Raw genomic sequence first — 195,879 nt, 5'->3', positions numbered from 1 at the left:
CGCGTAGCGACTCCGGCCGGCGCGGCACAGCGGAACCCCGTGCAGGCACATGCGCACGACCCCCCCGTGCCCCCGGGGGGGGGGGGGGGGGGGCGCCCCCCCCCCCCCCCCCCCCCCCCGCGCCGGTGAGGTTCAGACCTCCCGGGAGGTCTGAACCTCACGCTGTGGTCAAGACCACAGTCCCGGCGGGTCAGCCCGGGATCTTGTCCAGGAAGCCGTGCACCTTGGCGATCCGGCCGTCGGCGATCTCCACGACGTCGAACCCGATCGCGATCGGCTCGGGGCTGCCCGGAGCCGAGAGGTGCCACTGGAACCGCGCGAGATCGTGGTGCGCGTCCGGCTCGGCGGGCAGGGTGAAGACGAGCCCGGCGAACTGCGCCTGCGCGCCGCCGATGAACCCGTCGATCTCGTCCTGGCCGACGGCCGCGCCGAGCGGATCGGTGTAGGTCGCTCCCGGCGCGAAGACCTCCGAGACGAGCTGGCGGCGCCGCTGCGGGTCGGTCTCGTTCCAGACCTCGAGGTAACGGCGGGCGAGGTCGGCGGCGGTCGGTGCGATGGCGGTCATTTCGGGTTCTCCTTGTGTCGTCCCGTTTTCGGTAGGGCCAAGCCTGGCCGACGATCGGCGGCTGGTCGATTACGCGGGAGGTAATCGGTTCGCTGTGCTAAACCGGGGCATGGACTACGGCCGCCTGGCGATCGACAGGCAACTCGGGAAATTCCGCGAGATCGTGACTCGCAACGACCTGGTGCCGGAGGTGCTGGCGCGCGCGGCGGAGCTGGCTCTTCCCGGCTGGTACCTGACCGCGGGCTGCCTGTGCCAGACCGTGTGGAACGTGGTGACCGGACGCCCGCCCGCCGAAGGCATCAAGGATTACGACCTGTTCTACTTCGACGACTCCGATCTCAGCTGGGAGGCGGAGAACTCGGTGATCGAGGCGGGAGCGCGGAAGTTCGGGGATCTTCCGGCCGTGGTCGAAATCCGCAACGAGGCCCGGGTGCATCTCTGGTACGAGGACCGCTTCGGGGTGCCGTGCGCGCCGTACCCGTCGACCGAAGCGGCCATCGACTCCTTTCCGTCCACGACGCCTTGTCTCGGGATCCGGCTGGACAGCGAAGGGGAGTGGCAGGTCTACGCGCCGCACGGGTTCGCGGACGTGTTCAACCTCGTTGTGCGGCCCAATCCCGGGCAGGCGCCGCGAAGCAGTTACGAGGCGAAAGCCCGGCGCTGGCAGGAACAATGGCCGGAGCTGACCGTGCTGCCGTGGCCGGGTTGACGGCGGTCTCGACCGCGGCGTAGTTTCGATACGAAACGGTAGCGTAGCGAAATGGGGCACCGGTGGAAACCTCGAGCGTGGGCAGGCCGCGTGATGCCCGAAGGGATGCCGCGATTCACGAGGCAGCCTTGGCTCTGCTGACCGAGGTGGGCTACGACCAGCTGTCCATCGAGGCCGTCGCGGCGCGGGCGGGCGTGGCCAAGACGACGATTTACCGCCGGTACCGCGACAAAGCGGCCCTCGTCGCGGCGGCGGTGGAGCAGCGGCAGGCCTCGGCTCCGCCCATGCCGGGGCCTGGTGGGCTCCGGGAGAATCTGCTGGCCGTCGCGCAGTGGCTGGCGCGCGAGATCGCCGAGCAGGAGATCGGCGTGCTGGGTGCTTTGTTCGCGGGAATGCGCGGTGATTCCCGGCTCGCCGACGAGATGCGCGGGATTCTGCGCCGCGACGGAGCGGCGATGACGGAGTCGTTGCGGGGCGAGGAAATAGCGCCTGGCGCGGCGGAACTGTTCACCGAGGTCGCACCGGCGGTGATCGTGCACCGGATCGTTTTCGTCGGAGAGTCTTGCGACGACCGGTTTCTGCGGCATCTCGTGGACGACATCCTGCTGCCATTGCTGGAACAGAAGGAGGTTCGGGGATGATCGTGATCACGGGAGCCACGGGCGCGCTCAACGGGGCGACGGTGGAGCACCTGCTCAAGCGCGTCCCGGCGGGGGAGGTCGGCGTCAGCGTCCGGGATGTGGCCAAGGCGCGGCACTTCGCCGACCGTGGGGTACGGGTGCGGCAAGGGTCCTACGAGGACCCGAGGGCATTGAGGAATTCGTTTGAGGGGGCGGAAAAAGTCCTGCTGGTGTCCTCGAACGATCCGCGAGCGGACGGGGTGGGCTTGCATCGCGCGGGCATCGAGGCGGCGGTAGCGGCCGGGGCGCAACGAATTCTGTACACCAGTCATCAGAATTCCCGGATGGACACTCCGTTCCCGCCGGGGCCGGATCATGCGGCCACCGAGCGGCTTCTCGCCGAGTCCGGCGTCGCGTGGACGGCGCTGCGCAACGGGTTTTACGCGCACAGCCTCGGCTGGTTGCTCGGGAACTGGCGGGAGGAAGGGGTGATCAAGGCCCCGGCGGACGGGCCGGTCTCCTGGACCGAGCGGGCCGACGTCGCCGAAGCGGCGGCGGTGATTCTCGCCGGGGACAAGGCATTCGACGGGCCGGTGACGCTGACCGCGCCACGGGCGGTGACGTTCGACGACGTCGCCGAGCTCGCCTCGCGGGCCAGCGGAAAAAGGGTGCAGCGGGCAGTCGTGGCGGACGAGGAGTGGACCGCGGGCGAACCGGAGGAGATCGCGCGGATGAAGCTCGCCTTCTTCCAGGCGGCCCGCCAAGGCCACTTCGCCGGGACAAGTCCGCTGCTGGCCGAGCTTCTCGGTCGCGAACCGCGCGGCATTACGCTCTAGACCCGAAGAACTCCCGGCAGAACGCGCGGAACGTTTCCGCTCTCCGGGTCAGCCGCGCCCCCTCCGCGCGGGCCAGCACGACCGGCGTCGTCGGGACTCGCTCGCGCAGCGGGCGTACCGCGAAAGGCGTTCCTTCGACGGAAAGTTCCAGCGGCGGCCGCTGTACGGAGAGCGTGTACCCCAGGCCCCGGGCGACCAACGCGCGCGCCAGTTCGAAGCTGGTCGTGCGGTGCGCGACCGGCATGGGGAGGCCGACCGCGGCGAAGACGTCCCGGAAATAACGCTCGGACGGCGGCACGTCCAGGAGGATGAACGGCTCGTCGGCCAAGGCGCGCAACGAAACCGTCTTGCGGCGCGCGAGGGGATGGTCCGGCGGGAGGAGCACGCTCGGCGGCTGGTCGTACAGCTTGTCCACCGCGATCCCGGGCACGAGGTCCTGCCGGTACAGCACGGCGAGGTCGCAGCGGCCCTCCAGCAGAAGGTGCTGCAGGTCGGGCAGGGTGCCTTCGGTGAAGGCGACGTCGACCTCCGGGTGCCGGGTGCGGAAGGTCGCCAGCGCGGCGGGCACGTGCAGCGGGGCGAGCGGGGTGTAGCAGCCGAAATTCAGGCGTCCGGCGAGGTCGTGGCCGTAGTCGCGGGCGGCGGCGCCGAGCTCGGCGACCGAGGTGAGCACCGCGCGGGCCTCGCCGACGACCTGGCGGCCGGCGTCGGTCAGCGCGGTCGTCCGGCCGGGGCCGCGGAGGATGAGCTGCACGCCCCAGGTGCGTTCCAGCGAAGCGAGCGCCAGCGACACCGCCGATTGCGAGACATGGCAGCTTTCCGCGGCGGCGGTGAGTCCGCCGGTGTCGGCGACCGCGACCAGATACTCGAGCTGGCGCAACGAAGGGGACATGAGTTCAGCTTATGTCCTTCACCAGAAATGTGAACTGGACCGATGACCGCCGACGCGGCAGGGTCGGGGCATGACCCGGCATCAGCACCCTTTCGTCCCGTACGCGCCGCCGCGGCTGTCCCCGGAGGAAAGCCTCGCGCGCGGGCAGGAGCTGTACCGGCTGCTCGACCGGCGCCGGTCGGTCCGCTGGTTCTCGCCCGACCCGGTGCCGCTCGAAGCGATCGAGACGGCGGTGCGGATCGCGAACACCGCGCCGAGCGGGGCACACCATCAGCCGTGGACGTTCGTCGCGACGGCCGACCCGGACGTGAAGCGCGCGGTGCGCGAGGCAGCCGAGGTCGAGGAGCGGAAGTTCTACCGGGAGCGCACCGCGCCGGACTGGCACGCGGCGCTCGCCCGGCTCGAAACCGACGAGCACAAGGAATTCCTGGAAGTCGCGCCGTGGCTGGTGGTCGCGTTCGCGCAGAAAAGCACGCCGCGGGCGGACGGATCGCTGCGGAAGAACTACTACGTCAACGAAAGCGTCGGCATCGCGTGCGGCATGTTCATCACCGCGCTGCACACGATGGGCCTGGCCACGCTCACGCACACGCCGAACCCGATGGGCTTCCTGAACGAGGTCTTCGAACGCCCGGTCACCGAACGGCCCTACATCCTGTTCCCGGTCGGCTATCCCGCGCCGGACTGCGAAGTGCCCGACCTCGACCGCAAACCGCTCGCCGAGGCGCTGGTGGTGCACGCGCCGTTACCTCGGGGGTAATGGTCTCGCGCCCGGCGACCCCGTAGCTTCGGACGGGTGACGACTACGGTGAAGGCCCCGGTGGGCGAGCTGCTCCGGGAATGGCGCGACCGCCGCCGCATCAGCCAGCTCGACCTCGCGATCTCGGCGGACATCTCGACGCGGCACCTGAGCTTCGTGGAGACCGGCCGGTCCAAGCCGAGCCGGGACATGGTGCTGCGGCTGGGCGAGCACCTCGACATCCCGCTGCGCGAACGCAACCGCCTCCTGCTCGCCGCGGGCTACGCGCCGGCCTACGGCGAGTCCGACATCGGGGCGCCGGAGATGACCGTGATCCGCGAAGCCGTCCGGCGGCTGCTCGCCGGGCACGACCCGTATCCGGCGGCGGTCGTCGACCGCGGCTGGAATCTCGTCGACGCCAACCTCAGCCTCGGCGTGCTCACCGAGGGCGTCTCGCCGTCGCTGCTGACCGGGCCGGTGAACGTCCTGCGCGCCACGCTGCACCCGGACGGGATGGCCCCGCGCGTGCTGAACCTGGGGGAGTGGCGGGCGCATCTGCTGGGCCGGCTGCGCCGCCAGGTCGAGCAGACCGCGGACGCCGGGCTGGCCGAGCTGCTGGAGGAACTGCGCGGATATCCGTGCGACGACGAGGTTCCGGAGGTGGAGATCCCCGGCCCGGGCGATATTTTCGTGCCGCTGCGGTACCGGCACGGCGAGCGGGAGCTGACGTTCTTCAGCACGGTCGCGACGTTCGGGACCCCGCTGGACGTGACGGTCGCCGAGCTGGTGATCGAGTCGTTCTATCCGGCCGATCAGGCGACGGCCGCGTTCCTGCGCGAGCGCGTGACCGGCTGAGCGCCGCTACGATCGGGATCATGCGGGCGTTCGTGGTGACCGGACCGGGGGAGGCCGGTCCGGCCGAGGTGCCGGAGCCGGTCGCCGGGGTCGGCGAGGTCGTCGTCGACGTGGAGCGGGCCGGGGTGTGCGGCACCGACGTCGAGTTCTTCACCGGCGAGATGCAGTACCTCGCCGACGGGCACGCCCGGTACCCGATGCGGCTCGGCCACGAATGGTGCGGCACGGTGTCGGAAGCCGGTCCCGGCGTGCATCCGGCGTGGGTCGGCCGCCGCGTCACCGGCGACACCATGCTCGGCTGCGGGGACTGCCGCCGGTGCCGGGGCGGCCGCCAGCACGTCTGCGCGGATCGGCAGGAGGTCGGCATCCGCGGCGGCCGGGCGGGAGCGCTCGCCGAACGCCTCGCGGTGCCGGTGCGCTCGCTGCACGAACTGCCGGACACCGTGGATCCGGTCGCGGGCGCGCTGGCCGAACCGGGCGGCAACGCCTGCCGCGCGGCGCGGGCGGCGGCAGGGGAGCGGGTGCTGGTTCTCGGCCCGGGGACAATCGGGCTGCTGACCGCGCTGTTCCTCAGGGCCGCGGGCAGCGAGGTCCATCTGGTGGGCTCGACGCCGTGGTCGGTGGATTTCGCGCGCGGCTTGGGTTTTTCCGCGGGGACGAGCGTTCCGGAGCCGCCCTTCGACGCGGTGGTCGACGCGACCGGCGATCCCGCGGCTCCGGCGCTCGCGGCCGAAGTGGTCGAACCGGCGGGGCGGATCGTCTACATCGGACTGTCGGGGCGGCCGAGCCTGCTCGACACGCGGGTGTTGGCATTGAAGGACGTCACGGCGATCGGCGTGCTGAGCGGATCGCCAGGGCTGGCGGCGGCGATCGACGCGTACGCGTCCGGCGAGGTGGATCCGCGGCCGCTGGTAGCGGCGACGGTCGGTCTGGGCGAGGTCGCGGCGGTGCTCGGCGGGAAGCGGCCGCCGGGCGCGCCGAAGATCCACGTCGACCCGCGGCGATAACGTGGTTGCCCAGCGGGCGCGAAAACGAGAGGGTCGGAGCATGAACGCCGACCTGACTTTCCGCCAGCCGACCGAAGACGACCATCCGCGCGTGCTCGCCGCGCTGGGCCCGTGGTGGGGCGGGCTGAAAGGCGAAGCCGGGGCGAGGGAACGGGCGCTGCTGGTGCCGCGCCTGTTCCTCCAGCACTTCACCACGACGAGCCGCCTGGTCGAGCGCCCGGACGGGACGCTGGCGGCGTTCCTGATCGGCTTCGTCTCGCAGACCGATCCGGAGACCGCGTACATCCACTTCGTCGGCGTCGACCCGGAGCTGCACGGGCAGGGACTCGGGCGGTCGCTCTACGAATGGTTCTTCGCGACAGTGCGGGATTTGGGAGTGCGGACGGTCAAGTGCATCACCAGCCCGCAGAACACCGCCTCGTGCGCCTACCACGCCCGGCTCGGGTTCGAGGTCTCCGACGTGCTCCCGGACTACGACGGGCCCGGCCTGGACCGGGTCGCGTTCACCCGCAGCCTCGCCGACGCGGCCTGACTTCCGGCGGAGCGCGGATCCGGCGCGCGTCGGGGGAGGATCCGCTTGCTGCGGCTGGTCTTTCTCTGCTGCGTCCTGGGGACGGCCGATCTGGCGCTATCACCGGCTATCGGGGCGGCCGGGCGGTCGAGTTCGGGGACCGCGAGAAACGCGAACTCGCCGGGCACCGCGCCAGCGGAGCGTTGATCGCCCCGCTGGCGCTGTTCGTGGGCGACGAGGCGGATCACGTCCTCGACGTGATCCGCACGGCGCGGAAACGCTGAACGGCCGGGTAAGTCGCGGGGCCGGGGAAGCTGGCCCCTCGGCTCACCCGGCCAGGCGGTTGAGCGCGTCCGTGAGCTGTCGTTCGGTGTCGTTGCCCAGTTTCTCGAACACGGCTTTGGCCAGCGGGGCGGCGAGTTTGGCCACACCGTCGAACCGCAGCTCGTTGGTGTAGGTGACGCGCGACCCGGCACCGCTCGGGGCGGCCTCGATGGTTTCGGTGGAGGTGGCGGTGTCGTTGCGCCCCACCAGCACGACGCGATCGGCGTCGAGGCTTTCGAGGGTGTACGTCAGCTCCGTGGTGATCCCCGCGATCTTCGAGGTGTTGTGCCACGACGAGCCGACGCGGACCGGCCCGTCGTCCTCGCGGACGCAGCGTTCCGTTCCGGGGTCCCATTCTTCGGCGTTCCCGAAGTCGGCCAGGTAGGCGAGAACCGCGTCCGGGCGAGGGTTCACCGCGAAGGTGCGGGAGACCGTGGTCACGGGGCGCTCAGCGGGCTTCGATGACGGTCTGGAACTGCGCGGCGGCCCGCTCGACCTTCTTCTGCGGGTCGGCCAGCAGCGACGCGACCGCTTCTCCCAGTTTGCCCGCCGGGGGCTCGTATTCGAGGGAGATCTCCACCCCGGTGCGGCTGTTTCCCTTGTCCTCGAACCGGACGACGCCGGAGTTGCGCACGTCGGGGTCGGCGTCGTCGACCGTGGTCCAGGCGATCTTGCGCGGCGGCGCGTCCTCGACGATCCGGGCCTCCCATTCCACTGTGGACCCCGCCGGTCCGTCGACCTTCCACCGGGTGCGCGTCCCGTCGGCGTCCAGTGCCTCGACCGAGCGGACGTCGGAGAACAGCTCCGGCAGCCGGGTCAGCGGACGCCACCAGTCGTAGCAAGCCTGTGCGGGAGCGTTGACCTCGATGTAATGCGCTGCAGCAGCCATGGTGCCTTTCCTTGGATCGCAATGGAATCTCGCGGTCCTCCCCGGCTACCCGGCCGCTCGGCGGAGCAAACAGTTCCGGACCCGGTCAGGAATCCTGCTGCTGGGCGGTTTCGGCGGCTTCCCCGGTGAAATGGGCCAGCAGGTTCGTGCGCCGGAGCAGCCGGTCGAGCGAGGCGGAGCGGGCGTCCAGCCGCAGCGCCGCTCCCGTGGAGCGGACCAGCCTGCTGAGCATGAGCAGGGCGGACAGGCCGGAGGAATCGCAGAAGTCCAGCGCGCCGCAGTCGAGGTGGACGACGCGGCAATCCGGGTGCGCCGCCAGCATTTCGCGGGCCGTGCGGACGAGCAGGGGCTGGCTCTCGTAATCGAGTTCGCCGGTCACGACGAGCCGGGCCGCGCGCGGATCCGGCGTCGTCCACGTGCAGGCGAGCGGGTGGGGCGGCATCAGGACCCGCTTTCGGCATCGGGGCGGGGGAGCGCGGCCCGCGCGCGGGCGAGGGTGCCGGAGGCGCGGGGGAAGTCCCTCAGCTCTTCGGCGAGGAGGTCCAGGGCCGGAGTCAGGTATCCGGCCGGGACTCCGCGCGCGGCGAGGATTGCGGCGGTCCAGCGGAGAAAACCCGAGAACAAGCCGGGATCGTCGACGTACACCGACGTTTTCAGGTAGTCGACGATGCTCGCGAGGTCCTCGACGGTGTGCTGCAGCTGGAGTTCGGTGTAGCGGGCCAAGGCCGGGATCTGCTCTCGCAGCCCCGCGAAGACGGCTTTCACCAACTGCGCCGAGGTCCGCGAGATCATGGTGTATTCCTGGTCGAGCAGGTGCGGCAGATCGTCCACGGCCTGGTGGGCGCTGCGGGGCGGGCCCAGCGGCTTCCCGGCGAGCAGGTCGGCCGCGGTACGGGCGTCGGGCGCCCAGGCGTCAGCGCCGAACAAGCGGGCGTAGCGGCCGTCAGGCCCGAACGCCGCCCCGCCCGCGATGACCGGGACGCCGGCGGCCTGGCAGGCGGTGATCGTGGCGTGCGCGGCGGGCAGCCGGGTCGGGATCGAGCTCGACAGCGCGACTGCGTCCGGGCCGGTGCGGTGCAGGTCGGCGATCAGGTGCGACGCCGGGACCTGCGCGCCGAGGTAGTCGACCCGGAAACCGCGCGAGCGCAGCACTTCGGCCAGCAGCCGGGCGGGCAGCGCGTGCCATTCCCCGTCCACGCAGGCGACTGTCACCCGGGCCAGCGGCGGCCGTGCCAGGGGACCGGCGGCGTGGCTTACGGCGGCGATCACGCGGTCGTTGATCGCGGTGACGGCGTGTTCCTGGGTCACGCTCAGGCGGTTGGCCGCCCATTCCTCGCCGACCTTCCGCTGCACGGCGGCGATGACGTCCAGCAGGACGGTTTCGGTGTCCATCCCGGCTTCGAGAGCCCGCAGCACGATGCCGCCCGCCTCGTGCTCGTCGCCGTCGACCGCCGCGTTCCAGAGCTGATCTGCGACGTGCTCGACCGGCGTCGGCCCGCCGTCGCGAACAGCGTCACGGGGTGTGCTCGAGGCGGTCATGCGGCGGTGTACCTCCCGCGGCCCGAACCGCCGACTGCGGACAGCCGCTGGCCGCGAGGCGCGGTGACCGCCACGATCGCCATGTCGTCGTGGCTGCGCTCGCCGGCCCATTCGGCCGCGAGCATGTGGACGTGCTCGACGATGGCTTCCGCGGGCATTCCCGCGCACCGGGTCAGGGCTTCGTGCAGGCGGTCCTCGCCGAACATCTGGTCTCCGAGCGGCCCGCCGCGCGCTTCGGTGATGCCGTCGGTATAGAGCAGGCAGGTCTCGCCGGGCGCGAGCACGACCTCGACGGTCCGCGTCTCGATCGCGGGCAGGACCCCGACCACGGTGCCGACGGTGTCCGCGACTTCGACCTCTCCGTTCGCGCGGACGATCAGCGGCGGCAGATGCCCCGCGCAGGTCAGGCGCAGCCGCAGGCCCGAGGCCGTCCGCGACACGGACGCGAGCGCGAGGGTGACGAAGCGGGTGTGGTGCGAACTGAGCAGAGCGTCGTTGAGCATGCTCAGCACCCGGTGATGGTCCGAGGCCAGCGGAGCCAGCGCGTGCAGGGTGTTGCGGACCTTGCCGGTGAGCACCGCGGCCTCGATGCCCTTGCCGCACACGTCGCCCAGCACGACGAGCGACTCCTGGCTTTCTTCGGCCGCCGGGTAGACGTCGTAGAAGTCGCCGCCCACGCGTTCGGCGTCCAGCGCGGCGCGGTACCGGCCCGCGAATTCCGCGCCCGCGACCTCGCGCAGCGTGGGCGGAAGCAGTTCGCGCATCAGCGTTTCGGTCATCGCCGACTGCTGCGCGAACATCCGCGCGGCGGACATCGCCACCCCGGACCGGGCCGCGAACAACCGGGCGAAGATCTCCTCGTCCTCGGTGAACGCCGCGCGTTCGGCCTTCCGCAGGAGAACAAGCGCCCCGGCGGGCACGCCGTGCCCGGGCAACGGCGTCACCACGATCGAGCCCACGTCGCCGAAATCCGCGGGAATAAGCCATTTCGGCGCGGACGCCGGGTCGATCCAGCGCGACGGGACCGGCGGAAAGCCTTGGAGCGCCTCGGCGAGCCCGGGCACCTCGGAAAGATCCGCCGCCAGTTCGACTTCCTCGGGCTCGCGGTCCCGTACGCACAGCACCGCCGGGACATCACGGTGTGCGGCCGGGGTGATCAGAAGCGCGGCGTCGGCGAGATGCTGCACGGCGAGCTTCCCGGCGACCTGCATGCAGCGTTGCAGGTTCAGCGACCCCAGCAACGCCGTCGACGCTTCGGCCAGAAACTGCGCTCGCCGCCGCTCAGTCCGCAAAGCCGCCTCGGCGAAGTGCGCGGCGGTGTTCTCGGTCAGCCACCACGTGACTGTCCCGTCATCGTGCGCCGCCGGGTGCACCGCGTAGCTGCGCTCCCACTGTTCTCCGCCGCCGGACAAGCCCTCGACGATCCCGTCGTGCGGCCCGGCGGGCCAGCCGGGCACCGCTTCGGCGAGCACCACGCCCTCCGCGACTCGCGGGAACAACCGCTTCGCGGCGGCGTTGAGCGCGACAACCGCACCGTCGGAATCCGTGACCAGCACCGGGCCCGGGGCGGAACTCCAGCGCGTTCCGGCGTCTGCCGCCGCGGAGGCCGCTCGCTTCACATCCACCACACTCAGGGACTCGCAGAGCGGTCCTTCACCTCGTTTTCGCGTCAGGGGCGGTCACTCGATGTTCCCAGTGTCCCTTGCCCTCCTCGGGACCGCCACGCCGCCAGCGACGACAGGGTCGGGATACCCGTCCGGGACGGACTCCAACCGCGGACGGCTCCGCCGGCCGCGAGTCTCGACCGGCGGAGCCTGGTCCCGGTCTCCTGCGCGCCGGAGTCCCGGACCTGATCATCGGCTACCCGTTCGCGGGCGGTTCACGCGGCCCGCCCGGCCCGGCGAGGCGTCAGACGTCGAGTTCCTGGTGCCGTTCGGTCAGCGTGTGGGCGAGTTCGACGAGTTTGACGTTGAGGTCCTGCGAGGTGCGGCGCAGGATGTCGAACGCCTCGTCGGCGGAGATCCCGCGGCGGTTCATCAGTATTCCTTTGGCCTGGCCGATGAGGTCGCGGCTGTCGACGGCGCGCTTGAGGTGGGCTTCCTTGAGCGCGGCCGCGGTGTGCGCGGCGGACCCGGCGAGGGCGAGCGACGCGTGGGAGGCCAGGACGAGCGCGGTGTCGACGGCGTTTTCGTCGAACATTCCGGCCCGGCGGCTGTAGAGGTTGATCGCGCCGGGCGGCAGGTCGGAGGAGCGATCCGGCAGCAGGGTCACGGCCAGCAAGGAGCCGAACCCGAAGTCTCCGGCGCGCCTGCCGAACTCGGGGAACGCGTCCGAGACCGGGAGGTTGTTGGCCAGCGCGTGCCCGGGGCGGCCCTGCCGCGCGGCTTCCACGCAGGGGCCTTCGTCGGTCTCGTACTGGATCCGGTCGAGTTCCTCGGCGGTCGCGCTCGTGCAGACCGGGGTGTGGAACCCGCCGTCGGACGAGCGCAGGGTGATGCTGGCGAGATCGGCCTCGGGCACGATCCGCAGCGCGGCGGACACGACGCGTTCCATCGATTCGTGCAGGGAATCCGCGTCGAGCAGGACGGCCGCGAGCGCGCCGAACCGCTGTGCCAGCGGCCCTTCCGCGGCCACTCCGCACCGGGTCCAGCCGTCGCCGGCCGGTTCCGCGCAGAACGCGACGCGGTCGGCCTCCCAGTCTTCGGCGTCCCGCGTGCCGACGTCAGTCACCTGAGCCTCCTGTTTCCCTGCCCAGTCGCCTGGCAGCACCGGTGAACTCTACCGGGAGGCGAAACCGGCCCGGAGGGCTGACGACGGCCCGTGCCGCGCGTCACCTCACGACGAGGGGCGGGGATTCCCGCGCGCGGCCGGGTTTTCCGGTCTTTCAGGGAGACACCCGCAGGTCGCGGCGGGTGCGGCTGGGGCAGGACTGGCCCGGCGAGACACGCGAAAGGCCGGCGGCCGGAACCGAAGTCCCGGCCGCCGGCCTGTCCGCTGGTCAGTCTTTCACGCTCTTGGCGGCGTCTTTGACCTTTTCCCCCGCCTGCTTCAGCGCGCCCTTGGCCTGGTCAGCTTTCCCCTCGGCCTGCCACTGCTCGTTCCCGGTGGCCTTGCCGAGCGCTTCCTTGGCCTTGCCCTTGATTTCCTCTGCCTTGTTCCCCGTGGTGTCGCTCACGTCGATAACCTCTTTCCGTGCACGGTGTTTTCCGAAACCGGTGCGACGATCGCCGGATTCCCGCGCGGGGCGGAGGCCAAACGAGCCGCCGCGGGATCTGTGCCGCGCGCCACAGGCGCCGGAAACCGCGAAGAGGAGAATGCGGAACTCATCCTGGTTTGCCGTTTCCGTCAGCGGGTACTTGTGTTTCTCGACAGATGACTGGGGCTGCGCAGCGGCGCAGAGGCGCGGGGAAAGGGCCGCGCCGGACCGTCTGCGTCGGGCCTCGAGGCCGCGGGCGGGCACAATGCAGGCCGAGGAGGAGGTCAAGCGTGAGTGTGGACGAGTTTCAGCACAGCCGCTTGCCCCCAGGAGCGGAGACGCCGGGGACCGCCGCACGGCTGGACATGGAGCTGGACCAGGATTTCTCGGCGCTGGGGCTGATCCGGGAGCAAGCGGTGGTCTTCGTGCGCCAGCACTGCCCGCACGCGGACCGGGACGCGGTGGCCGACGTGCGCCTCGTGCTGGACGAGATCGTGTGCAACGCGCTGCGGCACGCCCGTCCGCCGTGCGGGCTGGCTTTGTCGATGCGCGGGGACCGGATCCTGATCGAGGTTTCCGACTCCCTTCCCGACCTCGCCCGGGTCCGCGAGGGATACGACGGCGGGGGACGCGGGCTGGCCCTGATCGCCGCGATCGCCGACCGCTGGGGCCAGACGCCCCGGGCGGGCGGGAAGACCGTGTGGGCCGAACTGGCGCTCTGCCCGGAAGAATAGCCAGCCGGTCAGGAAGGTCTTGCCACTGCGGAGGCGGAAGCCGTTGCGGGGCAAGCAGTTCGGCCGACGCTGCCGCGAAACCTGGTGGGGGAGCGCGAATCGCGGCTCAGCGGTGCGGGATCACCGCCCGGTACTTTCCTCCGCCGGGCTCCTGCCGGGGAGGTTCGTCGGCCCGTTCGAGGGCGACGGCGCGGAGCCCGTTCTCGGCGAGCAGGCGTTCCAGGTCGGTCCGGACGCGGTGCCAGACGCTCTCGGCTTCGGCGTCGTCGGCGAGCAGCATGCGGACGCGCAGGGCCGCTGGGGCGGTCTGCTCGATCTGGAACAGCTCGACCCCCGGAACCCGATCGAACAACGTGCTGAACACCATCGGCGCGAGCGTGACGGGCTCGCCTCTTCCGGAGGGGAATGAGAGCGTGTCCCCGGCGCGGCCGTGCACCCGGACCGCGGGGAGCGGGTTGCCGCACGGACAGGGGTCGGGCCGCAGCACCACGGCGTCGCCGAGGTTGTAGCGCAGGAACGGCTGGACCCGGTTGGCTAGATTGGTCAGCAGGACGGTGTGGGACAGCTGCCCGGGCGGGGTCGGCCGGAACTCGGCGTCGACCGGCTCCAGGACGGCCCAGTCGCTGTTGACGTGGTACCAGCCGTGGGCGCAGCCGTTGCTGAGATAGGTGCATTCGGTGCAGGAGTAGATGGGGCGGACGGTGGTGCGGAACGCGGCCGCGATGCGCTCGGTGTCGGCGGTGGTCATCGTGTCGCCGGCGGGCTGTACCAGCGCCGGCCGGATGCGCAGCCGCCCGGCCTCCTGTTCGGCGGCGAGCAGCCGGATGACGCTGGCGTACCCGATCACGGCGGCGGGCCGGTAGGCGTTGAGCCGGGCGACCAGCTCCGGCATCGGCAGGTGCACCGAGAACACCCGCAGAATCCTTCTGCGCCAAGCACTTTCCCGGGTCGCCTGGGTGTACCCGGCGAAACTGACGTAGTGCCCGCCGGTCGCGCCGATGAGCGCGAGCCGGAACCCCTTGGCCAGCATCCCCGCTACGGGACCCAGCCCGAGCGAGGAATACGCGACGAGCCCCAGCGCGCCCGCGACGTTCTGGTACCGCTCGTCGAGCACGAAGACGCCGCGCTGCCCGCTCGTGCCCGAGGTCGTCGCGATCGAGTACTTGCCGAGGAACCGCCGCCCGATCAGATCCGGGTTGCCGACGAACGCGGTCACGTCGGAGAACCTGACCTCGCGGTCGGTCACCCAGTCGTCGAAGCGCGCGGTCAGGGTTTTCTTGTCGGTGACCGGCAGGAGGGCGGGATCGTCCACGCGCTCGGGCAGTTCTTGGTACAGCTTGGCGTAGCAGGGCGACCGGTCGCGCGCGTAGGCGACGAGATCGGCGAGCCGTTCCCGCTGCCGCCGCGTGAGCGGAGCCGTCCCGTGCGTTCGGGCATCCTTGCGGGCCTGCCGGGCGTCTCGCCTCAGCCACGACACTGGTTCAGTCATCTTCGTCCGCACCCCCGGGGTCGTCGATCTGGTTGCCGTGCCGCACGAATCCGGCCCGGGCTTTTTCCAGGCCGTCCACCAGGACCGCCTTGCCCGCGGCGAAGTCCGCGCCGGGCGGGGTGAGCGTGCGGTCGAGCAGGTCCACCAGCGTCTCCAGCACCTGCTCCCACGAAGGCTGCTCGGGGTCCGGCGGAGCGTCGCCGCCGCGGAGAAACGCGCGCCGGATGGCGGGTGTCAGCGCATCGGTGAGGAAGGCCATGGCGCGGGTGTCGACCTCGGGCCGGACCACCCCCGCGTCGCGCATCGCGTCGAGGAATTCGCGGGTCCTCGACGGCGCCGGACTGCGCTGGAAATGGCTCCCGGCCTTGCGCAGGTACTTGCCGAAGACCTCCTCGTCCCTGGCCACGACCGCCGCGGCGAGCGGCAGCGTCTTGAGCGCGCCCAGCATGGCCCGGGCCATGCTCCCGACGCTGCCGCCCTCGGGATCGGCCTCCAGCCGGGTCCGCCACGCCACCGCGTACCGGTCGAGTTCCCGGGCGACGACCGCGTCGACGAGGTCGTCCTTCGACTTGAAGCACAGATAGACCAGACCGCGGTGCAGGTCGACAGCGCCGGCGACGTCGCCCATCGTCAGCTTGGCGTAGCCGAACCGCAGCAGCAGCCCGGCCGCGGCGTCGAGGATCGCCTGTTCCCGTTCGGTTTCGCGCGCGCTCACGGTGCCATGTTTGACGAGTTGGCGAAATCTGTCAACACGTCATAACACGGGCCGGGACGCAGGTCGCGCGAGAAGGATGCCGTCGGCGCTGCGTGGTCGCCCGGAGACTGGGTAGCCTTGGCCGGCAAGGTGAACCGAGCTGTCCGGCGGGCAGCAGGGGTGAGGTAGTGATCGTGATGGCCGCGGAGAAGCCGCTGTTTCCGGCGGGGCGGCCGTGACGGCCGCGCCCCGGGGCTTTCTGCATCCGGCGCTGTTCTACCGGAGTGCCGAGGAGTTCTCGTCCGGCGTGGGGCAGTTCGTGCGCGACGGGCTGGCCGCGGGCGAACCGGTCGCGGTCGCCGCGCCGCCGGAGCACGTGCGCCTGGTCCGGGACGGGCTGGGCGCCGACGCGGAGCGGGTGCTGCTGGTGGACATGACCGAGGCGGGCCGCAATCCGGGCCGGATCATCCCGGGAGTGCTGCGCGCGTTCGCCGACCAGCACCCGGACCGGCACGTGCGGATCGTCGGGGAGCCGATCTGGGCCGGCCGGTCGGCGGCGGAGTACCCGGCGTGCGCTCAGCACGAGGCGCTGATCAACGTGGCGTTCGAGGGCCGCTGGGCGACGATCCTGTGCCCGTACGACGCCGAAGCGCTCGGCGCGACCGAGCTGGCCGACGCGGTCCGGACCCATCCCTGGCTGATCGACGGCGCGGGGCAGTGGCGCGCGAGCGCGGACTACGCGCCGGACGCCGTGGTCGCCGACTACAACCGCGAGCTGCCGCCCCCGCCCGGCGCCTGGTCCTTCGCCGTCGCCGAACCCGACCTCGTCGAGCTCCGCCGGGTGACCGCCGAGACCGCGCGGCGGCACGGCCTCTCCGAGGACCGGGTCGAGGACGTGGTGATGGCGGTGACGGAGCTGGCGGTCAACAGCGTGGAGCACGGCAGCGGCACCGCGTGGGTGAGCCTGGGTTTCGCCGACGGCGAGCTGGTCTGCCAGGTCCGGGACGAGGCGTGGCTGGCGGATCCGATGGCCGGTCGCGTCCCGGCCTCCCCGGACCAGGTCCGCGGCCGGGGATTGCTGCTGGTGAACCATCTCGCGGACCTGGTGCGGATCCATGCGGACCCGGCCGGGTCGACGGTGGAGGCGCGGTTCGCCGCCGGGTGAGGGGACGGGCGCAGCCGCTCGGCACGCGCGTCTTAGGCTGACGGGCGGGAAAGCGATCCGTCTGGCAGGAGAGTGCGAAGGTGACCGCGGCAGCTGGCGACATCGAGAAGGCGGCCGAGGTGCTGCGCGGCGGGGGTTTGGTGGCCTTCCCGACCGAGACGGTCTACGGCCTCGGCGCCGACGCCTCGGACCCGGCCGCCGTTTCCCGCATCTTCCAGGCCAAAGGCCGCCCGCCCACGCATCCGCTGATCGTCCACGTCGCCGGTGCGGAGTTCCTGGACGGCTGGGTCGAGAAGGTGCCCGAACCGGCGCGGCTGCTGGCCGAGCGGTTCTGGCCGGGCCCGCTCACGCTGGTGTTGCGCCGCGGCCCTCGGGTGTCGTCGGCGGCGACCGGCGGGCTCGAGACGGTAGGGGTGCGCGTCCCGGACCATCCGGTCGCGCTCGCGCTGTTGTCGGCGTTCGGCGGCGGCGCGGCGGCCCCGTCGGCGAACCGGTTCGGCTCAGTCAGCCCGACTACCGCCGAGCACGTCCGCGCGGAGCTGGGCGAGGCCGTCGATTTCGTGCTGGACGGCGGACCCTGCCAGGTCGGGGTCGAGTCCACCATCGTCGACGCCACCGGGGACACGCTCAGCGTGCTCCGGCCCGGAGGGGTGCCCCGGGAGGACCTCGAAGCCGTGCTCGGCTATTCGCTCGAAGTGCCTTCGTCGAGCCCGATCCGGGTCCCCGGCCAGCATCCGTCGCATTACGCGCCGCGGGCGCGGGTCATTCTTGTCGAGCCCGGCGAGGTGGCGGCCGAAGCGGAACGCGCGCGAGGACTCGGGCACCGGGTGGGCGTTTTCCTGCCGCCCTCGCAGGACAGCACGCCGCCGGAAGCCCATGCCGTGGTGGAGGTTCCGGCTTCGCTGGCCGAGTACGCCCGCGGCCTCTACGGTTTCCTGCGCGAGCTGGACCGGCGAGGCTGCGACCTGATCGTCGCGTCGCTGCCCGAGGAGAAGGGGCTCGGCCTCGCGATCGCGAACCGCCTTCGCCGCGCCGCCGGTCCTCGCACCTGAGCGGTTTCCGTGCGGGGAATCCGGCCGGAGCCAGCAGGATTCCCCGCACGGACGGCGTCAGGAGCGGGCCAGGTACTCCGCGGCGGCGCGCAGGCTCACGTAGGAGCCGCTGAAAGTGTCGATCCGCGGCCCGGCACCGGTTTCCGGCCCGGGAACCCCGGTCTCGACCCGGATGTAGTCCACAGTGGACAGACCGGCCAGGAATTCCCGGACCGCCGGATGCCGGTGCGCTTCCCGGGTCACCACCACGACGCTGTCCGCTGCCGAGGCTTCGGCCAAGACCGTCGGGACGTCGTCGGGGGAGACCGAAAGCGTCCGGGTGCCCGGAACCAGGTCCGCCAGGTGCGTCCCCAGCCCCCACGGCATCGGCCCGGCCGCGATGCCCGGTTCGGTCTGCACGTCGACTACCAGCGAGCGGCCGGTGAGCCGAGGCGTGCCGGTAACGCGCAGGGCGGCCCGCGCGGCGGACAGGCCGAGCGAGTAGTCCACCGGCCGCACCGTCGCCGGAGCCGGGGAAACCCCCAGCGAAGCCGTCCGAGCGGCAGCGTCGGCCAAGCGCGCCAACGGAAGCCGTCCCTCGGCCACCGCGGCGACAATCGCTTCCGCGGTCCGATCCAGCGTCTCCGCGTCGAACGCCGCGCCGCCGAGGCACAGCGCGTCCGCACCGCCCAGGAGCGCCCGGACCGAAGCCTCGCCGAGACCGTCGTGCCGCCCGTACGCTCCGGAAACCGCCCCCATCTCCAACGCGTCGGTGATGACCGCTCCGGTGAAGCCCAGTTCGCCGCGCAGCACGTCGACGAGCGCGGTGCGGTTGAACGTCGCCGGTTCCTCGCCCCATTCCGGCACGACGAGATGCCCGGACATGACCGTCCGGACGCCCGCCTCGATCGCCGCGGCGAACGGGACCAGTTCGACCTCCCGCAGCTCGGCCGCGGTCCGCGGCAGCACGGGCAGCGAGAGGTGCGAATCCTCGGTCGCCGCGCCGTGCCCGGGGAAGTGCTTCGCGCACGCGGCGACGCCGTACTTCTGCATGCCGGTCACGAAAGCCGCGACGTGCGGCGAAGCCGCGACGGGGTCCGAACCGAATGCCCGGACGCCGATGCCCGGATCCTCCGCGGCGAGCGTGAGATCCGCGCACGGCGCGAGGTTCACCGTGACCCCGCACGCCGCCAGGCGCTCGCCGAGCGCGGCCGCGACGGACGCGGTCAGCTCCGGATCCCCGGCCGAGCCCAGCGCGAGCGGGCCGGGCACGAACGAGCCCTTGCCGACGTCGAGACGGGTGACGTCGCCGCCCTCCTCGTCGATCCCGACGACCACGCCGTCCCGCTCGGACCGCAGCTCGGACGTGAGCGCGGCGACCTGCTCGTCGTCGACCACGTTGCGGCCGAACAGGATCACGCCGCCCAGCCCCTCGGCGAGGCGGCGGCGCACCCAGTCCGGAGCCGTCGTCCCGGAGAATCCGGGCAGCAGCACGGCTTCGGCCAGCTTGCGGGGCTCGGACACCATCATCCCTTCACCGCGCCGGCGGTCATGCCGGACACGAGTTTCCGTTGCACGATCAGGAAGAAGACCACCGCGGGGATCGCGTAGATCACCGACGCCGCCATGACGCCGCCCCAGTCGATCGAGAACGCCGTCTTGAACGACGACAGCCACACCGGCAGCGTCTGCTTCGACTGGTCCCGCATGAACACCAGGGCGAAGAGGAATTCGTTCCACGCCGTGATGAAGCTGAACACCGACGTGGTGACCAGGCCCGGGCCGAGCAGCGGGAGCGTGACCCGGCGGAACGCGCCGACCCGGCTGCAGCCGTCGATCATCGCGGCCTCTTCGAGGTCGTACGGGATGCCGTTGACGAACCCGTAGAGCATCCACACGGTGAACGGCAGCGACGTCGCGAAGTAGACCAGCAGCAGCGACGGCAGCGTGTTCAGCAGCCCGATGTCGCGCATGAGCAGGTACATCGGGATGAACAGCGCCGAGAGCGGGGCCAGCTGCGCCACCAGGATCAGCAGCAGGAACCCCTTGCGGCCGCGGAACCGGAAGCGCGCCAGCGGGATCGCCGCGAGCACGCCCACGATCAGCGCGGCCAGCACCGCGCCTAGCGTCACGATCAGGCTGTTGGTCAGGTACGTGACGAACCCGGGCTTGGTCAGCGCCGACGCGAAGTTCGACAGCGTCGCCGAGGTCGGGATCAGGTCGTACTTCGGCGACAGCACGTCGCCCGGGGTCTTCAGCGACGTCGTGAACATCCAGTACGTCGGGAAGAGGAACAGCAGCGCCACGAGGATGCCGGCGACCGACACCAGCACCCGGGCGGGCAGGGACTTTTTCACGCGATCTCCCCGTCCTTGGTCCGGACCAGCAGCTGCACGTACCGGCCGGTGACCAGCAGGAGCAGCACCAGCATGATGGTGGCGATGGCCGCGGCGGAGCCGAAGTGGCTGCCCGCGATGCCCTTGAGGTACTGCAGGATCGCCAGCGTGGTGCTCGCGCCGTCCGGGCCGCCCTGGCGGATGGCCCACACCTGGGCGAACATGTTGAAGTCCCACAGCATCGACAGGAACGTCACCATCGTCAGGATCGGCCGGATCGCCGGCCAGCTGACCGCGCGGAACGTCTGCCACGGACCGGCCCCGTCGATGCCCGCCGCCTCGTAGTGCTCGCGCGGCACGCCGATCAGGCCCGCGTAGAGCGTGAACGCGACGAACGGCACGGCCTGCCACAGCACCAGCAGCCCGATCACCACGAGCGTGCTCGTGCCGGTGGAGAACCACGAGTAGCCGATGAACGAGTGGAAGCCCAGCCGGTCCAGGGTTTTGTTGAGGATGCCGTACTGCTGGTCGAAGATCCACTGGAACACCGTGGTGGTGGCGATGACCGGCACCGCCCACGCGAGCACCAGCGAAATCTGCACGAAGATCCGCAGCACCGGGTGGAGATGCCGCATCAGCACCGCGATCAGCAGCGCCACGAGCAAGGTCGCGGCGACGAGCGCGGCGGTGAAGAGGACCGTGCGGATCGCGACTGCCCAGAACTCGGGGTCGGACAGCACGTCGGTGTAGTTCTTGAAGCCGATCCACACCATCTTCCCGGTCACCAGCTCGCGCAGGTCGAGCTGGCGGAGGCTGATGCCGAGCATCTGGACGGTGGGCCAGCCGAGCAGCACCAGCACGGCGGCGAGCGCGGGCAGGAGCAGCAGGTACGGCATGAGCCGTTCGCTGAACCAGCCGGTCGCCCGCTTCCGCGCCGCCCCGACGTGCGCCGATGCCGGCGGGGTCGCCCCCGCCGGCATCGGCTTGTCCTTCGTCGCGGTCATCCGCCGATGATCTTGTCGAGGGCCGTGTTCGCGTCGGCCGCGGCCTGGTCGAGGGTCTTCTTCCCGGTCAGGTACGCGGTCAGCATGTCCTTGAGCGGGTTCTGGCCGGATTCGACCTCGCCCCACTTCGGGCTGGCCGGCATCGCGTGGCCGTTCTTCGACGCCTTCGCCATCACCGAGCCCAGCGGGTCCTTGTCGAGCGCGCTGAGGTCGGTGGAGGTGCCCGGCACGTAGCCGCCCGCGGCGAGCTGCGTCATGTACTTGGTGCCGGTCAGCAGCTTGAGGTAGTCCTTGGCGAGGTCCTGGTGCTTGCTGTTGAGCGGGACGACCAGGTTGGAGCCGCCGAGGAACACCGGGGCGGTCTGCCCGGAAGTCTTCGACGGGATCGGGAACGCGCCGGTCTTGGCGGTGATGCCCGGGTCGGTCTTGGCCGCGGTCGCGACCTCGTTCGGGGTGCCGATGAACATGGCGACCTTGCCCGCGGCGTAGATGCCCGCCTGCTGCGGCGTGGCCTCGTCGTTGTCCTTCGGCGCGGTGGTGCCGGAGACGTCCACGAGCTTCTTGTAGAACTCGAGGCCCGCCTTGGCTTCCGGCGTGTTCAGCGAGGACTTGAAGGACTTGCCCTCGCCCTTGGCGATGTCGCCGCCGTTGTCCCAGATGAACGACGACAGCGCGTACCAGTTCTGGCCCGGCATGTAGAGCGGCTGGAACTGCGGGTCGCTGCCGAACTTCGCCTTCAGCTTCCCGATGTCCTCGAGCCATTCGTCGTTCGAGGCGGGCGGCTTCGCGATGCCCGCCTGCTCGAACATGTCCTTGCGGTACATCACGACGCGGTTCGCAGCGTAGAACGGCACGCCGACGGTTTTGCCGTCGTACTGGCCGGACGCCTTGAGCCCGGCGAGCCACTGTCCGCCGTTGAGGTTGTTGACGTCGCCGGACAGGTCGGCCAGCACGCCCTGCGCGGCGAACGCGGGCGTCTGGGTGTTGCCGACCTCGATGACGTCGGGCGGGGTGTCGCTCGCCAGCGCGGTGGTCAGCTTCTGCTGGATGCCGTTCCACTGCTGGATCTGGTAGTCGACCTTGACGCCGGGGTGGGCGGCCTCGAATTCCTTGTTCAGGGCGGAGGTCAGGCTGTCCGGCGCGGAGCCGGTCATCAGCCAGACCGTCAGCTTGCCGTCCTGCGCGCCCCCAGCGCTCGAGGCGTTCTCACTCCCGCCGGAGCCGGCGCACCCGGCCGTGGCGAGCGTGATGGCGGCGGCTCCCGCCGCCAGCTTGAGCCAGCGCTTCACGTGTCTCGTCCTTTCGGTGCCCGGTCGTCGGCGACCGGGGCTGAATGACAAATGGTGTAGACCAATGTCCTGCAGGGTGGTCCGGACCACAGCCGGTGTCAAGCCGGTTGCCAAGATGTTGCGAAGACGGCGGCCGGGTTGACGCTGTGTGTCCGCGCGGTTACCGCAGTTCCGGGGAAAAGCGCTGGTAGAGCCTGATTTCCGCAGTGCGGGCAACGGTTTCCGGCGCGGGGGAGTTGTTCGTGAACGGATTGCCATCCCGGGCGTGTCGTGTCCGCGAAGGGGTTCCGCGCCGCCGACTTTCGGCCCTTGCGCGAGACCGCTGGGGCGGATTCGCGGCGCTTTTGTTGTCCGGTCGGCGGCACCGCGAAGAGTGGTTACCCGCTGCGAGCAGTGGCGGGCCGGTGACCCGGGGTGGGTGAGTTTCGTCCCGCCGGGCAGTGCGCGCATCCCCAGTGACCTGGGAAAACCTCTTGTGTACCACGCGTCACATCACTCCCAGTGGTTTACAGGCGTCCCGCGTGTCACACACACTGAGGCTCGCCCAGGTGATCCGGTGCCGATCTTGGGGAAGAGACTCGGACGGCCGGAACGCTCCCCGGGCGGGAAAAGAAGAGGGAGTAGACGATGACGGGCTCCGGGCGGATAGCGGCTCGGGCGGGTGCGGTCGTAGCGGCGGCAGCGGTGGCTGCCGCCGGAGCGCTGGGGCTGCTGCACGCGCCCCAGGCGGTGGCGGCGCCCGCCGAGGTGCCGGGCATGGACGTGTCCGGGCACCAGGGCAATGTGGACTGGAAAGCGGCCTGGAACGCCGGCGCGCGCTTCGCGTACGTCAAGGCGACCGAGGGCACGGGGTACCGAAACCCGTATTTCGCGCAGCAGTACAACGGTTCTTACGACGTCGGGATGATCCGCGGCGCGTACCATTTCGCGCGGCCGGACGTGTCCGACGGCGCGACGCAGGCGGACTATTTCGTCGCGCACGGCGGCGGCTGGTCCGCGGACGGCCGCACGATGCCGCCGATGCTGGACATCGAATACAACCCGTACGGCTCCACCTGCTTCGGCCTGTCGCAGCCGGCGATGGTGTCGTGGGTGCGGTCGTTTTCCGAGCGCGTGCACGCGAAAACGTCGCGCTGGCCGATGCTCTACACCACCACCGACTGGTGGAAGACCTGCACCGGCAACTCGGCGGCGTTCGGCGACACGCATCCGCTGTTCATCGCCCGCTACGCGCAGAGCGCGGGCCCGCTGCCTTCGGGCTGGCGGTACTACACGATCTGGCAGTACTCCGACTCCGGCAACAAGCCCGGTGACCAGGATTCGTTCAACGGCTCGATGGAGCAGTTGATCAAGCTCGCTGGCGGCGACGCTCCGAAGAGCGAGGCTCCGGCGCCGCCGAAGCCGACCATGTCCACGAAGCCGCCGACTTCGCCGAAGCCGAGCGCGCCGCCGACCTCCTCGGCGACCAAGACGCCGACCAGTTCGGCCACGCCTTCGCCGACGACGACCCCGAAGGCGAGCCCGACGACGTCCAGCAACCCGACGTCCTCGGCCACGAAGCCGCCTGCCTCCACTTCGTCGCCGGCGGCGAAGAAGGACATCAGCGGTCTCGTCTGGGCGGGCGGCAAGCAGGCGAATCCGCCGGGCTCGCTGTCGGACGCAAGCCACGCCGACTCGCTCACCGCTCGAGTGCACGAAGTCGCGAAGGTGACGCCGAAGGTCCCAGCGGCTCAGAAGACAGCTTCGCAGAAGGTCACGACGAGCCAGCCGACGCAGACCTCCGCGCCGGAAGCCAGTCAGCCGAAGCAGCAGGCACTCGCGAAAACCGGCGTGAACACCCCGCGGCTCGCCGTGTTCGGGGCGGCGCTGCTGGTGTTCGGCGCGATCCTGATGACGCTGTCCCGGATGGTCGCCCGCCGCTGATCCCGGCCGGGTCCGCACTCCGCGCACGAAACGCGGGCCCGGCCGTTAGGCTTCCCGGCGTGACCACCACTCGACCCGAATTGCGCGGTTTCCCCGGCGCGGTGCTCGTCCTCCGCTTCCTGACCGAACTGGCGCTGCTGGCCGGGCTCGCGGTCGCCGGTGCGCGCCTCGGCGGGAGCGTGTTCCTCGACATCCTGGCCGCCGTGGCGTGGCCGGCGCTGGCCGGAGCGATCTGGGCGCTCGTCATCGCCCCGAAGGCGAAGCGGCGCTGCCCGGAGCCGACGCGGTTTTTCCTTGAGACCGGGCTGTTCGCGGTGGCGGCGCTCGGGCTGATCGCGTCCGGGTTGCTGGTCGCGGGGATCGTGCTGGGCGTCGCCGGGATCGCGGTGGCGGTCGCGGTGCGAGTGTGGGCGAAGGACGGCTGAGCGGTTTTCCCGGGCGGGTGCCGGTTCCTGCGGGTCCACTTGCGACAGCGGCGCCGGGTCGTGCTTGCGCGCGCCGCGCCGGTGGATGAGACTCCCGCTATGCCGAGCCCGTTCAGCGCCGAAACGGCGGAAGCGATCCAGCAAGCCCGCCAGCATTCCGTCGGGGATCTTCTGCGGCGCACCGCGGCGCGCCTGCCGGACAAGCTCGCGATCGTCTCCGGGGAGCGCCGGGCGACCTACCGCGAGTTCGACGCGGCGGTGAACCGCTGTGCGCACCGGCTCGCCGAACGCGGTCTCGCGAAGGGCGACCGGCTCGCGCTGCTCAGCCACAACTGCTGGGAGTACGCGGTGCTCGTGTTCGCCGCGGCGAAACTGGGTGTGGTGCTGGTGCCGGTGAATTTCATGCTCGGCGCGGAAGAAGTCGCGTTCATCCTCGGCCACGCCGGAGTGTCCGGGCTGATCGCCGAGGACACGTTGCTCGACACCGCGGCCGAGGCGTTGAAGCGCACTGGCCGTACCGACGTCGTGCGCGGACGGATCGGCGGCAGCGGCGGCGAATGGGAGAGCGTCGCGGACTGGATCGACCAGCCCGGCGACGAAACCGCGCCCGCGGTGCTCGTGGCGGACGACGATCCGCTGCGGCTGATGTACACCTCCGGCACCGAATCGCGGCCGAAGGGCGTGCTGCTGTCGAGCCGGTCGCTGATCGCCCAGTACGTCTCGGCCGCGATCGACGGGAACATGACCGGCGACGACATCGAGGTGCATTCGCTGCCGCTCTACCACTGCGCGCAGCTGGACTGTTTCCTGTCGGTCGACGTCTATCTCGGTGCGACGAGCGTGATCCTGCCCGGCCCGGATCCGGCGGCGCTGCTGGCCGCGGTGGAACGCGAACGCGCGACGAAGCTGTTCGCTCCGCCGACGGTGTGGATCTCCCTGCTGCGGCACCCGGCGTTCGACACGACGGACTTGTCCAGCCTGCGCAAGGGTTACTACGGCGCGGCGGCGATGCCGGTCGAAGTGCTGCGCGAACTCGCGCGCCGGCTGCCGGACGTGCAGCTGTGGAACTTCTACGGCCAGACCGAAATGGCCCCGCTCGCCACGATCCTGCGCCCGCACGAACAGCTCGCGAAGGCGGGTTCGGCGGGCCGGGCGTCGGTCAACGTCGAGACCCGGATCGTGGACGAGGACGGCCGCGAGCTGCCGCCGGGCGAGGTCGGCGAGATCGTGCACCGCAGCCCGCACGCGACGCTCGGTTACTACGAGGACGAGGAGAAGACCGCCGCGGCTTTCGCGGGCGGCTGGTTCCATTCCGGCGACCTCGGGGTGCTCGACGAAGAGGGTTATCTGTCCGTAGTGGACCGGAAAAAAGACATGATCAAGACCGGCGGCGAGAACGTCGCGAGCCGCGAGGTCGAGGAAGCGCTGTACCTGCTCGACGGGATCGCCGAGGTCGCGGTGTTCGGCGTCGCGCATCCACATTGGATCGAGGCGGTCACCGCGGCGGTCGTGCCGCGCGAAGGCGTCACGCTCACTGAGGCCGAGGTGCTCGCGCACGCCCGGAAGCACCTGGCCGGGTACAAGTGCCCGAAGTACGTGGTGTTCGTGGACGCGCTGCCGAAAAACCCCAGCGGGAAGATCGTCAAGCGCGCGCTGCGGGAGGGGCACGCGGACCTGGCGCAGGGCTAACGCTCGAAAATGAGCTGTGCGCGGGGCGCTCGGCGGGAAGACTGGGCCGGTGATCCGTCTCGTCGAACCGCCTCGTCTGGTCCTGCCCGCAGTGGACGTGCGGACGTCGTATCTGGTCGGCGAGCAGGCGGACTGCCTGCTGGAAGGCCGCCCGACCGAATGGCTGGACGCGGCGAGCGCCGACTTCGCCGAGTTCGTCGCCGCTCGCCGCGGGGTACGGCAACGGTGGGGAGTGCCTTCCACGCTCTTCTGGTACGTCTCCGGCGAGTACTACCTGGGCAGCTTGGTTGTCCGGCACGAGCTCACCGCCGAACTCGCCGAGGCCGGCGGGCACATCGGCTACCACGTGGTGTCCCCGTGGCGCGGGCAAGGCCATGCCACGCGGATGCTGGCGGCCGGGCTCGCGGAATGCCGGAGCCTCGGCCTCGCCCGCGTCCTCCTGACCTGCGCGCCGGACAACGAACCTTCGCGCCGGGTGATCCTCTCCAACGGCGGCGTGCCGGACGGCCGGAAGCGCGGCGAAGACCGGTTCTGGATCGACCTCGCTCAGGCGAGCGTGGCCCCGTAGGCGGCGAGCACGGGCGGCAGCGGCTGGAAGAAGCTGACCTGGCTGTTCCCGCCGGACAGCACCCCGTAGCCGACCCCGGCGTAGAACAACGGGCCGCCGCTGTCGCCGCTGTCGACCGGGATGTCGGTGGCGATCGTCCCGACGACCTGCTTGCCGTCTCCGTAGTTCACGGTCTGGTTCAGGCCGAGGACCTTTCCGCAGGTCTTCTTCGTGGTCATGCCGCTCTTGCACACCAGCTGGCCCACCTGCGGGGTGCCCGCGCGCAGGATCCGCTGGGTGCTGCCGTCGTAGAGGTCGACCCGGGCGTGCCCGGAGCCGGACGGGTCCTGGACGCGGCCGTAGTCGGTCACCGGGAAGTGGGTGTCGACGTTGGGGCCGATGTCTTTCCAGTCGAGCCCGTGCTCGGTGCAGTGTCCGCCGGTGAGGATGTACCGGACGTCCTTGACGAGGATCGCGAACCCCGCTGAGCAGTAGTACGGCGCACGGCCGGGTCCCGGTGAAACGGTGTACATCGCGTCGCCGCCGTTGACCGTCGCGCCGGCTGCCGAGGCGGACGGGCTGAGCAGAAGGGCGGCAGCGGCCGCGGAAAACAGCACTCCGGCCACCTTGCGGCGCGAGCAGCGAAACATCGGCGGGTCCTTCCGTCCACAAGAGACTGACTACGTGCGGCCAGTCCAGTGCCGGGCGCACGGCGGCACAAACCGAGTCAGCCGACCGTCCCGGGACTACGTCCGAACGGGTGATAACAAGGGTGGCCGGACCAACGGCGGCACGGCACACTGGGCCGGGCCGCCGAACCGCCGGTGACCTGCGCGGACCACCCGAATCGCGGAGGGAGGGACGACGCCGGTGTCGTCTCACGATCCGGGACGGGCGCCGCCGTCGTGGTGAATTTCCTTCGGGTTCTTTACTGTCACGTCGTCAAGTAACGCTGAATCTGCATAGGGAACCGTTGTCCGACATCCTGTCTCCCGGCAGCGCCGGCGTCCCGGCGGCCGCTCCGGCCTCCCGGAGCCTGTGGCGCGCGCTGCGGCACGACCGCTGGGCCCAGGCCAGCGCGGTCGTCATCGTGCTGGTGATCGTCACCGCTCTCGCGGCTCCTGTGCTCGCCCTGATCGAGGGCCAGGATCCCTACACCTACCACACTGAACTGCTGAATCCCGCCGACGGCACCGGCGCGGGATTCCTCGGCGGGATCAGCGGAAGCCACTGGTTCGGCGTCGAACCGCTGACCGGACGCGACCTCTTCGCGGTCGTCGCGTACGGCGCGCGCACGTCGTTCCTGATCGGGCTCGCCGCGACCGCGGTGTCGATGCTGCTGGGCGTGCTGCTCGGGGCGAGCGCCGGATACGCCGGCGGCTGGTGGGACACCGCGGTGAGCCGGGTGACCGACGTGCTGCTCGGGTTCCCGCAGCTGATCTTCATGATCGCGCTCGGCGCGGTCGCCCCGCAGTCGATCCCGCGGCCATTACTACTGATCGCGGTGATCGGCCTGTTCGGCTGGCCGCGCGTGGCCCGGGTGGTCCGCGCCCAGACGCTGAGCCTGCGCAACCGCGACTTCGTCAAGGCGGCCCGGGCGCTCGGCGCGGGCGGCGTGCACGTGTTCCGCCGCGAGCTGCTGCCGAACCTGTGGGCGCCGATCATCGTGCTGGCGACGGTGAGCATCCCGGCCAACATCGGACTGGAAGCCGCGCTGTCGTTCCTCGGCGTCGGCATCCCGCCGCCCACGCCGAGCTGGGGCCGTTCCATCAGCGACGCGATCAACTGGGTGCAGACCGATCCGATGTTCCTCATTTTCCCCGGCGCCGCGCTGTTCATCGCGACGCTGGCGTTCAACATGCTCGGCGACGGGCTGCGCGACGCGCTCGACCCGAAGACGGCGGTACGCCGGTGAACCGCACCCTGCGTTTCGTGGGCATCCGCCTGCTGGGCATGCTCGGCGTGCTGCTCGTGGTCAGCTTCGGCACCTTCGCGGTGTTCTACCTGCTGCCCACCGACCCGGCGTACATGTCGTGCGGCAAGCCGTGCACGCCGGAGAACCTGGCGCTGGCCCGGGAGTTCATGGGCTTCGACAAGCCGTGGGTCCAGCAGTACTTCGACTTCCTCGGCGGCATCTTCACCGGCCGCACGTTCGGCACCGGCGTCACGGCGATCGTCTGCTCCGCGCCCTGCTTCGGCTATTCGTTCCAGCAGAGCGAACCGGTGCTGACGCTGATCGGCGACCGGCTGCCGATCACGGTTTCGCTGGCCGTCGGCGCGTCGGTGATCTGGCTGATCGCCGGTGTCGCGACCGGGGTGTTCTCCGCGCTGCGCCGCGGGAAGTTCGCCGACCGGGCCGCGATGACGGTGACGCTCGCCGGGGTGTCCGCGCCCGCGTATCTGGTGGGGCTGCTGGGAATCCTGCTGTTCGGCTTCACGCTCGACGTGGTGCCGGTGAGCGGTTACGTGACGTTCGCGCAGAGCCCGGTCGACTGGGCGTGGCACCTCGTGCTGCCGTGGCTGGTGCTGGCGTTCATCAACGCCGCGGTGTACGCCCGGCTCTCGCGCGGCCAGATGCTCGAAATCCTGGGCGAGGACTTCATCCGCACCGCGCGGGCGGTCGGCCTGCCGGAGCGGACCGTCATCGGGAAGTACGCGCTGCGCAACGTGTTGCTGCCGGTGGTGACGGTGTTCGCGGTCGACCTCGGCGCGCTGCTCGGCGGCGCGGTGATCACCGAGCGGGTGTTCGCGCTGCCCGGTCTCGGCGGGCTGCTCGTCGACGCCGTGCATCAGGTCGACCTGCCGGTGCTGATGGGCGTCAGCCTGTTCGCCGCTTTCTTCGTCGTCCTCGCGAACTTCGCGGTGGACGTGCTCTACGGGGTCCTCGACCCCCGTGCTCGGCTCGGTTCTTGAGAAAGGGAACGGAAAAAACCATGGATCGCAGGGACTTCCTGAAGGCGCTGGGCATCACCGCCACGGTCACCGGTGCGGGGGCGTTCCTCGCCGCGTGCAACGCGAACGAGCAGTCCGGCGGCGGGGGAGCGGTCGCGGTGGCGTCCGGCGGGACGCTCTACATCCTCAGCGACACCACGTCGCAGCACCTCGACCCGGCGAAGAGCCAGAACCTCGCGATCACCACGATCAGCCTGATCCACCGGCGGCTCACCGCGTGGAAGACCGCCGCGGACGGCCCGGCCACCGTCGTCCCGGACCTCGCCACCGACACCGGCCGGGCAAGCGCGGACGGCAAGACCTGGACCTACACGCTCAAGGACGGCCTCAAGATGGCCGACGGCACGCCGATCACCAGCGCCGAGATCAAGTACGGCATCGAGCGGTCGTTCGATTCGGCGTTCTCCGGCGGCCTGAGCTACCACAAGAACCTGCTCGCCGGCGGCTCCGACTACAAGGGCCCGTTCAAGGGCGGGGAACTGGCGTCGATCGAGACCCCGGACCCGAAGACGATCGTGTTCCACCTGGCCCGCCCGTACGGCGACTGGCCGTGGATCGCCAGCATGCCCGCGTTCGCCCCGGTGCCGAAGGGCAAGGGCACCGACGCGACCTACGACACGAAGCCGGTCGCGTCCGGCCCGTACCAGGTCGAGTCGTACCAGAAGGGCGTGCAGGTCAAGTTCGTCCGGAACCCGAACTGGGACGCGAAGACCGACCTCGCCCGCACCGGCCTGCCCGACGCGGTCGTGATCCAGATGGGCCAGGACACCGGTGTCGTCGCGAAGCGGCTGCTGGCCAGCCAGGGCAACGACGCGTTCGCGTTCGGCTCGTCGTTCGTGAACCCGGCGCAGCTGGCGCAGATCCGCACGAACCCGGCGGCGAAGAACCAGCTCGTCACGTCGAAGTCCGGTGCGCTGGCCTACCTCGCGCTGAACACCAAGCGCGGTCCGCTGGCGAATCCCAAGGTGCGCCAGGCGTTCCAGTACGCCGTGGACAAGACCGCCTATCAGGTCGCCGCCGCGGGCAGCGCGGATCTGGCGGGCCCGATCGCGACGACGCTGATCACCGAGGGCATCGCCGGGCGCGAGGTGTACGACCTCTATCCGGCCCCGCCGTCCGGCGACGTCGCTAAGGCCAAGCAGCTGCTCGCCGAAGCGGGTTTCCCGAACGGCATCGACAATCTGGACTTCCCGGTGTCGACGGCGAACAACGAGGCGGACAAGGCGCAGGCGATCCAGGCCGCATTGCAGCGGGCGGGAATCCGCACCAAGCTGCGCCCGCTCGACGACGAGGCGTGGACCACGCTCGTCACCGGCAACGACGGCAACTACGACCTCACGCTGGGTTCGTGGCAGCCGGACTTCCCGAGCGCCAACGCCAACATCGAGCCGCTGTTCGGCACCTCGGAGATCGGCAACGGCGGGTACAACCAGGCGCGCTATTCGGCGCCCGAGGTGGACGCGCTGATCGCGCAGGCGCAGGGGACGGTCGACCCGGTCGCGGCCGGGAAGCTGTGGGCCAAGGCGGACAAGCGGATCATGCAGGACTCGCCGGTGGTCCCGCTGATCTACACCCGCAACTCGTTCCTGCACGGCGCGAAGGTCGGCAACTTCGCGATCGGCGCGTTCCCGGCGTACCCGAACTACCTCCAGATGGGCCTGGCGAAGTAATCCCGTGTCCGAGCAGCTGCTTTCCCTGCGCGACGTCTCGATCCGGTTCGGCGGCGCCGCCGCGGTTCGAGAGGTGAGCTTCGAGGTGAACCCCGGCGAGGTCGTCGCCCTCGTCGGGGAATCCGGTTCCGGCAAGTCGGTCACCGCGCTGTCGCTGCTCGGCCTGCTGCCGGACACCGCCACGGTGACCGGCTCCGCGATCCTCGACGGCCGCGATCTGTACACAGTGGACGGTCCGGCGCTGCGCGCGGTGCGCGGCGGCGAGATCGGCATGGTGTTCCAGGAGCCGATGAGCGCGCTGAACCCGGTGTTCCGGATCGGCACGCAGCTCGTGGACGCGGTGCGGGCGCACCGGAAGGTTTCGCGGGCGGTCGCTCGGGACCGGGCGAGGGAACTGCTGGAACTCGTGGAGCTGGACGCGCGGCGGGTGCTGCGCGCGTACCCGCATGAGCTGTCCGGCGGCCAGCTGCAGCGGGTGGTCATCGCGATCGCGCTGCTGCACGACCCGAAGCTGCTGATCGCGGACGAGCCGACGACCGCGCTGGACGTCACCGTGCAAGCCGGGATCCTGCAGCTGCTGCGGTCGCTGCGGGACCGGCTGGGCACGGCGATCCTGCTGGTGACCCACGACATGGGCGTGGTCGCGGACGTCGCGGACCGCGTCGTGGTGCTGCGCGACGGCGAGGTGGTCGAGCAGAACACCGCGGCCGGGTTGTTCGCCGCGCCGCGAGCGGACTACACGCGGGAACTGCTGTATTCGGTGCTGTCGCTGGGTTCCGAGCCGGGCGGGGCGGTGCGGCCGACGTCGGCTCCGCTGGTTTCGGTGACGGATCTGGCGGTGACCTACCGGGCCGGCGGCGGCGCCCCGCCGGTGCGCGCGGTCGACGGAGTGTCGCTGACGATCGGGACCGACGAAGTGCTCGGCCTCGTCGGCGAATCCGGTTCCGGCAAAAGCACGATCTCGTCCGTGCTGACCGGATTGGTCGCGCCCTCGGCGGGTTCCGTGCGGATCGGCGGAGCGGACGTCGTGCGCGCGTCGGCCCGGCAGCGGCGGGAGATCCGGCGGCAGATCGGGATCGTGTTCCAGAACCCGGCGTCCGCGCTGAACCCGCGCGCGACGATCGGCGCGAGCATCGCCGAACCGCTGGTGGTGCACGGCGAACGCGGCGAGCACCGGGAGCGGGTCGCGGAACTGCTCAGCGCCGTGCGGCTCGATCCCGGCTGGAGCGGCCGGTACCCGCACGAACTGTCCGGCGGGCAGCGGCAGCGGGTCGGGATCGCGCGGGCGCTGGCGCTGCGCCCGCGGCTGCTGATCGCGGACGAGCCGACGAGCGCGCTGGACGTCTCGGTGCAGGCGTCGGTGCTGGACCTGCTGGCGGACCTGCAGCGGGAACTGGCGTTCGCGTGCCTGTTCATCAGCCACGACCTGGCGGTGGTGGAGCGGGTCGCGGACCGGGTGGTCGTGCTGCACCGCGGGAAGGTCGTCGAGGAGGGCCCGGTGGCGTCGGTGCTCGGCTCGCCGCGCGAGGACTACACGCGGCGGCTGGTCGCCGCGGCGCCGGTGGCCGATCCGGACCTGCAGCGGGAACGCCGGGAGGCTTGGCGCGCGCTGTCCGGCTGACCGATGAGTTTCCTCCCTTCCGGGAGTCGGTACGGAAAACGGAAGGGGATCGCCATGGGAACACTGCTGTACTCCGCTGCGATGTCGCTGGACGGGTTCATCGCCAGGCCTGGCGGCGACATGGGGTGGCTCGCGCCGTACACCGGCGGCGCCGCCGACGGTCTGGCCGCGGAGGTCGGGGCGCTGCTCGTCGGCCGCCGGACTTTCCGCGGCGACGACCCGTATCGCGGCACGGAGGGCGAGGGCAAGCCTTTCGGCGGCGGCTGGGAAGGACCGCAGGTGGTGCTGACCCGCCAGGACGCTCCGGCGGTGCCCGGGGTGACGTTTTGCTCCTCGCTGGAGGAAGGCGTCGCGGCGGCCCGGGCGGCGGCGGGGGAGAAGACGGTGAACGTGCTGGGGGCTTCGGTCGGGCGGGCTTGCCTGGAGGCCGGTCTGCTGGACGAGGTGGCGGTCGTGGTGGAGCCGGTGCTGCTCGGCGGCGGGGTCCGGCTGTTCGAGCGGCCGGGTCCGCCGGTGCGGCTGGAGTTGGCGGCGCAGCGGGGGACGAGCCTTCGGTACCGCGTGCTGCGTTGAGGGGGCAGCGGTCGTCGGGCGGAATGGCTTGCGCTGCCGGACTTTCCGCGTCGCGCTGAGGGAGTCAGCGGTCCTCGAACCGTGCGATCGCCTCCAGCACCGCCGTCCTCATCGACGGGCTGCCGGTGTGCCCCGCGTCGTCGATCACGACCAGTTCGGCGTCCGGCCAGGCCTGGGCGAGCTGCCAGGCCTTCCGCAGCGGCGCGCTCAGGTCGGCGCGGCCGTGGATCAGCACCGCCGGGATGCCGTGCAGCCGGTCGATGTCGCGGAGCAGCTGGTCGTCTTCGAGCCAGGCGTGGTGGCTGTAGTAGTGCGCGCAGAGGCGGGCGAGCGTGATCAGCTCCTCGTCGGTGCCCGCGCTGAACTGGCCGGTCCGGCCGCCGACCCATTCGTGCGAGATCACCGCGTCCTCCCACGCGCACCAGTCCCGCGCGGCCTGGAGCTGCACCGCGCGGTCGGTACTCGCGAGCAGCCGCGAGTACCCGGCGAGGAGGTCGCCGTCCGGGTCGGGGGCGCCCGCGCGGAACGCTTCCCATTGCGCGGGCAGCAGCCGCCGGACGCCGCGGTAGAGCCAGTCGATCTCGTCCGGCGACGAGGTGAAGGCGGCGACCAGCACGATGGCGCTGACCCGTTCCGGATGCCGCTGCGCGTAGGCCAGTGCGAGCGTCGCGCCCCAGGAACCGCCGTAGAGCAGCCATTGTTCGACACCGAGATGGACGCGCAGTTTCTCCATGTCGGCGATCAGGTGCTCGGTGGTCTGGTGCTCCAGGCTGACCGCCGGGTCCGCGACGTTCGGCGTGCTCCGTCCGCAGCCGCGCTGGTCGAACGTCACGACGCGGAATTTCGCCGGGTCGAATCCGGTGCGGCCGAAGCCGCTGCCGCCTCCGCCGGGCCCGCCGTGCACGCACAGCACCGGTTTGCCGGTGCCGCTGGCGTCCCAGTAGATCTGCTGTCCGTCGCCGGCGTCGAGCATGCCGGCGGCGTCGGGTTCGACCGAAAACGGCCGCATCGCGGGCCTCCTCCCCGTGCGGAAACCCGTCGAGCGTACTGGATCACGCTCGAGGCGGGTTTACAGCGCGGACCGGGGGTCCCTAGGATCTGGCGCGCCGGAAGCGCCGCGGACGCGCGGCCCCGGCGGGGTGGAGGTCTGGATGGGGAACCCGGAATCCGGCAGCGACCTCGAATCGGTCGCGAAGCTCGTGCGGCTGTCCGAGACGGCGCCGATGCCCCGGATCGACGGCAGCGAACCCCCGCCGCTGGTGCGTCCCCGGGCCGACAGCGCCGAAGACGCTGCGTCGGCGTTCGGCGGGGTCCTCGACGTCTCGAGCGGCTCAGCGGCCGAACAGCTCGCCAAACGCGGTCCGGTGCCCGTCGCCGACCCGCCCGCGCCTCCAGCCCAGACCGCGCCGCCGGTCCAGCGGCGTCCGAGGCGCTACGGCCTCTTCGCCGGTGCTGCGGTGGTGGTGTGCGCGGGGCTGGGCTCGTGGGCGTTGTGGCCGTCGGCTTCCGGCGGGACGGACCCGCAGCCGGTGCAGCCGCCGCCCGCTCCGGCTCTCACCTCGTCGTCGGCGCCGCCCGCGGTGAGCACGCTCAGCGCGTCCCCGGCCCCGGCCAGCGGCCAGGTCCGCGACACGGTCGTCCGGGCCAGCAGCCGTCCCGCGACGACCGCGCCGCCGCCGCGCGTCGAGCAGACGCCGACCCCGCGGCAGGACAGCGGCACCGGCTCGCACGACTCGCTCGAAGACGCGTTCCGCTCGGCGGTCAGCTCGTACATGGAGCAATGGGGCGGCGACGAGGGCGACCGGCCGCGCCGCTGGCACGGCTGAGCGGCGGCAGTACTACTCTGAGTAGGCCACTGCCGACCGACCGCTCCGCGAGGTGTCCATGACCGGCTCGTCGTCCCCGTTGTCGCCCAGCCAGGTGCCGGTGGGGGTGGACCCGAACCGCCCGAGCATCGCGCGGATCTACGACGGGTTCCTCGGCGGGAACCACCACTACGAGGTGGACCGCGCGGTGATGGAGAAGATCAGCGCGGCGGTCCCGGAGGCGGTGCACATCGCCCGCGGCAACCGCGGTTTCCACAACCGCGTGCTGCGGATGCTGGCGAGCCAGACCGACATCCGGCAGTTCCTCGACTGCGGTTCCGGGCTGCCCACGGCGGAGAACACCCACCAGATCGTGCAGCGCTACCACCGCGACGCGACGGTGGTGTACGTCGACAACGACCCGGTGGTGCTCGCGCACGGCCGCGCGCTGCTGGAGGACAACGAGTTCACGCACATGGTCGAGGCCGACATCTTCCAGCCGCAGGCTGTGCTGGGGAACGAAACCGTGCGCGAGTACATCGACTTCTCGGAGCCGGTGGCGCTGCTGCACATCGGCACGATGCACCACTACGAGGGCGACGGCGCGGTCGAGGTGATGCGCGAGTACATCGACGCCCTCGCGCCCGGTTCGTACGTCGCCCTCGCGCATTTCTACGACCCCGAAGTGCCGGAGCTGACCGCGGTCGCGAAGCGGATCGAGGAAATCCTCGTGTCCGGACCGCTGGGCGCCGGCCGGTTCCGCACCCGCGCGGAGATCGAAGCGATGCTGCCCGGCCTGGAGCTGCTCCCGCCGAGCAGCACGGACGGTCCCGGGTTGTCGGTCGCCGACGAGTGGTGGCAGGACGGGCCGAGGCTCAAGCCGCTCAGCGACGCGGCCCGGTGTGTCGCGGGTGTGGTGGGGCGGAAGCCCTGATCGCTACGCCGGTCGCGGGACTTCCGCGACCGGCGCGGGTCGCCTGCGCGCGACGAGGTAGCCGACGAACCCGAACCCGATCAGCACGGCCAGCGTCCCGGCGGTGAACAGCTCGAAGGTCAGCCGCGACACGCCCCAGGTCGCCTCGAAGTCGTACGGCACGCCGAGCGCTTGGTCGAGCACCCCGGGCACCACCGTCTGCCACGCGCCGAGCAGAATCCACGCGTAGATCAGCACCGAGCTGACCCAGAGCCCGGCCCGTCCGCCGGGCACCCGGAACGGACGGTCCGCCGCGGGATATTTCCGCCGCAGCACCAGAATTGTCGGGAAGATCAGCAGGTACGACAGCAGCAGCGTGCTCACCGCGATGTTGAGCACCACCGCGAACACCGCCGAGGCCGAACTGCTCTGCACGATCGTGGCGACCACGGTGAACGCGGTCGCGACCACGCCCGAGAGCAGGTTGACCCGCAGCGGCGTGTTCAGCTTCGGATGGAACGCGCCGAACCAGCGCGGGAAGGCTCCGTCGACGGCGGCCATCGCCTGGATGCGGTCCGAAGCGATCATCCACGAGCAGCCCTGGTTCAGCAGGACGAAAACGAACACGACGGCGGCGAGCGTCAGCATGGTGTCCGAAGCGCCGCCGTAGACGGAGAACACCTGGCGCACCGCGTCGAGGAAACCGCCGAGCCCGTTGATCTTGTCCGGCGGCATCACCAGCACGATGCCGAAAACCGGCACCAGATAGCACAACGCCGACACCAGGCCGGAAACGCCCACGGTGACCGGGACGTCGCGCCGCGGGTTGTGCATTTCCTCGGCGGCGCCGTTGGGGGCCTCGAACCCGACCAGGGCGAACATCAGAACCGGGACCACGGCGAGGAAGCCGCCGATCGTCGGGGAAAACGCGAGCGAGCCGTGCACGCCGTTGCGGGCCGCGTAGATCGCCGCGGTGACGGCGAAAAGCACCACGAGCCCGACTTTCAGCAAAGCTCCGGCGGCGATGAACCACTTGCCGTACCGCAGGCTCACCACCGCGCCGAGGATCGCCAGCCAGATGAAGACCAGCTTGAACACGTAGTCCGCGAACCCGCCCGGCGAAGCCGGGACCAGGTATTGCTGCCAGGTCGCGGCGGCGAGGAAGGTGATCGATCCGCCCAGCCACACCGGGTTGGTGATCCAGTACAGCAGTGTGCCGAGCGCCGCGGGCAGCTTCCCGAACGCGAGCCGCAGCCACACGAACGGGCCGCCCTCCGCCGGGAACGCGCTGCCCAGTTCGGCCATGACCAGTCCGTACGGGAACAGGAACAGCACCAGGAGCACGGCGGTCCAGGTGACCGCCTCCGCCCCGGAAGTCGCGATCTGGCCGATGGTGTCCACCGAGATGATGGCCGCGATCGCGAGGAAGATCGAGTCGATCCGGCGCAGATTCCGCCGCAGGTTTCCGGATTCGCTGTTGACGAACTGGGGCTCGGACACGCTTCACCGCCTTTGGTGAATCGAGGGGGGGAGTCAGGCTTCGGTGTTCTCCAGGTCTTCCTTGTGCAGCAACGGGGTTCCGGCCGTCTCGCGCATCGAGAAAGCGGCGATGAGGCCGACGGCGGCCGCGGCCATCAGGTACGGCCCGGGCACGAGCGTGCTGCCGGTGGCGGAAATCAGGACAGTCATCAGGTACGGCACGGTGCCGGCGAACAGCGCGGCGGTGATGTTGTACGCGATCGAAAGTCCGCTTTGCCGGGTGCGGGTCGGGAAGATCTCCGCGGACCACACCGCGTAGGTGCCGAGAATCGCCGCCAGGATCGCGCCGAGGACGAGCCCGCCGATCCAGGTGCCGACGAGGCCGGTGCGCATCAGCAGGTAGGCAGGAGTGGCGAGGACGAAAAGCGCGACGCCCGCGCCGATCAGGACCGGACGGCGGCCGACCCGGTCGGAAAGCCGGCCGAAGAAGGGCACCAGGACCAGCCCGACGAGCGAGATCACTGTGGACAGTGCGGCGGCGCTGCCGGACGAGTGGCCGAGGTAGTCGGTCTCGTACGTGACCAGGTAGGTGAGCACGGCGTAGAACGGCACGTGCATCATGGTCATCAGCCCGGCCGCCTGCAGCAGCTGTTTCTTGTTGTGGCGGAACAGTTCCCGGACCGGGCTGCGCGGCACGTTGTCGGTCGCTTCGAGGGCGCGGTACTCGGGGGTGTCCTCGATCTTGCTGCGGATGACGAACCCTACGACGCCCAGCGGCGCGGCGATCAGGAACGGGACGCGCCAGCCCCACGACGCGAGCTGCGCGTCCGTCAGGCCGATCGACAGCAGCAGGAAGACGAACGAGCCGGCGAGGAATCCCAGCAGCGAGCCGACTTCCAGCCAGCTGACGCCGAAACCGCGGCGCCGGCGCGGCGCGTACTCGGCGAGGAAGCTCGCCGCGCTGCCGAATTCGCCGCCCGCGGCGAGGCCCTGCAGCAGGCGCAGCAGCACCAGCAGGACCGGGGCCGCGATGCCGATCGTGGAGTAGCCCGGCAGCAGGCCGATCACGAGCGTGGCCCCGGACATCACGAAAATGACCACCGAGAGCGTGCGCTTGCGGCCGATCTTGTCGCCCAGCGGGCCGAAGATCAGCGCGCCGATCGGCCGGATGCCGAACGACACCGCGAAGACGCCGAACACCGCGAGCAGTCCCGCGGTCGAGTCGCCCGCCGGGAAGAACACCGACGCGATGGTGCTGGCGAGGTAGGCGTAGGCGGCCCAGTCGAACCAGTGCACGAAGACGCCGACGGCGCCGGCGGCGACGCTGCGGCGCAGGGTGGCGGGATCGGCGCTCTGGTCGGCGAGGTCTGGCGCCGGAGAGGCGTCGGGTGCGGTCATGGGTGGCCTCCTTGGACCGGTTCTCCGGGAGGACGCTAAGAGCGGCCCACGGCATCTAACAAGAAGTAATAAGCAAAGCAATGCATCTGTTCGGTTTATGCAGAAGCGCTGAGCTGTGCCGACACGAGGGCCTGACGGCGGCGAAACACAGCGTTCACGAGCGGGACGGGCCGCCGGTGAGGGCCTGCGGAGTGATCAGCGCTCGGAGGTGTTCGTCGGGCAGCAGCCTTCGTTCCCGCACGAGTTCCAGCGCGGGACGGCCGGTGCGGTGTGCTTCCAGGGCGAGTGTGCACGCAGTTTCGTAACCGAGCGCGGGGCTCAACGCGGTGACCACACCGGTCGAGGTGGCGACGAGGTCGGCGAGGTGTTCCCGGCGCGCGGTGATGCCGCGGACGCACTGGTCGGCGAGCACCCGGACACCGGCGGTGAGATGGTCGAGCCCGGCGGTCAGCGCCCGCGCGATGATCGGCTCGAAGGCGTTGAGCTGCAACTGCCCGCCCTCAGCGGCGAGCGTGATCGTGACATCGTGGCCGATGATTTCGAAGGCGATCTGGTTGACCGCCTCCGGGATCACCGGGTTGACCTTGCCCGGCATGATCGACGACCCGGCTTGGCGCGCGGGCAGGGCGATCTCGCCGAACCCGGCCTGCGGCCCGGACGAGAGCAGCCGGAGATCGTTGCAGATCTTGGACACTTTGACCGCCACGCGTTTCAGCACCCCAGAGAGCTGCACGAACACGCCGACATCCTGGGTCGCCTCGATCAGGTCGGGCGCGGACACGAGCGTCGCGATGCCGGTCAGCTCGCGCAGGTGCTCGACGGCTCTCTCCCGGTAGCCGGGACGGGCGTTGAGGCCGGTGCCGATCGCCGTGCCGCCGAGGTTCAGCTCGTGCAGCAGCAGCCGGGCCTCGGCGAGCCGTTGCTCGTCCTCGCCGAGCGTGGCGGCGAACGCGCCGAACTCTTGGCCGAGCGTCATCGGAACGGCGTCCTGCAGCTGCGTGCGGCCCATTTTGAGGACGTCGGCGAACTCGGCCGCCTTGTCCGCGAACGCTTCCCGCAGCCCGGCGAGCGCGGCGAGCAGTTCGGCGAGATGCCGGTCGAGGGCGAGCTTGACCGCGGTGGGGTAGACGTCGTTGGTGCTCTGGCCGAGATTGACGTGGTCGAGCGGATGCAGGTGCGAGTACTCGCCGCGGGCGTGGCCGAGCAGCTCCAGGGCGCGGTTGGCGACGACCTCGTTGGCGTTCATGTTCGTCGAGGTCCCGGCTCCGCCTTGGATGAGGTCGACGACGAACTGGTCGTGCAGGCGCCCGTCCCTGATCTCCGCGCACGCCTGCCCGATCGCCTCGGCCCGGTCCGGCGAGAGGGCGCCGACTTCCGCGTTGGCGCGCGCGGCGGCCTCCTTGACGGTGACGAGCGCGGCGACGAGATGCGGCCGGTCGGCGAGGGTTTCCCGCGTGATCGGGAAATTGACCAGCGCACGGGCGGTGTGCGCGCCGTAGTAGACGTGGCCGGGCACGCTGATCTCGCCGAGCATGTCGTGCTCGGAACGGGTGCTGGACATCGGTGTCCTTCCCGGAAGGAGTGGGTTCAGGAGGTGCGGTCGACGCCGGTCCACGCCAGCGCGATCGCGCCGTCCAGCAGGGCCCGTTCCGCCGTGCCGCCGACGCAGTGCGCGGCGAACTCGCGCTGGTGGTTGATCGCGGGCAGCGACCCGATCCCGATATAGGGGTGAATCGCGGGAACGACCTGCGAGACGTTGCCCATGTCGGTGGACGCGCGGTTCATCCGGGACGCGGTGCCGTCCGGGGCGAACTCGCGGCCGAGTTCGAGCGCGTTGGCGCGGTAGGTGGCCAAAGCCGTTTCGTCGGCCCGGAATTCGGCGTACGGTTTGCTTTCCGGTTCGACGCTCAGCTCGCAGCCAGTGGCCAGCGCACCGGCCTCGAAGGCCCGCATGACGCGCGGTTCCACTTCGGACAGTTCCGCCAGCGTCTCGGCTCGTACGTACCACCGGCCGGACGCGTGTTCGGGAATCGCGTTGGGCGCGTCCCCGGCGTGCGTGACGATGCCGTGTACTCGGGCTGACGCTGGAAGTTGCTGTCGCAGAAGGCCGATCGCGACTTGGGCGACGGTGAACGCGTCGGCCGCGTTGACCCCGGCCTCTGGATAAGCCGCGGCATGCGCGGACTTGCCGGTGTAGGAGATCTTCGAGTGGCTGACGGCGAACGGCCGCGCTTCGGCGACGTCCACCGGTGCCGGATGCGCCATCATCGCGAGGTCCACGCCAGCGAACGCGCCGCGTTCCAGCAGTTCGATCTTGCCGCCGCCGCCCTCTTCCGCCGGGGTGCCGTAGACCTCGACGGTGATCCCGAGGTCGTCGGCGACCGCGGCGAGCCCCAGCGCCGCGCCGACGGAGCTGGCCGCGATGAGGTTGTGCCCGCAGGCGTGGCCGAGGCCGGGAAGCGCGTCGTACTCGGCGCACAGCGCGATCCGCGTCGGCCCGGAGCCGAAACTGGCGTGGAACGCGGTGGCGAGCCCGAGGTACTGGGCCGTGACCGCGAACCCGGCCCGATCGAGCAGCTCGGGCACCGCGGCAGCCGCGCGATGCTCCTCCCACGCGGTTTCCGGGTCGGCGTGCAGCCGCTCGGACAGCCGGATCAGCTCGTCGGCGTGCTTTTCGACCGCGGCGCGGGCGGCCGCTTTGCTCGCTGCCATCATTCGTCTCCCGGCACGCCGTAGGACGGCGCCGCTGCCGGGTTGAGGCCGCGGGTGACGTAGTCGTCGCGCTGGGGGAGCCAGACGTCGAGGAGTTCGGCGAGGTGCTCGATCGGCTCGTCCGCCCAGTCCACGCGCAGATCCGTGACCGGCCACTCTGCGCCGGACACCACGACCAGGCCGGCGGACCGAACCGGGCCTTTCTCGCCGCCCGCCGCGAGCCCGGCTCGCATCGCCGCGACGAGGCGCTGTTCCAGCTCGCCGGTCGCCTCGGCGAAAGCGTCCACCATGGACTGCGGAATGTGGTCGCCGGCCAGCATGTTGCCCGCCGCGACCACGCCGTCCGCCGTCGCCGACGCGTGGGTGCCGAGGGTTTTCGAGCCGCTGTAGGCGAAACCGGGTCCCGAGCGGCCGAGCACGGTCAGCTGCCGGTACTCGATGTGCTCCGCCGCCGACGTGACCTCGGCGAGCGCTTTCTCCGGATCGCCGTGCTCGGCAAGGCGGTCCAGTAAGCGTCCGCCGAGGCGCGGGTCGGTGATGTTCTGCGAGGAAGCCGCACCGAGGTTTGGGCGCAGATGCGCGACGCGGGCGACGACCGCTGGGCTGGACGAGCTGGCCGCGATGCCGAACCGGACGGTCCCGCCGGAAGTGTCGCGGGCGACGATCGAAAAGGTCACTTCTCCTCCTCCGGGATCACCGCGATGGCGTCGATCTCGCACAGCCATTCCGGCCGGGCGAGCGCGGACACGACCACGCCGGTCGAGATCGGGTGCACGCCTTTGGTCCAGCGTCCGACGGTGCGGTAGACGGCCTCGCGGTAACGCGGGTCGACCAGGTAGATCGTGAGCTTGACCAGGTGCTCCATCCGGCTGCCCGCTTCTTCGAGCAGCATCTTGATGTTCGCCATCGCCTGTTCGGCCTGCGCGGCGACGTCGCCGATCCCCACCGATTCGCTCGTGTCGAGGTCCTGCCCGATCTGGCCGCGGACGTAGACCGTGCCGTTGGCGACGACGGCCTGGCAGAGGTCGTTGTCGAGGTTCTGCTCCGGGTAGGTGTCCCGCGTGTTGAACGGGCGGATGCGACGGTGGACAGTCACTGCGTGGCCTTCCCTGCGGCGGTCGTCGGACGCCTCAGCCTGACCGCGCCGCCGAGGTTCTGTCCAGTAGATGTTTCTGGACCAATGCATCGGTTCCCTTGATGCACTCTGCATCGGCGAAACAGATCTTGAGTGCCGGAAACATCTGTTGGACACGGGCAGTGCGGGGCCGTGAGGATCCGGGGGAGACGGCGCTGAACCGCGCTGGAGCCGGAGCGGAGGTCTGGATGTCGAGCGAACAGGTGGAGGCCCTCGTCGTGGGCGGGGGTCAGGCCGGCCTGGCGATGAGCGAGCACCTGAGCGAATGCGGCGTGCCGCACGTCGTCCTGGAACGGGACCGGATCGCCGAACGCTGGCGAACGCAGCGGTGGGACTCGCTGGTGGCGAACGGTCCCGCGTGGCACGACCGGTTCCCGGGCCTGGAATTCCCCGATGTGGCGCCGGGCGAATTCGCGTCGAAGGACCAGGTCGCGGATTATTTCGAGGCCTACGCGGAGAAAATCGCCGCGCCGATCCGCACCGGAGTCGAGGTGACCTCGGTGCGGCGGCACGAGGGCAAACCCGGATTCCGCGCCGAAACCTCGGAAGGAACCATCGACGCCCGGTTCGTCGTCGCGGCGACCGGCCCGTTCCAGCGCCCGGTGATCCCGCCGATCGTGCCCGCCGACGCGGGGCCGGTGCAGCTGCACTCCAGCGGCTACCGGAACCCGGGCCAGCTTCCCGAAGGCGCGGTGCTGGTGGTCGGCGCGGGTTCGTCGGGCGTGCAGATCGCCGAGGAACTGCGTCGCGCCGGGCGCGAGGTGTACCTGTCGGTCGGGCCGCACGACCGTCCGCCGCGCAGCTACCGCGACCGCGACTTCTGCTGGTGGCTCGGCGTTCTGGGCAAGTGGGACGCCGAGACGCCGCCCGCCGGCGCGGAACACGTGACCATCGCGGTCAGCGGCGCGCGCGGCGGGCACACCGTGGACTTCCGGGCGCTGGCCGGACTCGGCATCACACTCGTCGGCATGACCGGCGCGTACGCCGACGGCAATCTCAGCTTCGCGACGGACCTGGCGAAGAACATCGCGGCGGGCGACGAGAATTACCTTGCCCTGCTTGACGAAGCCGACGCCTACGTGGCACGCAACGGCCTCGACCTGCCCGAGGAACCGTCCGCCCGGGAACTGGGCCCGGCCCCGGCGTGCGTCACCGACCCGGTGCTGGAACTGGACTTGGCCGCCGCCGGAGTGACCTCGATCGTCTGGGCGACCGGATTCGCCGTCGACTACAGCTGGCTCCAGGTCGACGCCTTCGACGAGAAGGGACGGCCGAAGCACCGCCGCGGGGTGTCGGTGGAACCGGGCGTGTACTTCCTCGGCCTGCCGTGGCTGGCGCGGCGCGGGTCGAGTTTCATCTGGGGCGTGTGGCACGACGCGAAGTTCGTCGCCGACCACATCGCGATCCAGCGCGGGTACCAGAGCTACTGATCGTGGGGGCGGCGCGGGTTCGCCCGCGCCGCTATCGCGAGTACATCGCGCGGCACAGCTCCCGGAACTCCTGTGCCCGCCGGGTGAGCCGGACGCCCCGCATCGCGGCGAGGACGATCTCCAGCGACGGAACGTCGTCGGTCAGCGTCAGCGGCACGACGCTGGCCCCCGCGTAAGTCGTGTCGGCGGGCGGGCGCTGGTTGAGCAACGCGAACCCGTGCCCCGAAGCCACCAGCGCCCGCACCGTCTCGTACCCGCTCGTCCGATGCCGGATCCGCGGCGCCACTCCGGCGTCGCTCAGGATCGACTGCAGGTATTCCCGGCTGTGCGGCAGGTCGAGCAGCACCATCGGTTCCTCGGCGAGCTCCCGCAGCGACACCTTTCGGCTCTTCCGCCGGGCGAGCGGGTGGTCCTCGGCGACGAGAGCGTAGGGAGCGGCGGTGCCGACCACCTCGCGGTCGATGTCGTCGTCCAGGTCGTAGCCGTACAGCATCGCCAGCTCGGTCTCACCCGCCCGCAGCGCAGCTTTGAGCGCTTTGTGCTCGCCCTCGCGCAGGGACACGTGGACGCGCGGATGCCTGCTCTCGAACTCGGCCAGCAAGCTCGGCAAACGGAACGGCGCGAGCGTGGTGAAGCAGCCGACGGTGAGGGTGCCGACCAGGTCGGTGCCGGATTGCCGCGCGGTTTCGACCAGCTCCGCGCCGTGCGCCAGGAAATCCAGCACCCGCTTGTAGAACTCCTCGCCTGCCGTGGTCAAGCTGAGCCCCCGGGCGTGGTGGCGCAGCAGGAATTGCACGCCCATTTCCTTCTCCAACTGCGCGATCGCCGTCGAAACGGCCGACTGCGACACCATCAGCTCCCTCGACGCGGCCGTCATGCTCAGGTGCCGCGCCGCCGCCTCGAAGTAGCGCAGCTGCACGAGGGTGAAGGAAGGCTCGCTCATGCCGACATCCTGCCTCAGCCGCAGCAGCCGGGATGCTGCGGTTTCGGCGCGGGCGTGTCCAGCGCCGGGTTGGCGTCGAAGAATCCGCTCGGCTTGAGCGTGAAGCCGGTGCGGTCGACGGGCATGACCGGCCAGTCCTCGGTCCGCGGGTAGTGCGTGAGGCCGAAGGTGTGCCAGACGACGAGGTCGGCCCCGTCGAGATCGCGGTCGGCCTGGATCCAGGTGTCGATGCCGGTTCTGCCGTCGTTCTGGTTGACGTACTCGCCCGCCGGGAAGCGCTCGTCCTCGGAGTACGCGGTGACCCACAGGTGCTTGCGGGTGAAGGCGGCGCGGCGGGCGATGGACGACGCGTCGTCGGCCAGCAACGGCGGCTGGCCTTCGGGGTGCAGGGTGTAGCCGACCGGTTTACCGAGCGCGTTGCGGGATTCGGGATTGCTGATGCGCCAGGTGCGGCCGAGGGTGCCGTCGGCGAGCCGGGCCGCCTCGGATTCCTTGGCCAGCCTGGTGATTTTCCGGGTGAAGGCGTTGCCGTACGGGTTGCCCGGGCCGATCGGGACGCGCTGCGCGTCGATCTCGTCGACGGCGTTCGACAGGCCGTCGACCATCATGTCCAGCCGCGCGCAGAACAAATGCTGGTGGAACGGCGCGCCGACGCCCGGGGCGATTTCAGCGGCCCACGGATACTCGTCCCCGCCCGGGAAAGCGGACGCGAAGACGACGCCGGTGGCCTTGCATTCGAGTTCGATCGTGCCGTCGAGGTAGAGATACCAGTAGAAGCCGTAGTCGTAGTTGCCGACCGTGACGAAGAACGAGACGACCAGCCGGCGCTGCCGCCGGGTGGAGACGCTTCCGTTGTAGTGATCGGTGTGCTTCCACAGCACGCCAGCGTCTTCCTCGTGCAGGCAGATCGCGTTCGTGATGGTGTGCGGCTGGCCGTCGTCATCGTGTACGACAGCGTCGAAATAGCGGATCTCGCCGAGGCAGTCGCAGCCGAGAGCGAGCGAGTTGGCTTCCTTGCCCAGCGAGTACTCGCCGGCGTCGAAGTAGTTCTGCCAGAACCGGACCGGGCTCGGATCGCCGTAGGGCACGACCATCTCGGCGACCGAAGCGCGGTAGACGACCGGACGCGGCCGGTCGCCGTCCTGGAAGCCGATTTGGTGCAGGGTAAGGCCTTCCACCGCGTTGAAGCCGATCCGGAACTGCCACTTCTCCCACGTGACGACGTCGCCGTCGACGGTGAAGCTCGGTCCCTCGGGCTGGGTGATCACGATGGGCTTCTGCGTCGTCCGGGCCGGGCCGTCGAGGTGGTAGTCGCAGGCGGTGCGCGGGATGTCGGCCGGGCCGTCGTCGACGAGGTCGTGCACGCGCCCGGCGATGAGGTCGACGTAGGCCACGACGCCGTCGATCGGATGCGCCCAGAGGTCGTCCTTGTTCAGCTGCAGGAAGGCCAGGCAGCGCACGAGCCGGAGCCCGGTTTCGCCGGGGATGTCGAAGCATCCGGCGCTGAGCGCGGAGATGCGCACCGAACGGGGTTCGTCGATCCCGCGGCGGCGCATGGCCGCGTTCCACGCCTCGTCCTTCCAGAGGATCTCCTCGACCAGGTCGAACTCCTCGTGCAGGATCGGCGGCTGGCCCTCGGCGACCACGTCCACCGCCCGGTCCGCCACGACCTCGCCGCTGGTCAGCGACACCACCACCTCGCGCACCGCGCCGCTCTGGCGGTCCAGCAGCAGCGAGCGGACGCGGCGGTCCACCGGGTCGCCCGGCTGCCACGCCAGCACGGCCGCCTTCGCCGGTTCGAGCAGGGAGACGAGCGAGAACCGGGTGGTGGCGGTCGCGATTCCGGCCTCGGCCAGCAGTTCGCGGTTGCGGGCGACCTCGGCTCCGGTCAGGCGCGAGAGAGGGTGGGCCATGCGCGTCTCCTCGTTCTTTGCGGTCTGTCGCAAAGAATGCGTCCTGGGAGCCCGGGAAACAAGGCCCTTAGGGGGTGCGTTTCCCGGAGCCGGTACTGGGTTTTTCGATGCACGTCATCAATAATCCTGGACGTGGCACGACCCAAGGACCAGGCGAAGCGGCGCGACGAGCTGGTGGCGGCGGCCGGGCGCGCGGTCCGGACGCGCGGGCTGGCCGGGCTCCGCGTCCGCGACGTCGCCGAGGAAGCCGGGCTGTCGGCGGGCTCGGTCAGCTATTACTACCCGGACCTCGACGATCTGCTGTTCGAGTTGCACCGCGACGCGGTCGACCGGTTCTACTGGGCGCGGGCGCGCGCGGCGGAGGCGGAGGACGATCCGGTCCGGCGGCTCGTGCGGCTGGTCGACGCGGGGCTCCCCGCCGGGGAGGGAGACCCGCAGAGCCGGGTGCTGTACGAAATGCACGTCCACGCCGCGCGCAATCCGGCGCATGCGGTGCTGATGACCGCGTTGTGGGATCGGGAGGTGTCGCTGTACTCGGCCGCGCTCGCGCACGGCCGGGACCTCGGCGTGTTCCGGTTGCGCTCGCCCGCGGCGGACATCGCGGCGAACGCGGTGGCGCTGGAGGACGCTTACGGCCTGCATCTCGCCGGGCGCAACACCAGCTTGTCCGCGACCAGGACGCGGGAGCTGCTCCTGGGATATCTGGCCGCGGAAACCGGGGTGGACCTCGGTCAGGCGTAGGCCGTCCAGACCGTCTTGAGGCCGGTGTACTTGTCGAACGAATGCAGCGAGAGGTCGCGGCCGAATCCGGACTGCTTGAAGCCGCCGAACGGGGTCGCGGTGCTGAGCGCGTCCACTGTGTTCACCGAGATCGTCCCGGCGCGGATGCCGTCGGAGACCCGATGCGCGCGGGCGAGGTCGCGGGTCCAGACCGACGCGGCGAGGCCGTACGGCGTGTCGTTCGCCAGCCGGATCGCTTCGGCTTCGGTCTCGAACGTCCGGGCCGCGAGCACTGGCCCGAACAGTTCGTCGGTGACCAGCGGGTCGTCGGCGGCCAGGCCGGTCACGATGGTCGGGTCCAGGAACGCGCCTCGGCGGGTGCCGCCGGCGACGACGGTTCCGGCGCTGGCTTCGACGGCGGCCAGCACCCGCGCCGCCGCGTTCTCGTCGATCATCGGACCGAGTTTCGTGGCCGGGTCCAGCGGATCCCCGGGCACCCACCCGGCGACCTTTTCCCGCAGCCTCGCGAGGAACGCGTCGGCGACCGGCGCCTGGACAAGCAGGCGGGTGGTGGCCGAGCAGACCTGGCCGGAGTTCGCGCAGAAGCCGAACGCGACCAGGTCCGCCGCGGCGTCGAGGTCGGCGTCGGCGAACACCGCGACCGGGCTCTTGCCGCCGCATTCCAGCCAGACCTGCTTGAGGTTCGACTCCCCGGCGAAGCGCAGGAACAGCCCGCCGACCGGCGTCGACCCGGTGAAGGCGAGGACGTCGACGTCCGGGTGGCGGCCGAGCGCCTGGCCCGCGGTCTCGCCGAAGCCCGGCACGACGTTGAGCACCCCGTCCGGGATTCCCGCCTCGGCGGCCAGTTCTCCCAGCCGCAGCGCGGAAAGCGGCGACTGTTCGGCGGGCTTGAGGACCACGCTGTTGCCCGCGGCCAGCGCCGGGGCGAGCTTCCACCCGGCGATGTCGAGCGGGAAATTCCACGGCACCACCGCGCCCACGACCCCGAGCGGTACGCGCCGGATCGCGGCGAAGCTGCCCGGCGGGGTGGGCGCGACCTCGTCGTAGCGCTTGTCGAGCGCCTCGGCGTACCAGGCGAAGCACTCGGCGGTCGCGGGCACGTCCTGGCCGAAGGTGTCCGAGATCGGACGGCCGACGTCCAGGGTGTCGCAGAGCGCCAGTTCCCGTCCGTGCGCATTGATGAGCCCGGCCAGCCGGAGCAGGCGTTTCTTGCGTTCGGTGGCGGCGAGCCGGGACCAGCGGCCGTCCTCGAACGCACGTCGCGCGGCGGCGACCGCGGCGTCGATCTCGTCCGGGCCGCCTTCGGCCACGTGCGCGACTGGGTGCCCGGTGGCCGGGTTGACGTCGGCGAAAGTCTTGCCGGACTTGGCTTCGAGCCAGTCGCCGTCCACAAAGGCCGCGGTGCGCGGACGCAGTCGCGCGGCCTCGCGCACCCAGTCGCCGTGGTTCATTCCCGGAACCGCCTTTCCTCGCTTCCGTCCACTATCGCCAGACGCGAGAGCACAGGAAAGCGGAGCTTTTCGCTGCCCTGCATCGGGCGGATCGATGCAGGGTCACCGCGCCAGCTCCCACAACGACGCCCACTGCCCGGCGGTCAGATCGCGGGGAAGTGCTTGCGGCGCAAGGCGATTCCGGTCCAGCCAGCCGCGAGCGGCGCGAGCGCTGACGCGGCCGGTGCGGGGCAGGATCCCGCCCAGCCCTCGGCCTCGTCCGGTGAAGACTTCGCGGACGAACTGCTGGTACTCCGCCTGGCCGTCGACGAGCGGTTCCGGGCGGCGGGTGATGACGAGGATCCCGCCGTCCACCGCCGGGCGGGGACGGAACGCGTGCGCCGGGACCCGGGCCGGGACGGCGAACTCGAACCACGGCCACCAGGCGGCGGTCATCTGGGACGCGCCGCCGATCCCGGCGCGGCGGCGGGCGACCTCCCATTGCACCAGCAGCACCGCGAGTTCCCAGTGCGGCTGCCGGAACAGCCGGCGCAGGGCCGCGGTGGTGAGGTGGAAGGGAAGGTTGCCGACGACGGTGTGCGGAACGTCGGGCAGCCGGTGCCGGAGCAGGTCGCCGCAGACGACCCGCACGTGGCCGCCGGTCCGCCGGGCCAGGCGGCGGGCGCGGCGGGGGTCGAGTTCGACCGCGGTCAGCGGACGGCCGGTGCGGCTGAGCGGGAGGGTGAGCGCGCCGTCGCCCGCGGCCAGTTCCACGAGGGGACTGCTCGTGCGGGCGGCGGCGGTGCAGACAGCGGCGATGACGGCAGGGTCTGCCAGGAAGTTCTGGCCGAGCTCGTGCCGTCCGCCGAAAGGTCGGGCAGACATGGGGTGCGTACTCCGCGCGTGAGAAAGCGACCCGGGCACCAGAAAGGCAGCCCGGACGGACAACGGGAGAGCGCGGCGGAGCGGTGTGCTTCCGGCGCTCAGGCGTTGCGCAGGCGAGTCAAGGCGTACGCGGCGAAAAAGGCACCCATGGGCGGGAGCGTAGCCGACTGTCCCGGCGGGACGCATCCGGTTTTCCCGGCGGGACGGGACGGGGCTTTCCCCCGCGCTTCGGAGAATGCGGCCGCACCCATTCCCGCCCCGGTGGGAGCGCTTTTTCCGCCCATTTCCGGGGCCCGGCGAACGGTCCTCTCAGGACAGGAGATACCCGCTGTTTCCGGTCGGCAAACTGACACGAAACGGGGTCGCTCGGCTGAGGGGTACGAGCCTTGCGCGGCGCTGTGACCAGCCGGAGAGTGGGAGCCGGAGGAGAAATTCCGATTCGGGAAATGGAGTGGATCCATGGTACGCGCAATCCAGCCGCAGGACCTCGTCGACAGCACCGTGATGGACAATTCCGGCAGCAAGATCGGCAAGGTGGGCACGGTTTACCTCTCCGACGACACGCGACGGCCGGAGTGGGTGACGGTGAAAACCGGGCTGTTCGGCCAGAAGGAAAGCTTCGTGCCGCTGTCGGGTGCGGGCATGGAGAGCGACGGCCTGCACGTCCAGGTCGCGAAGGACCAGGTGTCCGACGCGCCCCGGATCGACGCCGACGGCCACCTTTCCGAAAAGGAAAGCGTCGAGTTGTACAAGTACTACGGCCTGCCCACTCCGCGCGCCCATGGCGAGAACATGCCGGATCGTGGGCGCGACGCGGCGGCGGGCGGCGTCGCGGGCCGGGGCCGCACGACCGGCCAGGACACCGCCGCGGGCCGGGACCGGATGACCGGCCAGGACGCTGCCGCGGCCAAGGGCGGACGGCATGACACGTCCGCCTCGGGCGACGTGGTGCGGTCGGAGGAACGCCTGCGGGTCGGCACCGAGCAGGTCGAAACCGGCCATGTCCGGCTGCGCAAGTACGTGGTGACCGAGGACCAGCAGGTGACCGTGCCGGTCACGCACGAGGAAGTCCGCATCGAGCGGGAGCCGATCACCGACGCCAAGGCGGTCGGCCGGAGCGAGATCGGCGAGGCGGAGCAGGACGTCGTGCTGCACGCCGAAAAGCCGGTGGTGCAGAAGGAAACCGTGCCGGTGGAGCGGGTGCGCCTCGGCACCGAGCAGGTCACCGAAGAGCAGACCGTCCAGGGCAAGGTCCGCAAGGAGCAGATCGACATCGACGACGACACCCGGCGGGGCAAGAAGTCCTGACCCCGTTCGCGCAGCTGTCTCCCGCCGTGCAAGGGCGGGAGACAGCGCGCGTGCTACCGCCGCGAGCGGCTGGCCTTCAGGAACTCGCGGTTGAGGTTCGCGATGCTGGTGAGCGGAATCCCCTTGGGACACGACGCGACGCATTCGCCGGTGTTCGTGCAGCCGCCGAAGTCCGCCGCGTCCATGGTGTCCACCATGTCCAGCACCCGCTGGGCGCGCTCCGGCTGCCCCTGCGGCAGGGAGTTCAGGTGTGCGACCTTCGCCGAGGTGAACAGCATCGCCGACCCGTTCGGGCAGGCCGCCACGCACGCGCCGCAGCCGATGCAGGTCGCGTTGTCGAAGGCGAGATCCGCGTCCGGTTTGGGCACCGGCGTCGCGTGCGCTTCGGGAGCGCTGCCGGTCGGCGCGGTGACGTAGCCGCCCGCTTCGATGATCCGGTCGAACGCCGAGCGGTCGACCACCAGGTCCTTGATCACCGGGAAACCCTTGGCGCGCCACGGTTCGACGTCCAGCACGTCGCCGTCGCGGAAGGAGCGCAGGTGCAGCTGGCAGGTCGTGGTGCGTTCGGGGCCGTGCGCCCGTCCGTTGATCACCACGCCGCACGAGCCGCAGATGCCCTCGCGGCAGTCGTGGTCGAACGCGATCGGCTCGGCTCCGTCCTCGATGAGGTGCTGGTTGAGGACGTCGAGAAGCTCCAGAAAAGACATGTCCGGGCTGGCGTCGTCGACCGGGTAGTCGACCAGCCCGCCTTCGTCGTCCGGGCCGGACTGGCGCCAGACCCGCAGGGTGAGTTTCACGTGTAGCTCCGCTGGGTGGGGTGGACGTGCTCGAAGTTCAGGATTTCCTGGTGCAGCACCGGCTTTTCGCCGTACTCCCAGGCCGAGACATGGGAAAACCGTTCGTCGTCGCGCTGCGCCTCGCCGTCCTCGGTCTGGTGTTCCTCGCGGAAATGGCCGCCGCACGATTCCTCGCGCACCAGGGCGTCGAGCAGCAGCAGTTCGGCGAGTTCGAGGAAATCGGCGACGCGACCGGCCTTTTCGAGTTCCTGGTTCAGTTCCGCGCCGGTGCCGGGAACGCGGACGTCCCGCCAGAATTCGGCCCGCAGTTCCGGAATGCGCTCCAGCGCTTTCCGCAGGCCTTCGGCGGACCGGGACATCCCGCAGTGGTCCCACATCAGATGGCCCAGCTCGCGGTGGAACGAATCGACGCTGCGGGTGCCGCGCACGGACAGCAGGCGGTCCAGCCGGTCGCGCACCGCGCTTTCCGCCTCGGCGACCGCCGGATCGGCCGGGTCGAGCTCGGGGAAACCGCCGCGGGCGATGTAGTCGTTGAGCGTGGCCGGAAGCACGAAGTAGCCGTCGGCGAGACCCTGCATGAGCGCGGACGCGCCGAGCCGGTTCGCGCCGTGGTCGGAGAAGTTCGCCTCGCCGATCACGAACAGGCCGGGCACCGTGCTCTGCAGGTCGTAGTCGACCCACAGCCCGCCCATCGTGTAGTGGATCGCCGGGTAGATCCGCATCGGGACCTCGTACGGATTCTCCGCGGTGATCCGCTCGTACATGTCGAAAAGGTTGCCGTACTTGGCTTCCACCGCCGGACGGCCCATCCGCTCGATCGCGTCCGCGAAGTCCAGGTACACGCCGAGCCCGCCGGGGCCGACGCCGAACCCGGCGTCGCAGACGTTCTTCGCCGCCCGCGAAGCGATGTCGCGCGGGACCAGGTTGCCGAAGCTGGGGTACATCCGCTCCAGGTAGTAGTCCCGTTCGGACTCCGGGATCTCGCGCGGCGGACGCGGATCGCGCGGCTGCTTCGGGACCCAGATCCGGCCGTCGTTGCGCAGCGATTCGCTCATCAGCGTCAGCTTCGACTGGTGCTCGCCCGAGCGCGGGATGCAGGTCGGATGGATCTGCGTGAAGCAGGGGTTCGCGAAGTACGCGCCGCGCTTGTGCGCCCGCCAGATCGCGGTGGCGTTGGAGCCTTTCGCGTTGGTGGACAGGTAGAAGACGTTGCCGTAGCCGCCGGTCGCGAGCACGACGGCGTCCGCGAGATGCGTGGTCACCTCGCCGGTCACCAGGTCGCGCGCGACGATCCCGCGCGCCTTGCCGCCGGACACGACGAGGTCGAGCATCTCCGTACGCGGGTGCATCTCCACGCTGCCGGCGTCGATCTGCCGCGCCAGCGCCTGGTACGCGCCGAGCAGCAGTTGCTGTCCCGTCTGGCCGCGCGCGTAGAACGTGCGCTGCACCTGGACGCCGCCGAACGAGCGGGTGTCGAGCAGCCCGCCGTACTCGCGCGCGAACGGCACGCCCTGGGCGACCGCCTGGTCGATGATCTGCGTGGACACCTGAGCCAGCCGGTACACATTGGACTCCCGGGACCGGAAGTCGCCGCCCTTCACCGTGTCGTAGAAGAGCCGGTAGACCGAATCGCCGTCGTTGCGGTAGTTCTTCGCCGCGTTGATCCCGCCCTGCGCGGCGACCGAATGCGCGCGCCGCGGCGAGTCCTGGAAGCAGAACTGGACCACGTGGTAGCCCTGTTCGGCGAGCGTCGCCCCGGCGGACGCACCCGCGAGACCGGTGCCGACCACGATGATCCGGTGCCGCCGCCGGTTGGCCGGGTTGACCAGTTTCGCGCCGAACCGGCGGCTGTCCCAGCGGTCCTCGATCGGGCCGTCCGGCGCCCGGGTGTCGGCGATCGGCTCGCCCAGCGTGTAGTCGCTCATGTCAGGCCACCCATCCCGCCATCACGGCGATCGGCACGATCAGGAAGCCGCCGGTGATCACGACGGCGAGCACGGAGCCCACGGTTTTCAGCGCCCGGTCGCGCGCCTTGCTGGTGATGCCGAGGGTCTGCGCCGCGCTCCAGAACCCGTGGTTGATGTGCAGGCCGAGCATCAGCAGCGCGACGATGTAGATCAGGTTGACCCACCAAACCTGGAAGTCCGCGACGATGTTGTGGTACGGCTGGCCGTCGCGGAAGTCCTGATTGGCCACGCCGACGGTGAGATCCAGGATGTGCCACACGATGTACAGCGCGAGTGTCGCGCCGCCCCAGCGCATGGTGTGCGTCGCGAAACTGGCCTTGCGCCGCTGGCCGTGCGCGTACTTCACCGGGCGCGCCTGACGGTCCCGTTTGGACAGTTGCACGGCCGCGACCACGTGCAGCACCAGCGCGATCACCAGCACGACGCGTTGGATCGAGAGGTACCAGGCATTCTGCAGCACCGGCTCGCCGATGGTGCGCAGCCAAGCCGCGTAATCGTCGAAATGCTGAGGTCCCAGGAAAACCTTGAGGTTCCCGGCCATGTGCACGAAGAGGAACGCGACGAACATCAGCCCGGTGACGGCCATGACGACCTTCTTGCCGATGGTCGAACGCCAGAAGGCCGCCAAGGCCGGGCGACGGCGGGGCGGAGCGGGTGCGAGTGCCACGCAACCGACGGTAAGCCGGGCCTGACGAGAGGGCAAACACATGATTTCTCTCGAAACGAGAGGCAACGCCTATGATGGCGCTCATGCAGTTCCAGCAGCTGGCGTATTTCCTGGCAGTGGCCGAGACGCGGCATTTCACCCGCGCCGCGGAACGGATGCGAGTGGCGCAGCCCTCACTGTCGCAGCAGATCCGCGCACTGGAACGGGATGTCGGCGCGGGGCTGTTCCACCGGATCCGCGGAAACGTCACGCTCACCGAGGCGGGGGAGACGCTGCTGCCGATCGCGCGCCGGATCCTCGCCGAGACAGAAACGGCGTACCGGGCGATCCGCGAGCTGGACGAACTGGGCCGCGGCCGGGTGCGGCTCGGCGCGACCCCGAGCCTGTGCACCGGCCTGCTGCCGGCGATGCTCGCCGCGTTCCGCCGCGACTATCCGGGGATCGAGCTGGTGCTGCACGAAAGCGGGTCCCGCGACCTGCAGACCGCGCTGTCGGAAGGCGGCCTGGACCTGGCGATGATCGTGGACAGCCGGGTGCACGACGATTCCCGGCTGTCCAGCCGCGCGCTGTTCGTCGAGGACCTGGTGGTGATCTCGCCGAAGGACGCGCCCGCGCCGGTGCGCGGCCGGATGCCGATCTCCGCGCTGCGGGACCGGCCGCTGGTGATGTTCCGGCAGGGCTACGACCTGCGCGAGGCGACCGTGGCCGCCTGCCGCGCCGAAGGCTTCGACCCGCTCTTCGCGATCGAAGGCGGCGAGATGGACGCGGTGCTGGAACTGGTCCGGGCCGGGCTGGGGCTGGCGGTCGTGCCGAGCACCGTGGTCGGGGACCGGTTCCGCCGCACGCGCTTCACCGAACCCGGGCTCAGCCGCGTGGTGCGGCTCGCGTACCGGCGGGACGTCGAGCAGCCGCGCGCCGTGCGAGCGCTGCAGGAAGCGGTGGTGCGGTACCTGGGCGGCGGCGTGGCTCGCCTGCCGCCAGGCACGCGTCCGCTCGTCGGCTGACCGCGCCGGTCGTGCCAGCCGACGAGCGGATTACATCCCCACCGACTGGGTTTCCGGCTCGATCAACCCCGCGATCCGCACCTGCTCCCGCGTATACGGCTGTCCGATGTACTTCTTGGCCACCTCGTCGATGATCTCCCAGGCCGGGTCGCCCTCGATCCACTCGGTTACGCGGCCGCGGATGGCCACCGGTTCGAACGGATTGTCCGGCGAGGTAAGGGAAATCGCCACGCGGGGGTCGCGGCGGAGGTTGCGGGCCTTGCGGCTGTCCGGGCCGGTGAAAAAGACGATCCGGTCGCCGTGCGTGCCGATCCACACCGGGACGACGTGCGGCGACCCGTCCGGGAGCAGGGTGGCGAGGTGGGCGATCGGGGTGCCGTCGAGGACGCGGCGGACGTCGGGGTGCAGCATGGGGATTCCTTTCAGCGGAGGATTTCGTAGTGCAGGTGGGTGACGCCGGGCGCCGGGACGGCCTCGACCAGCCGGAGCTGGACGTGCCCGGGCAGTTCGCCGAAGAAGCTGCGCCCGCCGCCCAGCAGGATCGGCACCTGGTGGAGCACGACTTCGTCGACCAGCCCGGCCTTGATCGCCTCGGTGACCAGGACGCCGCCCATGAGCGCGACATCCTTGCCGCCCGCCGCCGCCCGCGCGGCGGCGATGGCCTCTTCGACACTCTTCGCCTGGGTTTGGGCCTCGCTCAGCTCCGGCACCGGCTGGCGGCTGACGACGAACAACGGAGCGGTCGGATGCGGGCCGCCACCGCCGAAGTGGCTTGAGTGGTCGTAAGTGGCGTGCCCGACCACGGTCGCCCCGACGCGGTTCGCGAGCGAGTCGAAAACCCGGGCGCTGGGTTCGGAAAGCTTGAACCCGTCGAAGACTGTGCTGGGCGTGTCGCCGGTGAAGTACCAGTCGAACAGCGCCCCGGCGTCGCCGAGCCCGCTCCCGGCCTCGTCGGCCCCTTCCGGCCGGCGGCCGCTGATGTATCCGTCGACCGAGACGGACAGAGCACTGAACACTTTGGTCATGACGCTCCTTCGTAGTCGCTCACAGAGCTTGGGGGAAGTGGAAGACCCGGTTCGGGTCGTAGCGGTTCTTGAGCTCGGCGAGTTTCGGGTGATTGCCCGCGTGATACGCCTGGGCCGGATTCTCGAGCGCTAGGTCGGGGAAGTTCGGGTAAACGCGGCCGGAGCCTTCTCGGTGGGCCGTGCGCCATGCCTCGTCCACCCAGGGATCGTGCGGATCGCCGACCAGCTCCAGCAGGAACCGCTCGCCCCGGTGGGCAAATGCGGTCTCGTCCGCCGCGACCCGGTTGTACGCCCCGCCCATCGCCGTGAACGCCAGCCGCCGGTTGCCTTCGAGTCGCTGCAGCAGTTCGGCCGTGGTGGGCTCGGACAGCGTGCGCGCGAAGAACTCCGACCGGATCCGGCGGCTCCCCGCCTCCGGGTCGAGGTCGGCGAAGGTCGGCTTCACCTTGCTGTAGGGAACATCCGGCCGGATGTCCATCGCATACCGAACACCGGCCCGCGCGGTGAACTCCCTGAGCAGGCCCTCGGTGTCCGCCGGAGGCAGGGTGGAAGCGCCGAAGAGCGTCGCCTGTCCCTTTTGGACAGTGAGGTTCACGGTCAGTCCGTCCGGCGCGTCGGCCGCCCAGTCCTGCCAAGCGGGGACGAGGTCTTCCGGCTCGGCCCAGCGCCCTTCGATCCGGCAGACCGGCGGCTCCGGCACCGTCGCGAACCGCAACTCCGTGACGATGCCGAACTGCCCGCCGCCCGCGCCGCGCAACGCCCAGAACAGGTCGGCTTCCCGATGTTCGTCGCAGTCGACGACGCTCCGGTCGGCGAGGACCACCCGCGCGCCGACAAGCCGGTCGCAGGTCAGCCCGTACTGGCGGCCGAGCAGCCCGATCCCGCCGCCGAGCGTCAGCCCCGCGATGCCGACCGTGTCCCCGCATCCGGCGGGAATCGTCCGGGCGGACTCGTGCAGCGTCGCGTACACCGCGCCTAGCCGAGCACCGGCGCCGATCGTCGCCACGCCGTCGTCGTCGACCGTGATCCCGTCGAGGCCGGACAGGTCCGCCACGATCCCGTCGGTCGAGGACCGGTTCGCGAAGCAGTGCCCGCCGCCCCGGGGCACGAGGTGTTCGCCGGTTTCCGCCGCGTGAGCCAGGGCTTGGACGACGTCGGAGACCGAGCGGCAGGGGAGGACGAGCCGGGGGCGGACGGCTCGCGAGGTCTGGTCGATCACGGGGTCGACGCTAGGGCGCGCGGGAGCGGCGTTCTTGAACAAAACGCGCAACCCGGTTTATCCGCTCTGCGCGGTATTTCCGGTCACCGCCCGGACAGGTGCCGGCCTTTCGTTCCGTTTCGCCCGTTTCGCCGGACCGAGGGTCGGTTCCGGAAGCACGACGGAAACACTCCGGTAACACCCCGGAGTTAACTTCCACCGGCCGGGCGATGAGACGAGGAGTGTCCGACCGTGGTCGATACCGGAAGCACGGCGTGGTTGCTGGGCAGCGCGGCACTGGTCATGCTGATGACGCCGGGACTCGCGTTGTTCTACGGCGGGATGGTGCGCGCGCGGAGCGTGCTCAACGTGATGGCGATGACGTTCGTCTGCCTCGCCACGGTCGGGCTCATCTGGGTGTTCTACGGCTATTCGCTCGCGTTCGGTCCCGATTGGTTCGGCGGGCTGCTCGGCACTCTGCGGCTGGCCGGGCTGCACGGGCTCGCCGAGCAGACGGTCGGGCCGGCCGGGAACCAGGTGCCGCTGTTCGCTTTCGTGGCCTTCCAGATGATGTTCGCGGTCATCACGGTCGCGCTGCTGGCCGGCGCGATCGCCGAGCGGGCGCGGTTCTGGACGTGGACGGTGTTCTCCGTCGTGTGGACCACCGTGGTCTACCTGCCGGTGGCGCACTGGGTGTTCGCCCCGGACGGGTGGATCGCGGCCAAGCTGCATGTGCTGGACTTCGCGGGCGGCACGGTCGTCGAGGTGAACTCCGGCGCGGCCGCGCTCGCGCTGGCGCTGGTGCTCGGCAGGCGGCACGGCTGGCCGAAGCAGGCCGTCCGGCCGCACAACCTGCCGTTCGTGATGTTCGGGGCCGGGCTGCTGTGGTTCGGCTGGTTCGGGTTCAACGCCGGGTCCGCGCTGGCGGCGAAGGGCTCGGCGGCGACGTCGTTCCTGAACACCACCGTCGCGGGGGCGGCCGCGGTGCTGGGCTGGCTGCTCGTCGAGCAGTTCCGCGACGGGAAGCCGACCACCCTCGGCGCGGCGTCCGGCGCGGTGGCCGGGCTGGTCGGGATCACGCCCGGCTGCGCTTACGTCGAACCGCTCGGAGCGGCCGCGATCGGCATCGTGGCCGGGGTCGTGTGCTCGTTCGCGGTGAGCCTCAAATACCGGTTCGGCTTCGACGACTCGCTGGACGTGGTCGCGGTGCACGGCCTCGGCGGGTTCGCCGGGACACTCCTGATCGGCTTCTTCGCGACCGCCGGCGTGGCTCCCGGCGGCGCGAACGGCCTGTTCTACGGCGGCGGATTCGACCAGCTGTGGCGGCAGACGGTCGCGACGCTGGCGGTACTAGGGTATTCGCTGGCGATGACCCTCCTGCTCGGCTGGGTCATGCACAAGTTCATGGGATTCCGGATCGACCGCGAAGCCGAGATCGACGGCGTCGACGAGGCAGAGCACGCCGAAGGCGCGTACGAGCTGGCAGTCCAGTCCGGACGCCGGGGGAGCGCGCTCTCCGGCGGACCGGGATCGCACCGGCCCGCGCGCGAGGAGACCCGATGAAGTTGCTGACCGCCGTCGTCAAGCCGTTCGTGCTGGACGACGTCCGGATCGCCCTGCAGGAGCTGGGCATCGCCGGGATGACGGTGAGCGAGGTCCGCGGCTACGGCAGGCAGAAGGGGCACACCGAGATCTACCGCGGCGCGGAGTACGAGGTCGATTTCATCACCAAGTACCGGCTGGAGATCCTGCTGGACGACGACCAGGTCGAAGCGGCGCTGCGGACCGTGCTGGACACCGCGCACACCGGTAAGATCGGCGACGGCAAGATCTGGGTGACCCCGGTGGAGACGGTCGTGCGCGTCCGCACCGGGGAACGCGGCCGCGACGCGCTGTAGGCCCCGCGGGGCTGTTCACCCGCGCGGCCGCGAACGCCCGCGACCGGCGAGAAACGGCGCGTAGGACGCGGAATGGTCGTGCCCGCATGCGCACCGGTCGAGATCGCCCCCGAGGAGCTGCCTCGGCGTGACCCCGGTCAGCCGGAGGCATTCCCGGCTCAGATGCGCTTGGTCGGCGTACCCCGCGTCCACGGCCAGGCCCGCCATCCCGTCCGCGCCCCGCCGCCCGGTCGCGCTCGCCCCGGACTGGGCCAGCGCCAGAAAACCCTGGAACCGCAACGTCCGCTGGAGCACCTTCGGGCTCATCCCGACCGTCTGCAGGCATCGGCGCCGCAACTGGCTCGCCGACAACGCCAGGTGCGCGGCGACCGTGTCGACCCCGACCGGATCCCAGGGCATCAGCACCCGCACCGCTTCCCCGATCAGCGAATCCAGCCCGCCGGTCCGGCGGTACTCGCGCAGAAGATGCGCCTGCAGCGCGACGAGTCCCAGCTCGGGCGTCGCGGCGAGGGCCACGTCCTCGACGAGCCGGTCCGCGACCCGGCCCCACAGCTCGGCCAGCCTGACGCGCTGGTCGGCCAGCTCGTCGAGCCCCGCGGGCAGGGGAGGCGCGGCTCCGGGCCGGAACCGCACGCCGACCACGGTCGTCCGCGCAGGGAGGACCTCGATCTGCGGCCCGGTCAACGGCCCGAGCAACTGCGGACGACCGCCCACCGGGAAGTGGATCTCGACCCCGCCGGTCGGCAGATGCCGCTGCGCGTACGGCATGTCGCCGGTGCGCTGGACCCAGACCGTGCGCACCACCGAACTCAGGCCAGGCACCGGCGGGCTCTCCACATACGCGGTCACTCCCGTACCGAAGCGGTCCGCCGGGCGTGCGTCAAGCACGAACACACCGTCTCCTTGCCCGGCGCCGCTTTTCCGGAGGAAACCCCAGCGCGGGAAATGTCGCCGAGCGGCCTTGCGCTGGCGGGCCACAAGTCCCTGGACCGGAAGACCTTCTCCTGTAGCCGCTGGCCGCCGTTCCCGGGATTCTCGTTGCCTGGACCAGGAAACAGCACGCCACCGAAGGAGGCGCCCGGTCATGCCGACGTTGCTCATCATCTTGCTTGTCCTGGGCGCGGGCCTGTTCGTGGGAGGACTGGTCGACAGAGCGAGCCAGACCCACGCCCGCTTCACCGGCTACCGCCAGCGGACCACCACCGGCCTGATCACCTGGGTGCGCAGCGCGTTCGCCGCGGTGGTCGGGGTCGCGGGGCTGCTGCTCCTGCTCTACCTGCTGGTCGTCATGTCCTCGACGCGGTGACCGGCGGTCCGGCGGTCCCGGCTCGCGGCCGGTCCGCCGGACGGCTTCCGCTCAGACGTACCCGCAGGCGTCCATCGCCGCGACGACCTTCCGGAAGCCGGCGATATTCGCCCCGCTCACGTAATCCCCGGCGACTCCGTGCTCGTCGGCGGTTTCCAGGCAAGTCCGGTGGATGCCGGTCATGATGTCGCGCAAGGCCCCGTCGGTGCGCTCGAACGTCCACTGCTCGCGCGCCGCGTTCTGCCGCATCTCCAATGCCGACACCGCGACCCCGCCCGCGTTCGCGGCTTTGCCTGGCCCGACCGCGACCCCGGCCTCGCGGAAGATCTGCAGCGAACCGGGTGTGCACGGCATGTTCGCGCCCTCGGCGACCGCGCGGACGTTGTTCTTCACCAGCCGCAGCGCGGACTGCTCGTCCAGTTCGTTCTGCGTCGCGCACGGAAGCGCGAGGTCGCACGGGACGTCCCACGGCGTGCCGTCGGTGACGTACTTCGCGGACGGCACCTGGTCGACGTACTCGGAAAGCCGCCCGCGCCGCGCGATCTTCAAGTCGTGCAGCACTTCCAGGTCGATCCCGCGCGGATCGTGGACATACCCGCCGGAGTCCGAGCACACGATCGGCTTCGCTCCGAGTTCGCGCAGTTTCGCGATCGCGTGGTAAGCGACGTTGCCCGAACCGGACACCACCGCGGTGCGGCCGGAGAACGAGCCGCCGAGCATCGCTTCGAGGAAGTACACCGTGCCGTAGCCGGTGGCCTCCGGACGTGCCGGAATTCCGCCCAGCAACGGGTTCTTCCCGGTGATCGTGCCCGAGTCGTAGCGGTTGGCGAGCCGCTTGTACTGGCCGAACAGATAGCCGATCTCGCGCCCGCCGACGCCGATGTCCCCGGCCGGGACGTCGGTGTCCGGGCCGATGTGCCGGACCAGTTCGGTCATGAACGCCTGGCAGAACCGCATGATCTCGCCGTCGCTGCGGCCGGCCGGGTCGAAATCGGACCCGCCCTTGCCCGCGCCGATGCCGAGGCCGGTGAGCGCGTTCTTGAAGATCTGCTCGAAGGCGAGGAATTTGACCGTGCCGAGCGTGACGTCGCCACGGAAGCGCAGCCCGCCCTTGTACGGCCCGAGCGCCGAGCTGAACCCGACCCGGAAGCCGCGGTTGACGCGCACCGCGCCCGCGTCGTCGGTCCAGACCACCCGGAACATCACCTGCCGCTCCGGCTCGCACAGCCGTTCCAGCATCGCCGCGTCGCGCAGGCCCGGGTCCCGCCGCAGGGCGGGCCGGATCGCTTCGAGCACCTCGTACACGGCCTGGTGGAACTCCGGCTCGGCCGGATTCCTCCGGACGAGTTCCTCGTACACTTCGCGCGATGTCTGGTCGAGAGGCATCCGCCGATGATGCCGCCGGGATTCCGGATTTCGCACCCCTGACCGGATTCGCGCGGCTAGGGGTCGCCCAGGTTCACGCGTCGAGCACCACGTCCGAAGTGGGCACCGCCTGGCAGGCGAGACAGTGGCCGTCGGGCAGATCGTCGGCGACGGCGACCAGGTGTGCGACGGTTCCCTCCAGTACCGGCACGGCGCAGCTTTCGCACTGCCCGAGCCGGCACCCGCTGGGCAGCGCGACCCCGGAAGCCTCGGCGAACCGGAGCAGATCTCCGTCCGCAGCCCGCCAGGTGGCCTCCCGGCCGGACCGCGCGAACCGCACGGTGGCCGTGGCGTCGTCCGGAATCTCGACCGGCGCGGGTGCGGCGTGGAACTTCTCGGTGAAGATGTCGAAGCGTGGCACACCCCGCTCCGTCAACCCGGCGGTCAGCTCGTCGAGCATGTTTTCCGGGCGGCACAAGTAAAACCGGGCCCGCCGCCGGATCAGCTCCGAGTCAACACAGTCGGCGGTGACGCGGCCGGTGAAGTCGCCGGACCCGTCCGGGCCGGGGCGACTGTAGTGGTTCACGATCCGGACGCTCGGCAGGCGGGCCGCCAATCCGGCGATGCGCTCGCGGAACGCGTGCCGCGAACGGTCCCGGCTGCCGTGGTGCAGCACGATCTCCGGTGCGGACGCGGGATCGAGGGATTCCAGATAGCTCAGGAACGGCGTGATCCCGATCCCCGCGGCCAGCAGCACGATCGGCCGCGAATGAACAGCCGGCAGCGCGAACCCGCCGGACGGAGCCGTGACCAGCAACCGCGTTCCCGGCCGCAGCCGATCGTGCACCGCAGGCGAGAACTGCCCGCCCGGCACCCGCCGCACCGCGATCGCGTACCCGCCGTCCGGGGCTTTCGCCGGTCCCGTGAGCGAATAACTGCGGGTCAGCCCGGGCTCGTCCGGCCAGGCGACAGTGATGTGCTGCCCCGCGCGGAACTCCGGCACCGGCCCGTCGCCGGCCGGTTCGAGCCGCACCGAGCGGATGTCCTCGGTCTCGAACTCCGCGCTCTCCACCACGAACTCCCGCTGCCCGGTCCACGGCTCCGCCTCGTCCCGCCGGACGTCGCAGAACGTCGAGCGCAACGGGATCGAGCCGCTCACCGGGTCGTGGGCGTCGTCGCCGACGAGCAGGTTGTAGTTGGTCCCGCCGTCCTGGAGCGGGTCCGAACCGGGCAGCGCGAGGTCCGGAGCGGGTTGCCACCAGCCGTACTCCGCCACGACCACGTCGCGATGCAGCGCGGGATCGATCCGCGCCCGCATCCGGACGCTGGCGGCGGCGGTCGTGATGCGCACCCACTGCCCGTCCTCGATCCCGCGCTCCGCGGCGAGTTCCGCGCTCAGCTCGACGACCGGTTCGGGAAACCGCTTCCGCAACGACGAAATCCCGCGATGCTGGCTGTGGCAGAAGTATCCGTTCTTCGCGCAGGTCAACACCAGCGGGTGCCGGGCGTCCGGAACCGGCGGCTCAGCGTCCGGGACCGCGGGCTGGCCATGCTCGGCGAGCCGTTCGGAATACAGCTCGACTCGCCGAGTCGGCGTCGCGAACCCTGCGATCACACCGTCTTCCGTGCGTTGAGCATACTTGCGGTATTCAGTCTGCAACGGCAGATCGACGCCGCCGGGGCGCTCGCGCAACTGCGCTGCCGTGAGGCCAAGCGGGGCCAGCTGATGATCCCAGCCGTCCTCGATGCTGCCGTCGAAGAATTCCGCACCCAGCCCGAGTCGGCCGGCCAGTTCGAACACGACCTCAGTGTCCGAACGCGACTCTCCAACCGGGACAGTCATCCGCGGGCGAAGCTGCACATGCTCCTGCGCTGCCTGGCTGATCTCGAAACCCGCCTTGACCGCCTCGTGCTCCCACGGCGTCTGAACGGGCAGAAGCAGGTCGGCGAACCGCGCCGTCGGGTTCTCGAACAGGTCGAGATGCACCGCGAACTCCAAGCGCCGCAAAGCTTCCGCGGTACGGCGCGGGTCCGGTTGAGAAAGCAGCAGATTGCCGCCGAACGACACCAGCGCCCGGACCGGATAGGGCTCCTCGTCGAGGACCGCGCGGCAGAAGTCGCGCGCGGTCACCCAGCCCTGTGCTGGCGGACCGAGCGGGAACTCCTTCAGGCCAAGAGCTTTCGCGCGCTGCTCCGGGGCGAGCTGGTCCGGCGAGGTGACCGGTGCGACCGGAAGTTTTGGCAGCACGACGTTGCCACCAGGGGAGTCGTAGCTGCCGGTGAGCGCATAGAGCGTGGCGATCGCGCGCTCGGTCTGCGTCGCGTTCGCGTGCTGACCGACACCCGACCAAGCCGCGTACGTCACCGACTTCGCCTCGGCGAGGTCGGCCGCGAACGCTTCGATCGCCGAAGCCTCGACAGTCGTCACCGCCTCAGTCCGATCGAGCGGCCAGGCGGCACAGGCTTGCGCGTAATGCTCGAACGCGGGAACACAATCGACCAAACCGGCCACCGTGCGCACGCGGCGCCTTCCGTGCAGCGCGAACCTTTCCGGTCCCGCTGCTGGATAATTCGTGTCGTACGGCTCGGCCTGGCCAGCGATTTCGTCCCACACCGCGAAACCGGTCGCTGCGGGATCGACCTCCGCCGCCCGGAGAAACCGGCCGGTGTCGGCCCGGACCAGCAATGGCGCGTTCGTCCACGATCGCACGAACCCCTCGTCCTGCCCATGCCGCTCCAGCAGCGCCCGCGCGACGCCGAGCGCGAGCGCGCCGTCCGTCCCCGGCCGGACGCGCAGCCAGTGCTCGGCGCGCATCGCAGTGGCCGTCCGCCGCGGGTCCACGACGGCCAGTTTCGGCGGCTGGGCGCCGGCCAGCGCCGAGGACTGCGCGAGCCACGCCTTGGCCGGATTGTGCCCCCACAACACGGCGAACTCCGTACCCGCGTAATCCGGGGCGGGCAACCCGGAGCCGAACGTGAACGCGTGGGCGAAGTCCTTGTGCCAGTTGCAGATCTCGGTCGAGTACATGGTGTTCGGACTGCCGAAGAGCCGGATGAACCGTTCGACCCAGTCGATCGCGTCGGACATCGGCGTGCCGCTGGGCGAGGTGACCGAGAACGCGACCGCCTCGGCGCCGCTGGCCGCGCGGATGCCGCCGAGCCGCTCCGCGATCTCGGCCAGCGCTTCGTCCCAGCCGATCTCGCGCCAGCCCGGGTCCGGATCCGACTTGGGCGTCGTGCGGCGCAACGGCGTGCGCAGCCGTTCGGGGGAGTGCACCAGCTCAGGCGCGGCCCGCCCCTTCGGGCACAACGCGGCGCCGGTCGGGTGCTCGGGATCCGGCCGCACACCGCGCAGCGCACCGTTCTCGACCGTGTAGACCGCGCCGCAGCGCGACCGGCACAACGTGCAGTAACCCTGGACCTCAAGCATAAGTTACTCCTTAGTAACCGGCTACCGGTTACTAAGCTACGATGCGGGACTCAAGCAGGCGGAGTCAAGTCCGGAGGAGCTTTCGATGCCCCAGTTGCAGCGCACGAACCTGCGCGAGCAAGTCCTCGAAGTGGTGCGGCAGGCGATGGTGTCCGGCGAACTGCGCCCCGGCGACATCTATTCGGCCGCCGCGCTCGCGACGCGCCTCGGCGTGTCGAGCAGTCCGGTGCGCGAGGCGCTGCTGACGCTGGTCAACCAGGGTCTGCTGGAACCGGTCCGCAACCGCGGCTACCGGGTCGTCGAGATGACCGAAGGCGATCTGGACGAGATTTACGAAATGCGCTTGCTGCTGGAGGTCCCGGCAACTCTGGCCGCCGCGGCGGCCGCCAGCCCCGACGACCTCGCCCGGCTGGACGGCCTCGCCGCCGAGATCGAGTCGGCTGCCGACGCGGGCGACATCGCGCGTTTCCTCGAAGCTGACCGGCGGTTCCACCTGGATCTGCTGGCTCTCGCCGGAAACGGGCGGCTGAGGGACGCCATCGCCACCCTGCGCGACCAGACGCGGTTGTACGGCTTGGAAAAGCTCGCCGGAAAAGGCCGGTTGGCGGAGTCGGCCCGGGAACACCGGGAAATGCTGGCGACGATCGCGGACCGGGATTGGGTCCGGCTGGAAGGGCAGGTCAAGGCGCATTTGAAGCACACGCGGGCGGATTGGGCTTCCGGCTGAACCGCCCCGGATCCCTCCATCGCTTCTTAGGCTAGCCTAACTCCATGGGGATCCTCCGTGCCGTGCCGGACCTGGAACGCGTCGTGGGCGAACGGCCGCTGCCGGTCATGATGAAGTCGATCGACCATCTCGACCCGCATTGCCGCGCTCTGCTCGCCCGCAGCCCCGCCGCCGCGCTCGGCTATGTCGACGCCGAAGGCCGCCAGCGGGCCGAACTAATTGGCGGAACCGCCGGGTTCGCCGCGGTGGAGACCGAGTCGCGGCTGCGGCTCCCGCTCCCGCCAGCGGTCGCCCCGGGCACCGGCGCCGCGCTGCTGGTGCTCATCCCCGGATGGCGCGAGACATTGCGGATCAACGGAACCATCTCCGAGGAAGGACTTCTGGTCGAGGAAGCGTTCCTGCACTGCGGCAAAGCAGTGATCCGCTCGAACCTGTGGGGACCCGCCCCCGAGCCGGAGAACGCCGTCGAGGAAAGTTCTGTCCTCGGCCCTGCCGTGGCTGCTTTCCTCGCTGCCGCACCGTTCGCGGTGATCGCATCGCGAGACAGCTCCGGGCGCGCGGACGCCAGTCCCAAAGGCGATCCGCCCGGCGTGGCACGGATGATCGGGCCGTCGACGGTCGCGCTCGCCGACCGGCCAGGCAACCGGCGCACGGACACGTTCCACAACGTTGTCGAATGCCCCGAGGTCGCTGTCGTCGCCATCGCCCCCGGCGACACCCGCACTCTGGAGATCACCGGGCGCGCGGTCATCAGCACCGACGCCGACCTGCGCGAGTCGATGACCGAACGCAACCGCACCCCGAAAGCGGTGCTGAAGGTGGAAATCGAGACCGTCCGGCTCAAGCAGAACGCTGCCGTGCGCGAGGCTGGATTATGGGATCCCGACCGGCAGGCCGATCCCGCGTATCTGCCGAGGCCGTCGGCGATCTGGACCGATCACCTCAAGCTGAACGAGACCGCAGGCGCGGCCGCGAAGCTGGTCCGGTCCGGAGTGGACGAGCGGCTGCTGCGAGCCGGTCTCGACGACGACTACCGGCGGAATCTGTGAGCGGCCGGTTCGCCCCAGCGTGATCACCGGGCGGGCCAACATAACTCAAATGACCGATGTCCGCCCCGCCGATCTGCACGTAGCGTGGGCCGGGCCCAGTCGTCGACGTTGCGAGGTCCGGATGGCTCAAGAACGCATGACAACCGACACCGACACCGCCGCCAGCGGCCTGCTGCTGAGCGTGGAACCGCTGACCGCCGCGGTGGACCGCGGCAAGGCGAACGGCGCCGTGGCCGACAACGACGGCAACGACTAGCCGTCGCGCTCCATGACGGAGATTCCCGGACTGGCCGGTCTCGTGGCACCGCTCGAGACCGGCCAGTTCTTCGCGGACGTCCTCGGCAAGGCCCCGCGCCGGTTCCCTGGGGAGAAGGGCCGGTTCGCCTCCCTGCTCCCATGGCCGGAACTGGACCGGGTGCTGCGCCAGCACCGGCTGGAGTTCCCCCGGCTGCGGCTCGCGCTCGACGGCGACGTCGTCCCCGCGCACACCTACACCGAAATGGTGTCGACGCGGCGCAACGGCCTCGTCCCGCGCGTGCTGCCGGCCCCGTTCGCCGAACACCTGCGCGCGGGCGCGACGCTCGTGCTCGATTCGGTCAACGAACTGGTCGGCGAAGTCGGCGAGCTGGCGGGCAAACTCGAACACGACCTGCGCGAGCGGATCCAGGTCAACCTGTACGCGGGTTGGGGCACCACGCATGGCTTCGACGTGCACTGGGACGACCACGACGCGTTCATCATCCAGCTCTCCGGCCGGAAACGGTGGCGCCTGCACGGGGTCACCCGGCCCTCGCCGCTGCAGCGGGACGTCGAGCTTCCGGCACGTCCGGAGGGCGAGCCGTACGACGACTTCCTGCTCGAAGACGGCGACGCCCTCTACCTGCCGCGCGGGCACTGGCACGACGTGTCCGCCGTCGGCGAGGAGTCCCTGCACCTGACGATCGGCTTCAACGCCGCCACCGGCGTCGACCTCGTGGCGTGGCTGGCCGACCAGCTGCGCTCCGACGAGCTGTTCCGCGCCGACCTGCCCCGGTTCGCCGGCCCGGACGCGCGAGCCGAGCGAGCCGAAGCCCTCCGCAGCCGAATCGCCGAGCTGACCGCGGGCGACGTGGTCGACCGGTTCCTCGCCGACCGGGACGCGCAGGCCCCGGCCCAGACCCGGATCGGCCTGCCGTGGGCGGCGACGGCGGAGCTGCTGCCGCCGGACGACGACTTCGAGGTCCGGCTGCTCGTCCCGCGCGCCGCGCTGGCCGACGACGAGGACACGGTGGCACTGGTCGGAGCGGGGAAACGGCTGGTCTTCGCCAAGGCCGCGCGGCCAGTCCTCGCCGCGTTGCTCGGCTGCGGCCCGCAGCCGTTCAAGGTGCTGGCCGACGCCGCGCCGGACCTGCCTCCGGCCACGGTGCGGGCGCTGGTGAAGGAGCTGGTGGTCCAGGGGCTCGTGGCGCGGGCTTGAGCGGCGGATTTCCCTCGGGCCTCTGCTGGCGAGGGCCGGGTGGTTTCGGCGTCGAGCGGCGGACTCTCGCAGGGCTGGCGTGACTTCGCTGAGGGCCTGTCGCTCGATGTGAGCTCTGCTTCGGGCGGCCGACGGACCGGGTGCCCTCGGGCGAGCTGGTGTTCCTGAGCCATCCCGGAGTGCCACCCGATCGAGTGACGCCGCGCGACGGGAGCGGTCGTGTCGAAAAGGCCTGGCAGGGCGTCAGCTATACTTAGGCATGCCTAAGGCCGACGTGCCGCACTCGGGTCCGGGAGTGTGCTTCCCGGGCCGGAATGCCGCGCCCGGATGCGCCGCGCTGACTCGCGAGCTGGGCGGCGAGCCCGCCGGGACCGCCGCGCGCATGACCTCCTGGCTGCTGGTCGAGCAGCCCGGTTCGTGGGGCCCGGACGCACTCGAGGACGTGCTGGCCGCCGTGTTCCCGCCCGACCGTCTCGACGCCGCGCGCGCCGCGGGCCTGCGCCCCCTGCTGATCCGGAAACCGGGACGGCACGTGCGGACGCCCGGTGCCCCGCGCACGGTCTACGTCGCCAGCGGAGAGCCCGGCAACCGCTGGACGGAACAGCTCGACGTCGCCGACCTGGTCGAACTCGCCCATCTCGACCTCGAAGCGGTCGCCGCCGGACGCTGCGGGCACGGCGAACCGGTGTCCGGCCCGCTCTTCCTCGTGTGCACGCACGGCAGCAAGGACATGTGCTGCGCCGTTTTCGGCCGTCCGCTGGCCACCAGCCTCGCGCAAAACCATCCCGGACGGGTGTGGGAAGTCAGCCACGTCGGCGGGGACCGCTGGGCCGGAAACCTCCTGACCGTCCCGGACGGCTTCCTCCACGGCAGCCTCGCGGCGCCCGACGCCGAACTGGCGGCCAAGGAAGCGCTCAGCGGCAACGTCCGGCTGGAGAACCTGCGCGGCCGCACCTCCGCGGAGAGCGCGTGGTCGCAGTTCGCGGAGATCGAGATCCGCGGCCGCACCGGCCTGCGCGGCCTCGACGCGGTGCTGGCCGTGGCGGAGGAACCCGACGGCGACGCCCGCAACGTTCTGGTCGACGCGGGCGGACGGCGCTACGAGGTCGTGGTGCGGCGGACGGCGCCGACGGCCTCCGTGCACAGCCGGTGCACGGCGCGGCTGGTGCTGGCCGGGTTCGCGGCGGAGTCGGTGCGCGAGGTCTGACCTCGAGATGCGGTCCAGTGATCGCATTTCTCCCTCCCGTCACCGTGGCGATTTTGTTCACCTGAAGTAGAAATCTTCCGTCTGTCTACTGTGGATCAAAGTAATTCCATTGTGGACAGACAGGATCGGTTCGACTTCGCGCGCCTGCGCGAGTGGTGTCGAACCAAGGTTTGCGCGCCCTTGCCGGCGCGCGTCGCAGTGGATCTTGCTGCCCGCGCGCCCCGGCGAAACCTGCCCGCTTCCCGTTGACCGAAGCCTCCGCGTCCAGCTATTCTCGAACTACGGAAGAAAACTTTCACAAAGCGAAATTAGCTGATCGAGATGTGAGGAGCCGAGGTACTCATGACCGGTCCCGCCGGGGAGCGGCACTCGCTGCCCTACACCGCCAACCTGTCGATCCTGTTCACCGAACTCCCGCTGCTCGAGCGCGCGCAGGCCGCTCGGGCAGCGGGCTTCACGAGGGTGGAGTACTGGTGGCCGTTCGACAGCGCCGACCCGTCGGGAACCGAGGTCGACCGGTTCGCGCGGTCGATCGAACAGGCGGGCGTCCAGCTGACCGGGCTGAACTTCTACGCGGGCGACATGGCCGCGGGCGAGCGCGGGCTCGTGTCGTGGGTCGGCCGCGAAGCGGAGTTCGCGACGAGCCTGACGGTGGCGCTCGGGCTCGCCGAACGGCTCGGCTGCCGCAGCTTCAACGCGCTGTACGGCAACCGGATCGACGGGATCGCACCGTCCGAACAGGACGATCTAGCCCGCGCACACCTCGCCACTGCGGCCAAGGCCGCCGAAGGCATCGGTGCGCAGCTGGTGCTCGAACCGCTGTCCGGCACCCCGGCGTACCCGCTGAAAACCGCGGCCGACGCGGTCGCGGTGCTCGACGAGCTGGGCCTGGACAACGTCCGGCTGCTCGCGGACCTCTACCACCTCGCGGTCAACGGCGAAGACCTCGACACCGTGATCGCCCGCTACACCCCGCGCACCGGGCACGTGCAGATCGCCGACGCGCCGGGCCGGCACCAGCCGGGCACGGGGGAGCTGGATCTCGAAGCATATCTGGAAAAACTGCAGGCGGCGGGCTACGCCGGACCGGTGGGCGTCGAGTACAAACCGGACGGTTCCACCGTGGACTCGCTGGCCTGGCTGCCGTACGAGCGAAGGGGAAACTGATGAGCAGGATCGGGTTCATCGGACTGGGCGTGATGGGCACGCCGATGGCCGCGCACCTGGCCGCCGCCGGACACGAGGTGAGCGGGTTCGACCTCAACGCCGGCGCGCTGGCCAAACTGGAAGCGGCGGGCGGCCGCGCGGCGAGCGACGTCGCGGACGCGGTGTCCGGGGCCGAGGTCGTGATCACCATGCTGCCGAACCACCCGCAGGTCGAGCAGGTCGTGCTCGCCCCCGGCGGCGTGCTCGACACGATCGCGCCCGGCACGCTGCTGGCCGACATGAGCACCATCCGGCCGGAGACGTCGATCGAGGTGGCGAAAGCCGGTGCGGCCAAGGGGATCCGGGTGCTGGACGCGCCGGTCTCCGGCGGTCAAGCCGGAGCCGAGCAGGCCACACTGTCCATTATGGTCGGTGGCGACGAGGCCGATTTCGCCGCGGCGAAGCCGGTTTTCGACACGCTCGGCAAGACCGTGGTGCACGTCGGACCGCACGGCGCGGGTCAGGTCGTGAAGGCGGCCAACCAGCTGGTGGTCGGCGGGATCTACGGCCTGGTGGCCGAGGCGATCGTGCTGCTGGAAGCGTCCGGGGTGGACGCGGGCACCGGCCTCGACGTGCTGGCCGGCGGGCTCGCCGGCAGCCGGATCCTGGAACTGAAACGGAAGTCGATGGTCGCGCGGCAGTTCGAGCCGGGCTTCCGGATCGACCTGCACCACAAGGACATGGGCATCGCGCTCGCCGCGGCCCGGCAGTCCGACGTGGCGCTCCCGCTGACCGGCCTGGTCGCGCAGCTGGTCGCGGCCGGGCGCGCGATGGGCTACGGCTCGCTGGACCACTCCGCGCTGCTCAAGGTCGTCGAAGAACTGTCCGGCCGCTCGTCCGAGGAGGTTTGACCATGGCCCGGGTCCCCGCTATGCAGGCAGTCGTCGACGTGCTGGTCGACGAGGGAATCGACGTCGCCTTCGGCTGCCCAGGAGCGGCGATCCTGCCGCTGTACGACGCGATGCAAGGGCGCGGCATCGACCATCTCGTGGTCCGCCACGAAGAGGGCGCGACGCACATGGCCGACGGCTGGGCGCGCACCACCGGCAACGTCGGCGTCGCGATCGGCACGTCCGGTCCGGCCGGCACCAACATGATCACCGGGCTTTACACCGCGCACGCGGACTCCGTCCCGATCCTGTGCATCACCGGGCAGGCCGCGACGACGAAACTGCACCAGGAAGCGTTCCAGGCGGTCGACATCGTCGAAATCGCGCGGCCGGTCACGAAATGGGCGGTCCAGGTGAAGGAAGCCGCGCAGCTGCCGTGGATCTTCCGCGAGGCGTTCCGGATCGCGCGGTCCGGGCGGCCGGGCCCGGTGCTCATCGACCTCCCGATCGACGTCCAGAAGCAGACGATCGAATGGGATTCCTCGATCGACTCGGCGCTGCCGGTCAGCACGGTCAAACCGTCCCCGGCGCGGGTCGAGCGGGCGCTGGACATGCTGCTCGCCGCCGAACGCCCGCTGCTCCTGGCCGGTGGCGGCGTCGTGCTCGGCGAGGCGCACGAACCGTTGCGGCGGCTGGCGGAACGGCTCGGCGTGCCGGTCGGCGTCACGCTGATGGGCAAGGGCAGTTTCCCCGAGGATCACGAGCTTTTCGCGGGCATGGCGGGCATTCAGACCTCGCAGCGCTGGGCCAACGCGGCGTTCCTGGAGTCGGACCTGGTCCTGGCGCTGGGCGCGCGGTTCGGCGACCGGCATACCGGCGAGCTGTCGGTGTACCGCGGCGACCGGAAGTTCATCCACGTCGACATCGAGCCCACGCAGCTGGGCAAGGTGTTCGGCCCGGACCTCGGCGTCGTGTCGGACACGCGGGAGTTCCTGGAAGCGCTGCTGGCCGCGCTCGACGCGCGCGAGGCGCCCGCCCGGGACCGCGCGTGGGTCAAGCGGCTCGGCGACCTCAAAGCGGAACTGCCGCGCAAAGAGGACTTCGACTGCACGCCGATCAAGGCGCCTCGGGTGTTCAAGGAACTCAACGAGTTCTACGGCCCCGAGACGTACTTCGTCACCGCGATCGGGCTGTACCAGATCTGGTCCGGCCAGTTCCAGCGCGCGCACCTGCCGCGCCACTACCAGGTGTGCGGCCAGGCCGGCCCGCTCGGCTGGGAGATCCCGGCCGCGATCGGCGTCAAGAAGGCCCGCCCGGACGCGGAGGTCGTCGGCGTGGTCGGCGACTACTCGTTCCAGTTCCTGGTCGAGGAACTGGCGGTCGCCGCGCAGTACGACGTCGGGTTCGTGCTGGTCATGCTCAACAACGAGTACCTGGGCCTGATCCGCCAGTCCGAGCTGCCGTACGAGATGAACTACCAGGTCGACATCCACTACGACGACCGCGGCACGGACAACGTCAAGATCATGGAGGCCTACGGCTGTTCGGGCACCCGCGTGGAGGACCCGGGCGAGATCCGGTCGTCGCTCGAATGGGCGCGGAAGGAAGCCGAGCGCACCCGGCGGCCGGTGCTCGTCGAGATCATGATCGAACGTGAGGGCAACGCCGCGATGGGCGCCGCACTGGACGCGGTGCGCGAGTTCGAAGCGGTGGACTGACCGGAACCGGGCCGGGGCCTTTGGCGCTTCGGCCCGGTTTCCGTTGCTACCGCGCGGAAATCAGGTCTGCGAGGGAGGCGAGTGCCTCGGCGTCGCGGGTGCCCGGCGTCGCGTGGAAGACCACCAATTGCAAGCTCGCCGGGCCGGGGATGTCGAGCTTGTCGCTGTGCAGCTCCAAATCTCCGACGGCCGGATGGCGGAAGCGGACGAGGTGGCCGGTCCTCGGTTTGACGTCGTGCGCGGCCCAGAGATCCCGGAACCGGTCGCTGCGCGCGGTCAGGTCGGCGATGAGTTCGGCGGCCGCGGGGTCCGCGATGCCGGGGCCGAGCGCGGCGCGCAGGCCCGCGACGCCGTCGGCCGCCATCTGGTCCCAATCGCGGCGGAGTTCGCGTTCGGCCGGGTCGAGGAAGACCGCCCGGAGCAAGTTCCGGCCCACCGCGTAGTTCGGCGAAACCGCCGCGGCGACAGAATTCGCGGCGAGGACGTTGGTGAGCCGGTCCTGGACGTACGCCGGATTCGTCGCCCAGGTGGAGATGAGTTCGACAATGCTCGCGGGCACCTCCGGCTCGGCTTGACCCGGCCGGACGGGGGCCGCCAGCTGATGCAAGTGCTGGCGGGAGGCTTCGTCCAGGCTGAGTGCGCGGGCCAGTGCGTCGAGGACCTGTGCTGACGGGTTCTGGTCGCGGCCCTGCTCGAGCCGGATGTAGTAGTCGCTGCTGATCCCCGCGAGCAGTGCGAGTTCCTCGCGGCGCAGTCCTCGCACGCGGCGGCGTCCGTTGTCCGGCAGCCCGACGTCTGCGGGGGAGATCCGCTCTCGCCGGGCGCGGAGGAAATCGCCGAGGAGGTTGTCCACTTCGCCAGTGTATTTGATTCAGCGAAGGCTGTACTGTTGCGGCTGTGCTGACCTCAGAGACTCGCGAACTGGCACTCGCCCGCCTCGGCCGCGCGCTGGCGGACCCGACGCGCTGCCGGATTCTCGTGGCGCTGCTGGACGGCGTCGTGTATCCGGCGCAACTGGCCGCGGAGCTGGAGCTGAGCAGGTCGAATGTCTCGAACCACCTCGCCTGCCTGCGCGGGTGCGGGCTGGTGATCGCGACCTACGAGGGTCGGCAAGTCCGGTACGCGATCGCAGATCCGCATCTCGCGCAAGCCTTGGCGGAGCTGACGCAGGTGGTTCTGGCCGTCGCGCCGACGGAGGCGTGTGCCGAGGAAACGCACGCGGCGCGATGACCCAACCGGATTGCTCCGGCTGCCAGTCTCCAGCTGGGTCGGGTGTCGCGTCTCCGGCGGTGGACGTTGCCCGGAAAGCGGTTCTGCGGCGGCGAGTGCGGTGGCTGGTCGCCGGAACGATCACGTACAACGTGGTCGAGGCGATCATCGCGGTGTCGGCCGGAACTGTCGCGTCCTCGTCGGCGCTGGTCGCGTTCGGGCTCGACTCGGTGGCCGAGGTGCTGTCCGCGGTCGCGGTAGCGTGGCAGTTCGCCACCGCGGACCCGGAGCGTCGGGAGCGAGTCGCGCTGCGGGTGATCGCGCTGTCGTTCTTCCTCCTGGCCGCCTACGTCGCAGTCGATTCGGTGCGGTCGTTGTTCGACAGCGAGCCTTCGCCTTCGACGGCCGGAATCGTGCTCGCCGCGGTATCCCTGGTCGTGATGCCGGTGCTTTCCGCGGCGCAACGCCGAGCCGGGCGGGAACTCGGTTCGGCGAGCGCGGTGGCCGACTCCAACCAAACTCTTCTCTGCACCTACCTTTCCGGCGTCCTGCTGGCCGGGTTGCTGGTGAACGCGCTGTTCGGCTGGTACTGGGCAGACCCGGTCGCAGCGCTGGCGATCGCGGCGGTCGCGGTCCGCGAGGGGCTCGAGGCCTGGCGGGGCGAGCACTGCTGCTGATCGCGGGCCATGCGCTGCTGGATGGCGCGCAATGTCATGGCCAGCGCGATGAACACGCCGATCAACATCAGTGCGGCGGCTAGGTCGCTCACCTTGGTAGGCCTTTCTCCCGTGGGTTGTCTCGTTGGAGCATCACCCCGGGCGGCGACGAAGTCCTTCCGCGCTCACGCTTCCTTGACTGCACTCCAGCCGATGTTGATGCCCTCCTGCCCGCTCTGCTATCCGGACACATGTCCGCTAAACTATCCGGACACGTGTCCGGATAACTAGCTGGGAGCGGAAATGTCAGATCTGACCGGGAAAGTCGTCGCGATCACCGGAGCGAGCAGCGGAATCGGCGAGGCGACCAGCCGACTGCTCGCCTCCCGTGGCGCGGCGGTGGTCCTAGGCGCGCGCCGCGAAGACCGGCTCGCTGCGCTGACGAAGGAAATCCTCTCGGGCGGAGGCCGCGCGGTCGCGTGCGTCACCGACGTGACCCGGCGCGACGACCTGGACCGCCTCGTGCGGCGGGCAGTCGAAGAATTCGGCCGCCTCGACGTCCTGGTCGGCAACGCCGGGGTCGCCAAACTGGGCCCGGTCGAGGATGGGGATGTCGAGGGCTGGTCGGCGATGATCGACGTGAACGTCCGCGGGGTGCTGCACGGAATCGCCGCCGCACTCCCGGTTTTCCGTCGGCAAGGGCGGGGCCATCTGGTGACGACCGTGTCGACGTCCGGGTTGAAGATCGTGCCCGGACAGGCGGTCTACGCCGGGACGAAGAACGCGGTGCGGACCGTGCTGGAGGCGCTCCGACAGGAATCGACGGACGGTGTGCTCCGGACGACGTCGGTTTCACCCGGCTTCGTCCGGACGGAGCTTGCGGATTCGATCGGCGATCCGGCGGAACGAGAACGGATTCGGGAGAAGTTCGAGGAGGTCGCGCTGGATCCGGAGGCGGTGGCGCGGGCGATCGCGTTCGCGATCGAGCAGCCGGAGGACGTGGAGATCGGTGAGATCACGATCCGGCCTGCTGTGCAGAATTAGGGAGGGGTTTTTGCGGCGGAGGGGGTTTGGCTTCGGCGGAACCAGGTTTCGGTGGAGTGGCGGGGGCGGGCTCGCGCGCTTCGCGTGCGAGTGTGGGACGAGGATTTGCGGAGGGGCGACCGCGCCGGGTTTGGCCAGCGGTTCGGCCCGAGCGGGGGATTCGGTAGAGGGGTTCGCGTGCTCCGCGTGCGAGTGTGGGGCCGGGGTTTGGCGAGGGGCGACCGGGCCGGGTTTGGCGGATCGGTTCGGCCGAGCAGGGGGAGTCGGCAGAAGGGTTCGCACGCTCCGAGTGCAAGCGCGGGGCGGGGTTTGGCGAGGGGCGACCGGGCCGGGGTCTAGTGGAGCGGTTGGGCTGAGTGGGGATTCGGCGGAGCGGTTCGCACGGTCCGCGTGCGAGCGCGGGGTGGGTTTGGCGGAGGGCTCCGGGCGGGTCGAGGCCAGGCGGTCTGATTCGGCCGACTCAGGGTCCGGCGGAGGGCTCGGGGAGAGCAGCCGGGTCGGCGGCTCGTCAACGGGCTTGGCGGGCTGGTCCGGCCGGGCCGCAGGCTCGGCGGGCTTGGGGTTCGACCGGCCGAGATTCGGATGCGGCGGGGTTTCGGGGCCTGTGGTTCGCCGGGGCGGGTTTGGCGGAGGCTGGTGCTTGGCCAGGGCCGGCTCGGCCGGGAATGCTTAACGGTCGGCTGGCCGGGCCGAATGGCTGCGGTCGTCGTGTCAGCGTGCGGGGATTATGTCGGTGGCGCGGTCTGTCTGATTCGGCGGGATGAGGGGCCGCGGTGGGAGGAAGAGCGGTGCGCGCTTGCCGGTAGGTGCGCAACTCGCTGTTTCCGGAGCTTTGCCGGTGTGTTCGGAACCTTCGGTGCGGGTGGACCGGGCAGGGGTCAGAGGCAGGGCGGCTGGTAGCCGTCGATGAGGAGTTCTCGGAAGTCGAGCGTGTTGGGGGTCTTGCCGACGAAGACGAGGCCGCGGGCTTCGGTCAGGGCGGAGGCGAACGAGTACTGCGGCTGGCCGAGTTCGGGGAGCCAGGTCCAGGCATCGGCGTCGAAGGGAAAGAACTTGCGGACCAGCTGGCCGCCGGTGGCGGGGATGCGGGTGAGCCATTTGTCGCCGCCGCTCCAGTGGGAGGCGGGGCGCAGTTGGACGTACAGGTCGTCGTCGGCGGAGTAGGTCAGCCAGAATCCGGAGGAATGGCTGAGGTCGGCCTGGGCGTCGAACTGGTTGCCCAGCCAGACCACCGCGACGTGCCATTCGTTGTTCTGGAAGACGATCTTCGCGGCGTAGCCGTCGCCTTCCGGGACGAGGAGGCTGCCGGTGGCCGGGATGGTCGTTCCTTCGCCGCTGGCCAGCCACTTCTGGTACTGGTTGATCGACGGGGTGCTGCATTCGTCTCGCATGCTGACACTGGCGGGGGCGGCCTGGGCCGCCGGTGCGGACAGCGGAGCCAGCAGCAATACGGAAATCGCGGTGAGGACTGGGATTCCGGCCTTGGTCCGGCGAGATGCGGGCATGATTCGGAAGCTACCAGCGGGATTCCCGGTTGGTCAGGGCCGATAGTCGGCTTCTCGTCGCGTCCGATCGTGCAGTGGTATGAACCTTTGCGAGAAAGGACCAGACCACTTGGGTCAGCCGAGAGGGTGCGGGGCCAGGGATCTCGGCTTGAGCCTCGAACCAGCGTGTGCGGCACGGCTGTGGAGAGGAACGGCGCGGCGAAACAACCGCGGGATGGCGGTCGGTGGCCGGGCACGGGACGGATGGGTGCTCGCCGGTTGACGGCTGCGCGTGCATCGTCGACCTGATGACCAGCGCCAGCGCCGCGCCGCCTGCAGGTGGCCGGGACGCAGCGGCCTGACGATCAGCGTCGGTGACGTGCCGCGCGGCGTGTAGGTGGCCGGGACGCAGCGGCCTGATGACCAGTGTCGGTGACGTGCCGCGCCGCCTGCCTGTTGCCGGGACGCGGCGACCTGATGACGAGCGTCGGTGACGTGCCGCGTGGCGTGTAGGTGGCCAGGGCGCGGCGACCTGATGATCAGCGTCGGTGACGTGCCGCGTGGCGTGCGGGTGGCCAGGGCGCGGCGACCTCAGCCATGGTTGCTGATCGCGGTGCAGAGCCGAGGGCAACCGCATGGCTGACGAGGTAGCTAGGCGTGCGGGCGGGGTTGGCGGGCAGTCGCACGGCTGACGAGGTAGTCAGGCGTGCGGCAGGCCGGGCATTCACCTCCTGTTGAGTGATTGGCGGCGGTGGTTGGCTGTCGAGTCCCGGGCCGCGGCAGGTGGCTGGGTGCGCCACGAATCGCACGACACCGGCCGTCGGGCGCGGTGACGCGGGGCGTCCGGCGGCCGGTCGTGGCGGGGGATTGGTTGCCGGGGGTCAGAAGGGCGGGGCGTCGCCTGCGGTTACCGGGGTATCGGTGATCCAGCCGTTGCCCGGCAGAGGGCCGTCGGCGGTGCGGGTGGCCTTGACGACCTTCGCCGTCGCATAGCGCAAGGACGGGCCGATTTCATCGACCTGCAGTTCCACCACGGTTCGGCGTTCGCCCTCTCTCGTTTCGTACGAACGTTGCCGCAATCTGCCCTGCACTATTACCCGGGTGCCGCGGCTCAGGCTTTCCGCGACGTTTTCCGCTGGGTTTTTCCACAGGCTGCAGCGCAGGAACAAAGGGTCGCCGTCGGTGAATTCGTTGGTTTGGCGGTCCAGGATCCTCGGGGTGCTGGCGACGGTGAAGTTCGCGACCGCGGCACCGGACGGGGTGAAGGTGAGTTCCGGGTCGGCGGTCAGGTTTCCGATGACGGTGAGGACGGTTTCTCCGGCCATGGTGACGCTCCTCGGTTCGGTGCGGTCCCGGTGCGGGCGCCGCTTCGATCATCAGGAGACCATCCGGGTACGACAGTTTCCGGGGGTTCTCGGTCACTCCATCGGGTGGGACTGCCGAGGGGCGGTTCCCACCGTTCGGCTGTTGTCGGAGGGGAGAGGGGGCGGGCAGCATGAGCGGCATGGTCGGTGGGAAGTGGGGACGGGCGGCGGCGGTGGTCGCGGTCGTGGGGATTTCGGTGGCGGGGCAGGGGATGGCGGCTGCGGAGGCCGGGGGCGGGGCGAGGGTGGGTCCGGCGGCCGGAGGCAGTGCAACCGAAAGCGGAGCAGTGCCGGGCGGCGGGGCGGCCGCGCGGAGTGGAGCAGCGGCAGGCAGCGGGGTAGCCGCGGGCAGTGGAGCGGCGGCGCAAGGGGAAGGGCGCGGAACGGCGCTGGGAACGCGGTCGACGACGGGCGGCGCGCCGGGAGATTGCTGCGGTGGGCCGTCATCCTGGACAACGGGGGACAAAACCGCCCTCGGGACTGCGGCCGGGACCGCCAGCCCAGTGTGGTTCACCGTCGCGGGCGGGGTCGCGTCGGAAGTGTTTTATCCGCGCGCCGACCTGGCCAATATGCAGGACATGCAGTACGTGGTCACCGACGGGAAGTCCTTTGTGGACCTTGAGCGCGACGCGACGGAGCACGGCGTCTCGATGCCGGACGAGAAGGCGCTCGAATACACGGTCACGAACACCGCTAAGAACGGACATTACCGCATCACCACCACGTACGTCACTGACGCCGGAAGGCCGACTCTTCTTACCCGAACGCGGTTTCAGTCACTTGACGGCGGCCAGTATCAGGTTTACCTGCTGGCGAATCCGTCAATGGCGGGCGGCGCGGCGAATGACACTGCCGCCTGGGATGGAAGCGGGCTGACAGCCAGCGGAACGGAAGACTTGTTCGGGGCCAAGACCACAGTTGCGTCGGCATTGCGCGCCTCGACCGGATTCGTCGCGCACGACAACGGATATTCCGGTGCGGCGAGCGATTGCCTGGTAGACTTGCGGGCACATAAACGTCTTACGAATCAGTTCGATACCACCGGCTTGGGGAATGTAGTCCAGTGTGGACAGATCCCGGCCGGGCAGGACACGACGTTCTCGGTCGCGCTCGGCTACGGAAGCGACGTCCAGGGCGCGGCGGCGGCCGCGGACGGATCTCTGGCGAGCGGGTTCGCCAACCTGGAGCAGGCGTATCGGCGAGGCTGGGAGGAGTATGTCGGCAGCCTGAAAGCGGCGCCGGGCAGCGTGGCGGGTGACGAGCGGCGGCGGAGGGCGTATTACGTAGCGCTGATGGCGTTGCACGCGGCGGAGGACAAGACGCACCGCGGCGCGAGCGTCGCGGGGCTGGCCACGCCGTGGGGCGACGTCGTGAGCGGCGACGTTCTCAACGACGGCTACCACCGCGTATGGGGCCGGGATCTGTACCAGCAGGCGACCGGGCTGCTCGCGGCGGGCGACGCGGCGCAGGCGAAGCGGATGGCGCAGTTTTTGTGGTCCTCGCAATGGATTTCCTCGCCCACGCAAGGCGACGGGACGACGTACCCGGCCGGTGCGTTTCCGCGGTACAGCCCGGTCAGCGGGGTCCAGGGGGCCACGCCGCAGCAGCTGGGCTGCTGCGAACAGCTCGACCAGGACTCCGACGCGATCATTCTCGCCTGGACGACCGGCCTGACCGACGCGGCGACGTACGCGCGGGTCAAGGTGACGGCCGAGCACATCCGCACGAGCGGGCCTGCGACCACCGAGCGGTGGGAAGAGCAGTACGGCCGGTCGCCGTCGTCGATCGCGGCTGAGGTCGCCGGGCTCGTGACGGCCGGGGCGATCGCGCGGGCCAACGGCGACCCGGCGTCGGCGCAGCAATGGGAGTCCACTGCGGATTCGTGGCGGGCGCAGCTCGACAGCTGGACGCGGACGACTTCCGGCTATTGGGGCGACCACACGTATTTCGAGCGGATCGACAAGGGAACCGACCCGAACGACACCGGCCAGATCTGTTTCGACGAGGGCTGCTTCTACGAACACGACGTAGTCGACTTCGGCTTCCTCGACCTCGTCCGGCTCGGGGTTCGCGGCCCGGCGGACCCCGAGGTCGCGGAATCGCTGGGGCCTACCGGACAAGCCCGCGACGGCAACGCGCCGATGCAGGTGACGACCCCGGACGGCGACATCTACTTCCATCGCTACCCGCACGACAACTACGGCGAGAGCACCACGACCTGCACCGGCTGGCCGGCGAACGGGCCGCAGCGGTTCGGGCGGCTCTGGCCGGTCCTGTCCGGCGAGCGCGGCGAGTACGAGCTGGCCAACGGGCGGCCGGCGGCGGTGTACCTGAAATCGATGGCGGACGCGGCGAACGACGGCTACTTCATTCCCGAGCAGGTGTGGGATCGCGCCGACGCCCCGTGCTTCGGGCTGGGCCGTCCGACCGGGAGCGCGGCCCCGCTGATGTGGGCGGAAGGCCAGTACCTCCGGCTCGCGCAGAACATGGACGCGGGGAAGAACCTGGAGACTCCGGAGGTGGTCCGGCAGCGCTACGGCGGCTGAACCTCCCGTTCGCGACGACGGCGGCGACCAGGGCCAAGCCGAGCCCCACGCCGGTCAGCACGGTGAACGGCTCGCCGAACAGCACCGTGCCCCACACAGACGTGACCGGCGCGATCAGGAACATCAGGCTGTTCACCGCGGTCATGCCGATCCGCCCGACGAGCAGCCAGTACAACCCGTACCCGCCGAAGGTCGCGAGCACGATCAGCCACGTCATCGCGAACCAGAAATGCCCGGACGCGGGCGGTGCCGCGCTCCCGGTCGCCAGTGCGACGGTGGTGAAGACGGCCGCTGAGGCGGCGCAATGGATGGCCAGCGCGCGCATCGGGGGTGCGGCGACGCGCGCCCGGCGTTCGAGCACGGTGGAGGCGACCAGCCCGAGCATCCCGGCGAACGGGATCAGGTACGCCCAGGCCGGGGCGTGCGAAGCGGCGTCCGACCAGCTGACCAGGACCACGCCGACGAGACCCAGCCCGAGCCCGATCCATTGCCGCCCGGTCGCGGCGACGCCGAGCAACGGACCGGCGACCGAGGCGGCGACGAGCGGTTGCACGCCGTCGATCAGCGCGGTCGTGCCGGTGCTGACGCCTTCGCCGATGGCCCAGTAGACGGTGAGCAGATAGCCCGACTGGGACAGCAGGCCGATCAGTACGTGCCGGCCCAGTTCGCGTGCCGGGAGGGCGCGCAGGAACGGGGCCAGCAGCACGGCGAGCGGCACGAACCGCCACATCAGCACGGTCGGCACGGGCGCGTCCGCCGCACCGAGTTTCGCGCCGATGAACCCGGACGACCAGCACGCGACGAAGAGGACCGCCGCGCCGACTATACCGATCTGTTTACTCATGGGTCCGGACTATACAGATCGGTATACACTGGGGCCATGGCGATCGACTGGACCCCGAAAGCGCAAGCGGTGCTGGCAGCCGCGTCGGAGCTGTTCTACGAGCGCGGCATCCACGCGGTCGGTGTCGACGTCATCGCGGCGAAGGCAGGGGTCACGAAGAAGACGCTCTACGACCGGTTCGGGTCCAAAGACCGGCTGGTCGTGGAGTATTTGTCCGCCCGGGACGCACGCTGGCGGGAGTTCCTGGGCGAGTGGCTGGAGAAGGCCGGAACGGTGCCGCGCGACCGGTTGGCGGCGGCGTTCGGCGCTTCGGAGGCTTGGGCGAAGAAGTACGGCGGCAAGGGCTGCAGCATGATCAACGCACACGCGGAGATCAGCGATCCCGCGCATCCGGCGTACGCCGTGGTCACCGAGAGCAAGCGGTGGATGCTCGGCGTCTTCGTCGAACTGGCCGAGTCGGCGGGCGTTCCGGATCCGCACAAGGTCGCCGAGCAGATCATGTTGCTGCACGAAGGCGCGGTCGTGATGGCCGGGATGCGAGTCGCGGACGACGTGTTCGCGCGGGCGGCGGAAACGGCGGTGATGCTGCTGGGCTGAGCTTTCAGCGCGTCGAGCGGATTTTCTCGTAATGCCGTGCGGCGCGCGCTCGGTTGCCGCAGGCGACGGAGCACCATTCGCGGCGCGGATGCGTCTTCATGAAGTAGAGCACGCAGCCCGGCGCGTAACAGGCGCGCAGTTTCGCCGCTTCCGGTCCGCCCAATAGGGCGATCGATTCCCGGGCTACGCGGGCTAGCCCGGTGACGATCGGCGAAGCGCCGCGCGAGGAACTCTCCCGCAATTTCCCGCCCGCGAAGGTCAGTTGGGGGACTGGCAGGTGGGTCACGAGGTCGTTCAGATCGCCGAGCGCGGTTTCCAGGTCAATCTGCGGGGGCTGGCGATCGTCGGCGGTGACTTGAGCGGCGAGGCGGCGGACGGCGTCGCGAAGGCGGCGCGCCAGCGCGAGTTCGGCGGCGGACGACTGCCGCGGCCCGCGCTCGATGCCGACGTCGTCCAGCCAGGAATCGAGATCTTCGCGGGTGCGGAGGTCGTCGTGGAGCCCGCTCGTGTCGGCCCACACGGTCGCCATCAGGCGGACCGGCACGACTTCGTCCGGCAGCATCCCCATGGCCGAGACCGTATCACGGATGGAACGGGTTGCATCCGTGAGAACCGGCTGCTACAACTTCTCACGGAACCTCACGGAACAACCCGTGAGAAAGGAGACGGCATGAGCACGGCGATCGGACGGGCCTTCCACGAGGGAGAGCTGGCCGTCCAGCGCGAGGCCGGAGTCGAACGCCAGGCCGCGCGCCTGTCCCGGATGGCCGAACCCGCCGGGATTTCCGCGGGCATGGCGGCATTCCTGGCCGAGCGGACGTTCCTGGTCGCGACCGCGCGCGACACCGGCGGCAGGCTGTGGACCTCGCCGATCGTCGGCCCGCCAGGATTCCTGGAAACCAGGTCCGCGACGACGCTCGCGATCGGCCGCGCGATCCCGGAGGGCGACCCGCTGCACGGGCTTGCCGCCGGACAGCAGATCGGCCTCACCAGCGTCGAGTTCGCCACCCGCCGCCGGGTCCGGATCAACGGCAGCCTGTCGAGCACCGCGAAAGATCACCTGATCGTGGAGGTCGAGCAGGCGTACGGCAACTGCCCGCAGTACATCCAGCAGCGGGTGTTGTCCGAGGACGTCGAGCCAGCGAGACAACCCGAAACGCGCACCGGACTGACTCCCGGCGACATCGAGTTGATCCGGCAAGCGGACACGTTCTTCCTCGGCACCATCAACCCCGGCCACGGGGCGGACGCCTCCCATCGCGGCGGCGCGCCCGGATTCGTCCGGGTCGAGGGAAATACCTTGTGGTGGCCCGATTATCCCGGCAACAACCTGTTCAACAGCCTCGGCAACCTCGCCGCGAACCCGGAAGCGGCGCTGCTCTTCTTCGACTTCGCCAGCGGCCGGATCCTCCAGCTTTCCGGCACCGCGGCGATCGAATGGGGAGAAGCGGGCCGTTCCGGCGACGACGGCTACACCGGCCGGATCGTCCGGTTCACGGTGCAGCGCGTCGTCTCCGGCCGTCCGGTGGCGCGGCAAGTCGCGCACGCGCCCTATCCGCGCAATCCCCAGCTCATCAAGTGAATCAAGGAAAAGGACTCCCCTCATGACCGAATCGCGGCCGCCGTTCCCGCCGTTCGACCTCGCCTCCGCGCTGCAGAAGGTTCAGGCTGCCGAGGACGCGTGGAACACCCGGGACCCCGAGAAGGTCTCGCTCGCGTACACGCCGGATTCCGTGTGGCGCAACCGCGATACCCACGTGGTCGGCCGGGCCGCCATCGTCGAGTTCCTCACCGCGAAGTGGGAACGGGAGCGGGATTACGCGCTGCGCAAAGGACTGTGGGGATTCCGCGGGAACCGCATGGCGGTCCGGTTCCAGTACGAGAGCCGCGACGCGGACGGGCAATGGTGGCGCAGCTACGGCAACGAGCTGTGGGAGTTCGCCGAGAACGGCCTGATGAGCCGGCGCGAGGCGTCGATCAACGACCGGCGCATCGAGGAAACCGAACGGCGGATCTTCGGGCCGCGTCCGGAGTCGGAGCACGGGGTCGATTTTCCGCTGTGGTGAAAGAACCCGGCCGCCCGCTCCGGTGGTACCGGAAGGGGCGGCCGGGCCAGGCGCCGCGTCCGCGGGGATGAGGGACGCGGGCTCCGCTCAGGCGCCGGTGCGCGCCTGCCGTTTGCGGGACACCAGCCGCCAGCCGACGGCGAGCACCACGACGATCGCCGGGATCGAGTAGAACGCGATCTTCTCGGCCCCGTCGGAGAAGCCCATCAGCACAACGACCAGCACGAGGAATCCGAGCGTGGCCCAGCCGGTGTAGGGCGCGCCGGGCATGCGGTAGCTCGGCCGCTCCAACTCGCCGCGCAACGCCGCCTGGCGCATGCGCATCTGCGAGAACACCAGGGTCGCCCAGGTCGCGACCACGCCGAGCGAGGCGACCGCGGTGGCGATGTCGAAGGCTTCCTTCGGCACCAGGTAGTTCAGCACCACGCCGAGCACGTAGGCGATCGACGTGAAGAGGATTCCGCCGTAGGGCACGTGCCGCGAGTTCATCTTGCCGACGAACTTCGGCGCTTCGCCCTCGTCGGCGAGCGCGCGGAGGATGCGGCCGGTGGAGTACAGCCCTGAGTTGCACGAGGACAGCGCGGCGGTGAGGACGACGGCGTTCATCACGTCGCCGATGCCGCCGATGCCCAGGCGCGAGAACACCGTGACGAACGGGCTCTCGCCGCCGTTGTAGAACGGCCACGGCATCAGCATCGCCAGCAGCAGCACCGAACCGACGTAGAACACGCCGATCCGCCAGACGACGCCGTTGATCGCCTTCGGCAGCACCTTGCGCGCGTCCTTGGTCTCGCCGGCCGCGATGCCGACGACCTCGATCGCGGAGTAGGCGAACACGACTGCCTGCAGCGTCATCAGCGCGATGCCGACGCCGGCCGGGAAGAACCCGCCGTGGTCGGTCAGGTTGTGCACGCCCGCGGTGGTGCCGCCGATGTTCGCGCCGGTGAACACGAGCCCGAGCGCGGTCACCAGGAACACGATGATCGCGAGGACCTTGACGACGGAGAACCAGAACTCCAGTTCCCCGAACAGCTTCACGCTCAGCAGGTTGACCGCCATGAGCACGCCGAGCGCGACCAGCGCGGTGATCCACTGCGGCACGTCCGGCAGCCACTTGTGCACGTAGATCGCGACCGCGGTGATCTCCGCGATCCCGGTCATCGCCCAGTTCAGCCAGTACATCCAGCCGGAGACGAACCCGGCCCACGGCCCGATGAACTTCCGGGCGTAGGTGACGAAACTGCCGGAGCTGGGCTGGTGCAGCACGAGTTCGCCGAGCGCCCGCATCACGAAGTAGGCCGCGACGCCGCACAGCGCGTAGGAAAGGACCAGAGACGGTCCCGCTTCGTGGAGCCGCCCGCCCGCGCCGAGGAAGAGCCCGACCCCGATCGCCCCGCCGATCGCGATCATCTGCACCTGGCGGTTGCCCAGTGCCTTGGTGTAGTTGTCGCCCTCTTTGGCGACCACTGTGGATTCCATGGTTGCGTGACGCTAGCGGTACCGCCCCGCGTGACGCAGCACACCTAGGCTGGACTTAAGGTGTGCTCCAGATCACCGTGGAGGAACCGGGTAAATCGGGCAGGACCCGTTTGACTTCCGGAAATCGCGCCGGAGCTGCGCGGACGTCCACCGTGGACGGTCCGGCCGGAGACTTTCGGGCAACCGGGGCGTCCCCCGAGGGTATCCGGGCACGGAGGACCGCGGCAGTCACCGGAACGGGCGACCCTGCGGCCGGGCGGCTATTCCACAGTGGACTCAGGTGCTTACGTGGACGCGCCGGGAGCGGCCCGGCGCGGGCGCGCGAGGAGGACCCGATGACGGCCACTGCGGAGGAGATCCGGGAGGAACCGGCGCCGGCGGCGCTGTCCCGGCGCAGGATCCGCGCGGTGTTCGGCGCGGTGCTGCTCGGCATGCTGCTCGCCGCGCTGGACCAGACGATCGTCGGGACCGCGCTGCCCACGATCGTCGGCGACCTCGGCGGGGCCGGGCACCTGTCCTGGGTCGTCACCGCGTACCTGCTGGCCGAGACGATCATGACGGTCGTCGTCGGCAAGCTGGGCGACCTGTTCGGCCGCAAGCTGATGTTCCAGCTTTCCGTCGTCGTGTTCGGCCTGGGCTCGTTCTTCTGCGGATTCGCCGACAGCATGACCTGGCTGATCGTCTGGCGCGCGGTGCAAGGTCTCGGCGGCGGCGGGCTGATGGTCACCTCGACCGCGCTGATCGCCGACGTCGTCCCGCTGCGCGAGCGCGGCAAGTACCAGGGTGCGCTCGGTTCGGTCTTCGGCGTCGTCACGGTGGCCGGGCCGATGCTGGGCGGGCTGTTCGTCGACCATCTGTCCTGGCGCTGGGCGTTCTACGTCAACATCCCGCTCGCCGTGGTGGTGCTCGCGGTGGCGGCCTCGGCGATGCCGAGCGTGCGCGCGGCGGTCAAACCGGTGATCGACTACCTCGGCATCCTGCTGATCGGCCTGGCCGCGACCGGGCTGACGCTCGTCACGAGCTGGGGCGGCACCACGTATGCGTGGGGTTCGCCGGTGATCATCGGCATGGCCGCGGGTTCGGTGGTGCTGCTCGGCGCGTTCGTCGCGGTCGAACTGCGCGCGCCGGAGCCGATGCTGCCGATGCGGCTGTTCCGGAACCCGGTGTTCACCGTCGCCGGGATCATGAGCTTCGTCGTCGGCTTCGCGATGCTGGGCGCGTTGTCCTATCTGCCCACCTACATGCAGTACGTCCAGGGCGTCTCGGCGACGACGTCCGGTGTGCGGCTGCTGCCGATGGTGCTCGCGCTGCTGGTCGCCTCGATCCTGTCCGGCACGCTGGTGAGCCGCACCGGGAAGTACAAGATCTACCCGCTCGCCGGATCCGCGGTGATGACCGTCGGGCTGTATCTGCTGTCGCGGCTCGGCGCGCACACCGGGTTCTGGGAATCCGCGCTCTACATGGCGGTCCTCGGCCTCGGGATCGGGCTCGGCATGCAGGTGCTGACCATCGCGGTGCAGAACACCGTGGACTACAAGGACCTCGGCGTCGCGACATCCGGGGTGACCTTCCTGCGTTCGATCGGGAGTTCGTTCGGCGCGGCCATTTTCGGCACCATTTACGCGAATCAGCTCGGCCCGAATCTGGCCAAGGCGCTCGCGGAACATCCGCTTCCGCCGGGCGTCGACCCGAAAGCGGTCCAGGTTCCGCTGGCCCTGCACCATTTGCCCGCGACAGTTTCGGAACCTGTCATCAGCGCGTACGCCGATTCGCTGCACGTCGTCTTCCTTTACGCCGCGCCGGTCGGGCTGGTCGCTTTCGTGCTCTCGTTCTTCCTCAAGGAAATGCCGTTGCGCGACACCGCCCGCGCCGCCGCACCGGATCTCGGCGACGGATTCGCGATGCCCGAAGCGCATGAGCACGACCGGGAACTCGAACGAGCCATCGCGACCTTGCTGTTCCGGGAACGGCGCAAAGCCGCGCCCGCGATCGTCGCGCGCGCCAGCTCGGAACTGGACGTCGGCGGCCTCTGGTGCGTGCTGCAGGTCCGGCTCCGGCAGCGCGCCGGACGGGCGGCGACGCTCGAAGCGATCGGCGAGGACCACGGCGTCCCGGCGCAGGTGCTCGAGCCGGCGTTCGCGCGGCTGGAGCTGACCGGGCACCTGACCTACGCCCGCGACAGCTGGTCGCTCACCGAATCCGGGACGCGCGAATGGGACAAGCTCGTCCGCGCGTGGCACGACTGGATCGCCGAACGGCTCGGCGACTGGGGCGGCGACCGGACCGAACTGGACGCCGCGATCACCCGCGTGGCGACCCGGATCCTCGACCAGGGCGCCGACCGCGCCGGCGGACGCCACGCGCTGACGTGAAATCGGGGCAAATTCCCCCGCCCGACGGGAAACCGTTGCGAAACCGGTACCGCCGTCCGGCCGGGTGCGGCGGCGCCGACGTTTCGGACAGCCCGTTAGCATCTGCTCGTCGGACACCCTCTACTGTTCCGGGATCATGTCGGTGGATGAATCTGTGCTCACGACTTCGGACGACGCGAACGGCACTGCCGATGCCGATGGCGCACCCGTCCGGTCCCGCCTCGCCGCGGTGCTGCCCCTGGCCGCCGCGGTGCTCGGCCTGCTCTCGTTCCTGCTCGTGCGCGGGAGCCTCACCGACGACGGGTACATCACCCTGTCCTACGCGAAGAATCTCGCGCTGCACGGCGAATGGGCGCTCGTCCCCGGTTCGGTCGCGAACTCGGCGACCTCGCCGCTCGACGTCCTGCTGCTCGGGTTCCTGACCTTCGTCACCCGGATCAGCGGCTCCGCGCACCCGGTGCTCGCGCTCGGCGCGCTCACCGTGCTCAGCAGCGCCGCGATCGGCTGGGCGTGGGCGCGGCTGACCCGCCGCTTCGGCCTGTCGCCCTGGGTCGGCGCGCTCGGCCTGCTGCTGGTGATCGCCAACCCGTTCCTGCTGTCGGCCACCGGCCTCGAGGTGCTGCTCGTCCCGACGATGCTGCTGTGGCTCGTGGTGGCCGCGCTGGAGAAGCGGCCGGTGCTGTTCGGCGCGGTCGCCGCGCTGACCGTGCTGACCCGGCTCGACCTGGTGGTGTTCGTCCTCGTCATCGCGTTCTCGACGGCGGCGATCCGGAAGAAGTTCTGGACCGCGGTCGCGACGGCGGTCGTCGTGTCCGCGCCGTGGTTCCTCACCAGCTGGTTCGCGCTCGGCTCGTTCATCCCCGACACGCTGGTGATCAAGCAGGACCAGGAAGGCCTGTTCGGCGCCTGGGGCTATTTCAGCGGCCCGATGATGTACTTCCTCTACCTGCCCTTCACCGTGATGGTCGCGTTCGCCTCGGCACTGGTCGGCGTGACCGTGCTGCTCGGCTGGCTCGCGCTGCGCTTCGCGCGCCGCTGGGACGACTTCCCGCAGCTGGCCCCGGTCGTCGCGCTCGGCGCGGGCGGCGTCGTCTACTACATCGTCTACTCGACCCTCGGCGTCGGCCCGTACCACTGGTACTACGTGACCCCGATCGTCAGCACGGCGTCGTTCGCGGTCCTGATGATCGGCGTCTGGCACGCCGAAACCGTGAAGCGGCCGAAGCTGAACCGGGTCCCGCCGCTCGTCGCGCTCGGCCTCGGCGGCGCGGTCGCGCTCGCCAACGTGGGCGTCGACCTCGCGCAGGGCGTGCCGTGGCCGTCGCCGGTCATCTTCGGCAACTGGGCCAGCTCGACCGACTACGCCCGCGTCGGCAAGGAGCTCGGCGCGCGGCTGCAGGGCAAGTCCGTGGCCGGGCCGGGCGAGATCGGCACGCTCGCGTACTACTGCGACTGCCAGATCCTCGACGTCTTCTCCGACCGCAGCCAGGTCACGATGATCGTGAACAAGCGGCTCGCCGAGGACGGGTTCGTCAGCAAGACGATCCTGCGGATCAACTACCACTGGTTCAAGCGGCTGCCGCTGCGCAAACCGGACTACCGGCTGCTCTACGACAAGGGCCCGGGCCATGGTCCGGACCAGTGGACGGTCTACTCCGCGGCCAAGGGCGTCGGGCATTTCACCCTCGTGCCGTTCGATCGCTGACGCGCCGCGCGATTTCCGGATACGGTCGGTGCCATGGCTAAGGGCGAGGCCGTCGAGCTCGAGGTGGGGGACCGGACGGTCCGGGTGTCCAACCCGGACCGGGTCTACTTCCCGGCGCGCGGCGAGACGAAGCTCGATCTCGTCCGCTACTACCTCGCGGTCGGCGACGGGATCGTGCGCGCGCTGCGGGAGCGGCCGTGCATGCTGCACCGGTTCCCGTCCGGGGTGACCGGGGAGAAGGTGCACCAGAAGCGCGTGCCGAACGGTGCGCCGCCGTGGCTGGAGACGGTGCGGGTGCAGTTCCCGCGCTACAACCGGCATGCCGACGAGCTGTGCGTGACCGAGCTGGCGCACGTCGCGTGGGCGGTGCAGATGTCCACTGTGGAGTTTCATCCGTGGAACTCGCGCCGCGCGGACACCGAGCGGCCGGACGAATGGCGGATCGACCTCGACCCGATGCCGGAATGCGGGTTCGAGACGGTCCGCCGGGTCGCGCACGTCGCCGAGGAGATCCTCGACGAGCTGGGCATCCGGGGCTGGCCGAAGACGTCCGGCGGCAGTGGGATGCACATCTACGTCCGGATCGAACCGCGCTGGGGGTTCGCCGACGTCCGCCGCGCGGCGCTGGCGTTCGCGCACGAGGTGGAGCGGCGTGCTCCGGACGATGTCACGACCACGTGGTGGCGCAAGGACCGCGACCCGAAGAAGCTGTTCGTGGACTACAACCAGAACGCCAGGGACCACACGATCGCCAGCGCCTATTCGGTGCGCGGCGTGCCCGAGGCGCTGGTGTCCACGCCGATCCGCTGGGACGAGGTCGACGACGTCGACCCGCACGACTGCACGATCGCGACCGTGCCCGCGCGCTTCGCCGAACTCGGCGACCTGCACGCGGGCATTGACGACACGGCGTATTCGCTCGAGCCGTTGCTGGAGTGGGCCGACCGGGACGGGTTGGAGGCAGAAGACTCCTGAGCGAAGTCAATCAGGCGCCTGGCGTCATGGGGGAGCCCCCGCCGCGTCTCCCCGGGGACGAGGCGGAGGAGAGCACGATGGACAGTGCGGGGCAGAACGGTCCTCTTGCCGTGCTCTACCGGCTGCACCACCAGCTGCGCGTGCTGTCGCCGGTGCTGACCGTCGCGCCCGGGCGGCCGGAAACGAGGGCCATGCTCGAGGGCCTCGCCGAGACGGTTTCCGAAGCCGCGGCCCTGCTCGCGACCGCGGAACCGGCGGCGCTGTCGGCGTTGCGGCAGGGGTTCGAACACGCCAAGTCGGGCCGGGGCAACGAGGCGACGTCGGAGCTGATCACCGCGTACGGGCGGCTGTCGGTGCTGCTGCGGAAAGACACCCCGCGCCGGGACTGCGCGGACGAGCCGACGGTGCGGTGGCGCTCGAAGTTCTGACCCGCTCGAAGTTTCGCCCGCCCGCGGCGCGGGGCATGCCAGGATGGCGGGCGGAAGCTGGCTGAGCCCGGGCGGTGCGGCAGCGGGAGGAGACCACGTGGCCGAGCAGATCCTCGTCACCGGCGGGACCGGACAACTGGGCCGGGTGGTGGTGGAACGGCTCCGGGCCGCGGAAGTGCCGGTGCGGGCGCTGAGCCGGCGAAGGCGGTCGAGCGAAGGCGTGCACTGGACGGCCGGAGACCTGCGCACCGGGCGCGGCATCGATGTCGCGGTGGCCGGAGTCGGCGCCGTGATCCATTGCGCGACGGACTATCGCCGGGAAGTCGAGACCGTCCGCACGCTCGTCGAGGCGGCGCGGTGGAGCGGGCAGGCACCGCATCTGCTGTACGTCTCGATCGTCGGAGCCGACCGGATCCCGCTGGGCTACTACCAGGCGAAACTGGCGGCCGAGACGCTGGTCGCGGACTCCGGGATGCCGTACACGATCCTGCGGGCGACGCAGTTCCACTCGCTGGTGCGGACGATCCTCGCCGGAGCCGCGCGGCTGCCGGTGGTGCCGGTGCCGAAGTTCCGCTTCCAGCCCGTCGACGTGCGCGACGTCGCGGCGCGGCTCGTGGAGCTGGCTCAAGGCGAACCGCGCGGGCGGGTCGCGGACTTCGGCGGGCCGGAGGTGCGGACGACGGCCGATCTGGCGCGTGCCCTGCTCGCCGCGTCCGGGAAGGACAAACGGCTGGTTTCGGTGCCCGTGCCCGGGCGGATCGCCCGGGGCTACGCGTCCGGCGCGAATCTGGCGCCGGAGCACGCCGACGGCGTGGTCACCTTCGAGCAGTATCTGGCGGAGCAGGGCAAGCCGACCGCGCTGCGGTACCGCTGAGGGTTACGCCGTCTTGGCCCGGCGGCGGACGGTGCGCTCCAGGATGCCGAGCGTCGCCTTGAGGGCGGACTCGGGGACCACGGGGAAGGTCAGCTTCTCCTTCCATTCCTCGCTGAGTTCCGACCAGTCGTAATAGGACGTGACGCGGGTGCCGTCCTCGGCGGGCTCCAGCCGGTAGCCGTAGATGTGCCGGACCGGCGGGCGGAGCCTGCCTTCGACGGTCCAGGCGATCTCCTCGTCCGGCACGAGTTTCGTGATGACGACCTCGACGTCGTACTTGCCCAGGGGCCGGTCGCCGAGCGCTTCCCGGTCCATGTGGACCACGAACCGGTCGCCGGCCTGGGTGACGGGTTCGCCCTCGGCGTCCATGAGCATGCCGGACGCGTCGATGTCGACGTGCCCCTGTGGGTCGGCCAGCACCGCGAAGATGTCGCCGGGGGCGGCGGGAATCAGCCGGGAGACCTCGATGCGTTCGTTCATATCATCGACTATAGCAGAAATAATCGATGATTATCGGGGACTGGGTCAACTCTGGACGAAGAAGTGCCAGCCGACCCACCACCAGGCCAGCACGAGCGCGATCCGGGCCGACCGTTTGCGCATCAGCGCGGAGAGCACGCTGGTCAGCGGCGGGATCTTCTTCGGGAACAGGTGGCTGCCCAGCCAGAGCAGGAGAGCGGCGGCCACGATCGCGCCGAAGCCGATTTCCGTGATCAGCCTGCTGCTCACGCTGTTCTCCTCGCCGCCGCGGCCGCGCGCAGCATCGCCAGCCCGGCGGCGGCCCAGACGCCGAGCGCGAGAGCTTGCACGACCCGGTTGTCGAGCATCGGGTCGACGAGGTCGCTCATCGTCGGATGCGTCAGCGAAAGTCCGCCCGCGGCCTGCTCGTAGACGAAGGAGATCAGTTCCCAGAGACACCAGGAGATCGCCAGCGCGACCCACAGCCAGCCGTGCCGCGGAACCGGTCGCGGCGCGAGCGAGGGTTCCCGCCATTCCACGACCAGCGCGCCGACGCCGATCGCGGTGACGGCGAGGAACATCGGCACGGACTGGCGGCCGAAAACCAGCGCGACCAAAGCGACGGCGGCGATCAGCGAGGTTCCGGGCAGGCGGGCGGACGGGACGAGAAGGGCGTCGGCGGCCGTGTGGTGGCGTTCGGTGAACAGAAGCAGGGTCGCGGCGGCGAAGAAGATCACGCCGTCGGCCGGGGCTCCGCGGATCCAGTGGGCGAGCGAGGCGATCAGGAGAGCGGCGATCGGGATGTCGACGGCGAGCCGCGGCACCGGGTAGTCCGCCGCGTGGCGTTCGGGAGAACTCAAGCGACCCACCCCATTCCGTGCCAGTCCTGCATGGGGGACAACACGAAAGGGGGCGACGGGCTTCCCGGACGGGCGATCTTTTCGGTTGTCAGGGTCTTCAGCGACAGCCCTCAGATCCGCCGGGCTTCGGCGCGGCTGGCCGGGGGATCGGCGGGAATGCCGTGCAGGACGGTCGCGAGAATCTCCGCGCCGCGCACCACCCGGGGGCCGGGGCGGTTGAAGTACGCCGGGCCGTCCAGCAGCCAGACCCGGCCGTTCCGGACCGCGGGCAGGCCGGTCCAGCCGGGCAGCGAGGTGAGGACGTCCAGTTCGGCCTCGGTCCGGTCGGGGGAGAAGCCGCAGGGGAGGACGAGCAGGACGTCCGGGCCGGCGGCGACCACGGCGTCCCACGACATCGGTTGGGTGTGCTCGCCCGGTTCCGCGAGCAACGGGGTGCCACCGGCGGCGGAGATCTGTTCGGGCACCCAGTGTCCGGCAGGCCAGAGGGGGTCAAGCCACTCCAAGGCGACGACGCGCGGTCGCGGGAGTCCGGCGACCTGGCGGCGGACAGCGGCGAGCCGGGAGCGGAGTTCGGCTGCCCGGGCGGCGGCGACGTCCGGCACGCCGAGCGCGTCGCCGAGAGTGGTCAGGCAGCCGAGGACTTCGTCCAGGGTGCGTGGTTCGAGGCTGAGCACGCGCGGTCCGGCGTCGAGCATCCGCACCGCCACCGCGACGCGGGTGTAGGACACGGCGCAGACCTCGCACAGGTCTTGGGTGAGCACGAGGTCTGGCGCGAGGGCGGCGAGCTGGTCAAGGTCGACCGAGTAGAGCGACGATCCCTGGTGGGACGAGCCGACCGCGGTGGAGATTTCGCGGCTGGTCAGGGTGTCGGAGTCCAGGTCCGCGGCAGTCACCACCGGCACGTTCGCGACCTCGGCAGGCCAGTCGCATTCGTGAGTGCGGCCGACCAGGTCGCCCGCCTTGCCGAGCACGGCGACGAGATCGGTGGCGGCGGGCAGCAGGGACACGATCCGCATCCCTCCACGGTAGGTCAGGCTGCCTCGTGCAGCGCCGCCAGCAGCGAGGACGCCCGGTGGTCGACGTCCTCGGCCTGGAGTTCGTTCGTGACGAACGAGAACGCCAGGCCCCGGGTCGGCCAGGCCCCGTGCCGTCCGCCGCCGGCACCGGAATGGCCGAAGGCGGCGGGATCGGCCTCGGCGGGGCCGTAGGTGCCGATCGGGTCGGCCAGTTCGAAGCCGAGGCCGAAGCGCAGCGGACGGTCGTTGATCGCGTCGATGCCTTCGGACCAGGTGCGAGTGGCCTGGGCGAGGATGTCGGCGGGGACGAGCTTGCCCGAACGCAGCAGGTCGTACAGGCGGGCCATCGCGGTCGCGGTGCCGACGGCCCCGCCAGCGGCGAGCGTCGCGCCGCGGTACTCCGGCGAATTCATCGAGTCGCCCGAATCGAGCAGGCCGCGGTACATCCGCTCGACGATCCGGCGGCGCTCCTCGTCCTGGAGGAACGTGCTGATCCGGTACCCGGAAGCGCGGCGGAGGGTCGCGACCGGGACGGTCGGCGGGGTGCCGAGCCGAAGGTCGAGGCCATGCGGCTCGGCGAGCAGGTCGCGGACGAGGACGCCGAGGTCCGCACCGGCGACGCGCCGGGCCAGTTCGGTGGCGAGGTAGCCGTAGGTGAGCGCGTGGTACGCGACCTTCGTGCCTGGTGTCCACAATGGACGCTGAGCGGCGAGGGCGGCGGCGTTGGCGGAGTTGTCCAGCATCGGCAGGTCGGGTTCGACGTAGGGCAGTCCGACAGTGTGCGAAAGGACCTGCGAGACCGGTACGTTTTCCTTGCCCGCCGCGGTGAACTCTGGCCAGTAGCGGGCGACGCGTTCGTCCGGGTCCAGCTTGCCCTGCGCGGTCAGCATCGCCAGGACGGTCGCGACGACGCCTTTGGTGCCGCTGAACAAAACGGCGCGGGTGTCCTCGGTCCACAGGACACCGTCCGCCGCAGAGCCGCCCCACAGCTCGACCACCGGGGCACCGTCGCGGAACACGCTGAACGCGGCTCCGCCGGTGCTCGCCGCGATGATCTCACCGAACGCCTCTCGCACGCCCTCGTAACCAGGCTTTACCGCACCGTGCACAGTCATCCGGCTCCTCACAGCCTCGGCGTCGTCGCGAGAAGTTCGCTGGTGTACTCGTGCGCCGGGGAGTTCAGCACCGATTCGACGGTGCCCTCTTCGACGATCTCGCCGCCGCGCAGGACCGCGATCCGGTCGGCCACCTCCGGGGCGAGGGCGATGTTGTGCGTTACGAAGAGCATCGCCATGCCGAGTTCGCGGCGCAGTTCGCCGAGAAGTTCGACGATGGTGGCCTGCACGGACACGTCCAACGCCGACGTGACCTCGTCGCACACGAGGACGTCCGGCGTGGTCACGAGCGCGCGGGCGATCGCGGCTCGCTGGCGTTCACCGCCGCTGAGCTGGTCCGGCAGCCGGTTCGCGAGGTCAGCCCGCAGGCGTACCCGGTCGAGTGTCTCGGCGACGCGTTTGCGCCGTTCGATGCGGGAAAGGGAAGTCAAGCGCACCAACGGAACTTCGATCGACTGTGCGATCGTCTTGCGCGGGTTCAGCGACGAGAACGGGCTCTGGAACACGTACTGGATCCGCCGCAGCTCGTCGGTGCTGCGCTGCCGGGCCGCCGGAGCCAGCGGGGTGCCTTCGAGCGCGACGGTCCCGGTGAACCCCCGGTTCAGCCCGGCGATGCACTGCGACAGCGTGGTTTTGCCGGAGCCGGATTCGCCTAGCAGCATCACGCTTTCCCCGCGCGTCACGGCCAAGTCGATGCCGCGCAACACCTGCTGCTGCCCGTAGGCCAGCCGGATGTCGCGCGCGGCCAGCACCGCGTCGTCCGGCGGGGGAGCGGCGGCAGGCTTCGCGCCGAGGTCCGGCACCGCGGCGAGGAGGCGTTTCGTGTACGCGTGCTCGGGCCGTCGCAACACGTCGTCGGCGACGCCGCATTCGACCAGATTCCCTTGGTACATCACGGCGACCCGATCAGCGAGCTGTGCCACGACGGCGAGGTCGTGCGTGATGTAGAGCGCCGCGACCCCGTGTTCGGACGTCAGCTGCCGGACCGTCTGAAGCACCAAGGCCTGCGTCTTCACGTCCAAGCCGGTGGTCGGCTCGTCCAGCACGACGACGCTCGGGCGGCACGCGAAAGCCATCGCGATGCCGACCCGCTGCTGCTGACCGCCGGACAGCTGATGCGGGTACCGGCGCTGGTACGCCTCGTCGGACGGCAGTCCCACCTCGGCGAGCACCTCGGCCACTCGTTCGTCGACCACGCCGGGAAAGCCGTGCGTCTCCAGCACTTCCGCGATCTGCCGGCCGATCCGCAGCGCCGGGTTCAGCGACAACGCCGGGTCTTGCGGGATGTACGCGACAGCGCTGCCCCGCAGCTGGCGGCGCGCGGCGTCGTCGAGTGCCAGGACGTCGACCGGTTCGCCGTCGCGCGGGTGCAGCACCACCTTGCCGCCGCCGGACACCAGCCCGCGGCGGAAATGGCCGAGCGCGGCCAATCCGGCGGTCGTCTTGCCGGAGCCGGATTCCCCGACGAGCGCGAGCACTTCGCCGGGCGCGATCTCGTAGGACACCGAATGCAGCACCGGGCGGCCCGCCGCCGTGCGCACGGCCAGCCCGGTCACCTCTAGCGCTGGGGTCATGCTCGGACCTCCCGGGTCCGCCCGGCCGCGGCCGAGGCGAGCGAATCGGCGACGAGGTTCGTGCCGACGGCCAGCACCGCGATCGCGGCGACCGGCAGGAGCACGCCCCACGGCTGCACGACGAGCGCGATCCGGTTCTCGTTGATCATCAGGCCCCAGTCCGCGGCGGGCGGCTGGATGCCGAGGCCGAGGAACGACAGCGAGGCGATGTAGCCGATCGAATAGGTCAGCCGCAGGCCCAGCTCCACCATCAGCGGTCCGGTGATGTTCGGCAGGATCTCGCGCAGCAGGATCCGGCTGCGCGGCACGGCGTACATCTCGGCCGCGCGGATGTAGTCGTGGTTGCGCACCGAAACGGTGGCCTGGCGGGCGACCCGTGCGGTCCGCGGCGCGTGCGTCAGCCCAATGACCAGCACCAGCAGCCAGCCTTTCGGGCCGATGACCGCGATCGCCAGCAGCGCGATGACCAGCTGCGGGAACGACAGCAGCACGTCGTTGCCGCGCATCAGCAGGCCGTCCAGCCAGCCGCCGCCGTATCCGGCGATCATGCCGAGCAGCGCGCCGAGCACGATGCCGAGCGCGGTGGCCAGAACCGCGTACAGCAGCAGTGTGGTGCCGCCTGCCAGGAAACGCGTGAGGACGTCCCGGCCAATGCCGTCGGTGCCCATGAAACCGTCGGGCTTGAACGGTTTCCCGGCGAAGTCCGTGGTGCTGTGCCCGGTGAGGACCGGACCGAGCCACGGCCCCAGCAGCGCCACGAGAATCACCACCCCGGCCAGCACAGCGCCGACCTTGGCCTGCGGGAACGTCCAGGCGGTGCGGATCAGCCCGGACGCGCGCGGCGGGGCTTCCGGGACGGCGGGCACCACCTGTTCTTCTTCGACCGCGGTCATCGCACTGTCTCCGTCCGGAGCTTGGGGTCGGCGAGGATGCCGATCACGTCGGCCAGCAGGTTCACCACGATGTAGACCGCCGCGATCAGCAGCGTCACCGCCTGGACCACGGCGACGTCGCGTTTGCCGACCGCGTCGATGAGCGCCTGGCCGATGCCGGGGTAGCGGAACAGGAATTCGACCACCACGACGCCGCCCGCGAGCCAGGCGAGCTGGATCGCGACGACCTGCGCCACCGGCCCGACCGCGTGCGGCAGAGCGTGCCGCAGCAGCACCGTCCGCTCCCGCATTCCCTTGAGCCGCGCCATTTCCACGTAGCCGGAATCGAGGACTTCGCTCATCGTCGCGCGCATCATCCGCGTGATGTACGGCGTCACGACGAGCACGAGAGTGAGCACCGGCAGGACGAGCTGGCTCGGTTGCGCCCAAACCGCTTCGCCCGGCGGCGTGAGGGTGACCGATGGCAGGACGCGGAACACTGTCGTGGCGAAGAGGACGATGAGCGCCACGCCGATCACGAACTCCGGCAAGGCGGCGATCACCAGGCTGACGCCGGACACCACCTGGTCGGTGGCGCGGCCGCGCCGCATCGCGCTCCAGGTGCCGAGCGCGAGCCCGAGCGGCGTGGCGATCGCCGCGGCGAGCACGAGCAGCACGAGCGAGGCCGACACCCGGTCCGCCAGCAGCGTCGTGACCGGGCCCTGAGCCGAGGTGGAGGTGCCGAGGTCGCCGGTGAACAGGCCGCCCAGCCAGGAGAGGTAGCGCTGCCAGACCGGTTCGTCGAGGTGCAGCTGGTGCTGCAGCGCGGCGATCCGCTCCGGGGTCGCCTGCTGGCCGAGGATGGCCCGCGCCGGATCGCCCGGCAGCAGCAGCGTCGCGACGAACACCAGCAGCGTGACCAGCCACAGCACCACGAGGCTCACGAGCAGCCGCTTGAGGATCAGCCGGGTCATGCCGCGCCCCCTTCCGCGGTGCCGAGCCAGACCTGGCGGAACTGGTAGCCCGACAGCGAGATCCCGGTGCGGTCCGGCACCAGACCGGCCACATAGGACTGGTAGGCGTCGACCTGGTCGACGAAGCCCCAGACGATCAGGCCGCCGCGTTCGTACTCGATCTGCTGCGCGCGATGAAGCAGCTCCGTGCGCGCCTTCGGGTCCACGGTGGCGCTCGCCCGCGTGACGAGGTCGGTGAATTCCGGGTCGTTCCAATGGGTTTCGTTGTAGGGCGCTTTCGGCAGTGCGCCGGACGCGACCTGCGGCAGGTAATTGCGCGTGTACCAGAAGTCCTGCGCGAAATCCCAGGACAGGTAGTTCTCGCCGTAGAACGTGGTGGTGTCGATCTTCCGGATCCGCACGTTCACTCCGGCCGCCTTGGCCTGCTGCTGGAACACCTGCGCCGCCTCGACCGCACCGGCCTGGATCGGCGCGGTGACCAGTTCGATGTCGAGATTCGGTTTGCCCGCCTCGGCGAGCAGCCGTTTCGCCTCGGCGATGTTCTGCTTCCGCTGCGGCAGCTGCCGGTTGTAGGCGGGGTCGAACGGCGCGTACAGGTCGTTGCCGACCCGGCCCTGCCCGCTGAGCACCTGGTTGATCATCTGCTCGCGGTCGACCACCAGACGCAGCGCTTGGCGCACGCGGACGTCGTTGAACGGCGGCCGGTCGACGCGCATGGTGAACGGCAGCCAGGTCCCGGTTTCCGACCGAAGCACCTGGATGCGCGGATCGCTGCGCAGCACGTCCACGAGCGCCACCGGGACCTGGTCGATCGCGTCCACTTGGGACGAGAGCAACGCGTTGATCCGGGCGTCGTCGTCGGCGAAGTTGATGAGCGACAACCGGTCCAGGTACGGCTGGCCCGGCCGCCAGTAGTGCTCGTTGCGCACGAACGTGCTCTGCAGCCCCGCGGTGAAGGTGTCCGCTTTGAACGGACCGGTGCCGATCGGGCGTTTGACGTCGAAATCGGCGGGCACGATGCCGAGGCTGTACTGCCCGAGCAGGTCGTCGAAGCCGGAATTCGGGGCGGTGAGCCGGAATTCGACGGTCCGGTCACCGGTGGCGGCCACCTCGCCGAGCATGGTCAGCCCAGCCGCGCCGCTCTTCGGGTCCTTCGGGTCGGTGATCCGGCGGAAGGTCGCGACGACGTCGGCCGGGGTCACCGGGCGGCCGTCGTGGAAGCGGACGCCGGAGCGCAGCACGGCGGTCCAGGTGCGCGCGTCCGGCGAGGGTTTCAGCGATTCGGCCACCAGCATTTCGAGCCGGTAGTCGTGGTCGCGCATCAGGAGCGGTTCGTAGAGGTTGAGCACCCGCGCGATGTCCGGGTTCGTGGCGGGGATGTGCGGGTCGAGCGTGTCCGACGCTCCGCCGCCCGTGAGGCCGACGCGGAGGATGCCGCCCCGTCGGGGCGGCCCGGAGGGCACGGCCGCGGCGACGGTGGAGCCGCAGGCGGCCAGCAGGGGAGCGGCACCGGCGAGCGCGGCGCCGGCGAGGGCTGTGGTGAGGAATCGGCGGCGGGAAACGTTGGTCGGTTTACATCGGGCTTCCATGGGTGACTTTCGAGCGGGTGAGCGGCGATCCCGGCGCGGACCGGGACCGCCGTTCACGGGGGAGGGGAGGGGATCAGGCGATGGCACGTCCCGCGTAGTCCGGGACCGGGGCGAGATGCGTCTCGAGCGCGGTGGCGACTTCGGCGGGGAACGGCGTCGCGCGGCCCCCGGAAACGTGCAGGCACAGCAGCTCTTCGGTGGCGACCAGTTCGCCGCCGACCCGCATTTCGTGGCACAGCCGCACCTTTTTCGCGCCGACTGACAGCACGGAGGTGCGCACGTGAAGTTCGGCGTCCGCGCCGACCTCGCGCAGGTACCGCACGTGAGCCTCCACTGTGTACAGCGACGCCCCGGTTCTCTCGCGGTAGCCGGGGCCGAGGCCGGCGATGTCCATCAGCGCGGTGGTCGCGTCGCCGAAGACGAGCACGTAATAGGGCTCGGAGAGGTGGCCGTTGTAGTCGATCCACTCCGGACGGACCCGGTCGCGGTAGTCAGCCACGACGGGCCCGCCCGACGGCGCGCTGGATCGCGATGACCGCCCGGTCGCGTTCGGCGACGAGGTCGGCGATGGTCCGCCCGTCCGCCTCGTCGTCGCATCCGGCGACCACGGCGTCGCGCAGTTCCTGGGTGAGTTCCGGGGCTTCGAGCCGCGTCCACGGCGATTTCAGCGACGGCCCGAAGTGGTCGAGCATGTGCGCCATGCCGCCCTCGCCGCCGGCCAGGTGGAAGGTGAGCATCGGGCCCTGGACCGGCCAGCGCAGGCCCGGCCCGTCGGTGATCGCGAGGTCGATCTGCTCGACCGTCGCCTCGCCGTTCGCGACCATGTGCAGGGCTTCCCGCCACAGCGCTTCCTGGAGCCGGTTCGCGATGAACCCGGGCACCTCGCGGTCCATGGTGATGACGGATTTGCCGACGCGCCGGTAGAACGCGGCGGCCCGTTCGACCGCCCACGGCGCGCTGAGCTTCCCGCCCGCGACCTCGACCAGCGGGATCAGGTACGGCGGGTTGAACGGGTGCCCGACCACGAGCCGCTCCGGCGTCTTCGCGGCGACCTGCATTTCGGTCATGCCGTAGCCGGAGGTGGACGAGGCGATCACGACGTCCGGCGCGGTGACCGCGTCGATGTCGGCGAGCAGCTTTTGCTTGAGTGCCAAGTCTTCCGGGGCGCTTTCCTGGACGAAGCCCACGCCCTCGACGGCTTCCGCGAGCGTCTCGGTGACAGTGAGGCGGTCGCGGCTCGCGCCCGGTTCGAGGCCCAGTTCGGTGAGCGCGGGCCAGGCCGCGTCGACGAGCCGGGCGAGCTTCTCCGCCGCGTCCGGCGCGGGGTCCCAGGCGCGGACGTCGAAGCCCTGGGCGAGGAAGTGCGCGACCCAGCCGCCGCCGATGACTCCGGCCCCGACGCACGCGACAGTGTCCACAGTGGATGCCTCAGGCATGGGCGCGCTCCTTCAAACCGAGGATTTCCCTCGCGCGGTCCGGGGTGGCGATGTCCGCGCCGAGCTTCTGCACGATGTCCACCGCGCGCTCGACCAGCTGGCCGTTGGTGGCCTTGACGCCGCGAGCCAGGTAGAGGTTGTCCTCCAGCCCGACCCGGACGTGCCCGCCCAGCAGCACCGACTGCGCGACCCACGGCATCTGGTCGCGGCCGATGGCGAACGACGCCCACTGCGCGCCTTCGGGCAGCAGATGCACCATCGCCTGCAGCAGCCCGGGATCCGGCGGCGCGCCGTACGGGATGCCCATGCAGAGCTGGAACAGCGGCGGCGGGTCGATCAGGCCTTCTTCGACCATTTTCGTGGCGAACCAGAGGTTCCCGGTGTCGAAGATCTCCAGCTCCGGCTTCACGCCCAGCTCCTGGATGCGTTTCGCGCCGGTGCGCAGCATGTCCGGAGTGGACACGTAAAGCTGGTTGCCCTCGCCGAAGTTCAGCGAACCGCAGTCGAGCGTGCAGATGTCCGGCAGCAGGTCCTCGACGTGCGGGAGCCGGTCGAGCGCGTTGACCAGATCGGTGCCGTCGACCGGTTTGAGCGGGTCCTCGGCGTCGATGACCAGATCGCCGCCCATGCCCGCGGTGAGGTTGACGACCACGTCCACCCCGGACTCTTTGACCAGCCGCACCGCCTCGCGATACAGCGCGACGTCCCGGGACGGAGCACCGGTTTCCGGCTCGCGCACGTGGATGTGCACCACGGCCGCGCCGGCGTTGGCGGCCTCGACGGCGCTTTCGGCGATCTGCGCCGGGCTGACCGGGACGTGCGGGCTCCGGCGGGTGGTGTCCCCCGCGCCGGTGAGCGCGCAGGTGACGATGACCTCGTGGTTCATCAGGCTCCTTGGACGATCGAGCGGTCGATGAAGTCGTGCAGGTGCGCGCGCATCGCGCCCACCGTGCTGCCGGGGCGCCCGGTCAGCACCTGGATGCCGAGGCCGTCGATCAGCGCGGTGAGCTGCGCGGTGGCGGCCTCGGGGTCGGCCAGGCGGAACACGCCCTGCTCCTGGCCGGTGCGGATGGTCATGAGAATGGTCTGGTACCAGCGGTCGTAGGAATCGGTGTAGAGCGAACGCAGCCGAGGGTCGAGCGCGACCTCGTTCCAGACCTGCAGCCACACCGACCATTCGGCGCGCAGCAAGCCCTCGGTCGGCAGCTGCAGTTCGACCAGCCGCAGCAGCCGGTCGTGCGCGCCGGGCACCGCGTGCAGCTCGGCGACCTGCCGGTCGAAGGCGAGCTTCACGTTGCGCCGCAACGCTTCGTCGAGGACTTCGGTTTTGGTGGGGAAGTGGTAGTGGATGGCCGCGGTGCTGGTGCCGCATGCCTGGGCGATGTCGGCGATGCGGACCCGGTGGTAGCCGCGTTCGGCGATGAGCCGCCAGGCGGTTTCGAGGATCCGGCGCCGGGGTTCGGAGTGGGCGGGGTCGTCGGGGTCGCTCGTGGTGCCCGCGGCGGGGGCGGGGACGGCGGTGACGGTCTTGGCGTCGTCGCTGCCGTTGAGCAGCCAGTTCACGGTGACGCCGGAGTATTCGGCTACGCGGACGAGTTCGTGCGGGGAGAAGCGGCGGGCGCCGTTGAGGGCTTTGGAGAGTTTCGTCTGGTCGAGGCCGATGGCGGCGGCGAATTCGCGTTGGGGGACGGGGAGGGAGCGGATGAGCTGGCGTACCCGGTCTCGCAGCTGGTCCGTCTCGTCCATGGGTGGGGACGGTAGCTCTGCGTTGCGAAAATCGCAACTCTTGTGGGGGTTGGGGTGTAACGGTTTAACAGGATGGTTGTATGCCAAGGAGTTGCGATCTTGGGTTGACTGGCGGATCAGTCGGTGCGGCGGGGCTCGCCACGTCCGGCCGGGGGTCGCGATCGTGCGCGGCACTGGTCCCCGGAGCCGGGCTTGCCGCTAACGTGCTGTGCCGGAAAGCCGAACGTGTCCGTCCGTCAGCCGATCGAATTCGATGAGGTCCGGGTGTTCGCCACTGTCGTCGCGTTGATCATCGGAGTCGTCGGCGTGTGCGGGACGCTCGCTTCCGCGGTTCTCACCCAGCGGCTCGGTCTGCGAGCGAAACTGCAGGAGCTGGAACACGCTGATCGCTTGCGCAGCGCGGAGCTCGAAGCCGCGGAGAAACAGCGGAAAGCTGAGCAGTTGCGCGAGTGCTACATCCAGCTGACGGCGAACAACCGGAACTACCGGGGCGCGATGCTGACCTACGCGCACGCACTCAAGGCGGGAATTCCGGCCGAGGCCGAGGCCGCCGAGGTGCAGACTGCCCGCCGCGCACAGCGCGACACCCGGGCCGAAGCGCAGATGACGGCGAGCGACGACGTGCTGGCCGCGGAGAAGGGGATGAACCGGCAGCTGACCGTCGCCTACCGGATGCTCAGGTCGGCTGAGCACGAGCCGGACGAGAACGCACGGGCGCGCATTCTCGACGACGTCATCGATCTTCTCGACAAGCTGGTGAAGCTGCACGCCAAGGCGCGGCTGGCGATGCGGATCGATCTGGGGATCACGCGTCAGCCGCCGTTGTGATCTTTCGCTGGAGCTCGTCGCCTGGGGGCGACATTGCATGCGGGGGGTGGCGTGGGGCACCCCGAAGCTTGATTGTGCTGACGGTCGACGGGTGCTTGTCAAGGCGGGAAAGATGCCTTGACAAGCACCCGTCGACCGCAGGGAGGCTTCGTATCGGGGTGAGGGGGAGGGAGTGGGTGCCTCGATGGCTGGGAGGGGGCGGTGCGGTGGTGCTGCGTGGTGCGCTGGTGTGGGGTCCACTCGGCGGGACGGCGGCGTGTTGGTTCCGCGGATGATAGGAATGGCCGGTGACCCAAGCGAACTTGATCGACGCCGCCGCGGACGAGGCTGTCACGCTTACCAGCGAGCTGATCCGCATCGACACCACCAATACCGGCGACCCCGAAACCCTCGTGGGGGAGCGGGTCGCGGCTGAGTATGTCGCGGAGAAGCTGACTGACGCCGGGTATGAGATCACTTACGTCGAGTCCGGGGGCAAGGATCGGCACAACGTGATCGTGCGGCTGCCCGGGGCCGATCCGAGTCGTGGGGCGTTGCTGATCCACGGGCATCTCGACGTGGTGCCCGCTGATCCGGCCGAGTGGTCGGTGCACCCGTTCTCCGGGGCGGTCCAGGACGGGTACGTGTGGGGGCGCGGCGCGGTCGACATGAAGGACATGGTCGGCATGACGCTGGCCTTGGCCCGGCACTACAAGATCAACAATATCGTCCCGCCGCGTGATCTCGTGTTCCTGTTCGTCGCTGACGAGGAGGCGGGCGGCAAGTACGGGGCGCAGTGGCTCGTCGAGAACCGGCCGGAGTTGTTCGAGGGCGTCACTGAGGCGATCAGCGAGGTCGGCGGGTTCTCGATCACGTTGAAGGACAACGTCCGCGCGTACGTGATCGAGACGGCCGAGAAGGGCATCCGCTGGATGAAGCTGCGCGTGCGCGGCACGGCGGGCCACGGGTCGATGATCCATCGCGACAACGCGGTCACCAAGCTGGCCGAGGCCGTGGCGAAGCTGGGGCAGCACCAGTTTCCGTTGGTGCTGACCGATTCCGTTCGGGAGTTCCTCGCGGGGGTCACTGAGATCACCGGCTGGGACTTTCCGGAGGACGACCTTGAGGGCGCGGTCGCGAAGCTGGGCAACATCTCCCGGATGATCGGTGCGACCCTTCGCGACACCGCGAACCCGACGATGCTGACCGCGGGCTACAAGTCGAACGTGATCCCTTCGGTGGCCGAGGCGGCGGTGGACTGCCGGATCCTGCCGGGGCGGATCGAGGCGTTCGATCGCGAACTGGACGAGTTGCTCGGGCCGGACATCGAGAAGGAGTGGATGGAGCTGCCGCCGGTCGAGACCACGTTCGACGGTGCGCTCGTCGATGCCATGACCGCCGCCGTGCTCGCCGAGGACCCGGGCGCGCGAACCCTGCCGTACATGCTGTCCGGCGGCACCGACGCGAAGTCCTTCCAGCAGCTCGGCATCCGCAACTTCGGCTTCGCTCCGCTGAAACTGCCCGCCGACCTCGACTTCTCCGGGCTGTTCCACGGCGTCGACGAGCGCGTTCCGGTCGACGCGCTCAAGTTCGGCGTCCGCGTGCTGGACCGGTTCCTCCGTTCGTCCTGATGCCCGCGTTCCGGCTCGCCGACGGATCGCCCCTGCACCTCGTGCGCAGGGGCGATCCGGCGGCGGCCGTGACCGTCGTGCTGCTGCACGGCTACGCGCTCGACCAGCGCAGCTGGGGCCGGATCGCCCCGCTGCTGCCGGACGCGGTGGAACAGCCGCTCGCGGTGGTCAGCTACGACCACCGCGGGCACGGCGAATCCGGCCGGGCCGCGCGCGGCACCGCGAAAATGGGCCAGCTCGCCGACGACCTCGCCGAGGTACTCGAACGTGCCGTCCCGCACGGCCGCGTCGTGCTCGTCGGCCACGACATGGGCGGGCTCGCGGTCATGTCGCTGACCCAGCGGCATCCGGAGCTGTTCGCCGCGCGCGCCGGCGGGCTGGTGCTGCTGTCGACGTCGTCCGGGCGGATCGCCACCGAGGCGTCCGCGGCCTGGCCCAACGCGCTCGGCAAGCTCGCGCAAGACCTGGAAATGGTGCTCGGCGCGAAGCTGTACGGCGTGTTCCGCGAGCACACCAGCCGCGCGGTGAGCGCCGGGCTGCGCTGGTGGCTGTTCGGCGACGATCCCGACCCGGACCTGGTCGAGCTGACCGTGCAGATGATCCGCGGGAACTGGCCGCACACCATCGCGCAGTTCCGGCCCGCGCTCGACGCCTACGCCCGCGAGGCCGCGCTGACGCTCGCCGGCGACCTGCCGGTGACGGCGATCGTGGGGGAGCGGGACCGGATCGTCGCGCCCTCGGACGTCGAGCAGTTCGTGCGCGGATTGGCCCAGGGGCACGCCGTGGTGCTGCCCGGCGTCGGGCACGTCGTCCCGCTGGAGGCCGCCGCGCAGGTGGTCCCGCGGATCGCCGCGGTGGTGCACGAGGTCTACCGACAACAAAACCTGTCTTGACAACCTGAGTAGTCAGCCGCGACGATGGGCGCATGTTTCCCGTTGCGGTGATCGAGGACGCGGCCGCGGCCGAGGTGTCGCTGGACCCCGTTCGCGCCCGGCTGCTGGCCGAACTGGCGCAGCCGGCGTCGGCGACGATGCTGGCCGCCCGCGTCGACCTGCCCCGGCAGAAGGTGAACTACCACCTGCGCGCGCTGGAAAAGCACGGGCTCGTGGAGCTGGTCGAGGAGCGGCGCAAGGGCAACGTCACGGAGCGGATGATGCGGGCGACCGCGGCGTCGTACGTGATCTCGCCGTCCGCGCTCGCGGCCGTGCAGCCCGACCCGGCGCAGTCGCCGGACCGGCTGTCCGCGCGCTGGCTGCTGGCCGTCGCCGGACGGCTGGTGCGCGACGTCGGAATCCTGATCACCGGTGCGGCGAAAGCGAAAAAGCGCGTCGCCACCTTCGCGCTCGACGGCGAGGTCCGATTCGCTTCGGCCGCCGACCGGGCCGCGTTCGCGGAGGAACTGGCGACGGCCGTGACCACGCTGGTGGGGAAGTACCACGACGAAAAAGCCGAGAACGGCCGCGCGCACCGGGTGGTGCTTGCGGTGCACCCAAGCGTGCCGATGGGGGAGGAAAACGAGCGTGGGTAAGGAATTCCGGGAAGCCGACGTCGCCGAGGTCCCGGTCGAGCCGGAGCAGGTCTGGGCGGCGATCGCGACCGGGCCGGGCATCGACTCGTGGTTCATGGGCCGCAACGAGGTCGAGGGCGGGGTTGGCGGCGCGGTGCGCGGCGCGTTCGCGGCCTACGAGCCGACGCACACGATCACGGCGTGGGACCCGCCGAACCGGCTGGCCTACGGCGGAGAACCGGAACCGGACGGGCGGCGGATCGCGTACGAATTCCTCGTTGAGGGGCGGGACGGCGGCAGCTCGGTGATCCGCTGCGTCACGAGCGGCTTCCTCCCCGGCGACGACTGGGCGGACGAGTTCGAGGCCATGCAGGCTGGTGGCGCGCTGTTCTTCCGCAACCTGGTGGAATTCGTGCGGCATTTCCCGGGCCGGACGGCGAAACCGGTCACCGCGTTCGGGTCGGAGGTGATCGCGGACTGGCCTGCGTTGTGGGCCGCGTTCGCGAAGGAGGTCGGCGTCGAAGAACTGACCGTCGGGGCGAAAGTCCGGCTGGCCGGGGCGGACGGCGTGGTTTACGCGGTGAATGACCAGACCGTCGGGATCCGGACCGAGGAAGGGCTTTTCTGCTTCATGCAAGGCTTCCGCGGGCCGCTGGTGGCGACGCACCACATCGTCGCGCCGGACGTGGACGTGGCGGCGGAGGAAGCCAAGTGGGCGGAGTGGATGTCCGCGCTCGGCTGAGCCGAGTCGCCCGCCCTGGTGCGTGGCTAGGCCGGTTCTAACCGGCCTAGCCACGCACAAGGACACGTCAAACGGGCAGTCCCGTCGAATGGTCCGCCGCGGTCCGCTTCCGCCGCAGCCACACCCGCCGCGTCCCGTCCGCGTACAGCCGGACCGTGCGCAGTTCCCAGCCCGCGAACTCCGCGTGGATGGAGAGCTGGATCATCGCCGCGCGCCGGGACACCGCCGGGGGCAGGCGCAGGCGGCGATACTCCCAATCCCCTTCGACCACCGCCTCGTCGACTGTCGTCATGGCTGGATCACCTGGGTCCCTTCTCCGGCGGCCGAGCCGACGAACACGCGGCCGCTCTGGTCGTCGACGCCCACCGTGTCCGGCTGGCGCACGGTCGGGAATCGGTACTTCTCGACGGGCTCTCCGCCGCGGACGTCGTAGCCGACCACCTCGTTGCGGGCGGTCAGGGTGACCCACGCCAGGCTGCGCTTCGCGTCGTAGGCGAGGCCGTACGCGCCGCCCGGCACGGGGTAGCGCTGGCGCAGGATCAGCGGGTTGGTGGAGAACGCGAGCAGCGCGCCCGCGCGAGCGTCGGTGACCAGCACGCGGCCGTAGGAGTCCGCGACGGCGTTGGCCGCGCCGTCGCCCGCGCGCAGGCCCTCGTCCATGGTCCCGGCCTGGACGTCCACGCTGAACACAGCGGTGCGCAGCCGGTCGAGGACCACGACGCCGTTGCCGGTGTTGACCACGTCGTCGGCGCTGTAGAGCTGTCCGGTGATCGTCTTCGCCACCGAGCCGTTCGCCAAAACCTCGACGGCCTTGCGGTCGCGGACCGCGACGAGGGTGTCCGGGCCGTCGGCGATCCCGGCGGCCGGTTGCCCGGCGACTTTGTCGGTGGTCAGCTGCCCGCTCGGCAGCGCGACGCGGGCGAGCACGCCCTTGCCCGGGATCCCGGCGAGCGCCTGGCCCGCGGACACGCTGAGCGATTCCGCCGGGCCGGGCAGCAGGACGGTCTTCTTCGGTGCACCGAGCGAGCCGAGATCGTAAAGACGCAGCTCAGCGGGCTGTTTGAGGGCGATGACGAGGGTGTGGCTCTGCTGGTCGGCGGCGATCGCGGACACCACCGGCATCGGCAGCACCTGCCCGGCGGCGGGCACCGCGCGTGCGGGGGAGACGGCCGGTTGCGCGGCCGTCGGATTGGCCACGACCTGCAGACTGTCCTTCGGCTCGGCCGAGGACGAGCAGGCCGAGAGCGCGAGCGCACCGGCCAGCGGGATCGCGATCCGCGAGGCGGCGGTGAGCCGACGCACCTTGAAACCTCCAGCAAAGCTCCGGCGGGCGGGTCCCCCCAGCATCCTCCAGGATCGCCGAACCGTCACGCCCGTGTCACCTGGCCGACACCCGCGGCTCACCGGGTGCCCCGTTCCGGATAGCCGAACTCGATGCCGCTGACGTCGTCGAGCGCGCTGCGGATGGCGGGCGGGAGCGTCAGGTCCTCGGCGGCGAGCGACCCGGTGAGCTGGCCGGTGTCGCGGGCCCCGACGACCGGGGCGGCCACGCCGGGCCGGTCGCGGACCCAGGCCAGGGCCACCGCGAGCGGCGACGTGCCGAGGCCTTCGGCGGCGGTCACGACGGCCTGGACGATCCGCGCGGCGCGTTCGGTGCGGTGGTGTTCGACGTATCCGGCGTACTCGGCGGAGGCGCCGCGCGAGTCCGCTGGCGTTCCGGTGCGGTACTTCCCGGTGAGCACGCCGCGGCCGAGCGGGGCCCACGGCAGCAGGCCGATCCCGTGGTGGGCCGCGGCCGGGACGACTTCGCGTTCGACGCCGCGCTCCAGCAAGGAGTATTCGAACTGCCCGGACACGAACGGCACCTTGGCGAGCGAAGCGGCGGTGGCGAGCTGCCAGCCCGCGTAATTGGACACGCCGACGTAGCGGACCTTGCCGCTCGTGACCGCGTACTCGAGCGCGGACAGCGTTTCCTCGATCGGCACGCAGGAATCCCACGCGTGCAGCTGCCACAGGTCGAGGTGGTCGGTGCGAAGCCGCTTCAGCGATCCTTCGAGCGCGGACAGCAGCGCGCCGCGCGAAGCGCCGCCGCCGAACGGGCCGTCGGTGCGGCGGGCGACAGTCTTGGTGGCCAGCACGACGTCCTCGCGCGGCACCAGGTCCGACAGCAGTTCGCCGAGCATCCGCTCGGCCTCGCCGCCGGCGTAGAGGTCGGCGGTGTCCACGAGCGTGCCGCCCGCGTCGACGAACGCGACCAGCTGGCTGGCCGCTTCGTCCGGATCGGTGTCGCCGCCCCAGGTCATGGTGCCGAGGGCCATCCGCGATATCCGCAGTCCCGACCGGCCGAGCTGTCGCTTTTCCACGACCGCCGAGCCTAGTGGGCGCACCCGCCGCGACCCGACCAAGGTGACCCCGTGTCGGACCGGCGCCCTCGCGGGAGTTCTCAGGAACCACCCGATAGGTTCCCGACTCGTGCGAATCGGACGGCGCCCCGTGCGGGCGGGCGAAGCGGCGGGAGCGGCCTGATGGGATGGTTCGAGGCCCTGATCCTGGGGCTGGTGCAGGGGCTCACGGAGTTCCTGCCGATCTCCTCGAGCGCGCACGTGCGGATCGTCGCCGCGCTGGCGGGCTGGGGCGATCCGGGCGCGGCGTTCACCGCGGTCACCCAGATCGGCACCGAGCTGGCGGTGATCCTCTACTTCGGACCGAAGATCGGCCGGATCCTGCGCGCCTGGTTCTTTTCCCTGTACCGCCCGGACTGGCGCCGCGACCCGGACGCGCGGCTGGGCTGGCTGATCATCGTCGGCTCGCTGCCGATCGTCGTGCTCGGCCTGCTGCTGCAGGACGAGATCGACCGGGCGTTCCGCGACCTGCGGATCACCGCGACGACGCTGATCGTGTTCGGCCTGATCCTGCTGTTCGCCGACCGGACCGCGAAGCAGCAGCGGACGCTGGACCACCTGAACGTGCCGCACGGCCTGGCCTACGGCTTCGCGCAGGCGCTCGCGCTGATCCCGGGCGTCTCGCGCTCGGGCGGCACGACGAGCGCCGGCCTGCTGATGGGCTACACGCGTTCGGAAGCCGCGGAGTACTCCTTCCTGCTCGCGGTGCCCGCCGTGTTCGGGTCGGGGCTCTACAAGCTGACCGACATCGGCAAGAACGGCGAGAACGCGCAGTGGGGGCCGACGATCCTGGCCACGCTGGTCGCCTTCGGCGTGGGCTACCTGGTGATCGCGTGGCTGATGGCCTACATCAAGAAGCGCAGCTTCGTGCCATTCGTGATCTACCGCGTGGTGCTCGGCGCCGTGCTGTTCGGCCTGGTCTTCGGCGGGGTGCTGGACCCGAACGCGGGACCCGCGGGCGGCTGAGCGCGCGGATCACCGGTTAGGGTGGCGTCGTGAGTACGGTCATCTTGCTCCGGCACGGGAAGTCCACGGCCAACGGCTCGGGCGTCCTCGCCGGGCGCACCCCGAAGGTCGGGCTGGACGACACCGGCCGGGCCCAGGCCGCCGCCCTCGTCGAGCGTTTCGCCGGGGTGCCGGTCGCGGAGCTGGTGGTGTCGCCGATGCTGCGCTGCAAGCAGACCGTCGCCCCGCTGGCCGCCGCGCGGGGCCTGGCGAAGGTCGTCGAACCTCGGCTGTCCGAAGTGGACTACGGCGAATGGACCGGCCGGGAACTGAAAAACCTGGTGAAGGAACCGCTGTGGCGCGTGGTGCAGGCGCATCCGTCGGCGGCGGTGTTCCCGGGCGGGGAGGGGCTCGCCGAGATGCAGGCGCGGGCGGTGGCCGCGATCCGCGCGCACGACGCCCGGATCACCGCCGAGCACGGCGACCACGCGGTGTGGGTTGCGTGCAGCCACGGCGACGTGATCAAGTCGATCCTGGCCGACGCGCTGGGCCAGCACCTCGACGCCTTCCAGCGGATCGTCGTGGACCCGGCCGCGGTGTCGGTCGTGCGCTACACCGAAACGCGGCCGTTCGTGCTCCGGGTGAACGAGCACGGCGGCGACCTGGCCGGGATCGTGCCGCCCCCGCCGAAGAAACGCGGCCGGGGCAAGAAGGCTTCCAGCGACGCGGTCGTGGGCGGAAGCACGGGCCGCTGACGGCCGACAGTCCTTCCGTCGGATGCCAGACCCCGTAGGGTGGGCGGAACCACGTGGAGAACCCTGTGGAGAACCAGGAGCGCAAACCCGAATGATTTCCCCGGACAACCCGTTCGCCGCCCCCAGCGACCTGCCCTACGAGCTGCCGCCGTTCGACCGGATCGCCGACGAGCACTACCGGCCCGCCTTCGAGGCCGGGCTCGCCGAGCACGCCGCCGACGTGGAGCGGATCGCCGAGGACCCGGCCGAGCCGACCTTCGAGAACACCATCGCGGCGCTCGAGCGGGCCGGAGCGCTGCTGACCCGGGTGTCCGGCACGTTCTTCAACATCTCGGGCTCGAACGCGACCGACGAGGTCCAGGAGATCCAGGCCGAGCTGGCCCCGAAGCTGGCCGCGCACCAGGACGCGATCCACCTGAACCCCCGGCTGTTCGCCCGGATCGAGGCGCTGTACCAAAAGCGTGCCGAGCTGGGCCTGAACCCGGAGGAACTGCGGCTGCTGGAACGGCGCTACACCGATTTCAGCCGGGCCGGCGCCGGGCTGCCCGAGGCGGACCAGGCGAAGCTGCGCGCGCTGAACGAGCAGCTTTCGACGCTGCAGACCCGTTTTTCGCAGAACCTGCTGCGGGACACCAATGATCTCGCCGTCGTGCTCGACGACGCGGCGGAACTGGCCGGGCTCGGCGAAAGCGCGATCGCGGCGGCGGCGCAGACGGCCGCCGAACGCGGCCTCGAAGGCAAGTACGTGCTGACCCTGACGCTGCCCACCGCGCAGGCGGCCGTGGCGTCGCTGGAGAACCGCTCGGTGCGCGAGCGGGTCTTCACCGCTTCGGTCTCGCGCGGCAACCGCGGCAACGAGTACGACAACAACGCGATCGTCGAGGAGATCACGCGGTTGCGGGCCGAGCGGGCCGCGCTGCTGGGCTACCCGAACCACGCGGCGTACGTGATCGCGGACGAGACGGCCAAGACCGTCGAGGCCGCTGGCGGGCTGCTGGAGCGGCTCGCGCCGGTGGCGGTCGCGAACGCGCGGACCGAGGCCGCGGAACTGCAGCAGCTGCTGGAAGCGGACGTGCCGGGCGCGACGCTGCAGCCGTGGGACTGGGCGTTCTACGCGGCGAAGGTGGAGCGCGAGCGGTTCCAGCTGGACGCCGCGGCGCTGCGGCCGTACTTCGAGCTGGACCGGGTGCTGCACGACGGCGTGTTCGTGGCCGCGAACCGGTTGTACGGCTTGACTTTCACCGAACGGCACGACCTGCCGAAGTACCACCCGCAGGTGCGGATCTTCGAGGTCTTCGACGCCGACGGCAGCGGGCTCGGCCTGTTCCTGATGGACTACTACACCCGCGATTCCAAGCGCGGCGGCGCGTGGATGAACAACTTCGTGGACCAGTCGCGGCTGCTCGGGCGGCGCACGGTCGTGGTCAACGTGCTGAACGTGACCAAACCGCGCGAGGGGGAGCCGACCCTGCTCTCGCTCGACGAGGTGCGCACCGCGTTCCACGAGTTCGGGCACGCGCTGCACTCGCTGCTGTCCGGCGTCGAGTTCCCGACGTTCACCGGCACCAACGTGCCGCGCGACTTCGTCGAGTACCCGTCGCAGGTCAACGAGATGTGGATGTTCTGGCCGGAAATCCTGGCCAACTACGCCAAGCACCACGAGACGGGGGAGCCGCTCCCGGCCGGGCAGGTCGAGCTGCTGGAGGCCGCGCAGCAGTACGGCGAGGGCTTCCGCACGACCGAGTACCTCGCCGCGGCGCTGCTCGACCTCGCCTGGCACCGCCTCGGCCCGGACGACCGGGTGGAGGACGTGCAGCGGTTCGAGGCCGAGGCGCTGGAAAAGGCGGGCGTGGCATTGGAGAGCGTCCCGCCGCGCTACCGGACGACGTACTTCAACCACGTGTTCTCGGGCGGCTACAGCGCCGGGTATTACTCCTACATCTGGAGCGAGGTGCTCGACGCGGACACCGTCGAATGGTTCACCGAGAACGGCGGCTTGAAGCGGGAAAACGGCGACCACTTCCGCTCGACCCTGCTGGGCCTCGGCGGCAGCGTCGACCCGATGGAGGCGTTCGCGACCTTCCGCGGCCGCGCCCCGGAGATCGAGCCGCTGCTCAAGCGACGGGGGCTCGCCGGAGCGTAAGCTGGGTGTATAACGACCTATACGGCGGGGCTGGGATGACCAGCCCCGCCGTTGGCGTTTCACCGGTCCGATCAACTTCCGGAGGCGAACGGCCGATTCTCCTTGCCCGGATGCGCTGACCTGCGCCGCAGCCGGGCTTGACGCGCGGCGGAACCGCCTCTTCGTCGGATCGGCGCAATCCCGGCCCGGACTGTCGGTGGATCCGACGAAGCCGCGGAGGGGGTGCATGACCGCACAATGCGGCATCGCCGAATCAAGGAGGATCCGACGGTGAGCATTCGCAGTTCCGCGCCGGTGGTGCGGCGGACCGAACGGACCACGTTGGCGCTGCTGGTCGGCGTCTTCATCATCGATTACATCGACCGGGTCATGATCGCGGTCGCGCTGCCGCTGATCGGCGCCGAGTTCGGGCTTTCCAAGACCACGCAAGGGCTGGTCGTTTCCGCGTTCGCGATCGCCTATCTGGTCGGGCAGATGCCCGGCGGGCTGCTCGCGGACCGGGTCGGCGCGCGGCCGTTGCTGGTGATTTCGCTGGTGGCCTGGTCGGTCTTCACCGCCGCCACCGGGTTCGCGCCCGGGCTGGTCGTGCTGCTGGTGCTGCGCGCGGCGTTCGGGTTCGCGCAGGCGTTGTTCCCCGGCGCGGCGTTCAAGGCGCTGGCCGAACGCACGACGCAGGAAGGACGCAGCCGCGGCGCGGGGCTGCTGCTGGCGTCCAACTCGGTCGGAGCCGGGCTCGGGCCGCTGCTGGTCGCGCCGCTGGTGGTCGCGGCGGGATGGCGGCACACGTTCTGGATCGTCGCGGTGGCCGGGCTGATCGTCGGGCTGGCGTTGTGGCGGCTGCTGCCGGCGGCGCTGCCGCGCGAGCTGACCGAGCCGGAGGCACACGTCGCTCCAGTGAAGGTGCCGGTGTCGCAGGTGCTGCGGAACCGGCTGGTGATCCGCTGCGCGGCGATGTTCGCCTGCTTCAACATGCTCGCCTACGGGATGATCACCTGGGTCCCGTCGTACCTGGTGGAGACGAAGGGGCTTTCGCTGGTCGCGGCGGGGGTCTCGGCGGCGATCCCGCAGCTGGTCAGCGCCGCGGCGGTGCTGCTCGGCGGCTGGCTGATGAGCCGGTACTTCGACCACCGGCCGCGCTGGCTCGTGGTGCCCGCGCTCGTCGCCGCGGCCGGGGTGCTCGTCGCGATGCTGCTGTCGGATTCGGCGACCGGGTTCACCGTGCTGCAGACCGTCGCGATGTTCATCAGCGGCCTCGCGTCGATCGGCATCGTCGGGCTGCCGCTGCGGGTGCTGCCGCGCGACCTGGTCGGGGCGGGGATGGGCCTGGTCAACACCGGCGGGCAGCTCGCCGGAGTGCTCGCGCCGCTGGTGATGGGCTGGCTCGCGGACAGGTTCGGCTTCGCCGCGGCGTTCGGCTTCCTGGCGGTGTCGACGCTGGCCGCGGCGATGATTTCGCTGACCACGCGGTCGACGAAACTCGCGCTCGGCGCGCCGGCTCCGGCCCGGGAACAGGTGGGCTGACCAGCGGTTCCGGTGAGTGTTCGTCCCAGGTGGAACCGGGACCGGCACTCACCGGACCGGACCACCGGGCCCCGGTGGCGCCCGACGATCCGACCGGGCCGTTCGGCCGCATTAGTGGTCTAGACCTTGACGGGTGAACTGGTCCAGTCCAATTCTGAGGAGGTTCCGGCCGTGCCCGCCGCCGCACGGCCCCCTTTTCGGCACTGGAGCCCGCATGCGACGAAGAAGTCACTTGTCCCGATTGTCCGCTGTCCTGGCCGCCGCCGCGGCTCCGCTCGGCGTGCTGGTCGCCGCCGCGGCGCCCGCGCACGCCGCCGCGACCCCGCTGCCGAATCACGTGTTCGCGCCCTACTTCGAATCCTGGAACGGCCAGAGCCCCGCCGCGATGGCCCAGGAAGCCGGCGTCAAGCACCTGACGATGGCCTTCCTGCAGACCGCCTCCTCGGGTTCGTGCACCGTCCTCTGGAACGGCGATGCGAGCCTGCCGGTGGCGGACTCCTCCTTCGGCGCGGACTTCCGCACCATCCGCTCGCGCGGCGGCGACGTGATCCCGTCGTTCGGCGGCTACACCGCCGACCACAACGCCACCGAGATCGCCGACAGCTGCACGAACGTCGACCAGATCGCCGCGGCGTACGAATCGCTGATCACCACCTACGACGTGCCGCGCCTGGACATGGACATCGAGGACAACTCGCTGACCAACTCCGCCGGCATCGACCGCCGGAACAAGGCGATCAAGAAGGTCCAGGACTGGGCCGCGGCCAACGGGCGGCAGGTGCAGATCTCCTACACGCTGCCGACCACCACCAGCGGCCTGACCAGCGCGCTGGACGTGCTGCGGAACGCGGTGTCCAACGGGGCCAAGGTCGACGTGGTCAACCTGATGACCTTCGACTACTACGACAACGCCACCCACAACATGGCGCAGGACACCCAGACCGCCGCGACCGGGCTGGTGTCGCAGCTGGCGTCGCTGTACCCGGACAAGACGCAGCAACAGCTGTGGGGGATGGTCGGCGTCACCGAGATGCCGGGCATCGACGACTTCGGCGCGGCCGAAACGTTCACCACCGCCGACGCGACCACCGTCTACAACTGGGCCGTGTCCAAGGGCATCAACCTGCTGTCGTTCTGGGCGCTGCAGCGCGACAACGGCAGCTGCCCCGGCACCGGCGCGCAGGACACGTGCTCCGGCATCCCGCAGGACCAGTGGTATTTCAGCCACACGTTCGCCCCGTTCACCGGCGGGGCCCCGGTGCCGGGCAACGACTTCTCGGTGTCGGCGAGCCCGGGCTCGGCTTCGGTCGACCCCGGCGGTTCGGCGACCGCGAAGGTGGCCACCGCGGTGACTTCCGGTACGGCGCAGCAGGTTTCGCTTTCGGTGAGCGGCGCGCCGGGCGGAGTGACCGCTTCGATCAGCCCGTCGACGGTAAAGGCGGGGGAGAGCGCGAACCTGTCGATCACCACGACCGCCGCGACGCAGCCCGGCGTCTACCCGCTGACCATCACCGGCTCGGTGACCGGCGGCGGCAGCCACACCGCGACGTACACGTTGACTGTCAACGGAACCAGCCCGACCGGCAGCGTCATCAACGGCAACTTCGAAACCGGTGCGCTGAGCCCGTGGAGCGGCGGCAAGATCGTGTCCTCGCCGGTGCACGGCGGCAGTCACGCCCTGCAGGTGTCGCCGACGGCGTCGACCACCGGGGAAGCGGCGCAGAACCTGACGCTCGCCCCGAACCACGCCTACACGCTGACGGCGTGGGTCCAGGGCGGATACGCCTACGCCGGGGTCCGCGGGGGAGCGACGGCCAGTTCGTGGACCGCCAACTCCAGCTGGACCAAGCTCTCGATCCCGTTCACGACCGGCTCGTCCGGCGCGGTGACGGTGTACGTCCACGGCTGGTACGGCCAAAGCCCGATCTACGCGGACGACATTTCCGTCGCATGATGAGTGTATAACGACCTATACGGCCGGGCGTTAGGCGAAAAATCGCCTAACGCCCGGCTCGCGTTCACCGCGAAAAAACGCTCAGGAGCGGCCGAGGGCCGCGATCAGGCCGCGGTACAGCCAGTACATCGGCTTCGGGGTGTAGTCGTCGGTCATGAGGCCGAAGTTGTCGAACGGGCTGGGGGAGCCGGTGACGTCGTCCCGCAGGCCGAACATCTCGTAGCTGGCCACGTTCTCGGTGACGCGGTCCTGGTTGATCGCCAGGATTTCCGTGGTGAGCGCGCGAGCCTGGTCGGCGGGAGTGCGGTCGGCGGTGTGCGTCGCCCAGCCGTTCTCCGACACGCGGATCGGGACGTCGCGGCCGAGGCCCGCGATCGGCATCTCCTGGGTGCGGACGGTGTGCAGGGTCTGGTGGACGAACCCGGCGAGATCGGACTGGGGCGGGATGCCGGGCAAGCCGGAGTCCGGGTAGAGGTCGATGCCGACGAACCCGACCGAGCGGCTGAACTCGGCACCGCCGAGCTCGGCGAGATGCTGCCAGAATTGGGTGAACGGCTGGGTGAAGGCGACCTCGTCGAAGCCGACCTGCAGCCGGTCGAACCCGTCCCGGTCGGCTGCCTTCTTGCCCGCGATCACCCCTTGCACCAAGGCGGTGTCGCCGTTCGGCTGGGGGAGGACGTTCTGTTCGAGCGTCACCGAGATCGTGTCGGCGACCGGGCCGTAGCGGTGGACTGCGTTCTCCACGCAGGTCTGCCATTCCGGCATGGTTTCGCCGGAGTAGCTGAGCACCACGTCGAGCCGGCGGCCGGGTGCGAGGTACTGCATTTCGGGGTCCGGGAAGGCGCTGTCGCAGCCGAGGTAGTCGCGGAGCAGGAACGGCTGGCGTCCGGATTGCAGGTGTGCCAACGCGTTGCGCACCTTGGCCGGATCGTCGGGTTTGCCGGTGGTGGAACCGCCGCCCGCGTAGCCTTGCGGGTAGATGCCGAAGGTCAGTGCCGAGGGGGTGGCGTCGGCGGCGGCCGGGGCCAGCACGGAGAATCCCGCGACGAGGGCGGCGGCCGCGGCGGCGGTCCGGATCTTGTTCATGGCACCGAGTATTCAGGCTCGCGACGGCCTGACCCGATGACGGATGTCATCTTCCGGCCGGGACACTCGTCAGCAGCGCGGGAAAAGTGCCCCGGTGCGGCGTGTCCGCGGCGATGCCGGGGCTGAGGACGACCGGTTCGTCGCTGCCGAGAGCCGCGTCGAAGACAGCGGTATCCCATCGGCCCCACGCGATCGACACCGCGGGCAGCCCGTTCGCGCGCCGGTGGGTGGCGAGTGCGTCGAGGAACCGGTTGGCGGCGGCATTCGCTGGTCCAGCTTCGCCGAAGGAAGAGAAGAGCACGAACGCCGACAGCGGCAGGTGTTTAGTCGCTTCGTGGAGGATCCAGGCCGAGTCGGCTTTGGCGCGCAGAACCGGATAGAGGTGTTCGTCGCATGCGGCGGCGCAGTGGACGACGGCGGTCAGCGGCGGGTCGCAGGAGGCGATGAGGCTTTCCACTTGGTCCGGGTCGGCGACGTCGATGGCGGCGATGCGGACGTCCGCGTCGAGGCTGGTCTGAAGGTATTCGGCGGCGGGTGCGGCCGGACCGCTGCGGCTCGCGAGCACGAGGTGCCGGACGCCGTGCTCGGCGACGAGGTGCTCGGCCAGCAGCGCGCCGATCCGGCCGGTGCCGCCGGTGACGAGGACGGTGCCGGACGGAGCGAGCGGCCGGGCGGTGCAGGTGGCGGGGGAGATCCGGAAGGCGTGCGGGGCTCCGTCGCGGAGGGCGAGCTGGGGTTCGGTGCTGCCGCCGGCAAGGTCGAGGATCGCGGCGGCGGGGGTTGGCCGGTCGAGGTCGACGGCGGTGATCTTGGCCGGATGGGTGGCGGTGAGCAGGCCCCAGACCGCGGCGTGCGCGAGATCGGGGTCGGGACCGGTGGCGTTGGTCGTGACGACGACGAGGTGATTTTGCCGGTGGCGCAAAGCGTCCAGGGTGCAGGCGGTGAGGGCGTGGACGTCGTTGCTGGCGGGGATTTCGAGGATCTCGGCCTTGCCGGGCTTGGCGGGGACGGGGATCCACCGAGGGCGGTAGAGCAGGGTTTCGGTGGGCAGATCCACTTGCTGAGCACCGCTTCCGGCGAGCACCTCGTTCCAGGCGACCGGAATGCCCGCGGTGTGCAACGAGGCGAGTTCGGCGAGCAAATCTCGGAATGAGGACGGGGTGAGGTCCAGGACGAGGTTGGTGCTGTCCCAAGGCCGGTTGGTCACGCGGGCGACGGCCTCCGGGCGCAGGCCCCAAGACTCCAGCAGACAGCAGAGTGCGGCTTGGAAGGCGAAAAGCCGGTCCTGGTAGTCGCCGAATATCGCGCCGAAGGTTTCGGAGAAGACCGGAAACCGTTGGCAGAGCTCGGTTTCCGCTCTCGGCGGGAGTTCGGAGCCGCGGGAGACGAAGGTCAGCCCGGGGCGCTCGGCTACCGTCTGGCCGGTCGTCTCGCCGCTCGCGACCGCTTCGAGAGCGGTTCGGTCTCCCGCCGGGACCAGGACACGGAGCGGGAGCGGGGTGCGGGTCGCGAGGGTATAGGCGAGGTCGAGGTCGGACGCCGTGCTCTCGAGGAGGCCCGCGGCGAGGGCGCGCAGGGCGACGCCGTCGGTCGCGCTGAGCAGCCAGGGCATGCGGAAGTCCGGGAGTTCTGGCATGGGAGTCCCTTCCGGAAGGACCCGCGCGGGATCGGCTGGCGGCCTGGCGAAGGGCGCTGTCCGCGGGAGTTCGCGGGAATCAGCCGCGGCGAGTGCGGTCCGCCCGGCAAGCGGCGGCCGGACCGCGTCGGCTCTGTGTCCTGGCACTCCTCGACATATACCGCGCTCAGGCCGGGCCGGGCGGCGGGTTTCCCGTTTGGTCCCCGTTCCGTGCACGCGGGGCCTTGGCCGTTGCTCGGCGTGCGACGATCTCCGCGACTTTCACGCACGTTTCGTCCGGGCCGAGGTGTTCGGTGTCCAGCACTGTGCACTGTGGACGGAGCGGGAGGTACTCCGCGACGTGGTCGTGGATCCGATCGAGCACGGCCGGTCCGCCCCGTTCGGCCATCGCGTCGTCCGACGCGTGGTCACCGCGCGCGGTGTACCGGGCCTTCGCCTGCGCCCGGGGCGCGGTGAGCATGATTTCCACGTACTCGCCGCCTGCCGCACGAGCTGCCGCCTCGAATCGCTCGGCCTGGTCGAGGCGGGTCACCAGCTGCGGCATCACCACGTCGGATCCGGCCCGCAGATGCGTTTCCGCCATGGCGAGCGCGAGCCGTCGCGCGGCGGTCAGCGTGTCCCAGAACGCGGCCTGCCAGCCGCCGATCATCGTGATCACCTGGTCGGCTTCGAGATCGAGCACTCCCGGGTGCAGATCGGCGTAGCGCCGGGCGACGGTGGATTTCCCGATGCCGCTGGGGCCGTTGAGGTGGATCAGCCGGGCCATGCGCCCGACCCTAGCGGTCGCTGCCCTTCGAACGGCCGCCCCGGGATTCGCGCAGGCCGTCGAGGATGATGCGCAGATTCCGCCGCCACTGGTCGTCGCCCGGGACGAGACCGATCGTGTGGTCCGGCGGGATCGCGGTGGCGAGCGCGAACGGCACGTCCCGCCAGTCGAGGTCGGCGCGGAGCACGCCGGCCTTTTTCGCCCGCTGGACGAGCTGACGCATCGCCCGCTGCAGCCGGTTGACGTGCGGCTCCAGCTCAAGTCGCTCGCCGCGGCCGGACAGGGCGTCGTGCAGCCCGCAGCTGGACGCACGCAGCTGGACGTAGGTCGCAGCGAAGTCGGCGAAGCCCTGCCACGAGTCGGGGGAGTCGAGCGCGTGCGCGGCACGGTCGGTCATCTCGTCGATGGTGTCGGTGAGGATCGCCGCGAGGAGCGCGTCCAGCGACGGAACTCGCCGGTACAGCGTGCCGAGGCCGACGCCCGCGCGCTGGGCGATGTCGCGGGTCGTGACCGCCAGCCCCAGTTCGTCGAGCGCTTCGCGGGTCGCCGCGACCAGCCGCTCGACGTTGCGCTGGGCGTCAGCGCGCGGACGGCCTTGGGCGAGCAGGGCGGCGACGGCGGAGTCCGGCATTCCCGCAGTCTAAACCAAGCGGGTCATGGTGTTCCGATTCTGCTAGCGTGACGTAACCGGAACATCATGACCCGCTTAATGGAGGTGGGGACTTGACCAAGCCGATCGGCGTCGGAATCCTCGGCGCGAACCCCGACCGGGGCTGGGCCGGGCGGGCGCACGTCCCCGCCATCGCGGCGTCGCCCGATTTCTCGCTCGTCGCCGTCGCGACCACTCGCATCAGCAGTGCGGAAGAGGCGCGCGAACGCTTCGGAGCACGACACGCCTTTACCGACGCGCGGAGTCTCGCCGAACATCCTGAGGTCGACCTGGTCGTGGTCACGGTGAAGGTGCCTGCGCATGTCGAGCTGGTGACAGCCGCGCTGGCGGCGGGCAAGCACGTCTACTGTGAGTGGCCGTTAACGACGACCGCGGCGGAAGCTGCCGCACTGGCGGAGGCGGGGGAGCGGGCTGGGGTGCACACGGCGGTAGGGCTGCAGGCGCGGTTCTCGCCCGCTGTTTCCCGGGCCCGCGCGATGCTCGCCGAGGGCGAGGTCGGCACCGTCCAGTCCGCGACCCTCTATAGCTCGCGCAGCAAGGGAAATACCCGGGATGTTCCCGGTTGGACGGCCTACACCTACGACCGCCGCAGCGGTGCCGGATTGGTCGAAGTCCTCGGCGGACACGCGCTCGACCTGGTGCAGTACCTGCTCGGGCCGATCCGCCAACTGACCGCCCGGACCGCGATCCGCAATGGCGCGCATCGCGTCGCCGAGACAGGGGAGCGGCTCGTGGTCACGGCACCGGACCATTTTCTCGCCCACGCCGAACTCGACGGCGGGGCAGTGGTGTCCGTTCATCTGCACGACGGGGAAGCGGCGCTGCCCCGGACACGGCTCGAGATCGCGGGCACCGCAGGGAATCTCGCGCTGACCTCGGCGCCGGAGACTGATCAGTGGGCCGCGCAACTGCAGATCGGCAGGCTCGACCTTCGCCTGTCGCGTCCGGGGAGTCCGGAGTGGACAGTGGTCCCGGTCGACGAGACCAGCGCATTGCCCGTCCAGGCCGCGAATGTGGGCCGGGTCTACGAACGGTTGGCCGCGGACCTCCGGAACGGCACCCGCACGGTGCCCGACTTCGGCGTCGCCCACCGCGTCCACGAGCTACTCTCAACTGTATAACGACCTATACGGTCGGCGATGAGAAGAGACTTCACTGGTCGTCCAATCTCGGACGTCGCGCACTACTCAAACATCGCTACAGACGCGAAAACGAACGATGGCCGCCCCGAAACCGGGACGGCCATCGCGGAAAACGAACCTCAGATCAGGCCCAGCTTGCGGACCGCGTCGCGCTCCTCGGCGAGTTCGGCCACGGAGGCGTCGATGCGCGGGCGGGAGAACTCGTCGATCTCCAGGCCCTGCACGATCTCGTACTTGCCGTCCTTCGCGGTGACCGGGAAGGAGGAGATGAGGCCCTCCGGGACGCCGTAGGAGCCGTCGGAGACGACGCCGGCCGAGGTCCAGTCGCCCTCGGGGGTGCCGTTGACCCAGGTGTAGACGTGGTCGATCGCGGCGGACGCGGCGGACGCGGCCGAAGACAGGCCGCGGGCCTCGATGATCGCGGCGCCGCGCTTGGCGACGGTCGGGATGAAGGTGTCGGCGAGCCACGCCTGGTCGTTGATGGCCTCGGCGACGTTCTTGCCGTTGACCTCGGCGTGCTGCACCGACGGGTACTGCGTGGCCGAGTGGTTGCCCCAGATCGCGACCTTCTTGAGGTCGGTCACGGCGACGCCGAGCTTCTTGGCCAGCTGGGCCAGCGCGCGGTTGTGGTCGAGGCGGGTCATCGCGGTGAAGCGGTCGGCGGGCACGTCGGGGGCGTGCTGCTGGGCGATCAGCGCGTTGGTGTTGGCCGGGTTGCCGACCACCAGGACCTTGATGTCGTCGGCCGCGCCGGCGTTGATGGCCTCGCCCTGGGGTTTGAAGATGCCGCCGTTGGCCTCGAGCAGGTCGCCGCGCTCCATGCCCTTGCTGCGCGGGCGGGCTCCGACCAGCAGGCCGATGTTCGCGCCGGAGAAGGCCTGCTTCGGGTCGTCGAAGATGTCGATGCCGGCCAGCAGCGGGAACGCGCCGTCGTCCAGCTCCATCGCGGTGCCCTCAGCCGCCTTGACCGCCTGGGGGATCTCCAGGAGCCGCAGCTTCACCGGGGTGTCGGCGCCGAGCAGCTGACCGGACGCGATGCGGAACAGCAGCGCGTAGCCGATCTGGCCGGCCGCACCGGTGACGGTGACGTTGACAGGGGCTTGGGTCATTGCGCTTCTCCAGCTTGAGACGACTTTGGCTAGTACCGAGGATGCTAGCCCTACCGGCGGGCGTCGTCCGGGTGCGTCCAGTCACGGTAGCCAGGATCACGTTCGCGGCCCGGGGCGATCCGCCTTAAGTCGTGGGGCGAAGGGCGTAACTCGAGATCACGATCGAGTTGCGGGTGCGCGCGGGCGCGGCGGGTGCGGGGCCGCCGCGTTTCGCGAGGTGGTGCGGAGCCGGGGCGGCCCGCCGGATTGCCCCGGGAATGCCGGGTCGGCGCGGAACCGGGGGCGACGCGCGAACTGTCCCGATTGCCAGGTTTTCCCGGTCGTTTTCGCCGGATTGTCCGGACCAGCCGGGCGGGTGGTTCTGTCTCGTGTATTTTTGAATCATTTTTGTTGATTCGTCAATTGTCCATAATAGCTTTTGTCAACGGATTGTGAACACGTTGCTGTGTACAGCTAAGCAGTGGCGTTGCTCCATTCAGTGGGACTCTGCCCGCAGTTCTTGCGCTACCCTGTCGAAACCCCCACCCACCCGGAAGTAATGGGAAGGAACCCATGCTTACCACGATGACCGCTGCACTTTTGGCGCTTTCTTCGACTATTACCCCGCATTCTTGGCCGCAGAATCCCCCGCCGGACAAAATTATCATCGACGTGGCGACGGTGAACGGCACCGGCTGCCCGCCGGACACGGCCGCGGTTTCCGTTTCGGCGGACAACACCGCTTTCACCGTCACCTACAGCCAGTACACCGCGCAGGTCGGCGTCGGCGCGCAGCCGACGGACTTCCGCAAGAACTGCCAGATCGGCCTGCGCGTGCACGTGCCGCAGGGGTTCACCTACGGAATCGCCTCGGCGGACTACCGCGGGTTCGGACATCTGGAAAAGGGCGCGTACGGCGTGGAGCGGGCGAACTACTATTTCCAGGGAAACTCGCCGACGGCGTTCGTGACGCATCGGCTCGACGGATTCTACGACAATGACTGGCAGTTCTCGGATTCGACGGATATCGATGCGATTATCTACGAGCCGTGCGGCCAGGAGCGCAACCTGAACATCAACACGGAATTGCGGACGTATGCCGGAAGTTCCGATCCGGCGAAGACGACGAGTTTCCTGACGATGGACTCGACGGACGGCAGCGTCCAGACCGTCTACCACTTCGCGTGGAAGACCTGCCCGGGAGTCCGGTAACCGCCCGATCCGGACCCGTGAGCGTTTCCTCGGACGCTCACGGGTCCGTCGGCGTGACGTTTTCCGCGAGCCGGGTCAGCAATGCGGCCAGGGTCGCGATCTCGTCGTCGGTGAATCCGCGGCGCATCCGCTTGTCGTGGGCGATCGCGGCGTCGGCGAGGCGGTGGAAGGTCCGTTCGCCGTGGTCGGTGAGTTCGACCTGGTGCACGCGCCGGTTTTCCGGGTCGCGGGTGCGGGTGAGCAGGCCCGCGGTTTCCATGCCGTTGAGGTGGTGGGTGAGCGTCGCGCCCTGGATGCCGACGGCGTCGGCGAGTTCGCGCTGGCTCGCGTGCCGGCGGGTTTTGAGCGCGATGAGGATCTGCCAGACCGGCTGGGATCCGCCGACCTCGGCGAGGGCGCGGTCGAATGCCTGGCCTGCGGTCTTGGCGGTGCGGGCGAGGAGGACGCCGAGCGGCGGGGTGGCGGGTCGGGGCACGGTCAGGACGGTACCGCAGGGTCGTCGAACTCTAACCATTTGACGACGAACGATTAGATATCTAACGTTTGTGGTGTCTCATCGAGCGAGTACTGGAGGGCGCCATGACCGTCACGGAGATCTCTGAGCTGGGCAAACGCTGGGCAGCAGCGGAAATGGCGGGCGACGCGGACACGCTGGGCGGCCTGGTCGCCGACGGGTTCCGGCTCGTCGGACCGCTCGGGTTCGTGCTCGACCGGGAGCAGTGGCTGGACCGCTACCGGTCCGGCGCGCTGGCGACCCAGCGGCTCGACTGGCGCGACGTCGAGGTCCGCGTGCACGGCGACACGGCGATAGCGATCGGCGTGCACGATCAGGAAGCGACGCACCAGGGCAACCGCGTGGACGGGACGTTCCGGGCGACGCAGGTGCTTGTCCGAGGGGAGGACGGCTGGCAGATCGCTGGGATGCACCTCAGTCCGATGGGGGCTCCGCCCGCGTTCGCCCGCTGAACGACGACGGCCGGGTCGAAGCGGCTTGTGCCACAGCGGCGAGCAGGTTGCCGAGCGAGAGCGCGAGCGCGTCGTCGGACGGTTCGGCGCCGGGCGCGCGGGCGGTGAGCCGGACTTGGGACGAAGTCAGGTCCCCGTGCGCCAGTCCGGCGCTGTGGAGTTCAGGTACGGGCGGGCAGAATGTCGTGCCGCCACGGGCATTTGCCCGCTGCGGAGTGCTTGAATGCGATCATGGTCGCACTTCGCACATTGGGCTCATCCGACGTGGCCGTCTCCCCGCTGTGCCTTGGCGGGAACGTGTTCGGCTGGACCGCCGACGAATCGGTGTCGTTCGCCGTGCTGGACGCCTACGCCGAGGCGGGCGGGAACTTCCTCGACACGGCGGATTCGTACATGTACCACTTCCCGGGCAACGAGGCGGGGCAGTCCGAGCGCATCATCGGCAAATGGCTCGCCTCGCGCGGGAACCGGGACGGCGTGGTCGTCGCGACGAAGGTGGGGGACAACCCGCGGTTCAAGGGGCTCGCGCCGGCGAACATCAAGGCCGCGGCCGAGGAATCGTTGCGGCGGCTGGGGATCGAGCGGATCGACCTGTACTACACGCATTTCGACGACGAGTCGGTTTCGGTCGAGGACATCGTCGCCGCGCTCGACGGCTTGGTGAAGGAAGGCAAGGTCCGGGCGATCGCGGCGTCCAACATCAGCCCGGAGCGGCTGTCCGCGTCGCTGGAGTTCTCCGATCGCGAGGGGCTGGCCAAGTACGTCGCGCTGCAGCCGAAATACAACCTGGTGGCGCGGGAAGAGTACGAGAGCGGGAAGCGTCCGATCGTGGAGCGGCACGGGCTGTCCTGCGTGCCGTATTTCGGTCTGGCGTCCGGGTTTCTGACCGGCAAGTACCGGCCCGGTCAGCAGGTGGACAACGTCCGCAACCTGCCCGGGCTGGCGGGCGGTTACGCGGACACCGAGCTGGGCGTGAAGGTGCTCGCGGCGCTGGAGGAGGTCGCGAAGGCGCGTGGGGTGGAGATGGCGACGGTCGCGCTGGCCTGGCTGGCGCAGCAGCCGACGGTGACCGCGCCGATCGCGTCCGCGCGCACGGTCGAGCAGGTCCCGGCGCTGGTCGCGATCCACGACGTGGAGCTGAGCGACGACGAGCTGCGCACGCTCGACGCGGCCTCCGCGTAGGTCAGCTGTGCCGCGGCGGGTCCTGCGCGCCGACGCCTAAAACCCGGCCGAGCGCGATGAGCCCCTCGTCGAGGTGGCTCAGGCTGGACAGCACCGCGCGGGTCTCGGCCTCGTCGATCCGGTCGGCGACCGGGGTCCCGTCGTCGCGGACGAGTTTGCGCGGCCGCGCGCCGCCCGGGTTGCTGACCGCCTCGTGGACGAGGTCGACGTTCGCGATGATCCGGCCGGCGAACTGGTCCAGCCGCTCGGAGACCGGGCCGGCGAGCTGGCCGGGCTGCGCGCGGGCGGCCACGTGCCGGGCGCGGAAGGCGATGCCCTCCAAGGTGGTCAGCACGTGCCAGCCGTAGTCGCGGCGGGCGCTGCGCAGGTTGATCGGGTGGGTGAGCGGTTCGATCGTGAGCCGCACCTGCTCGACCGCGCGGTCGAGATCGCGGGACATCTCGATGATGTTGACGTTCTCGCGTCCGGAAAGCAGCGTCGCGGCCGACTCGACGAATTCGTGCAGTTCGTCGAGCGCGATCGCGATGTCGTCCAGCATCACCGCGCGGGTGCGGACCGGCAGCACGACGACGGCGGCGAGCAGTCCGCACGCCGCGCCGACCGCGGTTTCGGCGACGCGGATCCACAGCACCTCGATGCTGAACGTGCCGAGCAGGCTGTAGAGCAGCCCCAGCATGCTCGTCACGAAGAACGCCATCAGGAACTGCGAGACCCGCGCGGTGTAGACCATGCCGAAGACGCAGACCAGCAGCAGCGCGAGAATCGCCGGGGTGTTCCCGCTGACCAGCAGCGCCAGCGCGACGCCGCCGACGATGCCCAGCAGGGTCCCGCCGGTGCGGCGCATGCCTTTGACGAACCGCGCGCCCGCGCTTGAGGTGCCGATGAACACGACGAACACCGTCAGCACCGCCCAATACCAGCGCTGCGGCGAGATCAGCTGCCCGGCCAGCACGGCGAGCCCGCCGCCGAGGACGGCCTGGATCGCGCCGCGCGTCTGGTTGTCGTAGGCGAACGCCTTGGTCGGCTCGTCTTCGTCGTCCTCCTCGACGGCGAAGTCCACTTCCGCCTGGCGGCTGGCGATCCGCTGCGCCCGGTCGTCCGCGACCGCCAGTTCGGCGATCGCGCGGCGGACGCCGTCGCCGGGGTGCGCGCGCTCGTCGATCCGGCTGCCTTCCACGAGCATCCGGCTGTACTCGCCGGTCTCGCTGATCAGCGGCAGGTCGCGCGGGTCGCGTTCCATCAGCGACCGGAACCGGGCCAGCCGGGCCACGAGATCGTCGGCGACGCCCTCGGGCAGCGGCTGCGAGCACGTCCGCCGCACGGTGATCACCAGCCACTGCACGGCCAGTTCCACCTCGATCACCCGGCGGCGCAGCTGGTCCGCGCGGCGGTCGTCGACCACGTCGGGAGCGTGGTCCTCGATGAGGAGGACCACCTCGTGCAGGCGTTCCACCGCGGTGCGGATCTGCCGGTCGCTGCGGTCCGAACCGCCGGAGGAGATGTAGGCCTCGGTCGCGCGCACCGCCGCGCCGAGCCGCGCCCGGAACGCCTGCCGGTAGCGGATCAGCTCGCTTTCGGCGTTGCGGCGCAGGAGAAGGAACCGCACGACCGCGTTCGCCGCGACGCCGATGGCCAGCGCGATCAGCAGGTGCGGCACCTGCGCGAGATGCGCCTGCAGGAACATCGGGAAGAAGAACAGGAAGAACGCCATCGACCCGAGCGCGATGCCGCGTGCGCCGAACCGCTGCACGTACACCGCGACGAAGATCAGCAGCACGAACACGACGCTGTCGAGCGGCGCGTAGGCGGAGCCGAAACAGGCGGCGGTGATCGACGCCGCCCCGACCACGAGCGCGAGCAGCAGCGTGACGGCCTGGCCGCCGCTGGTGGCGTCGTTGACGGTGAACGCGCTCATCATCGCCGCGATGGCCGCGACGAGCGTGGTGGTGAGCGGGAAATGCAGCGGTTGCATCGCGAGGACCGCGAGGACGATGCCGAGCACCGCCGAAGCGGCGAGCCGCAGCCGGACGAGACCGGGGTCGGCCGCCGCCAGCCGGTCGAGGAAGGCGTTGCGTACGTCGGTGATCATCGGGCCAGCAGCTCCCACTGGGCGAGGGCGACGCGCCGCCGGGTCGAGGCGCGGACCCGCAGCCGGTAGTGCAGGCAGGCGGCGGGCTCGGCGAGCACGAACGGCCGGGTCTGGCGCCGCCAGCGGAACACCTCGCCGGAGCGTTCGTCGAGCGTCCGCCACTGGTGGCCGTCGTCGGAGCCTTCGAGCACCCAGTCCTGCGGATCGCCGGCGCTGCTGCCGGAGGTGAGCGTGTAGAGGACGACCTCGCGCGGCTCGCCTTCCGCGGTGAAAGCGATGGTGGGCCGGGGCGTGCGGAAGACGGCCTGGGTGCGGCTGGTGTTGTCCGTCAGAGCGGCGATCCCGTTGCCGGAGAGGTCGCGCAGCGGGGCGGGGGCGACCGGGGTGACCGGTTCGGCGCCCCAGTCGCCGGGCTCGGCGCGGACGTCGAACTCCAGTACTGCGCCGCGGGCTAGGACTGCGTGCGCGAGAGTGGCCGAAGGGTGCGGTTCGCCGTCGACAGTCAGGCCGTGGACGTACGGCGTGTCGGTCGCGCTGTCGGCGGTCGCGGCGCGGGGTGCTCGGATCACCAGGTCCTTTCCGTTGTCGAGATGCACGGTGGCGGAGCGGAACAGCGGCGCGCACACCGCGTACCGCGGGCTGCCGACGGTCAGCGGGTAGAGACCGAGGGCGGTGAAGACATACCAGGCCGACATTTCCCCGTTGTCCTCGTCCCCGGGATAGCCCTGGCCGAGTTCGCTGCCGAGGTACAGCCGGCGCAGCACTTCGCGCACGGTCCGCTGCAGTTTCGCCTGCGCCCCGGCGAAGGCGTAGACGAACGGGATGTGGTGCGAGGGCTGGTTGGAATGCCCGTACTGGCCCATCCGCACGTCCCGGGCCTCGGTCATCTCGTGGATCCGGCCGTCCTGTCCGGTCTCCGGGGTGCGGAAGAACTCGTCCAGCTTCGCTTCCAGCGCCGACGGGCCGCCGTGGAGCGCGGCGAGGCCGGGACCGTCGTGAGACACGGGGAACGCGGTGTTCCAGGCGTTCGTCTCCACGAAATCCGGTCCCCACGCCCGCGGGTCGAACCCGGCGGCCGGGTGCCGCCAGCCGCCGTCGAGGGTGCGGCCCTGGAAAAAGCCGATCCGTTCGTCGAAATGGTTGACGTAGTGCTGGGCGCGCCGGCGGAAGTAGACGGCGTTGTCGGCGAACCGCCGCGCGCGTGCGCCGCTGCTTTCCCGGGCTAGCGCGTCGGACAGGTTGGCGAGGCCGAAGTCGTTGAGACAGCCTTCGAGCGCCCAGGACAGGCCGCCTCGCGTCGAGGTCGGGGTGTAGCCGAGGAACGGGGAGCGGTGGAGTCCTTTGCGGCCGACGCCCGCGCGCGGCGGGGCGACGGTGGCGTTCTTGAGCGCGGCGTCGTAGGCGGCCTCGACGTCGAAGTTCGTGACGCCTTTCAGATACGCGTCGGCGAACGCGACATCGGAGCTGGTGCCGGTCATCAGGTCGGCGTAGCCGGGGGAGGACCAGCGGGCGATCCAGCCGCCTTCGCGGTACTGCTGCACGAAACCGTCGATCATCCGGCCGCACTGGCGCGGCGCGAGCAGCGCGTACGCGGGCCAGGCGGTGCGGTAGGTGTCCCAGAAGCCGTTGTTGACGTACAACTCGCCGTCCACGACCTTCGCGCCGGTGCGCCGCCGGGTGCTCGGCCGGAAACTCCGCACGACCGGGCTCGCGTGCCGGATGCCGCGCGGGGTGTTCTCGTGGGCGACGTTGGGGTACAGGAACAGCCGGTAGAGGCTGGAGTAGAAGGTGGTCAGCTCGTCCTCGGACGCGCCCTCCAACTCGACCCGGCCGAGCACCTCCTGCCAGCGTTCGCGGGCCTGGTCCCGGACTTGGCCGAAGGCAGTGCCCGCCGGGATTTCCAGTGCCAGGTTGCGTTTCGCCTGCGCGAGGCTGATCAGCGACGTCGCGATCCGCAGCGTCACCTCGGGCTCGGCGAACTCCAGGCTTCCGGTCACCGTCCGCCAGAACGGCCGCCGGATCCGCCCGCCGCCGGAGGGCCGTTGATCAGCCTCCGCGTAGACGAACATCCGCCGCGCACCGGTCGACAGCCCGCTCCGCACCCAGGTGTGGCCGGTGACGATCCCGTGCTCGGCGTCGATCCGGATCCCGCCGCGGTTGCGGGCGTTGTCGAACAGCACCCAGCCCCGCTCCGCAGGGAAGGCGAACCGGAACATCGCCGCGTGCTCGGCCGGTGCGACCTCGGCGGTGATGCCGCCGCGGAACCGGACGCGGTAATGGTGCGGCCGGTCGGTCTCGTCGTCGTGGCTGAACGCCAGCGAACGCCGCCCGCGATCCGGCTCGACCGCGCCGGTGCCGGGCATCAGGTGGAAGGTGTGCCGGTCGCCCATCCACGGGCTCGGCTGGTGGCTGAGCCCGAACGCCTGCAGCCGCGGCTCGTTCCGGTCGTCGTTGTGCCGGTGGTAGGAATAGAACCAGTTCAGCGCCCGCGCGTCGGTGACTGGGGTCCAGAAGGTGAACCCGTGCGGGACCGCGGTGGCCGGGAACGTGTTGCCGCGCGAGAACTCGTTGCTGGAATGCGTGCCGCGCGTCGTGCGGACCCAGTCGACCGGATCCTTGCGCTGTGGCGGATGCTCGGCGATCCGGACGTCGTCCAGCCAGCCCGTCGCGTCGCCGTCGAAGCCGGTGGTCAGCAGAATCCGCCGCACTCGCCGTCCCGCGAACGCTTTCAGCGGACGACGCACCAGGTTCCACTGATCGACGTAGAGCCTCTTCGGCTCAGGGGAGAACCCGGCGCGGCTGCCGTCGTCGAACTCGAGATCGAGCGCGACGTACGTGCTGCGATAGCTCGGCACCGGGCCGTCGGACGCCGGGAAGACCACATACGACAGTGCACTGTGGCCGGTGACCGGAATGTCCACCTCGAACAGCGTGACCGTCGGCCCTGCCTGGTACCGAAGGGCTTTCGCCCCGGTGAACCCGACACCCGTCTTCGCCGTCGGCGACCGGCGCGGCCCGCTGTCCACCCGCGCCCCCGCGACCGGCTGCGGATCGCCCGCTTCGAACGAGGAGAAGAACGCAGCCGTGGTCACGGTCCCCACGGTAATCGTTCCCGGACCGGCCGCGCCGGATCAGCTCGCCGTGAGCCGGATCAACCCCGCGTCGGTGGAGGCGAACCCGCAGGCACCGAAGTAGAACGGCCGAAGGTGCGGTTCGAAATCCACGTGCAGCCACTCGCAGCCCGCGTCCCGGGCGGCGTCGCGGGCGCGCCGGACGAGTTCGGTGCCGATGCCGCGGTGCTGCCAGCCGGAGTGCACCTTCGGGTCGAGGAGGAAGGCGTGGTCCGCGCCATCCCACGCGACGTTCGCGAAGCCGACGAGTTCGGTCCCGTCGTACGCGCTGACCCAGCCGAGACTGTGCTGCCGCGCCCGGTCCCACCAGCCGGGTTCGGCGTTGCCGCCGTGCGCTTCGGTGAGGGCGACGAGCTGCGCGTCGGTCAGGTCGGCTCGCCAGGCGTAGTTGATCTCCATGTCCGCGACGGTTGCATGGGGCCGGGTGCGCGAGCCACCGAATAAGCTGGTGCCGCGATGAAGTACGTCAGAGTGGAAGCGACCGGGACGGGCAACTACCTCGATGCCCAGGCATATCTCCGTCTGCTGCACGCGCTCTCGGCCGAGCTCCCGCCCGGCGCCCGGGCGTTCGCCGCCGACCCGGAGCACTACTGCTTCCCCGGCAAGCGGTGCGTGAAAGACCTCGTGCTCGACACGCTGCTGCGCGGAACGACGGACGGCGAGGACTGGCTGCAGCTCGGCTTCCGCCACAACTGCTGGAAACACGAAGAAGACCTGAGCATCCGGTACCAGGGGGTCCGCGCTCTCACCCACGACCCGGCGGACCGGACCGGCTTCGGCCCGGTCACGCTGGACGAGATCCTTCCTCACGACCACGGATGCAGTCACGAGATCGGCTTCCTCGCCGGATCCCTCACCGTCGTCAGCCGCGACTTGACCGCGACCTGGACCGAAGCCGACTGCCCGGACAACAGGCCCGGCGCCTGACCCCGCAGACACCGCAGGCCAGGAGCCCGGAACGAATCCGAGCCCCTGGCCTGCGCCTATCTCCGGAGAATCAGCCGATCAAAGCTTCGCGCACTGCCCCGCGGCCGGGCCGCGAACCGTGTTGGCGAGGTCGTGATCGGTCGGGGCGGGGGAGTTGCCCGTGCAGGCCAGCGGCCCGCCCACGGTGCTGCTCGCGATCAGCGGCCCCTGGTTGCCGGTCAGGTTCACCGGGCCGGAGACGTCGGTCAGCTCGATCGACACCGGGCCGGTGCTGCCGGTGATCGACACCGGACCGGCCACCTTCGTCCGGTTCAGCACCACCTGCGCCGCACCGGCCGCCGCGAGCGGGCCGGTGATCTGGCCGCCCCGCACGATCAGCGAAGCGCCGCGGGCCACGTTCACCGGGCCCGACACCGTCGCGCCGTTCAGGCACACCACGCCGCTCGACACGGTCAGCGGGCCGTTCTGCACGCCGGTCAGCGTCTTGGTGCACGAGGCGTCCGGACGGCCCAGCAGCTCGAACTCCGCCAGCGTCGCCGGTCCGCCGGTGGTCGCGGTGACCTCCAGCCGGTAGTAGGCGTAGTGCGCCGGGTTCTTCACCGCGAACGCCCGGGTCTGCTGCCGCCACGGGAACGCCTGGTCGGTCTGCTGATCGGCGACCGTCCAGTTCTTCCCGTCGTACGAACCCTTCAACGTCCAGCTCTTCGCGTCGCCCGCACCGGAGCCGGAGGTGAGCGTGTAGTGCGTGACCGCCTCGTCGGTCGACTTGAGCTGGTACTGCACCGCGCCGGTCACCTTCGCCTGCGTGCGCGAGGTGTTGTCCAGCAACGCCGACGCGTCCGAACCGTCCGAAGTGGACAGCGTGCCCAGCCCCGGCCCGGTCTCGTCGTGCAGCGGCGTCGGCGCCGCGTCGCCCGTGGTGATCGACTTCGGCGCGTCGTTCGCCCCGGTGCCCCACGCCGACGGGTTCGGGCCCATGTCGAAGTCGAGCGTGGCGCCGTGGGCGAGCAGGTCGTGCGGCAGCGACGTCGAGGTCCACGCCTTGCCGTTGACCTTCAACCCTTGCACGTAGACGTTCTTCGCCGAGTTCTTCGGCGCGTTGATCACCAGGTCCCCGCCGGGAAGGTGCACGGTCGCCTTGGTGAACAGCGGCGACCCGATCGCGTAGTTCGGGCTGCCCATCTGCAGCGGGTAGAAGCCCAGCGAGCTGAACACGTACCACGCGGACATCTCGCCGTTGTCCTCGTCGCCCGCGTAGCCCTGGCCCAACTCACTGCCGGTGTAGAGCCGCGACACCGCTTCGCGCACCTTCGCCTGCGTCTTCGCCGGCTGGCCCGCGTAGTCGTACATGTACAGGATGTGGTGCGAAGGCTGGTTGGAGTGGCCGTACTGGCCCATCCGCACGTCCCGCGCCTCCCGCATCTCGTGGATCGTGCCGCCGTAGCTGCCCGGGAAGTTCGCGGTCTCCTGGTCGGCGAAGAACGCGTCGAGCTTCGCGCCCAGCTTGTCCTTGCCGCCGTAGAGATTCGCCAGCCCCTGTCCGTCCTGCGGCACGGTGAAGGCCATGTTCCAGCCGTCGGTCTCGGTGTAGTCCCCGCCCCACACCCGCGGGTCGTAGGACGCCTTGTCCTTGGTGAACTTCCCGCTCGCGTCTTTGCCCTGGAAGAACCCGGTGCTCGGATCGAACAGGTTCACGTACTGCTGCGCCCGGCTGGTGAAGTACTGGTAGTTCTCCAGGTACTCCGCCTTGCGCGGATCGTTCGCCGCGGCCTGGTCGTACATCTTCTTCGACAGGTTCGCGACGCCGAAGTCGTTGACGTAGCCCTCGATCGCCCACGAGAAGCCCTCGCCGGTCGAATTCGGCGTGTAGCCGAGGAAAATCGACTGGTCCAGACCCTTGCGGCCGACCGCCGAGTTCGGCGGCGTCACCGTGGCGTTCTTGAGCGCCGCGTCATAGGCCGACTTGACGTCGAAGTTCGTCACGCCCTTCTGGTAGGCGTCGGCGAACGCGACGTCCGAACTGGTCCCGGTCATCAGGTCCGCGTAACCGGGGGAGGACCAGCGCGCGATCCAGCCGCCGTCGCGGTACTGCTGCACGAAACCGTCCACCATCTTGCCCGCCATGTCCGGCGTGAGCAGCGAGTACGCCGGCCACGTCGTGCGGTAGGTGTCCCAGAACCCGTTGTTCACATACGTCTGCCCGTCGACGATCTTCGATCCCGTTTTCGTCGCGGTGTCCGCGCCGGTCTTCGGCGACACCGGGCTGGCGTACTGGTACTTCGGCGTTTCCTTCGTGCCGACGTTCTCGAAACCCTCGTTCGGGTACAGGAACAACCGGTACAGGTTGGAGTACAGCGTCTCCAGCTGGTCCTTCGACGCGCCCTCGACCTCGATCACGCCGAGCTGCTTGTCCCACGCCTGCTGCGCCGCGTCCCGCACCTGGTCGAACCCGGCGTTCGGGGCGATCTCCTGCTCCAGGTTCTTCTTCGCCTGGTCCACGCTGATCAGCGACGTCGCGATCCGCATCGTCACGGTCTTGTCCGCGCCCGCGTCGAACCGCAGGTAACCGGTCACGTTGTCCCGGTTCTGCCCGGTCAGCTTCCCGCCGTTGGTCACCGGCTTGTCGAACGTCGCGTACACGAACAGCCGCCCGGCGCCCGCGGACAGGCCGCTCTTGGCGTCGGAGTACCCCGTGAGCGTGCCGTGTGCCGGGTCGAGCGTGAGCCCGCCGGAGTTGTTGACGTTGTCGAAGATCAGGCTGGAATCGGTGCCCGGGAAGGAGAACCGCATCATCGCCGCGTGATCGGCCGGCGCGATCTCGGTCTTGATCCCGTTCTGGAACGTGACGCCGTAGTAATGCGCCCGCGCCACCTCGTTGTCGTGCGTGAACGGCAGCGCCCGCTTGTCGCGGTTCGCGTCCGGCACCCCGCTCGCGGCCGAAGGCATCACCTGGAAGCTCTGCCGGTCGCCCATCCACGGGCTCGGCTCGTGGCTCACGCTGAACGCCTGCAGCTGCGGGAGATTGTCCGCGTTGTTCTGCGAATGGTAGTTGTACAGCCAGCTCGCCGAACCCGCGTCGGTCACCGGCGTCCAGAAGTTGAAGCCGTGCGGCACCGCGGTCGCCGGGAAGTTGTTGCCGCGCGAGAACGTGCCGTTCGCGAGCGTGCCGCGGGTGGTGAGCACGTTGTCGCTGGGCCGCTTGCTCGCCGGCGGCGTCGGGGTCGCGGAGATCTTCAGATCGTCCAGCCAGCCCGCGAACTGCGCGGGGCCGTCCGGATTGTCGTAGCCGACCGCGATCCGGTCGATCGTCTTGCCCGCCGCGACCCGCCCGATCGCCGAACGCACCAGGTTCCACTGGTTGGCGTAGAGGACCTTGCTCGCGCCCTGGCCCTCCGGCGTCAGCGGGAACCCGTACTGGTCGGTCGCGCCGAGATCGCGCAGATGCGTGCCGTCGGTGAAGTCCAGGTCGACCGCGACGTTCGTGCTCGGGTACTTGAGATCGCCCTCGACGAACTGCGGCTGCACCTTGTAGGACAGCTCGGTCGTCCCCGTCACCGGGATGTCGACGTCGTAGACCTTGTTGTAGGAATAGCCGTGCCCGGCCTTGGGCTGGCTCCCGGAATACCGGAACGCCTTCTTGCCGGTGAACCCGACCCGGTTCTTGCTGGTGTAGCCCTGGTTCGGGCCGGAGTCCACGACGCTGCGCATGTTCGGCAGCGGCGGCGGGGCCGGATCGTCGTTGGCCAGCAGCAGCTCGGACATCTGCATGATGTCGTCGCCGTTGTTGCGCGTGACATTCAGCCGGTAATAGGCGTACGCGGCGCTGGGCGAGGCCAGCTTGTAGTCGTTCTGCTGGAACCGCTTGTCGAACGACTGCCCGGACTGCTTGTCCAGGTCCGTCCACTGCTGCGCGTCGTTCGAGCCCTGCAGCGTCCAGTCCCGCGGGTCCCGGCCGGGGAAGTCGTTGGCCGAACTGACCGCGTAATGCGTGATCGACGTCGGCGCGGAAAGCGTGAACGTCACCGACGCGGCCGGGTCCCACGACAGCCACTTCGTGCCGGTGCTGCCGTCGACCAGGTTCGCGGCGACCTCGCCGCCGCCGGTGTTCTCGCTGGTCGCGCTGATGTCAGTGATCTTGCCCCGGATGTCGCCGGGGATCGACGTCCCGTTCGCGCCGTCGACGCCCGAAGCCCGCGGCTTCCCGGCGGCATCGGTGTCGACAGCGTCCTGGATCGGTTGCGGATCGGTCGGCTCGAACGAGGAAACGAAGTCCGGCGGGGCGGCCTCGCCCGGCGCGGCACCGGCCGCGGCGGGCAAGACGACCAGGCCCGCCGCCGCCACCGCCGCGGCGAGCACGGCGTGCAACGGTCTGGCGCTTCGGGGCATCATTGCTCCCAAGGTGGTCAGGGGATCGGGGGTCCGGGACTTCGCGAAATCCCGGGGTGCCGGAAGCTCAACGCGCGGGTGACATCGATGTCAAGGCCGCCCCGGAAACCTGACCGGAAACGGACAACCCGCGACCGCCCCGCTACGGCAACCGGGTGCCCGCCCCCGCGGCGCGCGAGCCGGACGACTGCTGCCGCGCGCCGCACGGGAGCGCCGGCCCTGCGGGTATAACGGAGTCCATGCCAGACGACGCCATCGATCCCGACGAGGAAGCCCGCCGCCGGGCCGGACTCGCCCTCGCCAACGGCGACCCCACCGGGTGGTTCGAGCCCCTCTACGCCGCGGCGGAAGCGGGCGAGGCCGTCCTGCCGTGGTACCGCGGCGAGCCCTCGCCGGAACTCGCCGCCTGGATCGCCGACCGGCCCGGAAACGGACGCCGGGCGCTGGTCGTCGGCTGCGGGATGGCCGACGACGCCGAACTCCTCGCCGCCGCCGGATACGAGACGTCCGCCTTCGACGTCTCGCCCAGCGCGATCAAGGCCGTGCTCAACCGCTTCCCGGACACCGTCGTCTCCTACCGCACCGCGGACCTGCTCACCCCGCCCGCGGAATTCCACTACGCCTTCGACCTGGTCGTGGAGATCATGACCGTCCAGTCGATGCCGAAAGACGTCCACGACCCGGCCATCGCCTCGGTCTCCGGTTTCGTCGCCCCGGGCGGAACGCTCGTCGTCGGCGCGGTCGCCGAGGAAAGCATCGACCTCGCCACCTGGGAGGGCCCGCCGTGGCCGCTCAGCGAAGCCGAGATCGAATCCTTCGCCCGCGACGGGGTCACCCTGACCTCGCTGCGGCGCGTCCGCGACGACAGCCGCTGGTGGGCGGAGTTCACCCGCTGATGCCGCCGGACCGTCCCGAGACCAGCCACGAACGCGAAGCCGGGCGTCCGTGGGACGAGTCCTATCAGGACGGTCGCCCGCCGTGGGACCTCGGCCGCCCGCAACCGGCGATCGCGGAACTCGCCGCCGAGGGCGCGTTCCGCGGCACGGTCCTCGACGCCGGATGCGGCACCGGCGAGAACGCGCTGCACCTCGCCGCGGGCGGACTGTCCATTGTGGGCATCGACGTCGCCGAGACCGCGATCGCGCGAGCGAAAGAGAAAGCCCGCGAGCGCGGTCTCGCGGCCGAGTTCGCGGTCGGCGACGCCTTCCGGCTGTCCGCTTTGGACCGCACCTTCGACACCGTCCTCGACTGCGGCCTGTTCCACACCTTCGACGACCGGGAACGCCAGACCTACGTCGCCAGCCTCGCGGCCGTCACCGAACCGGGCGCGACGCTGCACGTCCTGTGCTTCCGCGACGCCGGAACCGAATCAGGCCCGCACCCGGTCGCCCGAGCCGAACTGGAAGCACCGTTCCAGCGCGAAACCGGGTGGCGGATCGAGACCGTGCGCGACAGCCGGATCGTCGCCAGCTTCGCGCCGGACGGGCTTCCCGCCTGGCTGGCGACGATCCAGCGCGTCAACGCCTGAGGCCTCAGCACGTCTCCAGGAACCGGGTCAGCACCCGCGTTCCGAACCGCAGCCCGTCCACCGGCACCCGTTCGTCCACGCCGTGCGCCATCGCCCGGTACGGGAAGCCTTCCGGCAGCGCCAGGGGAGCGAAGCCGTAGCACGCCATTCCCAGCTGGGTGAACGCCTTCGCGTCCGTCCCGCCGCCCATGCAGTACGGCACCACGACCGCCTCCGGGTCCTCCGCCCGCAGCGCCCCGGCCATCGCGTCGAACCACGGCGAATCCACCGGAGCCTGCACCGGCGGCTGATGCGCCACGAATTCCCGCGTGACTCCCTCGCCCAGCAACGAATCCACCACCGCGAACAGGTCGTCCTCGGTCCCCGGCAGCACCCGGACATCGACCTGCGCGGTCGCGGTCGACGGGATCACGTTCACCTTGTACCCGGCGTCGAGCATCGTCGGCGTGGTGCTGTTGCGCACCGTCGGCACCACCAGCGACCCGGCCGTGCCCAGCCGCGCCACGGTCGCGTCGACCGCGTCCCCGGACGACAGGTCCACCGGCACGCCCAACGCCGCACCGGTCCGCTCCAAGAACGCGCGCACAGTCGGCGTCAGCTGCACCGGCCAGCGATGCTCCGCGATCCGCTGCAACGCTCCGACCAGCCGCACCACCGCGTTCTCCGCGTTCGGCCGCGACCCGTGCCCGGCACGCCCGCGCGCGGTGAGCCGCAGATGCGCGGTGCCGCGCTCAGCCGTGCCGACCGGGTACAGCCGCACTTTGCGACCGTCTGCGGCGGGCACGTGATAGCTGTACCCGCCGGATTCGCTGATCGCCGCCGCGCAGCCCTCGAAGAGGTCTGGGTGCTCCTTGACCAGCCAGTGCGCGCCGTAGTCGCCGCGGTCCTCCTCGTCGGCGACGAACGCCAGCACGAGATCCCGCCGCGGACGCAGCCCGGACGCGACGGCGGCCAGCACCATCGCGCAGAAATCCTTCATGTCGACCGCGCCCCGGCCCCACAGGAACCCGTCGCGCACCTCGCCGGAAAACGGCGGTACAGACCAATCCGCCGCATCCGCGGGCACCACGTCCAGATGTCCCTGCACGAGCAGCGCGGGCAGCGTCGGATCGGAGCCCGGTATCCGCGCGACGACATTCGCCCGCTGCGGTTCGGACTCCAGGATCCGCGCCGAAACCCCGTACTGGCCAAGCAATTCGGCGACGTACTCGGCGGCGAGGCGTTCGCCCGCGGCCTCTCCGTTCCCGTAGTTGGTGGTGTCGAACCGGATCAGGTCCGCGCACAGCGAAACCACGTCGACCTCAGCCATAGATGCCCTGCACCGCCCCCGCCGCGATGGCCGTGACCACCTTGAACGCCTTCATCGCCTCGGTCATGCTCGGCGCCTCGAACGCGACCCGCCGCGTCCCGGTCTGCTCCACGGTCGGGATCACCGCGGTCGCCTGCGCAAGATGGCTCGCGTCGAACTCGACCTCGATCCGGTGCCGCCCCGGCGTCCGCTCGGCCCGCCCGGCGCGCGCCATCGCCTCGCGCGCGCCGGCTTCCAGCAGCCGCGCGGTGCGCGCGGGCGGCAGGCAGATCGCCGCATACCGGCTCACGCATTCCTTGACCTGCACCAGTTCCGCGTCCGGCGCGTAGTCGCGCGCGTCCTCGCAGGTCTGGTCGTCGCCGCTGACCAGCAGCACCGGCACGCCGTACTCGCCCGCCATCGCCGCGTTCAGCCTGCCCTCGCTGGCCGGCACGTCGTCCAGCCACACGCCGGTGATCTGGTTCTCCAGATAGGTGTGCGACAGCACGCCGTCGAACCCGGCCCCGGCGTGGTAGCCGAGGAACACCACACCGTCCACACCGGAATCGATGCCCTGCATCATCGACAGCGGCTTGTGCCGCCCGGTCAGCATCCGCGCGCGTTCGTCGAGGTCTTCCAGCAGCAGGTTGCGCTGCGACGAATGCGCCTCGTTGACGAGCACGTCGGTCGCGCCCGCGGCGTACAGGCCGGCCAGCACCGCGTTGACGTCGCCGGTGAACATGCCCCGGAACCGCTGCCACTGCGGGCTCCCGGGCACGACGTCGTCGGTCCAGGTGACTCCCGTGGCGCCTTCCATGTCGGCCGAGATCAGGATCCGCATGCCGGGCACTCTAGTGATCCGCGCCGCGCGCATAACGATCGGACACGCACCGGCGCCGTCACATATTGCGCGCTTCCCGCGGTATGTGGTTACTTTTCGTCTCTGGGGTCGGGGATTGACGATGGGGTGGTTCTCAAGTGCGGATCAAGCACAGGCGGCACGGGTTGCGCCGCGTTTTCGGTGTCGTGACGGCAGGAACACTGGCGATTCTGCCGTTGGCGGGGACCGCGACCGCACAAGCGGCGCAGCAGCAGGCGCAGCCGAAGGTGCTGCGGGTCGCGCTGACCACTGGTATCGACCACTTGAACCCGTTCACCGCCGGGCTCGCCGCGTCGACCCAGGTCGGCCGGTTCATCTACGAATTCCTCACGACCCCGTCGGCGGACAAGGCCGAGGCCGCCCCGGCGCTCGCCGAATCGTGGACGACCTCGCCTGACAAGCTGACCTGGACGTTCAAGATCCGCCAGGGCGCGAAGTGGTCCGACGGGCAGCCGGTCACCGCCAAGGACGCCGCGTTCACCTTCAACCGGATGCTCACCGACGCCACCGCGCGCACCGCGAACGGCAACTACGTCGCGAGCTTCGAGTCGGTGAACGCGCCGGACGACACGACGCTGGTGATCAAGACCAAGACCGTACAGTCGTCGATGACGCTCCTCGACGTCCCGATCGTGCCCGAGCACGTGTGGTCGCAGATCAAGGACCTGAGCGACCCGAAGACCGACACGATCCCGGTCGTCGGCGTCGACGACGGGCCGTACCAGATCACCGAGTACAAGCAGAACGAATACGTCAAGTTCAAGGCCAACAAGAACTACTGGCGCGGCGCGCCGAAGGTCGACGAGCTGCAGCTGCTGGTGTTCAAGGACGTCGAGGCCGCGGTGAACGCCCTCAAGCAGGGCGAGGTCGACGTGATCAACCGGCTCACCCCGACGCAGTTCGACGCGCTCAAGGACCAGCCGAACATCGCGCTGAACAAGGCTCCCGGCCGCCGCTACAACGCGCTCAACCTCAACTTCGGCGTCCAGAACTCGGAGAACAAGCCGATCGGAAACGGCAACCCGGTGCTCAAGGACATCCGGGTGCGCCAGGCGATCGCGCAGTCGATCGACGCGAAGACGATCGTGGACAAGGTCGCCGGCGGCTACGCCCAGCCCGGCGGCGGCGTGATCCCGCCGATCTACTCGGCCTACCACTGGGATCCAGCTCCGGGGGAGGAGCGCAAGTTCGACCTCGCCGCCGCCAACGCCGCGCTCGACGCCGCCGGCTACCCGAAGGGCCGCGACGGCATCCGCACCGCGCCCGGCGGCGCGCGCCTGGAACTGCGCCTCACCGGGCACGCCAACCGCGCGCAGGACCAGCGGCTCGCCCAGTACCTCACCGGCTGGCTGCACGACATCGGCATTTCGGTGAAGCAGGAACTCGTCTCCGACGACGAGCTCAACGACCGCACCAACGCCGGCAACTACGACCTGGCGATCTCCGGCTACGCGAACAACCCGGACCCGGACTACTCGCTGGCCCTGCACACCTGCGCCGCGCGGCCCAACGCCGAAGGCAAGGGAGGCACCACCGACACGTTCTTCTGCGACCCGCAGTACGACGCGCTCTACGCCAAGCAGCTCGCCGAAACCGACCCGGCCGTCCGCGCCGGCTACGTCAAGCAGGCCCAGGCGCGGCTGTACAGCCAGGCCGTGAACGTCGTCTACGACTACGACAACGCGCTCGAGGCCTACCGCTCCGACAGGTTCTCCTCGTTCACCAAGCAGCCGCAGCCCGAAGGCTCGATCCTCGAGCAGACCGCCTACTGGGGCGTGTACGGCGCGGTCCCGGCCGACGCTTCGGCCGCTTCGTCCGACAGCGGCTCCGGCACGACGGTGTGGATCGTCGTCGGCGCGGTCGTGCTCGTCGTGCTCGTGGGCGGCGGCGTCGCGCTGTCGCGCCGCGGCAAGTCCGCCGACGACCGGGAGTAGGAGAACGTGAGCCAAGCCCTCGCGCCCGACCAGGCCTCGGTGCTCGCCGACCCCGACGAGCACCGAGGCGGGACCGGGACCCTCCGGTTCGTCCTGACCAAGATCGCCGAGGCGGCCGCCAGCGTCTTCCTCGTGATCGTCCTCGGCTTCTTCCTCTTCCGGCTGCTGCCCGGCGACCCGGTCGCGTTCATGGCCCGAGAACGCCCCACCGACCCCGGACAGATCGCCGAGCTGCGCGAACGGCTCGGCATCGACAAGCCGGTCCTCGCCCAGTTCGGCAACTACTTCGCCGGACTGTTCCAGGGCGACTTCGGCGAGTCCTACATCGAACGCCGCCCGGTGCTGGACATGATCGGCGAACGGCTGTGGCCGACCGTGCTGCTCGTCGGCAGCGCGACGATCCTGGCCGTCGCGCTCGGTCTCTGGCTCGGCATCCGCGCGGCGTGGAAGCGCGACAGCTTCTTCGACCGCGCGCAGACCGGGATCGCGCTGACGCTCTGGTCGGTCCCGCAGTTCTGGCTCGGCCTGCTGCTGCTTGTCGCCACCAACGGGCTGTTCCCCAGCCGCGGCATGCACTCGCCCGACGCCGGGCCCGGCTTCCTCGCCCAGAGCCTCGACGTGCTGCACCACCTGTTCCTGCCGTGCCTGACGCTGCTCGCGGTGTTCTACGCGCAGTACATGCTGGTGATGCGCTCGTCGCTGCTCGGCGAAATGAACGCCGACTACCTCACCACCGCCCGCGCGAAAGGCCTCCGCGACGACCTCGTCCGGCGCCGCCACGCGGTCCCGAACGCGCTGCTGCCCACCGTGACGCTGATCTTCATGCAGTTCGGCATGGTGGTCGCCGGCGCGGTCACCGTCGAAGCGGTGTTCAGCTGGCCCGGACTCGGCCAGCTGACCTACGACGCGCTGCACGGCCCGGACCTGCCGGTGCTGCAAGGGGTGTTCATCGTCCTGGCCAGCGCCGTCGTCCTGATGAACCTGTTCGCGGAGCTGCTCTACCGCGTGCTCGACCCGAGGGTGCGTGCCGCATGACCACAGCCGCAACCGCCGCCGAAAGCGCCCGCGCGATCGCGTGGCGCCGCCGCCGCGCCGGAATCGCCCGCACCTGGCACGAATTCGCCACGCAGAAAGCCGCGCTCGCCGGGCTTTTCCTGCTCGTGCTCACCGTCCTGCTCGCCCTGGCGCTGCCGCTGATCAGCGACCCCAGCGGGCTCGACGTCACCCGCGTCACCGGGAAACCGCTCAGCCCGCCGGACAGCCAGTTCTGGCTCGGCACCGACATCGACGGCCGCTCGGTGCTGCTGATGACGTTGTGGGGCACCAGGATCTCGCTGCTCGTCGGCTTCTGCGCGACCGTGCTCAGCGTGTTCATCGGCACCCTGATCGGCATCTCCGCCGCGCACTTCGGCGGCTGGGTGTCGGCGGTCCTGCTGCGGTTCACCGACTTCTTCCTGGTGCTGCCGTCGCTGGTGCTGGCGATCGCGCTGTCGGCCGTGCTGCCGCGCGGGATCTGGACGATCGTGCTCGCCATCGGCGTCACCGCCTGGCCGAGCACCGCCCGGCTGGTCCGCGCCCAGACGCTCACCATCGAAAGCCGCCCCTACATCGAACGCGCCCGCGCGCTCGGCGGCGGCCACCTGCACGTCATCGCCAAACACGTGCTGCCCGGCGTCGCCCCGCTCGTGCTCGCCAACACCACCCTCGTGGTCGGCAACGCGGTCATCGCCGACGCCACCCTGTCGTTCCTCGGCGTCGGCGACCCCACCGCGATCTCCTGGGGCGGAATGCTCGAAACCGCTCTCAACAACGGCGCGGTCACCCGTGGCGCCTGGTGGAACCTGCTCCCGCCGGGCATCGCGATCGTGCTCGTCGTGCTGATGTTCACCCTCGTCGGCCGCGGGCTGGAAACCGTGCTGAACCCGCGGCTCAAAGGACGGCATTCGTGACCGCGCTGCTCGAACTGAAAAACCTCGGCGTCACCTACCGCACCGGCGGCGGCGACGTCCCCGCGGTCCGCGGCGTCGACCTGCGCCTGGACGCGGGCGGCACGCTCGGCGTCGCGGGGGAGTCCGGCTCCGGGAAATCCACCGTCGCGATGAGCGTGCTCCGGCTCCTGCCGCGCAGCGCGGAGATCACCGGCGAGATCCTGCTCGACGGCGAGAACGTCGGCGAGATGCGCTGGGGACGGCTGCGCGCGGTCCGCTGGGCCGAGGCGTCGGTGGTGTTCCAGGGCGCGATGCACGCGCTCAACCCGGTCCGCCGCATCGGCGAGCAGATCGCCGAACCGATCCGGCTGCACGCGCCCGAGGGCAAGACGCCGTCCGAAGCGCAGGTGCAGGCCCGGGTCACGGAACTGCTCGAACAGGTCGACCTGCCCCGCTCGCGGGCCGGCGCGTATCCGCACGAGCTGTCCGGCGGCCAGAAACAGCGCGTGATGATCGCGATGGCGCTGGCGTGCGAACCGCGGCTGGTGATCGCCGACGAACCGACCACCGCCCTCGACGTCATCGTCCAGGCCCAAGTGCTGGGCGTGCTGTCGAAACTGGTCGCCGAACGCGGCATCGGGCTGATCATGATCAGCCACGACCTGTCGGTGCTCGCCGCCACCTGCGAACGCATCGCGGTGATGTACGACGGCGAACTCGTCGAAGAACGCCCGAGCGCCGAGCTGATGTCCTCCCCGCGGCACGAACACAGCCGCGCCCTCGCCGCGGCCTTCCCGACGGTCGGCGACCCGGTGTCCCGCTACGCCCCGGCCACCGCGACACCGCTGCCGCCAGAGCCGGAGGAACGCGCGGGCGCGGACGAGGCGCCGTTGCTCGCGGCCGAGAACCTGCACGTCTCGTTCCGCGACCGCAAGGGCAAGCGGATCCACGCGGTCAACGGGGTGAACCTGCAGGTCCGCCGGGACGAGATCGTCGCGCTGGTCGGCCAGTCCGGCTCCGGCAAGACCACCCTCGCCCGCACCCTGCTCGGCCTGCAGAAACCCGACTCCGGCGCGATCCGCTACGCGGGCAAACCGGTGCCGTCGGGCGGGGCCGGGCTGCGCGCGTACCGGCGGGAAGTCCAGCTCGTGCTCCAAGACCCGACGAGCGCGCTCAACCCCGCCCACACGGTGTACGAGGCGGTCGCCGAAGGCCCGCGCATCCATGGATTGCGCAGCGAACGCGACATCGTGCTCAGAGCGCTCGAATCCGCCGAACTGCGCCCGCCGGAGAAATACCTCGACCGGCTCCCGCACGAGCTGTCCGGCGGCCAGCGCCAGCGCGTCGTCATCGCCGGAGCCCTCGCGCTCGAACCGGCATTGCTGCTCGCCGACGAGCCGGTGGCGTCGCTGGACGCGTCCGTGCGCGGAGAAATCCTCGCGCTGCTGCTGCGGCTGCGCCGCCAGCTCGGGCTCTCCGCGCTCGTCATCACCCACGACCTGGGCCTGGCCTGGAACATCGCCGACCGGGTCGCGGTGATGTACCGCGGCGAACTCGTGGAGACCGGTACCGTCGAACAGGTCCTGCTCGACCCGCAGCACGAGTACACGAAGTCGCTGCTCGCGGCGCTCCCCGGGGGCACCGCGCAGCGGACCGCGGCCGACCGCTGACCGCGGGCCCTCCGGGCGCGCGCGGACCGGCGCGCGCCCGGAGCCCGTGCGGGGCGGGCCGACTGCACCCGGTAATCTCCTGGATCGAAATGGCCACCACTACCGACAACGCGCAGCCGAACGCCGGCAGTATCGACCGGCAGAACCTGGCGCCCGCGCGCTTCCCCTACCGGACCATCGCGATGGGCACGGTCGGAAGCGCCCTTCTCATGCTCGCCGCGCTCGGCGCGGGCGGCATCCTCATCCGCGACCCTGTCATCGGCCACGGCCCGCTGTCCTGGATCCGCTACGGCCACGGCCGGGCGCTCGCCAACGCGCTGCTCTACAGCGGCTTCGGCCTCATCGTGTGGGCATGGGTCCGGCTCGGCCGCTACGCGCTCGCCGGGCGCATCGGCAGCAAGCCGATCCTGATCGCCGCGCTGTGCTGGATGGCGCCGCTGATCGTGTCGCCGCCGCTGTTCACCCGCGACGTCTTCTCCTACCTCGGCCAGGGCGCGCAGCTGCTCTACGGGCTCGACCCGTACGCCAACGGCCCCGCCGAGCTGCCCGTGCTGCCCAACGTCGTGCAGAACGTGCACCCGCTGTGGCAGACCACGCCCGCCCCGTACGGGCCGCTGTTCCTGCTGATCTCCAAGGGCATCGTCGCGATCACCCAGGACCACATGATCGCCGGCGTCATCCTCACCCGGCTCGTCCTGCTCGTCGGGCTCGGCATGACGCTGTGGGCGCTGCCCCGGCTCGTCAAGCACCTCGGCGGGAAACTCCCGGTCGCGCTGTGGGTCGCGGTCGCCAGCCCGATGATGGTCATCCACCTCTTCGGCGGCCCGCACAACGACCTGATGATGCTCGGCTTCCTCACCATCGGGATGCTCGCCGCGCTCGAGCGCAAGCACGTCGTCGCGGTCGTGCTCGTCACCATCGGCATGCTGATCAAGCCGACCGCCGCCGTCGCGCTGCCGTTCATGGTCTGGATGTGGGCCGCCGACATGGCCGGCCCCTCGAAGACCAAGAACTTCTTCAAGGCCGGAGCCGCCGCGGTCGGGCTGTTCCTGCCGGTGTTCGTCGTCGGCACCTGGGTCTCGCTCGGCTCGCTCAACCTCGGCTGGTGGTCCGGCCTCAAGGCCCCGCAGCTCATCACCAACTGGCTGAACTTCCCCAGCGGCATCGGCGAGGCGGTCTACAACCTCGTCCACCTCATCGCCAACGTCCAGCCCTCGCCGTTCGTCACCGTCGCCCGCGCCATCGCGATGGTCGGCCTCGTCGTGTTCGGCGTCCGCCAGTGGTGGCTCGCCCGCGGCGGCGGCAAGGAAGCCGTCTACCGGGCCGCGATCACCCTGCTGGCCGTCGCGATCCTCATGCCGCCGACCCTGCCGTGGTACCTCACCTGGGGCTTCGTGCTGATCTCCGCGTTCCCGTGGGAACGGCGGAACCTGTCGGCGATCGTGGCGATCTCGGTGTTCGTGACGCTCGTGTACTACCCGACCGGGGAGCAAGCGCTCTACGACTGGTGGTTCATCGCGATCGTCGTCGTGGTCAGCCTCTACGCCGCCGCGTCCCTGCTGCGCCCCGACCCGCTCGGCCTCGTCGCCGCCTGGCGGAAGAAGCCGAAGGACGAGGACTTCCTCCCGGAAACCCCCGCCAAGTCCTCCTGAGGCGGTGGTCCCGGCTCCGCGCCGGGACCACCGCGCTCCAGGGCTACTTGCGGTCCGCGCGGTAATTCCGGAACAACAGGTACGTGTCGAGAATGTCCTCCGGCGCGCTCTCGACCGACCGGTAGATGCCCCACTTCGGCCGCACGTAATCGCCCTGGTCCGGCAGCTTCACCCCGGTCTTGCGGCCCTGCGCCGCGATCGGCGCACCCGCACCGGCGCCGCTGCGGATCACGCACGCCGCCGCGCCCGAATCGCCCGGGGTGAGCGTCCACTCGATCGTGATCCACTTGTCCCGCAACGGAGCCAGCTTCGCCGCCGCGATCGACGGCGAACCCGGATTCGCGTACGCGCGAGCGGAAATCATCTCCACGCCGCCGTCGCGAACCAGGTCGATCGTCACCCACGGACCGGCGTTCGTCGCCGGGGTCTTCGTCTGGAAGATGTGCGTGAACCGGCTCGTGCCGTGCAGGCTCGCCGGGATGTACATCTCGTACGAGAGCGTCCACGTCTCGCCGTCATGCATCTTCAGCGCGGTGCCGTTCTGCACCATGCCCTTCGTCTCGGTCCGCTGCCGGTCCCCGCCGCCAGTGGTGTCCCGGTCGTCGCGCCAGATGTTGAACCGGTAGTGATTCCCTTCCACCACCACGTACTTCCGGTCCGGGTGCAGACCGCCGCGATCAGCCTCGACGCCTTCGAACGCCTTGAGCCCGTCCTTCACCGGATCGGGATGCCACAGCGGGCTCGCAAAAGGCCTCGCGAAGGGGCTCGCGGCCGACGCGAACTGGCTGAGCGGACCGGCCAGCGCCGGGAGCGCGAGCGCCGCACCGGCGAGCGTGCGCAGCGCCGTCCGGCGCGGGAAACCAGGGGATTCCGGCATTGCGGAGTGTCCTTTCCGAACAGGAACGAAAGGGGCACATCGGCCGGCGGCGTCGTACATCCGATGTCTGGCAGCTCAAAGGTAAGAGCCTTTCCGAACGCGGTCAAGCGTCATCGGTAGGCGCGGACCACAGTGCCCGTAACGTCGCTTTCCACGCAGTTCAGGTAGTGCCGCACCAGTTCGTCCATCGGCACCGGCCGCATTCCCGGGAACTGCGCGCCGAACTCGTCCGCCGAATCGCCGACCATCGTCGGGCTGACCGCGTTGACCCGCATCCCGCGCGGGAGCTCGATCGCCGCCGACAGCACGAAACTGTGCAGCGCACCGCTGATCACCCCGCCGCCGGTCACGTGCGGCCACGCCTCGTCGGCGAAAATCCCGGACGTCAGCGTGAACGAAGCCCCGTCGGCGGCGCGATGCTGCCCTTGCAGGACGAGCTCAGCCTGACCGTAGAACTTGGCCCGCATGTTCTCGTGCAGCTCCGCCGAAGTGAGCTTCGCGAAGTCGTCCAACGTCCCGTGCGCGGCGACGCTCACCACCGCGTCCACAGCGCCGACCTCGCGGTACATCGCCGCGATCGTCTCCGGCTCGGCCAAATCCACGCGCACCTCGCCCGACGTCCGTCCGGCCACGACCACCTGGTGCCCGCGCGACCGCAGCTCCGGCACCAGCCGCCGCCCGATCGTCCCGGCGCCGCCGACCACAAGAATTCTCACTGCACCTTCTCCTTCGCCAAGGATTCCGCACAACTCCGGCCCAGCAAGGCGAGCGCGTCAGCGTCCGGAGTGCCGGGAAACGCGTAGAACAGCCCGAGCTGCTGATCGTCGTCGGGCAGCGCGACCGTCTCGTTCGCGAGCGTCAGACGTCCGACCACTGGATGGTCCAGTTCGCGCACGTAGTACGAGCACGTCCGGACGGGCCGCTTCGCCCACATCCGCGCGAACTCCGGACTCTCCACCGCCAACCGGCCGACGAGCTGTTCCAGCACCGGATCGTCCCGATGCCGTGCGACCGCCTGATGCAACGCCGCGACCGTGACGGACGCCTTGTCCGCCCAATCCCGGTACAGCGCGCGGTGATGCGGGTCGAGGAACAGCATCCTCGCGATGTTCGGGCGCACCCGCTCGTCCGGAGCCTCGAACGCGACGTGCCCGGCCAGCAGCACGTGCCCGAGCCGGTTCCACGCCAGGACATCCGCCCGGTGATCGACCACCACCGCGGGCATCGTCGGCATCGCTGCGAGCAGGTCCCGCACCGCGGGCCTCAGCTTCGTTCTCCGGGCCCGCGGACGCACTGCTCGCCGCGGCGCCGCGAGGTTCCGCAAATGCTCGTGCTCGGCGGGATCCAGCCGCAGCGCCGAAGCCAGCGCGTCGAGCACCGCGTCCGACGCGCTGCTGCTGGCACCCTGCTCAAGCCGCGTGTAGTAGCTGACGCTGACCCCGGCCAGCTCCGCCAGTTCCTCCCGGCGCAGCCCGGGAACCGCGCGCCGCGTTCCGCCGGGCGCGATGCCCGCGGCCTCCGGCGCCAGCCGCTCGCGACGGCTGCGCAGGAAACCGCCGAGTTCGTTGCTTCCGTTGCTCACCAGGCCATCCTGGCGCGCGGCCGAGCCCGCCGCCTGCCCCTGTCCGGGATACCCCGGTCAGAACATCTTGCTCACTACGTCGTGCCACGCGGTGACGGCCTGCGCGAGCTGCGCTCCGGTCTTGGCGGCTTCGGTCACCGCGCTCCACGCCAGTTTCGCCCGGCCGCGCTTCTGCTTCTCGCCGGGCTCGGCGGCGGCCTCGGCGATGTCCTTGACGTGGTAGAGAAGTTCCTCGCGTTCGCCGTCCGGCAGATCCGGATCCTCGCGCACCGCGGCCGACAGCGCTTCGATCGCCTCGGCGAGCCGGTCGTCCCTCCCGGCGACCGGAGCCAGCACGGTCGTGATGTCCCGGACCGTGCTGTTGAGAATGAAGTTGCTGTGCGTCACGTCGCCGCCGATTTCGATGCGGTGACCGGACTGCGGCGCGGAATCCCGTTTGTAGTCGGCCATATTGCCGAGCACCTCCGTCAGATATTCGAAAGCGATGGTGACGTACGCCAGGTAGACGCGGGCGAAGCTCCTGGCGCTGATCTGGTCGGTGTTCCACTGCGCGATCCACTGGAACCCCTCGGTGGCCTTGGCCAGCCGGCGGCGGATCTCCTCGGTCACGAACCCGCCCAGCACCCCGCCGTCCAACCGCCAGCTCGCGTGGAACTCGGCGGGCCACGCCCCGGTGACCGCCCTTTCCTTCAACTCGGCGACTTCCTCGAGAAACTCCCTCAGATCCTGTTCCATCGCCTCGCCCGAGACGTGTTCCTTGAACCGGGCTTCGTGCGGCCGGTGCATGAGCGGAAGCAGCTTGGGCTGGGGGAGCGCGGCCAGCCCGCCCGCGACCGCGACGAGCGCGGCGTGCAGATCCTTGAGGAAGCTCTCCCATTCGCCGGCCGGGAGCACCGCGATCCCGGCGCCGTCGTCGGCCCGCCCGTAGCGGGTGTGCAGGCTGTCCCGGAACCGCTGCGCCAGCTCGCCGGTGAGCGTCGCCAGCACACGCTCGGCCCCGGGATGGACGTCGGACACCAGATTCCGGCGAGCCGACGCCCAGGCGAAAATGTCCTTGACCTGGCCCGCCACCTCGCGGGTCGGACGTGAACCGGTGCGCTCCGGACCCCACCACGTGTGATAGCGGCCGTAGTCTTGCTCTTCCTCGAAGTACCGCCCCGGCTTGCACAACCGCTCGACCGGCGGCCGCACCGTCCGCGCATGCGCACGGGCTTCCTCGGCGATCCGGACCGGAAGCGCGCCGATCGCCTCCCGGATCGCCCGCCGGGCCCGATCGGCCCCGGACACGGCTTCGCGCACCGTGCCGTCCAGCGACAGCTTCAGCGGGCCCGGATGCCGGGCCTCCCGCAGCTTGGCCTGCCGGGTGGCTCGCTGCCATTCAGCGGCCCGAGAAGACCGCTCGCCCAGCGTCTTGTCCTTCGCGGACTTGGCGTTCGCCGCGACCGTCGCCTTGTTCTTCTCGTAGGCCTTCGACGCCAGCCAGAGCCCGCCGCCGATCAACGCGATCCAGACGACGACGGTGAACCCGCCGGTCACCGCATGGTCGACCCCGCTGTCGGCAGCCGCGGCGATCAGCACCACGACAATCACCACCGCGATCGCACATCCCACAACGCCTCCCCCCGACGCGCACCGCGACCGCGCTGGGAGTGCGACCGCCGTCACAGCATGATGCCATGCAGGCCGGACACGGGACGATGATCCGGACAGCGCAAGCGCGAGGGGAGAAACCGGTGCAGGAATCGGATCAGCGCGAACTGGACGCGTTGCTCGCCACGGCCCGGATCGTCCGCACGCTCAACAGCTACTACCGCGCCGTCGACGAGCAGCGGTTCGACGCCCCGCGATTCCGCCGCGTCTTCGCGCCGGACGGCAAGATCGTGCGCCCGAACGGAGCCGAGATCTCCGGCCCGGCCGACATCGCCGACAGCCACGCCCGCAGCTTCGCCCGCTTCGAAGCGAGCCAGCACCTGCTCACCGGCCACGACGTCGACCTCGACGGCGCCACCGCCGAGGTGCGCGCGAATCTCGTCGCGATCCACCTGTGGAAAGACCGCCCGATCACCGTCCGGATGGAGGACCGCGCGTTCACCGCGGGCGGCGTCGTCACCGCGGACCTGCGCCGATTCGGGGACGACTGGCGCATCACCGAAGTCCGCACCCGGATCCTGTGGCGCACCGGGTATTTCGGCGACCTGGCCCAGACTCGCTGACCCGGCTCACCGCTTCGCCGCCCAGACGTTCAGCTCTGGTCGAACGCGGCAGCGAAGACCGGGACCAGCCGCGTCAGTTCGGCCTGCTGCGCCGCCATGCTCACCTGGCCCGCCTGGTAGTCGGTGGTCGTGACCGCGAGAACGCGATTGCCGCGGGCGAGAACCAGCACGCAGCCTGCCATGCGCGTCTGCGCGAACTGCCCGCAGAACCCGAGTTGCGGATCGGCGGCGCCAGGAACCGAGAACCTCGTCTTCACCGTCAGCTCAGCGTCCTCGGCCAGCCCTTTCCCGTGCGTGGAGAACCGGCTCACGACAGCGAGGTCGTGGTCCCCGGACACCGTTTTTCCGCAGGCGAGCGCTTCGTCCAGACCAGACACGACCTGCTCGCCGGAATAGCCCTCGTACGCCGCGAGCCGTTGCCGGATCCAGAGCTTGTCCGTCGTGGAGTACGCCTGCGCGCCATCGCGCGCGGCGGGATCCCAGGGCTGGTCGGCACCGCACGCCCGCACGATGCGCAGCGGCGTGTTCGGACCGACGACATACGGCAGCCGATCCCGCCCAGCAGTGAGACCGGCCTTCGTCAGATCGTCGGCGCTCGGCAAGTACTTCGTGAGGTCTTTCGCGACCGGCGGCGTCGCGGAGACGACGGAACTCGACGGCGGCGCGGAACTCGGCGCCGGAGCCGCCGGAACCTCGGCCGCGCACCCCGCGACCAGCAAAACAAACCCGCTCACCGCAACCGCAACCCGCATGATCTTCCCCAGCACGGGAGGAAGATCGCCAACCTGCGGCCCAGCGTTACGAACCCGCCCAGCCCCGCCAGGTCTGGACCTCTGTCACGACCACCGCGTGCTCCGGCGGCCGCTCCGCGTACTGCGGGTACTTCTCGGCGAGCCACCCGACGTACGGGTCCCGGTCCGCGACCACCCGCGCCACCCCGTCCGCGCGGGCCCACCACAGGCGCGACCAGTCCTCGTCGTATTCGTCAGCCAGGAAGGACACCGCCGGGTTCTCCGCGATGTTCGCCAGCCGCCGCAACGACGTCGTGCTCTTCGGTTTGTGGTCGACCGCGAACACGATCCGGTCGCCGCGCACCACGAACGTCACCGGCACCAGGTGCGGGACTCCGCGACCGTCCACTGTGGCCAGCCGGGCCACCCGCGCGGCCGCGAACCGCGCCCGGGTTTCCACAGTGGACAGTCGCATCGGGACTCAGTCCAGCGCGGGGGAGTCGAGGGTGAGCGTGCCCAGTTCGGTGTCGAGCGAGGCCGAAACCCCCAGCGGCAGCGTCGGCGACCCCGCCACGTGCCCGAAGCCGAACCCGCTCAGCACCGGAACCTCCAGCGGCGACAACCGTTCCGCCAGCAGTTCGCGAACCTCCGCCGGATCGCCGCACGCGGCCCACGAACCCAGCACGATCCCGCGCACGCCGTCGAACCAGCCGGAACGCAGCAGTTGCGTCACCATCCGGTCGATCCGGTACGGGCTCTCGGTCACGTCCTCCAGCAGCACGATCCCGCCGCGCGCGGACCCCTGCTCGGCCGTGCCGACACCGGACGCGAGCAGCGACAGGTTCCCGCCCACCAGCACGCCCAGCGCACGGCCGGGCACCACCACGTCCGGTTCCCGGGCACGGAGCACCCGCGTGTGGTCCGGCTCGAACAACGTGCGCCGCAAGTGTTCCGACGCGGCCTCGTCGAACAGGACGCTCGCGGGCATCGGCGAAAGCAGCGTCGCGAGGTCCAGATGCGTGTGCGCGGCCCGGTGCAGCGCGGTCACGTCGCTCGACCCGGCCAGCACCTTCGGCCCCGCGGCCCGCAACACCGGCCAATCCACCAGATCGATCATCCGCTGCGTCCCGTAGCCCCCGCGCGCCGCCAGCACGCACCGGACTTCCGGGTCCAGCCACGCCTCGGTGAACTCCGCCGCCCGCGCCTGGTCCGGCGCGGACAGGTACGACCCGCTCGAAGCCCGCACTCCCGGGCCGATCCGCACCTTCACGCCCCAGTCGCGCAGCACCGGCAGCGCGGCGTCCAGCAGGTCCCGCGGCACCGGCCCGGACGGCGCGACGAGCGCGATCGTGTCCCCGGCGGAGAGTCTGGCGGGCCTCACCGGGACAGCTCCAGCCGCGGCACGCCCGGCGTCTCGAAGCCGAACACCTGGCCGTAGAAGGAAAGCTCCGCCTCCAGCGCGGCGACGATCGTCTCCGCCTTCCGGAACCCGTGCTGCTCGCCCTCGAACCGCAGGTACGCGTGCGGGATCCCGCTGCCGTCGATTTCGGAGACGAACCGGTCCGCCTGCTCCGGCGGGCAGATCTCGTCCTCCAGGCCCTGCAGGAACAGCACCGGCCCGGCCAGCGAGCCCACGTGCGTCATCGGCGAGCGCTCCCGGTACCGGCCGGCGGCTTCCGGATACGGGCCGACCATGCTGACCAGGTACTGCGACTCGAAGTCGTGGGTCTCGCCGCCCTCGCCGGTCCATCCGGTGAAGTCGAGGATCGGGAACTTCACCGTCGCCGCCGCGTAGGTGCGGGTCATCGTGATCGACGCCGCCGAGGTGAACCCGCCCGCGCTGCCACCGCGGATGCCCAGCCGGTCCCGGTCGGCGATCCCTTCCGCGGCCAGCGCTTCGGCGACCGCCGCGCAGTCGCGCACATCCACCACGCCCCACTGCTCCCGCAGCCGCTCGCGGAACGCCCGCCCGTATCCGGTGGATCCGCCGTAGTTCACCGCGACGACGCCGATGCCGCGGCTGGTGAAGTACGCGAAGTCGAGGTCGAGGGATTCGTCGGCGTGCCCGGTCGGCCCGCCGTGCACATGCACGATGTACGGCGGCAGTTCGCCTTCCGGCGCGGCGAAATCCGGGTTCGTCGGCGGGAACACGTACGCCGGGATCTCCGCCCCGTCCGGCCCGGTGAACACGCGCTCCTGCGGCACCGGCAGGTACTCCGCGGGCGGCAGCGAGGCCGGCTGCGGCGTGAGCGCGCGCCACTTTCCGGTGGCCGGGTCCAGCACGACGACCGCGCTGTCGTGCCGCGGCCCGCCCGCGATCCCGGCGATCCCGTCCGCGGTCGGGACCAGCCCGTTCGACGACCACACGGTCAGTTCGGTGTCGACGCGCGTCACCGAACCGTCGCTCTCGTCCAGGATCGCCAGCTTGCCGGAGTCGAGCACCGCGTGCTTCCCGCCGCCGAGCGGGGCGAACCAGCTGGCGCCGAGCTTCCACATCGGCCCGCCCAGCTCCCGCTCCACTGGCGCGAGGTTGACCGCCGAACCGTCGAGCCCGACCCGGTGCAGATTCCACCAGCCGTCCGGGTCGGCGAGCACGAGCAGCTGATCCGCGGTCTCCCACGCCACCTCGCACACCGCGACCTTCGGCCCGCCCGCCAGCACGCGCGCCTCCCCGAACGACCCGTCGGCCGCCACCGGCGCGACGAACAGCTCGGTCCCGTCCCACGGCATTGCCGGATGGTCCCAAGCGAGCCACGCGGCGTGCGCGCCGTCCGGCGACAGCTGCGGCGCGGTGAAGAACCGGTGTCCTTCGACGAGCACCCGTTCGGCGGAGCCGTTCAGCGGGATCGCGACCAGCTCGCGCGAGATGTCCGTGCGCCGCGGCCCGGTGCTGCGCTCGCGGACCGCCCACACCTCGCCCTCGCGGCCGGGCCGCAGATCGCCGTATCGGACGCCTTGCGGCGTGGCCGGTTCCGGCGTCAGCGCGGTGGCCTCGCCGTTCTCGAACGCGTACACCCGCTGATCGGCCCAGTGCGTGAACACTACGACGCCGCCGAGGGCGAGCCACGGCCGTCCGCCGTACTCGTGCACCCGGTTCCGCACGTTCCACGGCGCGGGAAGCACGTCCTCGACGCCGCCGCCGGGAAGGGCGCGCACGAGCGCGACGCGACCGCCTTCGGCCGGACGCGCCTCCGCCCACCAGAGCGCGCCGTCGACCGCGGCGAGCCATTGCGCGCCGCCGCCGGCGGCCGCCGCGCCGGCCGCGGTGACGGGAGAGGTCCAGGTTCCATGAGGAGAGATGCGAGGCACCCGGGAAGCGTAACGAGGATCCGCTGCGTGTCCGGATCCGCACGCACCGCGCAGGAATCGCGCCCGAACTCCCCTGAACCCGGGGCGGCGGATGCCGATCATGCGTCCGTGGCCTAGGGTCGAAGACGCTATGTCACGCGTAATCCACGTCTTCCGCAAGCCCGACCGGTTCGTGGCCGGCACGGTCGGCGAGCCCGGCGACCGCACCTTCTACCTCCAGGCGACGGAGGACGTGCGGACGATCAGCGTCACGATCGAAAAACAGCAGGTCGTCGTTCTCGCGGAGCGGCTGGGGGCGCTCCTGGAGGAGGTCGCCAGCCGGTTCGGCGCCGACGTGCCCGCCCACGCCCCCGACGACGAGGTCGACGTGGACCCGCTCTCGGTGCCCGTCGAGGAGGAGTTCCGGGTCGGCACGATGGGGCTCGGCTGGGACGCCGACTCCGGCGCGGTCGTCGTGGAGCTGCTCGCGATCACCGAGGGCGAAGTCGACGAGACGGTCGTGCTCGACGACACCGAGGAAGGCCCGGACGCGGTCCGCGTGTTCCTCACCCCGGTCGCCGCCCGCGCATTCGCCGAGCGCGCCGACCGCGTCGTGAACGCCGGCCGCAAGCCGTGCCCGCTGTGCGGCGAACCGCTCGACCCGGCCGGGCACATCTGCCCGCGGCAGAACGGGTACCGGCGCGACGTCGACGTGACCGAGGACTGAGGGCGCCCGTGGCGAACACCGCGCCAGGACCGGCCGACCCCGCCGCCCGCGATTTCGTCTCCCGCGGCCGCATCGACGTCGAGGGCAGGCTGGTCGACGCCTCCAACGTCACGCTGTTCTGCGCGATCGAGCTCGACGGCGTCACCGGCCGCGTCGTGTACAAGCCGGTGTCGGGGGAGCGGCCGCTCTGGGACTTCCCGGACGGCACCCTCGCCGGCCGCGAGGTGGCCACCGCGATGATCTCCGACGCCTGCGGCCTCGGCGCGATCCCGCCGACCGTGCTGCGCGACGGCCCGTTCGGGCCCGGCATGGTGCAGCTGTGGGTCGAGACCGACGAGGACGCCGAGGTCGTCGACGTCTGCCCGCCGGACGAGGTTCCCGAGGGCTGGCGCACCGTGCTGCACGCGCACGACCGGCTCGGCGACCCGGCGGTGCTCGTCCACGCCGACCACCCGGACCTGCGCGAACTGGCCGTTCTCGACATCGTCGTCAACAACACCGACCGCAAGGGCGGGCACCTGCTGGCCGGCTCCGACGGCCGCGTCTACGGCGTGGATCACGGCATCTGCCTGCACACCGACCCGAAGCTGCGCACCGTGCTGTGGGGCTGGATCGGCGAGCAGCTGCCCGAAGACGCCGTCGAGAAACTGCGCAAGCTCCGCGCGGACCTCGACGGCCGCCTCGGCGCGGAACTCGGCGAACACCTGACCGCCTTCGAAATCCAGGCGCTTTCGCAGCGCACGGACTATCTGCTCGCCGAGGCGGTGTTCCCCGAGCCCGGCGACGACTGGCGCGCGATCCCCTGGCCGCTGTTCTGATGGCCGAACACACCGCGGACACCGTCCTGATGGACTCCGCCGCCCGCGCCCGGCTCGTCAACCGCTTCGGCCCGGCCGCGCAAGCCTGGTGCGACGCGCTGCCCGCCCTCGTCGACCGGCTCTGCCGCCAGTGGGGCCTCACCGTGTCCGAGGCCCGGCCCGGCAACACCGGCCGCACCCTGCTCTGCCGGGACGCCGACGGCACGCTGAAAGTGCTCAAACTCTGCCCGGACCGCGCGATCGCGACCGCGGAGGCCACCGCGCTCGGCTCGTGGGCCGGATTGGCGCGGGTCGTGCAGATCCTCGACGCCGACCTCGACCACGGCGCCGTGCTGCTCGAAGGACTCGAACCCGGGGACACCCTCACCGGACGCGGCGCCGACGTCCCGTGGGACCAGATCGGCGAACTGCTCGCCGACCTGCACGGCGTCCCGGCCGCCGGGCCGTTCCCGACCCAGCTCGAACGCGTCCGGTTCATGTTCGGCCTCGCCGAGCAGCGCCTCGCCGGTTCCCCGGCCGAAGCGCACCTGCCGGTGGAATCGCTGCGCACCGGCCTCGCCCGGTCCGAGGAACTGGCCGCCACCGGACCCATCGCCCTCGTGCACGGCGACCTGCACCCCGGCAACGTCCTGGACGCCGGGCCGGACCGCGGAGCCGTCGCGATCGACCCGCGCCCGTGCGTCGGCGACCCGGCGTTCGACGCGGTCGACTGGGCGGTGCTGCCGATGGCCCACGGCGGCGCGGTCGAGGACGGGATCGCGAAACTGCCGCAGCTGGACGGCGACCGGGTCCGTGCGTGGTGCGTCGCGCTCGCCCCGCTGGTCGCGATGGGCCCGCTCCGCCGCGGCGGGCCGACGCCCTTCACCGACGCGGTGCTGCGGATGGCTCGCTGAGCTGGGCAGTTCGGCCCAAAGACTCCCGCCAGGACGCCACCGAAAGGACCGGCCCGAGCGGCCTCCATTCGCGATCGGCGGCTAGCCCCGGGCGACCTCGGCGGTGTGCGCGGGGGTATAGCGCTCGCCCCTCACCTGGTCGCTCAGCGGCTCCAGCGCGGCCAGCGCCTCGGCATCCAGAGCGAGCTCCAGCGCGGCCGCGTTCTGCTCCAGCCGGGCCGGACTGCGAGTGCCCGGAATCGCCGCCACCGCCACCCCGAGCCGCTCGGCCTGGGCATACACCCAGGCCAGCGCCACCTGAGCCGGAGTGGCGGCCAACCGGGCGGCCACCTCGCGCACGGTCTGCGCGATCTTCTCGTTGGCGTCGCCCGCCTCGCCGGAGAACCGGGGATTGGCGCGCCGGAAGTCCTTCTCGCCCAACGCGGAGCGGTCCAGGGCACCGGTCAGGAACCCCCGCCCCAGCGGCGAGTACGGCACCAGCCCGACCCCCAGCTCCGCCATCACCGGGGCGACCGCCTCGACGTCGCGGGTCCACAGCGAGTACTCGCTCTGCACCGCGGTGATCGGGTGCACCGAATGCGCCCGGCGCAGCAGCTCGCCGTCGACCTCGGACAGACCCAGATGCCGGACCTTGCCCGCCTCGACCAGCTCGGCCATCGCCCCGACGGTCTCCTCGATCGCGACGTCCTGGGGCGGGCGGTGCGCGTAGTACAGGTCGATCACGTCGACCCCCAGCCGCAGCAGCGACGCGTCGCAGGAGCGCAACACGAAGTCCCGGGCACCGCGGATGCGGCGCGAGCGGTCCCCGGCGCTGCGGTCGATGCCGAACTTCGTGGCCAGCTGCACCTGGTCCCGGCGACCGTGAACAGCGCGGCCCACCAGCACCTCGTTGTGCCCGGCGCCGTACGCGTCGGCGGTGTCCAGGAAAGTGACGCCCAGCTCCAGGGCGCGCTCGATGGTGGCGAGGCCGCCGTCCCAGTCGGCGGCGCCGTAGCTCTCGCTCATTCCCATGCACCCCAGTCCCATCGCGCTGACGCGAAGACCGGACGAGCCGAGCGTGGTTCGGGCGATCATGCTGTTGCTCCTCCTGCCCGGCGGACGCGGGCGGCACCTCGACGGCTGACGTCGCCGACGCTAGGAGCTGGAGCGCGCTCCACGTCAAGCCGGGCGCATCGGCCGGGGAGTCCCCGGCGTGGCGGCGGGACGCCCTGGCGCCACGCCGATAACGTGCCCGACCGTGCGCTATCACGACGTGCTGTCCGGCCCCCGCAAGCGGAAAGTGCCGGAGGTCCCGGCCGAGCCAGGGCTCGTGGTCGAAGACCCGGCCAGCGGCTACTGCGGCGCGGTGGTGAAGATTGAGTACGGCAATGTCGTCCTCGAGGACGCCAAGGGCCGCCACCGGGTGTTCCCGCTCGCGCCCGCCGCGTTCCTGCTGGAAGGCAAGCCGGTCACGCTCGTGCCGGTCAAGAAGGCCGCCGCCCCCGCGCGGCAGGTCTCGGCGTCCGGCTCGGTCCGCGTGCAGGGCCTGCAGGCGCGGGTCGCCCGCGACTCCCGGATCTGGGTCGAGGGCAAGCACGACGCCGAACTGGTCGAACGCGTCTGGGGACACGACCTGCGCGTCGAGGGCGTCGTCGTGGAACCCCTCGACGGGGTCGACGTCCTGGCCGACCGGATCGCGGAATTCGGCACCGGGCCCGGCCGCAGGCTCGGCGTGCTCGTCGACCACTTGGTCGAAGGCAGCAAGGAATCCCGGCTGGTCGGGCAGATCCACGACGAGAACGTGCTGGTCACCGGCCACCCGTACATCGACGTCTGGCAGGCGGTGAAACCGGCGTCGGTCGGCATCCGCGCCTGGCCCGAGATCCCACGCGGCACCGAATGGAAGGCCGGCATCTGCGCCGAGCTCGGCTGGGGCGAGCCGTACGAGGGATGGCAGCGGGTGCTCGCCGGGGTGCGCAGCTTCCGCGATCTCGAAACGCCGCTGATCGGCGCGGTCGAACGGCTCATCGACTTCGTGACCGAACCGGGAGACGACGCTCCGTAGTGTCCGGTTTGCCGGGAAAATCCAAGGTCACGCGTCGGTCACGGCGGGTAGTTTGCCCGGTGCGAAACGACGCGATCTGAGAGCATGAGGGCATGGCAGCGGCTCTGATCTGGCTGATCATCGGCATCGTCCTGATGATCGCGGAGGTGATCTCCGGGGACTTCGTGCTGATCATGCTCGGCATCGGCGCGTTGCTCGGAGCCGGTTCGGAAGCGCTCACCGGCAACATCTTCATCGACGTCGCGGTGTTCGCGATCAGCTCGGTCGGGCTGCTCGCGCTGGTCCGCCCGGCGCTCAAACGCCGCTTCCTGTCCGGTTCGGGCATCCCCACCGGCATCGACGCGCTGGTCGGAACCCGGGCCGTCGTGGTGTCCACTGTGGACTACGATGCCGGCCAGGTGAAAATCGGCGGCGAGGTGTGGTCGGCGCGCGCCGTGCACGAATCCCAGCCGCCGATCGCCCCGGGCACCAGCGTCACGGTCGTCGAGATCTCCGGCGCCACGGCCGTGGTGGACATCGTCTCGTGAGGCGCCGTCCGAGAAAAACGGTACTAGGTAAGGGGAAACGCTCTTGTCGACAATAGCGATCGTCGTGGTCGCACTGCTGGCCCTGTTCGTCATCATCACAGTGGTCAAGGCGATCATGGTGGTGCCACAGGCCCAGTCGGCGGTGATCGAGCGGCTCGGCCGGTTCCGCACGGTCGCTTCGCCCGGCCTGACCTTCCTCGTCCCGTTCCTGGACAAGGTGCGCGCGCGGATCGACCTGCGCGAGCAGGTCGTTTCGTTCCCGCCGCAGCCGGTGATCACCGAGGACAACCTGACGGTGAACATCGACACCGTCGTGTACTTCCAGGTCACCGACTCGCGCGCGGCGGTCTACGAGATCTCGAACTACATCATCGGCGTCGAGCAGCTCACCACCACCACGCTCCGCAACGTGGTCGGCGGCATGAGCCTGGAAGAGACGCTGACCTCCCGCGACTCGATCAACACCCAGCTGCGCGGCGTGCTCGACGAGGCCACCGGCCGCTGGGGCATCCGCGTCGCCCGCGTCGAGCTGAAAGCGATCGAGCCGCCCGCCTCCATCCAGGACTCGATGGAGAAGCAGATGCGCGCCGACCGGGAGAAGCGCGCGATGATCCTCACCGCCGAAGGCCAGCGGGAATCGTCGATCAAGACCGCGGAAGGCCAGAAGCAGAGCCAGATCCTCGCCGCGGAAGGCCAGAAGCAGGCCGCGATCCTCGCCGCCGAAGCGGAACGCCAGTCGCGGATCCTGCGCGCGCAAGGTGAACGAGCCGCCCGCTACCTGCAGGCGCAGGGGCAGGCGAAGGCGATCGAGAAGGTGTTCGCGGCGATCAAGGCCGGCCGTCCGACGCCGGAGGTGCTGGCGTACCAGTACCTGCAGACGTTGCCGCAGATGGCGCAGGGCGACGCGAACAAGGTCTGGATGATTCCCAGCGACTACGGGAAGGCGCTCGAAGGCTTCGCCCGGGCGCTGGGTGCGCCGGGCGACGACGGCGTGTTCCGGTACGAGCCGCCGAAGGACGACACCCCGGAGAAGCCGGACCTCGACGACGACGAGGTGGCTGGCTGGTTCGACACCAGCAGCGACCCGAAGGTCGCCGAAGCGGTGGCGGCCGCGGAAGCGGTGGCGCGCAAGGAGGTCGAGGGGCCGCTGGGGACTTCGTCCGAGCACCCGCGCCGGGCGATCGGCGGGGCCAGCAAGGCTCCGGCTCAGCCGCAGGCTCAGGCTCCGGAGCCGGTGGAGGAAGAGCCGCCCGCGCCGCCGGAGCGGCCGCAGCAGCCCAGCACGCCGCCGCCTGCTCAGCAGCAGTCGCTGCCGCAGCCGCAGGCTCCGGCCGGTCCGCCGCCGGGCGGGCCGTATCAAGGGCCGCCGCCGCAGCAGTTCGGCGGGCCGCAAGGGCCGGGGCCGCAGGGACAGGGTCCGTTCCCGCAGCAAGGGCCGTTTGGCGGACCGCAGGGCGGGCCGCCGCCGCAGCGGTGAAGTGGTGAGTTTCAAAGGGGCTGCCGCACCGGGTTCGGTGCGGCAGCCCCTTTTTCCTGCTCGTCGCGGAGCGGGTCAGCGGGTGTAGACGGTGAGGTCGTCGATGTTCGCTTTCGAGCGGTCCGGGAGGGCTAGTACGCAGATGACGGTTACTGCTACCGAGGCGACGATGTAGATCGAAATCGAGTAGGGCGTGCCAGTGGTGTGGAGCAGCCAGGTCGCCAGAAGCGGGGCGGGGCCGCCTGCGAACACAGATGCCAGCTGGTATCCCAGGCCCGCACCGCCGTAGCGCAGGTGGGTGGGGAAGCTTTCGCCGATTAGTGCTGCTTGCGGGCCGTACTGCATTGAGTGCGCGGCCAGGGACACGATGATGGCCAGGAAGATCATGGCGTGGCCGCTGTGGGTAAGCACGGTGAAGTACGGGAACGCGAGCACGCCGGTGAGCACTGCGCCGGTCAAATAGACCTGTTTGCGGCCGATTCGGTCGGACAATTGGGAGAACAACGGGATCAGCAGCAGTTCCGCGGCGGCGCCTACGAGAACTGCGTTGAGGACGAACGTTTTGCTGAATTCCGGGCGTTGCACCACATAGACCAGGACGTAGCTGGTGAACAGGTAGAACGGCATTTGCTCGCTGAACCGCAAACCGGCGGACAGCAGGATTTCCCGCCAGTGGTGCCGGACCACGTCTTTCACGGGGGCTTTCGAAGTGCGGTTGGCGGCGACTGCCGCGGCGAACATCGGGCTTTCCAAGATGCGCAGCCGGATGACCAGGCCGATCGCCACCAGCACGAGGCTCAGCAGGAACGGGATCCGCCAGCCCCACGATGAGAAGGCGGCCGGAGACAGCGTCGCGGACAACAGGGTCATTCCGCCGGTGCCGAGGACGAGTCCGACGGGAACGCCGACCTGTGCGAAACTCGCCAGCAGGCCGCGGCGGCGCTGGTCGCCCCATTCCATGGCCAGCAGCACCGATCCGCTCCATTCGCCGCCGATCGCGATGCCTTGCACCAGGCGCAGCAGCACGAGAATCAGCGGAGCCGCGATGCCGATGGTCGCCGCGCCGGGCAGGAGACCGACCACCGCCGAGGACAAGCCCATCAGCAGGAGCGTCACGATGAGCGTCGCCTTGCGGCCGAGGCGGTCGCCCCAATGGCCGAAGATCGCCGCGCCGATCGGGCGGGCCGCGAAACCGACCGCGTAGGTCGCGAACGACTGCATGACCCCGGCGTAGGACGACGACGCGGGGAAGAACAGATGGGGAAAGACCAACGCCGCGGCGGTGTTGTAGAGAAAAAAGTCGTACCACTCGATGGTGGTGCCGATCGAACCGGCCAGGGCAGCCCGGCGTACCTGCACCCGGCGGTCGCCGGAGGAAGCGTGGACTGACTGGGTGACCTCGTTGTCGCCTAGAGTCATGGTCGTGCACCTCTCGTGACGGTCGTCACACCATAGTGTGAGGGACCGGCAAAGGTTTGACGATTCCCGACGCTTGCTCCGGACGGGTTGTTTCCGCCCTTCCGCCCCGCCGCACCGACCTGGATCGGGCGCCGCGCGGCCAGGACGCGCGACTACCATCACAGCCGTGACGGAGGACAAACCGCTGCGCGCCGACGCGCGGCGAAACCGCGCGAAAGTGCTCGAAGCCGCCGAGACGGTCTTCGCGGCGAAGGGCACCGGCGCGCCGACCGAGGAGGTCGCGCGCGAGGCGGGCGTGGGCATCGGCACGGTGTTCCGGCACTTCCCCACGAAAGAGGCACTGCTCGAAGCCGTGCTCTACGCGCGCCTCCACCGGTTCGTCGACGAGGCGGACGCCGTCGTCGCGCAGAACGCCGAGGACGCCGGGGCCGCGTTCTTCACCTTCCTCACCAGCTGGATCGAGATGTCCAGCGCCAAAAACGCCTACTTCGAAGCGCTGACCTCCGCCGGCGTGTGCGTTCCCAGCACGGGTTCGGTGATCGGGGAGCGGCTGCGCGGGTCCCTCGGCGTGCTCCTGCGCCGCGCCCAGGACAGCGGCGCGGTACGGCGCGACGTCACCACCACCGAGCTGATCCCGGTGATCATCGGCACCGCGAAGGCAGCCGAGCACGTCGGGTCCGATCGCGAGCTGCGCGACCGCACGATCGCGATCCTGTTCGACGGCCTTCGGCCCTGAATCAGGTCAGCAATCCGCAGGCCGAAGCTTGCTGAGCACGTCGAGTGCAGCGTGGATTCCTTGCACCGCACCACGCCTCGCTTGCGCCGAAGGTCGGCGGTTCGAGCCCGTTCCCCGCGCTCCCGTTCAGACCCGGCAGTGCTCGCCGTTCGCTTCCCGGTGCGCCCTCGCCGCTGTCCTCAGGCACCGTGACCGAGGCAGGGGAGCCGGGCCTAAACTAAGGCAATGACCAACCGCTTAGTCTGTATTGGCGATTCGTTCACCGAAGGCGTCGGGGACGACGACGCGTCCGCGCGCAACGGGGTGCGCGGATGGGCCGACCGGGTCGCCGAGGTGCTGGCCGCCGGGGAGCCGGGCTTTCGCTACGCCAACCTGGCGGTGCGCGGGAAGCTCCTGCCGCAGGTGCTGAACGAGCAGGTCGAACCGGCGTTGGCGATGAAGCCGGATCTCGTGACCCTCTACGCGGGCGGCAACGACCTGATGCGGCCGCGGGTCGACATCGACAGCCTCGCCGATTCCTACGAGCGCGCGGTGGCCCGGTTCCGCGCGGCCGGAGCGCAGGTGCTGCTGTTCACCGGCGTCGACGGCGTGGAGGACGCGCTGTTCCGGCAGATCCGCGGGCGGGTCGCGATCTACAACGAGCACGTGCGCGGCATCGCGGCGCGGCACGAGACGCTGCTGGTGGACATGTGGTCGATGCGCCAGCTGCGCGACCGTCGCATGTGGTCCCCGGACCGCCTGCACCTCAACGCGGCCGGGCACACCGAAATCGCCATCGCGGTCCTCGACGCGCTCGGCGTGCAGCACAGCCTCGCGCACGCGACCCTCGGGCCGCGCCCGCGCCTGTCCGCGCGGGAACAGCGTGCGGCGAACCTCCGCTGGGGCCGGGAACACGCACTGCCGTGGATCGGCCGTCGCCTGCGCGGCGAATCCTCCGGCGACACGATCGCCCCGAAGTACCCGGAACTGCGTTCGTTCGACGAGACCGGCAAAGCGATCGACTGACGGCCTAGCCAGCGACCTGCCGCGCGCGATGGTCGGCGACGTTGACCCGCGTGCCGCAGCGCGTGGAACAGAACCGCCGCCGGCCGTTGCGCGAGGTGTCCACGAACGCGACGCGGCACCCCTCCCGCGCGCAGACGCCGAGGCGGTGCGGCTCTTCGCACACCAGATGCGCGAGACCGCCCGCGGTGTAGGCGTAGAACCGCTCGACCACGCCCGCGCCTTCGCTGGAGTAGTGCAGGTGCGGCCCTTTCCCGTCATGGCTGGCGATGTTCGGCCGGCACGCGGCGACGGCGAGCAACTCGTTCAGAAGATCGATCCGCTCAGCCGTCGTCTCCGCGACGAACACCCGGTGCAGCCGCCGCCCCCACGCGAGAATCCGCTCGGCCTCGTCCGCGGCGATGCGTGGCAGCACCATGTCGCGCGCCTGCCCCGCTGCCCGCACCTCGGCGGCCGTGACGTCGTCGCGCTGGGCGAGAGTCGCCAGGTCGGCGGCTACTTGCGCACCCGCGCCACCGTAAGGGTTGAAGTGCATTCTCCCATTACAGCATCTTCTCGGAACCACGGAAAGCCCGGCCGGGCTATTTCTCCGGAAAATAAGATTGACGCACCGCTTCGCCGTAGGTGAAGATGAATCCACCACAGCGGATGAAGGAGCGATCATGGCGAACATGCGGACGCGGGAGATGCGAGGCCGTTATCAGGCCGCCCTCCGCGCTGTCCAATATTCCCCGGTCGCTCAGCGCCACACCGGCCGAAAAGGCGGTTTCCCAGGCGGTGTCCGCTCCCTGACCTGACGCACCGGTCGTCAGTCACCGGGAGCCGCCCGTCGGGAAACCGATCAGGGCGGCTCTTCTTTTCGCGCGATAAATCCCAGTCGACGCGGTTGTTTTCGCGCCGGTATTTCCCTGCTGCCCATTTCGCGATGGGCGCGGTTATTTGACAACTGCACAGCGGAACAAGACATTTCCGAGACTCGTCCCCGTCGCCTCACCCGCGGCCAGGACGAGCGCCGGGTCCGGCAGCCGAACGCGGCCGGACCGGCACGGTGAAGACGAGGCGGTGGCTGCCTCACCCGGCTGTAACCCGGGCGCCCGTCGAGGGCATTGAGGGTTCGACTCCCTCCTTCACCACTCGCGCCCAGGCCGGGCGCGTCCCGCGGTCGTCCCCACCGAAGAAGAGGGTTCGATGCCCTCCGTCCGTTCGCGCGCTGGCACCTGGTTCGGTGCCGGACGCGCACACCCCTGTAGCTCAGCAGGAGAGAGCGCCGCACTACGAATGCGGAGGCCCCAGGTTCGATTCCTGGCAGGGGTACGGGCCCGGCGCCGAGGGGGCGCCGGCGCCTGCCCGCTCACGACGGGGCTCAGTATCACCCCTCGTGAGCTCCCGGATGCGAGGGGCACCGGCGACCCCGCCTGGTTCGGGACCAGGAGACACCGCGTTCGACCCGCGGGCATCCGACTTCCCCCGTCCCGGTTGGTGTAACCGGCAGCACCGCGGACTTTGGATCCGCAAGCCCAGGTTCGAATCCTGGACCGGGAGCCCGTGCCCGTTCGTCCCACTGGCAGGACGCCACGCTCTGGACGCGGAAACCGAGGTTCGAACCCTCGACGGGCAGCGCGTCAGCACCGCGGGCCGTTAGCTCAATCGCGCAGAGCAGCCGGCTTTTACCCGGCGGGTTCAGGGTTCGAGTCCCTGGCGGCCCACTCGCGAACCCCAGGTCGCCGGAAACGGCGGTCTGGGGTTTCGTGCTGTCAGGACGTCTTTCTCCTGCGTTCGCACTGTCCATTGTGGTCTCATCCGCGACGTCCGAGGGAGGCGGAGCGGAGGCGCTGATCCGCTGGAATTCGCCGCCTTCGCCGTCGCGAAACCCGGGAACCGCCGAACATCGGGGCCGACAGTGAGAATCACATACCCCTGGTCATGCGCGAAGCACTGGCCGCCCGCCGCGGCCGCGAGGGACGATGCGGGAGTTCGCCGAACCTGCCCGGCCCGCGGCGGCACGGGCTTCCGATGGGGAAAGATGAGTGCGAGAAAACGATTTCTCACCTTCAAGCGGCACCTGCGCGCGGAGATCAACGAGGGAGAGGGCGCGTACCTGTTCTCCGAACGCGGAGTAACCGCCATGCGGGGCGCCGACATCGCCGCGGTGGCGGCCTTGCTGGACGGGACCCGGGATTTCCCCGAGCTGGTGCGGGATCTGCCCGCCGGTCTGGGCAGCGAGCAGCTCGCCGGGCTTCTCGCGCGGCTCGCGGAGGCGGGGCTGGTCACGGTCTGTGCCGACGACGCGCCGGAGACCGACGAGCGTGCGCTTGCTTTCTGGGACGCGTGCGGGGTTGACGCGAGCGCGGCCGAATCGCGGATCCAGCCGGCGCGGGTCGTGCTGGTGAACCTCCACGAAGAGATCGAGGCCGAGCGCGTCGGACAGGCGATCCGGGACGCGGGCCTGACCTTAGGCGAGAACTCCGCGGGTGGTGCCGACCTGTCGGTTGTTCTCTGCGACGACTACCTCGACCCCCGGCTCGGCGAGATCGATGCCGCGCATCGGGCCAACGGGAGCCCGTGGCTGCTGGCGAAACCGGTGGGTTCGCAGGTGTGGCTGGGGCCGTTCTTCGAGCCGGGGGAGTCGGCTTGCTGGCACTGTCTCGCGCATCGGCTGTGGACGCATCGGCACGGCGAAGCGTGCGTGCAGGCGATGCTCGGGCACGACGGTCCCGCGCGGCGGCCGGTTTCGGGAGTGGCACCGCTGACTTCGGCGGCGTCGCACCTGATCGCGTTGGAAGTCACCAAATGGCTGAGCGGGTACCGCTATCGCGGCCAGCGCTGCGTATGGGTCCTCGATTCTTTTGACCTGCAAGGGAAATTCCATGAGGTGCGGCGCCGGCCGCAGTGCCCGGAGTGCGGGGACGACTCCCTGGTGGCGGCTCGTTCGGCCGAGCCGGTGATGCTGCGGCCGACCAGGAAAGCGGCTAGCGGCGGCCACCGCGCTCTCCCGCCCGGCCAGATGCTTGAGCGCTACCGCCACCTGGTCGGGCCGGTCACCGGAGTGGTGAAGGAAATCGTGCGGGATACGCGCGGTCCGGCGTTCGTCAATGCCTGCCGGTCCGGCCCGAACGTCGTCCGCAGCTTGACGGGGATGGAAGCGTTGCAGGCCAGCCTCCGCGGCCAGAGCGGCGGCAAAGGCGCCACGCCGGTCGAAGCTGAAGCCAGCGCTCTCTGCGAGGCGGTGGAGCGGCACAGCGGCAATTACCACGGGGACGAACTGCGGCTGCGGGGATCGTTGCGCTCGCTTGGCTCGGACGCGGTCCACCCGAACGACTGCATGCTTTACGCGGCGCGGCAGTACGAGACCCGGACGGGCTGGAACGCCGAACACGGGAGCTTCCAGCACGTGTGCCGAGAGTTCGACGCCGACGCCGAGCTGGACTGGACCCCGCTATGGTCGCTCACCCGGTCGCGGCACCGGCTGCTGCCGACCGGTTCGCTGTACTTCGGCGCGCCCGATCCGGACCGGCACGGTTTCGTCCGGCCGGACTCCAACGGAAACGCCGCGGGCGGCAGCATCGAGGACGCCGTGCTCCACGCCATCCTCGAATTGATCGAGCGGGACGCGGTCGCGCTGTGGTGGTACAACCGCACGCCTGTGCCGGGCGTCGATCTGGCCGCCTTCGGCGATCCGTGGGTGGCGGAGATGACCGTGCGGTACGCGGAAGCCGATCGTGAGGTGTGGGCTCTGGACGTGACGTCGGACCTCGGAGTGCCCGCGATGGCGGCGGTCTCGCGAGCGCGGTCAGGCGATGAGCGGGTGATCTTCGGCTTCGGCGCGCATCTCGACCCTCGGACCGCGCTCCGGCGCGCGGTGAGCGAGCTGAACCAGATGCTGCCCGGCGTGCTGGACCGCCAGCGAAACGAGGACCCCGACGCCGAGCGGTGGCTGGCGCAGGCGACCGTGGCGAACCAGCCGTACCTCAAGCCCGCTGCCGGAGCGCCAGCGCGGACGCGGGCCGACTTCGGCTGCCTCCCAAGCGCGGACGTTCGCGACGACGTCACCGGCCTCGTCCGGCTGCTGGACCGGCACGGGATGGAAACGCTGGTGCTGGATCAGACCCGGCCGGACCTCGCCTTGCCGGTGGTCAAGGCCGTGGTGCCCGGCCTGCGGCCGTTCTGGGCGAGGTTCGCGCCGGGCAGGCTCTTCGACGTCCCGGTGCGGCTGGGCCGGCTGGCCCGGCCGACCGCCTACGACCGGCTCAACCCGTTCCCGCTGTTCCTGTAGAAGTCAGGCAGGGAAAGGGAACGCTCGCGCGGGAGTCTCTACAGCCAGGCCGAGTCGGTGGCGATGCGGATGGCGTCGACGCGGTTGCGCGCGTTGAGCTTGGTCACGATCGTGGCGAGGTAGTTGCGCACGGTTCCGGGGGAGAGGAACAGTTCTGCGGCGATGTCGGCGACCGTCCGGCCGCGAGCGGCCAGGCGGAGAACCTCCACCTCCCGCGGAGTGAGCGGGCATTCGTCGGTGTCCCAGGCCGAAAGCGCGAGATCGCTGTCGATCACCCGGTGCCCGACCGACACCGAACGCACCGCGTTGGCCAGTTTGTCCGAAGGCGCGTCCTTCAGCATGAAGCCGGTGACCTTGGCGTCGAGAGCCCGCCGGACGGTGCCGGGCCGGCCGAGCGAGGTGAGGATGAGGGTCCGGCAGTCCGGCAGCTGCTCGTACAGCTCGGCCGCGGCGGTGAGACCGTCCTTCCCAGGCAGGTCGATGTCGATGACGGCGACGTGCGGATGGCGCGCGCGAGCCTGCGGCAGGATCTCGTCGCCGGACGCGACCTCCACGACTACCTCGATGTCCGGTTCCAGGTTGAGCAGTGCGACGAGCGCGCCCCGCACCATGTGCATGTCTTCGGCCAGCAGAACACGAATCACCCCAGATTCCCCCGAATCACTCCAGACCCCCCGGTCCGTCGGTACGCGAGTTTACTCGTCCTCGCCGATCCCGCACAGAATGCGGCCGGAAGCCAGTGGCTCCGTTCTCTCCGCGCGCACCGGCATTCCGGGACTGCTGGCGAAAGTGGGCCAGATGCCACGTTCTTGGGCCGATCGTGCGAAGGTCCGTTGCTCCAATCGCACCCGGCGGGCCGGTTTTGTTCTGCCGCACCGGACGTTCCCGCGAATTTCGCGGCCGCGGCCGGAACAGTCCATTGTGATCACGAAATCTTTCGCGGCCTGTCCGCGGTCCTGGAGAGCTGTTGCTGATGGAGCCGAGCGGAAGCCCTGCCAGCAAAGGAAGATCAGGCGGCTTCGCTGCCTTCGGGCGGAGCGTCACCGTCAGCCGAGCCGGGTCGCTGGTCGCGGTCACGGCTGGCCGCGTCCGATGTGGACCGTGCCTCGCGCGGGAGGACGCCGGTGGGCCCGCCGAAGAGTTCCACATCGTCGTCGGCGATGAGCTCGTAGGGGTCGAGGCGTTCGGTCATATCGCGCTCCATGCCGGCCGGGACGTGACCTCTCCAGGTGACTCCTCGGCGGCGCCCCGAGCAACTTCCAGGTTGCTTCCCCGTCGCGCGAACCCGGCCGGTGAGCGGAGGAATAAGAGAACGGAAACGGCTGCACAGCACCGCGCGTCTTTAGCCGCGAAATTGTACCACGCTTCCGCCGCCAGAAAATCGTCCGACCGGTGTATGCGAAAGGCATGGTAATTAAGGTGTGCGCCGCACTGTCTGGTTCCCGGACGAGAGAGCACCATTCGGCAGACGAGCAATTCGACTGTGAGAATTACTGGGAGCCAGTCATGAGCGACACCGCTTCGGAGCACGTCCACTCCTTCTTCGCCGAGCTGGGCCTCGACCCCAGCGCCGCCGATGCCCCCTCCGACCTGGTCATCGAACATTTCGACAACTGGACCGACGATGCGTCGGCGGCAGGCGGGCTCTCCGCCATGACCATCACCGTCGCCGCTATGCCGGAGGCGGCGTGAGCATTCCGCGGACACCGCGTGCGGCACTGGATCGATCGATGTCCGCCATTCCGGTCCGCTGAGCCGAACTCGATCACTTCCCGAGCGCCGCCCGGTATCTTCGGTGCTCGCGTGGTCGAGGGAAGGCGGAATGACCGATGATCCGGGTTCTGGTCGCCGAGGACATGCACGTCGTCCGCGGCGCCTTGGTGGCTTTGCTCGGGCTGGAAAACGACATCGAGGTGGTCGGCGATTGTGCCGACGGCACGGAAATCCTGCCGCTCGCCGCGACCACGGCGCCCGAGGTCGCCATCATCGACATCGACCTTCCCGGGAAGGACGGCCTCACCGCCGCGGCCGAACTGCAGGAACGGCTGCCCGGCACCCGGACACTCATCCTCACGAGTCTCGGCAGTCCCGGAACGCTCCGCCGGGCGCTTGCCGCGAAAGTCGGCGGATTCCTGTTGAAAGACGCGCCGGCGGACAAGCTCGCCAACGCCGTGCGCGGGGTCGCCGCGGGCAGGCGGATGGTCGACGGCGACCTCGCTCTCGCCGCCTGGGACACCGACGGCAGCCCGCTGACCGTCCGGGAGGCCCAGGTGCTGCGACTGGCCGCCGACGGTTCCGAACCCGCCGAAATCGCCGCGCGGCTGTACCTTTCGGCCGGGACAGTGCGCAACTACCTCACGACGATCGTCGCGAAACTCGGTGCCCGCAACCGGGTGGACGCTGTCCGCATCGCTCGCGAAGCGGGCTGGATCTGAGACGTCCGCATGCGTCTGGGGTGCGCGGGGCACGCGGAGGATTACGCGGCCGCAGGAACCTTGGCGCACAACCGGAACCGGCCGTCGGGCTGCACTCCGGCGGTCAGTTCGCCGCCCAGCGTGCTCATCCGGTCCGAAAGGTTCGAGATGCCGTTGCCGCGGGTCGCTTCGGGCGGGGCGGTCTCGTCGAGCACCGGATTGCCGTTCTCGACGCCGTCGTTGACGATTTCGAGGCAGACCGTCTTGCCGGACTGCCGGACCGCGATTTCGCAGTTTTCGACCTTGCTGTGCCGCAGCATGTTGGTCACGCCCTCGCGCAGCACGACGGCGAGCACGGTCCGCACCGGTCCGGCCAGTGCCGCGGCGGCCTCCTCCTCGACTTCCATCCTGACGTGGACGTCCGCCGCCGTCAGCACGGCCTCCGCCGACCGGGATTCGCTGTCCAGGGACAGTTCGCGGTAGCCGTCGGCGACCGACCGCACATCGGCGAGGGCCTGCCGGGACAGGGTCAGGATTTCGGCCACTTCGGCGCCCGCCTGGGCGGGGTCGGCCTGGAGCAGCTTCTCGGCGAGTTCGGTTTTCAGCACGATCGCGGAGAGGCTCAAGCCGAGCAGGTCGTGCAGATCGCGGGCGAACCGAAGGCGTTCTTCGGCGACCGCGACGTCGGCCAGCTTGCGGCGAACGCCGTCCAGTTCGGCCACCAGCCTGCTCAGCCAGGTCAGCCCGAACACGACGAACCCGGTGTTGACGGTGGCGAGGACGTTGAACGGGATGCCGCTGATGTCGGAATCGAACCCCGCGTGCACCCCGGCCATGCTCGCCAGCACGGTCGCGGTCGTGGCCCACGCCGCCGCCGGGCGCATGATCAGATGCGCGTTGCAGATCAGCAGGCCGGGGAAGCTGACCCACACCTCGCGCAGTTCGATGAGCGGCAGGTAGACCAGGCACGCCTGGACGAAGAGCAGCGCGTACGCCCGCCGGACGGGCAGCCGGGCGCTCGTGCGGCTGAAGAACGCCAACTGCAGCGCGACCAGTGCGCCGAGGCAGCCGGCCGTCAGCGCGATCTGCCAGGGCGCGCTGGTCAGCACCATGGCGTGGAGGACCGCCCCGCTCGCGAAGCTCACCAGCACCGCGGCGACGCCGGCACCCGCGAGCCGGGTGTTGAGCCGAGCCGGGGATTCCTCGGAGCGAGCGGCCTTCCGCACGGCCGGAGGAGGTCGCTGGCCCTCCATCGGCAGCCCGGCGTGGACGTGGAAGCGCCCGTTCGGCTCGGGCCGGGCGGTGACCTCGCCGCTGAGGGCGGCCACCCGCGCGGCGACGTCCGCCAGGCCCTTCCCGCCGGTCTCGCCGTCGTTCCCGGCGAGAACGCCGTCGTTGACCACGTCGAGCGACACCCGGCCCGCTTCCTGCCGGACAGTGATCTGGCAGTGGGTGGCGTCGCTGTGCCGCAGGATGTTCGCGACGCTCTCGCGCAGTACCGCGGTCAAGGCCGTCCGGATCTCCACCGGCAGCTCGCGCTGGTCGAGTTCGAGGGAGAGGTCGACCTCAGCATCGGCGAGCAGCGATTTGGCCGCCCGGAACTCCTGTTCCAGCGACAGCTCCCGGTACCCGCTGGCGACGGAGCGGACGTCGGCCAGGGCACGGCGGCTGATCTGGGCGATCTCGGAGAGTTCGCCGCGAGCCTTGGCCGGAGCGGTGTGCACCAGGCGCCGGATGAGTTCGCCCTTGAGCGCGATCGCCGACAGGCTCAGCCCGAGCAGGTCGTGCAGTTCGCGGGCGAAGTGCAGCCGCTCCTCGGCGACCGCTCCGTTGGCCAGTTCGGCGCGGGCCGCGTGCAGTTCGGAGACGGTGCGGGCCAGCCCAGTAAGGAGGAAAACCACGAAACCCATGCTCGCGTTCGCCAGCGTCTCGTAGATCGTCAGCAGCGGCGAGACGCCCAGCGCCGTGTAGATCACCGCGACGCTGGCGTTCACCGCGGCGTAGGCCAGCAAGCCCGCGCGTCGGCCGAGGACCAGCAAGGCGGTGCCCGCTGGGAAGGCCAGCATGTTGTCCAGCGCGGTGGCGGCGGGGATGAGCGGCAGATAAGCCAGCACCAGCTGGGCCAGCAGCATCCAGTGGCTCAGCGGGGAGTGCAGTGCGGTTCCCGGACGCCCGAAGTAGAGCAGCTGGACCGCGAGCAGCGCGACGCTGCCGGTGGCGCACAGCAGGATCAGGCCGGGCGCGAGACCCTCGGCGATCATCGCGACGAGGCCGATCAGCACCAGGCAGCCGAACGCCACGCTGACGATGGTGTGGGACATGTGCCGTGCCAGCCGCGGCCACTCTTCGACTGTCGCGGCGGTGCCCGGCCCCGTGGCAGACCCTCGCGCGTTCTCCACGGGCACCACGACATTCCCCTCAGACCGTGACATCGGGTCCCCATCTCTGCGGCCGGCCGGCTCCGGACGCGGTTTCCCGCGCCGCGGTCGCCAGAGGCACCGCAATATAGCGCGCGCCCGGCGGCCGGAACCGTGTCTTGCCGGGCCAGGTAGCTCAGACGGAGCAGCGCGTTTCCCCCGGTCGGCGCTGCCGATCGGCCGGGATTTCGGAGGACCGACGAGCGCGGCGGGACGGATGGGCCCTCACTGCTCCGACTGGTGGACCGGAGTGCCTGCCAGGGCGGCCCGGCGGCCTCGGCGCGTGATCGTTTCCGCGCCGCACCCGGCCCGGCCGGCGTGAGAATTTCCTGGTCGCGGGGGAGGGAATCATGATCGACAGGTGTCTGGGTCACTGGGTCCGGCGGCGCGGGCGGTGCAGAATGTAGCCCTGGCCCGGACAGACCGGCGGGATGCGGCCCGGTCTCGCGGCAGCGCCGATGCCGCCTGCCGACGGCATCCGGAGCCCCTTCCAGGGTTTGTCCCGGATGCGCGAAGGAGTTGCGGGGTGAGGTCCGAATTCCCCGGCGACGAGACGGCCACGATCCGGCTGTGGTCGCTCAGCGAGGATTCGCTGCTGGAGACCGACGCGGCGGGCGCCGCGCTGCTCGTGGTCACGCGGTGGGGAGAGTTCGACGTCAGCGACGCGGACGCGCCCGCGCGGGAACTGCTGCGGCGGATGGAGCTCGGCCCGGTCTTCCTCGGGAACGTCACCGGAATCGCGGTCGGCGGCGACTCCGCGGCGGGCGGCAGTGCGCCCGGCGGCCCGGCCGGAGTCGAGCAGGTGCTGGAGCGCCTCAGCGGGTCGGTCGTCCACTCGCTCGGACTCGCGAACGGGAAGCGGCCGCTGCTGTCGGCGATTCCCGCCGTGGGCTCGCCGATGTTCGCGCCCCGGCCGATCGCGCCCCGGCGGACGGTCCGGCTCTCGCGGTTCGCCGCGCTGCGCTCCGCGGACGACGCACTGCTGCTGGAGTCGCCGCGGGCGGATTTCCGGGTCGTGCTGACCCAGCCGGTGGCCGCCCAGGTGGCCGCGTCGCTGGCCGCGCCGGTCACCGCCGCCGAAGTCGCCGAGCGAGTGGCTTCCCCGGTGTCGGTGGTGGCCGACATCGTGGGCTACCTGATCGCCGCGGGCATGGTGCTGACCGCGGGCGGCGACCGGAGGTTCGCCGAGGACACCGATCCGGCGCTGCGGCAATGGTCGCACCACGAACTGCTGTTCCACGTGCACAGCCGCGTCCGGCATCCGGAGTTCGCGGCCGAACCCCCGGCGGGCGAGCTCCCGCCGGAAACGGCAGGCAAACCCGGCGAGGGCGGACAGCGGCACCCGTTGCGGCGGCCAGAGCCGGGCAAGCTGCCCGCGGACCGGCGGTCGCTGACCGAACTGCTCGAACAGGACCACGTCTGGCCGGAGTTCTCCGGCCCCTCGATCAATGCCGACCAGCTCAGCGAACTGCTCTTCCGCAGTGCCCGGGTGCGGTCGGGCGCCGCGGCCTGCCCGCGGGGGTACCGGACTCCGCAGCGCCCTTACTTCGCCATCGCGGGGCTGTACGAACTCGAGCTTTACGTCAGCCTCGAAGGCTGTGCCGACCTGCCGGACGGAATCCACCGCTACGACCCGGTCGGGCACGCGCTCACCGCCGTCACCACCGCCGAAGCCGATCGCCGCGAACTGCTGGACATGGCGAAGGCGGCGGCGGGCAGTCCGCGCCGCCCGTCGGCTTTGCTCACGGTGACTGTCCGCATCGGGCGCGTGCCATGGGCGCTGGGCGGGGCTGCCTACGCGATCGCTCTGATGCACCTCGGTGCGTTGCAGCAGACGCTCTACCTCGTCGCCAGGGCGATGAGGGTGACCGCGCACGCGGTACCCGTCGACGCGAGCGACCGGGTCGACCGTGTGCTGCGATTGCGGTGGCCTGCCGAGGTGAGCATCGGCGAATGCGTTTTGGGCGGTTCCGCGGGCCGATCCTGATTCCGCCGCCGCGCCGGTCGCGATCGTGCAGTTCAGGAGAGGACCGGCCTCCGTCCCGGCGCCCACACTGGCACGGAAAGGAACCCATCGGCGTGCGAGCGAGGGCAGACGTGTGACGAAGACGCAGGACGTGATCGACGACCTGACCGCGGACAGCGAGGATTTCCACGCACTATTCGCCGGCCTCGGCGCGGACGGCTGGGCCGCGGAAACCCCGGCGCCCGGCTGGACGGTCAAGCACCAGGTGGCCCACCTGACCTTCATCTTCCGGGTCGCGGGACTGGCCGCGGGCGATCCCGCCGCGTTCGGCCGGATCGCCGAGGCCGCCAGCAAGACGGGATTCGACCACGCGGTCAACGCGGCACTGGCCGACTACCTGGACGACCCGCCCGAGGTCTTGGCCGGTCGCTGGCGCGCCGAGCGCGACACCGCGGTCAAGGCTCTCGCCGCGGTGCCCGAGGACCGGACCGTGCCGTGGCTGGTCGCTCCGCTGCCGCCGGCCGTGCTCGCCGCGGCGGGGATGATGGAACTGTTCGCCCACGGCCAGGACATCGCCGACGCGCTCGGCGTCGAGCGGGAGCACACCGACCGGATCCGCCATCTGACGGAGTTCGTCGTGCGGACCAAGGACTTCGGCTATCAGACGCACGGCCTCACCCCGCCGCCGGACGAATTCCGCTTCGAGATCACCGCGCCGTCGGGCGCGGTGTGGACGTTCGGACCCGACGACGCGGCGCAACGGATCACCGGCCCCGCGGTCGACTTCTGCCTGCTGGCCACGCGGCGTCGGCATCCGGCGGATGTCGCGGTCGCCGCTGAGGGCGCCGAAGCCATGCGGTGGCTGGATATCGCTCAGGCTTATCGGGGCCCGGCAGGCGAAGGGCGCCGGGCCGGTCAGTTCGCGCGTTGAGCGCACAACGAGGTGGAGGCGGAGCACTTGGCCGCCTCCACCTCGTTGTGCCGCACGGAAAGCGCAACGCGACGGAATCTTTAGCCATCTGGTTTGTCGTTGGGCGCGGTGTTTCGGGCCGAGCGCCTCGTCAGCGGTGGTCGCCTTCGGAGATGAGATCACGGTGCAGCAACTGGATCTCGTCGCACGGTTCGACGCCGAGTTCTTCGTTCAGCCGAGTGCGCAGGTCGCGGTAGACCGACATCGCGTCGCTGCGCCGTCCGCTGCGGCCCAGCACGCGCATCAGCTGGCCGTGCAACGTCTCGTCGAGCGGGTTGCCCGCGGCCAGCGAGCGCAGTTCCCCGATCAGTTCGCGGTGGTGGCCGCTGGCGATCTCGGCCTCGATCAGCATGTGCAGCGTGGTGCGCCGCTGTTCGAGCAGTTCGATCGTGTAAGGCGCGAGCACGGGTCCACAAGGGACATTGGCCAGCGGCGGACCGGTCCACACGTCGAGTGCCGCGCGCAACCGCGGCACGGCTTCCGCGTGCCGCTCTTCGCGCAGGAGTTCCTGCCCCTCCCGCTGGAGTTGGGCGAAGCGGAAGACGTCGACCTGCGCCGGGTCGATCCGGAGCACATACCCGGGCGTTTTGGTGACCAGCACCGATTCGATGCCGCTGTCCAGGCAGTTCTCCTCAAGGCACCGGCGCAGGTGGTAGACGTAGGTGTGCATGGTCGTCCGCATCGTGCGAGGCGGCGTGCTCGCCCACAGCTCTTGGGCGATGGCGTCGACGTGCACCAGTTTGCCGGGCCGCAGGACCAGCAAAGCCAGCAGTTGCAGGAGTTTCGGCGTGGTGGGGGCGTGGCCGACGCCGTCCCGGAGCACGTCCAGCGGCCCGAGCACGGTGAACCGGACGCCGGCGCCGGCCGGTTCTGCGCCTCGGTGATCCACAATGGCCTGGTTTTTCGCGGAGTACATGCCGGGCGCCTCCAGTGGTTCCGCATCGATTTCCCGAGTTCCGCGGCGAAGCCGGGCGGCCCGGACAGCCTGCCCGGGCCTTCCGTGTCCGAATGTGACAGATCGGGCGGAGCCGGATCCAGTGAGCCGTCCACCAGAGCCGAGATGTGTTTCTCCGGGCGGCACCTGCGTTCTGCACATCCTCTCCGGGCGCCGGGCACGCCCCGGAGCGCCGCCGCGGCCGGGCAGGCCCGCCGGTCTCGATCTTTCCGGCAGTCTCCGGACTGTGTGGCGCGGCTGCCGTCGCCCGCCGAGAGTTGTTATCCCGCAATGCTTTTGTTTGCGTGAAGCACGTGAGGTATGCGGAACGCATGCCCGGCCGGTGACGCCCGCACCGGTGCCGTCCGCTGCGCGCGGCGGCTCGTCCGAGGCTCAATCGGACGTCCAACGGAGCCCAAGACGTTCCGCCTTACCTGGGTGGCGAGGCAATTGACGTCGGCAGGAATTCGAGGTTGGACTCATGGTCTTGCGATCCGTTGCGTCCCGGGAAACCGGTGTGACCGAACTGTCGGCAGGCGTGGAGCCGTACGGGCCGGCGCGGAAGCGGCAGCCCGAAGGAAAGGTGGTCCAGCCGGCCGTCCTCCGTGCGATCGAGCTGATGCTGAAGCGCTACGCCGAGCCGATAACGCTGTCGGCGCTGGCGTCCGAGGTGTACGTGAGCCCGTTCCACTTCTCGCGGATCTTCGCCAAGGCGACCGGGGTGACGCCAGGGCGGTTCCTCACGGCCGTCCGGCTTTTCGAGGCGAAGCGCCTGCTCCTGACTAGCTCGCTCACCGTGTCGGACATCGTCTGCAGCGTCGGCTACAGCAGCGTGGGCACGTTCACCAGCCGGTTCCTCCGCGCGGTGGGCATGACGCCGACCGAATACCGCAACCCCGAAGTCGGCGAACTGCTCGTGGCGCACTCGGCGAACTTCCAGCGGCTGCCGTCGCTGCGGTCCCTGCGGGACTCCGGCAGTTCGTCCGCGGCGCCGAATCCGGGGCCCGGACAGCTGACCGTGCGGCTGCGGATGCCGGAGAACGCGGCACCGGCCACCGCGCTCGTCGGGGTGTTCGCCGACGCGGTGCCGCAGCGGGGGCCGGTGGCCTGCGGCGGAATATCGGACACCCTGTCCGCGGACCTCACCATCGACGGGGTGCCCGAGGGCACCTGGACGGTGATCGCCATGGCCCACCACGGTGCGGGGCGCGAAGCGCGGGGCAGGCCCGCGTTCACGATCGCCACGCAGCGAGCGACGGTGACGGAGTTCAGGCCCGCGCACGTGACGATGCGGATGAGCCCGCGGTCCCTCACCGACCCGCCCGTGGCCATCACCCTCGCTTCCCGGCAAACGCCCGCGCGGCAGCAGAGGGCGGCGTCGGAGCTGTCCCGTCTGCGCGCCGTCGCGTGACCGCTTCCCTGATCCGGAGGACTCCGATGTCGACTTTCTTGGGTTTGCTGCGCCGACGGCTCCTCGCGCCTTCGCTGGCGTCCGTGGGTTTCTCGGAACGCGGGTTCCCCGTCACTCCCACGGACGCCACGGCCCGGCTGGAGGCGGTGCCGCAGGCCGTGGTGTGCGGGTTCGAATGGGCGATCGAGGGCGCCTCGCTCTGGGAGGCGGAGCGGCGTCTCGCGCTGGTCGAGCCCGAGCAGCGCGGATTCGCCTGCGAAGGCGCGGCCATGGGGTACACGATCCTCGACGCGCTGCCGGGCGGCCGCGGCCGGGCGAAGGCGCTGCTGGAAGGTCCCGGCGAGCCGCACATTTTCCTCGCCTACATCGGAATCGGCTTCGCGATGGCCCGGCTGCCGCGTCCACTGTGGAAAAACGTCCTGCCCCAGCTGGCCGGCGTCCGGTACCACCCGGTGATGAGCTGGCTCGCGGTGGACGGGTACGGCTTCGACCGGGCCTATTTCGACACTCGCCGCTGGGTCGACGAGCAGGAGGTGCCGGAGCCGTACCCCTGGGCTGGGCGGGCGGACTACTTCCAGCGTGCTTTCGACCAAGGCGTCGGCCGGGCATTGTGGTTCGTCCACGGAGGAAATCCGGCCGCGGCGGCCGCCGCGGCCGGGCGCTTCGCCGAAGACCGCCGCGCCGACCTGTGGAGCGGACTCGGGCTCGCCGCGACGTTCGCCGGCGGCAGCGATCAGCGAGGGCTGGCAGAACTGCGCCGGGCGGCGGGCTCGTACTCCGCCGAGCTCGCGCTCGGCGCGGTGTTCGCGGTGAAAGCGCGGACGTACGCCGCGCACGTGCCGGTCCACACCCACCTCGCGTGCGGTGTTCTCACCGGTCTTTCCGTTGCCGGGGCCCAAGATCTCGCGGACCGCACCGAGCAACCGGACTCCGACGACGGCCCGTTGCCGCCATACGAGCTGTGGCGGGAACGGATCCGGATGGAATTCCAGGCGGTCGCCCGCCGCGCGGGCTGAACCGGCGGCACTCGCACGCAACCGTGGAGTAGACCGCCGACAGCCGAGTCTGTGACCGTAAAAGAGGCGAGTTCAAGCACCTATTCGACCCTGAAGGGGGAGAGTGCGTTGGGTATTGGTTGGCGCGCGCTCAGACGCCGTATCCTGACTCCGGACGTCTCGGAGACATCGCTGGTCAAACGCGGTTTTCACCGCAAGAGCCCAGCCGCTCAGGAATTGCTCGAGACGGTCGGGGAAAAATTCCTTCTCGGTTACGCGAACGCCGTCGAGGCGCGTTCCGCCGTCGAGGCCGGAGAATGGCTTGAACGAATTCCGCCGAAATTCCGCGGATTCGCGTACGAGGGCGCCGGAATGGGCTACGGCGTCCTCGACGGGCTTCCGCTGGGCAAGCGGACGAACATCGCCGAGTTCCTCGCCGGCCCCGGCCAGAAGCACGGCTACATCATCTACGTCGGGGTCGGCTGGGCGATGGCGCGCCTGCCGCGGTTCGCGTGGCCGAAAGCCGAGGCCTTCGACCCGCTGCTGCGCTGGCTCGTGCTCGACGGGTACGGCTTCCACCAGGCGTACTTCAAGACCGACAAGTACGTGCGCCACCACTATCAGGAGCCGCATTTCCCCTGGCCGGACCAGCGCTACGAGGGCTACGCGTCGCGAGCCATCGACCAGGGCATCGGCCGGGCGCTCTGGTTCGTCTGCGGGACCGATGTTTCGCTGGTGGGCAAGACGGTCGAAGAGTTCCCCGAATCCCGCCACGGCGATTTGTACGCCGGGATCGGGCTCGCCTCGACCTACGCGTGCGGCGCAACGGCCGAGGAACTGGCGGAACTCGTCGACCGGTCCGGAATCCACCACGGCCAGCTCGCGCAGGGAAGCGCCTTCGCGGCCGAAGCCCGGGTGCGCGCCGGCCTGCTGATCCCGGAGACCGACGTCGCCACCCGCGCGATCTGCGGGCTGCCCGCCGAGCGAGCCGCCGCGATCACCCAGGAGGTCCGCCCGGCGGCCGTCGCCGACGGCCCCGACGTGCCCGCGTTCGAAACCTGGCGGCAGCGGATCGCCGAAGAAGTGCTGACCCACGGAGGGAAGAAGAAATGACCGCGACCTTCGGCTGGCTGCGCAAACAGCTGGCGGGCATCGTGGCGCTGGTGCTGGTCCTCGGCCTGTTCCTGGTCGCGCGGTTGCCGGGCGTCTCCGCCGCCGAGCAGGACGCGATGGCGGGGAGATTCCACTTCACCCCGATGACGATCGCGCTGCCGGCGGCGAAGAAATCGCAGTCGATCCGCACGGTGAACAAGCAGTACAAGGACATCGCCGCGTGGATCTCCTCGGTCGGCGCCGGCGCCGCGATGAACGACATCAGCGGCAGCGGGAAGGCCAACGACCTCTGCCTGGTCGACCCGCGCAGCGACCAGGTCGTCGTGACGCCGACCCCGGACTCCGGCCCGCGCTACGCGCCTTTCGCGCTCGACCCGGCGCCAGCGCTGCCGACGTGGGACCACATGGCACCGATGGGCTGCACACCCGGCGACTTCAACGAGGACGGCCGGACCGACCTGCTCGTCTACTACTGGGGCCGCACCCCGGTCCTGTTCATGCAGAAGCCCACAGCGGCGAAGTTCGACGCCTCGGCCTTCGAGCCGACCGAACTCGTGCCCGGCGACCATCGCGGCCCGGACGGCAAATACGCCGGTCCGATGTGGAACACCGATTCCGCGACCATCGGCGACTTCGACGGCGACGGGCACACCGACATCTTCATCGGCAACTACTTCCCGGACAGCAAGGTGCTGGACCCGGAGGCGGACGGCGGCATCGCGATGAACCAGTCGATGTCGCACGCCACCAACTCGGGCGGCAAGTACCTCTACCGCTGGACCGGAGCCACCTCCGGCGCGCATCCGAGCGCACGATTCGCTGATGCCTCCCAAGGGATTCCGCCGACCGCGCGCTTCGGATGGACGCTCGCCTCCAGCGCGACCGACATCGACCACGACGGCCTGCCAGAGCTCTACCTCGCCAACGACTTCGGGCACGATCACCTGCTGTACAACAAGTCCACACCGGGACACGTGCAGTTCGGCGAGGTCACCGGGGTCCGGGGAGCCGCTGATCCGAAGTCGAAGGTGCTGGGCAACGACTCCTTCAAGGGGATGGGCGTCGACTTCGGCGACTTGAACCACGACGGCCTCTACGACCTGTTCGTCAGCAACATCACCACCTCGTGGGGCATCGAGGAATCGAACTTCCAGTTCATGAACACCGCGAAGGACAACGCCGACCTCACCGGGCAGCTCAAGAAGGGAGTCGCACCCTTCCACGACGAGAGCGGCGCCGCCGGGACCGCGTGGTCCGGCTGGGGCTGGGACGTCAAGATCCAGGATTTCGACAACAGCGGCGAGAACCAGATCGCGCAGTCGACCGGATTCGTGAAGGGGCAGACCAACCGCTGGCCGAACCTGCAGGAACTCGCCACCGCGAACGACGGGCTGGTGAGCAATCCGTTCTGGTGGCCCAACGCGCGGGCCGGGGACGACATCGCGGGCGACCAGACCCTGCATTTCTTCGTGAAGAGCCAGGACGGCCGCTACACCGACCTCGCCCCGCGGTTGGGGCTGGCGGTGCCGGTGCCCACCCGGGGCATCGCCGTGGGCGACACGAACGGAGACGGCCTGCCCGAGATGGCGGTGGCCCGGCAGTGGGCGGAGCCGATCTTCTACCACAACGACAGCCCCAACCCCGGCAAGTTCCTGCAGCTGAAGCTGACCACCGACGCCCCGGTGGCGCCCGGGCCGCTGCCCGCGGCAGGCCCGCCCGCGATCGGAGCCGAAGCGACCGTGACGACGCAGGACGGCAAGAAATACCTGGGCCGGGTCGACGGCAGCAGCGGCGAGGCGGGCAGGCGCAGCTTCGACGTCCAGATCGGCCTCGGGCGCGACGTCAGCGGCCCGCTCGACGTGCATCTGCAGTGGCGCGACCGGACCGGGCAGCTCCGCACGCAGGACCTGAAACTGCGCCCCGGCCGCTACAGCTACCAGCTCGGCTCCGAAGCGAAGGAGAGGTGACGCCGTGACGACCCCGGCTCTGACCAAAGTGGACAGTGCGCCGCCGAAGCGGCCGAACAAGGTCGTCACCGCGCTCCGGCGGTTCGCGATCTCGATCACGGTCTTCAACATCCTCGGCTACACGATCCTCGGTTTCGAGCAGCCGTGGCTGTACCCGCTCGTCGCGCTGGCGACCGCCTACGCCACGGAACTGCTCCTGGAGACCGTCAACGCACGCGTGACCAAGCGGCGGGTCCGGTTCGCCGGCAACGGGTTCAAGGGGCTCGCGGAGTTCCTCCTGCCCGCCCACATCACGGGTCTCGCGCTGAACATGCTGACCTACGTCAACGACCGGATCCTCGTGATGGTCTTCGGCGTCGTGGTGGCGGTCGGGGCGAAATGGGTGCTGCAGGCTCCGGTGTACGGCCGGATGCGGCACTACATGAACCCGTCGAACTTCGGCATCACGATCATCCTGCTGCTGTTCCCGTGGGCCAGCATCGCCCCGCCGTACCATTTCAGCGAGAAGATCGACACCTGGGGCGGCTGGCTGATCGTCGGCGTGATCCTCGTGTCGGGCACGGTGCTCAACGCCATGCTGACCAACCGGATGTGGCTCATCGCGGGGTGGCTCGGGTTCTTCGCGGTCCAGGCCGTGGTCCGCGGCCTGCTCTTCGGCACCGCTATTCCCGGCGCGCTGGGCATGGCCACCGGCATCGCTTTCGTGCTCTACACGAACTACATGGTCACCGACCCGGGCACGACGCCGTCGAAACCGGTTTCGCAGTTCGCCTTCGGGGCCGGGGTGGCGCTCGCGTACGGCTTCTTCATGGCGGTGCACGTGGCTTACGGCCTGTTCCTCGCCACGGCGAGCGTGTGCCTGATCCGCGGGGCGTTCCTGTGGAGCCTGCACTTTTCGAACAAGGCGCGCGTCAAGTTCGAAGCCGACCAGGCCGCGCGGAAGGCGAAGCTGGAAGTCTCCCCGCCGGCGGACGACGAGCGGCCCGGGGCGGTCGCGGCATGACTGGCGGCGCACCGCCCGGACCGCCGCGGCGAACGACTTTCCGGTTGCTGAAACAGCTTTTCACCGACCGGCTCGCACTGATGGGCGACAACGCCGAGGAGTACGGCGACCTCGTGCGCATCGCCATCGGCCCGAAGACGATGTACCTCGTCAACCACCCGGACCTGGCGAAGCACGTGCTCGCCGACAACGCCGCGAACTACCACAAGGGAATCGGGCTGCAGGAGGCCCGCCGGGCGCTCGGCGACGGTCTTCTCACCAGCGACGGGGAGGTCTGGCACCGGCAGCGGCGGACGATCCAGCCGGCGTTCCAGCCCAAGCGGATCGCCCGGCAGGCGGGTCTGGTGGCGGCCGAGGCGGACCGTCTCGTCAAGCGGCTCGCCGCGCATCCGGGTCCGGTCGACATCCTGCACGAGATGACCGGGCTGACGCTCGGCGTGCTCGGCAAGACGCTGCTCGACGCGGAACTCGGCGGGTACGGCACTCTCGGCCACTCCTTCGAGGCCGTGCAGGACCAGGCCATGTTCGAGGCGATCACGCTGGGCGCGGTGCCGGGATGGGTGCCGCTCAGGAAGCAGACCCGCTTCCGCGCCGCCCGCGACGATCTGCGCCGGATCGCCGACGAACTGATCGACCAACGGCTCGCGAATCCGGTCGCGGGCGGCGAAGACGTCCTCTCGCGGCTGGTCGACTCCGGGACAGAGGACGGGTCGTCGCGCGAGCGCGTGCGGGACGAGCTGATCACCTTGCTGCTGGCGGGACACGAAACGACGGCGAGCACGCTCGGCTGGGCGTTCCACCTCGTCGACGAGCACCCCGACGTCGCCGCGCGATTGCACGCGGAGGCCGTCGACGTGCTCGGCGACCGGCTGCCCGGCTACGACGACCTGCGGCGGCTGACCTACACCACGGCGGTCGTCGAAGAGGTCATGCGCCTGTACCCGCCGGTGTGGCTGCTTCCGCGGGTGGCGCAGGCCGACGACGAGATCGGCGGATACCGCGTGCCGGCCGGGTCTGACGTCGTCGTGGTGCCCTACACGCTGCACCGGCACCCGGCGTTCTGGGCCGACCCGGAGCGCTTCGACCCCGGGCGGTTCGACCCGGCCGGGCACGCGGGACGGCCGCCGCGCTACACCTACCTCCCGTTCGGAGCCGGGCCGAGGTTCTGCGTCGGCAACAGCCTCGGGCTGCTGGAGGCGGTGTTCGTGCTCGCGATGACCGCGCGGGACCTGGAACTGCGCAAAGTGCCCGGCCGCCCGGTCGAACCCGAGGCGATGCTCTCGCTGCGCGTGCGCGGCGGACTGCCGATGACGGTGCGCCCGCGCCCGGCGCGGGAACGCCGGGCCGCCGCCTGAGCCGCGGCGGACATTCGATGAGGAGGTAACCGAGTGGAACCCCAGACTACCGAGGAAGAACGCTTCCGGGACCTGACCCTGGAGGCCTACGCGGACACGATCGTGCCGGGGGAGAAGCGGTTCCCCGGGGACCGGGCGGTCGCGGGAGCCGCGCCCGGCCCGGGCGCCGTGGCGGCGGGCGCGCTCGAACTGCTGAACTTCGACGCGACCGGCGTGACAGCCGGACTTCCGTTCCTCGCGCAGTCGGTGAACGACCACGCGAAGGCTTACGCGTCCGAGGCGGAGCTGGAACTCGACACCGGGCTCCCGCCGTTCGTCGCCCTCCCGTACGAGCACCGCCGCGAACTGGTGCGGCGCCTCACCACGCCCGGCCATCCGGAGAAGGACGGCTGGGTCAGCCTGGCGCTGTTCTGCAACATGGCCTTCGACAGCGCCGCGCACCGGCACACCGCCGAAGCGATCCGCGACGGCCATCCCGGCCTGCTGGCCCTGGGGTACCGGCCGCCGGACGCCGACGGGGCCTGGCGGTTCCCGAAGTACGGCTACGGGCGCGAGCTGGCCGAGATCCACCCGGACACCACACCCATGGGGAGCCCGTCGTGACCGCCGTCGAGAAGACCGACGTCGTCATCGTCGGCAGCGGATTCGGCGGGTCCATCCCCGCCTATCACCTCGCCGCGGGCGGGGCCGAGGTGACCGTGCTGGAGCGCGGGCCGTGGCTGGCCGCGAACGACTTCGAACACGACTACCTGCTCGGCTCGTCTTACACGCGAGTGTTCGATTTCGTCGTCGGCGACGGGATGAGCGTGCTGGGCGGCAACTGCGTCGGCGGCGGCAGCGTGGTGTACTTCGCCGCGATGCCGCGGGCACCGAGGTTCGTCTTCGAACGGCACGGGAGCATCGGGCGGCGGATGTGGCCGTCAGCCATCACCCGGGATTCGCTCGACCCGTGGTACGACCGCGTCGACGAATCGCTCCCGGTGTCCACACAGGACTGGAACGACGTGTCCTACGCCGGCGGGCTGTGGGCCGCCGCCTGCCGCCACTCCGGCCGGACGGCGAACCCGGCCCCGGTCGCGGTGGACAACGACCAGTGCGTCAACTGCAACTTCATGATGGCCGGCTGCAAGTTCGACGCCAAACGGTCGATGCTGACGAACTATCTGCCCGCCGCGCTCGCGCACGGCGCGCGGATCCGGCCGCTGCACGAGGTCCAGCGGCTGGAACGCACCGCGGACGGCGGCTACCGGGTCCACTTCGCCATCGTGGACGACGAGGACTACCGCGTGCACACCGGCAGTGGCGTGATCGAGGCGAAGGTCGTCGTCATCGCCGCCGGCGCGGGCGCGACGCCGGTCATCCTGCAGCGGTCGGAAGAGGCGCTCGGCCGGATGCCGCACGGGGTCGGCCGGTACTTCTCGGGCAACGGCGAACGGCTCAACACCGCGGTCGTCGACGAGGACCGGGTGCGCGAGGTGCTCGGCCTGTCCCGCGAGGACGGCCCGGTCTACTCCGCGAACCACATCGGCAAGGGCCCGACCGTGGCGAACTGGGACAAGCTCGACGGCTCGCTGCCGGAGTACGAGCGGTATTCGCTGGAGCAGCTGTACTTCCCGCCCGGCCTGGGCACGATCCTCGCGCAGGTTCCCGGGGGAGCGGAGCCGCGCTGGTTCGGGCCGGAAAAGAAGGAAATGCTCAAGCAGTGGGCCAACTGGCTGACGATCTTCCTGATGACCGAGGACGACAACGAGGGCGTTTTCGGCGCGCCGCCGCCCACCGGCAACGCCTACCGGATCTCGCAGCAGATGCTCGGCCGGGGGCCGCTGCGCTACGAGCCGACCGAAAACACCCGGCGCGGCTGGAATCTCGCGGACGCCGACTGCCGGGCGATCATCGAGAAGGACGGCCTGGCGAAGGTCGCGCCCTGGACCAACGACCTCGTCGGCGCCTACACCGTCCATCCGCTGGCGTCGTGCCGGATCGGGGACGACCCGGCGACCTCCGCGCTGCACCCGAACCACGAACTGCGCGACCACCCCGGCATTTTCGTCACCGACAGCGCTTCGGTGCCGGGTGCGCTCACGGTGAACCCGGCCATGACGATCGCCGCGCTCGCCGAGCGGTCCGTCCCCGGGATCGTGCGGGCGCTGCGGGACCGGGGCGTGGACGTCAGCTACGGCGCCCCGGCTCCGGACGGTTCGACCACCGGCAGGCGGGCAGTGTCCAAACTCGACCTCGTCGCGAGGATCTGACCGTGGCGCCGGGTCCGGTCCGGGCCGCGCTCCGGCGGGCGCTGCGGGACGTCCAGTACGTCGAGGCGGTGCGGCCGCGGCGAGCACGCGGCCTGGTCCGGGACGTCTACCGAGAGGTCGAGCGAGACTTCGGCATTCTCGCGCCGCCGATCGCGCTGCACTCGCCCGCGCCCGACGTGCTCGCCGCGGCCTGGGTGCTGCTGCGGGAGTCGCTGGTCGCCGGCGGCCGAGCCGGCCGGGCCGACCGCGAGACCGTCGCGGCGGCGGTGTCGGCGGCCAACTCGTGCCCGTACTGCGTCGAGGTGCACGGGATGGCGCTGAGCGCGCTCGGCCGTCCGGGCACGGCGGCGTCGATCGAGGCGGACGTCGCGATCGACGACCCGGGCGCCCGCGCGCTTGCCGCGTGGTCGCGCGGTGCTCGGCTGCCTCCGGCAGTGTCGTCGGGCGAGCTGGCCGAACTGGCCGCGGTCGCCGTGGCCTTTCACTACCTGAACCGGATGGTGGGAGTCTTCCTCAAACCTTCGCCGCTGCCGGACAACGTCCCCGCTCCCGCGCGAGCGAAAGCGAAGGCACTGCTCGGGTTCTTCCTCAAGCCGGGCGAAGCGCCGGTCGCGGGCGGGTCGCTGGCGCGGCTGCGACCGGCGGCAGGAGACAGTCCGGAGTGGACAGTGCCGGGCAGCGTTCTCGCCGACGGCTTCGTCCGGGCCGCGGTGGTGTTCGAGGCGGCGGGGGAACGGGTGCTGGCTCCGCGCGTGCGCGAGCTGGTCCGCCGCGAACTCAAGGCGTGGAACGGCGAACCGCCCGGACTGAGCCGGAACTGGGCCGAGCAGGCGCTGACCGAGCTGCCCGCGTCCGAGCGTGCTGCGGCGCGATTCGCTTTGCTGGTGGCCAAAGCGGCGTACCAAGTGGACGCCGGGGTGATCGAGGCCGTCCGTCTCGACGGGACAGACGACCGCGCGTTGGTCGAAGCGGCCTCGTGGGCCGCGTTCACCGCCGCGGCGGAAATGGGCGGCCGCCTGGCATTGCACCCGTGACGGGAAACGTCGGCCTTGGCGATTTCGGTTTCGCGGCAAGGAATCTTTTCGGTCCGGCCCGCGGGCAGGAACAGAGAAGACCGTGGGCGCGCGGGCGGCCATGCTGGGACGGAGGCGATTCCAGTGAACGGCGTTGAAGAGCAAGTGGGAGTGCGGTGGCATGAGCGTTGAGCGAATTTCGATCGTCGGGATCGGCCTGAAGTACCCCGACGCGGATTCCCCGGAGCAGCTCTGGGAGAACGTGCTGGCCGGCCGCCGAGCTTTCCGCCGGCTGCCCGACGAGCGGATGAACCGCGAGGACTACTACTCGCCGGATCCGCAGGCTCCGGACCGGTTCTACGCGCAGAAGGCGGCGGTCCTGCGGGGCTGGGAATTCGACCGGGTGAAGCACAAGGTCGCCGGAAGCACTTTCCGCGCCACCGACACCACCCACTGGCTGGCGCTGGAGGTCGCGGCCGCGGCACTGGCCGACGCGGGGTTCGCCGGCGGCGAGGGCGCGCCGAAGGCGTCCACCGGCGTGGTCGTCGGCAACAGCCTCGCCGGCGAGTTCACCCGCGCCAACCTCATGCGGCTGCGCTGGCCCTACGTGCGCCGGACGGTCGCCGCGGCGCTGGCCGGGCGCGGCTGGGGCGACGCGGAGACCGCGGAATTCCTGCGGGCACTGGAGATCCAGTACAAGGAGCCGTTCCCGGAGATCAACGAGGACTCCCTCGCCGGCGGGCTGGCCAACACCATCGCCGGGCGCGTGTGCAACTACTTCGACTTCGGCGGCGGCGGGTTCACCGTCGACGGAGCCTGCTCGTCCTCGCTGCTGTCGGTGGTCACCGCGGCCAACGCGCTCGTGCAAGGCGACCTCGACCTGGCCGTCGCCGGCGGGGTCGACCTGTCCATCGACCCGTTCGAGGTGATCGGTTTCGCGAAGACCGGCGCGCTGGCCGCGCGGGAGATGAAGGTCTACGACGCCGATTCGAACGGTTTCTGGCCCGGTGAAGGCTCCGGAATGCTCGTGCTGATGCGGGAAAGCGACGCGGTCGAGCAGGGCAGGCGGATCTACGCTTCGCTCGGCGGCTGGGGAGTGTCCTCGGACGGGAAGGGCGGCATCACCCGGCCGGAAGCGGGCGGACACCGGCTCGCGCTCGAACGCGCTTACCGGCGCGCCGGCTACGGCGTCGAGACCGTTTCCTACTTCGAGGGGCACGGCACGGGCACCGCGCTGGGCGACGCCACCGAGATCGAGGCGCTGTCGTCCGCCCGGCGCGACGCCGATCCGCTCGCCGCGCCCGCGGCGCTCTCGACTATCAAGGGCAACATCGGCCACACCAAGGCAGCGGCGGGCGTCGCCGGGCTGATCAAGGCGACGCTCGCCGTGCACCACCAGATCATCCCGCCGGGCACCGCGCATCACGAGCCGCACGAATCGCTCACCGGAGCCTCGGCGCGGATGTTCGTCCCCCGGGAAGCGACGCTGTGGCCGCCGGACCAGCCCGTGCGCGCCGGTGTTTCGGCGATGGGTTTCGGCGGGGTCAACTCCCACGTCACGGTCACCGAGGCGCCGGCGGCCGCGCGCCGCCGCGAGGTCGACGACCGCTCCTGCGCGCTGGTCGCCGGACGGCAGGACGCCGAACTGCTGCTGTTCGATGCCGACGACCTCGCCGCGCTGCGCGCCCGGATCGCGGCGGTGCTGCAGTTCGTGCCGAAGCTGTCGTTCGCGGAACTGACCGACCTGGCCGGGCAGCTCGCCGGCGAGCTCGCGGGACGGCCGGTGCGCGCCGCGGTCGTCGCCGCCGATCCCGAGCAGGCCGAACGGAAACTCGCGAAACTGC

Annotated in this window: 177 protein-coding genes, 4 tRNA genes and 1 pseudogene (1 of these 182 only partly in view); 97 read left to right on the top strand and 85 right to left on the bottom strand. The window is 70.4% G+C overall.

Annotated features, from left to right (window positions below; genetic code table 11):
- Nucleotides 1-190 precede the first annotated feature (190 nt).
- Complete coding sequence (locus ACZ63D_RS26180) at nt 191-565, bottom strand: nuclear transport factor 2 family protein (RefSeq protein ID WP_465356983.1); 375 nt, start codon at nt 563-565, stop codon at nt 191-193.
- 109 nt (nt 566-674) lie between these two features.
- On the opposite strand from ACZ63D_RS26180, the gene ACZ63D_RS26175 reads away from it, so the two are divergent.
- From ACZ63D_RS26175 to ACZ63D_RS26165, 3 genes are all read left to right on the top strand, one after another.
- Entirely contained in the window at nt 675-1,274 is a 600-nt protein-coding gene (locus tag ACZ63D_RS26175; protein ID WP_465356982.1) for a nucleotidyltransferase family protein, read from the top strand.
- Nucleotides 1,275-1,402: 128 nt separating this feature from the next.
- Nucleotides 1,403-1,915 carry a TetR/AcrR family transcriptional regulator gene (locus ACZ63D_RS26170; RefSeq protein WP_465356981.1) on the top strand — a complete coding sequence of 171 codons (513 nt, stop codon included), beginning with the start codon at nt 1,403-1,405 and terminating at the stop codon, nt 1,913-1,915.
- The gene (locus tag ACZ63D_RS26165; RefSeq protein WP_465356980.1) at nt 1,912-2,730 is read left to right on the top strand and encodes an SDR family oxidoreductase; all 819 of its coding nucleotides are present in this window, start codon (nt 1,912-1,914) and stop codon (nt 2,728-2,730) included. The genes ACZ63D_RS26170 and ACZ63D_RS26165 overlap by 4 nt, the downstream gene beginning before the upstream one ends.
- Here ACZ63D_RS26165 and ACZ63D_RS26160 read toward each other — a convergent pair.
- Nucleotides 2,720-3,622 carry a LysR family transcriptional regulator gene (locus ACZ63D_RS26160; RefSeq protein WP_465356979.1) on the bottom strand — a complete coding sequence of 301 codons (903 nt, stop codon included), beginning with the start codon at nt 3,620-3,622 and terminating at the stop codon, nt 2,720-2,722. The genes ACZ63D_RS26165 and ACZ63D_RS26160 overlap by 11 nt on opposite strands.
- A gap of 70 nt (nt 3,623-3,692) precedes the next feature.
- On the opposite strand from ACZ63D_RS26160, the gene ACZ63D_RS26155 reads away from it, so the two are divergent.
- Genes ACZ63D_RS26155 through ACZ63D_RS26140 form a run of 4 tightly spaced genes read left to right on the top strand, consistent with a single transcriptional unit; the run spans nt 3,693 to nt 6,755 of the window.
- Nucleotides 3,693-4,382, top strand: a complete 690-nt coding sequence (locus tag ACZ63D_RS26155) for a nitroreductase family protein (RefSeq protein WP_465356978.1) — start codon at nt 3,693-3,695, stop codon at nt 4,380-4,382.
- 36 nt (nt 4,383-4,418) lie between these two features.
- Nucleotides 4,419-5,216: a helix-turn-helix domain-containing protein gene (locus ACZ63D_RS26150; protein ID WP_465356977.1), complete on the top strand. Its 798-nt coding sequence runs from the start codon at nt 4,419-4,421 to the stop codon at nt 5,214-5,216.
- 20 nt (nt 5,217-5,236) lie between these two features.
- Complete coding sequence (locus tag ACZ63D_RS26145) at nt 5,237-6,223, top strand: zinc-dependent alcohol dehydrogenase (protein WP_465356976.1); 987 nt, start codon at nt 5,237-5,239, stop codon at nt 6,221-6,223.
- Between the two features lie 40 nt (nt 6,224-6,263).
- A complete protein-coding gene (locus ACZ63D_RS26140; RefSeq protein ID WP_465356975.1) occupies nt 6,264-6,755 on the top strand; it encodes a GNAT family N-acetyltransferase in 492 nt (163 codons plus the stop codon).
- A 306-nt stretch (nt 6,756-7,061) separates the two neighbouring features.
- Here ACZ63D_RS26140 and ACZ63D_RS26135 read toward each other — a convergent pair whose 3' ends face one another.
- The 7 genes from ACZ63D_RS26135 to ACZ63D_RS26105 all read right to left on the bottom strand — a co-directional run bounded on the left by ACZ63D_RS26135 (nt 7,062) and on the right by ACZ63D_RS26105 (nt 12,661).
- Nucleotides 7,062-7,499 (bottom strand): SRPBCC family protein, encoded by a 438-nt coding sequence (locus ACZ63D_RS26135; RefSeq protein WP_465356974.1) that lies wholly within the window; start codon nt 7,497-7,499, stop codon nt 7,062-7,064.
- 7 nt (nt 7,500-7,506) lie between these two features.
- Complete coding sequence (locus tag ACZ63D_RS26130) at nt 7,507-7,947, bottom strand: SRPBCC family protein (RefSeq protein WP_465356973.1); 441 nt, start codon at nt 7,945-7,947, stop codon at nt 7,507-7,509.
- A gap of 85 nt (nt 7,948-8,032) precedes the next feature.
- On the bottom strand, nt 8,033-8,389 hold the full coding sequence (locus ACZ63D_RS26125) for an STAS domain-containing protein (protein WP_465356972.1): 357 nt from the start codon (nt 8,387-8,389) through the stop codon (nt 8,033-8,035).
- Nucleotides 8,389-9,486: a cobalamin B12-binding domain-containing protein gene (locus tag ACZ63D_RS26120; RefSeq protein ID WP_465356971.1), complete on the bottom strand. Its 1,098-nt coding sequence runs from the start codon at nt 9,484-9,486 to the stop codon at nt 8,389-8,391. Before ACZ63D_RS26120 ends, ACZ63D_RS26125 begins: the two co-directional genes overlap by 1 nt.
- Nucleotides 9,483-11,105 (bottom strand): PP2C family protein-serine/threonine phosphatase, encoded by a 1,623-nt coding sequence (locus ACZ63D_RS26115; RefSeq protein WP_465356970.1) that lies wholly within the window; start codon nt 11,103-11,105, stop codon nt 9,483-9,485. Before ACZ63D_RS26115 ends, ACZ63D_RS26120 begins: the two co-directional genes overlap by 4 nt.
- A 289-nt stretch (nt 11,106-11,394) precedes the next feature.
- Nucleotides 11,395-12,216, bottom strand: a complete 822-nt coding sequence (locus tag ACZ63D_RS26110; RefSeq protein ID WP_465356969.1) for a GAF and ANTAR domain-containing protein — start codon at nt 12,214-12,216, stop codon at nt 11,395-11,397.
- Nucleotides 12,217-12,484: 268 nt separating this feature from the next.
- Nucleotides 12,485-12,661, bottom strand: coding sequence for a CsbD family protein (locus ACZ63D_RS26105; protein WP_465356968.1), 177 nt, complete (start codon nt 12,659-12,661; stop codon nt 12,485-12,487).
- Nucleotides 12,662-12,972: 311 nt separating this feature from the next.
- Here ACZ63D_RS26105 and ACZ63D_RS26100 point away from each other — a divergent pair, with 311 nt between their 5' ends.
- Nucleotides 12,973-13,416, top strand: a complete 444-nt coding sequence (locus ACZ63D_RS26100) for an ATP-binding protein (protein WP_465356967.1) — start codon at nt 12,973-12,975, stop codon at nt 13,414-13,416.
- Nucleotides 13,417-13,522: 106 nt separating this feature from the next.
- Here ACZ63D_RS26100 and ACZ63D_RS26095 read toward each other — a convergent pair whose 3' ends face one another.
- Nucleotides 13,523-14,905 carry a phenylacetate--CoA ligase family protein gene (locus ACZ63D_RS26095; RefSeq protein WP_465356966.1) on the bottom strand — a complete coding sequence of 461 codons (1,383 nt, stop codon included), beginning with the start codon at nt 14,903-14,905 and terminating at the stop codon, nt 13,523-13,525.
- Nucleotides 14,898-15,620 (bottom strand): TetR/AcrR family transcriptional regulator, encoded by a 723-nt coding sequence (locus ACZ63D_RS26090; RefSeq protein ID WP_465356965.1) that lies wholly within the window; start codon nt 15,618-15,620, stop codon nt 14,898-14,900. Before ACZ63D_RS26090 ends, ACZ63D_RS26095 begins: the two co-directional genes overlap by 8 nt.
- Before the next feature lie 214 nt (nt 15,621-15,834).
- Here ACZ63D_RS26090 and ACZ63D_RS26085 point away from each other — a divergent pair, with 214 nt between their 5' ends.
- Together ACZ63D_RS26085 and ACZ63D_RS26080 are read left to right on the top strand one after the other, a co-directional pair.
- Nucleotides 15,835-16,764: an anti-sigma factor RsbA family regulatory protein gene (locus tag ACZ63D_RS26085; protein ID WP_465356964.1), complete on the top strand. Its 930-nt coding sequence runs from the start codon at nt 15,835-15,837 to the stop codon at nt 16,762-16,764.
- Nucleotides 16,765-16,844: 80 nt separating this feature from the next.
- Nucleotides 16,845-17,816: an L-threonylcarbamoyladenylate synthase gene (locus ACZ63D_RS26080; protein ID WP_465356963.1), complete on the top strand. Its 972-nt coding sequence runs from the start codon at nt 16,845-16,847 to the stop codon at nt 17,814-17,816.
- 57 nt (nt 17,817-17,873) lie between these two features.
- Here the strand turns inward: ACZ63D_RS26080 and ACZ63D_RS26075 are convergent, their stop codons facing one another.
- From ACZ63D_RS26075 to ACZ63D_RS26060, 4 genes are read right to left on the bottom strand one after another with little or no spacing between them, the layout of a single operon-like run.
- On the bottom strand, nt 17,874-19,319 hold the full coding sequence (locus ACZ63D_RS26075) for a glycoside hydrolase family 3 protein (RefSeq protein WP_465356962.1): 1,446 nt from the start codon (nt 19,317-19,319) through the stop codon (nt 17,874-17,876).
- Nucleotides 19,320-19,321: 2 nt separating this feature from the next.
- Entirely contained in the window at nt 19,322-20,152 is an 831-nt protein-coding gene (locus ACZ63D_RS26070) for a carbohydrate ABC transporter permease (protein ID WP_465356961.1), read from the bottom strand.
- On the bottom strand, nt 20,149-21,135 hold the full coding sequence (locus ACZ63D_RS26065; RefSeq protein WP_465356960.1) for a carbohydrate ABC transporter permease: 987 nt from the start codon (nt 21,133-21,135) through the stop codon (nt 20,149-20,151). The genes ACZ63D_RS26070 and ACZ63D_RS26065 overlap by 4 nt, the downstream gene beginning before the upstream one ends.
- Nucleotides 21,132-22,424 (bottom strand): sugar ABC transporter substrate-binding protein, encoded by a 1,293-nt coding sequence (locus ACZ63D_RS26060; protein ID WP_465356959.1) that lies wholly within the window; start codon nt 22,422-22,424, stop codon nt 21,132-21,134. The genes ACZ63D_RS26065 and ACZ63D_RS26060 overlap by 4 nt, the downstream gene beginning before the upstream one ends.
- Nucleotides 22,425-23,051: 627 nt before the next feature.
- Between ACZ63D_RS26060 and ACZ63D_RS26055 the strand changes: the two genes are divergently transcribed.
- The 4 genes from ACZ63D_RS26055 (at nt 23,052) to ACZ63D_RS26040 (ending at nt 27,029) form a co-directional block, all read left to right on the top strand.
- Entirely contained in the window at nt 23,052-24,347 is a 1,296-nt protein-coding gene (locus ACZ63D_RS26055; RefSeq protein WP_465356958.1) for a lysozyme, read from the top strand.
- 59 nt (nt 24,348-24,406) lie between these two features.
- Nucleotides 24,407-24,772, top strand: coding sequence for a YrdB family protein (locus ACZ63D_RS26050; RefSeq protein ID WP_465356957.1), 366 nt, complete (start codon nt 24,407-24,409; stop codon nt 24,770-24,772).
- 99 nt (nt 24,773-24,871) lie between these two features.
- Nucleotides 24,872-26,461: an acyl-CoA synthetase gene (locus tag ACZ63D_RS26045; protein WP_465356956.1), complete on the top strand. Its 1,590-nt coding sequence runs from the start codon at nt 24,872-24,874 to the stop codon at nt 26,459-26,461.
- A gap of 49 nt (nt 26,462-26,510) precedes the next feature.
- A complete protein-coding gene (locus ACZ63D_RS26040; protein WP_465356955.1) occupies nt 26,511-27,029 on the top strand; it encodes a GNAT family N-acetyltransferase in 519 nt (172 codons plus the stop codon).
- On the opposite strand, the gene ACZ63D_RS26035 is transcribed toward ACZ63D_RS26040, so the two are convergent.
- On the bottom strand, nt 27,008-27,658 hold the full coding sequence (locus ACZ63D_RS26035; protein WP_465356954.1) for a S1 family peptidase: 651 nt from the start codon (nt 27,656-27,658) through the stop codon (nt 27,008-27,010). The two genes, ACZ63D_RS26040 and ACZ63D_RS26035, sit on opposite strands and share 22 nt — an antisense overlap.
- A gap of 323 nt (nt 27,659-27,981) precedes the next feature.
- Here ACZ63D_RS26035 and ACZ63D_RS26030 point away from each other — a divergent pair, with 323 nt between their 5' ends.
- Genes ACZ63D_RS26030 through ACZ63D_RS26010 form a run of 5 tightly spaced genes read left to right on the top strand, consistent with a single transcriptional unit; the run spans nt 27,982 to nt 33,824 of the window.
- Nucleotides 27,982-28,923 carry an ABC transporter permease gene (locus ACZ63D_RS26030; protein ID WP_465356953.1) on the top strand — a complete coding sequence of 314 codons (942 nt, stop codon included), beginning with the start codon at nt 27,982-27,984 and terminating at the stop codon, nt 28,921-28,923.
- Nucleotides 28,920-29,921, top strand: a complete 1,002-nt coding sequence (locus ACZ63D_RS26025; protein WP_465356952.1) for an ABC transporter permease — start codon at nt 28,920-28,922, stop codon at nt 29,919-29,921. The genes ACZ63D_RS26030 and ACZ63D_RS26025 overlap by 4 nt, the downstream gene beginning before the upstream one ends.
- Before the next feature lie 20 nt (nt 29,922-29,941).
- A complete protein-coding gene (locus tag ACZ63D_RS26020) occupies nt 29,942-31,630 on the top strand; it encodes an ABC transporter substrate-binding protein (protein ID WP_465356951.1) in 1,689 nt (562 codons plus the stop codon).
- A 4-nt stretch (nt 31,631-31,634) separates the two neighbouring features.
- Entirely contained in the window at nt 31,635-33,251 is a 1,617-nt protein-coding gene (locus ACZ63D_RS26015; RefSeq protein WP_465356950.1) for a dipeptide ABC transporter ATP-binding protein, read from the top strand.
- 54 nt (nt 33,252-33,305) lie between these two features.
- A complete protein-coding gene (locus ACZ63D_RS26010; RefSeq protein ID WP_465356949.1) occupies nt 33,306-33,824 on the top strand; it encodes a dihydrofolate reductase family protein in 519 nt (172 codons plus the stop codon).
- Nucleotides 33,825-33,888: 64 nt separating this feature from the next.
- Here ACZ63D_RS26010 and pip read toward each other — a convergent pair whose 3' ends face one another.
- Complete coding sequence (gene pip / locus ACZ63D_RS26005) at nt 33,889-34,833, bottom strand: prolyl aminopeptidase (protein WP_465356948.1); 945 nt, start codon at nt 34,831-34,833, stop codon at nt 33,889-33,891.
- A gap of 142 nt (nt 34,834-34,975) precedes the next feature.
- Here pip and ACZ63D_RS26000 point away from each other — a divergent pair, with 142 nt between their 5' ends.
- Together ACZ63D_RS26000 and ACZ63D_RS25995 are read left to right on the top strand one after the other, a co-directional pair.
- Nucleotides 34,976-35,650 carry a hypothetical protein gene (locus tag ACZ63D_RS26000; protein ID WP_465356947.1) on the top strand — a complete coding sequence of 225 codons (675 nt, stop codon included), beginning with the start codon at nt 34,976-34,978 and terminating at the stop codon, nt 35,648-35,650.
- Nucleotides 35,651-35,708: 58 nt separating this feature from the next.
- Nucleotides 35,709-36,563, top strand: a complete 855-nt coding sequence (locus tag ACZ63D_RS25995) for an SAM-dependent methyltransferase (protein WP_465356946.1) — start codon at nt 35,709-35,711, stop codon at nt 36,561-36,563.
- Between the two features lie 3 nt (nt 36,564-36,566).
- On the opposite strand, the gene ACZ63D_RS25990 is transcribed toward ACZ63D_RS25995, so the two are convergent.
- The 6 genes from ACZ63D_RS25990 to ACZ63D_RS25965 all read right to left on the bottom strand — a co-directional run bounded on the left by ACZ63D_RS25990 (nt 36,567) and on the right by ACZ63D_RS25965 (nt 43,227).
- On the bottom strand, nt 36,567-38,042 hold the full coding sequence (locus ACZ63D_RS25990; RefSeq protein WP_465356945.1) for an APC family permease: 1,476 nt from the start codon (nt 38,040-38,042) through the stop codon (nt 36,567-36,569).
- A 33-nt stretch (nt 38,043-38,075) separates the two neighbouring features.
- Nucleotides 38,076-39,419 carry an MFS transporter gene (locus ACZ63D_RS25985; protein WP_465356944.1) on the bottom strand — a complete coding sequence of 448 codons (1,344 nt, stop codon included), beginning with the start codon at nt 39,417-39,419 and terminating at the stop codon, nt 38,076-38,078.
- Between the two features lie 154 nt (nt 39,420-39,573).
- Entirely contained in the window at nt 39,574-40,980 is a 1,407-nt protein-coding gene (locus ACZ63D_RS25980; RefSeq protein ID WP_465356943.1) for an aspartate ammonia-lyase, read from the bottom strand.
- A 26-nt stretch (nt 40,981-41,006) separates the two neighbouring features.
- Complete coding sequence (locus ACZ63D_RS25975; RefSeq protein ID WP_465356942.1) at nt 41,007-42,131, bottom strand: M20 family metallopeptidase; 1,125 nt, start codon at nt 42,129-42,131, stop codon at nt 41,007-41,009.
- Nucleotides 42,131-42,808, bottom strand: coding sequence for a DUF1028 domain-containing protein (locus ACZ63D_RS25970; RefSeq protein WP_465356941.1), 678 nt, complete (start codon nt 42,806-42,808; stop codon nt 42,131-42,133). Before ACZ63D_RS25970 ends, ACZ63D_RS25975 begins: the two co-directional genes overlap by 1 nt.
- Entirely contained in the window at nt 42,805-43,227 is a 423-nt protein-coding gene (locus ACZ63D_RS25965) for a RidA family protein (RefSeq protein WP_037805786.1), read from the bottom strand. The genes ACZ63D_RS25970 and ACZ63D_RS25965 overlap by 4 nt, the downstream gene beginning before the upstream one ends.
- 227 nt (nt 43,228-43,454) lie before the next feature.
- Here ACZ63D_RS25965 and ACZ63D_RS25960 point away from each other — a divergent pair, with 227 nt between their 5' ends.
- Entirely contained in the window at nt 43,455-44,696 is a 1,242-nt protein-coding gene (locus ACZ63D_RS25960; RefSeq protein WP_465356940.1) for a flavin-containing monooxygenase, read from the top strand.
- A 31-nt stretch (nt 44,697-44,727) separates the two neighbouring features.
- Here ACZ63D_RS25960 and ACZ63D_RS25955 read toward each other — a convergent pair whose 3' ends face one another.
- The gene (locus ACZ63D_RS25955) at nt 44,728-45,639 is read right to left on the bottom strand and encodes a LysR substrate-binding domain-containing protein (protein ID WP_465356939.1); all 912 of its coding nucleotides are present in this window, start codon (nt 45,637-45,639) and stop codon (nt 44,728-44,730) included.
- 14 nt (nt 45,640-45,653) lie between these two features.
- On the bottom strand, nt 45,654-47,585 hold the full coding sequence (locus ACZ63D_RS25950) for a primary-amine oxidase (protein ID WP_465356938.1): 1,932 nt from the start codon (nt 47,583-47,585) through the stop codon (nt 45,654-45,656).
- Between the two features lie 99 nt (nt 47,586-47,684).
- Between ACZ63D_RS25950 and ACZ63D_RS25945 the strand changes: the two genes are divergently transcribed.
- Nucleotides 47,685-48,293 (top strand): TetR/AcrR family transcriptional regulator, encoded by a 609-nt coding sequence (locus tag ACZ63D_RS25945; RefSeq protein WP_465356937.1) that lies wholly within the window; start codon nt 47,685-47,687, stop codon nt 48,291-48,293.
- On the opposite strand, the gene ACZ63D_RS25940 is transcribed toward ACZ63D_RS25945, so the two are convergent.
- Nucleotides 48,284-49,744, bottom strand: a complete 1,461-nt coding sequence (locus ACZ63D_RS25940) for an aldehyde dehydrogenase family protein (protein ID WP_465356936.1) — start codon at nt 49,742-49,744, stop codon at nt 48,284-48,286. The two genes, ACZ63D_RS25945 and ACZ63D_RS25940, sit on opposite strands and share 10 nt — an antisense overlap.
- 102 nt (nt 49,745-49,846) lie before the next feature.
- The gene (erm, locus tag ACZ63D_RS25935) at nt 49,847-50,608 is read right to left on the bottom strand and encodes a 23S ribosomal RNA methyltransferase Erm (RefSeq protein WP_465356935.1); all 762 of its coding nucleotides are present in this window, start codon (nt 50,606-50,608) and stop codon (nt 49,847-49,849) included.
- Between the two features lie 459 nt (nt 50,609-51,067).
- On the opposite strand from erm, the gene ACZ63D_RS25930 reads away from it, so the two are divergent.
- Entirely contained in the window at nt 51,068-51,916 is an 849-nt protein-coding gene (locus tag ACZ63D_RS25930; RefSeq protein WP_465356934.1) for a DUF2382 domain-containing protein, read from the top strand.
- Between the two features lie 53 nt (nt 51,917-51,969).
- Here ACZ63D_RS25930 and ACZ63D_RS25925 read toward each other — a convergent pair whose 3' ends face one another.
- The 3 genes from ACZ63D_RS25925 to ACZ63D_RS25915 are packed head-to-tail and all read right to left on the bottom strand — an operon-like array spanning nt 51,970 to nt 55,347.
- Nucleotides 51,970-52,713 carry a succinate dehydrogenase/fumarate reductase iron-sulfur subunit gene (locus ACZ63D_RS25925; protein ID WP_465356933.1) on the bottom strand — a complete coding sequence of 248 codons (744 nt, stop codon included), beginning with the start codon at nt 52,711-52,713 and terminating at the stop codon, nt 51,970-51,972.
- Nucleotides 52,710-54,638, bottom strand: a complete 1,929-nt coding sequence (locus ACZ63D_RS25920) for a fumarate reductase/succinate dehydrogenase flavoprotein subunit (protein WP_465356932.1) — start codon at nt 54,636-54,638, stop codon at nt 52,710-52,712. The genes ACZ63D_RS25925 and ACZ63D_RS25920 overlap by 4 nt, the downstream gene beginning before the upstream one ends.
- A gap of 1 nt (nt 54,639) precedes the next feature.
- The gene (locus ACZ63D_RS25915) at nt 54,640-55,347 is read right to left on the bottom strand and encodes a succinate dehydrogenase cytochrome b subunit (RefSeq protein ID WP_465356931.1); all 708 of its coding nucleotides are present in this window, start codon (nt 55,345-55,347) and stop codon (nt 54,640-54,642) included.
- An 83-nt stretch (nt 55,348-55,430) separates the two neighbouring features.
- Between ACZ63D_RS25915 and ACZ63D_RS25910 the strand changes: the two genes are divergently transcribed.
- A complete protein-coding gene (locus ACZ63D_RS25910; protein WP_465356930.1) occupies nt 55,431-56,351 on the top strand; it encodes a LysR family transcriptional regulator in 921 nt (306 codons plus the stop codon).
- 30 nt (nt 56,352-56,381) lie between these two features.
- On the opposite strand, the gene ACZ63D_RS25905 is transcribed toward ACZ63D_RS25910, so the two are convergent.
- Genes ACZ63D_RS25905 through ACZ63D_RS25895 form a run of 3 tightly spaced genes read right to left on the bottom strand, consistent with a single transcriptional unit; the run spans nt 56,382 to nt 58,595 of the window.
- Complete coding sequence (locus tag ACZ63D_RS25905) at nt 56,382-56,762, bottom strand: PPOX class F420-dependent oxidoreductase (RefSeq protein WP_465356929.1); 381 nt, start codon at nt 56,760-56,762, stop codon at nt 56,382-56,384.
- Between the two features lie 11 nt (nt 56,763-56,773).
- A complete protein-coding gene (locus ACZ63D_RS25900; RefSeq protein WP_465356928.1) occupies nt 56,774-57,376 on the bottom strand; it encodes a dihydrofolate reductase family protein in 603 nt (200 codons plus the stop codon).
- Nucleotides 57,377-57,395: 19 nt separating this feature from the next.
- Nucleotides 57,396-58,595 (bottom strand): FAD-binding oxidoreductase, encoded by a 1,200-nt coding sequence (locus ACZ63D_RS25895; RefSeq protein WP_465356927.1) that lies wholly within the window; start codon nt 58,593-58,595, stop codon nt 57,396-57,398.
- 231 nt (nt 58,596-58,826) lie between these two features.
- On the opposite strand from ACZ63D_RS25895, the gene ACZ63D_RS25890 reads away from it, so the two are divergent.
- Nucleotides 58,827-60,137 carry an ammonium transporter gene (locus ACZ63D_RS25890; protein ID WP_465356926.1) on the top strand — a complete coding sequence of 437 codons (1,311 nt, stop codon included), beginning with the start codon at nt 58,827-58,829 and terminating at the stop codon, nt 60,135-60,137.
- Nucleotides 60,134-60,472 carry a P-II family nitrogen regulator gene (locus tag ACZ63D_RS25885; protein ID WP_465356925.1) on the top strand — a complete coding sequence of 113 codons (339 nt, stop codon included), beginning with the start codon at nt 60,134-60,136 and terminating at the stop codon, nt 60,470-60,472. The genes ACZ63D_RS25890 and ACZ63D_RS25885 overlap by 4 nt, the downstream gene beginning before the upstream one ends.
- Nucleotides 60,473-60,487: 15 nt before the next feature.
- Here the strand turns inward: ACZ63D_RS25885 and ACZ63D_RS25880 are convergent, their stop codons facing one another.
- A complete protein-coding gene (locus ACZ63D_RS25880; RefSeq protein ID WP_465356924.1) occupies nt 60,488-61,360 on the bottom strand; it encodes a helix-turn-helix domain-containing protein in 873 nt (290 codons plus the stop codon).
- 196 nt (nt 61,361-61,556) lie between these two features.
- Here ACZ63D_RS25880 and ACZ63D_RS25875 point away from each other — a divergent pair, with 196 nt between their 5' ends.
- Nucleotides 61,557-61,778, top strand: a complete 222-nt coding sequence (locus ACZ63D_RS25875) for a hypothetical protein (protein WP_465356923.1) — start codon at nt 61,557-61,559, stop codon at nt 61,776-61,778.
- Between the two features lie 51 nt (nt 61,779-61,829).
- Here the strand turns inward: ACZ63D_RS25875 and gdhA are convergent, their stop codons facing one another.
- Nucleotides 61,830-63,164, bottom strand: coding sequence for an NADP-specific glutamate dehydrogenase (gene gdhA / locus ACZ63D_RS25870; protein WP_465356922.1), 1,335 nt, complete (start codon nt 63,162-63,164; stop codon nt 61,830-61,832).
- A 73-nt stretch (nt 63,165-63,237) separates the two neighbouring features.
- Nucleotides 63,238-66,573 (bottom strand): molybdopterin-dependent oxidoreductase, encoded by a 3,336-nt coding sequence (locus ACZ63D_RS25865; RefSeq protein WP_465356921.1) that lies wholly within the window; start codon nt 66,571-66,573, stop codon nt 63,238-63,240.
- An 85-nt stretch (nt 66,574-66,658) separates the two neighbouring features.
- Between ACZ63D_RS25865 and ACZ63D_RS25860 the strand changes: the two genes are divergently transcribed.
- The 7 genes from ACZ63D_RS25860 to gcl all read left to right on the top strand — a co-directional run bounded on the left by ACZ63D_RS25860 (nt 66,659) and on the right by gcl (nt 74,766).
- Nucleotides 66,659-67,300: a GntR family transcriptional regulator gene (locus ACZ63D_RS25860; protein WP_465356920.1), complete on the top strand. Its 642-nt coding sequence runs from the start codon at nt 66,659-66,661 to the stop codon at nt 67,298-67,300.
- A gap of 44 nt (nt 67,301-67,344) precedes the next feature.
- Nucleotides 67,345-68,349 (top strand): pyridoxamine 5'-phosphate oxidase family protein, encoded by a 1,005-nt coding sequence (locus ACZ63D_RS25855; RefSeq protein ID WP_465356919.1) that lies wholly within the window; start codon nt 67,345-67,347, stop codon nt 68,347-68,349.
- A gap of 268 nt (nt 68,350-68,617) precedes the next feature.
- A complete protein-coding gene (locus ACZ63D_RS25850) occupies nt 68,618-69,805 on the top strand; it encodes a cupin domain-containing protein (RefSeq protein ID WP_465356918.1) in 1,188 nt (395 codons plus the stop codon).
- A gap of 259 nt (nt 69,806-70,064) precedes the next feature.
- Nucleotides 70,065-71,012 (top strand): sucrase ferredoxin, encoded by a 948-nt coding sequence (locus tag ACZ63D_RS25845; protein WP_465356917.1) that lies wholly within the window; start codon nt 70,065-70,067, stop codon nt 71,010-71,012.
- Between the two features lie 342 nt (nt 71,013-71,354).
- Nucleotides 71,355-72,179, top strand: a complete 825-nt coding sequence (locus ACZ63D_RS25840; protein ID WP_465356916.1) for a hydroxypyruvate isomerase family protein — start codon at nt 71,355-71,357, stop codon at nt 72,177-72,179.
- Nucleotides 72,179-73,069 carry a 2-hydroxy-3-oxopropionate reductase gene (locus ACZ63D_RS25835; protein WP_465356915.1) on the top strand — a complete coding sequence of 297 codons (891 nt, stop codon included), beginning with the start codon at nt 72,179-72,181 and terminating at the stop codon, nt 73,067-73,069. The genes ACZ63D_RS25840 and ACZ63D_RS25835 overlap by 1 nt, the downstream gene beginning before the upstream one ends.
- Nucleotides 73,070-73,071: 2 nt before the next feature.
- Nucleotides 73,072-74,766, top strand: a complete 1,695-nt coding sequence (gene gcl, locus ACZ63D_RS25830) for a glyoxylate carboligase (protein WP_465356914.1) — start codon at nt 73,072-73,074, stop codon at nt 74,764-74,766.
- 46 nt (nt 74,767-74,812) lie between these two features.
- Here the strand turns inward: gcl and ACZ63D_RS25825 are convergent, their stop codons facing one another.
- Nucleotides 74,813-75,619, bottom strand: a complete 807-nt coding sequence (locus ACZ63D_RS25825) for a helix-turn-helix transcriptional regulator (RefSeq protein ID WP_465356913.1) — start codon at nt 75,617-75,619, stop codon at nt 74,813-74,815.
- Between the two features lie 44 nt (nt 75,620-75,663).
- Between ACZ63D_RS25825 and cmtR the strand changes: the two genes are divergently transcribed.
- From cmtR to ACZ63D_RS25810, 3 genes are all read left to right on the top strand, one after another.
- On the top strand, nt 75,664-75,996 hold the full coding sequence (gene cmtR / locus ACZ63D_RS25820) for a Cd(II)/Pb(II)-sensing metalloregulatory transcriptional regulator CmtR (RefSeq protein WP_465356912.1): 333 nt from the start codon (nt 75,664-75,666) through the stop codon (nt 75,994-75,996).
- The gene (locus ACZ63D_RS25815; RefSeq protein WP_465356911.1) at nt 75,993-76,652 is read left to right on the top strand and encodes a cation efflux transmembrane domain-containing protein; all 660 of its coding nucleotides are present in this window, start codon (nt 75,993-75,995) and stop codon (nt 76,650-76,652) included. The genes cmtR and ACZ63D_RS25815 overlap by 4 nt, the downstream gene beginning before the upstream one ends.
- 282 nt (nt 76,653-76,934) lie before the next feature.
- The gene (locus ACZ63D_RS25810) at nt 76,935-77,675 is read left to right on the top strand and encodes an SDR family oxidoreductase (RefSeq protein ID WP_465356910.1); all 741 of its coding nucleotides are present in this window, start codon (nt 76,935-76,937) and stop codon (nt 77,673-77,675) included.
- 878 nt (nt 77,676-78,553) lie between these two features.
- Here ACZ63D_RS25810 and ACZ63D_RS25805 read toward each other — a convergent pair.
- Nucleotides 78,554-79,180 (bottom strand): hypothetical protein, encoded by a 627-nt coding sequence (locus tag ACZ63D_RS25805; RefSeq protein WP_465356909.1) that lies wholly within the window; start codon nt 79,178-79,180, stop codon nt 78,554-78,556.
- A gap of 860 nt (nt 79,181-80,040) precedes the next feature.
- On the bottom strand, nt 80,041-80,484 hold the full coding sequence (locus tag ACZ63D_RS25800; RefSeq protein ID WP_465356908.1) for a single-stranded DNA-binding protein: 444 nt from the start codon (nt 80,482-80,484) through the stop codon (nt 80,041-80,043).
- Between the two features lie 170 nt (nt 80,485-80,654).
- Between ACZ63D_RS25800 and ACZ63D_RS25795 the strand changes: the two genes are divergently transcribed.
- Nucleotides 80,655-83,069: a glycoside hydrolase family 15 protein gene (locus ACZ63D_RS25795; protein ID WP_465356907.1), complete on the top strand. Its 2,415-nt coding sequence runs from the start codon at nt 80,655-80,657 to the stop codon at nt 83,067-83,069.
- Between the two features lie 454 nt (nt 83,070-83,523).
- Here ACZ63D_RS25795 and ACZ63D_RS25790 read toward each other — a convergent pair.
- Nucleotides 83,524-83,913 (bottom strand): annotated as a pseudogene (locus tag ACZ63D_RS25790) (EamA family transporter); the annotation flags it as partial.
- Nucleotides 83,914-83,949: 36 nt separating this feature from the next.
- Between ACZ63D_RS25790 and ACZ63D_RS25785 the strand changes: the two are divergent.
- Nucleotides 83,950-84,510 (top strand): TetR/AcrR family transcriptional regulator, encoded by a 561-nt coding sequence (locus ACZ63D_RS25785; protein WP_465356906.1) that lies wholly within the window; start codon nt 83,950-83,952, stop codon nt 84,508-84,510.
- Nucleotides 84,511-84,514: 4 nt separating this feature from the next.
- On the opposite strand, the gene ACZ63D_RS25780 is transcribed toward ACZ63D_RS25785, so the two are convergent.
- On the bottom strand, nt 84,515-85,078 hold the full coding sequence (locus tag ACZ63D_RS25780; protein ID WP_465356905.1) for a CGNR zinc finger domain-containing protein: 564 nt from the start codon (nt 85,076-85,078) through the stop codon (nt 84,515-84,517).
- A gap of 102 nt (nt 85,079-85,180) precedes the next feature.
- Here ACZ63D_RS25780 and ACZ63D_RS25775 point away from each other — a divergent pair, with 102 nt between their 5' ends.
- Nucleotides 85,181-86,092 carry a pyridoxamine 5'-phosphate oxidase family protein gene (locus ACZ63D_RS25775; protein ID WP_465356904.1) on the top strand — a complete coding sequence of 304 codons (912 nt, stop codon included), beginning with the start codon at nt 85,181-85,183 and terminating at the stop codon, nt 86,090-86,092.
- 22 nt (nt 86,093-86,114) lie between these two features.
- The gene (locus ACZ63D_RS25770; RefSeq protein ID WP_465356903.1) at nt 86,115-86,576 is read left to right on the top strand and encodes a nuclear transport factor 2 family protein; all 462 of its coding nucleotides are present in this window, start codon (nt 86,115-86,117) and stop codon (nt 86,574-86,576) included.
- A gap of 87 nt (nt 86,577-86,663) precedes the next feature.
- On the opposite strand, the gene ACZ63D_RS25765 is transcribed toward ACZ63D_RS25770, so the two are convergent.
- On the bottom strand, nt 86,664-88,055 hold the full coding sequence (locus ACZ63D_RS25765) for an amino acid permease (protein WP_465356902.1): 1,392 nt from the start codon (nt 88,053-88,055) through the stop codon (nt 86,664-86,666).
- Nucleotides 88,056-88,390: 335 nt separating this feature from the next.
- Here ACZ63D_RS25765 and ACZ63D_RS25760 point away from each other — a divergent pair, with 335 nt between their 5' ends.
- The 5 genes from ACZ63D_RS25760 (at nt 88,391) to ACZ63D_RS25740 (ending at nt 94,409) form a co-directional block, all read left to right on the top strand.
- Entirely contained in the window at nt 88,391-90,427 is a 2,037-nt protein-coding gene (locus ACZ63D_RS25760) for an MDR family MFS transporter (RefSeq protein WP_465356901.1), read from the top strand.
- Between the two features lie 136 nt (nt 90,428-90,563).
- Nucleotides 90,564-92,132, top strand: coding sequence for a hypothetical protein (locus ACZ63D_RS25755; protein WP_465356900.1), 1,569 nt, complete (start codon nt 90,564-90,566; stop codon nt 92,130-92,132).
- Between the two features lie 33 nt (nt 92,133-92,165).
- Entirely contained in the window at nt 92,166-93,107 is a 942-nt protein-coding gene (gene ligD / locus ACZ63D_RS25750; protein WP_465356899.1) for a non-homologous end-joining DNA ligase, read from the top strand.
- Between the two features lie 77 nt (nt 93,108-93,184).
- The gene (locus ACZ63D_RS25745; protein ID WP_465356898.1) at nt 93,185-93,535 is read left to right on the top strand and encodes a hypothetical protein; all 351 of its coding nucleotides are present in this window, start codon (nt 93,185-93,187) and stop codon (nt 93,533-93,535) included.
- Nucleotides 93,536-93,632: 97 nt separating this feature from the next.
- Entirely contained in the window at nt 93,633-94,409 is a 777-nt protein-coding gene (locus ACZ63D_RS25740) for an SDR family oxidoreductase (protein ID WP_465356897.1), read from the top strand.
- 3 nt (nt 94,410-94,412) lie between these two features.
- On the opposite strand, the gene ACZ63D_RS25735 is transcribed toward ACZ63D_RS25740, so the two are convergent.
- The 13 genes from ACZ63D_RS25735 to ACZ63D_RS25675 form a co-directional block, all read right to left on the bottom strand.
- Nucleotides 94,413-94,889 (bottom strand): SRPBCC family protein, encoded by a 477-nt coding sequence (locus ACZ63D_RS25735; RefSeq protein ID WP_465356896.1) that lies wholly within the window; start codon nt 94,887-94,889, stop codon nt 94,413-94,415.
- Between the two features lie 45 nt (nt 94,890-94,934).
- Entirely contained in the window at nt 94,935-95,138 is a 204-nt protein-coding gene (locus ACZ63D_RS25730; RefSeq protein ID WP_465356895.1) for a DUF6186 family protein, read from the bottom strand.
- Nucleotides 95,135-95,737: a hypothetical protein gene (locus ACZ63D_RS25725; RefSeq protein ID WP_465356894.1), complete on the bottom strand. Its 603-nt coding sequence runs from the start codon at nt 95,735-95,737 to the stop codon at nt 95,135-95,137. The genes ACZ63D_RS25730 and ACZ63D_RS25725 overlap by 4 nt, the downstream gene beginning before the upstream one ends.
- A gap of 101 nt (nt 95,738-95,838) precedes the next feature.
- A complete protein-coding gene (locus ACZ63D_RS25720; RefSeq protein WP_465356893.1) occupies nt 95,839-96,744 on the bottom strand; it encodes a cobalamin-binding protein in 906 nt (301 codons plus the stop codon).
- Nucleotides 96,745-96,758: 14 nt separating this feature from the next.
- Nucleotides 96,759-97,859 (bottom strand): serine hydrolase domain-containing protein, encoded by a 1,101-nt coding sequence (locus ACZ63D_RS25715; RefSeq protein ID WP_465356892.1) that lies wholly within the window; start codon nt 97,857-97,859, stop codon nt 96,759-96,761.
- Nucleotides 97,860-97,867: 8 nt separating this feature from the next.
- Nucleotides 97,868-99,433 carry an ABC transporter ATP-binding protein gene (locus ACZ63D_RS25710; RefSeq protein ID WP_465356891.1) on the bottom strand — a complete coding sequence of 522 codons (1,566 nt, stop codon included), beginning with the start codon at nt 99,431-99,433 and terminating at the stop codon, nt 97,868-97,870.
- The gene (locus ACZ63D_RS25705; RefSeq protein WP_465356890.1) at nt 99,430-100,326 is read right to left on the bottom strand and encodes an ABC transporter permease; all 897 of its coding nucleotides are present in this window, start codon (nt 100,324-100,326) and stop codon (nt 99,430-99,432) included. Before ACZ63D_RS25705 ends, ACZ63D_RS25710 begins: the two co-directional genes overlap by 4 nt.
- Nucleotides 100,323-101,279 (bottom strand): ABC transporter permease, encoded by a 957-nt coding sequence (locus ACZ63D_RS25700; RefSeq protein WP_465356889.1) that lies wholly within the window; start codon nt 101,277-101,279, stop codon nt 100,323-100,325. Before ACZ63D_RS25700 ends, ACZ63D_RS25705 begins: the two co-directional genes overlap by 4 nt.
- Entirely contained in the window at nt 101,276-102,868 is a 1,593-nt protein-coding gene (locus ACZ63D_RS25695) for an ABC transporter substrate-binding protein (RefSeq protein ID WP_465356888.1), read from the bottom strand. The genes ACZ63D_RS25700 and ACZ63D_RS25695 overlap by 4 nt, the downstream gene beginning before the upstream one ends.
- Nucleotides 102,869-102,941: 73 nt before the next feature.
- Entirely contained in the window at nt 102,942-103,367 is a 426-nt protein-coding gene (locus ACZ63D_RS25690; protein WP_465356887.1) for a thioesterase family protein, read from the bottom strand.
- Nucleotides 103,360-104,304 (bottom strand): 3-hydroxyacyl-CoA dehydrogenase NAD-binding domain-containing protein, encoded by a 945-nt coding sequence (locus tag ACZ63D_RS25685; RefSeq protein ID WP_465356886.1) that lies wholly within the window; start codon nt 104,302-104,304, stop codon nt 103,360-103,362. The genes ACZ63D_RS25690 and ACZ63D_RS25685 overlap by 8 nt, the downstream gene beginning before the upstream one ends.
- Nucleotides 104,297-105,190, bottom strand: coding sequence for a beta-keto acid cleavage family enzyme (locus ACZ63D_RS25680; protein ID WP_465356885.1), 894 nt, complete (start codon nt 105,188-105,190; stop codon nt 104,297-104,299). The genes ACZ63D_RS25685 and ACZ63D_RS25680 overlap by 8 nt, the downstream gene beginning before the upstream one ends.
- Nucleotides 105,190-106,050 carry a TetR/AcrR family transcriptional regulator gene (locus tag ACZ63D_RS25675; protein WP_465356884.1) on the bottom strand — a complete coding sequence of 287 codons (861 nt, stop codon included), beginning with the start codon at nt 106,048-106,050 and terminating at the stop codon, nt 105,190-105,192. Before ACZ63D_RS25675 ends, ACZ63D_RS25680 begins: the two co-directional genes overlap by 1 nt.
- A 225-nt stretch (nt 106,051-106,275) precedes the next feature.
- Here ACZ63D_RS25675 and ACZ63D_RS25670 point away from each other — a divergent pair, with 225 nt between their 5' ends.
- From ACZ63D_RS25670 to ACZ63D_RS25650, 5 genes are all read left to right on the top strand, one after another.
- Nucleotides 106,276-106,878, top strand: a complete 603-nt coding sequence (locus ACZ63D_RS25670; protein ID WP_465356883.1) for a hypothetical protein — start codon at nt 106,276-106,278, stop codon at nt 106,876-106,878.
- A 287-nt stretch (nt 106,879-107,165) separates the two neighbouring features.
- Nucleotides 107,166-108,488 carry a M20/M25/M40 family metallo-hydrolase gene (locus tag ACZ63D_RS25665; protein ID WP_465356882.1) on the top strand — a complete coding sequence of 441 codons (1,323 nt, stop codon included), beginning with the start codon at nt 107,166-107,168 and terminating at the stop codon, nt 108,486-108,488.
- Nucleotides 108,488-109,381 (top strand): alpha/beta fold hydrolase, encoded by an 894-nt coding sequence (locus ACZ63D_RS25660; RefSeq protein ID WP_465356881.1) that lies wholly within the window; start codon nt 108,488-108,490, stop codon nt 109,379-109,381. The genes ACZ63D_RS25665 and ACZ63D_RS25660 overlap by 1 nt, the downstream gene beginning before the upstream one ends.
- A gap of 32 nt (nt 109,382-109,413) precedes the next feature.
- Complete coding sequence (locus ACZ63D_RS25655; protein WP_465356880.1) at nt 109,414-110,016, top strand: ArsR/SmtB family transcription factor; 603 nt, start codon at nt 109,414-109,416, stop codon at nt 110,014-110,016.
- The gene (locus tag ACZ63D_RS25650) at nt 110,009-110,737 is read left to right on the top strand and encodes an SRPBCC family protein (protein ID WP_465356879.1); all 729 of its coding nucleotides are present in this window, start codon (nt 110,009-110,011) and stop codon (nt 110,735-110,737) included. The genes ACZ63D_RS25655 and ACZ63D_RS25650 overlap by 8 nt, the downstream gene beginning before the upstream one ends.
- Nucleotides 110,738-110,804: 67 nt before the next feature.
- On the opposite strand, the gene ACZ63D_RS25645 is transcribed toward ACZ63D_RS25650, so the two are convergent.
- The 3 genes from ACZ63D_RS25645 to ACZ63D_RS25635 all read right to left on the bottom strand — a co-directional run bounded on the left by ACZ63D_RS25645 (nt 110,805) and on the right by ACZ63D_RS25635 (nt 113,100).
- The gene (locus ACZ63D_RS25645; RefSeq protein WP_465356878.1) at nt 110,805-111,029 is read right to left on the bottom strand and encodes a DUF5703 family protein; all 225 of its coding nucleotides are present in this window, start codon (nt 111,027-111,029) and stop codon (nt 110,805-110,807) included.
- Nucleotides 111,026-112,039 carry a YncE family protein gene (locus ACZ63D_RS25640; RefSeq protein WP_465356877.1) on the bottom strand — a complete coding sequence of 338 codons (1,014 nt, stop codon included), beginning with the start codon at nt 112,037-112,039 and terminating at the stop codon, nt 111,026-111,028. The genes ACZ63D_RS25645 and ACZ63D_RS25640 overlap by 4 nt, the downstream gene beginning before the upstream one ends.
- A gap of 98 nt (nt 112,040-112,137) precedes the next feature.
- The gene (locus tag ACZ63D_RS25635) at nt 112,138-113,100 is read right to left on the bottom strand and encodes an aldo/keto reductase (protein WP_465356876.1); all 963 of its coding nucleotides are present in this window, start codon (nt 113,098-113,100) and stop codon (nt 112,138-112,140) included.
- Between the two features lie 162 nt (nt 113,101-113,262).
- Between ACZ63D_RS25635 and ACZ63D_RS25630 the strand changes: the two genes are divergently transcribed.
- The 5 genes from ACZ63D_RS25630 to ACZ63D_RS25610 all read left to right on the top strand — a co-directional run bounded on the left by ACZ63D_RS25630 (nt 113,263) and on the right by ACZ63D_RS25610 (nt 120,457).
- On the top strand, nt 113,263-114,105 hold the full coding sequence (locus ACZ63D_RS25630; protein ID WP_465356875.1) for an undecaprenyl-diphosphate phosphatase: 843 nt from the start codon (nt 113,263-113,265) through the stop codon (nt 114,103-114,105).
- Between the two features lie 29 nt (nt 114,106-114,134).
- The gene (locus ACZ63D_RS25625; RefSeq protein ID WP_465356874.1) at nt 114,135-114,839 is read left to right on the top strand and encodes a histidine phosphatase family protein; all 705 of its coding nucleotides are present in this window, start codon (nt 114,135-114,137) and stop codon (nt 114,837-114,839) included.
- 91 nt (nt 114,840-114,930) lie between these two features.
- Entirely contained in the window at nt 114,931-116,982 is a 2,052-nt protein-coding gene (locus ACZ63D_RS25620; protein WP_465356873.1) for a M3 family metallopeptidase, read from the top strand.
- 270 nt (nt 116,983-117,252) lie between these two features.
- Nucleotides 117,253-118,503, top strand: coding sequence for an MFS transporter (locus ACZ63D_RS25615; protein ID WP_465356872.1), 1,251 nt, complete (start codon nt 117,253-117,255; stop codon nt 118,501-118,503).
- A gap of 214 nt (nt 118,504-118,717) precedes the next feature.
- Nucleotides 118,718-120,457 (top strand): glycosyl hydrolase family 18 protein, encoded by a 1,740-nt coding sequence (locus tag ACZ63D_RS25610; protein WP_465356871.1) that lies wholly within the window; start codon nt 118,718-118,720, stop codon nt 120,455-120,457.
- A gap of 81 nt (nt 120,458-120,538) precedes the next feature.
- Here ACZ63D_RS25610 and ACZ63D_RS25605 read toward each other — a convergent pair whose 3' ends face one another.
- From ACZ63D_RS25605 to ACZ63D_RS25590, 4 genes are all read right to left on the bottom strand, one after another.
- Nucleotides 120,539-121,543, bottom strand: a complete 1,005-nt coding sequence (locus tag ACZ63D_RS25605; RefSeq protein ID WP_465356870.1) for a hypothetical protein — start codon at nt 121,541-121,543, stop codon at nt 120,539-120,541.
- 46 nt (nt 121,544-121,589) lie between these two features.
- Nucleotides 121,590-123,179, bottom strand: a complete 1,590-nt coding sequence (locus tag ACZ63D_RS25600) for a beta-ketoacyl reductase (protein ID WP_465356869.1) — start codon at nt 123,177-123,179, stop codon at nt 121,590-121,592.
- Between the two features lie 166 nt (nt 123,180-123,345).
- Nucleotides 123,346-123,945 carry an AAA family ATPase gene (locus ACZ63D_RS25595; protein ID WP_465356868.1) on the bottom strand — a complete coding sequence of 200 codons (600 nt, stop codon included), beginning with the start codon at nt 123,943-123,945 and terminating at the stop codon, nt 123,346-123,348.
- A 10-nt stretch (nt 123,946-123,955) separates the two neighbouring features.
- Nucleotides 123,956-124,576: a TetR/AcrR family transcriptional regulator gene (locus tag ACZ63D_RS25590; RefSeq protein ID WP_465356867.1), complete on the bottom strand. Its 621-nt coding sequence runs from the start codon at nt 124,574-124,576 to the stop codon at nt 123,956-123,958.
- Nucleotides 124,577-124,668: 92 nt separating this feature from the next.
- Here ACZ63D_RS25590 and ACZ63D_RS25585 point away from each other — a divergent pair, with 92 nt between their 5' ends.
- A complete protein-coding gene (locus ACZ63D_RS25585; RefSeq protein WP_465356866.1) occupies nt 124,669-125,736 on the top strand; it encodes a Gfo/Idh/MocA family protein in 1,068 nt (355 codons plus the stop codon).
- Between the two features lie 140 nt (nt 125,737-125,876).
- On the opposite strand, the gene ACZ63D_RS25580 is transcribed toward ACZ63D_RS25585, so the two are convergent.
- A complete protein-coding gene (locus ACZ63D_RS25580) occupies nt 125,877-126,866 on the bottom strand; it encodes a malate dehydrogenase (RefSeq protein ID WP_465356865.1) in 990 nt (329 codons plus the stop codon).
- A 552-nt stretch (nt 126,867-127,418) separates the two neighbouring features.
- On the opposite strand from ACZ63D_RS25580, the gene ACZ63D_RS25575 reads away from it, so the two are divergent.
- On the top strand, nt 127,419-128,057 hold the full coding sequence (locus ACZ63D_RS25575) for a DUF4360 domain-containing protein (protein ID WP_465356864.1): 639 nt from the start codon (nt 127,419-127,421) through the stop codon (nt 128,055-128,057).
- A gap of 37 nt (nt 128,058-128,094) precedes the next feature.
- Here the strand turns inward: ACZ63D_RS25575 and ACZ63D_RS25570 are convergent, their stop codons facing one another.
- Entirely contained in the window at nt 128,095-128,532 is a 438-nt protein-coding gene (locus ACZ63D_RS25570; protein WP_465356863.1) for a MarR family winged helix-turn-helix transcriptional regulator, read from the bottom strand.
- Nucleotides 128,533-128,636: 104 nt separating this feature from the next.
- On the opposite strand from ACZ63D_RS25570, the gene ACZ63D_RS25565 reads away from it, so the two are divergent.
- Both ACZ63D_RS25565 and ACZ63D_RS25560 read left to right on the top strand, forming a co-directional pair.
- Nucleotides 128,637-129,023: a nuclear transport factor 2 family protein gene (locus ACZ63D_RS25565; RefSeq protein WP_465356862.1), complete on the top strand. Its 387-nt coding sequence runs from the start codon at nt 128,637-128,639 to the stop codon at nt 129,021-129,023.
- A gap of 231 nt (nt 129,024-129,254) precedes the next feature.
- Nucleotides 129,255-130,205, top strand: a complete 951-nt coding sequence (locus tag ACZ63D_RS25560; protein WP_465356861.1) for an aldo/keto reductase — start codon at nt 129,255-129,257, stop codon at nt 130,203-130,205.
- 1 nt (nt 130,206) lies between these two features.
- On the opposite strand, the gene ACZ63D_RS25555 is transcribed toward ACZ63D_RS25560, so the two are convergent.
- Genes ACZ63D_RS25555 through ACZ63D_RS25545 form a run of 3 tightly spaced genes read right to left on the bottom strand, consistent with a single transcriptional unit; the run spans nt 130,207 to nt 135,824 of the window.
- Nucleotides 130,207-132,294 carry an FUSC family protein gene (locus ACZ63D_RS25555; RefSeq protein WP_465356860.1) on the bottom strand — a complete coding sequence of 696 codons (2,088 nt, stop codon included), beginning with the start codon at nt 132,292-132,294 and terminating at the stop codon, nt 130,207-130,209.
- On the bottom strand, nt 132,291-135,386 hold the full coding sequence (locus ACZ63D_RS25550) for a GH92 family glycosyl hydrolase (protein WP_465356859.1): 3,096 nt from the start codon (nt 135,384-135,386) through the stop codon (nt 132,291-132,293). Before ACZ63D_RS25550 ends, ACZ63D_RS25555 begins: the two co-directional genes overlap by 4 nt.
- A 39-nt stretch (nt 135,387-135,425) precedes the next feature.
- Nucleotides 135,426-135,824 (bottom strand): GNAT family N-acetyltransferase, encoded by a 399-nt coding sequence (locus tag ACZ63D_RS25545; RefSeq protein WP_465356858.1) that lies wholly within the window; start codon nt 135,822-135,824, stop codon nt 135,426-135,428.
- Between the two features lie 57 nt (nt 135,825-135,881).
- Between ACZ63D_RS25545 and ACZ63D_RS25540 the strand changes: the two genes are divergently transcribed.
- Entirely contained in the window at nt 135,882-136,352 is a 471-nt protein-coding gene (locus ACZ63D_RS25540) for a hypothetical protein (protein ID WP_465356857.1), read from the top strand.
- A 78-nt stretch (nt 136,353-136,430) separates the two neighbouring features.
- Here the strand turns inward: ACZ63D_RS25540 and ACZ63D_RS25535 are convergent, their stop codons facing one another.
- The gene (locus ACZ63D_RS25535; protein WP_465357006.1) at nt 136,431-140,738 is read right to left on the bottom strand and encodes a GH92 family glycosyl hydrolase; all 4,308 of its coding nucleotides are present in this window, start codon (nt 140,736-140,738) and stop codon (nt 136,431-136,433) included.
- 239 nt (nt 140,739-140,977) lie between these two features.
- Between ACZ63D_RS25535 and ACZ63D_RS25530 the strand changes: the two genes are divergently transcribed.
- Both ACZ63D_RS25530 and ACZ63D_RS25525 read left to right on the top strand, forming a co-directional pair.
- Nucleotides 140,978-141,634 (top strand): class I SAM-dependent methyltransferase, encoded by a 657-nt coding sequence (locus ACZ63D_RS25530; RefSeq protein ID WP_465356856.1) that lies wholly within the window; start codon nt 140,978-140,980, stop codon nt 141,632-141,634.
- Nucleotides 141,634-142,266, top strand: coding sequence for a class I SAM-dependent methyltransferase (locus ACZ63D_RS25525; protein ID WP_465356855.1), 633 nt, complete (start codon nt 141,634-141,636; stop codon nt 142,264-142,266). Before ACZ63D_RS25530 ends, ACZ63D_RS25525 begins: the two co-directional genes overlap by 1 nt.
- Before the next feature lie 4 nt (nt 142,267-142,270).
- Here ACZ63D_RS25525 and ACZ63D_RS25520 read toward each other — a convergent pair whose 3' ends face one another.
- Both ACZ63D_RS25520 and ACZ63D_RS25515 read right to left on the bottom strand, forming a co-directional pair.
- On the bottom strand, nt 142,271-143,575 hold the full coding sequence (locus ACZ63D_RS25520) for a M20/M25/M40 family metallo-hydrolase (RefSeq protein WP_465356854.1): 1,305 nt from the start codon (nt 143,573-143,575) through the stop codon (nt 142,271-142,273).
- A complete protein-coding gene (locus ACZ63D_RS25515; RefSeq protein ID WP_465356853.1) occupies nt 143,568-144,395 on the bottom strand; it encodes a M55 family metallopeptidase in 828 nt (275 codons plus the stop codon). The genes ACZ63D_RS25520 and ACZ63D_RS25515 overlap by 8 nt, the downstream gene beginning before the upstream one ends.
- Nucleotides 144,396-144,580: 185 nt before the next feature.
- Between ACZ63D_RS25515 and ACZ63D_RS25510 the strand changes: the two genes are divergently transcribed.
- The 5 genes from ACZ63D_RS25510 to mptB all read left to right on the top strand — a co-directional run bounded on the left by ACZ63D_RS25510 (nt 144,581) and on the right by mptB (nt 151,618).
- Entirely contained in the window at nt 144,581-146,368 is a 1,788-nt protein-coding gene (locus tag ACZ63D_RS25510) for an ABC transporter substrate-binding protein (protein WP_465357005.1), read from the top strand.
- A gap of 6 nt (nt 146,369-146,374) precedes the next feature.
- Nucleotides 146,375-147,403, top strand: coding sequence for an ABC transporter permease (locus ACZ63D_RS25505; RefSeq protein WP_465356852.1), 1,029 nt, complete (start codon nt 146,375-146,377; stop codon nt 147,401-147,403).
- Nucleotides 147,400-148,317, top strand: a complete 918-nt coding sequence (locus ACZ63D_RS25500) for an ABC transporter permease (RefSeq protein WP_465356851.1) — start codon at nt 147,400-147,402, stop codon at nt 148,315-148,317. The genes ACZ63D_RS25505 and ACZ63D_RS25500 overlap by 4 nt, the downstream gene beginning before the upstream one ends.
- Entirely contained in the window at nt 148,314-149,966 is a 1,653-nt protein-coding gene (gene nikE / locus ACZ63D_RS25495; RefSeq protein ID WP_465356850.1) for a nickel ABC transporter ATP-binding protein NikE, read from the top strand. The genes ACZ63D_RS25500 and nikE overlap by 4 nt, the downstream gene beginning before the upstream one ends.
- 89 nt (nt 149,967-150,055) lie before the next feature.
- Nucleotides 150,056-151,618 carry a polyprenol phosphomannose-dependent alpha 1,6 mannosyltransferase MptB gene (gene mptB, locus ACZ63D_RS25490; RefSeq protein ID WP_465356849.1) on the top strand — a complete coding sequence of 521 codons (1,563 nt, stop codon included), beginning with the start codon at nt 150,056-150,058 and terminating at the stop codon, nt 151,616-151,618.
- 43 nt (nt 151,619-151,661) lie between these two features.
- Here the strand turns inward: mptB and ACZ63D_RS25485 are convergent, their stop codons facing one another.
- From ACZ63D_RS25485 to ACZ63D_RS25470, 4 genes are all read right to left on the bottom strand, one after another.
- Nucleotides 151,662-152,495, bottom strand: coding sequence for a hypothetical protein (locus ACZ63D_RS25485; RefSeq protein ID WP_465356848.1), 834 nt, complete (start codon nt 152,493-152,495; stop codon nt 151,662-151,664).
- 110 nt (nt 152,496-152,605) lie between these two features.
- The gene (locus ACZ63D_RS25480) at nt 152,606-153,211 is read right to left on the bottom strand and encodes a short chain dehydrogenase (protein WP_465356847.1); all 606 of its coding nucleotides are present in this window, start codon (nt 153,209-153,211) and stop codon (nt 152,606-152,608) included.
- Nucleotides 153,208-154,077 (bottom strand): helix-turn-helix transcriptional regulator, encoded by an 870-nt coding sequence (locus ACZ63D_RS25475; protein ID WP_465356846.1) that lies wholly within the window; start codon nt 154,075-154,077, stop codon nt 153,208-153,210. The genes ACZ63D_RS25480 and ACZ63D_RS25475 overlap by 4 nt, the downstream gene beginning before the upstream one ends.
- A gap of 57 nt (nt 154,078-154,134) precedes the next feature.
- Complete coding sequence (locus ACZ63D_RS25470) at nt 154,135-155,688, bottom strand: hypothetical protein (RefSeq protein ID WP_465356845.1); 1,554 nt, start codon at nt 155,686-155,688, stop codon at nt 154,135-154,137.
- Between the two features lie 65 nt (nt 155,689-155,753).
- Between ACZ63D_RS25470 and ACZ63D_RS25465 the strand changes: the two genes are divergently transcribed.
- The gene (locus tag ACZ63D_RS25465) at nt 155,754-156,290 is read left to right on the top strand and encodes a nuclear transport factor 2 family protein (protein ID WP_465356844.1); all 537 of its coding nucleotides are present in this window, start codon (nt 155,754-155,756) and stop codon (nt 156,288-156,290) included.
- A 29-nt stretch (nt 156,291-156,319) separates the two neighbouring features.
- On the opposite strand, the gene ACZ63D_RS25460 is transcribed toward ACZ63D_RS25465, so the two are convergent.
- Genes ACZ63D_RS25460 through ACZ63D_RS25445 form a run of 4 tightly spaced genes read right to left on the bottom strand, consistent with a single transcriptional unit; the run spans nt 156,320 to nt 160,330 of the window.
- Nucleotides 156,320-157,042 (bottom strand): hypothetical protein, encoded by a 723-nt coding sequence (locus ACZ63D_RS25460; protein WP_465356843.1) that lies wholly within the window; start codon nt 157,040-157,042, stop codon nt 156,320-156,322.
- 46 nt (nt 157,043-157,088) lie between these two features.
- Nucleotides 157,089-157,496 carry a TIGR03668 family PPOX class F420-dependent oxidoreductase gene (locus tag ACZ63D_RS25455; protein WP_465356842.1) on the bottom strand — a complete coding sequence of 136 codons (408 nt, stop codon included), beginning with the start codon at nt 157,494-157,496 and terminating at the stop codon, nt 157,089-157,091.
- Nucleotides 157,497-157,502: 6 nt separating this feature from the next.
- On the bottom strand, nt 157,503-158,402 hold the full coding sequence (locus tag ACZ63D_RS25450; RefSeq protein ID WP_465356841.1) for a S66 peptidase family protein: 900 nt from the start codon (nt 158,400-158,402) through the stop codon (nt 157,503-157,505).
- Nucleotides 158,399-160,330: a S9 family peptidase gene (locus tag ACZ63D_RS25445; RefSeq protein ID WP_465356840.1), complete on the bottom strand. Its 1,932-nt coding sequence runs from the start codon at nt 160,328-160,330 to the stop codon at nt 158,399-158,401. Before ACZ63D_RS25445 ends, ACZ63D_RS25450 begins: the two co-directional genes overlap by 4 nt.
- A gap of 130 nt (nt 160,331-160,460) precedes the next feature.
- Between ACZ63D_RS25445 and ACZ63D_RS25440 the strand changes: the two genes are divergently transcribed.
- Genes ACZ63D_RS25440 through ACZ63D_RS25430 form a run of 3 tightly spaced genes read left to right on the top strand, consistent with a single transcriptional unit; the run spans nt 160,461 to nt 162,747 of the window.
- Nucleotides 160,461-161,036 carry a DUF3090 domain-containing protein gene (locus ACZ63D_RS25440; protein WP_465356839.1) on the top strand — a complete coding sequence of 192 codons (576 nt, stop codon included), beginning with the start codon at nt 160,461-160,463 and terminating at the stop codon, nt 161,034-161,036.
- 8 nt (nt 161,037-161,044) lie between these two features.
- Nucleotides 161,045-161,854: an SCO1664 family protein gene (locus ACZ63D_RS25435; protein WP_465356838.1), complete on the top strand. Its 810-nt coding sequence runs from the start codon at nt 161,045-161,047 to the stop codon at nt 161,852-161,854.
- Entirely contained in the window at nt 161,854-162,747 is an 894-nt protein-coding gene (locus tag ACZ63D_RS25430; RefSeq protein ID WP_465356837.1) for a phosphotransferase, read from the top strand. Before ACZ63D_RS25435 ends, ACZ63D_RS25430 begins: the two co-directional genes overlap by 1 nt.
- 81 nt (nt 162,748-162,828) lie before the next feature.
- Here the strand turns inward: ACZ63D_RS25430 and ACZ63D_RS25425 are convergent, their stop codons facing one another.
- Nucleotides 162,829-163,821, bottom strand: a complete 993-nt coding sequence (locus tag ACZ63D_RS25425; RefSeq protein WP_465356836.1) for an aldo/keto reductase — start codon at nt 163,819-163,821, stop codon at nt 162,829-162,831.
- 163 nt (nt 163,822-163,984) lie between these two features.
- On the opposite strand from ACZ63D_RS25425, the gene ACZ63D_RS25420 reads away from it, so the two are divergent.
- The 3 genes from ACZ63D_RS25420 (at nt 163,985) to ACZ63D_RS25410 (ending at nt 166,795) form a co-directional block, all read left to right on the top strand.
- On the top strand, nt 163,985-164,791 hold the full coding sequence (locus ACZ63D_RS25420) for a DUF3097 domain-containing protein (protein ID WP_465356835.1): 807 nt from the start codon (nt 163,985-163,987) through the stop codon (nt 164,789-164,791).
- A 92-nt stretch (nt 164,792-164,883) separates the two neighbouring features.
- Nucleotides 164,884-165,318, top strand: a complete 435-nt coding sequence (locus ACZ63D_RS25415; RefSeq protein ID WP_465356834.1) for an NfeD family protein — start codon at nt 164,884-164,886, stop codon at nt 165,316-165,318.
- Between the two features lie 115 nt (nt 165,319-165,433).
- Complete coding sequence (locus tag ACZ63D_RS25410) at nt 165,434-166,795, top strand: SPFH domain-containing protein (protein ID WP_465357004.1); 1,362 nt, start codon at nt 165,434-165,436, stop codon at nt 166,793-166,795.
- A gap of 75 nt (nt 166,796-166,870) precedes the next feature.
- Here ACZ63D_RS25410 and ACZ63D_RS25405 read toward each other — a convergent pair whose 3' ends face one another.
- Entirely contained in the window at nt 166,871-168,214 is a 1,344-nt protein-coding gene (locus ACZ63D_RS25405; RefSeq protein WP_465356833.1) for an MFS transporter, read from the bottom strand.
- Nucleotides 168,215-168,380: 166 nt separating this feature from the next.
- Between ACZ63D_RS25405 and ACZ63D_RS25400 the strand changes: the two genes are divergently transcribed.
- Both ACZ63D_RS25400 and ACZ63D_RS25395 read left to right on the top strand, forming a co-directional pair.
- A complete protein-coding gene (locus ACZ63D_RS25400) occupies nt 168,381-168,950 on the top strand; it encodes a TetR/AcrR family transcriptional regulator (protein ID WP_465356832.1) in 570 nt (189 codons plus the stop codon).
- 225 nt (nt 168,951-169,175) lie between these two features.
- Complete coding sequence (locus ACZ63D_RS25395; protein WP_465356831.1) at nt 169,176-169,955, top strand: SGNH/GDSL hydrolase family protein; 780 nt, start codon at nt 169,176-169,178, stop codon at nt 169,953-169,955.
- A gap of 4 nt (nt 169,956-169,959) precedes the next feature.
- Here ACZ63D_RS25395 and ACZ63D_RS25390 read toward each other — a convergent pair whose 3' ends face one another.
- Nucleotides 169,960-170,487 carry a CGNR zinc finger domain-containing protein gene (locus tag ACZ63D_RS25390; RefSeq protein ID WP_465356830.1) on the bottom strand — a complete coding sequence of 176 codons (528 nt, stop codon included), beginning with the start codon at nt 170,485-170,487 and terminating at the stop codon, nt 169,960-169,962.
- Nucleotides 170,488-171,192: 705 nt separating this feature from the next.
- Here ACZ63D_RS25390 and ACZ63D_RS25385 point away from each other — a divergent pair.
- From ACZ63D_RS25385 to ACZ63D_RS25365, 5 genes are all read left to right on the top strand, one after another.
- Nucleotides 171,193-171,266, top strand: a tRNA-Arg gene (locus tag ACZ63D_RS25385).
- Nucleotides 171,267-171,422: 156 nt separating this feature from the next.
- A tRNA-Gln gene (locus ACZ63D_RS25380) sits at nt 171,423-171,494 on the top strand.
- A 4-nt stretch (nt 171,495-171,498) separates the two neighbouring features.
- Nucleotides 171,499-171,570: transfer RNA gene (locus ACZ63D_RS25375), tRNA-Gln, on the top strand.
- Between the two features lie 14 nt (nt 171,571-171,584).
- Nucleotides 171,585-171,658 (top strand) — tRNA-Lys (locus ACZ63D_RS25370).
- A gap of 317 nt (nt 171,659-171,975) precedes the next feature.
- Nucleotides 171,976-174,225, top strand: a complete 2,250-nt coding sequence (locus tag ACZ63D_RS25365) for a TOMM precursor leader peptide-binding protein (RefSeq protein ID WP_465356829.1) — start codon at nt 171,976-171,978, stop codon at nt 174,223-174,225.
- Between the two features lie 38 nt (nt 174,226-174,263).
- On the opposite strand, the gene ACZ63D_RS25360 is transcribed toward ACZ63D_RS25365, so the two are convergent.
- Together ACZ63D_RS25360 and ACZ63D_RS25355 are read right to left on the bottom strand one after the other, a co-directional pair.
- Nucleotides 174,264-174,869: a response regulator transcription factor gene (locus tag ACZ63D_RS25360; protein WP_465356828.1), complete on the bottom strand. Its 606-nt coding sequence runs from the start codon at nt 174,867-174,869 to the stop codon at nt 174,264-174,266.
- A gap of 365 nt (nt 174,870-175,234) precedes the next feature.
- Complete coding sequence (locus ACZ63D_RS25355) at nt 175,235-175,417, bottom strand: hypothetical protein (protein ID WP_465356827.1); 183 nt, start codon at nt 175,415-175,417, stop codon at nt 175,235-175,237.
- Between the two features lie 314 nt (nt 175,418-175,731).
- Here ACZ63D_RS25355 and ACZ63D_RS25350 point away from each other — a divergent pair, with 314 nt between their 5' ends.
- Nucleotides 175,732-175,917 (top strand): hypothetical protein, encoded by a 186-nt coding sequence (locus tag ACZ63D_RS25350; protein WP_465356826.1) that lies wholly within the window; start codon nt 175,732-175,734, stop codon nt 175,915-175,917.
- A gap of 137 nt (nt 175,918-176,054) precedes the next feature.
- Entirely contained in the window at nt 176,055-176,660 is a 606-nt protein-coding gene (locus ACZ63D_RS25345) for a response regulator transcription factor (protein ID WP_465356825.1), read from the top strand.
- Between the two features lie 41 nt (nt 176,661-176,701).
- On the opposite strand, the gene ACZ63D_RS25340 is transcribed toward ACZ63D_RS25345, so the two are convergent.
- Complete coding sequence (locus tag ACZ63D_RS25340; RefSeq protein WP_465356824.1) at nt 176,702-178,960, bottom strand: sensor histidine kinase; 2,259 nt, start codon at nt 178,958-178,960, stop codon at nt 176,702-176,704.
- A 622-nt stretch (nt 178,961-179,582) separates the two neighbouring features.
- Here ACZ63D_RS25340 and ACZ63D_RS25335 point away from each other — a divergent pair.
- Nucleotides 179,583-181,043, top strand: coding sequence for a SagB family peptide dehydrogenase (locus ACZ63D_RS25335; RefSeq protein ID WP_465356823.1), 1,461 nt, complete (start codon nt 179,583-179,585; stop codon nt 181,041-181,043).
- A 112-nt stretch (nt 181,044-181,155) separates the two neighbouring features.
- Complete coding sequence (locus ACZ63D_RS25330) at nt 181,156-181,953, top strand: TIGR03084 family metal-binding protein (protein ID WP_465356822.1); 798 nt, start codon at nt 181,156-181,158, stop codon at nt 181,951-181,953.
- A 130-nt stretch (nt 181,954-182,083) separates the two neighbouring features.
- Here the strand turns inward: ACZ63D_RS25330 and ACZ63D_RS25325 are convergent, their stop codons facing one another.
- Nucleotides 182,084-182,908, bottom strand: a complete 825-nt coding sequence (locus ACZ63D_RS25325; protein WP_465356821.1) for an AfsR/SARP family transcriptional regulator — start codon at nt 182,906-182,908, stop codon at nt 182,084-182,086.
- Between the two features lie 535 nt (nt 182,909-183,443).
- On the opposite strand from ACZ63D_RS25325, the gene ACZ63D_RS25320 reads away from it, so the two are divergent.
- The 10 genes from ACZ63D_RS25320 to ACZ63D_RS25275 all read left to right on the top strand — a co-directional run.
- Nucleotides 183,444-184,337 carry a helix-turn-helix domain-containing protein gene (locus tag ACZ63D_RS25320; protein WP_465356820.1) on the top strand — a complete coding sequence of 298 codons (894 nt, stop codon included), beginning with the start codon at nt 183,444-183,446 and terminating at the stop codon, nt 184,335-184,337.
- A gap of 26 nt (nt 184,338-184,363) precedes the next feature.
- Nucleotides 184,364-185,353, top strand: coding sequence for a DUF1702 family protein (locus ACZ63D_RS25315; protein WP_465356819.1), 990 nt, complete (start codon nt 184,364-184,366; stop codon nt 185,351-185,353).
- Nucleotides 185,354-185,467: 114 nt separating this feature from the next.
- Nucleotides 185,468-186,445 (top strand): DUF1702 family protein, encoded by a 978-nt coding sequence (locus ACZ63D_RS25310; protein ID WP_465357003.1) that lies wholly within the window; start codon nt 185,468-185,470, stop codon nt 186,443-186,445.
- A complete protein-coding gene (locus ACZ63D_RS25305; protein ID WP_465356818.1) occupies nt 186,442-188,412 on the top strand; it encodes an FG-GAP repeat domain-containing protein in 1,971 nt (656 codons plus the stop codon). Before ACZ63D_RS25310 ends, ACZ63D_RS25305 begins: the two co-directional genes overlap by 4 nt.
- Before the next feature lie 4 nt (nt 188,413-188,416).
- Complete coding sequence (locus ACZ63D_RS25300) at nt 188,417-189,415, top strand: enediyne biosynthesis protein (protein WP_465356817.1); 999 nt, start codon at nt 188,417-188,419, stop codon at nt 189,413-189,415.
- Nucleotides 189,412-190,770: a cytochrome P450 gene (locus ACZ63D_RS25295; protein ID WP_465356816.1), complete on the top strand. Its 1,359-nt coding sequence runs from the start codon at nt 189,412-189,414 to the stop codon at nt 190,768-190,770. Before ACZ63D_RS25300 ends, ACZ63D_RS25295 begins: the two co-directional genes overlap by 4 nt.
- 33 nt (nt 190,771-190,803) lie before the next feature.
- Complete coding sequence (locus tag ACZ63D_RS25290) at nt 190,804-191,373, top strand: DUF5987 family protein (RefSeq protein WP_465356815.1); 570 nt, start codon at nt 190,804-190,806, stop codon at nt 191,371-191,373.
- Nucleotides 191,370-193,022: a GMC family oxidoreductase N-terminal domain-containing protein gene (locus ACZ63D_RS25285; RefSeq protein WP_465356814.1), complete on the top strand. Its 1,653-nt coding sequence runs from the start codon at nt 191,370-191,372 to the stop codon at nt 193,020-193,022. The genes ACZ63D_RS25290 and ACZ63D_RS25285 overlap by 4 nt, the downstream gene beginning before the upstream one ends.
- A 2-nt stretch (nt 193,023-193,024) precedes the next feature.
- A complete protein-coding gene (locus ACZ63D_RS25280) occupies nt 193,025-194,056 on the top strand; it encodes a carboxymuconolactone decarboxylase family protein (protein ID WP_465356813.1) in 1,032 nt (343 codons plus the stop codon).
- A 160-nt stretch (nt 194,057-194,216) separates the two neighbouring features.
- Nucleotides 194,217-195,879, top strand: the beginning of a protein-coding gene (locus ACZ63D_RS25275) for a type I polyketide synthase (protein WP_465356812.1). The gene runs 4,172 nt beyond the window's last position; 1,663 of the gene's 5,835 nt are visible here — the first part of the coding sequence; the start codon lies at nt 194,217-194,219; the stop codon falls past the right edge of the window.

The organism is Amycolatopsis sp. NPDC104775, assembly GCF_055583325.1.
The sequence above is the reverse complement of the archived record's forward strand: the minus strand, read 5'-3'. Positions and strand labels throughout refer to the sequence as shown.

Excerpts from the sequence above, each read along its gene's own strand:
- ACZ63D_RS25785 (WP_465356906.1), top strand. The coding sequence starts at position 83,950 with ATGGCGATCGACTGGACCCCGAAAGCGCAAGCGGTGCTGGCAGCCGCG.
- ACZ63D_RS26055 (WP_465356958.1), top strand. The coding sequence starts at position 23,052 with ATGACGGGCTCCGGGCGGATAGCGGCTCGGGCGGGTGCGGTCGTAGCG.
- ACZ63D_RS26145 (WP_465356976.1), top strand. The coding sequence starts at position 5,237 with ATGCGGGCGTTCGTGGTGACCGGACCGGGGGAGGCCGGTCCGGCCGAG.
- ACZ63D_RS25995 (WP_465356946.1), top strand. The coding sequence starts at position 35,709 with ATGACCGGCTCGTCGTCCCCGTTGTCGCCCAGCCAGGTGCCGGTGGGG.
- ACZ63D_RS25410 (WP_465357004.1), top strand. The coding sequence starts at position 165,434 with ATGGTGGTGCCACAGGCCCAGTCGGCGGTGATCGAGCGGCTCGGCCGG.
- ACZ63D_RS25340 (WP_465356824.1), bottom strand. The coding sequence starts at position 178,960 with ATGTCCCACACCATCGTCAGCGTGGCGTTCGGCTGCCTGGTGCTGATC.
- ACZ63D_RS25675 (WP_465356884.1), bottom strand. The coding sequence starts at position 106,050 with ATGGACGAGACGGACCAGCTGCGAGACCGGGTACGCCAGCTCATCCGC.
- ACZ63D_RS26010 (WP_465356949.1), top strand. The coding sequence starts at position 33,306 with ATGGGAACACTGCTGTACTCCGCTGCGATGTCGCTGGACGGGTTCATC.
- ACZ63D_RS25985 (WP_465356944.1), bottom strand. The coding sequence starts at position 39,419 with ATGACCGCACCCGACGCCTCTCCGGCGCCAGACCTCGCCGACCAGAGC.
- ACZ63D_RS25695 (WP_465356888.1), bottom strand. The coding sequence starts at position 102,868 with ATGGAAGCCCGATGTAAACCGACCAACGTTTCCCGCCGCCGATTCCTC.
- ACZ63D_RS25350 (WP_465356826.1), top strand. The coding sequence starts at position 175,732 with ATGAGCGACACCGCTTCGGAGCACGTCCACTCCTTCTTCGCCGAGCTG.
- ACZ63D_RS25955 (WP_465356939.1), bottom strand. The coding sequence starts at position 45,639 with ATGAGCGAGCCTTCCTTCACCCTCGTGCAGCTGCGCTACTTCGAGGCG.
- gcl (WP_465356914.1), top strand. The coding sequence starts at position 73,072 with ATGGCCCGGGTCCCCGCTATGCAGGCAGTCGTCGACGTGCTGGTCGAC.
- ACZ63D_RS25700 (WP_465356889.1), bottom strand. The coding sequence starts at position 101,279 with ATGACCCGGCTGATCCTCAAGCGGCTGCTCGTGAGCCTCGTGGTGCTG.
- ACZ63D_RS25745 (WP_465356898.1), top strand. The coding sequence starts at position 93,185 with ATGGACAGTGCGGGGCAGAACGGTCCTCTTGCCGTGCTCTACCGGCTG.
- ACZ63D_RS26175 (WP_465356982.1), top strand. The coding sequence starts at position 675 with ATGGACTACGGCCGCCTGGCGATCGACAGGCAACTCGGGAAATTCCGC.
- ACZ63D_RS26035 (WP_465356954.1), bottom strand. The coding sequence starts at position 27,658 with ATGTTTCGCTGCTCGCGCCGCAAGGTGGCCGGAGTGCTGTTTTCCGCG.
- ACZ63D_RS25555 (WP_465356860.1), bottom strand. The coding sequence starts at position 132,294 with ATGATCACCGACGTACGCAACGCCTTCCTCGACCGGCTGGCGGCGGCC.
- ACZ63D_RS25560 (WP_465356861.1), top strand. The coding sequence starts at position 129,255 with ATGGTCGCACTTCGCACATTGGGCTCATCCGACGTGGCCGTCTCCCCG.
- ACZ63D_RS25710 (WP_465356891.1), bottom strand. The coding sequence starts at position 99,433 with ATGACCCCAGCGCTAGAGGTGACCGGGCTGGCCGTGCGCACGGCGGCG.
- ACZ63D_RS25910 (WP_465356930.1), top strand. The coding sequence starts at position 55,431 with ATGCAGTTCCAGCAGCTGGCGTATTTCCTGGCAGTGGCCGAGACGCGG.
- ACZ63D_RS25795 (WP_465356907.1), top strand. The coding sequence starts at position 80,655 with ATGAGCGGCATGGTCGGTGGGAAGTGGGGACGGGCGGCGGCGGTGGTC.
- ACZ63D_RS25365 (WP_465356829.1), top strand. The coding sequence starts at position 171,976 with ATGAGTGCGAGAAAACGATTTCTCACCTTCAAGCGGCACCTGCGCGCG.
- ACZ63D_RS25860 (WP_465356920.1), top strand. The coding sequence starts at position 66,659 with ATGCCCCAGTTGCAGCGCACGAACCTGCGCGAGCAAGTCCTCGAAGTG.
- ACZ63D_RS25815 (WP_465356911.1), top strand. The coding sequence starts at position 75,993 with ATGACCCAACCGGATTGCTCCGGCTGCCAGTCTCCAGCTGGGTCGGGT.
- ACZ63D_RS25575 (WP_465356864.1), top strand. The coding sequence starts at position 127,419 with ATGCTTACCACGATGACCGCTGCACTTTTGGCGCTTTCTTCGACTATT.
- ACZ63D_RS25395 (WP_465356831.1), top strand. The coding sequence starts at position 169,176 with ATGACCAACCGCTTAGTCTGTATTGGCGATTCGTTCACCGAAGGCGTC.
- ACZ63D_RS25840 (WP_465356916.1), top strand. The coding sequence starts at position 71,355 with ATGACCGGTCCCGCCGGGGAGCGGCACTCGCTGCCCTACACCGCCAAC.
- ACZ63D_RS25905 (WP_465356929.1), bottom strand. The coding sequence starts at position 56,762 with ATGCTGCACCCCGACGTCCGCCGCGTCCTCGACGGCACCCCGATCGCC.
- ACZ63D_RS25565 (WP_465356862.1), top strand. The coding sequence starts at position 128,637 with ATGACCGTCACGGAGATCTCTGAGCTGGGCAAACGCTGGGCAGCAGCG.
- ACZ63D_RS25940 (WP_465356936.1), bottom strand. The coding sequence starts at position 49,744 with ATGAACCACGGCGACTGGGTGCGCGAGGCCGCGCGACTGCGTCCGCGC.
- ACZ63D_RS26020 (WP_465356951.1), top strand. The coding sequence starts at position 29,942 with ATGGATCGCAGGGACTTCCTGAAGGCGCTGGGCATCACCGCCACGGTC.
- ACZ63D_RS25780 (WP_465356905.1), bottom strand. The coding sequence starts at position 85,078 with ATGGGGATGCTGCCGGACGAAGTCGTGCCGGTCCGCCTGATGGCGACC.
- ACZ63D_RS25620 (WP_465356873.1), top strand. The coding sequence starts at position 114,931 with ATGATTTCCCCGGACAACCCGTTCGCCGCCCCCAGCGACCTGCCCTAC.
- ACZ63D_RS26155 (WP_465356978.1), top strand. The coding sequence starts at position 3,693 with ATGACCCGGCATCAGCACCCTTTCGTCCCGTACGCGCCGCCGCGGCTG.
- ACZ63D_RS25540 (WP_465356857.1), top strand. The coding sequence starts at position 135,882 with ATGAAGTACGTCAGAGTGGAAGCGACCGGGACGGGCAACTACCTCGAT.
- ACZ63D_RS25855 (WP_465356919.1), top strand. The coding sequence starts at position 67,345 with ATGGGGATCCTCCGTGCCGTGCCGGACCTGGAACGCGTCGTGGGCGAA.
- ACZ63D_RS25545 (WP_465356858.1), bottom strand. The coding sequence starts at position 135,824 with ATGGAGATCAACTACGCCTGGCGAGCCGACCTGACCGACGCGCAGCTC.
- ACZ63D_RS25465 (WP_465356844.1), top strand. The coding sequence starts at position 155,754 with ATGCAGGCCGGACACGGGACGATGATCCGGACAGCGCAAGCGCGAGGG.
- ACZ63D_RS25600 (WP_465356869.1), bottom strand. The coding sequence starts at position 123,179 with ATGCCAGAACTCCCGGACTTCCGCATGCCCTGGCTGCTCAGCGCGACC.
- ACZ63D_RS25610 (WP_465356871.1), top strand. The coding sequence starts at position 118,718 with ATGCGACGAAGAAGTCACTTGTCCCGATTGTCCGCTGTCCTGGCCGCC.
- ACZ63D_RS25405 (WP_465356833.1), bottom strand. The coding sequence starts at position 168,214 with ATGACTCTAGGCGACAACGAGGTCACCCAGTCAGTCCACGCTTCCTCC.
- ACZ63D_RS25705 (WP_465356890.1), bottom strand. The coding sequence starts at position 100,326 with ATGACCGCGGTCGAAGAAGAACAGGTGGTGCCCGCCGTCCCGGAAGCC.
- ACZ63D_RS25800 (WP_465356908.1), bottom strand. The coding sequence starts at position 80,484 with ATGGCCGGAGAAACCGTCCTCACCGTCATCGGAAACCTGACCGCCGAC.
- ACZ63D_RS25590 (WP_465356867.1), bottom strand. The coding sequence starts at position 124,576 with ATGCCGGACTCCGCCGTCGCCGCCCTGCTCGCCCAAGGCCGTCCGCGC.
- ACZ63D_RS25325 (WP_465356821.1), bottom strand. The coding sequence starts at position 182,908 with ATGTACTCCGCGAAAAACCAGGCCATTGTGGATCACCGAGGCGCAGAA.
- ACZ63D_RS26120 (WP_465356971.1), bottom strand. The coding sequence starts at position 9,486 with ATGACCGCCTCGAGCACACCCCGTGACGCTGTTCGCGACGGCGGGCCG.
- ACZ63D_RS25765 (WP_465356902.1), bottom strand. The coding sequence starts at position 88,055 with ATGGAATCCACAGTGGTCGCCAAAGAGGGCGACAACTACACCAAGGCA.
- ACZ63D_RS25680 (WP_465356885.1), bottom strand. The coding sequence starts at position 105,190 with ATGAACCACGAGGTCATCGTCACCTGCGCGCTCACCGGCGCGGGGGAC.
- ACZ63D_RS25715 (WP_465356892.1), bottom strand. The coding sequence starts at position 97,859 with ATGACTGTGCACGGTGCGGTAAAGCCTGGTTACGAGGGCGTGCGAGAG.
- pip (WP_465356948.1), bottom strand. The coding sequence starts at position 34,833 with ATGCGGCCGTTTTCGGTCGAACCCGACGCCGCCGGCATGCTCGACGCC.
- ACZ63D_RS25735 (WP_465356896.1), bottom strand. The coding sequence starts at position 94,889 with ATGAACGAACGCATCGAGGTCTCCCGGCTGATTCCCGCCGCCCCCGGC.
- ACZ63D_RS25485 (WP_465356848.1), bottom strand. The coding sequence starts at position 152,495 with ATGCCGGAATCCCCTGGTTTCCCGCGCCGGACGGCGCTGCGCACGCTC.
- ACZ63D_RS25305 (WP_465356818.1), top strand. The coding sequence starts at position 186,442 with ATGACCGCGACCTTCGGCTGGCTGCGCAAACAGCTGGCGGGCATCGTG.
- ACZ63D_RS25775 (WP_465356904.1), top strand. The coding sequence starts at position 85,181 with ATGAGCACGGCGATCGGACGGGCCTTCCACGAGGGAGAGCTGGCCGTC.
- ACZ63D_RS25460 (WP_465356843.1), bottom strand. The coding sequence starts at position 157,042 with ATGCGGGTTGCGGTTGCGGTGAGCGGGTTTGTTTTGCTGGTCGCGGGG.
- ACZ63D_RS26130 (WP_465356973.1), bottom strand. The coding sequence starts at position 7,947 with ATGGCTGCTGCAGCGCATTACATCGAGGTCAACGCTCCCGCACAGGCT.
- ACZ63D_RS25975 (WP_465356942.1), bottom strand. The coding sequence starts at position 42,131 with ATGGCAGCGAGCAAAGCGGCCGCCCGCGCCGCGGTCGAAAAGCACGCC.
- ACZ63D_RS25455 (WP_465356842.1), bottom strand. The coding sequence starts at position 157,496 with ATGCGACTGTCCACTGTGGAAACCCGGGCGCGGTTCGCGGCCGCGCGG.
- ACZ63D_RS25520 (WP_465356854.1), bottom strand. The coding sequence starts at position 143,575 with ATGGCTGAGGTCGACGTGGTTTCGCTGTGCGCGGACCTGATCCGGTTC.
- ACZ63D_RS25515 (WP_465356853.1), bottom strand. The coding sequence starts at position 144,395 with ATGCGGATCCTGATCTCGGCCGACATGGAAGGCGCCACGGGAGTCACC.
- gdhA (WP_465356922.1), bottom strand. The coding sequence starts at position 63,164 with ATGCCTCTCGACCAGACATCGCGCGAAGTGTACGAGGAACTCGTCCGG.
- ACZ63D_RS26165 (WP_465356980.1), top strand. The coding sequence starts at position 1,912 with ATGATCGTGATCACGGGAGCCACGGGCGCGCTCAACGGGGCGACGGTG.
- ACZ63D_RS25535 (WP_465357006.1), bottom strand. The coding sequence starts at position 140,738 with ATGCCCCGAAGCGCCAGACCGTTGCACGCCGTGCTCGCCGCGGCGGTG.
- ACZ63D_RS25805 (WP_465356909.1), bottom strand. The coding sequence starts at position 79,180 with ATGCCCGCATCTCGCCGGACCAAGGCCGGAATCCCAGTCCTCACCGCG.
- ACZ63D_RS25980 (WP_465356943.1), bottom strand. The coding sequence starts at position 40,980 with ATGTCCAGCACCCGTTCCGAGCACGACATGCTCGGCGAGATCAGCGTG.
- ACZ63D_RS25930 (WP_465356934.1), top strand. The coding sequence starts at position 51,068 with ATGGTACGCGCAATCCAGCCGCAGGACCTCGTCGACAGCACCGTGATG.
- ACZ63D_RS25845 (WP_465356917.1), top strand. The coding sequence starts at position 70,065 with ATGCCTAAGGCCGACGTGCCGCACTCGGGTCCGGGAGTGTGCTTCCCG.
- ACZ63D_RS25500 (WP_465356851.1), top strand. The coding sequence starts at position 147,400 with ATGACCACAGCCGCAACCGCCGCCGAAAGCGCCCGCGCGATCGCGTGG.
- ACZ63D_RS25595 (WP_465356868.1), bottom strand. The coding sequence starts at position 123,945 with ATGGCCCGGCTGATCCACCTCAACGGCCCCAGCGGCATCGGGAAATCC.
- ACZ63D_RS25885 (WP_465356925.1), top strand. The coding sequence starts at position 60,134 with ATGAAGTTGCTGACCGCCGTCGTCAAGCCGTTCGTGCTGGACGACGTC.
- ACZ63D_RS25345 (WP_465356825.1), top strand. The coding sequence starts at position 176,055 with ATGATCCGGGTTCTGGTCGCCGAGGACATGCACGTCGTCCGCGGCGCC.
- ACZ63D_RS25960 (WP_465356940.1), top strand. The coding sequence starts at position 43,455 with ATGTCGAGCGAACAGGTGGAGGCCCTCGTCGTGGGCGGGGGTCAGGCC.
- ACZ63D_RS25430 (WP_465356837.1), top strand. The coding sequence starts at position 161,854 with ATGGCCGAACACACCGCGGACACCGTCCTGATGGACTCCGCCGCCCGC.
- mptB (WP_465356849.1), top strand. The coding sequence starts at position 150,056 with ATGGCCACCACTACCGACAACGCGCAGCCGAACGCCGGCAGTATCGAC.
- ACZ63D_RS25580 (WP_465356865.1), bottom strand. The coding sequence starts at position 126,866 with ATGACCCAAGCCCCTGTCAACGTCACCGTCACCGGTGCGGCCGGCCAG.
- ACZ63D_RS25315 (WP_465356819.1), top strand. The coding sequence starts at position 184,364 with ATGTCGACTTTCTTGGGTTTGCTGCGCCGACGGCTCCTCGCGCCTTCG.
- ACZ63D_RS25425 (WP_465356836.1), bottom strand. The coding sequence starts at position 163,821 with ATGATCGCCCGAACCACGCTCGGCTCGTCCGGTCTTCGCGTCAGCGCG.
- ligD (WP_465356899.1), top strand. The coding sequence starts at position 92,166 with ATGGCTAAGGGCGAGGCCGTCGAGCTCGAGGTGGGGGACCGGACGGTC.
- ACZ63D_RS25660 (WP_465356881.1), top strand. The coding sequence starts at position 108,488 with ATGCCCGCGTTCCGGCTCGCCGACGGATCGCCCCTGCACCTCGTGCGC.
- ACZ63D_RS26095 (WP_465356966.1), bottom strand. The coding sequence starts at position 14,905 with ATGACTGAACCAGTGTCGTGGCTGAGGCGAGACGCCCGGCAGGCCCGC.
- ACZ63D_RS26125 (WP_465356972.1), bottom strand. The coding sequence starts at position 8,389 with ATGCCGCCCCACCCGCTCGCCTGCACGTGGACGACGCCGGATCCGCGC.
- ACZ63D_RS25355 (WP_465356827.1), bottom strand. The coding sequence starts at position 175,417 with ATGACCGAACGCCTCGACCCCTACGAGCTCATCGCCGACGACGATGTG.
- ACZ63D_RS25810 (WP_465356910.1), top strand. The coding sequence starts at position 76,935 with ATGTCAGATCTGACCGGGAAAGTCGTCGCGATCACCGGAGCGAGCAGC.
- ACZ63D_RS26160 (WP_465356979.1), bottom strand. The coding sequence starts at position 3,622 with ATGTCCCCTTCGTTGCGCCAGCTCGAGTATCTGGTCGCGGTCGCCGAC.
- ACZ63D_RS25875 (WP_465356923.1), top strand. The coding sequence starts at position 61,557 with ATGCCGACGTTGCTCATCATCTTGCTTGTCCTGGGCGCGGGCCTGTTC.
- ACZ63D_RS25760 (WP_465356901.1), top strand. The coding sequence starts at position 88,391 with ATGACGGCCACTGCGGAGGAGATCCGGGAGGAACCGGCGCCGGCGGCG.
- ACZ63D_RS25605 (WP_465356870.1), bottom strand. The coding sequence starts at position 121,543 with ATGAACAAGATCCGGACCGCCGCCGCGGCCGCCGCCCTCGTCGCGGGA.
- ACZ63D_RS25655 (WP_465356880.1), top strand. The coding sequence starts at position 109,414 with ATGTTTCCCGTTGCGGTGATCGAGGACGCGGCCGCGGCCGAGGTGTCG.
- ACZ63D_RS25865 (WP_465356921.1), bottom strand. The coding sequence starts at position 66,573 with ATGCTTGAGGTCCAGGGTTACTGCACGTTGTGCCGGTCGCGCTGCGGC.
- ACZ63D_RS25295 (WP_465356816.1), top strand. The coding sequence starts at position 189,412 with ATGACTGGCGGCGCACCGCCCGGACCGCCGCGGCGAACGACTTTCCGG.
- ACZ63D_RS26065 (WP_465356960.1), bottom strand. The coding sequence starts at position 21,135 with ATGACCGCGACGAAGGACAAGCCGATGCCGGCGGGGGCGACCCCGCCG.
- ACZ63D_RS25390 (WP_465356830.1), bottom strand. The coding sequence starts at position 170,487 with ATGCACTTCAACCCTTACGGTGGCGCGGGTGCGCAAGTAGCCGCCGAC.
- ACZ63D_RS25415 (WP_465356834.1), top strand. The coding sequence starts at position 164,884 with ATGGCAGCGGCTCTGATCTGGCTGATCATCGGCATCGTCCTGATGATC.
- ACZ63D_RS26140 (WP_465356975.1), top strand. The coding sequence starts at position 6,264 with ATGAACGCCGACCTGACTTTCCGCCAGCCGACCGAAGACGACCATCCG.
- ACZ63D_RS25530 (WP_465356856.1), top strand. The coding sequence starts at position 140,978 with ATGCCAGACGACGCCATCGATCCCGACGAGGAAGCCCGCCGCCGGGCC.
- ACZ63D_RS26045 (WP_465356956.1), top strand. The coding sequence starts at position 24,872 with ATGCCGAGCCCGTTCAGCGCCGAAACGGCGGAAGCGATCCAGCAAGCC.
- ACZ63D_RS25920 (WP_465356932.1), bottom strand. The coding sequence starts at position 54,638 with ATGAGCGACTACACGCTGGGCGAGCCGATCGCCGACACCCGGGCGCCG.
- ACZ63D_RS25685 (WP_465356886.1), bottom strand. The coding sequence starts at position 104,304 with ATGCCTGAGGCATCCACTGTGGACACTGTCGCGTGCGTCGGGGCCGGA.
- ACZ63D_RS25525 (WP_465356855.1), top strand. The coding sequence starts at position 141,634 with ATGCCGCCGGACCGTCCCGAGACCAGCCACGAACGCGAAGCCGGGCGT.
- ACZ63D_RS26000 (WP_465356947.1), top strand. The coding sequence starts at position 34,976 with ATGGGGAACCCGGAATCCGGCAGCGACCTCGAATCGGTCGCGAAGCTC.
- ACZ63D_RS25770 (WP_465356903.1), top strand. The coding sequence starts at position 86,115 with ATGACCGAATCGCGGCCGCCGTTCCCGCCGTTCGACCTCGCCTCCGCG.
- ACZ63D_RS25835 (WP_465356915.1), top strand. The coding sequence starts at position 72,179 with ATGAGCAGGATCGGGTTCATCGGACTGGGCGTGATGGGCACGCCGATG.
- ACZ63D_RS25440 (WP_465356839.1), top strand. The coding sequence starts at position 160,461 with ATGTCACGCGTAATCCACGTCTTCCGCAAGCCCGACCGGTTCGTGGCC.
- ACZ63D_RS25900 (WP_465356928.1), bottom strand. The coding sequence starts at position 57,376 with ATGACCAAAGTGTTCAGTGCTCTGTCCGTCTCGGTCGACGGATACATC.
- ACZ63D_RS26180 (WP_465356983.1), bottom strand. The coding sequence starts at position 565 with ATGACCGCCATCGCACCGACCGCCGCCGACCTCGCCCGCCGTTACCTC.
- ACZ63D_RS25720 (WP_465356893.1), bottom strand. The coding sequence starts at position 96,744 with ATGCGGATCGTGTCCCTGCTGCCCGCCGCCACCGATCTCGTCGCCGTG.
- ACZ63D_RS25645 (WP_465356878.1), bottom strand. The coding sequence starts at position 111,029 with ATGACGACAGTCGACGAGGCGGTGGTCGAAGGGGATTGGGAGTATCGC.
- ACZ63D_RS25755 (WP_465356900.1), top strand. The coding sequence starts at position 90,564 with ATGTCGGTGGATGAATCTGTGCTCACGACTTCGGACGACGCGAACGGC.
- ACZ63D_RS25850 (WP_465356918.1), top strand. The coding sequence starts at position 68,618 with ATGACGGAGATTCCCGGACTGGCCGGTCTCGTGGCACCGCTCGAGACC.
- erm (WP_465356935.1), bottom strand. The coding sequence starts at position 50,608 with ATGTCTGCCCGACCTTTCGGCGGACGGCACGAGCTCGGCCAGAACTTC.
- ACZ63D_RS25630 (WP_465356875.1), top strand. The coding sequence starts at position 113,263 with ATGGGATGGTTCGAGGCCCTGATCCTGGGGCTGGTGCAGGGGCTCACG.